The following is a 230,686-nucleotide window of genomic DNA, read 5'->3' as shown; positions in this document are numbered from 1 at the left end:
TGGACCATCAGCGTTCCATCGGCAACGACCTGTCGACACCGATGCCGCAGTACCGGTTCCCCGGGCTGCAGCCGGGCGACCGGTGGTGCGTGACCGCGCCCAACTGGCTGCGCGCCTACGAGGACGGGTGCGCGGCGCCGGTGGTGATGGCGTGCACACACGAGCGCACCCTGGATGTGGTGTCCTTGGAGGCGCTCGCCGAACATGCCGTCGACGTGCCCGACGACGCCAGCGATCTCTGACGGCCGAGCACGGTCCCGCAGGGCTGCGCCCACCGCCGGTGTAGCCCACCCGAACGTCACGGTGTTGGGTAGGCTCGGCGCTCAAATGATCGACTCTGACGACGTGCTACCCATCCTGCCGCGCGAGCTGACCACGATCTCCGACGAGGTCCGCCACGTCCCGGCGCCGGCGATCCCGCAGATCGCCGCACCGTACGCGGCCCGCCTGGCCGACCCCGATTCCGACGCCGAGCTGGTCTCGGAGTGGATGAACCTGCCGCATCTGGCCGAGGCGTGGGAGTACGACTGGCCGCCGGAGCGCTGGCGGTTGTACCTCAAGGCTCAGCTGGCCGGCACGTTCTCTCGCCCGTTCATCACCAGCCGTAAGGGCGAGCAGATCGGGTACATCGAATTGTACAGAGCGGCAAAAGATTCCATCGCCACGCGGTACGACGCCGATCCCTACGACCTGGGCATGCACGCCGCGATCGCCGACACGAAGTTGGTGAACCGGGGTATCGCCCCGCTCATCATGCCGAAGCTACTGGCCGACCTGTTCGCCGCCGAGCCGCAGTGCCGCCGCGTGATGTTCGACCCCGACCACCGAAACGTCGGTGCCCGCCGGCTGGTCGAATATGTCGGATGCACGTTCCTGGGCGAACATCAGATGTCGAATCGCCGGATGGCACTCTATGTGTTTCCCCGGACCCCGGACGACATCCCGGAGCACCAATAGCCGCTCGGGGTCAGTGGGCCATCATCGCGGCGTAGCCGTCGTGGTCGGGCTTCATCGCCGCGGCGACCAACTCCCACAGCACCTCGTCGGTGCCGCCGCCCACCCGGGCCAGCTTCATATCGCGCCACCACTGACCCATAGGGGTCTCGTCGATGAGATAGCCTGTGCCGCCGAAGATGTGCATGCACTCCGAGACCACCTCTTCACCGAGGCGGGCTGCGGTGACTTTCATGGCGGCCGCGGTGCGCAGGTCCAGCTTCTTGCCGGCCGCGATGCCGGTCAGGGCGTGCCGCAGCATGTCCACCCGGGCCTGCAGGTCGGCGATACGCATCCGCAGAGCCTGGTGTTCGTACAGCGTGTGACCGAATTGGCGGCGATCCATCATGCGCGCCAAGGTGATTCCCAGCAGGCGTTGGCAGTTGCTGGCGACCTGGCCGGCCACCGACATCCGTTCGTGGGCCAGGCCCCAGGAGATCGCGGCCAGGCCGGTGCCCGCGCGGGCCACCAGCGCCTCGGCGGGCACCCAGGTGTCGATGTGCACGGCGGCGGTGTCCAGCGGCCCGGCGCCCACCTTGCGGTAGGGCGCCTGAACCCGCACCCCGGGATCGTCGAGCGGCACGGCGATGACGACGACGTTGCCCTTCCTGCTGGACGGGTCGTCGCCGACATCGCGCGCCACGGCCATCACATAGTCGGCGATGGGTGACAACGAGACGAACTTCTTGACCCCTCTGACCTCGAAACCGCCACGCGCCGAACGTACTTCGGTGCCGACGATCTGCAGGTCGGAGCCACCGGACTCCTCAGAAGCGCCGATGCACAGCACCGCGTCACCGCGGATGGCCCGCTCTGCGATATCGCGCAGATAGTCGTTGCGGGCGAATCGGCGCAGGATGGCGATCGCCGAATCGTGCAGACTCACCCCGACGGCGATACCGGCCGAACCCAGCTTCCCCAGTTCGATCGCCAGCGCGATCACGTCCCCGACGTCGGGTTGCTGCGCGTCACCCCATTTGGCGGCGAACACGCCCTCCCGGCCCAGGTACTCGATGAGTGCGCGCGGAAAGTGCTCCGTCGCTTCGGCTTCGGCAGTCCAGGCCCTGACCTGATCGTTGAACACCCGCTCGAGCAGGGCGGAGAAGTCCTCGTCGGACGGCGCGGCGAGCGTCACGGTGCGGCCTCCAGATTGCGCTTGACCTCGAGCCTGCGCAGCTTGCCCGAGGAGGTGCGCGGCAAGGACCCGGGCCGCATGAACACGACTTCGGCAGGCACCACACCGCATTCGGAGGCGACGCGCTGCACCAGCGCACTGCGCGCGGCGGGTTCGTCGGCGCCCTTGAACTCCGCGGCGATCACCAGGCCGGGCCGCGTCGAGGAGCCGTCGGTGCCGATCGCGACCACCGCTCCCGGGCGGATTCCGTCGACCTGGGCGGCCACCTGCTCGATCTCGGTGGGGAAGATGTTACGTCCGGCCACGGTGATGATCTCCTTGGCGCGCCCGCAGATGACCAGGCTGCCGTCCAGCAGGTACCCGATATCGCCTGTGGGAAACCAGTTTCCGTGCTCGACCGGCGTTTCGCCGAGGTAGCCGGTCATCATGGACGTGCCCCGGATCTCGATCTCGCCGACCTCGCGATCGGCGATGCTGTCGACGAACTGCTCGCGCGGGGCGACCCGGATTTCCATCCCGGGGATCGCCTCACCGAGCACCGCGTGCTTTCGGGCGAAGCCGCCGTCATCGCTGACGACGTGGATCTCGTCGAGCCGCAGACCGCTGCCGGGCGTGGGAACGCTGACCGCACAGTTGGATTCGGCCAGGCCGTAGGAGGGGGCGAGGGCGCCCGGGTCGAGTCCGAAGCGGGCCATCTCGGTGGCGAACCGTTGGCTGCCGTCGCAATCGACGGGTTCGCCACCGTTGAGGGCGAAGCGCAGGTGCGAGAAGTCCGCGTCACTGACCAGGCGGGCGTATTTCCCGACGATGTTGTAGGCCATGTTCGGCGCCGCGGTCAGGGTGGCGCGGCTCTCGGTCAGCCAGGTCAGCCAGCCGAACGGCTGGGCGGAGAACGCCGAGGTGGGTGCGTGCCACAGGTTCGCGCCGCCGAGCGCGGTGGTGAGCAGGAAGGACAGCCCCATATCGTGATACAGCGGTAGCCAGGAGTGCCCGGTGTCGTCTGCTCCGACGCCGACGCGGTCCACCAGTGCCCGAAGGTTGGCCAGCACCGCCTCGGGTGAAAGTTGGGCGGTGCGAGGCGTGCCCGTGGATCCGGCGGTGCCCTGCAGGACCGCGACGGTGCTGCCCACGGTGCCGTGGTGGGTGGCGGAGCGCTGAGCGTGCGCGACCGTCGTCACATCGGCCACGGTGACGTCGCCGCCGACGGATTCGAGATCGCGAAGGTGGGTGCCGTGGCTGAACACCGAGCGCACGCCGACGCCTTCGAAGCGCGACAGGGTGGCTCGCGCCCAGCGTTGCGGTTCGGCGCCGCGGACCGGTCCGGGCAGGATCGACACGGCGGCCCCGGCCAGCAGGGCGCCGGTGATCGCGGCGATGAATTCGACGTTCGGATCGCCCACCAGGCCGACGGCCTGGGTGCCCTCGGCGCAGATGCGGTCGGCGACGTTCTCGGCGCGGGCGTGTACCTCTGCCCACGGATGGCGGTGCCAGGCGCCGGCGGCGGTGTCGAAGACGTGCAGGTCGTTGTTCGACCCGGTCATCGCGGCCGAGAGGGCCTGGGCGAGGACACTCACGAGTTGGCCTGCCCGGCGGGCAGTTTGGCGGTGATGGTGTCCTCCAGCTGGCCGATGGTCTCGCAGCTGAGCAGGTCTTCTTCGGTCAGGGCCGCGTCGAGGCGGTCCTCGATGGCCACCATGCCGACGGCGAACGCCACCGAATCCATGCCGAGATCGTCGATCAGCCTGGAGTCGCGGGTGACCTTGCTGACGTCGATGCTGAGATCGTCTCTCAGGACCGCGAGCAGTTCAGGGTTGACAGCAGCGGACTGTGACTGTTCCATGTCGGGGGACGCTACACCGGGCAGTTAGCTAAGGCTAGGCTTACACCGGCTGGGGCGTTGTTGGGTGTCTCACCAGGTGGGCCCCGCGAGCTCGGTGCTGCCCTGGCGTTTCCCGCCGTCGATGCTCACGAACGCCGGAACCAGCTCGCTGGTGACCAGGCCGTGCCGGGCGGTCAACTCGTCGACGACCGCGAATCCTGCCGCGATGCGGGCCGGCGTATCCACCACGATGGTGGTGACCGGTACCTGACGGCCCAACTGAATCAGCTTGTCTCCGTGCGGCTCATGGTCGCCGTGAAAACCCCAGATACCGCGCACCACGGTCACCCCGCTGACCGTGTGGTGTTCGCGCAGCCGCGCCACCAGTGCGCGGTGGATCGGCGTGGCGCCGGTCGATGTCGACACGGTGCTCTCCGAGGTGTGGATCATCAGCTTCTGCCGCAGCGGACGCCCGGCTGCATCGGTCTCGGGCACCGCGGGCGGAGGCGCGATCAGCCGCCCATCACGTTTGCAGAGCTGGGCGCGTTCCAGCGTCATGGTGGCGCTGGGCACCAGCCGCTTCAGCTCCGGTGTCGCCGCCGCGACCTGCTCGCCGGTGCCCGCGGCGATGATCATCAACGGCACGTCGGTGTTGGCACTGAAGAAGCGCGCCCGCCTGCGCTGCCCGGCCACGGTGCCGTCGACCCCGAGGAAGACGGCAGCGCCGGCGAATCCGTGCGCATACAGCACGTCGCAGACCGCGCGGTAGGCCGGCCGGCCCTCGACGCGGGTCTGCCGCCCGATGTAGAGGGTGAGTTTGGCCTGGTCGGGCAGGGGCGCGTCGAGGAGTCGAGCCCGCTCCAGCGTCACGACGCCGCGGCTGATCATCGCCACGGCTTGTTCGGATATCGCGGTGATCCGTTCGGCGCGGTCCACCGCGGCGACGGCGACCGGCAGGTCTTCCGACTGGGTCAGCGTCGCGTCGCTGCGCAGAACGTGGCGCGGACCGAACCCGGCGCTGCCGCGCAGCACCACACTGGTGGCGATCCGCTGCGAGCCGAACAGGTCCAGCAACTCGTCGGCGACGAAGCCGCGCCTTCCGCGCAACCGCTCCCCGAAGTACGCCGTCAGCTTGAGATACTCCGTGCTCACACGAGCCTCCCGACGGTCAGTCCCAGCCAGGCCGCGCCCAACCCGAGCGCCACGCTGATCACGATATTGGCCACCGCCGGCCACACCTGACGTTCCTCGCCGAGCCGCTGTGTCTCCAGCATCCACGTCGAGAACGTGGTGTACGCGCCGACGAAGGCGGTGCCGGCCAACAGCGCGGCGTTCGGGCTCAGCGCCATACCGCCGAAGAAGCCCAACAGCCACGCCCCGCTGACGTTCACGACCAGCGTGCCGACCGGGAACGGCCGGGACAACCGCTTGGCCGCGTGTTTGGTCACCGCCTTGTCCACCAGGAACCGGGACACCGCACCGAACCCGCCGATCACGGCGACACCCATCCACACCGCGAAGGTCATCGGACCCGCGCCCGTCGCACCAGCGCCGTGGTGATGTGCATGGCCAGCAACCCGAGCACGATGCTCGCGACCGTGTAGGCGACGGCCAGGCCGTAGAAGCGGTGCTCCAGCATGGTCACCGTCTCGACCTGCATGGTGGAGAACGTCGTGAGGCCACCGCACAACCCGGTGCCCAGCAGCGGACGCCGGTAAGCCGAGGTCGGGAGCCGCTCGAGCAGTCGGGTGGTGAAGTACGCGAGCAGCACCGTGCCGACGATGTTGACGAGAAACGTCGGCCACGGCCACTGTCCGGGCATCACCGGCAGCGCATGCGCCAGCCCCGCGCGGGCCAGGGTGCCCAGTGCGCCGCCGGCGAACACGGCCGCCAGTTCACGTCGGTCGAAACCAGCCATGCCGCTCAGTATGTAGCCCGACGCGGGGACCGTTATGTTGGGCACACCATGACGGTTGTGCGGATCTGTGTACTGGGCCCGGTCCGTGCCTGGGTCCATGGCGAGCCGGCGGGCAGGAGCGAAGCGACCGGGGAATTCAAGCCCGTCGATCTGGGTGGCCCCAAGCAGCGGGCGGTGCTGGCCCGGCTGGTGCTCGCGCACGGTCAGGTGGTGTCGGTGGACCGGCTCATCGAGGATCTCTGGGAGGGCGAACCGCCGCCCAAAGCGCTGGCGGCGCTGCAGGCCTACATATCCCACCTGCGCCGGGTGCTCGAACCCGGCAGGCAACGCCGGGCCGCCGCCCAGGTGATCGTCAGCGCCGCACCCGGATACTGCCTGCGGCTGCCCGACGACGCCGTCGATGCGTGGTCGGCGGAGGCGAAAACGATTGCCGCCGAGTCACAGTCGGATCTTCTGGAAGAGGTGCTCACCGAGTGGACCGGTGATCCCTACGTCGAGGTCGCCGACACGCTCTGGGCGGCACCGGAAGTCGCGCGGCTGACCGAGCTGCGGCTCTCGGCGGTGGAGTCCTACGCCGCCGCCCAGTCCGCCCTCGGTCAGCACGCGGTGGTGCTACGGGTGCTCGAACCCCATGCCCGCGATCATCCGGGCCGCGAGACCGCCGCCTGCCTGCTGGCCGCCGCCCAGTACCGGGCCGGGCGTCAGGTCGCGGCCCTGGAGGTGCTGCGTCGCACCCGCGAATACCTGACCGACGAGCTCGGGCTCGAACCCGGCAGGCCACTGCGTGATCTGGAGCGCGACATCCTGCGCCAGGCCGAGCACCTCGACCCCATCGCGGTCGCGCCCGCCACGGCCGCCCCGGTGGCTTCGGCGCCGACGAGGTCGCGGACCCGCGGCCGGGCCGATGAACTCGCCGCCCTGGAGACGGCCGCCACCGCCGCACGGCGCGACGGACTGAAGGTGGTGTGGATCGGCGGCGAAGCCGGAGCGGGCAAGACCACCCTGGCCGACACGGCCACCGCCGCGCTGCACCGGGCCGGGTGGACGGTGGTGTTCGGGCGCTGCCCAGAGGTCGACGGCGCGCCACCGGGCTGGGCCTGGACCGAGGTTCTCGACCCGTTCCGGTCGAGTATGGAACCCGGGCAGGCGGGCGCCCTGGCGCCACTGCTGCACGACGGCCCGGCTACCGACAGTGGCGCGTTCTGGCTGGCGCACAGCCTGGCCGAGGTGCTCGGCGACGCCGCGACCGCTCAGCCCCTCGCGATCGTCCTCGACGATCTGCACCGCACCGACGGTCTGACCCTGGAACTCCTGCGCCTGGTCGCCGACCGGCTCGGTGGCCGGCCGGTGCTCGCGATCGGCACCTACCGCCCGTCGGAATCGGGTGCCGAACTCGATATGGCCCGCGCCGCGCTGACCAATCAGACGGCCGCGCATCTGATGCTCACCGGGCTGGACGACGCGGCCATGGTCGAGCTGGCCACCGACTGCGGGCTGCCCGCGGTGACCGGAGCGACCCTGAAGTTGTTGCGGGACAGAACCGGTGGCAATCCGCTGTTCGTACGTGAGATGGTCCGGCTGATGGTTGCCGAAGGAGCCGACGCAGCGCACGGCCGCGTGCCGGCCGGGGTGCGCGACGTGGTACGCCGCCGACTGGCCCGGCTGCCCGGACAGACCGCGACCGCCCTGCGGCAGGCCGCGGTGCTCGGCCGCGAAGTGGACCTGGATCTGTTGGAGGAACTGGCCCGCAGCGACGACGATCTGCTCGACGCGCTCGAACCCGCAGTACTGGCCGGCTTGCTCGACGAACCCGCGCCCGGCCGGATCCGATTTGCGCACAGCCTGATCCGCGACACTCTCTATGACGACACGTCACTGCTGCGCCGGACCCGGCTGCACGCCACGGCATTGAACATGTTGCGCGCACGCGGCACCGACGCCGCGTCGCTGGCCTACCATGCGGTGGCCGCCGCGACTCCCGAAACCGCCGCCGAGGCAGCAGAATTCGCGACGGCAGCCGCCCAGGAGGCCGATGCGGTCGGCGCACCGGGCGAGGCGGCCCGGCAGTGGCGGGCCGCGGTGCGCATGCTGGAACTGGCGGCTGCGGATCCGCAGCGTGCGGTACCGGCCCGCTGCGGGCTGATCTCGGCGCTGGCCCGCGCGGGTGACGCCATCTCGGCGCGCGAGGAACTCAACCGCACCGTCACCCTCGCCGCCGGCGACGACGATCTGCTGGTGCGTGCGCTGACCGCGTTGGACAGCCCGCTGGTCTGGCGGCTGCGAACCGGCGATCACATCGACCCCGTCATCGTCGAACCGCTGCGCCGGATCCTGGCCCGGGACCACCCGCCGCAGGTGCGGGTCCGGCTGCTCATCACCTTGTTCAAGGAGGTCGAGGGCGCCGAGCACGAGGTGGCGATGGCGGCCAGCCTGGAGGCGCTGGAGCTGGCCCAGGTGCTGCACGCGGCCGACCCCGACGCGCATGCCCGGCTGTTGTGCGCGGCGCTGAACGTGGGTGCCTTTGCCGCCCTTGGTCCGGATCTGGCCGATCAACGTCAGCCGATGGCGGCCGAACTGCTGAAGGCCGCACAGGATTGCGGTGCCGTGGACTATCAAGCGGTGGGGCACTGGCTGCTGTTCCTCGCCGCGTCGGGCCGCTCGGATCTGGCGGCCGCGCTTGACCACGTCGATCAGGCCGTGGCCCGGGCCGGCACCGGTCAGCTGGCCTTTCTGCTCGGCGTGCTGGACGCCTATTCCGCCCAGTTGACGGTGCTCGCCGGTCGCCCGGACGAAGGGGAGGCCCGGTACCTGGCCGCCGGTGTCAGCCTGGCTGAGCATGGGGTGGCCAACGGGGTGCTGGTCGGTCTGGTCGGACGGGTCAGCGCGGCGCTGAGCCGCGGGGACCTCGCACCGATGGCCGATGAGCTGCTGGTGCTGCACCGCACGATCTCGGCCACGATGGCCGACGGCGCGGTGCTGGCGCTGGTGTCGGCGGGCAGAATCGAGGAGGCACAAGAGGTCTGGGCCCAGCGGGTGCCCACCGAGCGGTCTTATTACTGGGTGGCGATGACGACGCTGCGGGTGCACGCCGCCGTGGCCGTCGGCGATCTGGCGGTGGCGAAGGCGGAGGCCGCCGAGTTGTTGCCCTACAGCGGGCTGATGGCCGGGCTGGACAACGGCACCCTGCTGACCGGGCCGGTGGACGAGGCGCTGGCCGTGTTGGCCGAGGCCACCGGCGATACCGCCGCCGCGGCCCGCTACCGGCGGGCCGCGGCGGAACTGCGCACGCGCCTGGCCGCCGAGGCCGCGCGGCTGCTCCGCTAACCGAACACCCGGCGTTCAAAGCGCTTGTGGCGCCGTGACATCAGCTTGATGAACCCGAGGAGCAGCGGATTCGCCTCTGCCGCCAGCTGCGCGTACTCCGCCTCGGTTGCCGCGCCGACGATGCGCGGGCCGTCGAAGGACATCCGTCCGGCGCGCTGGGCTGCCTTCTCCACGATGGCCCAGTCGGTGACCGACACATGCCGGCGGATCACGCTGAAGAGTTCGCGCTCCTCGTCGGCGATGTGTTCGCACACCAGTTGGTGCAGGCCGGCCAGCGCGGTGGCCAGCGGTGCCGCCGTCGTCGAGTCGGGTGCCTTCCCGAAGGCGGTGGCCAGTGAGGTGATGCGGTCCAGTCTGGGGTCCAGGGCGGCGTGGTCGTCGGTGAGCTCGGACAGATCGACGAAACTGCCCGCCGAGGCCGTGACGATCGGCCACAGCACCTCGTTCTCGACGGTGTGGTGATGGTGGATGGATTCGCACAACAGGTGGAGGTAGCGGGTGACGTCCTTCGGATGAGCGCAGGTGTGGGCGCCGCCGCCCACCGCGGCCAGCAGTTCGGCGAGCCGACCGACGTCATTGATCATGGCGCGGTGGGCCATGGTGATGCCGGACAGGTCGGGTTCGGTGCTCTGTTGCGCGGATTTTGGTGAGCTGTTCATGCCGCATACGTTGTCGCGCGGCACTTGTGGCGCACTTGCGGCGGGCTTGCAAGATGTGCGGAACAATCGAGGACATGGCCCCCAATCCACGCGCCGGCAAGCCGGCCGATCCGTCCGACCTCATCGACATCGCACACGTGGTGACGGCGTATTACACCGTCTTGCCGGATCCCGACGACATCGCCCAGCAGGTCGTGTTCGGGACGTCCGGCCATCGTGGTACCAGCCTGGACGGCGCGTTCAACGAGGCCCACATCCTGGCCACCACGCAGGCCATCGTCGAGTACCGCACGGCGCAGGGCACCACCGGGCCGTTGTTCATCGGCCGCGACACCCACGCCTTGAGCGAGCCGGCGTGGGCGTCGGCGCTGGAGGTGCTGGCCGCCAACGACGTGGTCGCGATGATCGACGCCGCCGACCGCTACACCCCGACGCCGGCCGTCAGCCACGCCATCCTGACCTTCAACCGCGGCCGGGACACCGACCTGGCCGACGGTATCGTCGTCACCCCGTCGCACAACCCGCCCCGCGACGGCGGCTTCAAGTACAACCCGCCCAACGGCGGGCCTGCGGATACCGATGCCACCGGGTGGATTGCCAAGCGCGCGAACGAGATTCTGCGCGAGGGCATCAAATCGGTGAAGCGGGTGCCGCTGTCGCGGGCGTTGCAGATCGCGCAGCGCCACGACTACCTGAACGCCTATATCGAGGACCTGCCCAATGTGGTGGACCTGCACGCCATCCGCGCCCAGGGCATCCGCATCGGCGCCGATCCACTCGGCGGGGCCAGTGTGGACTACTGGGGTGCCATCGCCGAACGGCACCAACTGGACCTGACGGTGGTGAACCCGCTGGTCGACGCCACCTGGCGGTTCATGACGCTGGACACCGACGGCAAGATCCGGATGGACTGCAGCTCGCCCAATGCGATGGCCTCGCTCATCGCCAACCGCGACCTCTATCAGATCGCCACCGGCAACGACGCCGACTCCGACCGGCACGGCATCGTCACCCCCGACGGCGGCCTGCTCAACCCGAATCACTTCCTGGCCGTGGCCATCGACTACCTGTACACGCACCGGCCGTCGTGGCCGGGTTCGACGGCAGTCGGTAAGACGGCCGTCAGCTCGTCGATCATCGACCGGGTGGTGGCGGGATTGGGCCGCAAGCTGGTCGAGGTGCCGGTCGGGTTCAAATGGTTCGTCGACGGGTTGATCAGCGGCTCAATCGGATTCGGTGGGGAGGAGAGCGCCGGGGCGTCGTTCCTGCGCACCGACGGCTCGACCTGGACCACCGACAAGGATGGCATCATCCTGGCCTTGCTGGCCTCGGAGATCCTGGCGGTCACCGGTTCCACCCCGTCGCAGCGCTACGCGGAGCTGGCCGAGAAGTACGGTGCGCCGACCTATGCCCGCATCGATGCGCCCGCCGACCGGGAGCAGAAGGCGCGGTTGTCGAAGTTGTCGGCCGACCAGGTCAGCACCACGGAGTTGGCCGGTGAGCCGATCACCGCGAAGTTGACCACGGCGCCGGGCAACGGGGCACCGCTGGGCGGGCTGAAGGTGACCACCGAGAACGCCTGGTTCGCGGCCCGGCCGTCGGGCACCGAGGACGTCTACAAGATCTACGCCGAGTCGTTCAAGGGGGCCGAGCATCTGGCGCAGGTGCAGCAGGCGGCCAAGGACGTGGTGAACGCCGTCATCGCCTGACCTCAGTCCGGAGTGGTTGTCTTCTGAAGGTTGTCATCATGTGATGACACACTCCAGCAGAGAGGCACCCGGATGTGGGTGCCTACAGTCAACGGGTGAGTTCTGTTACGGAGGACGACTGTAAGCAGCGGCTACCCGGAGAAGTGTGGGTGCTGATCACCGCCAACGCGGTCATCGCCCTCGGGTATGGCGTGGTTTCTCCCGTCCTTCCGCAATACGCCCGCAACTTCGGCGTCAGCATCAGCGCCGCGACCTTCGTCATCACCGCGTTCGCGCTGATGCGGCTGTGCGCGGCGCCGGCGAGCGGTCTTTTCGTGCAGAAGCTGGGGGAGCGGCGCGTCTACCTGAGCGGCCTACTGATCGTCGCGGTGTCCACCGGGGTGTGCGCCTTCGCGCAGACGTACTGGCAGCTGCTGCTGTTCCGCTCGCTGGGCGGGTTCGGATCGGCGATGTTCACGGTGTCCTCGCTCGGTCTGATGATCCGGATCTCACCGCCGGATGCGCGCGGCCGGGTGGCGGGCATGTTCTCCAGCGCTTTCCTGGTCGGGTCGGTCGGCGGACCGGTGCTCGGCGCGTTGACCGCAGGACTCGGGCTGTCCGCGCCGTTCGCGATCTACGGGGTGGCGTTGGTGGTGGCGGCCGGGGTGGTCTGGGTCAGCCTGCGGCACTCGCCGCTGGGGGCGCCGGCCGACCACAGCGGGCCGACGGTGACGGTGCGCGATGTGCTCGGCAACCGCGCCTACCTGGCGGCCCTGTTCTCCAACTTCGCGACCGGGTGGTCGGTGTTCGGTCTGCGGATCGCGTTGGTGCCGCTGTTCGTGACCGAGGTGCTGCATCGCGGGCCGCGGATGGCCGGGCTGGCCTTGGCGGTGTTCGCCATCGGGAACGTCTCGGCGGTGATTCCCAGCGGTTACCTCTCCGATCGGGTGGGCCGTCGTGTGCCGTTGATCACCGGGCTGGCGATTTCCGGGGTGGCGACCCTGCTGGTCGGGCTGGCGTCCTCACTGACGCTGTTCATGGCGGCCGCGTTCGTCGCCGGGGCCGCGGCCGGCGTGTTCACCTCGCCGCAGCAGGCCGCGGTGGCCGACATCATCGGCAGCAAGGCGCGGGCCGGCACGGCGGTGGCGACCTACCAGATGATGTCCGACGTGGGGGCCATCGCCGGATCCCTGGTGGTCGGGCAGATCGCCCAGTACCTGTCGTTCGGGTCGGCGTTCGTGATCAGTGGGGTGATCCTGCTGATCGCCGCGTTGGGGTGGGCTTTCGCGCCGGAGACCCGTCAAATGACGCCGCAAGCACACACTCCGGCCCGTCCGCTCGGCCCGGAGGCGGGTGGAGAGCTTCCGTGACCAGCGGTTTTGAACCAGGGGTACGGGTGGTGTACTTTCGGTGAGCACAAGTTACGGGGCTATGGCGCAGTTGGTAGCGCACCACACTGGCAGTGTGGGGGTCAGGGGTTCGAATCCCCTTAGCTCCACTCGTAGGAAATCCGCCCCGACCTCGGTCGGGGCGGATTTCGTTTCCTGTGGGGTTCTGTAGCTCCATTCAGATCGACTTCAAGGCTGTTTGATCCGCTCGGATCGCGATCCCCGCCACAGTCTGGATTGCCGCGTCCTGGTCATTCACGGTCGCGGTGACAGATGCGACGAGTCCGCAACGTGTCGGGTGCCTGGCGACCACTGATCCACCCCGGCCCCGCCGGACGGCCGAACAGAACTTAGCCCTGATACGTCCATGGGCTCACAGGCCGATCTGCGCACTCATTGCAGTGTTTGCCAGTTGACGAAGGCATCTTACGATTGACATGCCAGTCGACTTTATGGCAGGGTGCGCGTTGAAGCGGTAGCTGAGGAGTTCATCAGCGTTTGCGAGGGGGTCTCGCCGCGGAACACGTTCGGGGGCGTGCTGTTAATGAGATTGAGTCTCGCTGTTTGTGCGCGGCGACCAACGGTCGCGGTCTTAGCCGGCTTGTTGGCAGCCAGTGTGTCTACCGCTGCTGCGGCGTTTGCTGATCCGCAGGTAATGCCGGATCGGTGGACGCAGTTTGTCACTGACGATGGCTGGGTGGTGGATGTGAACACCACCAATGAGGTGATCGATCACATCGACAACCTGGCGGGTGCGTCGAATTCGTGGCAGGCGCGGGTGTCGGTACGCGCGGAGGCCCGCATCAGCGGTACCGGTGGTGCGGTGATTCAGGATGCGCAGTTGGAGGCCGGGTATTTCGTCGGCTGCCGCACCGATTCGTCGGCGGGTGTCGAGGTGGGCGGCGATATCGGCATCGATCCGTATCAACAGGTCAATGGCCAGGTCTACGGCGGGGGCTACGGCGGCGGCGGTTCCGGTGGTGGTCAGGGCGGCGGGTTCGGCGGGGCGTCGGTTGGTGCGACCTTGGGCGTGCAGGAGCATCTGGGTGGTTACATCCGGGTGGTCCTCAAACCCGGTGGCCTGGCGCAGGTTCCGCTGGACCGGATCAGTCTGCGCAACATGCATGCGGTGTCGAATCTGCGGGATCAGAACATCGAAGCCGACGGGTGCGGTGGTCAGGTCAAGATCCAGTCCTATACGACGATCCGGATCCGTACCGACAACGGCAATGACACCCAGACCCTCTACGGCGAACCGAAAGACCTCTGAGCTCATGGTGATTCGCAACACGATGGGTGCCATCGCACTGGCTGTGTTGGCAGCCTTGATCCCGATGCCGGCTGCGCAGGCGGACCCGCTCTCGACCGACCCGACCCGGCCCGCGGTGCCGTTGCCGATCCAGCGGCCGATGCCCGCCGACCCGGGACGGGTGAATCCGATTGGTGGGGCCAGGATCTCCTCGACGGCTCCGCAAGGCGAGACCGCCGGGCTGGAACCACCGTTGGCCGCCCAAGCCGAACGCGGTGAGGCGACGGTGCCGATGTGGGCCAAAGACGGCATCTTCGCCCCGACCGCGCACCCCAACCGCCAGATATCCATCCACCTGCCCGGAGAGGTGACGCTGGGTCCGGCGGCGTGGCTGCCCGGCGGGGACGGGGTGTACGGCTCACCCGATGTCGACTACACCGTGGTGCCCTATGCCGGTGGCGGAGTGGATATCACGGTGACCCGCAAGACGGTGTTCTCCGCCTCGACCATCCCGTTCGGGATCAAACTCCCGGCGGCGACGCATCTGCGCCAAGGCCCCAACGTGGTGTTGGTCGAGACCGATGCTGTTCCTGGTAACCCATCGCGGGTGATCGGCACCTTCTCGATCCCTACGGCCACCGACGCTCACCAGGCACCTTTGTCGGTGACACCGACGTTGGGGCCGGGCTTTCCACCGGGACAGTCGAATCTGACCATCGATCTGGGGCCCGCGAACATTTTTGCTTTCCCGGTCACCATTGCCCTGTCCTACCGCGCTTCCGATGTGCCGACCACGGGTGCGCCCAACCCCAACTGGACCGGAATGCCGGCCGGGGTCAACGTGTCAGTCGCACCGATTGACGGGCACTGCACCGGCGGCCCTGATGCCTACACCAGCGCTGACGGCCGGGCCGCGAACTTCGCGGCGGCGTGTGTGACACAGCAGCAATGCCTGACCACCGCCCCGGCCTACACGTCGGTGGACTCCTGCAACAACCGCTTGTTGGCGCACATGTCGATCCAGTGCACCACCGTGTTCGGTCAAACCGGAGACGACTACGACGCCTGCACCCGTGCCGCCGCCGACTACGTCACCTGGACCAAAACCAACATGACCGGCGGAGCACCATGAGTCGACTGGTCACCGCTGGGCGCGCGAGCAGGCATCCAGAGTCGTTCAACGAGTGGGATGGCCGGCGATGGCGGCCATGAGGCGACGGTTGACGTCGATCCCGCCGCGCTATCGACGGCTGTTCGTAGTCCCGGCGCTCCTTGCTGTGTTTCTCGCTGCGGTCATCACCACCACCAACGACCATGGGGGGTCAACGATATCGGCACTGCCCGGGGCGACCGCTGATCCAACCGGCCCCACTGGAGGGCCAGGCGGTGACGGAGGCAACGGCGGCCAATTCCAGCCACCCGGGATGCCCAGTCCGCCAGGGGCATACAACGGCGGCTCTTATCCCGCGCCGGGTCAGTCTGACTACGGCGTGGACATCAACTCGCCGTCCGTGCACGCGCCCGACTACAGCGAGGCTGCGCAGTACCCGCAACAGTCCTACCCACAGCGCCAGCAGCCGGTACACGGCACCCAGCCGCCGGATTACGACCGACCGCTCCAGTCGGCGCCATCCCAGGCGCAGGTGCAGCAGAGCCAGCGGGATGTTCCGCAGCCATCGGCAACGGCAGAACCTCAACAGTCGTCACAACCCGAGCAAGACCGGCAGTCGGACTGCACCCTGAACACGTCAGCGGTGACCAACGGGCAAGTGGTGTACGCGGCGAGCCCCGAGGCGGCGGCGGCCGCGGGGCAGGCTGCTCAGGAATGGGTGAATGCGGGCTCGGTTCCCATCACTGAGGCCAGCGCGACCGGAGCCTCACCGACGGTGGTGATCGAGTTCTCCCGCGATCCCACGGTGGGCATCGCCGAATACACCTCCGGCAGCGATACGACCCCTGCGCGAATACGGGTCAATCCGGACAACTTGTCTGTGCAGGAGTTGGCGTCGGTGTTGGCCCATGAACTCGGCCACGCCCTCGGTCTGGCGCATTCGGACGATCCTGCGGCGTTGATGAACCCTGGTGGTCAGCCCCAGGGTGGTCCGCAAGCTGCCGATATCGCGGCGCTGCAACAAGCCTGCACAAGCGGACCAAAAACCCCCAATGTTTCCGAACAACAGACCTGGGGAGCATGCGGGCGCACCTCACCGGAAGACAAGACCGTGCGCACCTTCGCCCGCGCACCCATCAACACCCCCGGCCACGCCATGGTCGAAGGCACCTCCACCCTGTATTGCGGAGATCTTAAAAACGGGTACCGCCACATAGCCGACGGCCACGAAGGCGATTGGGATCGAATCGACGGTAGATACAATTGGCGTGACAACGCTGATCACAGCATCGAAGTTGCGCTGCAACACCCGATGACCGTCTGCTACGCAGAGTCCAACGGGACATTCGTCATCGGCTACCTGCTCTTTGAGAAGAACATCCTCAAAAACGGAGAACTGACCGGGAAAACACTGTGGGCGAACGTCATAATTGACGGTGGCGGCGGGAAGATCATCACCGCCTACCCTTCGTCTGCTCCGAGAGGGTGCGCATAGACATGTCCGCCACCCAACGCAACACGCTACGCAACAGCATCCTCGCCTTGATCATGATTGGAGCGGTCCTTATGGCCACGAGTTGCGGTGACAACAACTCCGGCGGTGGCGACCAGCCGGCCGTGAGCGCACCCGACCTGCCGACTTGCGCGCAGATTGGCGATGCGCTTCACGGCCTAGTCGCCAACCTGGAACCGGTCAACCTAAACCGAACCCAAGAGGACATCGAAAACGGTGCCATGTGTCGGTGGGAAGACAAGCCAACAGGAAAGAGCATTCTCATCGGAGCGAAATATGGCCCGATCGATGTGCAGGAGATATACGACCAGAAGGGAGTCTGGGATCCGTCCACTTCCATGATGCCGGTGTACTCGCTGGCCAAGCCAGACGGCCAGGAACGTTCGGATGCGGTCTTCGTCATCTATGACGGCAGCGCTGAGCGGTACGAGCCAGGTTGCGAGGTGAACTTGACCTATTTCACTCCAACGTTCAAGGTGCAATTCATCGGCGATGAGTACGTGATCGATCAGGCCAAGGATGCAACGCTGCGGGTGGCGGATTTGATGCGATGAGTCCCACGCTGTGCAATAGGGAATAGTGGCTCAGTGTGGGTCGTGGCCGGCTCTGGTGTGGGTGAGGCGGTAGCAGTGATGCCGGTTTGACTCGTGGCGAGGTTGTCAAGGTCGCGTTCCTGCTGTCGCAGAACGCTTCCTCCATCACCGGATCGACGCTCGACGTGGCCGGCGGGTGGATGCGATGATGCGCACGGAACGGAACGGGGACCCGATATGACCGACTATGGACGAGAGCTCCGTTTCGGGGTGTTCGTGACCCCCAGTCCAGACCTCCTCGACAACAGTTATGCGATCGCCGATCTCGCCGACGAACACCTGGACTTCATTGGGGTACAGGACCATCCGTATCAGAAGCACTTCCTTGACGCCTGGGCGTTCATGGCGACGCTGCTGGCGCGCACCGAACGGGTGCGGGTGGTACCCGACGTGGCCAACCTGCCGCTGCACAATCCCGCCGTCATCGCCAAGGCGGCGGCGAGCCTGGATGTCATCTCCGGCGGCCGGATGGAACTGGCTCTGGGAGCCGGGGCGTTCTGGGACGCCGTCGTTGCCATGGGTGGTCCGCGGCGCTCGCCGGGGGAGGCCGCCCAGGCGTTGCGCGACGCCGTCGAGGTGACGCGGCTGATGTGGTCGGGGCAGCGGTCTGTCAGTTACGGCGGGGAGTTCTACCGGCTCAAGGGTCTACACCCGGGGCCGCAGCCGGCCCACGACATGCAGATCTGGCTGGGCGTCGGCGGACCAAAGCTGCTGCGCTACCTCGGCAGCCATGCAGACGGGTGGCTTCCGTCGAACTCCTACTTCCCGCCAACGGCACTTCCGGCAATGAACGCCCAGATCGACCGCGGTGCCGCCGAGGTGGGCCGCAATCCAAGTTCGATCGTGCGGGCCTACAACGTGTTCGGCGAGATCGGCACAGATGCATCCGGAGATCCGTTCCGGGGACCGCTGTCGCAGTGGACCGACAACCTGACGACGCTCGCCGTCGAGAGCGGAATGGACACCTTCATCTTCGGTGCGCCCGACGACGACTTCACTCAGACGCGACGCTTCGCCGAGGAGGTCGTGCCCGCGGTGCGGCAAGCGGTCGCCGAGCATCGCCGGTGAGGCGACTTGGGGTTCCGCGCAACGATCGCGCGATTCGCCCGGCGGCCCAAAGTCCGTAGAGGGCTGCGTGTTTGGACACCAGGCCGGAGACGGGCGCGAGGACTACGTGGCGCAGCCCGGAATCGCCGAATGCCCGCAACTTGGCCGCCACCTGTGGGGGAGTTCCCCAGAGCAGGGGGCCCTCGGCCATGAGGGTGGCTGGTACGGCGGCGATGGCCTCGTCGATGGTCCGACGGTCGTAGCGGTCGGGCACGAACTCGACGAGGGCGTTGAAGTGCTCGCCGAACGGGTGCGCGGCGCCGGCTTGGCGCCACACCTCGGCGGGCGCCATGAGGCCCAGCGAGCGGATCGCCTTCGTCTCGAGCATGGCCCGGGCTTCGTGCTCGGTGTGAGCGATCACCGCGAAGCGATGTAGTGCGGGCGTGATCGCGGCGGGGTCGCGCCCGGCGTCGCGTGCCGCGGCTCGTACGGTCGCGAGTTTGGTCGCGTACTCATGTGGCGACACCACGGCAGTCGGGTACCACCCGTCCCCGTAGCGTCCGGTCAACCCGAGCATGCGCGCACCGTGCCCGGCGACCCAGATCTGTGGTGTCCTGCCCCGCGCGGGTTTGAGCTCCATGCGTGCATGGTCGAGGCGGAAATGCTTGCCGGAAAAAGTGATTGGTTCATTGGAGCTCAGGCACAGTCGAATGATCTGGAGTGCCTCCTCCAAGCGGGTGACCGGATCGGAGGCGTCCAGACCATAGGGGTCGATGTTCATCCGCTCCCCGGCACCGATGCCGAGGATCGGAGCTCTCTGGGTGAGGTGCGACAGCGTCATCATGGCCTGCGCGATCAGTACCGGATGACGCCGGATCGGCTCGGTCACCCCGACGCCCAGACGCAGTCGCCCCATCCGCGATGCGAGGTAGCCGAGCAGCACCTGGTAGTCGAAGAACTCGTGCGGTGTGCGACGTTGCCTGGCCAGCCAGGTCAGGTCCTCATCCCAGATCGCGCTCGGGAAGATGTTCTGGAAGTGGTCGATGAGCATCACCGAGTCCAGCCGCATCGCGCGCGCCCCGAGCAAGAACGCACGGGTGACGCCGAGCGGGGGTTGAGTGCCCAGCTGAAGTCCGACCGCGATCCCCGGGCCGGTCACGATGGCCTATCCGCGTTGTCCCGCAGTTGCGCGTGGCGATGTGCGATGACCACCTTGTAGACCTCGAACCAGGCGACGCCGATCATCCCGGCCACGATCGCCGCGCCCCACTGGGCGAGCGAGACGGGACCGAAGTTGAAGGCATGGCGCAATCCTGGAACGGAGAGAACAGCGGCGAGTAGCAGCGCGGCCCCGCCTAGAATCCACTTCACCATCGGATTGCGCCGCTGTTGGAAGGTCCGCCACACCGGTAGTCGCCACGAGCGATTCACCAGGATGAGCGCCAGATTGCCGATGACCAGCGTGGCGAAGGTGACCGAGCGGGCCACGTCGTCGGGTTGGCCGCCGAGGACGGCCCACAGATACACCGCGACGGTGGCGACCAATACCGACAAGCCCTGTAGCGCAGCGACGGCCAGCACCTGCCTGTCGAACATCGGCTCATGCAGTCCGCGTGGCGGTGATTCCATGATGTTCGGATCGATCTGCTCGGCCTCGAAGACCACCGAGCAGGCCGGATCGATGATGAGCTCGAGGAACGCAATCTGGACGGGCAGCAGGACGAGGGGCCAGTCCGCGATGAACACCGGTATGAGAGACATGCCCACGATCGGTACGTGCACCGCGATGGCGTAGGACATGGCCTTGCGCAAGTTGCCGAAGATGCCACGGCCCTGACGTACGCCGCCCACGATCGAGCTGAAATCATCGTCGGTGATCACCAATGCGGCAGATTCCCGGGCGACGTCGGTGCCGCGGGCACCCATCGCGATGCCGATGTCGGCGGCGCGTAGCGCGGGAGCGTCGTTGACCCCGTCCCCGGTCATTCCGACCACCTCGCCGTTGGCCTGCAGTGCCCGGACGAGCTGAAGCTTCTGCTCGGGCACCATCCGGGCGAACACATTCGTCGACTGAATCCGCTGGGCCAGTTCACCTTCGGACATCCCCTGCAGTTCAGCGCCGGTGATGGCCCCGGCGCTGACATCGAGCCCGATCTCGCGGGCGATGGCCAGCGCGGTGCCGGGATAGTCACCGGTGATCATGATGGTCCGGATCGCTGCGCGTCGGCATTCGGCGACGGCGTCGGCTACGCCGGGGCGAACCGGGTCTTGCAGGCCGACCAATCCCAGGTACTCGAATTCGAAATCGTGCTGCTGAGCGGGCAGCGCATCGTCGGCGTCGAATCGTGCGCAGGCCACGGCAAGTACACGCTGGCCGCCGGCGGTGGTGTGCTCTACGTGCGTGGTGAGCGCCGCAAGTCGGTCGCCGTCGAGGTGACACAGATCGGCGATCGCTTCGGGCGCACCCTTGGCGGCGATGACGAAGTGGTCCTGAGTCGGTGAGCGCCACACGTGTGAGAGCGCCAACAGTCGTTCGGATAGTGGGTATTCCCGGACCAGTTCCCAATCGGTGTGCAGGTACGGGGTCCCCGACAGGTACCGCTCACCGAGCTGCTTGAACGCCTTGTCCATGGGATCGAAGGGATCGATCGGGGAGGCGAGCACGGAGAACTCCACGATGGGGTGAAACACCTCAGGAAGTGGGTGCTCATCACAGGTGAACGTCTGTCCGTCGACGATCAGTTGCTGCACCGTCATCTGGTTCAACGTCAAGGTGCCGGTCTTGTCCACGCACAAGACGGTCGCCGATCCCAGTGTCTCGACCACCGGGGGCCGGCGCGTGAGGACATGCTTGCGCGACATCCGCCACGCGCCGAGTGCCATGAATACGGTCAGCACGACCGGAAACTCCTCGGGCAGCAGCGACATCGCGGTCGCGATGCCGGCCAGCAGCCCGGCCAGCCAGTTGCCGCGAGTCAACCCATAGACGGTGACCACGACAATCGCGGCAGCCGCGCCGAAGCCGGCCAATACCCTTACCAACCGGTCTATTTCGCGTTGTAGCGGGGTGCGCTGCGGCTCGATGGTCCGCAGCGCAGCGCCGATCTTTCCCAACTCGGTGTTCACGCCGGTTGCGTTGACGACGGCCAGGGCGTGCCCTTTGACCACCAGGGTCCCGGAGAACACCCAGGGTGTCGCGTCGCCACCAGCCCGCCCCATGGTCGTCGAGAGCGCTGAAGGCTCGATCGCCACCTTCCGGACCGGCACGGACTCTCCGGTCAGCGCTGATTCATCGACCGAGAAGTTGGCGCATTCGACCAACGCCGCGTCGGCGGGCACCCGATCGCCCTCGGCCAGCAGCAGCAGGTCGCCCCGCACCACCTCCCGGCCTGTGACGCGTCGTTGCTCGCCGTCTCGGACCACCAGCGCCCGTGGCGACGACAATTCCCTCAGCGCGGCCAAGGCCCGTTGTGTCTTGTGCTCCTGGTAGATCGTGATCGTGATCACCACGATCACGAAGGCCATCAACATCGCGCCGTCGAGCGGGTCGGACAGCAGGAAATTGACCGTGCCCGCGGCCAGTAGAAGCAGGAGCATCGGCTGACGGATTACGCTCCAGGCTTCCCGGAATATGTTGCGCTGCTTGGCGGTCGGTAACTCATTCGGTCCGTCGGCCGCCAGCCGGATCGCGGCCTGCTCCGACGTCAACCCGCTGACCACGTCGGCAACGGTGGCCGACGAATCGCACTCGGCGCTCGTCATTGCCCCGGGAGAAGCACGGTGCGAAGCCCTGGGGGCAGTTGTTCCGAGGCTCTCTCCACGTGCGCCACCGGCAGGTGGTGCAATGCTCCGGCCGTGGTCACGGCGGCCGCCTTCGTCGCAATCGACATGAACTGACTCCTTCGCACCGGCACTGCCGCAAGTCAAGCCAGCCCTCGACCTGTCGAGCTAGTGCCAAAAGTCCTGAACCGGCTCCCTGATGGCCGGAATCCCCAGCGGCTAGGGACTTCTGTCCCTAGCCGCCGGGGCGTGGGGAAGTCCAGGCTGAATTGGCAAATGCAGGTCGCCGGCGGTGAAAAGCGACGCGACAAGGGCGGGCAGATCCGGATCGCGGAAGCGCTCACGCCGCATCGATCCCGACGGCGGTCCATCGCCTGAAACAGGGAAAGGGAACATCATGAACCGCGAAGTGTGCAAATTCTTCTCCGGATCGTTCGCGGCGCTGGCATACGCGCACGCCGCATATGCCGTGGCCACGTCACGGGGCATCGTCGACGAGCCAGTCTTCCTCGGCAGGAGGTGGGGTGTCGGATACATGTGGACCGAGGCCGCTGTCTACTCAGCCGTCAGTCTGGCACTCGGGTACGTTGGCTGGACCTCCAACGCGCGAGCGCAGCTGCAGGAACCGCCGACCGCGGCGACCGAAGGACAGAGCAAGCAATCTGAGGGTGCTGGTGGCCCGTCGCTCGTGACCCACTGATCCGTGTCGAAAGCCCCAGAGCCGGCCCGGCTACTGCTCGACCAGCTACGCGACGAACGCAGTCGCCGCGTCGTCTTGATATCGCACTGCCTTTTGAACGAGAACACCCGTTACGCCGGTGGAGCTACCCGGCCCGGGGGGGGGGGGGGGGGGGGGGGTGGCCGAGCTCATCGATGAGCTGATCACTTCGGGCTATGGCATTCATCAACTGCCGTGCCCGGAGCGGCTGGCGTGGGGCGGCGTGCTCAAACGCCGCAGCCTGCGGCTCTACCACTCCAAAGGCCGACCGCTGTATGCACTGCGCGGTGGATTGCTCACCGTGTTCCTCTGGTGGACCAAGGCCGTTTACCGGCGTCTGGCGTGGCGGGTCGCACACGATGTGGCCGATTATGAACGGGCGGGCATCACGGTAGCCGGCATCGTCGGGATCGGCGCCTCGCCGTCGTGCGGGGTGTGCACCACCCTCGACATGCGCGCTTCGCTGGAGGTGGTCGCCACCTGCCCGGCGACGGCGCTGACGCGAGATGTGATGAACGAGCGTGCCGTTCTGGGGTGTCGCCGCAGCGGCGAGGGCCTGTTCATCGCGGCGCTCGGTAGGGAGCTGAAGCGTCGAGGATTGACGCTGCCGGCACTCGAACATGATCTCGCCGCAGAACTGCGAGGGGAGCGCCAGACGGTGTTGGTCACCCCGCCACCGCGGGTCCTGGGCGTGCTCTCGCAGACCCCACGTACTGCTCAGTTGAGGGAAGACGGATAGCGCACGTGTGCGGGCTGACGTATGCCGGTGTGTCGTGGGACGCCCATCGTTGCATCCGTGAGGGGCGAGCGGGCATCGAACGACGTCAGCGACAGCGCCTGCAAAAGATCGTCGCCTACGCTCGGGCGCACTCCACATATTACGGCCGCATCTACCGCAATGTGCCTGAATTACTCTCCGGCATCGGTGAATTGCCCGTGGTCACCAAGGCCGAGCTGATGAGCCACTTCGATGACTGGGTGACCGACCCGGCGGTGACCAAGGCACGAATCGAGGTGTTCCTTGCCGATTCGGGCAACGTCGGGCGCGACTTTCTGGATCGATATGTGGTGTGTACGACGTCCGGAGCAACCGGCATTCCGGCGATCCTGCTGCACGATCACACCGCGCTGGTTGTCTACAACGTGTTGGGGTACGTCCGATCTCTGTCGGTGTTTTGGCATTCGCGGGGACTGGCGTGGGCGCTGGTGCGCGGGCGTGGCCGACTTGCCGCGGTTTTCGTCACCGGAGGGCACTTTCTCGGCAACACGATGATGGCTCGACGCATCCGGAAGATTCCGTCGCGAAGGAGAATGCAGCGCATCTTCTCAGCCCTGGAACCGCTTGCCGAACTGGTTTCAGACCTGAATGCCTTTGCACCTGTCGTACTCGGCGGCTACCCCAGCGCGCTGGAAACGCTGGCCCACGAGCAGCGAGCCGGGCGGCTACATATCCACCCTGTGCTGATCAACGCCGCCGGCGAGACGCTGGCGCCCGCCAAACGTCAGCTGATCGGCACGGCGTTCGACTGTCGGGTGGGCAATTACTACGGATCTTCCGAAGCTGTCGGCCTGACCTACGAATGCACCGCGCAACGGCTGCACATCAACAGCGACTGGTACATCGTCGAACCCGTCGACGCGGGCAACCGTCCCGTTCCGGCTGGGCATCTCTCCGACGGTGTGCTGATCACCAATCTGGCCAACAGGATTCAACCGATCATCCGCTACCACATGGGCGACCGAGTGACGATGGATGCAGTCCCGTGCATCTGCGGGAGCCCTTTTCCGTCGATTGACGTGGTCGGTCGCACCGACGACATCCTGACGTTTCCCACACCGCAGGGCCACGAGGTCCAGATCCTTCCACTGGCCATCGCGACAGTGGCCGAAGAAACTCCCGGCGTGGCTGGCTGCCAGCTCATTCAACGCACACCGTTGAGTCTGACGGTGCGTCTGCGCGTGAAGGACGGCGACGATCAAGAAGTGGTATGGGCAGAGTTACGAAACCGATTGGCGGCCTTCTTGTCTGCTCACGGGGCGACCACGATCACGATTGAGAAGGCGGACGAGTTGCCCGCGCCGCATCCGCTCAGCGGAAAGTTCCGCCAGGTCTACTCCGAGCTCACACCTCGGCGTCAGTGAGCCGACGACGCACAAGCAACACCTGGCGGATTCCTTGTGTGGACACCCCGTGTCAGGCCGACGGCGCGGTTGCGGCACCGATCGTGGACAGAATGGTCTCGCGGGCGTCGGGGTCGCTGATCACACTGCGCGCCACCGCGGTCAGGTGAACCCGGTGGGCCTGTGCGTAGCCGCGCAGCAGGCCGAACGCGTTCTCGACCGAGACGTGCAGCCGCTCGGACAGGAAACCCTTGGCCTGCTCCACCACGACGCGACTGGTCAACGCAGTCTGCAAGCGTGGCACCACGGTCGCCGGCGTGGGTGCGTGATCCTGCAGGATCGCCACGCACGCGACGTGGGCCAGCGTCTGGGCCACCAGCAGGTCGGCCTCGTTGAGGTCGCCGGTGTCGGCACCGAACAACCCGAGTGCGCCCAACACCGTGCCGGCCGCGCGCATCGGTACGGCATGGACGGACGCGAATCCGGCCTCGGTGGCTGCCGGCACGAACCGTGGCCACCTGTGCGCCTGGAGAGGAAGATCCGGGACCGAAACGGGTCGTCCGCCGGCAAAGCAGTCCAGGCAGGGACCTTCCTCGGCCTGCAGTTGAAACAGCTCCAGATCGCTGGACTGCTCTGAGGTGGCGGCCATCAGGTGCAACTGCCGGTGCGGGTCGGCGAGCAGCAGACCGGCCGCATCCACGTCGAGAAGCGCCGCGCAACGGTGGGTGAGGTCGGTCAAGTTCTCGACTAGGTCGAAATCATCGAGCAGGCTGTCCACCAACGACACCACTGCTTCGAGAACGCGGGTCTCCCGCGGTGCCTCGGTCATGACAGGTCCCTTCCCGCGCCGGTCATCAGTCGGCCTCCAGTCGCAGTCGCCGGGCCAGAATGTCGCGGGCCACCTCGGTGGCGCTGCGATTGGTCGCGTACGCATGTGCCCGCAGCCGAACGAGCGCAGTGTGGGCCGGGATATTGAGTTGCGCCATGATCATGCCGGTGGCCTGGCTCACCTCCGCCCGGGTCAGCACGTTGAACTCCGACCACGCGTCGCTCCCGGGGATGACGGCCGCGTCGTGCAGCTTCCGATCGAGCAGATCAAGCATCGGGATCCGCGCCAGTTCGGCGGCCGCCACCACTCCGGCCACCTGCTGGGGCGCCAACCCGATCGGGTCTGCCTGGAAGAAGTCCAAGGCACCGACGAACTCGCCCGCCACCACGATCGGCATGGCGTAGACCCCATGTATGCGATTGGCGAGCATTGCCGGACCGTATGCAGGCCAACGAATTTCGGAAGGATCAGCCAGATCGACGGACACCACCGGCGCGCGGCGGGCGACGGCGTCCAGGCAAGGTCCTTCACCGTAGGTGAACTGCGCTTCGTCGTACCGGCGGGCCGCGGCACCGCTGGCGCCGAGCGTCCCGTGATTGGTGCCGTCGAACACCAGGGATATCGCCGCGGCGTCGATGCCCAGTAGTGCCACACACGACTCGCACAGCCGATCCGCGGCAGCCGAGCCGCGATGGTCACCCATTGCAGCCAGCAGCGATTCCTCGATGGTGGCCACCGTCAGGCCACCGCGCCCGAGCCGTGGAGAACCGCGATGCACTTCGCCATCATCGTCCCTCGATTCACGTGCCCTCTTTGCAGGCTACTCGTCACCGGCGGTAGGCCGGTGGTGGGAATTCGGCGGCGATCAGTGCCTGCGCGACGTCGACCACCTTGCTGTTCGATATCTGGGACAGGCTCTTCAGCAGTTCGAAAGCGCGGACGGCATCGACGCGATACCGCTCCATGATCATGCCCTTTGCCTGACCGATGAGGTCGCGGCTGGCCAGTGCGCTGCGAAATTGCTCCTGACGCCGTACGACTGCCCATGCGAACGAAACGTGGGTGGCGAAGATCAGTCCGAGTTCGATTGATTCGTCGTCGAACGCGTGCGGCTGTTCGGCGTAAAAGTTCAAGGCACCCATCGTGGGACCGTCGGCGAACAACTCGAAGGCCATCACCGAGCGGATGGGACTTTGGCTCAACGCATCGTGGCGGTAGCGGGGCCAGCGATGATCCGTCTCGAGGTCGTGGATGTGCATCGTGGCGTGCTCCCAGGCGGCCGAGACACAGGGGCCTTCCTGGTAGCGCTGCTGGATCTCGTCCAACAGCGCGGGATAACGATGCGAAGCCGCCACCGTGGTGATGCCGGCCGCACGGTCGGCCACCGTGATGCCCGCATACTGGGCGCCGGCCACGTGTTGGCATGCGCTGTCGATCAGATCGCGAAGTCCGGCGGCCTCCGGTGCGGTACCACGATGGACCTCAGCCACCAGCGCCGCGAGCTGTGCGGCGATGGACTGCGGGTACGTGGGCACACCGTCACTCTAACGGTCTGGTCGCAATGGAACCGATGGTCAGCGAGAAGAACAGTGCCAGAACATATTCAGCCGTTCAGCGTACAGGTGACGGCGTGGTCGTGATGGCAATCCGCGAACTGAAGTCGATCATCCCTCCGCCGCGAGATCCGGCGAAGCGGAACCAGTTGCCGATTCACCTGTCTACGATGAGCGGCATCTCATCACAGGGGGCACGCATGACCGAACTCCGTTCCGCCGAGCGAGCCCGCAATCGCTGACCTCGTTTCGAGTGACGGCGGCACCGGGTGGGTGGAGCCCGGGGTCGCTGCAACGTTCACGTTGTCCGATCTGATTGCCGGGATTGAAGAGCGCCGACAGGTCGAGATTGCGATCGGGGTGCTGATGGCCTTGTGCAATTGCTCGCAGGACGACGCGCTCACGGACTTCGGTGATGCGGTGCGCGAATCACGGGTGAAGGCGATCGACCTCGCCACCGCGCTGATAGAGGCCGCCGACGGCACCCTGCCTCCAGGGTGTGGCGCCGAGGTGCATCGCCGCTGGGGTCATTTGCTGTAGGGGAGAGAACGCGCCGTCACAACCGGATTCGTTTCCCTGTGGTCCCGAGCGGTGTGATCGCCGCATTCGTGTCGCGGTGTCCGGTCCGCCAACTGACATCGACGAAACCATAGGTGCTGCAAAAGGTTTGGTCTGGCCTTCGGCTCGGCGGGGCGGTCATGGACCTTGCGTCTGCTGCGCTGTTGCCGCTCGGCGTATACTGGACGATATCGGCGGTATCCCGCACACCTGGCCAACTAGAGCCGTGTCATCGCTGATCCGAAGTATCTGGCTGATCGCCAAGAATGGACCGTCGTCATGACGTCACACCAGTCACGCAAGAATGATTCGAACGGAACGGTTCCGGCGGAGACGCCGCGACTGCGCCTGAAGCCCAAGGCGCCCCCGCAGGGCCGGTCGGACGGGGCGTGGTGGCCGCACGACGGCGACCTTGCTGCCGAGTTGCCTGATCTGTTGGCAGTGCTGTCGGTTCGTCTCGGTCGTATCGAGCGAGTGTTGTACAACGTCAATGAGTGGACGGCGCCGCCACGCAAGCTCGTCACAGGTGGCCGAACCGTTCGTCTCGACGGATATGTGCGGCAACCTGCCGGCACGATCGAGATTCTCGGGCTGGACGGGGAACGCGTGATCGTGGAGGTCATTCCGCCGGGTGAGGAGGCTGGTTCCGCGCACAGCAAGATGATGGCTGCGGCGCAACCAGCCGATGTGGATGCGTCTGAGGCCATACAGCGCCCGTCGGCCACACAGCGTCCATCGCTGATGGCGATGGGAACTTGACCGGCGCCCACCGATGCTGCCGGCGACGTATTCGTTCTCGCGCGAGATCATCTGTGTACCAGTTGATTCGATGAGCCGGCGGGACTGCACTCGGTCCCGGTCGGCGATGTGTCACATGCAGTGTCGCCAGGGAGTAGCGTAGAGAGTGTTGAGCGGTGTCATATTTGACCTAACAGGCTTGACGGAACAGGACGCCATGAACGCCCCGACAACCATCCGTACGCCCTACCAAAGGCGCGTCGAACTCGTCAAAGAGACTCTGCTGACCTCGGCGACCCTCGATGACGACAGCGCCGGCAAGCTCGCCGTGCAGGTGCTGCATGCGCTCGACACCATCCCCGAGAAGATCCGCTAGAGCGATCGCACTGGGCCAGGAGTGGTGCCCTGACCGCCTCTGGCGCTCCGAAAATGTGTTTGCGCAGGTCAGATGTTGTTTTTGAAGATCGGCCCCGACCACAGGTCGGGGCCGATCCTTCTTTCATCGGTCCGTAGCGGGCGTGCCACTGCTCGCCTCGCTAAGGTGAGCCGGAATCAAGCATGTAGGCGTGGCACTGTCGGCACGCCGCCGTAGCAGTTCTCGTGAACATATGGATCGGCGGAAACCATCAGCATTCTCATCCGTGAGGTCGGAGCCCATCTCGACGTGGACATCGCCGCCCCGGCTGCCCTGGAGTTTCAAATTGCCGTCGCTCCGCATCCCGGAGCGCAGGTATCGGAGTCGTTGACCTTCGTCTTGAACGGACAGTCGGTCTGTCCGGAGGAGATCACCGGTGTACACGGCAACAGGATCCACAAACTGGAAGCAGCCGCGGGCTGGCTGACCGTCGACTACGCCGCGACGATCGTCGGCCGGAGCGAACCCGCACCGGTCACCGATTACGACCTGTCCCAGTATCTGCGGCCGAGCCGATACGCCGAATCGGACAAATTCTTCGGTTTCGCCGGGTTCGAGTTCGGTCAATTCAGCGACAAGGCAACGCTGTTGGCCAAGATCTCATCCTGGGTCGGGGCCCGTTTGAGCTATGTGCCCGGATCCAGCGACCCCATCGACGGCGCCGAGGACACCTTGCTGGCGGGCGCGGGAGTGTGCCGCGACTACGCCCATCTGGTCGTCGCGCTGCTGCGGGCGGTGAACGTCCCGGCCCGCCTGGTCGCGGCGTACGCGCCGGGTTGCGTCCCCATGGATTTTCACGCCGTCGCCGAGGCTTTCGTGGACGGGCAGTGGCGCGTCGTGGATGCCACCTGCCTGGCGCCGCGCCAGACGCTGGTCCGGATCGCCACCGGACGCGACGCCGCGGACACAGCCTTCCTCGACAATCACGGCGGTTCGATCACCCTCACCAACATGGTGGTGACCGCGACGACCAATCAGGACCTGCCGTTCGACCCCCTCGATGAGTTGGTGTCGATCGGTTGATGGCCGGACGGTCGGGTCTGCCTTCGATCGCCATGCCCCGGCCCGCGCTGCGCGCCGTCGTTGACGATGTCTAGATCAGGCGGCTGGATGAGACGGCTGGATTAGAACCCGCCGCTCCTGGGTATCCCATCCTTTGTCGGAGTCGTCAATAACTTTAGGAGCGTCAGGTGATCGTCTTAGGCATCATCCTCATCGCGATCGGCTATCTTTTGCCGGTCCCGGCCGTTATCGCCACCATTGGCTGGATCGTTCTGGTCGTAGGCCTGGTGCTATTGGTTCTGGGCCAGATCGGGCGCCCGATCGGGGGCCGAAAAGTCTGGTATTGATCGCGCGGTAGTGCCGCGCGACCGTCGTATACCGAAGTGCCCTCAGCGTTCTGGCCGGGGGCACTTCGGCACGCGGATGACCCGAAGCCCGTGTGCGGCCACTCAACCCGTGTTCACTCCGCCGGCCCGTGACTCGGCAGCGGCCTTCTTGTCCGCGTACATGAGCTCGTCGGCGAGGGTGAGTAGTTCATCCAGGGTGGGTGAGGACTCCGGATGGGTCAGGGCCAGGCCCACACTCGCAGACAACCGATAGGGGCGTGCCTGCGTCGTGTTGAACGTCCCGAACGCCTCGGCCAGACGATCCTTGAGTCCGGCCGTGTCTCGGCCGGGTTCGGTGACCAGCACACAGAACTCGTCACCACCTATCCGGGCAAGGATGTCCGACTCGCGAAGCATGGTCCGCAGCACCTCACCCACGTCGGCGATGAGTGAGTCGCCGGCGTCATGTCCCAGCTCGTCGTTCACCCGTTTGAGCCCGTCGACATCGATATAGGCGAGCAGACAGTGGTGGTTGTTCCGGCGGGCCGCGCGCAGCGCGGACTCGCCGAGAAGGTAGAAGCCGCGGCGATTGGTGAGCCCAGTCAGGTCGTCGGTGAGGGACATCTGGTGGATCTCCTCGTTCGCCCGCTCGAGATCGGCGGTGCGATCACGCACCCGCTGCTCCAACTCCGCGTAGATACGCACGTTCTCCATGGCGATCGAAGTGGAGTCCGCGAGGGCCTGCAACAGGGACACTTCGCGTGAGGTCGCGGCACGTTCCTGAGCCCAGTAGGCGCCGATCGCCCCGACCGGGTCGAGTGTGCGGATCGGTACCATCACCAGGCTGTGGACGAAGGTCGGGCGGTACGCGGCGTGCGGGATACGGGCATCGGCATAGATGTCCGGGATGACGACGGCGGCGCGGTTGAGCATGACCCACCCGCTGATACAGGTCGTCATGGGAAAGCGGCCGCCCTTCCACAGCGGGGCAAGGGCGTCCTCGTCGGCGTAGTAACACATCCCGTCGTCGCGCAGCACGAAGGTGGTGCCGTCGCAGCCGATGAGCTCGCGCGCCGAGGTGCGCACGATCCGCTGGATGTCGGACAGGCTGCGCGCGAGTGACAATTCCTGCACCGCATGCACCAGGCGTTCCATGCCGCGTAGATAGTCGACTTCGGTGAACCGATCGTCGTACCCGTCGCTCGGCCTGGGCGATACCAGCGGGGCGTTCAGACCCACCTCCTGCGGGCTTCGATTCTGCTTGCGGTGGGGGACAGCGCCAACTGCGAAGTCACCTTACCGGCGGTTCGCTGAGATGGCGCGCGGCCGCGGAAGGCTGCGCCATCGTGTGGTGTCACATTGTGTGAACGGTTGCCGAAGCCCGGTCGGCGTGCGCGGCTGCCTGAGTCGGCGTTGCTTAGGTTAGCCTGCACTGCATGGGAACCGCGCAGGGTATCGTCACCGAAGTCAGCGATATCGGCCCACATATCCGCCGGGTGGTGTTCGAGGTGCCGGATCTGGACTCGCTCGGATTGCCCGACGCCGGCGACGCCGCACTCGGCATCTACTTTCCCGAGCCGGGGCAGCCCGGTCCGCCAGAGATGGACGGTGAACCCGAGGGCCGCAATTACAGCGTGCGTCGCCGTGACGGACGGGAGGTCACCTGCGACTTCGTCCTGCATGAACGCGGGCTGGCCACCCGATGGGTACGGCGGGCGACCCCGGGCCAGCGGGTCGCGGTGGACCACGCGCGCAGCTGGTACCGACCCGAGCCGGCCACCTCATGGCAGCTGCTGGTGGCTGACCTGTCCGGCCTTCCGGCACTGGCCCGCATACTGGACGAACTTCCGGCCGATACCGAGGCCGCAGCGATCGTGGAGGTCGTCGACCGCGCCGATCTGAACTATCTGCCGCAGCGGTCCGATATTCCCGTCGTGGTCACCATCGGCACCGGGAACGGACTCGCCCCCAGCAGGCTGCCCGAGCTGGTCCGCGCCCACCCACATCCCGGCGGCCGGGGATACTGCTGGTTCGCAGGGGAAGCGCAGGCCACCCGCATGGTCCGCAAGTACCTGCGCAGCGAATATGGTTGGGTGGCAGACCAATACGACATCGTCGGCTATTGGCGCTTCGACTCCGAGACCTGGGATCGCAAGTACGAGGCGGTCAGTGTCGAGGTCGAAGCCATCTACGAGCGTGCGTTGGCCGAGGGTAAGAGTGCGAAGGCCGCGGCCGAGGAATACGACCTGGCGCTCGAGCGCGTGGGTCTGTAGGCAGCTGTAGCTCATGGCGATAGCGACCGCGGAACCCGAACTCGGTGCCCCGCAGCGCAGGCGTCTGGCCGGACTGGCGTTCTGTGCTGCGGTGCTGCTGCTGGTGTGCGTTCTGAGCCTGGCCGTCGGCACACAAACCGTCGATCTGTCCACGGTCTGGCACGCCGTGACCGACTACACCGACACCGGCAACCAGTGGATCGTGTATGAACTGCGCATCCCGCGCACCGTGTTGGGCATCGTCGTCGGCATCGCGCTCGGCCTGTCCGGGGCGCTGATCCAGGGCATCACCCGCAACCCGTTGGCCGACAGTCAGATCTTGGGCCTGGAAGGGGTTGCCGGGCTGTTCGTGGTGTCGGCGATCGCGTTCTTGGGCTTTCACTCGCTGTCGAGTTACCTCTGGTTCGCCTTTCTCGGCACCTTCGTGGCGATGCTCGCGGTCTACGGGGTGGCCGCGTCCGGCCGGCTGACGGCAACGCCGGTGCGGATGCTGTTGGCCGGCGTCGCGATAGGCGCGGTGGCCGACGGGATCTCGTTCGCCATCCGGCTGCGTCACCCGCGGGCCTTCGACTCGATGCGATTCTGGGACGCCGGCGCGCTCGACGGCAGGCCATTGGAGGTCGCCGCCACGGTCGTCCCGTTCGTCATCGTCGGTGCGGTGCTGTGTCTGTACGTCAGCCATGGGCTCAACGCCGTCGCGCTCGGCGATGATCTCGCGGTGGCCATGGGCGGCAACGTGGTCCGCACCAGAGTGCTCGGGCTGCTGGCGGTGACCTTGCTGACCGGCGCTGCGACGGCGGCGGCCGGGCCGATCGGATTCGTGGGGCTGATGGTGCCGCACGCCGTGCGATGGTTCACCGGGCCGGACTGGCGCTGGATCTGTGCCTACTGTGTGCTCGCCGCGCCGGCGCTACTGCTCGCAGCCGATGTGGTCGGTCGGATCGTGGTGCCACCGGGGGAACTGCCCGCCGGCATCGTCACCGCGTTCATCGGTGCCCCGGTGTTGATCTGGCTGGTCCGTCGTACCAAGGCGAGCGGCCTGTGAATCGGCTCGAGCCTGTCGATTTCGGGCGTCCTCAGCTGGTGCTACGCCGTGAACCGACACTGGCACTGCGGGCATCGTGGCGCAGCATTGTCGTGCTCTCGGCACTCGGGTTCGGGGCCTTGGTCCTGGCGGTGCTGGCGCTCGGCGTGGGGGAGTACCCGGTGTCACCCGCCGAGGTGATCGGCGTGCTGACCGGTCGGGAACAGGGTTTCGTCAATGTCCTGGTGCTGCAATGGCGACTGCCCAGAATTGTGCTCGCCCTGGTGATCGGTGCGGCCCTGGGCATGTCGGGCGCCATCTTCCAAGCGCTGACCCGAAACCCGCTGGGCAGTCCCGATGTCATCGGGTTCAACTTCGGCGCCTACGCCGGTGCGTTGGTGGTCATCGGCGCCTTCGGCGGCGGGTACTACCTCACCGCCCTCGGTGGGGTGATCGGTGGCCTGCTCACCGCGGTGGTGGTCTACCTCCTGGCCTACCGCAACGGGATGGCCGGCTTCCGGCTGATCATCGTCGGTATCGGCGTGGGCGCCATGCTCAGCTCACTGAATCAGTGGATCATCCTGAAAATCAAATTGCACCAGGCGATCACGGCGGCCGTCTGGCAGCAGGGCACCCTGAACGGGCTGCGCTGGGAACAGGCTGTGCCCGTGCTGGTGTGTGTCGCGATCGTGGTGGTCATCCTGGTGCCGATCGGCCCGCAGTTGTCGATCCTGCAGTTGGGTGACGACGCGGCCGGAGGTCTCGGACTTCAGCCCGAGCGAGCCCGCATCGCCTATTTCGGTGTGGGCGTGCTGCTCATCGCGGTGGCCACTGCGGCGGCCGGGCCCATCTCGTTCGTGGCGCTGGCCGCACCCCAACTGGCCCGTCGGGTGGTGGGCACACCGGGTGTCGGGCTGATCTCGTCGGCGGTCATGGGCGCGTTCCTGCTGCTGTCCAGCGATCTGATCGCTCTGAGAATCTTTGCCCCGGCCGAACTTCCGGTGGGCGCGGTCACCGTGGTGGCCGGCGGGGCGTATCTGATCTGGCTGCTTGTCATGCAGGCCCGGCGGCAGTAGAGGGGAAGTGCAATGACGGATCTGGGCGCACGCGGCTTGTCGCTGGGGTACGGCGATCGTCGCATCGTCGACGGATTGACGGTGGATATCGCCGAGGGCGCCATCACCGCGATCGTCGGGCCGAACGCCTGCGGCAAGTCCACCCTGTTGCGGGGGCTGGCGCGGTTGCTGCGTCCGGTGGCCGGTCAGGTCGTTCTCGACGGTGCCGATATCGCCGGGCTGCGGACCAAGGATGTTGCCCGCAAGCTGGGGCTACTGCCGCAGACCTCCATCGCCCCCGAGGGCATCACGGTCGCAGACCTGGTGGCACGCGGCAGGTTTCCGCATCAGCGGGTGTTACGGCAGTACTCGCGTTCCGACCAGCAGGCGGTGGCTGACGCCATGGCGGCCACCGGTGTCACCGCGATCTCCGGCCGGCCCGTCGATGAGCTCTCCGGCGGGCAGCGGCAGCGGGTGTGGGTGTCGATGGTGTTGGCGCAGGACACGCAGGTGATCCTGCTCGACGAGCCGACCACGTATCTGGACATCGCCCACCAGATCGAACTGCTGGACCTCTTCGTGGAACTGAACGCCGCCGAGGGCCGCACCATCGTGGCGGTGCTGCACGATCTGAACCATGCCTGCCGGTTCGCCGACCGGATCATCGCCATGAAGTCGGGTTCTATTGTGGCCCAAGGTGATCCGGACGCGGTGATCACCGCGGAACTGGTCGAGGAGGTCTACGGCCTGAGATGTCAGATCATCGACGACCCGGAGACCGGGACGCCGTTGGTGATACCCCGGGCATCCGCTCGCGACAAGGAGCGGGCGGACACCCGGGGTACGCGTTAAGAATTCGACAGGTCGGTGACCGGCTTGCCCGTCAGCGCGTTGCTCAGCTGCGGGGTCAGCACGTTCAGCGCGTACAGCAGCGCTTCGGGTCCGCTGTAGGTCAGCGCGCCACTCAGCGTGGAGTCCGAACCGGCATACAGCGTGCGGCCGTCCTGTACGACCTTCAGCCGGGAGAACGCCGGAGATCCTGCGACCTGTTCCTTGGAGAGGCCGTTGACGAACAGCACGTCACCCTCCAGCAGGGACAGTTTCTCGTCCGACACGTCACCGGAGTCCTGCTGGGCCTTGAAGCCCATCGCGTCGAACAACTGACGACGCGGATCGCCGGCCGGGAGCAGGTACTGCGAGTTCAATTCGGTGGTGTAGTCGGCGACCAGAGTCTTGTCGGCGAACTCGGGGTGCGCGGTCTTGGTCTCGTCGATCTTCGCCTTGACCTTGTCGACGAGGGTCTGCGCTTGTGTCTCCTTGCCCAGGGCCTTGCCGATCGTCAGAAGCTGCACGTCCCAGGGGGTTTCCTCGTCGGCGTACTTGTCGGATTGGACCACGGTCGGCGCAATTTGCGACAACTGGTCGTAGGTCTTCTTGTCGATGGTCTCGTAGATGGCGAAGATGACGTCCGGCTTTGCCTTGGCAATGGCCTCGTAGTTGATCTCGTCGCCCGGGATGACGGGCACACCCTTACCGTCGGTGGCCTCCTTCACCCACGGGAAGTCGTTGTAGTTGTCGAAAAAGCTGCGGGTACCCACCGGCACGACGCCGAGGGCGAGCACATCGTCCTGGTCGTTCCAGCCCACCGTGACCACCCGCTGCGGGTTGGCGGGAACCTTGGTTTCGCCGAATTTATGTGCGATGGAGACGGATTCCGCAGCCGCCGTGGTGCTGGAAGCGGCGTTCTCGTTCTTGGCGGTCGTCCCGCCGCAGCCGACCAAGAGGCCGGTGCCGAGCGCCGCAGCGGCCAACATGATGGTGGTACGCCGGAAGACCATTCCGAGGTTTGTAAGCGACATAAGGTTAGGTTAACCTACGCTCCGTGGCTGACTGCCAATCGGGTGCGAATTAACTTAACAACTGTTGGAGGGACATATGTTCCGAACCATGCTGGGGGGCAAGGTGCACCGCGCCACCGTCACCCAGGCCGATCTGCACTACGTAGGATCGATCACCATCGACCAAGACCTGATGCGAGCCGCCGATATCCTCGAGGGCGAGCAGGTCGACGTCGTGGACATCACCAACGGTGCGCGCCTGACCACGTACGCGATCACGGGAGTGGCCGGCTCCGGGGTGATCGGGATCAACGGGGCGGCAGCGCATTTGATCAATCCGGGCGACCTGGTCATCATCATGTCCTTCCGGACCCTCGACGACCGGGAGATCGCCGATCACGCACCCCGGGTGGTGCACGTCGATGAGCGCAATCGCATCGTGGCCCTGGGCTCCGACCCTTCCGAGCCGGTGCCCGGTGCGATCAACCAGATGGCGGGAGCCTGATGTCCTTCAGTTCCGGAAATGGCGATTCTGGCAACGCGATAGGCCGCGTGCTCGACGTTGTCGGCGTGGGCTTTGGCCCGTCGAACCTCGGTCTGGCAATTGCGATCGAGGAACACAACCACGACCGGGGCCCCAATCCGGCCATCGCCGCCGAGTTCATCGAGGCAAAGCCGGAATTCGGCTGGCACACAGGAATGCTCATTCCCGGCACGACGATGCAGATCTCGTTCCTGAAGGACTTGGCCAGCCAGCGCAACGTGCGCAGCAGGTACACCTTCCTGAGCTATCTGACCGACCGTGGCCGACTCAGTGACTTCATCAATCACCAGACGTTCTTCCCGACCAGGCTCGAGTTCCACGACTACCTGGAGTGGGCGGCGGCGCGGGTCGCAGCCACGGTGCACTACGGCACCCGCGCGCTGGCGGTGCGTGATGAGGGAGACTGGCTCGCCATCGATGTCGTACGCGATGGTCAGTCATCCACGCTGCGGGCCCGCGCCGTGGTGCTCGCAGGCGGGCTGCGGGCGCAGTTGCCGATCGGGGTCACCGAGACTGCGCGGCAGTTCCACAATCACGAGCTACTCACCAAGCTCCCGAAGGTACCCTCGACGACCAATCACCGGTTCGTCGTGGTGGGGGCCGGCCAGAGCGCGGCCGAGGTCACCGATTATCTGCACGTCACCTACCCCGATGCGGAGGTGCACGGGGTATTCGCCAAGTACGGCTACAGCCCGGCGGACGACAGTCCTTACGCCAACCGCGTTTTCGATCCCGCCGCAGTCGACGATTTCTACATGGCCGCGCCGACGGTCCGGCAGCGGCTGATGGACTACCACCGGGCCACCAACTACTCGTGCGTGGATCTGCCGCTCATCGAGGAGCTCTACACCCGCGAGTACGCCGAGCGGGTCGCGGGTAAGCGCCGGCTCTTCTTCCGCGGTGCGTCGAGCGTGCAGGGCACCGTGGAGCACGACACCGGTGTCCGGGTGACGATCGAGCATCACCCCACTCGCACGGTAGAGGTGTTGGACTGCGATGCAGTGGTCTACGCGACGGGCTTCATCCCGATGCCGTTGCCGGAGATACTCGGCGACCTGTACCAGGCGGGCGAATTCGGGGTGGATCTGCCCGAATTGACCCGCGACTATCGGTTGCGGACGTCCCGGGACATCTCCGGCGCCATCTACCTGCAGGGCGGCACCGAGCACACGCACGGACTGAGTTCATCGCTGCTGTCGAATGTCGCGGTCCGCAGCGGTGAGATCGTCGAGTCCATCGCGCGCCGCGTGGAGGCCGGTCGGCGTACCCACGATTTGGTCGGAGGTCGCTGATCGTTCGGAGGGCACTGACCCGATCGCGAAAGCGCTGGCACGGTAGCGGGGTTGGAGAAATCCAACCCCGCTACCGGAGGTTCACGGATGATCGGTCAGGTACCCGCCGCCGCGCCCGAAGTACTCCAGGGCGGGCAGTTCGGTACCGTCGTCCAGGCGAACCCGGTGGATCACCAGGCCGGGCTCCTGTCCGCGGTGGGCCTGGGCTCCGGTGACGATCACCATGCCGTCGCCTTCGGCGATGAAGACGCGACCCGGTGTGCCTCCGTATCGGTAACGCGATACCGCGGCTTTGAGGATCCGGATTCGTTCACCGCGGTAGTAGGTGACCGCATTCGGGTAGGGGTCGGACAAGGCGCGCACGAAGCGGTCCAATTCCACTGCGGACCAACGCCAGTCGATGAGACTGTCGCGTGCCGAGCGCTTGTGGAAGAACGTGCGCTCATCGAGGTTCTGGGGTGTCCAGGTGGCCGCGCCGCGTTCGATGAGGTCGAGGGACTCGATCAGCACCTCGGGAATGAGGTCGATGGTGGCGCGCACCAACTCGGTTCCGGTGTCCGCAGGACCGATCGGGATGGCGCGTTGCAGCACGATATCGCCGGTGTCCAGGTCGTCGTCCATCCGGTGAGCTGTCAGTCCAACCTCGTTGGCACCACTGATCATTGCCCAGATCACCGGCGAGAATCCGGTGAACCGGGGCAGCATCGAATCGTGCAGGTTGAGCGTGCCGTGCGGTGGTAGGTCGAACAACTCGCGCGGCAGCCAGGTCCGCCAGTTGTTGGCCACCATGATGTCGGGCTGCGCGCTGCGGACCCGCTCGATCAGGGCATCATCGGGTCGTTGGGCCAAACACACCGGAATACCGTGGTCGCGGGCCAGATCTTCGACGGAATCCGCCCAAATCGATTCGTAGGGCTGATCACTCGGCGGGTGGGTGACGACCAGCACGACTTCGTGAGGTGATTTGATGAGTGCCTCCAGGGTCTTGTGTCCCCAGGTCTGGTACCCGAACATTGCTACCCGCATGTCTCACCTTCTGTATCCGGCTGTCTTTGGCAAGCCTAACCTTTGATAGGGTGTCCAGGTTCAGGCGGGCGTGCCACAGGCACGCCGACAGCCACGCACTGCTGAGGAGACTTTGTGTCGGGCAACCCCTTTGACGACGAGACCGCGACGTTCTATGTGCTGGTCAACGACGAGGAACAACATTCGTTGTGGCCCACGTTCAAGCAGGTGCCGGGTGGATGGACCATCGCCTTCGGCGCCGATGGCCAGACCGGCCGCCAGGCCTGTCTGGATTACGTCGAGCAGAACTGGACGGACATGCGGCCGAAAAGCCTTCGGCTGCGGATGGCTGCGGCGGACGGCCCGGCGCTGGGTGACGGCTCATCGTAAGCACCGGCGGCGCAGTGCAAGAGGCGCAACGCACCCGCACCGGCCTGGCCATCCTGTGGCGCACCGTCACCCGTAACGCCCGCCTGCTGACCAGCGGGTCCCTGCTCATCTGCGGTCATCAGCTGTGTGAGGCCATGGTTCCGGTGCTCATCGGCGTGCTCATCGACCGCGCCGTGAAGCCCGGCGACGCCACGCAACTGCTGCTGTGGATCGGGGTACTCGCGGCGCTGTTCGTCGCACTGACCATCTGCTATCGGCTCGGCGCGCGGCACCTGATGCGGGCAATCGCCACCGAGGGACACCAACTGCGGGTCGACCTGGCCGCCCGGATCCTGCACCCGCAGCGACTGCGCACCACCCAGCGCACCGGTGAACTCCTGTCGATCGCCAGCACCGACGCCGACAACACCTCGTACCTGCTGGACTACATTCCCCGCATCGCCGGTGCGATCACCGCGATCGTGGTGTGCGCAACGGTATTGCTCACCATTGACATTCCGCTCGGCCTGGCCGTCCTGCTGGGTACGCCGGTCATCCTGTTCGTTCTGCACTTCGGCGGACCGGTGATCACCCGTCGGGTGGCCGACCAGCAGGAGCTCGCCGGTGAGGCCACCGCGATGTCGGCGGACCTGATCGCGGGGCTGCGGCCGTTGCGTGGGATCGGTGCCGAGCAGGCGGCCGCGCAGCGCTACCGCACGGTCAGTCGCGACGCGCTCGCGGCCAGTATCCGCGCGGCCCGCACCCAAGGTGTCTACCTCGGCTTCTCCACCGCGCTGAGTGCTCTGCTGGCGGTCGGGATCGCCGTGCTCGCAGGCTGGTTCGCGCTGCGTGGGGATATCACCGTCGGGCAACTGATCACCGTGATCGGGCTCGCGCAATTCCTGCTGGAGCCGTTCGGCACCATGGCCGAGGTACCCAGCTGGATCGCGGAGGCGCGAGCCTCGGCCGAACGTGTCGGCTGGATCGAGGATGCGCCGCTCACACTGTCGCCCGGCGGTGGCACGCTGGGCGCCGGCCCGCATGGAATCGTCCTGGACGGGGTGCGGTACGGCACCCTGGAGGAAATCACGCTGTCCGTCGAGCCGGGCCAATTGGTCGGGGTGGTGACCACCCGGGCCAGTGACGCCGACGCGATTGTCGGAGTGCTGTCCGGTCAATTGGCGCGCGAGGACTACTCCGGAGAGATCCGCCTCGGCGGCAGAGCGCTGGAAGAGCTCGATCTCGCCGAAGCCCGGCGGGTCCTGTTGGTCGAACCGCACAAAGCCGACCTGTTCACCGGATCACTGCGCACCAACCTGGTTGTCGATGGCGCGGGTGCGCCGAGGCTGGAGAAGGCGCTGCAGGCGTCCAGCGCGGTCGATGTGATCGATGTGCACCACGACGGGCTCGATCACCGCGTCACCGAGCGCGGTTCCAGCCTGTCCGGCGGTCAGCGCCAGCGGCTCACCTTGGCACGCGCGCTGCTGCAGGCGGCGCCCGTGCTGGTGTTGCACGAACCCACCACGGCAGTCGACGCGGTGACGGAAAGTGCGGTGGCCCAGGGCATCGCCGAGTTGCGGCATGGCCCGGAGACGGGCGATTTCACCACCGTCATCGTGACGAGCAGTCCGGCCCTGCTGGCGGTGGCCGATCGTGTGGTGCTGGTCGACGGTGGGCGAGTGGTCGTCGAGGGGACCCACGAGACGCTGCTGGACCGCCCCGACTACACCTCGGCGGTGCTGCGATGAGTCGTTCTGGCGAGGAGCTCCAGGAGCAGCTGACCGAATCCGAGAACAAGCAGATCCTCTCCGTCGCGACCGGCCGCGAGACCTGGATCTGGCTGCGCCGTGAATTGCGTTCCCGCACCGCCGCATTGAGTGCCACCCTCCTGGTCGGCATTCTGGCGGCCGCGGCCACCGTACTCCCGGTCTACGTACTCGGGGTACTCGTCGACCGGATCATCGACGGATCGCCGTCGTCGGTCATCACCGTCGCACTGGTACTCGGAGCTGCCGCACTGGTGGGCGGTGCCGCCACCGGATGGTCGAACTATCTGATCGGCCGGCTCGGTGCGGTCATGCTCGCCGATCTGCGGGAAACCGGAGTGAACCGCGCGCTGGCCCTGCCGAGCACGACTGTGGAACGAGTCGGGCGGGGCGACCTGCTGTCCCGGGTGAGCACGGATGTGGCGACCATCGCCAAAGCCGTGACGGACGTGTTCCCGACGATGTTCTCCGCGCTCATGCTGGCAGCGCTGACCTTGGTGTCGATGCTGGGCCTGGACTGGCGTCTCGCTCTGGCCGGTGCGGTCTCCATCCCGTTCTACCTGCTGGCGCTGCGCTGGTATCTGCCGCGCTCCGCGCCACGATACGCCCAGGAGCGCAGGGTGATCGCGGAGCGATCGCAGGTGTTGATGGAGAGCATGCTGGGCGCTCCCACTGTGCACGCCTACCACGCCCACACCGTCCATCAGGACGGTATCGAGGATGCCTCGGCCCGGGTCCGGGATATCTCGATCGGCGTATTCACGTTCTTCACCCGGTTCGTGGGACGGATCAATCGCGCCGAGTTCATCGGTCTTTCGGTGATCCTGGTGGCCGGCTACTGGCTGGTGCAGCACGGTTCGGTCACCGTCGGACAGACCACCGCGGCGGCCCTGCTGTTCCACCGGCTCTTCGGACCGATCAGCATGCTGTTGTTCACCGTCGACGAGGCCCAGGACGCGGGGGCCAGTCTGGCCCGGCTGGTCGGCCTGGTGAGCATCCCGCAACCGCCGGCTGTCGAGCATCCGAGCCGTGCACCGCGAGATACCGCGCTGGATCTGACAGATCTCGAATTCAGCTATGACGGTCAGCATCCGGTCCTGCACGGCGTGACCGTGCGAGTGGAGCCCGGGCAGCGGGTGGCGCTGGTCGGATCGACCGGTGCCGGCAAGTCGACCGTCGCCGGCATCGCCGCGGGAGTGCTCACCCCGCAACACGGCAGCGTGCGCATCGGCGGCACCCCGCTGGCCGACCTCACCCCCGAGCAGCGGCGCAAACATGTCGCGATCATCAGCCAGGACGTGCATGTGTTCGCGGGCACGCTGGCCGACGACCTTCGGCTGGCCAAGCCCGACGCCACCGACGCCGAAGTGCTTGCGGCACTGGATACGGTCGGCGCCGGGGACTGGGTCGCCGCGCTCGAAGACGGTGTGCAGACGGTGGTGGGCGAGGGTGGGTATGAGCTGACCTCGGCCCAGGCACAACAACTGGCGCTGGCACGGCTGCTGCTTCTCGATCCGGCGGTCGCCATCCTGGACGAGGCCACCGCCGAGGCGGGCAGCCTGGGCGCTCGCGACCTGGAACGCGCCGCGGCAGCCGTCACCGAGGGGCGCACCACACTCGTCGTCGCCCACCGTCTCACGCAGGCGGCCACCGCCGATCGGATCGTGGTGATGGCGCACGGCGACATCATCGAAGAGGGGACCCACGCCGAGCTGATCTCGGCGCAGGGTCGGTACGCCCAGCTGTGGCGTGCCTGGGCGGCGCATCACACGTATGCGGAGAGGACGGACGCGTGACCACGATCCCGGGTATCGACGACGGACTGACCCCCGATGACCGCCTGGACCTGTTGCGGCAGTGGAACAACGACACCTGGCCGGCGGCCACCACCACCGTGCCCGAGCTGTTCGCCCAACAGGCGCGTCTGACCCCGGATGCACTGGCCGTAGTGGCCGGTGACACCAGGCTGACGTATCGCGGCCTCGCGCTGCGCGCCTACCAGCTGGCCCATCGCCTTCGCGCCGTCGGCGTGACGCACGAGCAGGTGGTCGCGATCGCGGTCCCGCGCTCGCCCGAGATGGTGGTCGCAGTGGTCGCGACCCTCGCCGCCGGCGGTGCGTTCGTGCCCGTCGATCCCCAGTGGCCCGCCGAGCGCCGCAGTCAGGTGCTGGCAGACACGAAGGCCGCGGCGGTACTCGTCGCGCCCGGCGACGGGCGCGACGACGACCCCCATCCGATCGAACTCGACCTGGACAACTGGGCTTTCGAAGACCAGCCCGCCATCGCTCCGGTCCTGGACATCGATGACAGCCAACTGGCGTACGTCATCTTCACCTCGGGGTCGACCGGCAAGCCCAAGGGCGCGATGATCCGGCACGAAGCCATCTGCGAACGCCTCAACTGGCAGGCGCAGGAGATCTTGGGCTTCGGGCCCGGCGACGCGTCCCTGTTCAAAGCGCCACTGTCCTTTGATATCTCGATCAACGAAGTGCTGCTGCCGCTGGTGTCCGGAGGCTACGTGGTGGTGGCCGACCCGGGCGGGGAACGGGATCCGCAGTACCTGCTCGATCTGATCGCCACCGAGAAGGTGACGTTTGTCTACCTGGTGTCCTCGATGCTCGATGTGCTGCTCGAGCTCGCCGACGGGACCACCCTGCTGTCCGGCCTCAAGCATGTCTGGTGCGGCGGTGAGGTGCTGACCCCGGCGCTGTTCGACCGCTTCCGGTCCCAGCTGTCCACGACGCTCTACCACGGTTACGGTCCCGCCGAGGCGACCATCGGTGTCTCCCATGTCATCTACCGCGACAGCGCCGAACGTATCGAGACCTCGATCGGACGGCCCAATCCGCACACCCAGCTCTACGTCCTCGACGACGACCTGCACCCGGTCCCGGTCGGGGAGGGTGGCGAACTCTACGCGGCGGGCTTCCTGCTGGGCCGCGGCTATGTCAACGCTCCCGGACTCACCGGTGCCCGGTTCATCGCGAACCCGTTCGCGCAGGACGGATCCCGCATGTACCGCACCGGCGACCTCGCGAGGTGGACCGCCGATGGCGTGCTCGAGTTCTTGGGCCGCGTCGACAACCAGGTCAAGATCCGCGGGATGCGAGTCGAGCTCGAGGAAATCGAGGTCATCCTTGCCGCCCACCCGCAGGTGCGCCACGCCGCGGTGATTCTGCGTAAAACTCCCGCCGGCGGCGCACAGCTCACCGGCTACGCCCTGTCCACCACGGGTGCCGATCCCGACGAGTTGCGGGCCTGGTGCGCACAGAAGCTGCCTGAGCACATGGTGCCGAACTCGGTCGTGGTCCTCGACGAATTCCCGGTGACCGCCAACGGGAAGATCGACCGGCGGGCGCTGCCCGAACCGGCTCTCGCCGCACCCGGCGCCGACGCACCGGTGACCGACCCACGCGTGCAGGCGATCTGCGATATCTACGCCGAACTTCTCGGCGTGCCGTCCGTCGGAGCCGATACCGACTTCTTCGCCCTCGGCGGCGACAGCATCGCCGCCATGGGACTGGTCAGCCGAGCCCGCCGGATGGGATTGCGCGTACGGCCGCGCGATGTCCTCACCCTGCGTACCCCGGCCGAACTCGTCGCCGCGGTCACCGATATCGCGGGACCCGCCGCGACACCGCTGGATGGCACCGGTGAGATCGAGCCAACCCCGATCCTGGCCTGGCTGGACGAAATCGGCAACGGCACAGACGGTTTCTTCCAGTCCGTCACCCTGCACACCCCGGTGGGGCTCACCCTGCCCACGTTGACCGCGATGCTCGACGCCCTGCTGGACTGCCACGACCTGTTGCGGGCACGGCTCGGCGCCGGCGCGGGACTGACGGTGCCACCGGCTGGGGCGGTGACCGCGGCGGAGTTGCTCACCCGTGTCGACGGATCCGCCGATAACGTGACCGAACGTGACCGTGCCGTCGCGCGGTTGGCTCCCGCGGCGGGCCGCATGTTGCAAGCGGTGTGGCTGGACGCCGGCGCGGGCCGTCCCGGCCGGCTGCTCCTGGTGGTCCATCACACGGTGATCGACGGGGTGTCCCTGCGGGTACTCGCCGAGGATCTGGAGTCGGCATGGTCGGACGTCACCGCCGGCCGCCCGATCACCATGGCCACACCCGACACCACCTTCCGGACGTGGGCGACCGAGCTGCGGGCCGCGTGCGCGCGGGGCGAGTTCGCCGCCGACGAGCAGTACTGGCTGCGAGTCGTGGCGGTCGACGATCCGCAGCTGGGCAGCCGTCCGCTGGACCCGGCCGTCGATACCGTAGCCACCGAGGCCAGGCTCACGGTGCGGCTGGACGAGGACGTCACCGCGCGGCTGCTCGGTCCGGTGCCCGCCGCGATCCGGGGCGGGGTCAACGATGCACTCGTCGCTGCACTGGCCGCCGCGGTGGCGCACTGGCGGGGCGGCACCGGTGGTGTGCTCCTCGAACTCGAGGGACACGGCCGGGAGACCGACCACCTCGGCACCGCAGGTGATCATCTCGACCTGTCCCGCACCGTGGGCTGGTTCACCACCTTGTTCCCCGTCCACGTTCACCCCGGTCCCGCAGGCTGGGCCGACCTGATGACGGGCGGACCGGCGCTCGGCGCCGCGGTCAAGACCGTCAAGGACCAACTGCGTGCCGTACCGCGCAACGGACTGAGTTACGGTGCGCTGCGCCACCTTTCCGGGCGCTCGGACCTTGCCGTCGCCCCGCAGATCCTGTTCAACTACCTCGGCCGGTTCACCGGTGCCGGGGAGCTGCCTTGGGCCCCGGCCGATACCGGCCACGACGCGGCGATCGGCGAGGACCGCGACCCGCGCATGCCGCTGCCGCGTGCCCTCGAGATCAATGCGATCGCGGTGGCGGCCGGCGACGGTGTGTGTCTGGAAGCCACCTTCAGCTGGCCTGCCGGTGTGCTCGACCGCGACCATGTCTCGCGGCTCGCGCGGTTGTGGACCGACGCGTTGACCGCCATCGCACACAGCTCCCACGTCGCCGGTCCCACACCGTCGGACTTTCCGCTGGTGACGCTCACCCAGGCCGACGTCGATGCGCTACCGGCGCCCGTGGTCGACGTGCTACCGCTGTCACCGCTGCAGGCCGGCATCTACTTCCACTCGACCTATGCCGACGCCGATCCCTATGTGGTGCAACAGATCATCTCCTATACCGGGCCGGTGGACCCGGTCCGGATGCGCCACGCCGCCGACGCCGTGATCGCGCGGCACCCGAACCTCGGCGCGGCCTTCCGCCCGCTGGCCGACGGCAGCCTGGTGGCCGTTCTCGGTGCCGCGCCCGCCGTGCGATGGAACTACCACGACCTGAGTGTGCCGGCGGGTGCGGACACCCGAACCCGCATCGACGAGATCGCCGAACAACAGCGCACCGAACCCTTCGACCTCGCCGCACCACCGCTCATGCGGTACACCCTGGTCCGCCTGGCGGCCGATCGGCACGTACTCATCCAGACGGTGCACCACATCATCGCCGACGGCTGGTCGGTACCGATCGTGCTGCGGGAACTGGCTGCCCTGCACGACAATCCCGATACCCACGCCCTGCCGGCGCCGGCCCGCTACCGCGACCACCTGGACTGGCTGCACCGCAGCGCGTCAGTCCCGTCGCAAGCCGCGTGGCGCGCCGCGCTCGACGGTATCGACGAACCGACCCGCCTTGCCGACGCACTGCCGCCGCATGACCGCGGCGACACCGGATTCGGCAAGGTGAGCGCCGACATTCCGGCCGAGATCGCCGACGGGATCGCGGACTGGGCCACCGGACACGGCGTCACCGTCAGCGCGGTACTCGGCGCGGCCTGGGGTATCACCGTCGGCCGGCTGACCGGCCGCACCGATGTGGTCCACGGCAGCACCGTCTCCGGTCGCGGCAGTGACGTTCCCGGCATCGACGATATGGTCGGCCTGCTGATCAACACGGTGCCCGCGCGTACCGGCTGGACACCGTCGGACACCCTCGCGGACGTGGTGCAGCGCCACGCTCAGGCACAGGCCGCCCTGTTCGAGCACCACCACGTGGCCCTGGCCGACATCCAGCACGCCGTCGGGGTGTCAGAACTCTTCGACACCCTGGTGGTCATCGAGAACTATCCCGCCGCCGACAACCACACCGCCGCGATCCACGTGACCGGCATGGAAGTCATTGAGGCGCCGCACTATCCGCTGACCCTGATGCTGAAGCCGGGGAGGGATCTGCACGTCGCGCTGACCCATGACCGTGCGGTGCTCGACACGGCGACCGCCGAGCAGGTGCTCGCCCTCTTCCGTCGGACGCTGGCGGCTGTCATCACCGAGGGCGACACGACCCGGTGCAACGACATCGACGTGCTCGACCCGGCCGATCGCGATGAGGTGCTGCGCGCAGGCGCCGGTGCGCCCGCGCGTACCGGGACGGTTCCGGAACTCTTCGACAACCAGGTCCGCCGTACCCCCACCGCCGTCGCCGTCAGCGACACCGGCACGCGGCTGACCTACCGCGATCTCGACGACCGATCGGCCGCCCTGGCCGGGGCCCTGGTGGCTGCGGGCGTGCGACGCGGTGACCTCGTCGCCGTGGCCACCAGCCGGACCACGTCGATGGCCACCGCCCTGCTCGCCGTGTTACGAAGCGGCGCAGCCTATCTGCCCATCGACCCCGGGTATCCGTCGGCGCGGATCACCTACGTGCTCGACGACGCGCAACCCAAGGTCGTGCTCACCGACGGCACGACACTGCCCGACCACGGACTCCCGGTGGTCAGCACCGACGCCGCGGGCCGGCCATGGCGCGACACCGTCCTCGATCCGGATGACGCCGCATCGGTGGTCTACACCTCCGGCAGTACCGGGCGCCCGAAAGGTGTCGTCGGCACCCACGGTGCACTGACCAACCGGCTGTCGTGGGCCAGGACGGCGTGGTCCCGCGACCGCGACGATGTGCGCATCGCCAAGAGTTCCATGAGCTTCATCGACGGCACCACCGAGTTGCTCGGCGCACTGGTCGCCGGAGCCACCACGGTCGTCGCCGATGACGCCACCGCCAAGGACGGTGCCGCGCTGGCCGGACTGGTCGACGACGTCGCTGCCACCCAACTGCTGGTGGTACCCAGTCTGGGCTCGGCGATGGCCGAGGTCGCGAGCAACAAGTTCGGGACGGTGGCACGCTGGATCTGCAGCGGTGAACCACTGGACGCGGCCACTGTCGCTGCACTGCAACAGGTGTCGCCAGAAGCCGAGATCGTCAACTCCTACGGTTCCTCCGAGGTCACCGGCGACGTGCTCGCCGGAGCGGTGACCGGAGCCGTCACGCTCGGCCGGCCGGTCCCGGGCTGCCGGATCTACCTGCTCGGACCGGACCTGTCGCCGGTGCCGCCCGGCGCCGTCGGCGAAATCTATGTGGGCGGAGCGCAGGTGGCCCGCGGGTACCTCGGTCAGCATGCCAACACCGCCGCCCGGTTTGTCGCCGACCCGTTCAGCGCCGGCGGTGAGCGCCTCTACCGCACCGGCGATCTGGCGCGCTGGACGCCGGAGCGCACGGTCGAGTATCTCGGCCGCGCCGACAATCAGGTCAAGGTCAACGGGTTCCGCGTCGAACTCGGCGAGATCGAGACCGCACTGGCCGGGCTGCCCGATATCGCCGAGGCGGTGGTCACCGCCCGCCGGCAACGTCTGGACGGGTATGTGGTCGCCCGCGCAGGATGCCAACCCGACCCGGAAACCGTCCGGGCCGCACTCGCCGGCGTCCTGCCGGCCCACATGATTCCGGCCACCGTCACGGTGCTCGACGCGATCCCGTTGCTGCCCAATGGGAAACGGGACCGCTCGGCGTTGCCTGAGCCCGCGCGCACCGTTTCCCGCACGGCGCCGCGCACCGCCCAAGAGGAACTGATCTGCGCGACCTTCGCCGAAGTACTGGGCACCGAGGACGCCGGAATAGACGAGGATTTCTTCGCACTGGGCGGAGACAGTCTGCTGGCGCTACGCGTGGTCAACAGGCTGGCCGGGGCCGGACTGACGCTGGCCACCAGCGAGCTGTTCCGGCTGCGCACCGCACGCGCGCTGGCCACCGCGCTGGGCGCGGAAGCCCCTGCCATCGCTGCGGTGACACCGCAAGCATGGCACGGACTTTCCGAGGACGAGTTGGCCCTGCTGACCGCGTCGAGCCCCGTCGAGGTGGCCGAGGTGTGGCCACTCTCGCCGCTGCAGGAAGGCGTGTACTACCAGTGCACCTACACCGACGACGTCAACACCTACCTGGCACAGAATGTCTTCGACTTCGACCATCGGCTCGACGTCGACGCCCTGCGGGTCGCGTTCGGGGCCCTGCTGACCCGTCACGACAACCTGCGTGCCGGATTCACCAGCGATGACCTGCCTCGGCCCGTGCAATACGTGGGACGGTTCGTACCCGCCGCGGTCGCCGAGGTGGACCTGTCGAACCTGACCGCCGATGCCGCCGAAGCTCAGCTCGCCGTGGTGATGCGCACCGACAGCGAAACCCCCTTCGATCTGCGGATGCCACCGCTGGTGCGTCTCACCGTCATCCGGCTGCCCGACCGCGGTGACCGGCTGCTGTTGACCTGTCATTTCCTGCTGTGGGACGGCTGGTCGCGTGAGCTGGTCCTGCGCGAGCTGTTCGCGCTGTACAACTCCGGCGGTCTGCGCGGCGCGCTGCCCGCGGGTACCGCCACCTACGCCGACTACCTGCGGTGGGTGAGCGCGCAGGATCGCGCCGTCTCGGCACGGGCGTGGTCGGAGGCGCTGGCCGGTCTCGACCAGCCGACCCTGGTCGCCCCGCCGGAGGGCACCGGTGCCGAACCGGTGATGCCGCAGCGGGTCTACGGCGAACTGTCCGCGGAGCTCACCGCACTGCTCGACCAGCACGCCCGTCGCACACAGACCACGGCGAACACCGTGCTCACCACCGCACTGGGCATCGTGCTGGGCTATGAGACCGGAAGCACCGACGTCGTCTTCGGCACGACGGTGGCCGGGCGCCCACCGGTGCTGCCCGGTATCGAACACGTGATCGGACAGTTCCTCAACACCGTCCCGGTCCGGGTGGACATGGCGCCGACGTCGACGGTGACCGAACTGCTGCGTGCCGTGGAGGATTTCCGGCTCGACCTGATGGCCCACGACTACCTCGGCCTCGGCGATATCACCCGCGCCACGGGCCAGCAGCAGCTCTTCGACAGCCTCTATGTGCTGCAGAATTTCCTGGACGACGACACCTTCACCGAGTTCGAACGTGAGCAGGGCATCGTCGGCGTCGACTTCGTCGACACCACGCACTACCCGTTGACCTGGGTGCTCACCCCGGGGGAACGGTTGCGTATCAAGCTGGAGTACCGGCCCGATGTGATCGATGCCGACACCGCGGCGGCGATGGTCGCCCGGCTCTGCCGCGCGGTGGAATTGCTCTTGACTCAGCCGGACTCCCAGGTCGGGTCGCTCGACCTGACGCTGGCCACCGAACACGAAACCCTGGTGAGGCAGTGGGACAGTGTCGAACACGAGATCGGCGGGGAGACCATCGCCGATCTGCTGGCCGACCGCGCCGCGTCGTGCCCTCAGGACATCGCGCTGGTCTTCGGCGCCCAGCGCCTGACCTATGCCGAACTCGACGAGCGGATCAACCGGCTGGCACGGCTGTTGATCGCGCACGGCGCCCGCCCTGAACGGGTGGTGGCACTGGCATTGCCCCGCTCGGTGGACATGGTGGTGGCGCTGTTCGCGGTCCTGCGTACCGGGGCGGCCTATCTGCCGCTGGAGCGCGACTATCCGCTGGCCCGACTCACCGGGATGCTCGACGACGCGCGCCCGGTGCTGCTGGTGTGCCCGGAATCGAGCACTGAACTCGCCGCGCACCAGACCCGCCTCGGCGGCGCCGTCGTGAGCCCGAACAGCGCAGCGGTGGTCCACGCACTGTCACAGACATCTGCAACTGCCCTGTCCGACAGTGAACTCGGTGCCTTCGTGGGAGCGCGGCGGCTGGAGTATCCGGCCTACGTCATCTTCACCTCGGGCTCTACTGGACGCCCCAAGGGCGTGGTGACGCCTTACCGCGGCCTGACCAACATGCAGCTGAACCACCGGTCCGAGATCTTCGCACCGGCGATCGCCAAGGCCGGTGGCCGGCGGCTACGCGTCGCGCACACGGTGTCGTTCTCCTTCGACATGTCGTGGGAGGAACTGCTGTGGCTCGTCGAGGGGCACGAGGTGCACATCTGCGATGAGGAGTTGCGCCGCGATGCCACCGCGCTGGTGGCGTACTGCCACCAGCATCGGATCGACGTCATCAACGTCACCCCGAGCTATGCGCACCACCTCTTCGAAGAAGGCCTGCTGGAGGGGGACGGCCACGCGCCGACCCTGGTGCTGTTGGGTGGCGAAGCGGTGTCCGAGGAGGTGTGGAACCGCCTGCGGGACCGGCCGGACAGCACCGGTTACAACTTGTACGGCCCCACCGAGTACACGATCAACACCCTGGGCGGCGGCACCGACGACAGCGTCACCCCGACCGTGGGCCGGCCCATCTGGAACACCCGTGCCTATGTCCTGGACGCGTGGCTGCGCCCGGTACGCGACGGTGTGATCGGCGAGTTGTACATCGCCGGTGCGGGTTTGGCGCGGGGCTACCTGAACCGGGCCGGTCTGACCGCCGACCGCTTCGTCGCCGACCCGAACCTCCCGGGCGGCCGGATGTACCGCACGGGCGACCTGGTGGCCCGGCGCGCCGACGGCAGCGGGATCCTGGACTTCTTCGGCCGCAGCGACGATCAGGTGAAGATCCGCGGATACCGGGTGGAACTCGGCGAGGTGGCCGCGGCGCTGCAGACCCTGCCCGGGATCCGGCATGCCGTGGTGATCGCCCGACCAGCGGGCTCCACCAAACAGCTAGTCGGTTATGTGGTGCCCGAAACCGATTCGGAGCCAGGCGAACTGGCCGCCGAGCTGCGCGCGGCACTGGCCCGGACGCTGCCCGACTACATGGTGCCCGCGCTGTATGGCGTGCTGGACACCGTCCCGCTCACCGTCAACGGCAAGCTCGACACCAAGGCACTACCCGAACCCGTCACCCCGGCAGCCGGTGCTGCGCGTGCCCCGCGTGACGGGCGCGAAGTCCTGTTGGCCGGCATCTTCGCCGACGTCCTCGGGCTCCCCGAGGTCGGTATCGACGACGACTTCTTCACCCTCGGCGGGGACAGCATCTCGTCCATCGCGGTGTCCGGGAAGGCCCGCAAGGCCGGCCTGGCGCTCACCCCGCGGGACATCTTCCGGCGCCGCACGGTATCCGCATTGGCCGCATCCGTCACCGAGACCACCCCCGCCGCCGTCGTCGCCGACAGCGGCGTGGGGCTGATCTCGGCGACGCCGATGCTCGCCGAAACCGCACAGTCCGGCACACCGCTGGACAATTTCCACCAATCGATGGTGTTGGCCACCCCGGCCGGAATCACCGGCGAGCAAATCGAACTCGTGCTCGGTACGGTGCTCGGGGCGCACGACATGCTGGGCGCCCGGCTGGACCGAACCGGCGACGGCTGGACCCTCACCGTGCCCGAGCGAGTGCTGCCGGCCGTGGTGACCCGCCGGACCGGTGCACTCACGGCAGCCGATATCGATGCCGTCGTGACCGCCGCGGCCGCCGAACTCGACTCCGCCGCCGCCACGATGGTGCGGGCGATCTGGTACCCGGGCACCGGGAATGGCCAGGGCCAACTGCTGCTCGTCATCCACCACCTGGTGATCGACGGAGTGTCCTGGCGCATCCTCACCGAGGACCTGACCCGTGCCTGGTCGGACGTGACGGCCGGGCGTACCCCGGTCGCAGAGGACGTTCCGACCTCCTTCCGTACCTGGTCTGAAAACCTCTGTGCCGCAACGTTCACCGACGAGGTCGAGTACTGGAACCGGGTGCTGGCCACCCCGGATCCCGATCTGGGCCACCGCCCCCTCGACCCGGCCGTGGATATCGCGGAAACGGTGACCAGCCATACCGTCTCGCTGCCCGCGCAGATCAGCGCGGCACTGCTGACCAGTGTGCCCGCCGCCATGTACGGCGGTGTCAACGATGTACTGCTGACCGGTCTGGGTCTGGCCGTGGCCCAGTGGCGCGCCGACCGCGGCCACGGCGACACCACGGCCACCGTGCTGAGCCTGGAGGGGCACGGCCGCGAGTCCGATCTCGTGCCGGGCCAGCTGGACCTGTCCCGCACCGTCGGCTGGTTCACCTCCATCTACCCGGTGGCGGTCGACCCCGGCGCGGTGTCCTGGGCGGACGTGCTGGCCGCCGGTGCACCGCTGGCGGCGGCGGCCAGGGCCGTCAAAGAACAGCTGCGCGCGGTACCCCATCGCGGCTTGGGCTACGGCGTGCTGCGCTATCTCGACCCGTCGGCACCGATCAGCGGTGCCGCACCCCAGATCCTGTTCAACTACCTCGGCCGCTTCGCCGGGGGAGCGGGCCGGGACTGGGAGCCCGTCGACGAGATCGGTGCGTTGCGCGAGGGCGTCGATGACACCAATCCGGCGATGCCCCTGGAGATCAACGCCATGGCCGAGGATCGGGCCGACGGCACGGTGCTGACCATGACCCTGTCCTGGCCCGCCGGGTTGATCGACCCCGCAGACGTCCACGAACTGGCCGATATGTGGTCGCAAGCGTTGGACGCCCTGACCCGTTGTGCGGCTCTGCGCGGGCACACCCCGTCTGACTTCGGCCTGATCAGCGTCAGCCAGGACGACCTGGACGACTGGGCGCAGCTCGGCGAGATCGAGGACGTCCTCCCGCTGCTGCCGCTGCAGGAGGGCATGTACTTCCACAGCGCCTTCGTCGATGCGGCCTCGGGCGACACGGACACCTACCGCGTGCAGCAGATCGCCGAGATCAGCGGACCCGTCGATGTGGAGACGCTGCGCGCCGGCGTGATCGCGACCGTGCGGCGCCACCAGGCACTGCGCGCCACATTCCGCGAGATGCGGGACGGCCGGATCGCGCAGGTCATCTGGACGGATGCCGCGGTCGAGTTCACCGCCACCCGCGGTGAGGTGACTCGTATCGCCGAACAGCAGCTGGCGCGGCCCTTCGTGCTGTCGGACGCGCCGCTGGTGCGCTACACCCTGGTATCGCTCAGCGATACCGAGCACCGGCTGATTCAGACGATGCACCACATCGTCGCCGACGGCTGGTCCTACCCGGTGATCTTCGGCGATATCGTCGCCCACTACAACGCGGGCCTCGGCGCGGCCACCGGATTGCCCCCGGTGATCGCCACGCTGCGCGACCACGTCGAGGCGGTCACCGCCGGGGGACAGCACCACGCGGCCGCCCGCGCGGCCTGGTCGTCGGCGCTCGCCGGGGCCGAGTCCACCATCGTGTTCACCGCCGACCGGGCCACCATCGGCGCACACCGCAGTGTCGTGCGCCGATTGTCACCGGAACTGACCGCCGCGCTCACCGCCACCGCCCGGGAGCGAGGTGTCACCGCGAGCACCGTGCTGCACGGTGCGTGGGGCCTGCTACTCGGCCGGCTGCTGGACCGCAACCAGGTGGTCTTCGGATCCACGGTGTCCGGTCGCGGGGGAGAACTGGCCGGAACCGATTCCCTTGTCGGACTGCTCATCAACACCTTGCCGGTGCCGATGAGCTGGCAGCACGACACCCCGATCGGCACCGTCATGGCACAGCTGCAGGAGCAGCAGAGCGCCCTGCTCGACGCCCAACAGCTGGGGCTGGCCGAACTTGCCAGGCTGGCCGGAGTACGCGAATTCTTCGACACCATGGTGGTGGTCGAGAACTTCCCGACCACCGCCACCGGCACGCCCGACGATCCGCGGGCGCTGACCTTCCACCGGTTCACCGGCACCGACGCCCCGCACTATCCGCTGTCCTTCGTGGCCTATCTCGACGAGCGACTGGGCATCGAGATCAAATACGACGCCGACGTGGTGACCGAGGCGCAGGCAGCGCGGTACGCCGAACGCGTCGAACACCTCCTGGCCGCCTTCACCGAGGACCCCGACGCCCCGGTCTCCACCGTGGACCTGCGCACCGAGGCCGAACGCGCCAGGGTCGCCGCCGACGTGGCCCGTTCCGGTCCGGACCGCACCCTCGTCGACACTTTCGCCGAGGTGGTGCGCCGAGCGCCGGACGCCATCGCCGTCAGTTGCGGTTCCGAGCGGCTCACCTACGCCGACCTCGACGCGCGATCCTCGGCCGTCGCCGCGGCCCTGGGCGAGGCCGGCGTCGCCCCGGAATCCCGTGTCGCCATCGCACTTCCACGCTCGGTCGACCTGATCGTCGGTCTGCTCGCGGTACTCAAAGCGGGCGGCGCCTACGTCCCGTTGGACATCGACTCACCGGCCGCGCGACTTCAGCACATCGTCACCGACTCCGCTCCGGTGTGCGTGCTCACGGATGTGCCCGACCGGGTGCCCACCGGATCGGCCCGGACGGTGCTGCTCGCCGACGCCGCCCGCCACACCGGACCGGCCCCGCGCACCCGGGTCGACGCCGACCATCCCGCCTACCTCATCTACACCTCCGGTTCCACCGGTGTGCCCAAAGGCGTGGCCGTCGCGCACCGTCAGGTGGCCGCGCTGTTCGATGGGGCCGCTACGCTGTTCGACTTCGGCCCGTCGGACGTGTGGACCATGTTCCACTCCGCGGCCTTCGATTTCTCGGTATGGGAACTGTGGGGCGCGTTGCTGCACGGCGGGCGGCTGGTGATCGTCGAGCAGGCCGTGGCCCGGGACCCGGACCGCTTCGTGGACCTGCTGACCGACGAGGGCGTGACGGTCCTCAATCAGACGCCATCGGCGTTCTACCCCCTGATCGAGGCCGACCGGCGTCGCCGGCCGGCGTTGTCGCTGCGCTATGTGATCTTCGGTGGGGAAGCCCTGGACACCTCCCGACTGTCGGGTTGGTATGACCGGCATCCCAGCGATGCACCGCGGCTGGTCAACATGTACGGCATCACCGAGACCTGCGTGCACGTCTCGTTCCGGCCGCTGTCCGCGACCGATGCGGGTGCGCCCCAGAGTGTGATCGGCGGGCCCATTCCCGGCCTGCAGATCCATCTGCTGGATGGTGCCCTGCAGCCGGTACCCACCGGTGTGATCGGCGAAATGTACATCGCCGGTGGGCAATTGGCCCGCGGCTACGCCGGCCGGCCCGGGCTGACCGCGACGCGTTTCGTGGCCAACCCGTTCGGTGGCGAGCGGCTGTACCGCAGCGGCGACACCGCGATGTGGACCGAAGCCGGTGAACTGGTCTACATCGGACGCTCTGACCAGCAGGTCAAGGTGCGTGGCTACCGCATCGAACTGGGGGAGGTGGAATCCGCGTTGGCGGCCCTGCCCGGGATCACCAACGCGGCGGCCGCCGTGCACACCGATGCGGCCGGCCGGGCCCGGCTGCTCGGATACCTGGTGGGCCCCGCCGAGATCGACATCGCCGCCGCGCGTGACGAACTCGCCACCCGGCTGCCCGGATACATGGTGCCCTCGGCGCTGATCGCTCTCGATGCCCTGCCGCTGACGGTCAACGGGAAACTGGACCGCGCCGCGCTGCCGGCGCCATCCGAACCGGCACAGCAGGACGCGCCGGTCCCGGCCGCCGACGGCACCGCCGCGGTGCTCGCGGCACTGTGCACCGAGATCCTGGGCACCGCCGTCGGTGTCGACGATGATTTCTTCCGCATGGGCGGTGACAGCATCGTCGCCATCCAGTTGGTGAACCGCGCACGCCGGCAGGGGGTGCGGATCACGCCCCAGCAGGTGTTCACCGCGCGCACGCCGGCCGGCCTCGCCGAGGCAGCCGGAGCGCGGGCGCCGCAGCCCGCGGGATCCGACGATGCGGGGCCCGACCTCGGCGAGGTCATGCTGACCCCGATCGTGCAACGGCTTGCCGAGCTCGGCGGCACCGTATCGCGGTTCAATCAGAGTGAACTGGTGCGTACACCCGCCGGCGCCACCCACCGGCAACTCGAAACGGTGGTCAACGCCCTGGTGTCCCGCCACGACGCGCTGCGGCTGCGTCTGCACCGCCCGGCGCCGATGCTGTGGTCGCTGGAAACCATGGCGGGCCAACCCGTTCCGGTTCGGCATGTGGACGCCACGGCATACGGGGACGAGGAGCTGCGTGGACTGCTCGGCGCGGAGTCCGACGCCGCGGCCGACCGATTGGACCCTGACACCGGCGTCGTGGTGCAGGCCGTCTGGTTCGATCTCGGCGCCGATCGCCAGGGCCGGCTGCTGCTGGTGGCCCACCACCTTGCCGTCGACGCGGTGTCGTGGCGCATCCTCATCGACGATCTCGGCGAATGCTGGAATCAGATTCAGCACGGCAGTCCGATCGTTCTCGATCCGGTGCCGACCTCGCTGCGTACCTACGCCCGGGCGGTCAACGAGAACGCCCAGCAGGCAGCCCGATTGGCCGAGTTCGAACACTGGACCGCCACCCTGGCACCCGGCGGCGAACTCGACCCGCAGGCCGGCACGGTGGCGCTCAGCGTCGGGTCGACCCGCGATCACGAGATCCGGCTGACCGCCGCCGAGTCGCTGCCGCTGGTGACGACCGTGCCCGCCGCGGCGAACGCGGATGTCAACGAAACCCTGATCGCGGCCCTGCACATCGCGGTGCAACGCTGGCGTGGGACGGCTGCGCCCCTGGTGCTCGACCTGGAGCGACACGGCCGCGACGGATGGAGCGAAGAACTCGACCTGTCCCGCACGGTCGGATGGTTCACCGCGATCGCGCCGGTCAGGCTGGAACCTGTCGACGGCGCGACGCTCCTCGACGTCCTCAAGGACGTCAAGGAACGACTCCGCGCCGTCCCCGGCCACGGGCTGGGCTTCGGCCAGCTGCGCTACTGCAACCCGCGCACCTCGGCGGTGCTGAGCCGGCTGGCCACACCGCAGGTGTTGTTCAACTACCTCGGTCGGTGGGCGTCGGAGTCCGACGGTGACTGGGCTTCGGCGCCTGAGGTCGATGCCCTGCGCGTCTCGCCAAACCCCGATCTGGGCACGCCGTACCTGCTGGAGATCAACGTCACCTGCGATGAGACGCGGGACGGACCGCGGCTGCGCGCCACGCTGACCTATCCGGACGGTGAGTTCGACGAAGGTGTGGTCACCGACTTGGCCGACCACTGGGTCGCGGTACTGCGCGAGTTCGCCGAAAGTACGACCGGCACCGCGGGAGCGCTGACACCCTCGGATCTGCCCCTGGTCGACCTGACCCAGCAGCAGATCGACCGGATCACCGAAAGCACGGCGGTGCAGACGATCTGGCCGCTGTCGCCGTTGCAGGAGGGCGTCTATTTCCAGGCGCGCTACTCCGATGCCGCGGTGTACATCGTGCAGAACGTGTTCGATTTCGCCGATCCGGTGGACACCGCCGCCCTGGGCATCGCGTTCGCCGCCGTGATGCGCCGCAACCCGGTGCTGCGATCGGGATTCCGGGCTGATGACCTGGCGCAACCGGTGGCCGTCATCGCCGAAAGCCCGCTCTGTGAACCGGAAGTCATCGATCTGTCGGCCTTGACCGCTGCGCAGGCGCAGGACCGGATCGAGGAGATCACCGCCGCGGACCGGCTGCGTACCTTCGACATCGCCGAGCCGCCGCTGGCCCGGTTCACCGTCGTCCGCACGGCGGGCATCGACCGGCTGATCTTCAGCTACCACTTCCTGCTGCTGGACGGCTGGTCGCGCGAGCAGCTGCTGCGCGAACTGTTCGCCGAGTACGCGGCCGCCAAACACGGTGCGCCGTCGCCGCATCTGCCCGAGCCGGTGGCACAGTTCACCGACTACCTCAGATGGCTGTCCGGACAGGATCGCGACGAGTCCGGCAGGCAGTGGGCACGCGCCCTGGCCGGTCTGCCGGCGCCCACCCTGCTGGTTCCCGACGCGGTCGGTACCGCGCCCACACTGGCGCTGCGGCTGGACTTCTTCCTCACCGAGGAGCAGACCGCCCGGCTCACCCAGACCGCGCGGGACTGCGGTGTCACGCTCAACGCGCTCATCAGTACCGCGCTCGCGTTGGTCCTGGCCTACGAGACCGGTGCCGAGGACGTAGTCTTCGGTTCCACCGTGGCCGGGCGGCCCACCGATATCGACGGGATCGATACGGTGATCGGGCTTTTCCTCAACACCGTGCCGACCCGGGTGCGGCTGCGGCCGCAGACGACGATCGCCGACGCCATGCGTGCGGTGCAGACCGACCGCCTGCAGTTGATGGATCACGAGTACCTCGGGCTGGGAGACATCCAGCGCGCGGCCGGGATTCAAGGCGCCCTGTTCGACAGCCTCTACGTGCTGCAGAACTTCCTGGACGACGACACCTTCACCGATATGGAGGCCGAGTACGGCATCGTCGGTCACGACTCCGTCGACGCCTCGCACTATCCGTTGACCTGGGTGGCCTCACCCGGGCGCCGGTTGTGGATGAAGCTGGAGTACCGGCCCGACGTGGTGGACCGCGCGCACGCGCAGCGTCTGCTGGACCGGCTGCGGCAGGTCCTGATTCACCTGGAACCCGAGGACACCCTGGCCGCAGCGGATCTGGTTCTCCCGCAGGAGTCCGGTGCCCTTAGCGCCCGCGGCGACGCGACTCGGCACCGCCTGCCCGCGACGACGGTGGTGGACCTGCTGGCCGAGCGCAGCGACGCCGCGAGCGATCTCACCGCCTTGGTCTGCGGTGCCGAGAGCATCGACTACCGACAGCTCGACGCCCGGCTGAACCGGATGGCCGGATTGCTCCGGGCCCGCGGGATCGGACCGGATACCACGGTCGCGCTGGCCATCCCGCGATCCATCACCGCCGTGGTGGCGCTGTTCGCGGTGTTGCGGTCCGGTGCGGCCTACCTGCCGCTGGAGCTGGACTATCCGGACGACCGGCTGGCCGTCATGCTCGCCGACGGTGCGCCGGCCTGTGTCGTGACCACCCGCGAGGTGGCCGGCCGGATCGGCGCGGTCGCCCCGGCGACCTGCCCGGTGCTCATCCTCGACGACGCCGACACCGCCGCCGAACTCGCTGCGACACCACCGGTGTGGGACGGTCACCGGCCGGGCCTGGACGATCCCGCCTACGTCATCTACACCTCCGGTTCCACCGGTAAACCGAAGGGTGTGCTCACCCCGCACCGCGGGCTGACCAATATGCACCTGAACCACCGCGAGGCCATCTTCGCGCCCGCCATCGCCAGGGCCGGCGGGCGGCGCCTGCGCATCGCCCACACCGTGTCGTTCTCCTTCGACATGTCGTGGGAGGAGCTGCTGTGGCTGATCGAGGGCCACGAGGTGCACATCTGCGATGAGGAGTTACGCCGCGACGCCTCGGCATTGGTGGCCTACTGCCACCAGCATCGGATCGACGTCATCAACGTCACCCCGACCTATGCGCAGCTGCTCTTCGAACAGGGCCTGCTCGAAGGGGCCGGCGGGCACGCACCCGTGCTGGTACTGCTCGGCGGTGAGGCTGTCTCGGCCACCGTGTGGAACCGGTTGCGCGACAGCGACACCAGCTACGGCTACAACCTGTACGGCCCCACCGAATACACCATCAACACCCTCGGCGGCGGTACCGACGACAGTGCGACCCCCACGGTCGGCACGCCGATCTGGAACACCCGCGGCTACATCCTGGACGCCTGGCTGCGGCCGGTGCCGGACGGGACGCCGGGTGAGTTGTACATCGCCGGGGCCGGGCTGGCCCGCGGGTACCTGCGGCAGCCGGCCCTGAGCGCGAGCAGATTCGTCGCCAACCCGTTCCTGGTCGCCGGGGACGAGGACGCCCGGATGTACCGGACCGGTGACCTGGTGGTCCGCCGTGCCGACGGCAACCTGGACTTCCTGGGCCGCACCGACGATCAGGTCAAGATCCGCGGCTACCGGGTGGAACTCGGGGATATCGAGGCCGCGCTCACCGCGCACCCGGAGGTCACGCAGGCCGCCGTCATCGCGCGGCCCGACCCGAACACCTCCGGCTCACACCGGTTGATCGGCTATCTCGTCTCGGCCGCCGGTCATGATCCGGACCTGATCCGACGGGTGCGCAGCCACCTCAAGGCCGGGCTGCCCGGTTTTATGGTGCCTTCGGCGATGGCAGTGCTCGACGCCCTGCCGATGACCGACAACGGCAAGCTCGACACCCGCGCCCTGCCCGAGGTCGAGCATCAGCGGGCCGCGAGCCGACCGCCGCAGACGGCGACGGAGGAGACGTTGTGCGCGCTGTATGCCGAGGTGCTGGGCCTCGACCGGGTGGGCGCCGATGACGACTTCTTCGACCTGGGCGGACATTCTCTGGTCAGCATCCGGCTGATCAACCGGGTGCGCGCGGCCCTCGGCGTCGAGATGTCCCTCCGGGATGTCTTCGACGCACCCACCGTCGCCGAACTCGCGGTACTTCTGGACGGCCGGCCCCGAGTGATCCCACGTCCCGACCTGACCGCGATGCCACGGCCCGAACGGATTCCGGCGTCACCGGCTCAGCAGCGGCTGCTCATGCTGGACAGGCTCGGTGGGACCACCGAAAAAGGTTCTGTCGCCTACAACTACCCGCTGACCTTCCGCGTGGAGGGGGAGTTGCGGCTCGACGCCCTCGACGACGCGCTGGCCGATGTGCTGGCCCGCCACGAGTCGCTGCGCACCGCGTTCACCGAACACGACGGGCGTTACTTCCAGCACATCCTGGCGGCCGGCACGCGGGCACCCCTCGAGGTGATCGATTGTGCGGCAACCACCATTGACGATCGAATCGCCGCTGCGGTGGCACGCCCATTCGACCTGAGCGCCGAAATCCCGCTGCGGGTCACCGTGCTGCGAACCGGACCGCAGGACCACACCGTGGTGGTGCTGCTGCACCACATCGCCACCGACGAATGGTCCGACGGCCCGTTCATCGCGGACCTCAACCGCGCCTACGCCGCCAGGCGCAGCGGCGCCCCCACCCCGCTGCCCGACCTGCCGGTGCAGTACGCCGATTACACGTTGTGGCAGCGGGAACTGCTGGAGCTGGTCTGCCCCCGGCAGCGCGAGTTCTGGCGCGCCACGCTCAGCGGCGCACCCGATGAGCTGACCCTGCCGACCGATCGACCCCGGCCGGTACACCCCAGCGGGGCCGGCGGTGTCACGTACTACGACATTCCGGTGGAAACCGCTGCGGCGCTGCGCAATCTGGCGGCACGGCATCAGGTCAGCCCGCTGATGGTGCTCCACGCCGGTGTCGCCGCGCTGCTGCACCGCCTCGGTGCCGGCGAGGATATCGTCGTCGGCACACCGGTGGCCGGCCGTGACGAAGCCGCACTGAATGAGGTGATCGGTTTCTTCGTGAACACGTTGGTGCTGCGGGCCGATATCTCGGGCAATCCGACCTTCGAGGAGCTGCTGGCCCGGGTCCGCACCGCCGATCTGGCCGCCTTCGCGCATCAGGAGCTGCCCTTCGACCAGCTCGTCGAACTGCTCAATCCGCCTCGGGTTGCGGGCCGGAACCCGTTGTTCAACGTGTTCGTCGGATACCATCTGCGCGACAGTGGCAGCACCGATATGTTCGGGCTGCCGACCCGCTGGAGCGAACCGGACGTGGCGGCCGCCATGTTCGATCTCGGGTTCACCCTGATCGACGACCGGGCCGACGGCGGCGCCACGATCATGGCCGAATACAGCGCGGACCTGTTCGACGCCTCGTCGGTCCGCACCCTGGCGGGCCGACTGGTCGCCGCCCTCGGACATTTCGCGCAGGACACCGGTCTTGCGGTGGGCGCGGTCGATCTGCTCGACGACGACGAACGCGCAACGGTGGCGGCCCGGAACGCCACCGACCGCGCGCTCGCCCAGATCGGGCTGGGCGGATTGGTGTCCCGGCAGGCCGCAGTGACCCCCGATGCCGTCGCCGTTCGGTTCGAGGGTGAGGACCTGAGCTACGCGGAGCTGGATGCCTGGTCGGACCGCTTGGCCGCCACCCTGGATGTGGGGGCGGACAGTATCGTCGGGGTGTCACTGCCACGGTCGGTGGAACTGATCGTCGCCTTGGTGGCGGTGGCCAAGTCGGGTGCGTCCTATCTGGCGCTGGATCCGGACTACCCGCCGGATCGGTTGCAGTACATGGTCGCGGATGCGAAGCCTGCCGTCGTGCTCGCCAACCCCGCGGTGATCCGTCTCGTGCGCACCGAACCGGCGCGCCCGCCGCTACCCGAGATCGACCCGGCGACATGGGCGTACGTGCTCTACACGTCCGGGTCCACGGGTCGGCCCAAGGGCGTGGCCGTCACGCATGCCGGCATCGTGAACCGGATCGCCTGGCTGCAGGACGCCTATGCGCTCACGGATCAGGATCGGATGCTGGTGAAGACACCGATCAGCTTCGACACCTCGGTGTGGGAGGTGTTCTGGCCGCTCAGCGTGGGCGCCACGCTGGTGATCGCCAGGCCCGGCGGCCATCGGGACCCCGCTTACCTTGCGGAAACCATTGTCGCCCAACGTGTCACGGCGGTCGACTTCGTACCGTCGATGCTCGAGCTGTTCCTGGACGAGCCGCGCTCGGCGCAGTGCCGGTCACTGACCCGGGTGACGGTCGGTGGCGAGGCGCTCACCGATGACCTGGCCGCCCGGTTCGGCGCCGCCCTGGGGGTGCCGCTGCACAATCTCTACGGTCCGACGGAGGCGGCCGTCGACGTCCTGGGCTGGACCGCGGACGGTGGCCCGGTGGCCCTTGGCGTTCCCGGCTGGAATGTGCGCGCCTACGTACTCGACGGCTACCTCAACCCGGTCCCGGACGGCGCGCCGGGAGAGCTGTACCTGGCCGGTGTGCAGTTGGCGGACGGGTATCTGCACCGCCCCGGCCTGACCGCACAACGCTTCGTCGCCGACCCGTTCGGCACCGGCGCTCGGCTGTACCGCACCGGTGACGTGGTGCGCTGGCGCGGCGACGGCCAGCTCGAGTATCTGGGCCGCAGCGACGATCAGATCAAGCTGCGCGGGGTACGCATCGAACCCGCCGAGATCGAGACGGTGCTGGCCGCTCATCCCGGGGTGGCCTCGGCGCGGGTGGTGGTTCGCCACGACCGGCTGGTGGCGTACTACCTGCGGGCCGCCATGTCGACCCCGGACGCGCTGCGCGAACACGCCGCGGCGGCCCTGCCGATCCACATGGTGCCCTCGGCATTCGTGGAACTGACCGAGTTCCCGTTGACCCCCAGCGGCAAGCTGGACCGCAATGCGCTGCCGGATCCGCAGATCACCGCGGGCACCGGACGGCCGCCGCAGACACCGGAACAACACCGGCTCTGCGCACTGTTCGCCGATGTCCTCGGCATTGAGGTCGCCGACATCGACGATGACTTCTTCGCGCTCGGCGGGCATTCGCTGCTCCTGGTGCGTCTGGCGGCGGCGATCCGGCGCGAGTTCGGCGTCGACGTTGCGGTGGCGGACCTGATGGTGAGCCCGACCGTGGCCGATATCGCGCCTCTGCTGCGCGGCGACGCGGACCGTGGCTCGGCCGGCCTGGCGGCGGTGCTACCCCTGCGCGCGAACGGATCAGAGCCACCGCTGTTCTGTGTGCATCCGGCCAGCGGTCTGAGCTGGCAGTTCGTCGGACTGAAACGATATGTGCCGGAAAGCATTCCCCTCTACGGACTGCAGTCTCCACTGTTCTCCACCGGCCGGCTGCCCGGCACCATCGCCGAACTCGCGAGTGATTACGCAGATTCGGTGGAGCGGGTGGCGCCGAACGGGCCGGTCCGGTTGCTCGGCTGGTCGTTCGGCGGTTCGATGGCGCTCCTGATCGCCGGCGAGCTGCACCGCCGGGGCCGCGAGGTCGGCTTCGTCGGCATGCTCGATGCGCGTACCGACGTCACCCCGGACACCGCCTTCGATGCCGACGCCGTGTTGGGCAGCCTGCTGCGTGAGATGGGCTTCGCCGTCCCACCCGGTATGCGGCTGACCGTGGCCGATGCGGTGACGCTGGTGCGCGGGAGCGGTGATGCCGTCGCGATGCTCGACGACACCCGGATCGCGCAGGTGATCGAGAACTACGTCGCCGCAGAGCGTTTCACTGCCGGAGCCGACTACGGCCGGTTCGACGGCGACGTGTTCTTCGTGGACGCCGCCATCCTGGAGATGGACTTGCACGGCGTCGCGTCACACGGCTGGCGAGCGCACGTCGGTGGCCAGTTGGAGGTGGTGTCGCTGAACTGCCGGCATTCCGAGCTGATGGACGCCGACACCCTGGAACATCTCGGTCCACTCATCGCGGCGCGACTGCACGGCGATCGGGACGTGTGACAATCTCCCGGTGGGGAAAGTAGTCGTCATCACGGGCGCCGGTAGCGGTATCGGCCGGGCCACGGCGCGGGTGCTGCTGGACGCCGGTCATCAGGTCGTGCTGGCCGGCCGCAGACCCGAACAGCTGACCGAGGCGGCCGCCGGCCGGCCGAATGCCAGGGTGGTGCCGACCGATGTCACCGATTCGGACTCGGTGCGGGCGCTGTTCGCGGACACCGTCGCCACCTTCGGACGGGTCGATGTGCTGTTCAACAACGCCGGAGTGTTCGGGCCCGCAGCGTCGATCACCGAGATCGACGTCGAGCAGTGGCACACGGTGTGGCGGACCAATGTGGACGGGTCGGTGTTCTGCGCGCGCGAGGCCGCCCGCATCATGGCCGCGCAGCTGCCGCGGGGCGGGCGGATCATCAACAACGGTTCGCTGTCCGCGCACCGTCCACGCCCGCACAGCCTGGCCTACACCGTCACCAAACACGCCATCAGCGGTTTGACGGCATCGATGTTGCTGGATCTGCGTGCCCTCGATATCTGTGTGACGCAACTCGACATCGGCAACGCGGCCACCGATATGACGGCCGGATTCAGCGAGACACTGCAGGCCGACGGAAGGCTGGCCGCCGAGCCGACCTTCGACGTGCACCACGTGGCGGGGGCCGTGGCGCATATCGTCGACCTGCCGCTCGAGGTTTCGGTACCGGAGCTGACGGTGATGGCGCGTGCCATGCCGTACTTCGGGCGAGGGTGAACCATGCCGGCGCGCTACGTCGTCAACTGCTCGATACTACTCACCGAACACCCGCTGCTCCAGCGCCCGCAGGTCGCCCGGGACGCGGGCTTCGAGGCGATCGAATTCTGGTGGCCGTTCACCGAATCCGTGCCGCCCGATGCCGAGGTCGACGCCTTTGTCGGGGCTGTCGCCGACGCCGGCGTGCGGCTGGTCGCGTTGAACTTCGCCGGTGGTGACATGGCGGCGGGGGAGCGGGGCCTGTTATCCGATCCCGGCCGCCGCCAGGAGTTCCGGGACAACGTCGACGTGGCCGTCGGCATTGCGGAAAGGTTGGGCACCAAGGCATTCAACGCGCTCTACGGCAACCGCGTCGACGGCATCCCGCCCGGGATTCACGAGGAGAACGCGACGGCCAACCTCGCCCATGCGGCCCGGCGGGCAGGCACGATCGGTGCGGACATCCTCGTGGAACCGCTCAGCGGTGTGCCCGGTTACCCGTTGCGGACGGCCGCCGACGTGATCGCGGTCCTCGACCGCGTCGGCATGCCGACGGTGCGATTGCTCGCGGATCTGTACCACCTGACCGTCAACGGTGATGATCTCGCCCGCGTCATCGAGGCGTATACCGAGCGGATCGGGCACGTTCAGATCGCGGACGCCCCCGGCCGCGGCGCTCCCGGAACCGGTGGCATCGATTTTCACGGTCATCTGACGCACCTCGCCGCCCGCGGTTACCGCGGACACGTCAGCCTCGAATACCGCGCGGACGGCCCCGACCCCTTCGGGTGGCTGCCGCCCGCCCGACGTGGCGGCAGCCCGTGGGGGTAGCGCAAAAGAAATCAGAGCCGGGGCCCGAAGGCCACCGGCTCTGTTCTGCGAAATCGGATCAGCGCAGCGAGTCCTCGAACTCGTACCGCTGAGCCACGGCGATCAGTTCTTCACGAACCGTCGAATCGGGCATTGCGTTGATCCGCGCGTAGAGGCGTCGCCGGCTGTTGGCCCGCTTCACATCGGCGCGAAACTGCGCGAAAGACATTTTCTTCACTCCTCGAAAGTTCCCCGGGTCGCGGGGACTCAGTTGTTGTCGGTGCCCACGGGTCGGGGATCACCCGATATGTGGAACACCTCGATGCTCCTTGTTAATTCTGTGTAACGCAACTTTCGCGGTGTGAGATTCGCTACAGCCCAGGTGATTTGGGTCCGAAAACGTGGCGCCCGCCACAATCCTCAGTCCAGGATGCGGCGCGCCACGTTGGTGGTCATCAGGTCGAGCAGTTCGTCGGCGCGCCCGGCCATGATGGTGCGGATCGCGTACAGCGAGAAGCCCTTTGCCTGCTCGACGGTGATGGCCGGCGGGATCGACAGTTCCTGACGGGCCGTCACCACATCCACCAGGGCTGGACCGTCGTAAGCCAGCGCCGCGCCCAGGGCGGATTCCAGGTCGGCGGGGTGCTCCACCCGGCGAGCGAACAGTCCCAGCGACTCGGCCACCGCGGCGAAGTCGGGATTCTTCAGGTCGGTGCCGAACGTGACGATGCCCGCGGCTTTCATCTCCAGCTCCACGAAGTTCAGCGACGAGTTGTTGAACACGATGAGTTTGACCGGGAGCCGGTTCTGAACGAGCGTGATCAGCTCGCCGAACAACATGGTCAGCCCGCCGTCACCGGCGAACGCAACCACCTGGCGGTCCCGGTTGACGGTCTGCGCGCCGATCGCCAACGGCAGTGCGCACGCCATGGTGCCGTGGTTGAAGGACCCGAGCAGTCGGCGCTTGCCGTTCATGGTCAGGTACCGCGCCGCCCACACCACCGGCGATCCGACGTCGACGGTGAACACCGCGTTGTCGGCAGCCAGCCGGTCGGCCACCGCCGCCACGTACTCGGGGCGGATCGGGGTACGGTCCCGGTCGTTGACCGCCAACTCGTCGAGTCGGTGCCGGGTCTTGCGGTAGTGGTTGCGCGCGCGGTCCAGGTGCGTGCGGTCGTGCCGCGCGGTGAGCAGCGGCGCCAAGGCGGTCAAGGTGTCGGTGACCGTGCCGACCAAGCCGAGATCGACGGGGGTGCGCCGACCCAGGTTCCGGCCCCGGATATCCACCTGGATGACGGTCGCGTTCTCCGGGTAGAACTGCCGATACGGGAAGTCGGTGCCGAGCATGAGCAGCACATCGGCTTCCTTGATGGCCTTGTAGCCGGAGGCGAACCCGAGCAGGCCGGTCATCCCGACGTCGTACGGGTTGTCGTACTCGACGAACTCCTTGCCGCGCAGGGCGTGCACCACCGGTGCCTGCAAGGTCTCGGCCAGCGCCACCAGCTGATCGTGAGCGCCCTGCACACCGGCCCCCGCGAGGATGGTGATGTTGTTGGCGCCGTTCAGGATCGCCGCCGCGCGGCGCAGCTCGTCGTCGGAGGGGCGGATCACGGGGTGTGTGGGCATCACCGGGGTGACGCGCACATCGCCGATCTTGGACAGGAAGATCTCACCGGGGACGACCACGACGGCCACCCCGTTCTCCTCGACCGCCGCCCGCATCGCCATCTCCAGGACACGCGGTGCGGACTCGGCGGTGGTGACCAGCTCGCAGTACACGCTGCACTCTCGGAACAGCTCCTGCGGGCGGGTCTCCTGGAAATACTGTGACCCGATCTCGGACTGCGGGATGTGCGCGGCGATGGCCAGTACCGGAACGCGGCTGCGCTGGGCATCGAACAGACCGTTGATCAAATGCAGGTTGCCCGGACCACAACTGCCCGCACACACCGCGAGTCGTCCGGTGAGCGCGGCGTCGGCAGCGGCGGCAAATCCGGCCGCTTCCTCGTGCCGCACATGCTCCCAGGCGAAGCCCTCCGAGCGCCGGATCGCATCGGTCAATCCGTTGAGGCTGTCTCCAGGCAATCCATAGACCCGTTGCACGCCGCTGGCGCGCAGGGTGGTGATGACGTGATCGGCGACGGTGGTCATGGCGTCAACCCTAGGTGCCGTGCCCAGGTGACGGGCGGCCCACTCCGGAGCGGGCCCACCACCCACGCCGAGCAGCGCAAACGCGCGATATCCAGCCGTTCGGCGGACGAATGTTGGGATCGGTAGCGATCGGCGCGCACTGTACTTGCCCTCACAGCGACGCCACCGCGGCGGCGCACCATGAGAGGAACTCCGAAGACATGAACATCGTGCCCGCCCGTATCCAGGAACAGATCAACCGCGTCGACCGCTCCCGGGCCATGGTGCTCGGAATCGTCGCCGGGCTGACCGTGCTGTGGTCGGTCTACCGGCTCGTCTGGCTGGTCTACTCCGCCACCGTGTTGGCCGGTGTCGGATGGTCGCCCATCGCACTGGTCTTCCCGTTCGTCCTGTGGACCGCCATCGGCGTCGCCGCGGCGATCGCCGCCCTGGCGTTCCTGAATCGCTACAAGCAACCCGAATGACGCCGGTCAGCGACGCGAGTATCTGGAGACGTGGTCGGTCATGGTCTTGAGCTGGTAGACCGACACCTCGTGGGCCGTCTCGTCCTCGGCGAACACCGAGGAGACCATCACAGTGTCATCGCGGTCGTAGAAGCCGATCTCGGCCAGGCCGCCGAAGAACTCGTCCCAGTTGATGTCGCCGTCACCGATCTTGAGGTGCTGGTGTACCCGCACCGGGTTGCCCGGCGGATTGGTGATGTAGCGCAGACCGTGGCTGCGGTGGTGGTCCATGGTGTCCGCCACGTGCACCAGGCGCAGCTTGTCCCCGGCGGCCCGCATGATCTCGGTCATGTTGCCGCCCATGTGGTAGGTGTGGCACGCGACGTAGACCATGCCGATGTTGGGGGAGTTGACCCCGCGGATGATGCGCACCGCTTCCAGCCCGTCCTCGACGAAATCGTCGGGGTGCGGGTCGATGCGCACATCGAGGCCTTCGCGTTCGATGATCGGCAGCAGTTCTTCCAGGGAGCGGAAGAATGCCCACTCGGATTCCTCGGCTTGCTCGGGGCGCCCGGAGAATTCGGTGTTGATGACGTTGACGCTGAGGTCGACGGTGATCTGGATGACGCGTTTCCAGTTGCGCACGGCGGCCTCACGGGCGTCGGGGTCGGGACTGGACCAGCGCAGTACCGGAAGCACCGAGGCGATCCCGACACCGGCGTCGGCGCAGGCCCTGCGGAACTTGGTGACCAGTGCGTCATCGGCACGCGGGTGGTTGAAGAACGGGATGAAATCCCGATGCGGGGTCAACTGCAGGTACTCATACCCCAACTCCGCGGCCACCCGCGGCAACGCCAGCAGCTCGTAATCATGATGGAACGGCGTGGGATCCAGCGTGATCTTCACCGTCATGCTCCCTTGATGGACTCGCGGGCGACCATGCGGACGTCGACGGGCTCACCGCTGTTCAGCGACAGCACGCCCGCTTCGCAGACCGCGGCCGCGGCGTAACCGTCCCACGCCACCGGCCCGTCGGTGTAGTCGCCGCTGGTCGCTCCGGCGTGCACGGCATCGACCCAGCGCTGGAATTCGGTGTCATAGGCCTGCCCGAACCGCTCCCGGAAGCCCGGGGTGATCTGCCCGCCCCACATACCGGTGGCCGTCTTGCGGACCAGGCCGACGTCGAGACCGATGAACGCCGAACCCTTTTCGCCGACCAGTTCGGTGCGCACCTCGTAGGCCACCCCGGTCGTGACGAACAGTTCGACGTCGATGTGCTTTCCCGATGCGGTGCGCATGACGGCGATCTGCGGATCCTGGATACCTTCGGGTGCTCCGGGATTCGTGGCCGGGCGGATGATCTGGATCGAGGCGATCTCCTCGTCGAACAGGAAGCGGGTGACGTCCACCTCGTGCACCAGTGAATCGCGGACCACCATCGCCGAATCGAAAGTCGGTGGAACCGCGGGATTGCGGTGCACGCAGTGCAGCACCAGCGGGCGGCCGAACTCGCCGGCGTCCAGCATGGACTTCAGTTGCGCGTACTCATGATCGAAACGGCGCATGAAGCCGACCTGGATCAGTCGCTTGCCCAGTTCGGCTTCGCGCTTGACCACCGCGAGTGAGGTCTCCGCATCGGTGGTCAGCGGCTTTTCGCACAGCACCGGCTTGCCGTGCTCCAGGCACGCCAACAGTTGCTTCTCGTGGCTGGGCCCTGGGCTGGCGATCACCACCGCGTCGACCTCGGGGTCGGCGATGGCGTCCAGGGGATCGCCGACGGCACGGCAGTCGGGGATGCCTGCGGCGATGGCCCCGGCCTTCTCGGCGAGGTAGTCGTTGACCACGACCACCCTGGCCCCGGAGATACGGGAGGTGATCCGCGCGACGTGGTCGGCGCCCATGATCCCCACGCCGAGGACGGCAATCTTGATATCGGACATGAGTTTTCGGCTCCTAGCGGAAACGGACGGAGGGAATGCCACACGAGCTCAGGTAGTTCTGAGTGCGCTTGGCGATGGGCAGGGGAGCGTCGGCCTCGCAGGGGTACATGTCCTGCTCGACGATCGCGAAGACATCGATACCGAGCCTGTCGATCTCGGCGAGCAGCGGTGGCATCTCCGGAATGCCCAGCGGCGGTTCGGTCATGGCGCCGAGCTTGACGGCCTCGCCGAACGGCAGGTCCTCGGCCTCCACCTTGGCGCGCACCTCGGGGTCGACCTGCTTGAGGTGCAGGTAGCCGATGCGCTCCGGGGCTCGCCGGATGATGGCGATGTTGTCACCGCCGCAGTAGCTGATGTGCCCGGTGTCCAGGCACAGGTTGACGAACTCGCCGTCGGTGCCGTCGAGGAAGCGGTAGACGTTCTCCTCGGTGTCCACATGGCTGTCGGCATGCGGGTGGTATTGCGCACGCACGCCGTACTTCTCGAACATGGCCTTGCCCAGTTCGTTCATCCCGCGTGTCTTCTTGTGCCACTGCTCGGGGGTGAGGTTGCGGTCCTCGAGCACTGTTCCGGTGGCCGGGTCGCGCCACATCTCGGGAATGACGACGACGTGCTTACCGCCCACGGCGGCGGTCAATTTCGCGACATCCTCGACCTGGCTCCAGACCGAGTCCCAATTCTCGGCCGCAAGAGGTCCATCCCGATGTAGGTGCTCGAAGACCGTGCCGGCGGACAGTTTCAGGTTGCGCTGGGCCAGTTCGTCGGACAGCTGCTTCGGGTCGGTGGGCAGGTAACCGAACGGGCCCAGCTCGATCCACCGGTAACCGGATTCGGCGACCTCGTCCAGGAACCGGGTGTACGGGGTCTGATTCGGGTCGTCGGGGAACCACACGCCCCAGGAGTCGGGTGCGGAGCCGACAAGAATCGTGCTCATCGGGGAATGTCCTTTCGCTGATCAGTCGCGGAGGGTGTACCGGCCCTCGAGGCGCTCGTCTGTTGTCGGCATCGGGTGCGCCACTCCGCCGATCTAACGCGCGTTAGTAACGCGCGTTAGAGCTACTATGGGTGCCTCGACGGGGATGTGTCAACCATCACGTCATCCAGGAGGTGAGATGCCCCAGGCGCCACGTGATGCCACGTCGCCGCGCCGCCCGACGATGGCCGAGGTCGCCGCACGCGCCGGTGTCTCCCGGACGCTGGTGTCGTTCATCCTCGACGGCAAACCGGGCGCCAGCGAGGAGACCCGGCGACGCGTGCTCGACATCGCCGAGGAGATCGGTTACCGGCCCGATTCGGCGGCCCGCGGCCTCGCCCTCGGGCGTAGTCGCACGCTCGGTGTCTTGACCGATGTCCGTCAGCTGTTCCAGGCCGAGTTGGTGACCGGTATCTACCCGGCCGCCGAAGAGTTGGGCTATGAGGTGCTGCTGACGACGAACCTGTCCGACCGCCCCGAATCGGTACCGGTGAATGCGCTGCTGAGTCACCGGTGCGGCAGCGTGGTGCTGCTGGCGCCCACGTCCGGAGTCGACTATCTGACCACCCTGGCGTCCGAGGTGCCCGTCGTCGTGGTGGGCCCCCGGCTTCCCGCCGAAGCGTTGCGCGACGGGCTGAATCTGGCCTCAGTGCGCACCGATGACGCCCAGGGTACGAGGGAAGCGGTCGACTATCTGGTCGCCTTGGGGCACAAGGACATTGTGCATGTCGACGGCGGCGAGGACTCGGGCTCGCCTGAGCGTCGCCGTGGTTACCGTGCCGCCATGCAGGCGCACGGCCTCGGTGACCGAATCGACGTCATCGCCGGCGCGCACACCGAGGAGGGTGGCGGCGCAGCCGCGCGGGAACTGCTCGCCCGCCCGGACCTGCCGACCGCCGTGCTGGCCAGTAACGACCGTAGTGCACTGGGCCTGCTCGACGTCCTGACCCGCGCCGGCGTCGACATCCCCGGGGATCTCTCGCTGGTGGGATTCGATGACAGCCGGCTCTCGGACTATCCGCGGATCGACCTGACCACGGTGCATCAGGATGCCCCCGGCTTGGCCCGGCACGCGGTGCGGCTGGCGGTCGAGCTGCTGGAGCAGCGGTGCAGTGGGCCCAAAGAGATTGTGCTGGAAGCCGAACTCGTCGTCCGCGGTACCAGCGGCGTGCCGCCCTCACGAGCCCGGCGGTAGTGTCCCTGTCATGGTGAACTTCGCGCTGCGGTCCTGTGGCCTGCGCGGGCACGCGACGTTCGCGCCCGATGAGCCCGAATTGCGGGAACGGCTTCGGGTGGACACCCCGGTCGGTGAGGCCTGGCGATGCCTGCGCTGCGAGACGTTCGTGGTCGGCCCGCCGCGGGGGCATGGTCCCGCCGATACCGCGCCCGAGGTGCCGCGTGGCCGCCTGCTCCGGGACCGGACATTGATGCGGATTCTGGCCGCCGAACGGGTGATCCGCGCGCTGCTGCTGCTCCTGGCCGCCGGCGGGGTGCTCAAGGTTCGCGGTGAACGGGAGCACCTGAAGCAGGCCTTCGAAGACGAGCTTCCGTTGTTGCGCCCCTTGGCCGATCAGATCGGCTGGAATCTGGACGATTCCAAGATCATCCGTCATATCGGTGACGCCTTCTCCCTGTCGTCGACCACGTTGTTGTGGATCGCGATCGGGTTGGTCGCCTACGCCGGCACCCAACTGGTCGAGGCGACCGGTCTGTGGTTGATGAAGCGCTGGGGTGAGTATTTCGCGGTCGTGGCGACCAGTGCTTTCCTGCCACTGGAGATCTACGAACTGACCGAGAAGGTGACCGTGCTGCGGGTGGCGGCGGTGGTCATCAACGTGATCGCAGTGGTGTGGCTGCTGTGGAGCAAGCGGCTGTTCGGCCTCAACGGCGGGGCCGCGGCGTACTGGGCCGAGCACCACACCGAGAGTCTGATGAGCGTGGAGCGGGCCGGCCTGGAAGGCGCGACGCGGTAGCGCGGTGCGGCGGCAGGCTCAGCCCAACCGCGCCCGCGCATACTGCCGCACAGCCTCTTTCGCGATCTTGCCGTTGCTGGTCAGCGGCAGGGACTCGACGAACAGGACATGTCGGGGGCGTTTGAATCCGGCGCGGCTGCCGCGCACCAGCTCGACGAGATCCGCGGCGCTCACCGCGCTGCCGGACCGGGCCACGACCACCGCACAGATCGCCTCGCCCCAATAGGCATCGGGTACGCCGACCACCGCAACCTGCTCCACGTCCGGATGCCGCGACAGCACGTCCTCGACCTCCCGGGAGGACACGTTCTCCCCACCGGTGATGATCACATCCTTGAGGCGATCGGAAACCACCAGGCGACCATTCTCATCGAGCTGGCCGATATCCCCGGTGTGCAACCAGCCGTCGACCGTGGCCGGCAGATCCGGCCAGTAACCCGCGGCGACCTGTTCGCCGCGCACCAGGATCTCGCCGATCGGCCCGGGGCCGGCGATGCGTATCTGCACCCCGGAGTGCGGATGGCCGGCGGTCGCCAGAATCGCCGGGTCACCGGACCGGTGTTCTTCGGGTCCGAGAAAGGTGATGTTGCCGCCGGTTTCGGTCATCCCGTAACCCTGATGAAATCCCACCCCGAGGCGGGTGACGGCCCGGTACAACAGGTCGGCCGGGATCGCGGCCGAACCATAGGCGATATCGCGCAGGGTGGGCAGCTCGGTCCCGGTGTCCTCGAGATGGGCCAGCAGGGCGTGCAACATCGTCGGGGCGAGCGAGCAGGATGTCACGCCGTGGGTGTTGACCGCATCGGTGAAGGCGTCCGGCCGAAACGCCGGTACCGGAAGCACTGTCGAGCCGGCCGCATGGTGCACCAGCATGTTGTAGCCGGCGATGTGACACATGGGGAAGGGCAACAGGTAGACCCCGCCGGCGCGGACCGACCGACCGGCAATGGTCCCGCGTACGGCGGCCAGCAGTGAACGGTGGGTATGTATGACACCCTTGGGTTTTCCGGTTGAGCCGCTGGTGAACAGCAGCCAGGCGGGATCATCCGGCGCGACCACCGCGGTGGCCGGCGGATCCGGAAGATCGTGGCACCGCATGCTGTCGAACGGCACCAACTGGTATCCGCTGCCGGCCAGGGGTGCCAGGTAGCCGGGATCGCCGAGCACAAGGGCCGGCCGGACCGATGCCAGCTGGTCGAGTTGTTCGGTGCTGCTGAGCCGTTGGTTGATCAGCACCAGCACGCGACCGCTGCGCGGGACCGCGTAGTACACCCTGGCATAGTCGGCACCGTTGTCGGCGATGACGGCTATCCGGTCACCGGAGCTGCTGTGGGCCGCCACCCACGCCGCGGTGCGGCAGATCTGGGTGTCGAACTGCGCGAAGCTGATTGAGGTCCCGTCGGGGCCGATGAGGGCGGGCCGGTCGGGTGTCTCGGCGGCGACCGCGGTGATCAGTTCGTGCAGGAGCGCGGTCACAGGTCATCGATGCTGATGATGCCGTCCTGAACGGCGCGGGCCACCAACGCGGCCTTGGTCGGCGCGGGCCTGCCTGCCGCGGCGTACTTGACCCGGACCCGCTGGAGGTGGGTGCGGACGGTGGCCGGGGCAATGTTGAGTCGACCGGCGACCAGATCCTTACTCTCGGTCTGAAACCAGGCCATCAGCACCTCCTTCTCGCGCGGGGCCAGGGCCCGGCGGTCCGTATGCCTGCGGGAGACGTCGTCGAATGTGGTGTCCATGCTGCGCTGCATTCTGACCGAGCCGGAGCCTGGGTGCAGGGGCAATCGGGCTCAGGTCAGTCGCTGTCGGGCAGCAGCAGCGACAGCATGGTGTCGAGGCGGTCCGCCATGGCGTGATAGCTCATGACGCGGGTCTGCACCTGCAGCAGCGCGCCCCAGAAGAGCGTCTCGCAGGTGTCCATGACCTCCGGCCACGCGCCCATCCCCAGGGCCGCGGCCATGCGCCGGCGTACTTCGGCGGCGACACGGGTGCGAATCGCTGCCACCGCATCGTCGTCATCGCGCAACAATGCGCGGGCACAGGCCGAGGCCAGCAGAGGTTCCTCGGCCAGCACCAAGGTGAGCGCGCGCAGCTGCGTGCCGACCCGGGCACGGACGTCGGCGTCGGTATCGACGATCAGCGGCAGCTCGTACACCCGGGCCAGATACAGCTCGGCGAACATCGCGTCGACCGACGGGAAATGTGCGGACACCGCCGACGGCGCGACGCGGGCGCGGGCGGCCAGCTCGCTGAGTGACAGCTCGGCGCGCGCATCGAGGATCGCGGCGGCGGCGCCGAACACCTGCTGGTGTGTCTGCTTGAGCCGAACGATCGGATCGTGAACGCGATCCTGCAGGAAGGTGACATCAGCCACCGCTGGGCTGGACATGTGTCCAGAATATAGGCGCACCGTCTGATTGGCAATCGCTCGCCAAAAATACGTCTTTACATGCTTATTTGGGTACTGTCTCCGCTTTCTCGGCTCCGCTGCGCTGTGTCATGGGTTACGTCCAGCTAGGATTGCCGGACAAGTGTCCAGTAATGTTCGGGTGACGCTGAAGGGGATGTCATGAGCTACGTGATCACGCAGAACTGCTGCAAGGACGCCAGTTGCATACCGGTCTGCCCGGTCGACTGCATCCGTCCCGTCGAGGGCGATGACACGGACATGCTCTACATCGACCCGGACTCGTGTATCGACTGCGGGGCATGCTTCGACGAGTGCCCGGTCGATGCCATCCACTACGAAGACGACCTCCCGCCCGGGCAGGAGCGCTTCCGGGATATCAACGCCGCGTACTTCGAGCGGCATCCGCTGCAACCCGATACCGCGCCGCTGCGGCCGTCCCGGCCCGCCGTCCCGACCGGCGCTCTGCGGGTCGCGATCGTGGGTGCCGGACCGGCCGCCTGCTACGCCGCGGCCGAGTTGATCGCCATCGACGGTGTCGAGGTCAACCTCTTCGAACGACTGCCGACACCGTTCGGTCTGATCCGGGCGGGGGTGGCTCCCGATCACCAGCACACCAAGTCGGTGGTGAACATCTTCGAACGGGTCTTCACCAATCGGCGCTTCGGTTGTCATCTCGGCGTCGAGATCGGCCGTGACCTCACCCATGAGGATCTGCTGGCGCATCACCATGCCGTCATCTATGCGGTCGGCGCCGCGACCAGTCGGGCGCTCGGCATCCCCGGTGAGAACCTTCCCGGCAGCCATCCGGCCGCCGATTTCGTGGGTTGGTACAACGGTCATCCCGATCACGCCGGCCGGGCCTTCGATCTCGACACCGAACGGGCCGTGATCGTCGGCAACGGCAATGTCGCGTTGGACGTCGCACGCATGCTGCTGATGGACCGGGGCGCGTTGGCCGCCACGGACATCGCCGAGCACGCCCTGGAAGCCTTGCGTGCCAGCGCGATCCGGGAAGTGGTGATTCTGGGGCGGCGTGGAATCGCCGACGCCGCCTTCTCGGTGGGGGAGTTCCTCGCGCTCGGGCACCTCGACGGGGTCGATATCGTCATCGACGGCGACCTCTCCGATCCAGCCGACGGTGAGCGAAGCGACGGAGCGAGATTCGGCGCGGCGCTGAAGGTCGACATCGCCCGCGAATACGCGGGTCGGGCGCAGACACCTGGGAACAAGCGAATCGTGTTCCGCTTCAACACGACTCCGCAGGAGATCATCGGTAGCGGCGTGGCGCAGGAGTTGCGGGTCGCCCGTGACGGAACCACCGAGACACTGGCGACCGGATTGATCCTGCGGTCCATCGGCTATCGCGGGCTCGCGGTCGACGGGCTCCCGTTCGACGAGGCCGCCGGCGTGGTGCCCAACGAGGACGGCCGGGTGTCCGGTGTGCGGGGAAGTTATGTCACCGGCTGGATCAAACGCGGTCCGCGGGGCGTCATCGGGACCAACCGGACCTGCGCCGTGCAAACCGTCGACGCGCTCTGGCAGGACCACCTCGACGGTGCGTTGCAGCGCGATGTGGCCGAACCCGCAGCGTTGCGAAAGCTGCTGGAGGAACGCGGGATCCGGCCTCTGGACTGGTCGGGATGGCGGGCGATCGACGGAGCCGAACGTGACCGCGGCGCCGCGGCATCACGTCCCCGGGTGAAGTTCATCGCCATCGAGGACCTGCATGCCGCGGCGCTGGCCGACAGCTGATCAGCGCCTCGTGAGCTCGGCGTAACGCGCCAGATGGTGGTCGGTGGAGCCGAACTCGTACTGCACTGCGGTGAGCCGCTTGAAGTAGTGGCCGATGGCGAGTTCTTCGGTCATGCCCATCCCGCCGTGCAACTGCACCGCGTTCTGGCCGATGAACCGGGCGGCGCGACCGATGGTGGCCTTGGCCGCCGATACCGCCCGGGCCCGCTGGTCGGCGTCGGCCGTCAGATTGAGCACGGCCAGGTACACCGCCGCCACCGACTGCTCGAGCTCCATGTGCATGTCGACCATGCGGTGCTGCAGGGCCTGGAAACTGCCGATCGCGGTCCCGAACTGCTGACGCTGCTTGCTGTATTCGACGGTGTCGGCCAGCACCTTGCGCATATTGCCCACCGCTTCGGCGCATACCGCGGCCGCGCCCTCGTCACGGGCCTGGGCCAATGACGGCCAGGCGGCCCCGTCCTCGCCCAGCAGAGTCGCCGGAACCCCGTCGAACTCGATATCGGCCGCCCAGCGGTCATCGACAGTGCGGTACCCGTGCACGGTGAGACCGGCCGGCGGGTCGGCCACGTCGACCAGGAACAGTGACAGTCCCGCCGTCGTCGTCGCGGTGACCAGCAGGTGTGTCGCCAGCCGTGCACCCATCACCATGATCTTTGCGCCGTCGAGCACCCAGCCGTCGCCGTTGGGGCGGGCCGTGGTGGCTGCGTCCTGCCAACGTTCCCCGGACTGTGCCTCGGTGGCGGCCAGCGAGATGACAGCCTCACCCGCGACGAGTTGCTCCAGCAGCTCGTTCGCCCTGGACAGATTCCCCGTCGCTTCGCTCGCCCCGGATATATTTCCCGTCGCTTCGCTCGCCCTGGCCCGCAGCAACAGCCCGCCCGCCACCACCACGGTGTCCACATACGGTTCGACGACCAGTGCCTGCCCCAGCGCCTCGGCGATCACCATGACCTCGACCGGGCCGCCGCCGATTCCGCCGACCTCCTCGGGCAGCGCGGCGCCGAGGATGCCGAGTTCGTCGGCGAACGCGCGCCAGATCTCGGGTTGCCAACCGGCTCCGATCTTGGCCGCGGCACGGCTGGACTCCAGCTGGTAACGGGTCGACAGGAATTTGGTGAGGCCGTCGCGCAGGAGTTCCTGTTCATCGGTCAGTGTGAAGTCCATTTACAGTCCCAACTCTGCCTTGGCGAGGATATTGCGCTGAATCTCGTTGCTGCCGGCATAGATTGAGCCGGCCCGGTCGTTGAAGTAGCGCAGCGGTGCGACCGCCTGCCACGGCTCGCCGGTGAGGTAGCCGTCCTCGGGCACGAGGAAGTCGGCGATGGGTCCCCCCGGGCAGGTTCCGTGCGGCTGGTAGGCCCGGCCGCGCGGCCCGGCCGCCTCCATGGCGAGTTCGGTGAGCACCTGGCTCAGTTCGGTGGAGATGATCTTGAGCATCGAGGACGCCGCACCGGGATGTCCGCCACCGGCCAGCGCCGCCAGAACCCGGTACTCCAGGATCTCCAGCACCTCGGTGCGGATCCGGGCATCGGCGAGCTTGCGGGAGAAGGACGGGTCGTCGATCAGCGAGCCCCCGGCCGGCCCGGGCTGGGTGGCCGCTGCCTCGGCCACCTGTTCGGCCATCACCTGCAGCGCCGGTGCGGTGGCACCGCCGCCGCGCTCGAACTCCAGCAGATACTTCGCGACGGTCCAGCCGTCGTCGATCTGTCCGATGACGTTTGCTTTCGGAACCCGGACCTCATCGAAGAAGACCTGACTCTGCACCTCCTCGCCGGAGGTCATCACCAGTGGACGGATCTCGATCCCCGGGGTGGTCATGTCGATCAGCACGAACGTGATGCCCTGCTGCTTCTTGCCGGTGCGTGAGGTGCGCACCAGGGCGAACATCCAGTTGGCCTCGGTGGCGTGCGTGGTCCAGATCTTGCTGCCGGTGCAGACCAGGTCGTCGCCGTCGTGCACGGCGGCCATCGTCAGTGCGGCGAGATCGGAGCCGGCCTCGGGTTCGGAATAGCCCTGGCAGAAGAACACCTCGCCGGTGAGGATGCGCGGCAGGAAGAAGTTCTTCTGTTCGTCGGTGCCGAACTTGACGATGGCGTGGGCCACCATGCGGATTCCCATCGGGGACAACGACGGCGCACCGGCGAGCTGGGATTCCCGGCTGAAGATGTAGTGCTGGGTCAGCGTCCAGTCGCACCCGCCGTGGTCAACGGGCCAGGCGGGAGCGGCCCAGCCACGTTCGTGCAGGATCCGCTGCCACTCCATGCTGGCCTCGTGATCGCTGTACACGCTGGTCATCAGGCGGCCGGCCCGCCGTAGTTCGGGTGTGAGCCGGGCCGCGAGGAACTCGCGCACCTCGTCCCGGAAGGTGGCATCCGCCTCCGACCAACTCAGGTCCATATCTCCGTAACCTTCCCTCGGCTATCTAACTACGTAATATAACTAGAGCCTTCGCCTCGGCGGTACCGAAGGTTTTGATCGGGTCGACAGGGTTGCGGACACGTGGTCGGCGCACGATTCTGCACAGCTGTTCCGACGGGTTGGGTGCTATCTTCTTCTGGTTGCCGCGGTCCATGCTGGCAAACCCCCTCGATCCCTCGCGTGGACCGCGGCTCCTCTTTGCGAAAGTGTGCTGGCGCGGGGCTGTGTGCGTTTCGGTTGATTCCTTCCACAAGTGTCAATACTGTGGGGAGCCCCGACTTCCGGGTCTGCCTGAACGCATCGCCTCTGTTGCTCACAGCCACACTGCGTACGCGGCGGTTCAAGATTGAGCAACGGTGAGGTCACTAACGAGCCATGTGGGACGACGAGGTCGAAATCATTTCGGTAGGTGCAGGCCCGGGGGGCCTGGCCTACGCGGCGGCCGCCGCCGACGCCGGGCTGGACGTCCTGATCGCGGCGCCGCCGCGGCGCACGGACGTCCACGCCGGTGACGCTGCGCGCGGCTGGCTGCCCGCCGTCAGCGATCCTCTCACCGACGAGTACCTGACAGAACTGGTCGCCGGGGCGACTGCGCCGGCCGCTGCCGGCGCTCCCGACCTGCCGGTGCGCACGCTGTACAGCCCGCCCGTGCAGCGCACGCGAAAAGCCGTCGTGGAGACCTTCGTCGGTCCTCGCCTGTCCGTCTGGGCCGGCGCCTGCCTGGCGTCCTCGTTCGGCGCGGTGCTGACGACGGTGGACCACTGGCCGGCCACCATGCGCACAGCCGAGGGTCTCTCGGTGGGAGTTGCCCCGATCGGCGCGGCGGACGGCCGCGCACTGGACGATTGGCTGGCCGAGGCGGTGCACGAGCGGGAGATCTCCACCCTCGAAGACGCCACGTTGCAGCGCCTGGTGTTCGAGGACGGCCGGGTGATCGGCGTGGTCTTCGACACGCCCGACGGCGAGTACGCGGTGCAGGCCCGCCATGGCGTGGCGTTGACGCCGACCGAGCCGATGCCCACCGCGCCGGTCCCCGCCGGCGGCGATATCGCGCTGGTCGGGCTGGCAGGAAGCCGATTCGTGCGGCTTGAGTTGGTGCACACCGGGGATGCCCCGGACTGAGGCCGCGGCCGGCGTCGAGAGATCGGCTAGGGCCGCAGGCCCGTCGAGAAATCGACCGAGACCCGGCGCTGGCGCAGCAGCGCCTCCATGGCGTCGCTGGAGATCGGGCGCGAGAGCAGGAATCCCTGCGCGCGGTGGCAACCGTGGCGCAGCAGCGTCACCGCGGCCGAATCCGTCTCCACCCCCTCGGCGATCAGTTCGAGCCCGAACGCCTCCGCGAGCGCGATGATGGCGCGCACGATGGCGAGGTCACCCGGGCTGGCGCCGAGGTCCTGGACGAAGCTCTTGTCGATCTTCAGCGCGTCCACCGGCAGCGACTTCAGCAGCGACAGCACGCTGTAACCGGTCCCGAAATCGTCGATGGCCACCTGCACCCCGACATCGCGCAGTCCGGCCAGGGTGATCCGTGCGGTATCGATGTCCTGGACGACGACGCTCTCGGTGATCTCCAGGCACACCGAGCTGCGCTCGAGTCCGAACTCGTGCAGGATGCCGGCGACCGATTCGACGAACCCGTCGGCCACCAGCTGCACCGGTGAGACGTTGATCCGCAATACGGTGTCCTGGCCGACGCCGTTGGCCTGCCATCGGGCGAAGTCGGCGCACGCGGTACGCATCACCCAGCGGCCGAGTTCGCCGGCGAGGTTGATGGATTCGGCCACTCCGATGAAGGAGTCGGGGGAGAGCAAACCACGCGTCGGATGCTGCCATCGCACCAGCGCCTCGGCGCCGAGAATTTTCCCGGTCCGCATATCGATTTCAGGTAGGTAGCGCAGGAACAGTGCGCCCGTCTCCACCACGTTCTGCAGGTGCAGTTCGATATCGTTGCGGAACTCGTTCTCCAGTTCCATCGCGTCGGAGAACACCGCCACCTGATTGCCGCCGGAGTTTTTCGCGGTCAGGACCGCCTGATCGGCGCGTCGGAGCAGATCCGAGGTGGTGTCACGGCCCGGGATGCCGAGCGCGACGCCGATGCTCACGGTGCGCGTGAGCATTTCACCGTCGATCGGTACGCGTTCGCCCAATACGGTTTGCAGCCGGTAGGCCAGCTCTTCCGCCTCGACCGTGGACATCGCCACCGCCGGGATCACCACGAACTCGTCGCCGCCGAGCCGCGCGATCATGGCGGGTCCGACTGCCGCGGCCAGCCGCTCGGCGAGCACCCGGATGAAGCGGTCGCCGGCGATGTGGCCGAGGTAGTCGTTGATCGCCTTGAGCCGGTCGAGATCCAGGAACAGCGCCGTCACCGGACCCGGTCGTCGGGCTCGTAGCCGCTGGTCCAGGTGCGCGGTCAGGGCCCGCCGGTTGTGCAACCCGGTCAGGTCGTCGTGTTCGGCGAGGAACCGCAGCCGGTCCTCGGCGGCGACCCTGGCCTGCACCTGCGCGAACAGCGAGGCGATAGCCATCAGGGCATTGAGTTCCTCGTCACTCCACTGCCGCACACCGATCTTGACGAAGCCGAGGACGCCCGTGGTCACCTCGCCGGACAGCAACGGCACGCACGCCATCGACGTGGTGGGGATATGCCGCCCCGACTCGATGGTCCGCTGGTAGTCGAGCGTGCTGTTGGGATCGAATACCTTGGGCGCTTTGAGGGTTTCGGCGAGCTTGAACACCGGGTCGGCATCGGCGAAGTAGACGAGCGCGAGGGGATCAGGCCCCTCGCTCTCCGGCCTCGGCGGCCACTCGGCGATCAAGCGGGTCGCATGAATCGTGTGGTCGTTGTGTCGCAGGAAGCTGAAGTCGACGTCGAAGTACTTGACCAGTTCGGCCAGGACCTGCCTGCTGACCGAAGCGGCGGTAGCGGCGTCGACGGCGATCAGTCGGGTGGCGACCGCTGTGACGAGTAGCTCCAGACTGGGGGGCGACACCTCTACCTCTTGTCCGGGCGTCGCCGTCACGGCGACACGGTCTGGCGGGGTGGACTCTGACGGCGGCTCCGCACCGAGGGAGGCGGGGCTTCGGTGAATCGCAACACCAATGCCTGTGCCTCCTGCGGTTCGGCGCCGATCAGCTTGCGGAAAGTGTATTGCAGGGAACGCAGTTCACCGGTGAAGGTGGGGGTCAAGGATGCCAGTTCGTTGTCATCGTGGGCGTAGAGGAAGGCGGGGGAAACGGGTTGCACCGCCAGTCCGTGCAGTTGGGCGGTGATCCAGACCGCCTCGACGGCCTCGCCCGCCCGGGCGTAGTCGGCCAGCGTGCCTCCGGCAAACGACACCACCGCCAGGGCCGAACCGGCGACGACGCGGTCGCGGGTGTCAGTGCCGAGCACACCACCGGCGTCCCAGCGGGCCAGCTGTGCCATCACGTCCGCGCGGCGCAGCACGTCCAGGACCGCCAAATCCGACGCCGGTAACTCCAGGCCGCGCACGTCGATCCCATACTCCGGAGCGGGATCCCCCGGCCACCAGAGCTCGGAGAACATCTCCGAGTGCAATGTCGGGGTGAGATAGCGGAGGCGGTCCGCGGCGGCCAGAACCGATGCGCCCGCTTCGATTTCGCTTCTGGCGGTGAGCAGGTGCAGGCGGACGCCGAAGTGGGAAGCCTTGGCCCGCAACAGTTCTGCAACGTGCGGCGAGATCTCGGTGCCGGAGCCCCGATGTCTGTTGGTGGCGCGGTCGAGCATCGGTGCGTACAGCGCCGCCAGCTCGGGGTCGGCTGCGCCGGACAGAGACACGACCGCTTCCAGCGGTGAGCGATCGCCGCCGCCGGTAACGGTCACCTCGGTGCCGTGGCCGCGCGACGCGGCGGCCACCCTGGCGTTGAACACCGCGGCGCCGAGGGCGACCGCGCTGCCGCGGAATTCGACGTCCATCATGGTGGTGCGGGCCGGATCGATGCGCACCGTCAGCGAGTCCCGCCCCGTCTCGATCTGCCAGGGTTGTGCGTTGCCGCCGGACGGGGCGCGTGTGGCGGCCGCTGCCATGACTGCCGGCACGGAGGCGAACTCGCCCTGGTCGAGGTCGGGGATCACCTCGTCGGCGTGATCCTGCTGGGCGCTATACGGATCGGTGGAATGCGCCATTTCCGCCCCGATATCGATGCGCACCCGGCCCGACGGCAGAGTTTCACCCAGGCCGATCCGTCGCACCGCTTCGGTGATGAGTGACGCGCCGAGCGTCACCTCACCGGCCAGTTGCGGCCAGGTCGACAGGGTCTCGCCCACCTCGCACAGCGACGCCGCCATCCGCGCGGACAATTGGCCGGCATCGAGGATGCCGAGCACATGGGGCACCTTGTCCGCGCTGGTGAGACCCGCCAGCCCCGCGGTCTGAACGTCTCCGAGCAGCCCGTGCAGAATCGGTCGGGCCGGATCCAGATCGAATCGCTCGACGTCGACGAGACCGCGATCGCTGGTGGCCATCAGCACCGGGATGTGGCGGGCCCGCGCGGCCTCGCGCAGCAGCACCTTGGTGTCCAGGGAGTCACAGACCTCGACGACGATGTCGAGGCCGTCGAGGAAGGCGTCGATCGTCTCGGGGGTGAGCCCCGAGGTTTCGGCGCGCACGGGCAGGTACGGATCCAATTCGGCGATCCGGCGCGCGGCGACGATCGCCTTGTTGTGGCCTTCGTCGAACACCGTGGCGGGCACCCGATTGAGATTGCTGAGCTCCAGATCGTCGAAATCGGTGAGTCGCAATTCGCCGCAGATGCCCTGAGCGGCAAGAGTGTGTGCGATCACATGACCGACGCTGAGTCCGACGACGCCGATGCGCAGCTCCCCGAGCCGGTTCTGCTCGTCGAGGGTGATGAGATTGCGATTGCGGTCCAGCCGGAGCCGGCGGAACGCCCGCGGACCGAGCATCGCCAACACCGATCGCCGCCACGGGAAGTAGATCCAGTGCGGGGACTCGGCGAGGATGTGCTCGGTCGGTTCGGGCGTGAGCTTGAGCAGAGCGGCGCGTTGTCCGGCCAGATTGTCGATGAACTCGATATCCGGCCGGGCGCGCAGTTGCCAGAGCAGCTCGGCGTGGCCGGCCTCGTCATCGGACAGAATGATCGCGTTGCCCGTTTCCGTCACGCGTCGCTCCCGGCTGCGGTGTCGTCGGCATCCAGCCCGGCCATGAGCGGCAACAGAATTCGCGACTCGGCCAAGATCGTCGAAATCTGCTGCGGTTCGGCTGAGCGGGCGAATTCGGCGCGATCCCACCACATCATCTTCGTCTGGTACCTGGCATCGGGATAGGGGGTGGCGGGTATGCGAGACACGACGATACCGCCGGAGGACCGCCAGCGGTCCAGTACATGCGCCGCGGCCGTCGCCATGGCGAATTTGGCTCCCAGGATCGCGGTGGCGTGCAGCGGCATCCGTGCGAGCGCGGCGGTCAGATTTCGTCCTCGGTCGTGCTTGGCGGTCCAGGCCGTCTTGATCTCCACGACGCCGAACGGTAGGCGGTCGCCGATCATTTTGCGGACGGCCGTCAGCCCGGGCTGGCCGTCCCACTCCACGACGGCGTGCGACTCTTCGACCGCACCGTAGGGGCCCTGGGCGCGCACCCCACCCACGACCGTCCCGGTGGAGTCGAGTGCGGTGAGGAAGAGCGACGTCATGGCGGGGTCACGCAGGACATCTTCGTCGATCGCGCGTTCGGCGCCGTGCTCCCGGTAGCTGTACAGCGCGCCGTCGATGAAGTCGTCCCACAGTTCGGGCTCGGCTCCGGGCGTGCTCATCACGAGGGTGCAGTCGGTACCGACGTCCCACCATTGCGCGGTTTCGATTGCGCCCGGTGCGGTAGTCACCGCGGCCAAGGAAGTGGTCATCGTGAACCCCGATCGAGTAGCCGGCATCGCAGCTGCGATGTGTGCATTTTCATGCCATTTCAAATAGGTCGATTAAGTATCGCCATATCCTGGGGTTATTCCAGGGGAATCTTTTGACCGTAAATGCCAACCATTTGCTGTAACGAAAACCCTGACTGAACAGCAATGACCCGGCCATGGTCATTTATTATGTTTTGCGTCAATTAATGGGGACGAACCATAGGATACGGCAAAAATTTCGCATTGTGTCAATAATTGCCTGCGTGATCGCGGCCGACTGGCCGTCTCGGGGCCCAGATTGCCGTATTCGGCCGAAGGCGACGAGTTCGCGCTTCGGACCCGGTCGTCGGGCCGTCCTCCCAAGAGGCTATGTATGAAGCGTTACTCGAGAGGAGAAATGGTGAAAGTCTTCAAGGATCTTGCCGAGTTGGTGGCCGGTGTGGGCACTGAACTCGGGCCCACCGAATGGCTGGAGATTACCCAAGACCGGGTGAATCTGTTCGCCGACGCCACCGAGGACCACCAGTGGATTCACGTCGATCCGGAGCGGGCTGCTGCCGGGCCGTTCGGCGGGGCCATCGCTCATGGCCTGCTGACGCTGTCGCTGTTGCCGCACTTCTCCCATCAGCTCTATGGCGTCGAGGGTGTCAAGCTGGCGGTCAACTACGGCTACAACAAGGTGCGCTTCATCAGTCCCGTGAAGGTGGGTGCGAAGATCCGCGCCCGTGGCGTGCTCACCGATGTCGCCGTACCCGCCCAGGGCACCGCGCAGGCGACGGTCACCGTCACCATCGAGATCGAGGGGTCGGACAAGCCTGCCGCGGTGGTCGAGTCGATCGTCCGCTACATCAGCTGAGCGAGGCGCGCTGACGAGCAGCGGCTTTGACGAGGGCGCCACCGATGATGAGCCGCTGGATCTCGCTGGTGCCCTCGTACAGGCGCAACAACCGCACCTCGCGGTAGATGCGCTCCACTGCCACCTCGCGCATATATCCACTGCCACCGTGGATCTGGACAGCCGAGTCGGCGACCTGTCCGGCCATCTCGGTGCAGTACAACTTGGCGGCCGACGGTGCGATCCGCCGGTCCTCGCCGGATACCCACAGCCGAGCGGCGTCGCGGACCAGGGCGCGGCCGGCCATCACGCCGGTCTGCTGGTCGGCGATCATCGCCTGTACCAGTTGGAAATTGCCGATCGGCGTGCCGCCCTGAGTGGCGGTGGCGGCGTACGACACCGATTCGTCGAGTGCGCGCTGAGCGGTGCCGACCGCCAGTGCGGCGATATGGACGCGGCCGCGGGCCAGTGACGTCATGGCGGCGCGGTAGCCGATGTCCTCGCTGCCGCCGACGAGGCTGGCCGCACCGACACGGACATCGTCGAAGCTGACGTCGGCAGTCCAGGCGCCCTCCTGGCCCATCTTGGCGTCCTTGGCCCCGATCACCACGCCCGGGGTGTCGGCGGGGACCAGGAATACCGCGATTCCGGCACCGTCGGCGTCGGCCGGACGGGTGCGGGCGAACACCACGAACAGGTCAGCCGTCGGAGCATTGGTGATGAATCGCTTCTGGCCGTTGATCACCCACTGCGAACCATTCTTGACCGCCTTGGTGCGCAGGCCCGCCGGGTTGGACCCGGCTCCGGGCTCGGTCAAGGCGAAGGAGGCCACCACCGCACCGGAAGCGATGTCCTCCAGCCAGCGGGTCTTCTGCTCGTCGGTGCCGAAGCCGACGAGCACCTGTCCGGCGATGCCGTTGTTGGTGCCGAACATCGACCGCAGCGCCAGGCTGGTGTAGCCGAACTCCATGGCCAACTCGACATCCTGGGCCAGGTTCAGCCCCAGGCCGCCCCATTCCTGGGGGATGGCGTAGCCGAACAGACCGAGGTCCCTGGCCTGTTGGCGGATATCGTCGGGCACCTTGTCGGCGGCCATGATCTCCAGCTCGCGGGGTACCACCTGAGTGCGGATGAACTGCCGGGTGGCGGTATGGATATCCGCGAAATCCTTGTCGCTGACCTCGCTGGTGACGGCTGATGACATGGGTCGATCTCCTTGACTGCTACCCGGGGGAACTCAGACTTGATGCAAGAAATATCATATTTTATGTTGTGTCCAACAGCTGCAGAGGAAGGAGCAGGCGCGATGGCCCTGCTAGACGGACGCACCGCGGTGATCACCGGTGGTGCCCAGGGGATCGGATACGCAATCGCGGAACGATTCATCGCCGAGGGGGCCCGCGTGGTCCTCGGTGACCTCGATCTCGAAGCGACCGAGGCGGCGGTGGCCCGGCTCGGCGGCACCGCTGTCGCACATGCGGTGCGTGCCGACGTCACCTCGGCCGCCGAGGTGCAGGCGCTCGTCGCATCCGCCGTCGACACCTTCGGCGGCCTGGACATCATGGTGAACAACGCCGGAATCACGCGGGACGCCACCATGCGCAAGATGACCGAGGAACAGTTCGATCAGGTCATCGACGTCCATCTGAAGGGTTGTTGGAACGGCACCCGGCTGGCCGCGAACATCATGCGTGAGGCCAAGAGCGGCGCCATCGTCAACATCTCGTCGATCTCGGGCAAAGTCGGCCTGATCGGTCAGACCAACTACTCGGCGGCCAAGGCCGGCATCGTCGGCCTCACCAAGGCCGCGGCCAAGGAGGTCGCGCATCTGGGCGTCCGGATCAACGCGATCCAGCCCGGACTGATCCGCTCGGCGATGACCGAGGCCATGCCGCAACGCATCTGGGATCAGAAACTGGCAGAGATTCCGATGGCGCGCGCGGCGGAGCCGAGCGAGGTGGCATCGGTCGCGGCCTTCCTGGCCTCGGACATGTCCTCCTACATGACCGGCTGTGTGCTCGAAGTGACCGGCGGGCGGCACATCTAGATGGCGCACTCTGTCAATGACACGGTGGTCATCTGTGAACCGGTGCGCACCCCGATCGGCCGCTACGGCGGGATGTTCTCGTCGCTGACGGCCGTGGACCTCGGCGTGGCGGCATTACAGGGCCTGCTGCAGCGCACCGGGGTGCCCGCCGACGCCGTAGAGGACGTCATTCTCGGCCACTGCTATCCGTCCAGCGAAGCACCGGCCATCGGCCGGGTGGTCGCATTGGACGCCGGTCTGCCGATCACGGTGCCCGGCATGCAACTCGACCGTCGGTGCGGATCGGGCCTGCAGGCCGTCATCCAGGCGTGTCTGCAGGTCGGTAGCGGCGCACACGAACTCGTCATCGCCGGCGGCGCCGAGTCGATGAGCAACGTGGTGTTCCACTCCACCGATATGCGGTGGGGCGGATCGCGCGGCGGCATCACCGTGCACGACGGCCTGGCCCGGGGGCGGGTCACCGCCGGCGGCAAGAACTACCCGGTGCCCGGAGGGATGCTCGAAACCGCCGAGAACCTGCGCCGCGAGTACGGCATCTCGCGTCTGGAACAGGACGAGCTGGCGGTGCGCTCGCACCAGAAGGCGGTGGCCGCCCAGGCCAGCGGGGTACTCGCCGAGGAGATCATTCCGGTCACCGTGAGCTCCAGGTCCGGCGAGCAGGTCATCGACACCGATGAGCATCCGCGTGCCGACACCTCGGTGGAGACGCTGAGCAAGCTGCGTCCCGTTCTCGGCAAGACCGACCCGGATGCCACGGTCACCGCGGGTAATTCCAGCGGGCAGAACGACGCCGCGTCGATGTGCATCGTGACGACCACCGAGCGGGCCGCCGAACTCGGCCTCAAACCCCTTGTCCGGCTGGTCTCCTGGGGCCTGGCCGGGGTCGCGCCCAAGGTGATGGGTATCGGGCCGGTACCGGCCACCGAGGTGGCGCTGCGCAACGCGGGGCTGAGTCTCTCGCAGATCGACATCATCGAGCTCAACGAGGCCTTCGCCGCACAGGCACTGGCGGTGCTGCGGGAATGGAAGTTCACCGAGACAGACCTGGAGCGCACCAACGTGCGCGGATCCGGAATCTCGCTCGGACACCCGGTGAGCGCCACCGGCGGGCGCATGCTCGCCACGCTGGCGCGCGAACTGGACGCCCGCGGTGCCCGCTACGGACTGGAAACCATGTGCATCGGAGGCGGGCAGGGGCTGGCCGCCGTATTCGAACGGATCGCATCATGACCAAACTCGCACAGACGCTCGGATTGACCGAGGTGCAGGCCGAAATCGTCTCCACGGTAAGGCAGTTCGTGGACAAGGAGGTCATCCCGAACGCCCAGGAGCTGGAGCACTCCGACACCTACCCGCAGGCCATCGTCGATGGTATGCGCGAGATGGGATTGTTCGGACTGATGATTCCGGAGGAGTACGGCGGGCTGGGGGAGTCACTGCTGACCTACGCGCTGTGCGTGGAGGAACTGGCCCGCGGCTGGATGAGTGTCTCCGGGGTGATCAACACCCACTTCATCGTGGCCTACATGCTGCGCCAGCACGGTACCGACGAGCAGAAGCAGCGCTATCTGCCGCGGATGGCCACCGGCGAGGTGCGCGGTGCCTTCTCCATGTCCGAGCCCGAACTCGGGTCCGATGTCGCGGCGATCCGCACCAAGGGCGTGCGCAATCCGGGTGGTGGTTACACCCTCAGTGGCCAGAAGATGTGGCTGACCAACGGGGGCAGCTCGACACTGGTGGCCGCGCTGGTGAAAACCGATGAGGGAGCGGCCAAACCGCACCGCAACCTGACGGCCTTCCTGATCGAGAAGCCCGCCGGGTTCGGCGAGGTGAAGCCGGGCCTGACCATCCCCGGCAAGATCGACAAGATGGGTTACAAGGGCATCGACACCACCGAGCTCATCTTCGACGGTTATGTCGCCTCCGACGAGGACGTGCTCGGTGCGGCGCCCGGGCAGGGTTTCTTCCAGATGATGGACGGTATCGAGGTGGGTCGGGTGAACGTGTCGGCGCGGGCCTGCGGTGTGGGTATCCGGGCCTTCGAGCTGGCGGCGCGTTACGCCCAGCAGCGAGCCACCTTCGGCAAGCCGATCGCCGAGCATCAGGCGATTGCCTTCCAGCTGGCCGAGATGGCCACCAAGGTCGAGGCCGCGCACCTGATGATGGTCAACGCCGCGCGACTCAAGGACTCCGGTGAACGCAACGATGTGGCGGCCGGGATGGCGAAATACCTTGCCAGCGAATTCTGTTCGGAGGTGACTCAGCAGAGCTTCCGGATCCACGGCGGTTACGGCTACTCCAAGGAGTACGAGATCGAACGGCTCATGCGGGATGCTCCTTTCCTGCTGATCGGCGAGGGCACCAGCGAGATCCAGAAGACCATCATCAGCAAGAATCTGCTCGATGAGTACCGCATCTGATTCCGGCGGGCGTGCGAAGCGACGGGGAGAGCCGGACTTCGCGGTCCGCCCGCAACTCTCCGACGATGTGGCCCGGGTGGTGCGGCGCCGTATCTTCCACGGCACCTATCCGGCCGGGATCTACCTGCGCCTGGATCAATTGGCCGACGACCTCGGGATCAGCGTCACGCCGGTGCGCGAGGCGCTGCTGAACCTGCGCGCCGAGGGGCTGCTGGTGCAGCACCCGCGGCGCGGGTTCATGGTGCTGGAGGTCACCGCCCGCGATATCGCCGATGTGGCCAACGTGCAGGCCTACGTCGGTGGTGAGCTCGGTGCGCGGGCGGCCGCGAACATCACCGATGAACAGCTGGCCGAGCTCACCGGCATCCAGGACGAGCTGGAAAAGGCCTACGAACACAACGATCTGGACCGTACGGTGCGGCTCAACCATGAGTTCCACCGGCTGATCAACGTCGTCGCCGATTCGCCGAAGCTCACCCAGGTGATGTCCGGGGTCACCCGCTATGCACCGGAGTCGGTGTTCCCGACCCTGGAGGGCTGGCCGGCCCAGTCGATCAAGGACCACCGCAACGTGATCGCCGCGCTGCGACTCCGGGACGGTGAACGGGTCCGGGCGGCGATGGCCGAGCACTTCACCATCGGCGTGCAGCCGCTGACCGAGCATCTGACGGAGCGGGGCGTCATCGCACCCGATTGACGTGTGTCAGAAATCATTGACGTGTGTCAGTTGGCTGGTAGGGTCCCCGCCATGCAGCGAGCGCAGCCACGCACCGCGGTGATCGGTGCGGGCATCAGCGGGTTGACGGCCGGCAAGATGCTCAAGGACTACGGCGTCCCGTACACCACGTTCGAGATCTCCGATCGCATCGGCGGCAACTGGGCGTTCGGCAATCCGAACGGTCTGTCCAGCGCCTACCGCTCCCTGCACATCGACACGTCCAAACATCGGTTGTCCTTCAAAGACTTTCCGATGCCGCGGGACTATCCGGCCTTCCCGCATCATTCGCAGATCAAGGCCTACCTGGATTCCTATGCCGATGCATTCGGGTTGTTGGAGCACATCGAATTCAACAATGCGGTGGTGTCGGCCCGCCGGCGCCTGGGTGGCGGCTGGCTGGTCGAGGACCAGGCCGGGAACAGCCGGGAATTCGATCTGCTGGTGGTGGGCAACGGTCATCACTGGGACGCGCGGTGGGCGGAATTCCCCGGCACGTTCGACGGCGAGACGATTCACTCGCACCACTACATCGACCCGCAGACGCCGCTGGCGCTGACCGGCAAGCGGATCCTGGTCGTCGGTATCGGCAACAGCGCCGCCGACATCACCGTCGAACTCTCGTCGAAGACACTGCAGAACAAGGTCACCCTGTCGACTCGTTCGAGTGCCTGGATCGTGCCGAAGTTCCTTGCCGGCGTACCGGGTGACAAGATCTTCAAGACCTCACCGCACCTGCCGCTGTCCTGGCAGCGCAAGATGGCGCAGCTGCTGGTCCCGCTGGTGGGTGCCGACCCCACGAAGTACGGGCTGCCCGCACCCAATCACAAGCTGTTCGAGGCGCATCCCACCCAATCGGTGGAACTGCCCCTACGGCTGAGCTCCGGAGACGTGACCCCCAAGCCGAATGTGTCGCGACTGGACGGCGCCACCGTGCATTTCGAGGACGGAACCTTCGACGAGTTCGACGTCATCGTCTATGCGACCGGTTACAACATCACCTTTCCGTTCTTCGACCCGGAGATGATCAGCGCCCCCGGCAACCAGATCCGGCTCTACAAACGCATGTTCAAGCCGGGATTCGACGATGTGGTCTTCATGGGATTCGCCCAGGCGGTGCCGACCCTGTTCCCCTTCGTCGAATGCCAGGCTCGGCTCCTGGCCGCCTACGCGGTGGGGCGCTACACCCTCCCGCCGACGGACGAGATGGAACGGGTCATCGATGCCGATCAGCGGCTGCACGCGGGGCACTGCACCGATCGCCCCCGGCACACCCAACAGGTGGACTACTTCGTCTATGAACATGATCTGCGTACGCGGGAGCTGCCCGCGGGGATGAAACGAGCTGCGACAGTATGAGATCACCGACCGACCGCAGGCCCGTCGTGCGCAGCGATATGCGCCGTGAGGCCATCCTCGACGCGCTGGACGAATGGTTGCGGGCATCGAGCCTGGAGGCCGTCAACATCGCCGAGATCGCCAAACAGGCCGGGGTGTCCCGGTCGGCGTTCTACTTCTACTTCGAGAACAAGGCGGCAGCCGTCGCGGCGTTGATGGAGCGGATCATCGACGAAGTCGACATGGTCAACACCGAATTCGTCGCGGGTGAGGCGAACCCCAGGGACCGGGTGCGCACCATGCTGGACGGGTTGTTCGATACCTGCGACCGGTACCGTCACGTGTTCGCCGCCATGCTGGAGGCCCGGGGTTCCAGCGCGGCGGTGCGCGAGATATGGGATTCGGCGCGGGAATCGTTCGGCCCGTCGGTCGCCGAGCTGATCGCCGCACAGCGCCATTCCCCGTCGCTTCGCTCGCCCCTGGAGGCCGAGCCGGACCCGCGGGTGCTCGCGTTGGTGCTGCTGGAGTTCAACGACCGGATCATCGAACGGTTCATCCTGGGTGGTCCGTTGTCGCGCGAGGAGCTGACGGATGCGGCTGCCGCGGTGTGGCTGTCCACGGTGTACGGAGTGGGCCGGTGACCGTCCAGGAGATGTCCTTCCGCGAGCTGACCTTTGACTCTGAGGGAACGTCCTGTAGCGCTTGGCATTTCCCGGCAGAAGGTTCCGCGCCGCGGCCGGCCGTGGTGATGGCCCACGGTTTCGGGGGCACCAAGGATTCGGGTCTGCAGCCGTTCGCGCAACGGTTCGCCGCGGCCGGTATCGACGCGCTGGCCTTCGACTACCGGGGGTTCGGTGCCTCCGGGGGCGATCCACGACAGACGATCTCACTGGAGCGGCAGGTGCGCGACTACCACCGCGCCGTGGACGCGGCCGTCGCGCTGCCGAACGTGGACCGCATCGTGCTGTGGGGAGTGTCGATGTCGGGCTGCCATGTGCTGCGGGTGGCAGCCGAGCGCGAGGATATCGCCGCGGTGATCGCGCTGACGCCGATGACCGACGGCCTGGCCGCCGGGCGAACCGCGATCGCCGGGCCGAAGGACCTGCTGCCCGTGGTGCGCTGGACCGCGGCCGGACTACGCAACAAGGTCGCGGTGACCCGAGGCGCGGCAGCGACGTTCATGCCGATCGTCGGGAGGCCCGGCCAGGCCGGGGCCCTGACCCTGGCCGGAGCCTACGAGAGCTACCTGGCGATGGCCGGGCCGACGTGGCGCAACGAGATCGACGCCTCGGTCGGACTGGAACTGAGCCGGATGAGCACCAAGGCCGCGGCCCGTAGGCTGGGAGTCCCGGTGCTGGTGCAGATCGGCGACTTCGACCGGTTCGCCCCGGCATCGGCGGCGGCCAAGACCGCGGAGCAGGCCCGCGCCCAGGTGCATCACTATCCGTGCGACCATTTCGACGTGTGGCCGGGCAATGACTGGTTCGACCACGCGGTGGGTGACCAACTGGCGTTTCTGGCCCGCACCGTGTGAATCAGCCGAGGCGGACCGTGCCGTCCGCCTCGACACGCCAGCCCGGATTGTGGGCGATCTCCCAGATCGCTCCGTTGGGGTCACGGACGTGCGCGTGGAAGACGCCCCCGAACTGTCCGGGTTGCGGGGGTTTCAGTACGGTGCCGCCGGCGCTTGCCATCACCTCGACCACATGTGCTACATCCGCACGGCTGGCCACGTTGTGCGCCAACGTGATTCCTGAGACGTGAGCGGCCGCGTCATCGGGTGCGAGGCCGAGGTCGGCGTTGAACTTCTCGGCGAGGAAGAATCCGAGCACCTGGCCGGGCGCGGTCTGATAGAAGACGATCTCGCCCGCCACGTCCAGCAGCGGAAGCCAGCCGAGTGCGCCGTAGAAGCGACGGGTGGCGTCCAGGTCGGCGGCGGCAATGGTGACGAAACTGAGCTGCTGATCCATGACACGACGGTAGCGCGCAGGCGGGGAGGTCGTACTGTAATACTTACAGTCTGTACTTCGATGGAGGTGACGACGCGATGCCAGGTGTGCTGGACGGCATCCGGGTGCTCGACTACGGACGCTTCATCGCGGCGCCCTGGTGCAGCGCGATCCTGGCCGATATGGGCGCCGAGGTGTTACGGGTGGAAAAGCGCGAAGGCGGCGAGGATCGCTGGGTACAAGCCGTCACCGAGAGCGGGGAGGGCGGCACGTTCTTGCAATGCAACCGCAACAAGCGCTCTCTCACGCTGGATTCCACCACGGTCGAGGGAACGGAGATCACCCGCCGTCTGGTGGCGCGGGCCGATATCGTCATCGCCAATATGCCCGCCGCGGGGATGCGTGCCAATAGTCTGGACTACGAGACTTTGCGCGCGGTCAAACCCGATATCATCTTGGCCAGTGCCACCGCCTACGGGGAGGGCGGGCCTTACAGCGACAGGATCGGATTCGACGGGGCCGGGCAGGTGATGTCCGGCGCGGTGTACCGACAGGGCCTGCCCGACATGCCGATTCGCACGGTGGTGCCGTACGCCGACTTCGGCACCGCGCTCACGCTGGCGATCGGGGTGATGATGGCGCTGTATCACCGCGACCGCACCGGGGTGGGCCAACATGTGGAGGGAGCACTGCTGCCGACGGCGTTGATGCTGTCGAACGCGTTCCTGATCGAACGTGAACTGTTGCGGGTGGACAAGCCGCGGATGGGGAACAAGGGCGCCTCGGTCGCCCCCTGTGACCTGTACAAGACCGCCGATGAGCAATGGGTGCTGCTGCAGGTCGCCGGCCAACCGATGTTCAAACGGTGGTGCCGGTTGGTCGACCGCCTGGATCTCTTCTCCGATCCCCGCTTCGGCGACGACGATGCCCGCTGGCGGCACGGCGACATACTCAACGACATCATGGCCGCCTGGTGTGCCGACAAGACCAGGGCCGAGGTCCTCGAGTTGCTGGAGAAGGCGAAAATGCCTGCTGCGCCGCTGTATTCCACCCAGGATGTGCTCGACGATCCGCATGTCCGGGCGATGGGGTATCTGCGAAGGGTGCCGTTCCCCGGGGCGTCCCGTGAGGTGCCGATCGTCGAGACCCCGTTCCGGATGTCGGCCACCCCGGGCACCATCCGGCGCCGCGCGCCACTGCTCGGTGAGCACACCGACGAGGTGCTCGGTGAGATCGGCTACGGCACAGCAGAAATCGATCGCCTACGGGAGGGCGGCATCGTCTAGGTCCGGATCCTGGCGGACCAGGTCGACCAGCGAGTCAGGCGAAATGTGCGCGGACGGCGCCGAGATCGGCCTTGCCGGAGGGGGTGCGCGGGATCACGTCGACGATGGCGATATCGGTGGGGATCTCGTAGCGGGCCAGCCTGACGGTCAGGAACTCGGAGAGCTCGTCCGCGGTGGCCTGCCCGTGCAATTCGACCATCGCCACGGGTGTTTCGCCCAGACGTTCGTCGGGACGCCCGATCACCGCGGCGCCGCGCACCGCGGGATGGGCTTCCAAGGCGGTGCGGACATCGTCGGGCATCACCTTGAATCCGCCGCGGATGATGGCTTGGTCGGCTCGGCCGAGGATCCAGACGAAACCGTCGGCGTCGATACGTGCCAGGTCGGTGGTGCGCATCCACTCGGCGGTGTCCAGCTGGGCGGGGATGACTTCGAGCAGACCTTGCTGGTCAGGGCCCAACGGTCGGCCGTCGTCATCGACGACCCGCAGCCGGGCCCCCGGGTTGGCCCGGCCCACACTGCCGCGTTTGGCAGCCCAATATCGTTCGTGGTCGGCCAGGGTCCAGCCGGCCACCCCGCCACCAAATTCGGTGGCCGCGTAAGAGGTCAGGACCGGGACACCGAATTTCGCGGTGAACGCGTCGGCGTCGTCGGCCGACAGGGGCGCGGTCCCGGACGTGACCGCACGGACACCGGCCAGATCGTCGCGGGTGAGATCGGAATGCAGCACCATCCGCAGTGCCGCCGGCACCAGGGACACCGCGCGTGGCTGGTGTTCGCGGACCGCATCGGCCCACTGGGTGAGGTCGAACTTCGGCAGCAGCACGAACGGTCTGGCCTCAGCGAGGCACAGCAGTATCCGGAACACCCCGCCGACGTGGACAAGCGGAGAGTTGACGATCGCCACGCCGCTACGCAATCGCGTCGGTGCCGGAGAGCTCTCGGGGTCGCGGCCCATGACGCTGCGGGCCAGCATGGAGTAGGTGAGGTCGACGCGTTTCGGCGGGCCGGTGGTGCCGCTGGTCAGCATCCACACCGCCACCGTGGGCCGGCCGGTGTCGGGCGCCGGCTCACCTCGGACGGCCGGTTCGGTGTCCAGGCCGTCGATGGTGACCAGCATGGTGCCTGCTGACGGCGGGGCGAGCGAAGCGACGGGGGAAGGTGGCGTGACCAGATTGGCGAGATCGTCGGCGCGCCCGACGATGACGGGTAGGCCGAGTGCGACGATATCGGTGCGGGTGCGCTCATCACCGCGGGACGGGTTGATGACCACGACGGTGCCGCCTGCCTCAAGCACGCCGAGCAGTGCCGCCACGTGCGCCGGGGTGTTGCGCAGCATCACCCCGACGCGACGCGCACCGGTCAGCGCGCCGATGCGCCGTGCCGCGCGGCCGACCTGGCCCCAGCTGGCCCACCGGCCGTCGTACTGGATGGCCCTGGCCGCCGGGTCGAGGTCCAGCACCTGGCCGATGCGCAGCGAAAGGGGATGGGACATCAACGGATCCGCGGTGTAGCTGTGGAGATCGGCCGGTCGGCCAACTCGGCCTTGGCGATCGGGTTGCCCAGTCGCGTGTAGATCAGACCCTGATCCATGGCGGCGCGATAGGGCTTGTCCAGCGATTCCCAGATGGCTTTGACGGTGCCCTGGGTCGCGGTCGGTGGTTTGGCGGCGATGGTGGCCGCGATCTCGTGGGCGCGGGCCCACAGTTCGGCGCGGGACACCACCTCGGTGACCAGACCGATCCGCAGCGCGGTATCGGCGCCGACCCGTTCGTCGTTGCCCATCAAGGCCATCCGCAAGGTGTCGCCCAGCCCGACGCGGCGCATCAGGCCGATCGGTTCCAGCGCCGACACCAGTCCGGCACTCACGTGTGAGTCGAAGAAGGTGGCGTCCTGCGAGCAGATCACCACATCGGATTCGTTGACGAAGTACAGGGCGCCGGCGGTGCAGATGCCCTGAACGGCGCACACCACCGGTTTCCACATCTTCTGCCACTTCGGGCTCAGCAGCTCACCCGGATCCTCATGATTCCACACGATCTCGGGTTGTCCGTACGAGGATTTGATGTCGAGCCCGGCGCTGAACGCGCGGTCGCCGGCGGCGCGCAGCACGACGGCGTTGATGCTCTCATCGTCTTTGATGGCGTGCCACGCGTCGCGCATCTCGTGACACATCGCGCGGTTGAACGAGTTCATGGCGTCGGGTCGATTCAAGGTGACGGTGGCCACCCGCGAGCCGTGGTCCAGATCGAGCAGGACGGTGTCCATCGTCGGTTACCGCGCCTGCCAGTTGGGCTTGCGTTTCTCCACGAACGCCCGCGGTCCCTCCAAGGCGTCCTCGGTGCGAGTGACACGTTCCCGGAATGTCTCGGCGAGGATCTCACCTTCGTGCAACGGTAGATCGAGGGTCTTGTGGATGGCCAGCCGGGTGCCGCGGACCGCCAGTGGCGCATTGAGATTCAGCGTGTCGGCGATCTCGTGCGCGCGTTCCACCAGGTGAGCGTGTTCGACGATCTCGGTGATGAGCCCGAGGTCGTACGCACGCTGCGCCGACATCCGTTCGTGCTTGCCCATCAGTGCCATCCGTAACGCCACCGACCGGGGGAGTGCGCGGGCCAGCCGTACCATCTCGCGCGCGGCGACCAGCCCGATACTGACGTGTGGATCGAAGAAGGTCGCCTGGTCCGAGGCGATCACGATATCACCGGTGGTGACCCAATCCAGTCCTGCGCCGCAACAGATTCCGTTGACCGCGACGACGACGGGTTTGGTCATCGTGCGAAAGGGCGGGGTGCCTTCCTGCGGCGCCTCCCACTGTTCGTAGGTGGACAGGTAGGGCCGCTCATTGACCACCTTGCCGTCGCCGGGGATCTCCTTGACGTCGGCACCGGTGCAGAACGCCCGCCCGGCGGCGGTGACGATCGTGACCCAGATGTCGTCGTCGTTCTCGGCCTCGTGGTAGGCGGAGCGTAATTCGGTGATCATGTGCGGGGACAGCGCATTGAGGGCATCCGGCCGGTTGAGGGTGATGGTGGCCTTGTGGCCGTCCACCTCATAGATGATCGTCTCGTAGGACACGTGTCGTTCCCTTTCAGAAGCCCTGGTAGTCGGGGTCGCGGCGCTCCCGGTAAGCAGCCAGGCCCTCCTTGAAATCCGCGGTACGGCAGGACAGCTCAAGATTGGACAGTTCCTGGTTCATCGACTGGGCCAAGGTGGCGGACTGTCCGTAGGCCAGGGCCTGCTTGGCCAGCCCGATCGCGACGGTGGGGCCGGCGGCGAGTCGGGTCACGAGCTCATCGGCGGCGTCGGTCAGCTCATCGGCGGGGACGGCGGTGTGGATCAGCCCCCAGTCGGCCGCGTCGGCGCCGGTGACCTTCTCGCCGAGCAGCAGCATGCGCTTGGCCCGGGCGACGCCGGCGAGCCGCGGCAGCAGCCAGGTCGCCCCGGAGTCGGGGCTGAACCCGCGCTGGAGGAAGGGCTCCCAGAAGGTGGCCGCGGTGTCGGCGACGGTGAAGTCGGCGGCCAGTGCCAGATTGCACCCGAGTCCGACGGCCCAGCCGCGCACCGTGCACACCACCGGCAGCTGGATCGTGGCGATCAGCTCGACCAGGCGGTGTGCGGTGTGTGGGATCCGGCGCACCAGATCGCCCGTGCGCGGCCGCTTGTTCTCGGCGTTGGTGGCGACCCAGTCGGCGCCGGCGCAGAAGTCGTCACCGGATCCGGTCAGCGCGACCGCGCGCAACGAGTCGTCGTGCGCGGCCGTACCCAGAAGTCTGACCAGATCGTCGATCATGTTGTGGCTCAGAGAATTACGCCGATCCGGTCGATCGAGTGCGATCCGCAGGACCGCGTTGTCGACAGAGGTGGTGATCACCTGTGATCCGGCCTTTCAACGTGCATACAGTTGACCATACGGTATGTCATGCAGTTACTATTCGGTACAAGTTAGCAAGGAAAACCCCCAGGGGGAACAGGAGAGTGCGGGTGCCGCGCATACGTCAGCCGAAGGTCGCGGCGGTCAACGCTCGCCGCCGGAACCGACAAAACGATTGAAGCGAGGCTGATTTCGCATGACTGACGACCGGGTGCTGTTCGAGGTGGACGCGGACCACCGCATCGCCACCATCACCTTCAACAATCCCGCCCAGCGCAACTCCTATGACGCCGCGATGCGCGACGAGATCGCTCGTTACCTCGACATCGTCGCCGAGGATGACGACATCACGGTGGTGTTGTTGCGCGGCGCGGAGGGCGTGTTCAGCACGGGGGCGGATATGAACAACGCCTACGGCTGGTACGGACAGAAGGAGGGTGCCGACGAAGCCGCCAAGAAGTCCCGTCCGAGCCAGCGGCGCCGACTTACCGTGGACCGCAAGTCATTCGACTTCTATCACAACTTCCTGGGCTTCCCGAAGGTCACCGTCGGGGAGATCGGCGGCTACGCCCTCGGTGGCGGTTTCGAGATGGCGCTGATGACCGATATCTCGGTAATCGCCCGCGATGCCAAGATCGGCATGCCTGCCACCCGTTTCCTCGGGCCGGCGCTGGGCAGCCTGCACATGTTCTTCCACCGGCTCGGTCCGGTGCTCGCGCGGCGGATGCTGCTCACCGGCGACATCATCGAGGCCGGTTCGATCGAACACCTTGGCATCTTCACCGACACCTGTGATGCCGCCCAGGTTCCGGCCCGGGCCCGGTACTGGGCGCAGAAGGCGGCCAAGATGCCCGCCGACGGCGTGGTGATCGCCAAGGAGGCGTTCCGCTTGGTCGAGCAGAGCCAGGCCTACCAGGGGGAAGAGGTCGCCAGTTACATCTTCCACGCGTACGGCACCAATCTGCAGTTCTCGCCGGGGGAGTTCAACTTCGTCAGGACCCGGGCCCAGCACGGCACCAAAGAGGCGTTCCGGCTGCGTGACGAGCATTTCCACGTTCCGGAGCCGCAGTAGCCAACCTCGCAGCGGGGCACCTAAGCTAGGTGCTACGTTTACACAATCACTGGATATCGTAAAGGCGGAGAGATATGCCCCAACCCGTTGTCGTCGGTGCTGCCCGCACCGCCATCGGCCGGTCATTCAAAGGGACGCTGGTCAACACCACCCCGGAAGACCTGATCACCACGGTGCTGCCCGAGGTGGTGCGTCGCGCCGGTATCGCGCCGGAGGCGATCGACGACCTGATCTTCGCCGAATCCAACTACGGTGGCGGCGATATCGCCCGTTACGCTGCCGACGCGCTGGGCTGGGAGTCGGTTCCCGGTCAGGCCGTCAACCGGCACTGCGCGGGCAGCCTCACCGCGATCGGCAACGCCGCCGCGCAGATCGGTTCCGGGATGGAACGGGTGCTGCTGGCCGGTGGTGTGCAGTCGCTGTCCTCCTCGCCGCTGATGAAGTGGCGGGTGCCCGGGCCGGAGCTGACCTTCATCGAGCCGTGGATGACCCCGACCCACGTCGAGACGCCGGACTCGCCGATGCGCGATATGTCGATCACGGTCGGCTGGAACACCGCGCAGGCTGCCGGTATCACCCGTGAGGAGATGGACGCCTGGGCCGCGCGGTCGCATCAGCGCGCGATCGCGGCGATCGACGCGGGCAAGTTCCTCGACGAGATCGTGCCGCTGAAGGTGACCCAGGCGGACGGTTCGGTCATCGAGTTCAGCGTCGATGAGCATCCGCGTCGCGGTACCACCGCGGAGAAGCTCGCCGAGCTCAAGGTCCTGCATCCGGAGATCGAAGGATTCTCCATCACCGCGGGCAACAGCAGTGGCACCAATGACGCTGCCGCCGCTGTCGCGCTGGTCGCCGACGACTACGCCGCAGCGGAACATCTCAACGTGCTGGCCAAGGTCCGGGCCTGGGGTTCGGTCGGCGTTGCCGCCAAGGACACCGGCCTCGGCGGGGTCAAGGTGATCGGGCACGTGCTCAAGCGCGCCGGCCTCAAGCCCTCCGATGTCACGCTGTGGGAGATCAACGAAGCGTTCGCCTCGGTGCCCATCGCCGCGGTCCGTGAGTACGGTATCGACGAGGAGTTGGTCAACTTCTCGGGCAGCGGCTGCAGCCTCGGCCACCCGATCTCGGCTTCCGGCGCGCGGATGGTCACCACCTTGATCTACGAACTGCAGCGCCGGGGCGGCGGCATCGGCGTGGCCGCGATGTGCGCCGGTGGCGGTCAGGGCGGCGGGCTCGTCATCGAGGTCTAGGCACCGGACGTCGAACGTGAACTCGTGCGGGAGTTCACGTTCGACGTTTCGCCTTCGGCGGGCTGAGCTTGGCCGCGGCGTGGTCCAGGATGCAGGTGAGCCCGTACTCGAAGTTGCCTTCGTCGGCGGCACCGAACGTGTGTCCCGCACCGGTGACCTGGGCCAGCAGCGGCGCCACCTCGGGATCGATGACCAACGTCTGGTCGTAGGCTCCCGGTCCGTCCTCCTCGTCGGCCTGATTCTTCTCGGCCAGCCGCTGCAGTACCACTGATCCGCGGACGTGCAGGGTCACCGCGGAGTAGGTGTCGAAGGCTTCTTCGGGGCTCAGGCCGGCCTCGACCAGGCCGGAGATCGCCTTCTCCATCTCCAGCACGCCGAGCTTGGCCGCGCGTGGGCTCAGCGCGGCCCGAATCAGGATGAGGTCGCACAGAATCGGGTTGCCCACGAACGTCTTCCGCATGGTGCGGGCATGGTTGCGCAGCGTCTCGCGCCAATCCTTGGCCTCCACGTACGGGGTCGCGAAGACATACTCGCTCAGTGCCCGGTCGGTCATGGCGTTGAGCAGGTCGTCCTTCTTGCGGAAGTACCAGTAGATGCTCGTGACGCCGACGCCGAGGTGCTTGCCCAGCAGCGGCATGCTCAGGTTGTCGATGCCGACCTGCTCGGCGAGTTCGAAGGCGCCCTTGATGATGTCGTCCGGATTGATGGACCCGCGCTCCCGTCGTTGCCGCTTCTCGGCCACCGGTTGCTTTGCCACCGCAGACACCTCCATCTGTTTTCCCGCCACCACATGCGGTGGGAGACCGTCAAGCTTACCGGTAGGCATACCGTGACGCGGGGTTCGCACACTTCCGGCCCGGTTATCGAAATGGCTATAGTAAGTTTTTCCGGGTGTCGGCTGAACCGGCATTCACGGTGACCGAATCAAGGCGATAAGCGAGGGATGAGCGTGGCGGACGAGATCCTCACCGAGCGGCAGGGGCGCACCCTGGTGATCACCATCAACCGGCCCGAGGCGCGCAACGCGTTCAACCTGGCGGTGGCCCAGGGCTTGGCGGCGGCGATGGACGAGCTCGACGACAGCCCGGAGCTGTCGGTGGCGATCCTCACCGGGGCGGGCGGAAACTTCAGTGCAGGTATGGATCTCAAGGCGTTCGCATCCGGCGAGCTGCCCTACGTCGAGGGTCGCGGAATCGGTTTCACCGAGCGCCCGCCGCGCAAGCCGGTGATCGCCGCGGTGGAGGGCTACGCGCTTGCCGGCGGCACCGAGATGGTGCTGGCCACCGATCTGATCGTGGCCTCGCGCACCGCCAAGTTCGGTATCCCCGAAGTCAAGCGCGGTCTGGTGGCCGGCGGCGGCGGACTGCTTCGTCTACCACACCGCATCCCCTATCAGAAGGCGCTCGAATTGGCGCTCACCGGCGAGAATTTCACCGCCGAGGAGGCGGCCGCGTGGGGCTTCGTCAACAAGCTCACCGAGCCCGGCGAGGCCCTGGCCGGGGCGCTGGAGTTGGCGGAGAAGATCACCGCCAACGGCCCGCTGGCGGTGGCGGCCACCAAAGAGATCATCGTCAAGTCGGGCGAGTGGAGCCGGGCCGAGATGTGGCAGAAGCAGAACGAGATCATGGCCCCGGTGTTCGGGTCCAAGGACGCCATCGAGGGCGCCACCGCGTTCGCGCAGAAGCGCGCCCCGAACTGGACCGGTAGCTAGCGCCGCCGGCGGGCGGGGGCGAAGCGACCAGGGGATCGATTCACCGTGGATCTCGGGTTTGACGGGGCCAGCGCTGTCGTCGTCGGCGGCGGTCGCGGTATGGGCCTGGCCACCGCCAGGTGCCTGGCGCAGGACGGCGCGAAGGTCGCGATCGTCGGGCGATCCCGGGACGTCCTCGATACCGCCGCGCACGAGCTGACTCGATTGGGCAGTCCCGATGCGGTGGGTGTCGTCGCCGATATCGGCGACGACACCGATGTACATCGGGCGTTCGACGAGATCGGCCGACGCTGGGACGGCACGCTCAATGCCCTGATCAATACCGTGGGCCCTGCTGCGGCAGGCGATTTCGAGGCACTCACCGACGGCGAGTGGCAGGCCGCGTTCGATGCCGGTGTGATGGGCATGGTGCGTTGCGTGCGGGCCGCCCTGCCATTGCTGCGCCGTGCCGAGTGGGCCCGCATCGTCAACTTCTCCGCGCACTCCACGCAGAGGCAGAGCACCCGGCTGCCGGCCTATACCGCCGCCAAGGCCGCGGTCAACAGCGTGTCGAAAAACCTGTCGTTGCTGCTGGCCAAGGACGAGATCATGGTCAATGTGCTGTCCCCGGGCAGTATCTCGTCGGAGGCGCTGCTCGGCTGGGCCGATTCGGTGGGGATCGACGGCACCGACCCCTACCGGCTGATGTCGGCCATCGACGAGCACTTCGGCCACCCGGCGCACCTGCCGCGCGCGGGCCTGCCCGACGAAATCGGTCCGGTGGCAGCGTTTCTGGCGTCCAAGCGCAACTCGTATATGACCGGGGCGAACATCAACGTCGACGGTGGCAGCGATTTCGTCTGACCGGGCACGCCCACAGCGGTGACCACCCGGATTCGCGCTCGCTCCAAGCTGAACTTCCGGCCGTCGCGAAGCCCTCGCGTGGCGGGAGTTTTCCGCTGGTAGCGGGGCATACAGTGGCTTGCGGAATGCATTACCGATAGGTATACAGTATCTATGGCCAGTGACACGTCGCCCAGTGATGCGGTCCTGTATGAGGTCACCGATACCGGCGTCGCGGTCATCACCCTGAACCGGCCCGAGCGGTTGAACTCCTGGGGAGCCGATATCTCCGCCGGGGTGTACGCCAGGTTCGACCGCGCCGAGGCCGATCCTGCGGTCCGGGTCATCGTGCTGACCGGCACCGGCCGGGGGTTCTGTGCCGGCGCGTACATGGGTGCGATGCGGGATCTGGGTGCATCGATCAGCGGCGACACCGACGTCAGCAAGATCGTCGGGGAACGTCATCCACACTTCCTGACCACCTTGGGCAAACCCGTCATCGCGGCGATCAACGGTGCCTGCGTCGGGATCGGACTGACCCACGCACTGATGTGCGATGTCAGGTTCGCCGCGGCCGGCGCGAAGTTCGCGACGGCCTTTCCGCGCCGTGGGCTGATCGGCGAGTACGGCATCACCTGGATCCTGCCGCGACTGGCCGGCTGGGGAGCGGCGGCGGATCTGCTGCTGTCCGGGCGCACCTTCTACTCGGAGGAGGCTCACCAGCTCGGTTTGGTGAAAGAGGTTGTGGCGCCCGAGGATCTGCTGAAACGCGCGCTGGAGTATGCCGAGGACCTGGCCCGCAACTGCTCGCCGGCGTCCATGGCCGTGATCAAGGGACAGCTCTACGGCGACGCCACCGATGAGGTGGTGAACGTCAGCTCTCGCGCCGAAGCCCTGATGCACGAATCGATGGTCCGGCCGGATCTTGTCGAAGGCATCACCGCATTCTTCGAAAAACGCCCCCCGAATTTCCCGCCGCTTGCTTGATTGGAAGGAATGACCATGACCGATACACCCGAGCGCTTGCCCTACTTGGCCGTCGATGTCGACAACCACTACTACGAGCCGATCGACGCGTTCACCCGGCACCTGCCCAAGGAATTCCGCAGCCGCGGTGTCCAGATGGTGCAGGACGGCAAACGCACGCTCGCCGTGTTCGGTGGCACGGTCAACCACTTCATCCCGAACCCGACCTTCGACCCGATCATCGAACCGGGCTGCCTGGATCTGCTGTTCCGCGGCGAGATCCCCGAGGGTGTCGATCCGGCCTCGCTGATGAAGGTCGACCGGCTGTCCGACCATCCCGAATATCAGAACCGGGACGCCCGGCTGTCGGTGCTGGACCGGCAGCGGTTGGAGACGGTGTTCATGCTGCCGACCTTCGCCTGCGGTGTCGAGGAAGGTCTCAAGCACGATATCGAGGCCACCATGGCCTCGGTGCACGCGTTCAACCTGTGGCTGGACGAGGACTGGGGATTCGAGCGACCCGACGGCCGCTTCGTGTCTGCACCGATCATCTCGCTGGCTGACCCCGTCAAGGCGGTCGAGGAGGTCGAGTTCGTGATCGGCCGCGGCGCCAAGATCGTTTGTGTGCGACCGGCTCCGGTGCCGGGGGTGGCCAAGCCGCGTTCGTTGGGTGACCCGTCCCATGATCCGGTCTGGGCGCGGCTGGCCGAGGCGGGCGTCGCCGTGGTCTTCCATCTGTCCGACTCCGGGTACATGGCGGTCCCGGCGTTGTGGGGCGGTAGCGGCGTGTTCAAGGGATTCGGTAAGCGCGATCCGCTGGACATGGTGATCATGGACGACCGCGCGATCCACGACACGATGGCGTCGATGATCGTGCACCAGGTCTTCACCCGGCACCCCGAACTCAAGGTCGCCAGCATCGAGAACGGTTCGTATTTCGTCTACCGGCTGATCAAGCGTCTGAAGAAGGCGGCCAACAACGCGCCGTATCACTTCAAAGAGGATCCGGTCGAGCAACTGCGCAACAATGTCTGGATCGCGCCGTATTACGAGGATGACGTCAAACTGCTCGCGGCCACCATCGGCGTGGACAAGATCCTGTTCGGTTCGGACTGGCCGCACGGCGAGGGGCTCGCCGACCCGACCACCTTCACCGCCGATATCCCGCAGTTTCCCGAGTTCAGCCTGGAGGACACCCGAAAGGTGATGCGCGACAACGCACTCGAACTCCTTGGTGATATGCACCGAATCGCGCCCGGTGTGGCACATCTGACGGTGCCGGCCTAGTCCCCGCCGTGCCCGAGTGGACCATCGGCGCCGTCATCGACGCCATCGCCGACGCGGTTCCGGACCGTGAGATGACGGTGTGCGGATCGCGGCGCACCACCTTTGCCGACGGTGCGGACCGAACCCGCAGGCTGGCGAACTTCTTGGCCGCCAACGGACTCGGTGCGCACACCGAACGCGGCGAGCTGAACCGGTGGGAGTGCGGCCAGGACAGGGTTGCCCTGTTGATGCACAACGACCTGTACCCGGAGGTGGTCATCGGCGCCCTGAAGGCGCGCACGGTGCCGGTCAACGTCAACTACTACTACTCGCCCGGTGAGGTCGCCGACCTGCTGACGTACCTGGCGCCGCGGGCGGTCATCTATCACCGCTCGCTGGGTGCGAGGTTCGCTTCTGTGTTGCGCGATGCGGCACTGAGCGGCGATCTGTTGATCTCGGTCGACGATGGGGAAGGCCCCGAGCTGGCGGGTTCGATCTCACTGGATGACGCACTGACCCAGGGTGATACCGATTGCGTGGGTCCGGTGTCACCGGACGACCTGCTGATGATCTGTACCGGCGGCACCACGGGCCGTCCCAAAGGGGTGCTGTGGCGTCAAGGGGATATCTACGTGTCGTCGATGAACGGGGCCGATCACGACGCGGTCGTGGAGATCCACACCAAGGTCACCCATACCGGGCCGCCCTGGTTCGCGGTGTCCCCGCTGATGCACGCCGCCGGTATGTGGACCGCGTTCTCCGGTCTGCTGTCCGGGCAGACCGTGGTCCTGCACGACACCAAGACCAAGTTCGATCCGCGCGTCGTACTGGAGACCGCCGAGCGGGAGAGGGTCGGACTGATGACGATGGTCGGCGACGCCTACGCCGCACCATTGGTGGAGGAATTGACACGGCGGTCCTATGACCTGTCATCGATGTTCGCGATCGGCACCGGCGGTGCCGCGACCAATCCCACACACCAACGGGCGCTGTTGGAACACATTCCGCAGATCACCATCATCAACGGTTTCGGTTCCTCGGAGACCGGAAACATGGGGTTCGGGCACACCCGGCGTGAGACCCCCACCGCCGATACCTTCCAGCTGCGGGCCGGCGGTTTGGTGCTCGCCGAGGATTACTCCCGGTTCCTGACGCCTGGAGAGCCCGAGATCGGCTGGGTGGCTCGTAACGGGCGAATACCGTTGGGCTACTTCGACGATGCGGACGCCACCGCCCGCACGTTCCCCGAGGTTGCCGGGCAGCGGGTGGTGGTCTCGGGTGATCGTGCGGCCCTGGAGTCCGACGGGTCGCTGCGGTTGTACGGCCGGGATTCGCTGGTCGTGAACACCGGTGGTGAGAAGGTTTTCGTCGAGCAGGTCGAAGAGGTGCTGCGTGCGCACCCCGGCGTTGCCGATGCTCTGGTGGTGGGTCGGCCCAGCGAACGCTGGGGTCAAGAGATCGTCGGGATCGTCTCGATACGGCCGCGGACCGAGGTGGGTACCGAGGAGCTTCGCGAGCACTGCACGACACGGTTGGCGCGCTTCAAGATCCCGAAGGACGTGTTGTTCGTCGAGCAGATACGCAGGCTCGGCAACGGCAAGGCCGACTATCGGTGGGCCAAAGAACTCGCGGTCGGAGGAGTCAAGACGTGACAAGTGTTGCCCGTCCGGTCATCGACTGTCTGGCCAACGTGCATTTCGGTGAGACGGGGAACCAGCCTGCCTTCATGACGAAGGTGCGCGACGACTATTTCAAGGGCCCGAAATCGATGTACGACCCCATCGATCTGGCCGAACTGCTCGACGAGATGGACACTCACGGTGTGCGGCACGCCATCCTGATGGACTCGCTGGCCAAGCCGTCGGTGACGGCGCGCAAGTTCGTCGATGCCCATCCCGACCGCTTCGCGCTGGCGATGGGCGGGGTGAACCTGCTACGGCCCATCCCATCGCTGCGCGAGCTCGCGGCCATCGTCAACGATCTACCCGTCGCGTATGCCGTTGTCGGACCGAGTTTCTGGGGCGACGGACAGTACCCGCCGAGCGACGCGGTGTACTACCCGCTCTACACCAAGTGCGCCGAACTGGAACTGCCCTTATGCGTCAACACCGGTATCCCGGGACCGCCGATCCCCGGCGAGGTGCAGAACCCGATTCACCTGGACCGGGTCTGCGTACGGTTCCCCGAACTCAAGCTGTGCATGATTCACGGCGCCGACCCGTGGTGGGATATCGCGATCCGGATGTTGATCAAGTATCAGAACCTTCGGTTGATGACATCGGCGTGGTCGCCGAAACGCCTGCCGGAGAGCCTGTTGCACTACATGCGCACGCGTGGCAAGGGCAAGGTCATCTTCGCCTCCGACTTTCCGGTGCTGCGGATGGAGCGGGTGGTGCCGGAGGCGCTCGCCCTCGATCTTCCCGCCGACGTGCTGGACAACTACCTGTTCAACAATGCCGCGGAGTTCTTCTTCGGCGAACGGCCAGAGAAGGAGAAGTGATGGATCGCTTCGAACTGCGCAGACTGGATTACAGCCTGACCGCGGACCATGTCGATCTGCAGACCGCCTACCGGCAGTTCTTCAAGTCGCACTGCGATATCGAGACGGTGCGCGCCGCCGAGCCCAGTGGCTTCGACAAGAGTCTGTGGGAACGGTTGTGCGCCATGGGTGCCACCACGATGGCGCTGCCCGAGTCCGTCGGGGGCGATGGTGCCACCCTTGTCGATCTCACCCTGGTGGCCGAGGAGATCGGACGGGCGCTGGCGCCGGTGCCGTGGATCGATCATGTGGTCGCGTCCCGGCTCCTGGCGCGGTTGGGAGCGCTGGACTCGCAGGAGATCGTGCAGGGAACGCAACTTGTCGCGTTCGACCCGCAGCAGGTCCCGCCGTCGGGCGCCCGGCTGATCCCGGCTGGATCCCTCGCTGACCGGGTGATCATCCGTGACCGCGAAGAGGATGGAGCGATCGTGCTCCTCGAGTTCTCGAGTCTGCCGGCGAAGGTGGACAACATCGGCAAGTTGCCGATGGCGTGGGTGGACCCGGCCGCCGCGGACAACCGGGTGGTACTTGCCAGCGGTGACACCGCCGTCGTCGAATATCAACGCGCACTGGATGAATGGAGTCTGCTGACCGCGTCGGCATTGGTCGGCCTGGTCGAGGAGACCATGACCATCGCCGTGGAGTTCGCCAAGTCCCGCTACACCCTGGGTGTGCCGATCGGGACGCTGCAGGGGATCTCGCACCCGCTGGCCAATATCGCGATCACCGTGCAGAGCGGTCGCGGTCTGGCCCGGCGGGCCGCGTGGTTCCTGGACAACGAGCCGGCCGAACGGCCCGAACTGGCACCGTCCGCATTTGTGTTCATGGCCGAGGAGGCCGCCAAGGCGGCCACCATGGCCGTGCACGTGCAAGGTGGGCTCGGGGTGTCGGCGGAGGCCGCGGCCACCGCCTACCTGGTCCGCGCCCGCGGCTGGGCACTGGCCGGTGGTGACCCCGGCGCCACGGCGATACACATCGCCCAGATCGTCACGGCCCGCGAGAGCCGGTCGGCCCAGAAGAAAGAGGGTTAGGCATGGATTTCTCCCGAGTCGAACTATCCGCCGAGGACGAGGCCTTTCGCACCGAGGTGCGCGAGTTCCTGGCTGCCGTGGTGACCGAGGACGTCATCCGTCGCGACCGGGAGACCGGTGACAACTTCGACGAGGGTGTGCATCTGGCCCTCGCCGCCGCCGGGTATCTGGAAAAGGAATGGAAAGCCGAGGCCGACGGCGGGCTCACCCGGGTCCGTCGCCGCATCTGGGAGTTGGAGAAACGCCGTGCCGAGGTGCCATGGGTGACGTGGGGAACCACCTCGATGGTGGCCCGGTCGGTGGCGAAATTCGCCCAGCCCGAGATCCGTGACGAAGTGCTGCGTGGGGTGTTCGACGGCACGGTGCGGCTGTGCCTGGGCTACACCGAACCGGAGGGCGGCTCCGACGTCGCCACGTGCAAGACCCGTGCGGTGCGCGACGGCGATGGATCGACGTGGATTATCAACGGCTCCAAGATGTTCACCACCGGCGCGCACAACTGCAAGTACGTCTTCCTGATTACCAACACCGACCCCGACGCGCCGAAACACAAGAGCCTCACCATGTTTCTGGTGCCCCTGGATCTGCCGGGCATCGAGATCCAGGGTATCCGCACCGTCGACGGCGACCGGACCAACATCGTGTACTACTCGGATGTCCGCGTCGAGGACAAGTACCGCATGGGCGAGGTCAATGGCGGCTGGACGGTCGTGCGGGAACCCCTGGACGCCGAGCACGGCGCGGTCGCGGCCGCCGATGACGGGCTGACCGATGTGTCGATCATGATGCACCAGGCGGGATTCATGGTGGAGGCCGCCGACACCATCGCCGCCCTGGTCGGGGCGCGGGCCACCGAAGACACCTCGGTCGGCTATCGGCTGGGCCGCAGCATCGCCCGGATCGAGGCGTCGCTGTCCGCGTCCAGCATCTTCGGACGGGTCGCGTTGGCGCAGACCATGCGGGATGTGGCACCTGATCTGATGGATATCGCCGGACCGGCCGCCGCACTGCCCATCGGAGCCGAGGGCGGGCTGGACGACCGCAGCGAGTACGTGTACCGCTTCGCACCGTTGGTGGGGATCTATGGCGGGACGCTCGAGGTCTTCCGCAATATGATCGCTCAACACGTGCTGGGGCTGGGTAAGCCGGCCTACGCGCCGCCGCGCCAGAAGGTTTCCTGACGACCTCTCAGTCGGTCGAGTTGTCCCGCCCCGACCGTGCGGCCCGGCGTTGCATCTCGGCGCGCTCGCGGCACCGTCGGCGGAATTCTTCTTCGGCACCCGGATCGGTGATCGGCTCGTCGGGTGCACTCCGATCGGGCGATGGGCGCCCCGCGATACACCACGCGAGCGCGCCTGCCACCGGAACGAGGGCGACCAGCAACGTCCACTGGGTGCGGGGGAGTCCGCGGATGCGCGCTTCGTCAGCGCGGGCGATGTCGACGATGGCGATCACCATGAGCGCGGTGACCAGCAATCCCAGGTAGGGCACGGGCAGCGGTCCTCTCGTAGGCCGGCGGTCAGTAACGTGATCGACCGGATGGCGCAACGATGGGCCGACTCATATGCTGCGAATCTAGCAAACGCCGCGCAGAAGCGCGCCGCAGGACGGCCTGACCTGCGCAGACGTCACCCCCGGTCAGTTGCCGGTGGTGGTGGTTCGAAGGGTGGGTACCACCACCATTGGGCGCGTTCGCCGGTCGGTCCGGGGTAGGGCGGGACTGACGGTGGTGCTGTGGTGGGTGGGCGGGCGGCGCGCGACGTCGGAATCCCAGCCGGCCTCAACCAGGCTCATCAACGCATCCACCCGCGTCGGGAACGCTTAACCGGCGTCGCCCTTGGCTTCGGCGATCAGGGCGTCGTGGTGGGACTGCAGGGCGGCATCGAATTTCGCGGCTTCCAGCCGGGGTAGCCGGATCCGGTAGGTGGTGTACCGCTCCCCGGTGGAGGTTGTGGTGACCTCGGGTCCTGATTCGGGCGGTGTCTCGGGATCGGGTCGCGGTTCCATCGTGATTGCGGTGCGCAACTGGCTGACGGTGGCCACCGCGGCGAGTTCGGCGTAGTGCGCATCGGAGCCCTCGGCGGCGCGTTCGGCGATCACCCCGACCTGATCCAACGACAGCCGCCCTTCGCGCAGGGCTTCGGTGCAGCGCGGGAACTCCTGCAGCCGCCGTGCGATCGCGACGACGGTCTCGGCGTTACGGGGGGCGACCCCGGTCTTCCACGCCACCAACGCGGACATGGAACGTGCGCCGGTCAAACCGGCGAGATCCTCGCGCTCCAGTTCGGCGACGATCTGTACCAGGCGCCCGTCGATGGCATTGCGTTGTCCGCACAACTCGGCGATCTCGTCGAACAACACCTCCAGCCGCTGTCCGGCGGCCAAAGATGTTGCGGTACTGGACATGACACCATCATCGCAGAGGGGACCGACAAGGTGGAGCTAGGGAAGTACCCTGACCGGCACGTGGCTCCAGCCCGCGACGTTCTGCATGTTGACGCGTTTGCAGCCGGTCCAGTCCACCTCGTAATGCGGCATGAAGTCCAGCATCCGCTCGAGTGCCACCACGCTCTCCATCCGGGCCAGCGCCGCCCCCAAACAGCTGTGGATTCCGTAGCCGAACCCGAGATTCTGCGCCTGGGTGCGGTCACGCGTGATGTCGAATCGGTCGGGATCCGTCCAGGCCTGGGGATCTCGATTGGCCGAGCCGCCCAGGAGGAAGACCGGCTTGCCTGCGGGAATGGTCACGCCGTGCAGTGTGACGTCCCGAAGCGCCCGGCGGACGTTGTACTGTGCGGGCGCTTCGAGGCGCAACAGCTCTTCCACGGCGAGCGGGATCTTGCTGCGGTCGTCGAGCAGCTTCTGCCATTGATCCGGGTTCTGCACGAACACGACGGCCGCGTTCCCGAGCAATTTGGTGACGGTTTCGGCGCCGGCGCCGCCCAAAAGCATGGCGAATTCGGTGATTTCGATGTCGGTCAGCGGTTCCATCGCACCGCCGTCGCGCTCGATCTCGGCGGCGATCAGGGTGCTCAGCAGATCGTCACCGAGCTCACCGCGGCGCCTCTTGACCAGCCGGTAGTAGTAGACCGCCATGTCCACCCCGGCCTTCAGACCGGACTCGCTCATGTCGACCTGGCCGGGGTCCCGGTGCAGGAGATCGTCGATCCATTCCCGGACCTTTTGGCGGTCCGGCTCGGGCACGCCCTGCATGATGGTCATCACGTCGACCGGGAACCGCGCCGAGAAGTCCTGGACGAAGTCGAACCCGCGCGGGTCGATCGCCGCCAAGTGCCGCTCGACCGACGAGGTCACCAACTCGCGGCGCGCCTTGATGGCGCGCGGGGTGAAGACCTTGTTGAGCAGGCTGCGCATCCGGCGATGTGCCGGCGGGTCCATGGCGATGATCGACCCGTGTTCAGTCACCACACCTTTACGTACCTGCGCCAGATCGACACCGTACACGGAGGAGAAGGTTTCGTAATCCTTGAACGCCGCAGCGACGTCCTCGTGCCGGGACAGCGCGTAGAAGTCGTACCGGTCGCTGTAGTAGACCGGGGTCTCCTGCCGCATCCGGCGATAGATGTCATACGGATTCGCGAAGAAGTCCTCGGAGAACGGGTCGAATTCGACCTTGGGTGAGGTCGCCGTGGTCATGGTTCAGATCTCGGCCAGGGCGGGCGGCTGCGCCGCGGCGGGGTCGGGATTCGCCAACGGCAGGCCCATGAACCGGCGCGCGTTGTCACCCATGAAGTCGTAGGTGCGACGTACGTCCATGCCTTCGGCGTATTTCCAGAAGCCCTTAGGCTCGGCAAGCCCCTCCGGGTGTGGGTAGTCCGAACCGAACATGACCTTGTCCCAGCCCACGGTGTTCACCACATCGGACACACAGCCCTCCCAGAACGGGCTGACCCAGATATTGCGCCGGAACACGTCGTGCGGGTGTTCGGGGAAGTTCTGCGGCATCTTCTTCTGCAGGTCCTCGAAATCGTTGAACAGCGGGAAGATCCAGCCACTGCCGTTCTCCACGCTGGCGACGCGCAGCTTGGGGAACCGGGTCAGGGTGCCGTGGCAGATGAGAGCGGTGATCATATCGGCGATCTCGCGGTGGCCCAGCACCATCCAGCGGAAGGCGCTCTGCGTCATGAAGTTCTGCGTGTACGGCGGTTCCCACTTGCCGACGTAGTCGTCCAAAGGTGGATAGCTGGCGTGCAGCACGATGGGTAACCCGGCCGCTTCGACATCACGCCAGAACGGGTCGAATTCGGGTAGAGCGGGGGAGCGCCAGCCGTGCAGGCCGTTGACCGGACCGGGTTTGATGAGCGCCACTTTGGCGCCGCGCTCGAGCAGCCAGGCGAGCTCGCACTGGGCGGCATCGACCTCGGACAGGTTGATGATCGGTGTGGTGAACACCCGGTTCTCGTAGTTGAACCCCCAGTGCTCATGAATCCACTCGTTGAGCGCGTGGATGATCGCCAGGGTCAGGGCCGGGTCATCGGCGCTGGAGTGCTCTACCAGGCTGCCGAGGGTGGGGTAGTTCAGTGCTTCGGTTACCCCCTGGCGGTCCAGCTCCTTGAGTCGTGCGACCGGATTCCGGGTCGCCTCGGGTGCATCGATGGCCTGGCCCTGCATCTCGCGCAGGGTCTGGCCTTCGGTGTTCTCACCCGCGAAGAACTTCTCGTGAGCTCCGGGGGCGGCCACCCGTTCGAAGGTGGGGTTGGGGATGAAGTCGGTCACGCAGTTGTTGATCACGATGCGGGTCTGCTTACCGAACTGTCCGTACTGCACGGCGCGGCTGTACTTCTCCGGTAGGAATTTCGTCAACGCGTCGCCGGTCTCGTACATGTGTTGGTCCGCGTCGAAGATCGGTGCGTCCCGGAACTGTTGGGTCATCGGGGTTTGCCTTTCTCAGGATGCCGAGATCGACGAAATGGCCGGATCTACTCGCACTTTGCGGCCCATGTGTTCATTTCGGCGGGGGGTCAGAGCGTCAGGACGGTGGCGCCCGCGGTGCCGGGGGCGCCGTAGAGCTGGGCGAAGCCGACTCGCGGTGTGCCGGGGACCTGACGATCACCGGCCTCGCCACGGAGCTGGCGCACCAGTTCGTGGATCTGCCGCAGACCGGACGCGCCGATCGGTTCGCCGTTGGCGATCAATCCGCCGTCGGTGTTGATGGGCAGTGCGCCCCCGATCTCGGTGGCGCCGTCGGCGAGGAGCTTCTCCTGGTCGCCGTCGCCGCAGAATCCGCATTCGGCCATGTGGATGATCTCGGCGCCGGCATCGGTGTCCTGTAGCTGCACGACATCGACGTCCTCGGGTGCGACACCGGACTTTTCGAATGCGGCTCGGGCGGCGTACACGGTGGGTGCCACGTCCTCTTCCACCGGCGCGCACGTGGTGTTCACTTCATAGGCCCCGTAGCGGCGGGTGCGGACCTCCACGGCCTTGAGGTACACCGGCTTGGAGGTGTAGCGGTGCGCGATGTCGGCGCGACACATGACCACTGCGGCGGCGCCTTCATCGGGCGCACAGAACATGTACTGCGTCAGCGGATAGTTGAGCATGGCCGAGTTGAGGATGTCGTCCTCGGCGATCGGCTTGCGCCGGAAAGCATTCGGATTGAGTGCGCCGTTGCGCAGGTTCTTGTTGGCCACCCTGGCCAGCGTGCGCGCCGAGATGTGATGGTCGTGCAGGTAGCGGTTGGCCTTCATGCCGAAGAACTGGGTGGTCAGGTATTGGCCGTTCTCTGCGTACCAGCTCGGCATCCCGACCAGCGCCGGATCCTCGGTGAATGCGCCGCGCGGGTGTTTGTCCAGTCCGATAGCGATGCCGATGTCGTAGTCGCCGAGCCGGATACCGTCGGCGCACATCTTGATCGCCGACGCGGAGGTGGCGCACGCGTTGAACACATTGGTGAACGGGATTCCGGACAGCCCCACCATGCCGACGATGGCGTCGGGGTTGGCGACCGTCCAGCTGCCGCCCGTTGCCGCTTGGATGTGGCGCCATTCGACTCCCGCGTCGGCGACGGCCGCGAAAATCGCGTCCACTCCCATTTCCATGGCGGACTTGCCCTCGAACCGGCCGAACGGGTGCAGACCGACCCCGATGATCGCTACGTCGTTCACGCCGGCGCTCATCAGTCCTCCTGCACAGGGGCGAACGCGAACGTGATGATGTCGTTGCCCTCGGCATCGGTGGCCAACGGCACCATGGTCAGTTCGACGTGCTGGCCGAACCGCAGTGCGGCGGGGTCGTTCTCGGTCAACCGGCCCTCAACCCGGACCACATCTCCCAGCTGGACCAGCCCCACACCGAACGGCACGAAATCCTTGCCGGTCGGACCCTTGTACGGCGGGCCTGGCGGGAAACCCTGGGTGGTCCAGGCCACCAGGGTGCCGCGGCGGGGCAGCGGTTCAGCGGTCATCGTGTCACTGCTGCATTTCGGGCAGCGGTGCTGCACCGGGAACGTGGTGGCGGCGCAGGCGCCGCAGCGGCTGCCGATCAACGCTGGATCGGCAGCCGGCCATGTCGAGCTCTCCGGTGCCAGTGCTGTCTGCATGGGCGCGCCTCCTGCCGATTCGCTGAACTGTAGAAGCCAACTGTAATTCTTACAGTATCGTATATCGGGTCTGGTCGGTAAGGCCACGAAGCCGGGGTGAGGGAGGTTGTGGTGAGCGAGCTCGTCGCAGAGCAGAGCACGAGCGTGGAGATCGGGCGGCGTGCAGCGAGCCGTGCGGAGAAGCGCATGTTGATCGATGGTCGGTTGGTGGCGGCCGCCTCCGGCGCCGAGTTCGACAATGTCAGCCCGGCGACCGGGCTGGTGCTCGGCGCGACCGCGGCGGCCGATGCCGAGGATATGGACGCCGCGATCGGCGCCGCCAGGCGCGCCTTCGACGAGAGCGAGTGGTCGACCAATCGTGCACTGCGCCGGCGTGTGCTGCTGCAACTGCAGGATGCCATCGAGGTCGAAAAGGAGTATCTGCGTGAGGAACTGATCGCCGAGGTCGGATGCCCGGCCATGACGACGCAGAACGCACAACTGGACTGGCCGCTCGCCGATGCGCTGCGCTACCCCGCCCGGCTGATCGATGAATTCGAATGGGAGCGCGCACTCGTGGGGGGCGGCCTGTTCGGTGAGCGCAACGCCCGGACGGTGGTCAAGGAACCGGTCGGTGTGGTCGCGGCGATCACGTCGTCGAACTTCCCCATCGAGGTCATCCTCAACAAGCTCGGCCCGGCCCTGGCGGCCGGTAACACGGTGGTGCTCAAACCGGACCCGAACACGCCCTGGAACGCCACCCGGCTGGGTCGTCTGATCGCCGAACATACCGACATCCCGCCAGGTGTGGTCAATGTGGTGCCGACACCGTCCAACGAGGTGGCCGGCCGGCTCGGCACCGACCCGCGCGTGGACATGGTGTCGTTCACCGGGTCGACCGCCGTGGGCAAGCACCTCATGCGGGTCGGTGCAGACACCATGAAGCGCACATTCCTCGAATTAGGCGGCAAGTCCGCGATGATCGTGCTCGACGACGCCAACCCGGCGCACATCATCCCCGGCGCCATCGGCGCCTGCGTGCACGCCGGTCAGGCGTGTGCGGCCAACACCCGGATGCTGGTGCACCGCAGCCTGTTCGACGAGGCCGTCGCCGAGGTGGCGATGGCCTTCGGCGCGGTGCCGGTGGGCGATCCGGTACTGCCCACCACGCTGGTGGGCCCATTGATCAGCGCGGCCCAGAAACAGCGGGTGCTCGACGCCATCGCGGGCGCGCGCCGTGACGGAGCGGAGATCGTGGTGGGCGGCGCTGTGCCCGACGGGTTGCCGGCTCATCTGGCCGGTGGACACTTCGTGGCGCCCACGGTCATCGTCGGGGCGCATCCGTCGTCGTCGATCGCGCAGGACGAGGTGTTCGGTCCGGTCCTGGTACTCATCCCGTTCGACGATGACGACGAGGCGGTACGGCTGGCCAACGACAGCGCTTTCGGCCTGGCGGGAGCGGTGGTCTCCGCGTCGTCGGAGCGTGGCATGGCTGTGGCACGCCGGATCCGGAGCGGCGCCGTCGGTGTCAACGGCGGCATGTACTACGGAGCCGACGCTCCGTTCGGCGGCTACAAGAACAGCGGTGTCGGCCGGCAGTGCGGTATCGAGGGCTTTGTGCAGTACACCGAGACCAAGACGATCGGATGGCGACTGCCCCGGCAATCCGCAGAGCAGAAAGAAGCCACGAATAGGTAAGCCGGACAACAAGGTTGTCGTCGTCGGCCGCGGCGCTGGCTAGATGACCGGTTCGAAGGTGACGGGGATGGCGGTGGGTGAGCGGAACGGTTGCCCGAAGATATGCGGATCGGTGCTGGTGTCGAGTTCGATATCGGTGACACGGTTGAGCAGGCATTCCATCGCCACCCGGGTCTCCATCCGGGCCAGGTGCAGGCCCAGGCACGTGTGCTCGCCGGCGGCGAAGGTGATGTGCGGCAGGCGCGTGCGGAAGATGTCGAATTCTTCGGGTCGCTCCCAACGGGTTTCGTCGCGGTTGGCCGAGCCGATACACACGTCGATCACCGCGCCCGCGGGCAGCTTCACCCCATCGAGCTCGGTCTCGACATTGGCCGAACGTTGCACGGTGGTCAGCGGTGTCTCGAACCGCAGCGCTTCCTCGATGGCCTGGCCGAGCAGTCCCCGGTCGGCTTGGACGGCCGCGAACTGCTCGGGATGGGTCAGCAGCAGATACAACAGATTGCCCGACGAGCGGTAGGTGGTCTCCAGTCCGGCGGGTAGCAGCAGTCGCAGGAAGGAGTAGATGGCTTCGTCGGTGAGCTTCTCGCCGGACACCTCGGCGGTCACCAGGTCTCCGATGATGTCGTCGGTGGGCGAGCAACGGCGCAGTTCGATCTGGTTGAGGAAGTAGTCCTTGAGCGCCGCGGACGCCTCGAAGGCGCGCTGGTATTTGACTGTGTAGCTGATCAATTCGACGGCACGCGCGCGGAACCAGGCCAGATCCTCTTCGGGCAGACCGAGCAGATTCGAGATGACGCGGGTGGGGAACTCGAAGGTGAAATCACGGACCAGATCCGCGCGCCCGGTCTCGATGAACTCGTCGATCAGCGCCTCGCAGATGGGCCGCACGATCTCGGGTTCCCAGCGGGCCAGCGACTTCGTCTTGAATGCCGTGGTGACGAGGTTTCGATGGTCCCGGTGCGGCTTGCCCTCCATGGCCAGGATGGACGGTCCGATGAACAGACCGATGGTGGCGTCGTAGATCTTCGAATTGAAGGACTTGCCGTCCCGGAAGACGGTGCTGACCGCATCGAACGACACTGCGGCGAATTGATGCTCGGCGCGCAGCGACTCGGGGGTCTTGCGCCAGTCCATGACACTGCCCTCGAACACGCCGTTGCGGGCGCGGTGATACGCGAACAGGGGATACGGATCCCGCAAGAGGTTGAAGGATTCGCTCAGGACGTCCGGGGTACCGGTCGGATCCTCGATCTGGCTTTCCACGCCTGCTCCCCGCTGTGGTGCGATCGAATGCAATCGTTATTACGGTAAAGATTACAGTAGATGATGCCGGTAGGTCGAAACGCCTCGCTTTCCAGTGGGGATGTCGCGGGACGGCGTCAGCGCATTGGGAGGGCGCGGGCTGCTACCGTGGCAGCCACCGGAAGGGAGTGGGCGGATATGGGCACGACCGACGAACGGGTGAGCGGCCGGGTGGACATGCGTGCCCTGCTGGACCGTCAGCGGCGCTCTTTCATCGCCGACGGACCGCCGGACGTCGCGGTCCGGCGGCACCGCATCGACCGGTTGCTGGCCTTGGTGCTCGACAACACCGACGAGTTCGCCGACGCGATGGCGGCCGACTTCGGCACCCGGTCCCGGTCGGCATCACTGTTCACCGAAGTCGTCGGGATCATCCCGGTGATCGAACACACCAGAGCCCATGTGGCGCAATGGATGCGGGCGACCAAGCTGATGCGTGCCGCCCGGGTGGCGGGCCTGCGAGCCGAGGTGGAGCCGGCGCCGCTGGGTGTCGTCGGCATCATCGGTCCATGGAACTTCCCGCTGAATCTGGTGGTGCTGCCGGCCGCGGCCGCGTTCGCCGCAGGAAACCGGGTGATGATCAAGATGTCCGAGATCACCTCGCACACAGCAGAGGTGATGTGCGCGAAGGCGCCTGACTATTTCGCCGAAACCGAACTGGCCGTGCTGGTCGGTGGTGCCGAGACGGCCGCGGAGTTCTCGACGCTGCCGTTGGATCACCTCTTCTTCACCGGCTCGCCCGGGGTCGGCGCCCTGGTGCAGCGTGCTGCATCGGAGAACCTGGTCCCGGTGACCCTCGAACTCGGGGGCAAGAACCCGGTGGTGGTGGCACCCGACGCCGATATTCGCCGCTCGGCCACCCGGATCGCTCAGGCACGCATGGTCAACGGCGGACAGGTATGCGTCTGTCCCGATTACGTCTTCGTGCCAGATCACAAGATCGTCGAGTTCGTCGACGTCGCCCGCCAGACGTTGCGCACCATGTTCCCGTCGATCATCGCCAACGGCGATTACTGCTCGAGCGTCAACGACGCCAACTTCGACCGGGTCGTCGGGCTGATCGATGATGCGCGCACCCGTGGGGCCACGGTGGAAGCCGTTGCGCCGCCGGGCGAGCCGCTGCCGGACCGGACGAGCCGCAAGATCGCACCGACCATCGTGCGCGATGTCGACGACACGATGAAGATCGCCCAGGAGGAGATCTTCGGACCCGTCCTGGTGGTGCACGGGTACTCCACGCTGACACAGGCGATCGACTACATCAACGCCCGCCCCGCGCCCCTGGTGGCCTACTGGTATGGACCCGACGGCACGGCGTTCCGGACCTTCGTGAGCCACACCCGCAGTGGTGGTGTGGCCCGCAACGACGTTGCCGCGCAGATGATTCCGTCGGCGGCACCATTCGGTGGCGTCGGGCGCAGCGGTATGGGCGCCTATCACGGCAGGGCCGGCTTCGATGCGTTCAGTCACCAGCGCACGGTGGTGGGTACCGACCTGCCGTTCAGCATGACCGGTAGCGCGGCGCCGCCGTTCCGGCGCGGACTGCGGTTGTACGCCGACGCCACCCTCGCCATCGCGCGCCGGCGCACCCATCGCAGGCTCAGGAATCGCTGAGGGATTTCCCGTCGCTTCGCTCGCCCAGGCTCGCCTGTTCGCGGGCCCACCGGTAGTCGGCCTTGCCCGCCGGGCTGCGCTCAAGGACCGGCCGGAACACCACGGCTTTGGGCAGTTTGTAACGCGCGATGGACTTCTCGGCGTGCCGGATGAGCTCCTCGGCGTCGACATGGGCGCCGTCTGCCAGCGCAACCACCGCGACGACCTCGGAGCCCCACCGCTCACTGGGCCGGCCGGCGACCACGACATCGGCCACCGCGGGGTGCGAGGCGATCGCGGATTCGACCTCTTCGGCGAAGATCTTCTCGCCGCCGGAGTTGATGGTCACCGAATCCCGGCCGAGCAGTTCGATGGCGCCGTTGTCCAGATGGCGCGCACGGTCACCCGGCACCGCGAAGCGCACGCCGCCGATGACGGGGAAGGTCGCCGCCGTCTTGGCCGCGTCCCCCTTGTAACCCAACGGGACGTAGCCACGCTGAGCCAGCCAGCCCAGACCGTCGTGCGCCGGCGCCAGCACGGAACTGAGATCCTCGGCCACCACACAGGTATCGGGTCCCGCGTTGAAGGTGCCGGTCGAGACGGCGCCGGGAGCCGACATGTGGCTCATCTGCGCACCGGTCTCCGAGGAGCCGACGCCGTCGATCACGATGAGTCCCGGTTTGGCGTCGATCAATCGCTGTTTGACGTACGGAGTGAGCTGCGCGCCACCGTTGGCGACGACAGCCAGGCTGGAGACATCTGCGGTGCCGGTTTCGATCGCGGTCAGGAGCGGCCGGGCCATGGCATCGCCGACGACGGTGGCCACCAGCACCTGTTCGCGCTCGATGGTGCGTACCACGTCATCGGTGTCGAAACGATCGACGACACTGGGGAAGACCAGCGTCTGACCGGTGGTGATCGCCGTCATGGCGGCCCACTGGGCGGCGCCGTGGATGAGCGGCGGCAGAATCAGCAGCTTGGTGCCGGGGTTCTCGGCCGCCCGTTGTGCGATCTCGTCGACCGAGCCGGTCCGCTCGCCGGTCACCATGTTGCGGCCGCCGAAGGCGGTCATGAAGATATCGTGCTGGCGCCACAAGACGCCCTTGGGCATGCCGGTGGTGCCACCGGTGTAGAGGACGTAGAGATCGTCGGGGGAGGGCTGCACCGGGGGTGCCGGGACATTCTCGGCGACAATCGACTCGTAGTCGACCGCGCCGTCGAGCAGCTCATTGCCGGAGCTGTCCGCGATCTGGATGAGCACCTTGAGGTTCGGCAGCTCAGCCCGGATCTCGGCGACCCGGGGTGCGAACGCCGCGTGATACAGCAATGCCGAAGCCTCGGAATCGGCCAGCAGATACTGCAATTCGTTCTTGACGTAGCGGTAGTTGACGTTGAACGGCGCCACCCGGGCGCGGAAGGAGCCCAGCAGTCCTTCGACGAACTCCGGCCCGTTGTACGCGTAGATGCCGAGCAGATCCTGGCCGACCTGATGACCTGCCAGCGCATCACGGTCGGTGTGGCAGCCCAGACCGCGTGAATGCAGGTAGGCCGCCAGCCGATTCGACCGATCCACGATATGGCGATAGCTGTACCGGCGCTCGCCCTGGCTGACCAGGGTGCGGTCCGGTATGGCGGTTGCGACCGATTCGGCCACGGCAGTAACGGTGAATTGCGTTGCTGCGTCAGGCATGTGTGCTCCAAGTCGCGATCAGATCATCGGTGGTGGTGACGGTGGCAAGTAGGGACAGACTGTTGTCGATGACGGCCGCACCGTACTCGGCCGGGAATCCCGCGACCGCGTCGCGCGGGAGCACGACCCGGTAGCCGGCGTTCACGGCGTCCATCACGAGGTTGGGGATGGCGATGTTCAGCGAGACGCCGACGGCGACGATGGTGGTCACACCCAGATTGCGCAGGATCGCGTCCAGATCGGTGCCACCCATCGGGCCGACGCCGTGCCAGCGTGACAGCACCAGATCCGCGGGCTCCGGACCGAATTCGGGCAGCAGGGTGGCACCGGCGCTCCCGGGGGTGATGTCGACGGAGCGCTTACCCGCGGCGAACAGCCGGGCATTGTGATTGGAGCCCAACCCATCCGGCCGGCGCTGCACCAGGCAGTGCACGATGTGGTGGCCGGCGGCACGGGCCGCGGGCAGCAACCGGGCGATGTTGGGCAGTGCCACCCGCTGCGCCTCCTCGGCGAGCAGGGCCAGCCCGGCGTCGGGCCCGACCACCGCACCCTGGAGTTCCTGGGTGATGACGGCCGTGGTCACGCGTCCACGCCGACCTCGTAGAACTGGGTGGCCCACTTACGCATGGCCATATAGGGTTTCGCGTCGATCTTGGACAGCGACGGCCGTTCGACGTATTTCTGGTAGCGCCAGATCTCCAGGTCGTCCCAGACGGTGACGAGGTACTGCTTCTCCACCCGCTTACGGACCTCCTCGGGTGGGATATCGGAGGTGTCGCCGGGTTCTTTGGGCCACCAGATCGAATAGAACATGTTCGACACCTGGTCGTCGACGGGTGTGCACGCGAAGATCAGCCGGTGGTTGGAGGCGCCTTCGAAGACGCTGATGGCGAAGCCGAGGCCGGAGAAGTGGCTGTGGATGTAGAGCGCCATCCGGTCGGCGTCGGCACTGCGCGCGTCGGGCCACCCGGTGAGGAATCGCCACTCGTTGTCGACCACTTTCCAGTCCAGGCACACCGGGGTGACCGTGGCGCGGTGCACATAGCGGAAATGTGCGCTGTCGGGCCCGTTTTCGGCGACGATCTGTGGATGCACCGGCTCGTTCTCGGCGAACCGGGAGAATTCGGGAAACGGGCGGTAGTACCCGTCTGGGTCGGTGGGGAACTGAGGGAACTTGTCGAAGATGTCGGGCAGCTCCCACTGCGGCGGCGTCCCGTGCGGTTGATGCCACATGAACACCACACCGTGTTGTTCCCGCACCGGGTACACGCGCAGGCGGACTCCACGGTTGGGCCGGTCTGGTTGATAGGGGATGAACCTGTTGGCGCCGTCGGGTCCCCAGCGCCACCCGTGGAAGGGGCACTCCACGCAGTCGCCGACGATCTTGCCCCCGTGGCCCAGGTGGGCGCCGAGATGCTTGCAGTGCGCCTCCATCAGGTGCAGTTCACCCGACTCGTCCCGCCAGGCGACGAGGTCTTCACCGAAGTATCGGAGGGCCCGGGTTTCGCCGGTGAGGAACTCCGCCGACCAGCCGATGACGAACCAGCCGGTGACCTTCCAGGTGAACGGAACCTTCACGATCAACCTCCGCGATCCGGCCGAGATACTGAACAGCTTACAGTAGTATCGTCCGCAATTGCCGTGAAATGCAAAGGAGCACGATGCCAGGGTTGTTGACCGACAAGGTCGCGTTCATCACCGGAGCGGCGCGTGGCCAAGGGCGTGCGCACGCGGTCCGGATGGCGAAGGAGGGCGCAGACATCATCGCGGTCGACATCGCCGGACCGCTGCCACCGAAGGTGCCCTATCTGTCGGCCACACCCGATGAGTTCGCGGAGACGGTCGACCTGGTGAAGGCCGAAGGCCGGCGGATCTTTCACCGCGTGGTCGACGTCCGCGACCACGACGGCCTGAAAGCCGCGGTCGCTGACGGTGTGGCCGAATTGGGGCGCCTCGACGTCATCGTCGCCAATGCGGGTATCACCATCCCCGAGGCATGGCACGACATCACCCCGGAGTCGTTCCGCGACACCATCGACGTCAACGTCATCGGCACCTGGAACACCGTGATGGCCGGCGCCCAGCACATCATCGACGGCGGCCGGGGCGGCTCGGTCATCCTGGTGAGTTCGCTTGCGGGCGTGAAGATGCAGGCGTTCATGGTGCACTACACCGCCAGCAAGCACGCCGTCACCGGAATGGCACGCGCGTTCGCCGCCGAACTCGGTAAGCACCACATCAGGGTGAACAGCCTGCACCCGGGTCCGGTGGCGACCGCGATGGGTACCGGTGACATGGTCGTCGCCCTGAACAAGGCCTTCGAGACCAACCCGGCCCTGGTGCAGATGGGCACGCCGTTCACCCCGAATTGGATCGTCGAGCCCGAGGACATCGCCGCGTCCGCGGTCTGGCTGGCCTCCGACGAGGCCCGGCACATCAGCGCGGTGGCCCTGTCGATCGACAACGGAATGGCACAGTTCTGAACATGACCGATGACGTCGAGGCGATCCGCCAGCTCAAGGCCCGCTACTGCAGGTTCCTGGATACCAAGGACATCGAGGCATGGAAGACGGTGTTCGCACCGGACGTGGTGGTCAAACTGGACATGGCGATCTCCACCGGGGGAGCCGACGGACAGACCGCGCCGGATCTGCACGGCCTGGACGAATTCCTGCCCGTCGTGCTCGGCGGGGTGGAGGGCGCTCAGACCAAACACCACTGTCACACCCCGGAGATCACGCTGACCTCGGACACCACCGCCAGCGCGATCTGGGCGATGGAGGATCTGCTGCTGTTCCCGAACGGGGGTGAACTGTTCGGGGCCGGCCACTATCACGAGACGTACGAGAAGCGTGCGGGCACATGGGTGATCACCAGCCTGCATCTGACGCGCACCATTCTGCGGTTCACCGCGGGCGGTGCTGACGGTTAGACGCGCGCCGGGAGGGCGCCATGCCGATGCCGTCGGTGGCGACCGGTTCCTGAAGTCGGTCAGGGTGCCGGTGCGTAGCTTGAGATCAGCCGTGCCCGAACGCGGTTGATCTCGGCGTCGAGATCGTGATCCTCGGGGACCACGATCCACTGGAAGGCGATCCCGAACACCGACGCGGTGATGTCCTCCCGGGCGCTGTCGATATCGATATCGGGCCGGATCGATCCGTCGTCGATGCCGGTGCGCAGGCCGGCCTCGATCTTGCCGGCCGCTTCGCGCAGCTGGGTGCGGACGGCCTCGCGCAGCGGGGAGACGGTCTTGACCGCCTCGAACGCCGACACGAACATGGCCCGCATGAGTGCGGGGTCCACCGCGTGGATCTCCTGGATGCGCTCGAAATGCGCGAGCACCTGCGCCAGACCGTCGGCGTCGGGCTCCGGATCGGGGTTCAGCCGGGCCACGTAGGTCTGCTGGAACGCCGCCAGGATGGCGTCCTTACTGCCGTAACGGGCGTGCACCATGGCCCGGCTGTACCCGGCGCGCCGCCCGATCTCCGCCGCCGTCGTTGCCTCCCAGCCTTTTTCGACGATCAATTCGGCGGCCGCGATGAGCAGCCGCTGGGAGGACATCTCGACGCGTTGTGGTTGGGTCAGGCCCTGGGCGGGGGACGGCACCCTTGCATATTAGTGGGCCGACAACTAACTTAGTTGTTCAGCGTCAAATTTCCCGAAAGGTCAACGATGACTTCGGTGCTGCCGTCCGGTATCGGTGAGGTGACGGCGGCCTGGCTGTCGGAGGCGCTGCCCGGCACCGTCACGGCCGCGCGGGCCGAGCGAATCGCCGAGGACACCGGATTCTCGGCACTGCTCTACCGGTTGCAGTTGACCGGGACCGATGTGCCCGAAACCGTGATCGTCAAACTCCCCGCGGAATCCGAGGCGCGCGGCGGTATGGCGCTGCTGGGCGGATACCGGCGAGAGTTCGACTTCTACCGCCACATCGCAGCCGCGGCGCCGTTGTCCGTCCCGGCCTGCCACGCCGCGCTGATCTCGGGCGACGATTTCGTGCTGGTGCTGGAGGATCTGCGGGACTGGGAGAACGCCGACCATCTCGCCGGCCTGTCGTTGCCGCGGGCCCGGACCGCCCTGAACGCACTGGCAAGCCTGCACGCGTGGTCCGAGACGGATGCCGAAGAGGCTTCCCTGCAACGCTTTCCGGTGATCGACGATGTGCTGACCAGGGATCTGTTCCTACCCGCCTTCGCCCCCGGCTGGCAACTGTATCTGGACAGGACCGACCAACCGGTACCCGACCAGGTCGCCCGGTTCGCCGAGCGGTTCGGTGAACTGGCGCCGCAGGCGCTGACCGCGCTGACCGAACGGGCGATGTTGCTGCACGGCGACATCCGCGCCGACAACATGTTCTTCCGCGACGACGCTCTCAAGATCGTCGATTTTCAGTTGGCGGTGCGCGGAGCCGGGGCAGCCGATATCGCCTACCTGGTCAGCCAGGGCCTGCCGACCGAGGTTCGCCGCGGCAAGGACCGTGACCTGGTGCGCGAATACGTGACACAACTGAAATCCCATGGAGTCGACGACTATTCGTTCGAGCAGGTATGGCGGCACTATCGATTCGGCGTCGCCCTCCTGATGTACATGCCGGTGGTCGCCCTGCTCACCTGGGATATCGTGCCCGACCGGTCGAGGCGGCTGTGTGTGACGCTGATCGACCGCGCCGTCGCGGCGATCGAGGACACCGGTGCGCTGGAGGAGTTCCGGTGAGATCTGCACGGGAAGTGGTGGAGCAGTACAACCTGGTGGTGTGGAATGAACGTGACTTCGCGCTGGCCGAAGAACTGCTGGGCGAGCAGGTGATCCGGCACGACGTCGGGGAGTCCACCACCCTCACCCACGCCGAAGCGATCCAGCGGGTGGTGGACCACTGGGCGATGTTCGACACCATCCGGTTCGACCTGAACCTGGTGGTGGCCGGCGATGACGGTGAGCACGTCGCGATCGTCTACCAGTCTCCGATGACGCTCAAGGACGGCGCCGCGACCACCATCAGCAGCATCGAGATCTTCCGGGTGCGCGACGGCCGTATCACCGAGGTGTGGAATTGTGGCTACAAGCAAGGAGTTTGGGCGTGACGTCCGGCGGGCAGGAGCGAAGCGACATGGGGATCGGCGCAGCAGTACTCGACGAACTGGGCTACTACCTGCTGGCCGGCGCCGGGGGTGAGGGTCCGGCGACGCTGATGGACGAGGCGCGCCGGGGCGAGGAGCTCGGATTCGGTACCGCGTTCATCTCCGAGCGCTGGAACGTCAAGGAGGCCTCGTCGCTCACCGGTGCCGCGTGCGCGGTGACGAACCGGATGCAGATCGCCACCGCCGCCACCAATCACCACACCCGCCACCCGTTGATCACCGGATCCTGGGCCACCACCATGCACAAGCTGTCCAGGGGTCGGTTCACCCTGGGCATCGGGCGGGGGATCGCAGCCATGTACCACGCCTTCGGCGTGCCCGCGGTGACGACCGCGCAGATGGAGGATTTCGCGCAGGTGATGCGCCGGCTGTGGCACGGCGAGGTGATCTTCAACCACGACGGACCGATCGGCAAGTACCAGGTGCTGTTCCTGGATCCCGATTTCCGGGAGGACATCCGATTGGCGATCGTGGCGTTCGGGCCCCAGACGCTGGCCCTGGGTGGCCGCGCCTTCGACGATGTCATCCTGCACACCTACTTCACACCGGAGACATTGCAGCGCGCGGTCAAGACGGTCAAGGACGCCGCCGAGCAAGCCGGCCGAGATCCCGCGAGCGTGCGGGTGTGGTCATGTTTCGCCACCGTCGGTGACCACCTACCCGAGGAACTGCGGCTGAAGAAGACCGTTGCCCGCCTGGCCACGTACCTCCAGGGCTACGGCGATCTCCTGGTCAGCACCAACAACTGGGATCCTGCTGTGCTGCAACGCTTCCGCGAGGACCCCGTGGTCACCTCGATCCCCGGCGGAATCGACCACAAGGCCACCGCCGAACAGATCGAGCACATCGCCACCCTGATCCCCGACGAATGGCTGGAGCCCTCGGCGACCGGATCGGCGCGCCGGTGTGTGGACCGGATCCGAAACGAGTTCGGGTACGGCGCCGACGCGGTCATCCTGCACGGGGCGACCCCGGACGAGCTGGAACCGATCGTGGCGGCCTACCGGCAGTCCTGAGTCTTCGGGCGCCCCCACACCCGCACCACGTCCTCAGGGCAGGATGACGGTGCGCTGCACCGGTTCGGCGGCCGCCTGGCGGGACCGCAGTCCCCGCCGCAACGCGTCGAGCAGTTGGTCGCGGGTCTCACGTGGGTCGATGAGTTCATCGAAACCGAGATGCCCGGCGGACCGGAACGAGGCCGTGAGTTCGGCCTCACGCAGCGTGGCGGCCAGATCCTCCTCGGCGTGCGAGGCCTTAGACAGCGCCGCCGCGCTCATGGCGCCCATGGTGGCGCCGGGGAAGGCGAAGGTGGCCTCTTGCCCGTCGAATCCGAGCAGGGACATCACCATTGAGCCGAAGCCGTACGCCTTGCGCAGCGTGACATGCAGTTTGAGCGTGGTGGCGGCGGTCTGCGCGGCGAACATCCGGGCGCCGGCCCGCAGCACACCGGAGCGCTCCGAGCGGCTGCCCGGCAGCATGCCCGGGTTGTCGGCGAAGAACACGATCGGCAGATGGAAGGAGTCGGCCACCATGATGAAATGTGCTGCCTTGTCGGCGGCATCGGCATCGATGGATCCGGCCAGCACGTTGGGCTGGTTGGCGACCACGGCGACCGGATGCCCGCCCAGGTGCGCCAGTGCACAGATGATGGCCTTGCCGAAATACGGCTGGACCTCGAACCAATCGGCGTTGTCGAATACGACGTCGAGCACCGAGCGCATGTTGTAGACGCGCCGATTGTCGCGGGAGATGATGTCCAACAGCTCAGGGGTCGGCCTGGGCGCGGTCTGCTCGTCCTCTGCGACCTGTTCCGGATAGGACCACGCGCTCGACGGGAAGTACGACAGGTAGCGCCGGATGTCGTCGAGGACGGCCTCGTCGTCTTCGCCGAGGTTGTGGACCACTCCGCTGTAGAGGGCGACGTTCGGACCGCCGAGGTCTTCCTTGGTGATGTCCTCGCCGGTGGACTCCTTCACCACCGGGGGACCTGCGGTGAAGATGGCACCTTGGCTGCTCATGATGCGGAAGTCGCTCACCGGTGCCACCAGCGCGCCGTGTCCCGCCGACGGACCGAGCAGAGCGGCCACCGTCGGCACCCGGCCTGAGCACTGTGCCTGGGCCAGCAGATCGGTGGGGGTACGTCCGTAACGCTCGCCGCTGGCACGGTGGCCGGCGCCCTCCAACAACATGACCAACGGAATCTTGTCGCGCAGAGCGAGTTCGGCCACCCGGTACCGCTTGGCGTTACCCGATGGCCCGATGCTGCCGGCCAGCGTGGTGAAGTCCTCGGCGCCCACCATCACCGGTGAGCCGTTGATCAGCCCGGAGCCGGTCACGATGCCGTCGGCGGCGATATCCTCGCCGGCGAGCATGCCGAGCTCGCGGAACGAACCCTTGTCCAGCAGGCGGTCCAGCCGGGCGCGCACATCCAGCTTGCCCTTGGCATGGTGCTTGGCGACCCGCTCGTAGCCGCCCATGCCGAGTGTGTGCCGTCGTCGCCGATCGAGATCGTCGAGAGTTTCCTGCCAGTCCGAAGCGTTCGCCATCACCGGTCCCTGTCTGCTGCCGTTGACCATACTGAATTGCTTACTGTAGCGTCCCCGGCATGGGTAACCGCGCCCGGCTCGCCATTGATCGGGGCATCCCCAGCGACCTGCATGAGGTGCCCGCTGTGGCGCGCACGCTGGAGGAACAGGGCTACGACGGGTGCTGGACCGGTGAAATCAACCATGATCCCTTCCTGCCGCTCGTTCTTGCCGCCGAGCACACCACCAGGATGCAGCTCGGCACGAGCATCGCGGTGGCTTTCGCACGCAATCCGATGATCGTCGCGGGTCTGGGTTGGGACCTGCAGTCCTATTCGCAAGGCCGATTCATCCTCGGTCTCGGCACCCAAGTACAGGCGCATATCGAAAAACGGTTCAGCATGCCGTGGGGGCAGCCGGTGCGCCGGATGGGCGAGTTCGTTGCTGCGGTGCAGGCGATCTGGGCCTCCTGGCGCGACCACAGCAGGCTCGCCTTCGAGGGTGAGTTCTATACGCACCGGCTGATGACCCCGATGTTCACCCCGCGGCCGCATCCGCATGGCCTGCCGAAGATCCTCCTGGCCGCCGTCGGCGATGCGATGACACAGTTGTGCGGCGAGGTGGCCGACGGGCTCATTGCGCACGCCTTCACCACCAGGCGTTACCTCGACGAGGTGACCAGCCCCGCGATGCAGGCCGGGTTGGCGCGGTCCGGTCGGGACCGATGCGCACTGGAGGTGTCCTGCCCGGTCTTCGTCGTGACCGGCGAGACCGAGGAGCAGTTCGCCGCCGCGGCCGCCGCGCACCGCAAGCAGATCGCCTTCTACGGATCCACCCCCGCCTACCGCAAGGTGTTGGACCTGCACGGCTGGGGCGACCTGCACACCGAACTGCACCGCCTGTCGCGGCTGGGGGAATGGGACACCATGGCCGGGCTGATCGATGACGAGGTGCTGAGGGCGTTCACTGTGGTCGCACCGCTGCCGGAGGTGGCCGCTGCCTTGCACCAACGTTGCGCCGGGATCATCGACCGGGTACTGCCCGGCTTCCCCGCCGGCCTGTCGGAGGCGGCGATATCCGATGTGCTGCAAAAACTTCGGATCCTGGCGAGGAGTTAGAACGTGGACAATATCAGCGGCCGCACGGTGGCCATCACCGGCGCGGCGCGGGGGATCGGCTACGCGACCGCGCAGGCGCTGCTCGCGCGTGGGGCGTGCGTGGTCATCGGCGATCGCGACGTCGCCGCCCTGGAGTCGGCGGTGACATCACTGGGCGGGCGGGTCAGCGGTCACCCGCTGGATGTCACTGACCGCGCGTCGTTCTCGGGCTTTCTGGCCCGCGTGCGCGCCGACGGCGGCGGCCGGGTCGACGTACTGATCAACAACGCCGGGGTGATGCCGATCGGCGGATTCCTGGAGCAGGGACAACGGGCGTTGCGCTCGGCGATCGAGGTCAACTTCTACGGCGTCGTCACCGGCTGTCAGCTGGTCCTGCCGGAGATGATCGAGCGCCGTCGCGGTCACATCGTCAACGTGGCGTCGCTGGCCGGCCTGATGCCGGTGCCCGGCCAGACTGTCTATGCTGCAACGAAATCCGCCGTGATCAGCCTGTCCAGTGCCATGTCCGACGAGTTCGCCGCCCGCGGTGTGCAGGTCAGCGTGGTGATGCCCCCGTTCACCCGCACCGAACTGATCTCCGGCACGGCGCAGACCAGGACGAACCGGCCCGTCGAACCCGAGGCCATCGCCGCGGCGATCGTCAAGACGCTCGACAGGCCCAAGACGCATGTCACCGTGCCCGGCGGAATCCGGTTCGTACTCGGGCCGCTCGGTCTGCTTGGACCGCGGGGCCGGCGTTGGGTGGGCCGCCGCTTCGGCACCGACACGGTGTTCCTGGAGTTCGACACCGCCGCGCGTCAAGGCTACGAAAACCGGGCGCAGGCGGCGCTCGGGGTGGTGCACGGCGCGGATCGGGAAGCCCGGGATGTTCCACGGTAGTGCTCACAGCAATGTCAGCAATCAATCTTTCAGCAGCGAGGAGCCGCCGGTGAGCACGCCGACCATGGACGAGGCCGCAAAGGTTCTTGCAGACCCGAAGGCCTACACCGACGAAGCCGGGCTGCACGCCGTGCTGACCCAGCTACGGGCCAACGCCCCGATAGCGTGGGTCGAGGTACCCGACTACGCCCCGTTCTGGGCGATCACCAAGCACGCCGACATCATGGAGATCGAACGCGCCAATGAGGTCTTCACCAACTCGCCACGGCCGCTGCTGATCACCAGGGAGGGTGACGAGCAGCAGGCCGCGATCGGGATCAAGACGCTGATTCACATGGACGACCCGCAGCATCGCGATTTCCGGGCGATCGGGGCGAACTGGTTCCGGCCCAAGGCCATGCGCGCGTTGAAGGACCGCGCCGACGAACTGGCGGCACAGTTCGTCGACAGGATGGCGGCGAAGGGACCCGAATGCGATTTCGTCCAGCAGGTGGCGGTCAACTACCCGCTCTACATGATCATGACGCTGCTGGGTGTGCCCGAGGCCGACTTCACCTCACTGCTGCGCTGGACCCAGGAACTCTTCGGCAACGATGACGAGGAATTCCAGCGCGGGACCAGTATGGAGGAACGGGGCCTGGCCCTGCTGGAGATGTTCCAGTACTTCACCGAGCTGACCGCCGCACGACGAGCCAATCCGACCGAGGACCTCGCCTCCGCGATCGCCAACGCCACCATCGACGGCGAACCGCTCAACGATATCGAAACCGTCTCGTACTACGCCATTCTCGCTGCGGCCGGCCATGACACATCGAGCGCGAGCATCTCCGGTGGTATGCATGCGCTGCTCGAGCACCCGGAGGAACTGGCGCGGTTGAAGCAGAATCCGAGTCTGATGCCGCTGGCGGTCGAGGAGATGATCCGCTGGACCACGCCGGTCAAGGAGTTCATGCGGACGGCCCAGCGTGACTATGAGATCCGCGGTGTGCGGATCGCCGCCGGTGATTCGGTGTTGTTGTCGTATGTGTCCGGTAACCGCGACGACGAGGTGTTCACCGATCCGTTCCGGTTCGATATCAGCCGGGATCCCAACAGGCACATCGCCTTCGGTTACGGCGTGCACTTCTGTCTGGGCGCGGCACTGGCGCGTCTGGAGGTGAACAGCTTCTTCTCCGCACTGGTACCGCGACTGGAATCGATCGAATTGGCCGGCACCCCGGAACACGTCGCCACCACCTTCGTCGGCGGTCTCAAGCACCTGCCGATCCGGTACCGGCTGCGCTAGCAGCAGCGGGCGCCCGGGTTGGTGTCGGCGGCCGCGTGGCGCATCCGCCAGTACTCCCGCTCGCTGAGCATCGGCTCGTCTGGATGGGTGCGCCGACGGTGCTCGACGTAACGCTGATAGTGGTTGTCGCCCATCAATGATGAGCAGTACCAACTGATCTTGTGGATGAGGGAGGTAAGGCGTCCCACTGTTTCTGCACCTCCTTTTCGGCGGCGGTCGGGATCAGGCCAGAGGGGGCGAACAGCCGGGACGGCACCGGATCGTCTGCCGAGAGCGGCCGGCCGGCCCCGCGCAGGGTCCGCAGCGCCACCACGAGGCCGGCGAGGAACACGATGAGCACCAGCACCGCGAAGATGATCGACAGGGTGCCCTGGATGAACGTGTTGCGGATGACGGCGTCGAGCTGATCGACATTCTTGGCGGCGCCGAAGGTCGTCTTGCCGACGTCCTTCGCGGCGACGTACTGCGCGTGCTGGGTCCAGTAGCCCACCTTCGGATCGCCGGAGAAGATCTTCTGGAACGAGGCGGTCATCGTCACCGCCAGGTCCCACAGCAGCGGAACACCGGGGATCCAGGCCCACTTCACCAACCCGCGTTTGATGATCACCACCGTCACCACGGTCAGTGCGATCGCGGCGAGCAGCTGGTTGGCTATGCCGAACAACGGGAACAACGTGTTGATGCCACCGAGCGGATCGGTGACACCCATCAGCAGGATGCTGCCCCACGCCGTCACGACGATGATGCTGCAGAGCCACGCGCCGATGCGCCAGCTGGGGTCGCGCAGGTTCTTCAGCGGCCCACCCAGGTTGGCCAGCCCGTCGGACAACATGAACCGGGCCACCCGGGTGCCCGCGTCGACGGTGGTCAGGATGAACAGGGCCTCGAACATGATCGCGAAGTGGTACCAGAACGCCTTGAGGCTTGCGCCGCCGAACACCTGGTGCAATACCTCGGACATCCCGAAGGCCAGGGTGGGGGCGCCGCCGGTGCGGGAGACGATCGACTTCTCGCCGACACTGGTGGCCGCGTCGGTGATCTCACCCGCGGTGATCGGCTGCCCGGACAGGCCCAGGCCGTTGACGTAGTCGGCCGCGGTCTGTGCCGTGGTACCGGTCTGGGCCGACGGTGCGTTGATGGCGAAGTACAGGTGCTGGTTGAGGATCGCCGCGGTGATGAGCGCCATGATGGCCACGAACGACTCGGTGAGCATGCCGCCGTAGCCGATCAGCCGCATCTGAGATTCCTTCTCCAGCAGCTTCGGCGTGGTGCCCGAGGAGATCAGCGAGTGGAAGCCGGACAGGGCTCCACACGCGATGGTGATGAACAGGAACGGGAACAGTGCGCCGGCGAACACCGGGCCGGAGCCGCTTCCGGCGAAGTGCGAGACCGCCGGGGCCGCCATCACCGGTCGCGCGAGCAGGATGCCGATGGCCAGCAGCACGATGGTGCCGACCTTCATGAACGTGGACAGATAGTCCCGCGGGGCCAGCAGCAACCACACCGGCAGCACGGAGGCGGCCAGGCCGTAGACGATGATGCACCACGACAGCGTCACCTTCGACAGCGTGAACCAGTCTGTTCCCCAGTCGGTTTCGGCGACCCAGCCGCCCGAGACGACCGCGAGCAGCAGCAGCACCACCCCGATCAGCGATACCTCCGACACCCGGCCGGGCCGCAGGAACCGCAGGTACAGCCCCATGAAGAGGGCGATCGGGATGGTCATGGCGATGGAGAACACGCCCCACGGGCTCTCGGCGAGGGCGTTGACCACCACCAGCGCCAGCACGGCGAGCAGGATCACCATGATCACCAGCACGCCGACGATGGCGGCGACGCCGCCGATGCTGCCGAGCTCGTCACGCGCCATCTGCCCCAGGGAGCGGCCGCGGCGGCGCACCGAGATGGACAGCACGAGGTAGTCCTGGACGCAGCCCGCGACCAACGCGCCGACGATGATCCAGATGGTGCCGGGCAGATAGCCCATCTGCATGGCCAGCACCGGCCCGACCAGGGGGCCCGCGCCGGCGATCGCGGCGAAGTGATGCCCGAACAGCACCCGCCGATCGGTGGGCATGTAGTCGGTGCCGTTCTCGAAGATCTCGGCCGGGGTGGCATGGTCATCGCGCGGGCGCACGATCTTGTTCTCGATCAGCCGCGCATAGAACCGGAAGCCGATGACGTAGGTGCAGATGGCGGCGATGACGAACCACACCGCGTTGACCGTCTCGCCGCGCACGAAGGCGATGAGCGCCCAGGCCACCGCGCCGAGCAGGGCCACGACGCCGAAGATGATGCGGTGCCGCACGGTGATCGGGGAGCGGTCGATGATCGCGACCGGCGGTAGGTCCTGCTCCGTCCGGATATAGGTGATATCGCCCTTGTGCTCTTCGAGCCCACGCGCAGAAGGTGTAGAAGGTCCGGCCATACCCCGATCCTTGCATCGCGCAAATCCGGACTGTGACCGAACTGTGGAATTCCCGCGTCCGATCGTGAGTCCCGCAACTAGTCGACGCAGGGAATCTGCCCGTTGTCGATGGGTTTGCCCGGGTTGGGTACGTCGGGCGTGTCTGAGCCCGACGTGGACACGGCCTCGGTGGATCCGGCCGCGGTGACGGTACCGGGTGGCACGTAGTCCGCGCCGAGGACGATCCGGATATGCCCGGCGCCGACAGCGTCATCAGGGGTGGGCGTGGAGTCGATACCGAGCAGCGTTCCGACGACGTGCACGTCGGTCCCGGTGCCTGCGCCGCCGTCCACCGCCGTGGCGGTCGGATCCGCGGCCGTCGCGTTGCGGACGTCGCCGATATTGAAGCCCTTGGCGCGCAGGGCATCCGAGACGGTGGCCGCCAGTCCTGCGGTGCCGCCGGCGTTGATCACGTCGACCGTGCTGGTGGGCAGTGCGGTGAAGTCGGGCAGATCACCCGAGAAGGCGGCGCTGACCTCGGCCTTGATCGCCGCGGGGTCGATGATGTTGACGGCCTGGCCGTCGACATTGTCATAGCGCAGGACCGGCAGGGTCTGGAACTCGACATGGCCGCCCGCAAGCTCGGCCACCCGGCGGAACTGGTCCGCGCCCCAGCCGTTCGACAGCACGATGTCCTTGTGCGCGACCCCGATGAGGCTCTGGAGCTTGCCGACATCCGCCAGCGCTCCGCTGTCCTGCAACTGGCGCATCACCGATACCAGGAACGCCTGCTGGCGGTGGGTGCGGTCGAGGTCGCCGTTGTCCAGGCCGTGGCGTTGCCGGACGAACTCGACGGCCTGTTCGGCATCCAGAGTCTGGTTGCCCGCCGGGAACTGGGCGCCCGAATAGTCGTCGGACACCGCCGAATTCAGGCACACCTGGACGCCACCGAGACTGTCGGCCAGGTCGTAGAAACCTGCCAGATTGATCTCGGCGAAATAGTCGATCGGGACCCCGGTCAGGCGTTGTACCACTTTCAGCGTCGCCGCCCGGCCGGCCTCGCGACCCTTGGACTCCAGTGTGGACTGATCGCCGACCCCCTCGTTGACGAGGGTGTCTTCGGCGGCGGCCTTGGTCAGGCCGTACGCCTCTTTTATCTTGATGTTGTCGTTACCGGGCACGATGCCGGTGACGTCGACATAGTCGTCGCGGGGAATGGAGAACGCCGTGACGTGATCGTCGGGGGAGATGTGGACCAGGATCAGCGTGTTGGTGTTATAGCCGCCGGAATCCGAGTCGCCGGCGTGCAGCTTGTCCAATAGTTCCTGGGGCAGGTCGTTGCCGTTTTGATCCTTGCGCGAATCCAGGCCGATCAGCAGGACATTCATGGCGCCGTCGGTGGAGTGTGCGGTGACACCCAGGGCGCCCAGCGCATCGGACACGGTGATGCCGCCGACCGCGCGATACACCTGCCACCAACCGGCACCGGTCAGCACCAGGACGAGCGCTGAGACGACGCCGATCGCTTTACGAATCATGCGTGGTCATCTCCGCGGCGGGGTCGTCATCACCGAGATGATCGCACCCGTAGCTGTGAGCGTCCTCGCAGCGTGCTGGGGGGTATGGGGTCAGTCGGCCCGTTGGAACAACGCCCGCACGGTGTCGATGGTGTCGGCAGCACCGGCCGTCTTGTCGTCGCGATAACGCAACACCCGGGCGAACCGCAGCGCCATCCCGCCCGGATACCGCGTCGAACCCTGCACGCCGTCGAAGGCGATCTCGACGACCTGTTCCGGGCGTACCTCGACCAGATAGTCGTCGGTGCCGTGGACGGCCAGCTCGGAGAACCGCCGGGTCTGCCAGTCCAGCGTGGCGTCGGTCATGCCCTTGAAGGTCTTGCCCAACATCACGAATCCGCCCGTCGCCGGATCTCGGGCCCCGAGGTGGATGTTCGACAGCTTGCCGGTGCGCCGCCCCGAACCCCATTCCACGGCGAGCACCACCAGATCCAGGGTGTGCACCGGTTTGACCTTCAGCCACCCGGATCCGCGGCGACCGGCCTCATACGGTGCGGTCGGCGATTTCGCCATCACCCCTTCGTGCCCCGCGCTCAGCGTGGCATCCAGGAACCGTGCCGCTGCGCCTGGATCGGCGGTGATCAGCCGGTCCACCCGCTGCGCGGCGGGTACCACCGCATCGAGGACGGCCAGACGTTCGGTGGTCGGCAGATCGAGCAGATCGGTGCCGTCGTGATGCAACAGGTCGAAGAAGAACACCGATAACGGCTGTTCGCCTCGACCCGTCCTGCCGAACCGCGAGGCGGTCACCTGGAACCGGTGCGGGCGTCCGTCCGGCCGTAATGCGATGGCTTCCGCGTCGGCAATGAGATCGGTGACCGGCAGGGCGCGTGCGGCCTCGACGACCTCCGGCAGGCGCGCGGTGACATCGTCGAGGCTGCGGGTGTACACCGTCACGTCGTTGCCGCGGCGGTGGATCTGAACCCGGGCGCCGTCCAGCTTCGCTTCGAAAACGGTGTCGCCACCCAGCTTTTCGAGAGCGTCACCGACACCGGTGGCGGTCTGTGCGAGCATCGGCCCGACCGGTCGTCCGACGGTGAGGGTGAACCGGGCCAGACCGGCGGCGCCCTCGGACAGTGCGGCCACCGCGACTGCGGACAGATCGCCGGCCAGCATCGCGGCCCGGCGGACGTCGGCTGCGGGTACCGCGGCGGCCCGGGCGATGGCGTCCGCCATCACCCCGGCGAGTGCACCCTGACGCAGTTCGCCGGACAGCAGCCGCCGCAGGAAGGTCTGTTCGGCGGCGGTGGCCGCGGTGAACAGCTCGGCGAGCAGCTGGGTGCGCAGCGCCTGCGAACCTTTGCCGGTAGTGGTCTTGATCCTGCTGAGGGTGTCATCGACGCCGGACACCGTCAGCTCCGGAACGGCGGCGGGTTCAGGCAGCATCTTCAAGGCGGCCCACCCGACACCGATCTGGCGCTGCGGAAGCTCGCCCGCCAGCCAGGACACCACGATGCCAACGACGTCGGGATCGGAGTGGGCCAGCAGCGTGGCCACCCGCGCCGCTTTGGCCAGCCGCGAGGACGACGCCCCCACCTCGGCCGAGGCATCCGCCACTGCGCTGAGCAACATGCCTCCACGGTGCCACGAGGCACCGACAATTCGGGACTTTCGGCCCTGTGTGCGACGCCGCCGGGCGCGCAGAGTGTCACCAGGAGAGAGAGGCGGCGAAAATGTCGAACACACACGAGCTGGATGTGCTCAACCGACGGCAATGCCTGGACCGGTTGCAGAGCACCCGCGTCGGTCGGCTCATCTTCACCGAGGGGGCGCTGCCCGCGGTGCAACCGGTGAATTTCCGGCTGTGGCATCACGATGTGGTGATCCGGGTCGCCGGCGGAGGCAAACTCGCCGCTGCAGCCGACCATCAGGTGGTGGCCTTCGAAGCCGATGACCTGGACCAGGACCTCCGTTCCGGATGGAGTGTGACCATCGTCGGCCATGCGGAGCCCATCACCGATATCGATGAAATAGTCGAGGTGGCAGGTACTTTCGTCACGCCGTGGGTGACCGGCCGGCGCGACCACTTCATTCGGATCAAGACCGAACAGATGACCGGGCGTGAGTTCCGCGACCCGGCCAGCCCGCACTACCACGCGGCCGCCGTGTCGGAGCCCGCTCAGTAACCGCCGAGCGCCGCGCGACCGGTCCGGGTGGACTGTTTCGTGCCGGTCAACTTCGTCCCGGTCAACCCAGTGGGACGGCAGTCATCTCGGTGAGCACGTTGAAGTCGAACGCGTCGGCTTCGGCCAGATACGTTCTGGGCGCCGTGTGTCCGGCGTCGAGGCGTTGCACGCCGCGAGCGCATTCGTACACCAGCGAATTCGACAGCGTGGTCATCACGTTCACGTCGAGCGTGCCCGCGGTACGCGCGAGCGCCGCCAGCAGGTGCAATCCCTCGTAGCACGATTCACCCATCGTCCCCACCAACGGGGCGTCAGCGCCGAACCGGCGGGCGTACCGTCCGACGAAGTCGAGACTGTCGGAGGTGCACAGCGACGAGAAATAGCCGGCGCCGACGTACAGGTCGCGGCAACTGTGATCGCCCGCGGCCAGGAGCATGTTCTCGTCCATCAGGGGTGTCAGGCGTACCGCCTTGGCGTCCAGTTCGCGTGCGGCGTACTGCCGGTGGAATTCGACGGCGTCCTGCCCGACCAGCAGAACGACCACCGCCGTGGCGGTCGAGCGCTCGAGCCGGTCGAGCTGAGCGTCGAAGTTCGATGTGCCCAGCGGAACGTACATCTCGTCGACGAGGGTCCCGGATCCTGTCGTGGCGAGATGCCCTCGGATGGTGTTCGCGGTGCCGCGTGGCCACACGTAGTCGTTGCCGACCAACGCCCAGCGGGAGATGCGCCTCTCCCCGGCGAGCAGTGTCATCGCGGGCAACAGCTGCGTTTCCGGAGTCTCGCCGGTGACGAAGACGCCCGGGCGCCGCTCGCCACCCTCGTACAACGAGTTGTAGATATAGGGGATCGCGCCACCGATGGCCGATGCCAGTGATTCCCGCACGGTGGACGTGTGTACGCCCGCGACCGCTTGTATTGTGCCTGCCATGGCGAGTTCAAGCACCTGCGCTCGAACTTTGTGCACCTGCGCACCGCCGTCGACGTGCACGAGTTTCACCTCGCGGCCGAGTATGCCGCCCTCGCGATTGATCTCCTCGGCGGCCAGTTCCGCACACAGTTGCGCCGACGGACCGATGATCCCGAGCGGTCCCTGCAGCGGATTGACCACGCCGACGACGACGGCGTCCGATCCCGTCCGTGCGTTGCTGTTCATGCGGCCCATCTCCACCACCAGGTCGGGGTTGTCGTTTGATTACCCTGAACCACCCGCTACGGTAATTCACGGCGGGAGGTAACGACAGTTGGGAACCGTGAGCCAGGCTGCGCTGGCGTTGAGTGCGATTCAGAACTCGCTGCTGGAGCGGGTTCGTGAGGTGCTCGCCGCAGGGGGATGCACCCTGGAGGAGTGGCGGATTCTGGATTGTCTCAAGGACTCCGGGGCCCTCGCCATGTCGGAGATCAGCGAGACGACATCGATTCCGCCGTCGGCGCTGACGAAGATCGTCGACCGCATGGTGGCCAACAACCTGGTGTATCGCCGGACGGACAACGTCGACCGGCGCAAGATCAATCTTCGGCTGACCTCGCGGGGCGCCAGTTCGTACCGGCATCTGGCCGAAACCGTGGATCGCTGCGACCTGCTGTACGACCAAGATCAGCTGCAGAAGTTGACGGCGTTGTGCGACTTGGTGCGTGACGTGGCGGTTTCCGCCCCGAGCAAAGGCGGGATCCCGGCGTAGGGATCCCGCCGCCGGGCTCGGTCACCAGGCATAGATCTCGTCGTAGATCGCCGCGATGTCATCGGCGTCGGGAACGAGCGGATTGTTGGCCGGGGACCCCGAGGCCAGGGCTTGCTCGGCCATGGTCGGGATGAGCCGATCCCAGTCGGCGCGAGAGATGCCATAGTGCTGGGGCGTCGGCACGGTGAGGTCGCGGCACAGTTCGGATATTCCCTCGACGAACTTCGCGGCGGCGACCGCGCTCGGATCGTGCTCGGTGGCCAGACCCATGGCACGGGCGCAGTCGGCGTACCGATCGGCGGCACCGTCGATCGAGTACCGCGTCACCGCGGGAAACAGCATGGCATTTGAAAGGCCATGTGCCACATGAAAATGCGCGCCGATCGGCCTGCTCATGCCGTGGATCAGGGCGACGCTGGAGTTCGAGAACGCCATTCCGGCCTGCGTGGCCGCGATCATCATGGCCGCACGTGCTTGCTCGTCGTGCCCGTCGGCGACCACCCGCCGGATGTTCTGGCCGATCGCGCGGATGGCAAGGAGGCACAAGCCGTCGGAGAACGCGTTGGCCTTGCGGCTGACGTATGCCTCGACGGCGTGGGTGAGTGCGTCGATACCGGTGTCGGCGGTCAGTCGTGCGGGCATCGACATGGTGAGGCGGTAGTCGATGATCGCGGCGACCGGCAGGAACGACGTCCCGATGCAGAGCATCTTCTCGTCGGTGGCACTGTCGGTGATGACGGTGAACTGAGTGGCCTCCGATCCACTTCCGGCCGTGGTCGGGATCGCCACGATCGGTAGCGCGGGACCGGTGTAGACGTTGGGCGCCTTGAACTCTCGCATCGGCTTGTCGTTGACGCCCAGCACGGCCAGTGCCTTGGCGGTGTCCATCGGGCTGCCTCCACCGAAACCGACGACGCTGTCGGCGCGATGTGCAGCCAGCGCCGCCTTGGCGGGGGCCAACGAATCCGTGGTCGGATCGGGCACGGTGTCGGAGTACACGGCGACGCTCGCCCCGGCGGCTTCCAAGGCTGTGACGAGTCTGTCGACCAGGCCGGTGCTGACCAGGAACGCGTCGGTCACTATCAGGGGACGCCGGGCGCCGAGGTCGCTGAGCACCGCACCGGTCTCGTCGACGGACCCGCCGCCGATCCTCATGGTTCGCGGCACGGAAATGGCATGTGTCATAGGTGTCCTCGATCTCGATTGCTGACTCGGTTCGTAGCAGTTCGGGCCCGTGGCCCGCGCCGACCGACAAGGGAATCGGTATCAGCTTCATGGGCGAAAATGCACCAGTCAACAGTCAGATCTGCACGTTGACCGTGCAGATCTGCACGGCAAGATGGGGGCATGGAATCTGCCGACAACCTCCGGTATCTGCTCGAGGTCACGCGCTCGGGCTCACCGCAAGATGCCGCACGACGCCTCGGGGTCGACCGCACGACCGTGACCCGCCGCATCGCAAGCTTGGAGCGGGCGTCTGGAGAACGGCTGTTCGATCGCTCCAGCGGCGCGTGGCAGTTGACCGACGCCGGCCGGCGGATGCTGCCGCATGCGGAGGCGATCGACGCGGCGGTCGTGTCGGCTTTTCAGGATTCCGATCGGCATCAGGGCCTGCGCGGACAGTTGCGGATTGTCGCGTCCGACGGGTTCGGGGCTTATCTGCTGACCCCCGGTCTGTTACCCCTGACCGACGAACATCCGGATCTGGAGGTCGCCGTGGTCACGGCCACCGCTCACGGTGTGCTCACGATGCGCGATTTCGATCTGGCCATCACCTTGGAGGAACCATCGCCCCACGCGGGAGTGGTGCGTCCGCTCGCCGACTACGAGCTGGGCCTGTATGCGGCCTCGGCGTACGTCGGCGAACACGCCGAAGTGCGCAGTCTCGGTGACCTCGCTTCGCACGTCGTCATCTGGTACGTCGAGGCCTTGCTCGACGTTGCCCCGCTGCGGTTCCTGGGTGGTCTGCTACCCGGTATCCGTGCCCGTGTGCAGACCACCAACATCACCGGGCATCACCACGCGGTGCGCGCCGGTTTGGGTATCGCGCCGCTGCCCACCTATATCGGTGACGCCGACGACACGCTGACCCGTTTGCTGCCAACGGAATTCGCTGTCACCCGGCACTACTGGGAGGTCGTTCCGCGCGAGATATCGCGGCAGGCGCGCGTGCGTGCGTTGCGCGCCCTGTTGGACGACTTGGTCCTGGTGCATCCCCAGCTGAGGCCGCCCAGGCGCCGGTCACGCCTCGATGGGTCGTCAAGAAAATAGTTTCTAGAAAACTAAAACTGCACTTCAGCGAATTAGATGTAACACAGACGAAACATACTAGGGAGTAGTTTACCTACACGTAACACAAATGTCTTCAGTGTTGATCGTGAACTGGCTAGCGTGTGCCTTCGATCACGAGCGGACCGGGACGCAGATTCCCGGCCGGAAAGGTTCACACGTGAAAGACATTCAGGTCGCCGCCGTTCAGTTCGAGCCGACATTGTTCGACAAGCCGGGCAACATCGACCGCGTCGCAGAGCTTGTCACCCGCGCGGCCGCCGGCGGCGCCGAACTGATCACCGCTCCCGAGATGTGCACCACGGGTTACTGCTTCTTCGACCAGCGTGAGGCCGAGCGGATGGCAGAGCCGGTGCCCGGTCCCACCACGGACCGGTTCGCGCAGATCGCCCGTGAACACCACTGCTACATCGTGTTCGGGATGCCGGAGCGTGATGAGGAGACCGGCTTGCTCTACAACACCGCGGCGTTCGTCGGTCCCGATGGGTTCATCGGAAAGCACCGAAAGACGCACGCGTACATCGCGGAACCGAAGTGGGCGGCCCCCGGAAACCTCGGACATCAGGTATTCGACACCGAGATCGGGCGCATCGCCGTGCTCATCTGCATGGACATCCACTTCGTCGAGACCGCACGACTGGCCGCGGTGGGCGGAGCCGAGGTGATCTGTCATCTCAGCAACTGGTTGGCCGAACGCACCCCAGCGCCGTATTGGATCTCGCGAGCCTACGAAAATGGTTGCTACGTCATAGAAAGCAATCGGTGGGGCTTGGAGCGGGGCGTGCAGTTCAGTGGTGGGAGCTGCGTCATCGCGCCTGACGCCACCATTCTCGACCAGATCGATTCCGGCGACGGCCTCGCCACGGCGACCATCACCGTCGATGCTGCACAACAGGATTGGGCGGATCGTCCCGCACTACGCGCGCGGCGGCCCGAACTCTACCGTCAGTTGCAGATCAACAGTTACCTGTGGAATCCGAAGGACTTCTTCGGTCTCTACGGCCACCGCGGACTGCCGGAGGGCAAATCGGCGACGGTGGCGGTGGCACAATTCCGTCCGGCGCCCGATCTTGACGCCAATCTCGCCACGATCAGCCGGATGTTCAGGTCGTCTGTCACCGAACGCGGTGCCGAACTCGTCGTCTTTCCGGAGTTGTCGCTGACCACCCGGGCGGTGACGCTGCAGGATCGAGCTGTCGGACAACTCATGCAGGCGGCCGCCGCGGAATCGGCGTGGCTGGTCGTGGGTCTCGCAGAGTCCGATCCCGTCGAGGGGCGGCAGTACAACTCACTGGTCCTGATCGGTCCCGACGGCATCGAGGCAGTGCACCGCAAGATCCACCTCCGAGACGGTGAACGTGCGCTGTTCGAAGCGGGGTCAGCCTGGACCTATGCAGACATCCCGCTCGGCCGCGTCGGACTACTGCACGGCGACGACCTCCTGTTACCGGAATCCGCCCGGATCCTTGCCCTCAACGCCTGCGATGTCATCGCGGGAAGTGCCGACAATCGCGAGCGAATCATGATGGGCCACAGCGGAAGCACAGTCGCACAGAGCTATCCGATTCCCACCGGGCCGTCGTTGACGCACTGGCACCACATGCGGGTGCGAGCGGGTGAGAACAACGTCTACCTCGCCTTCGCGAACACCGTGGGCGCCGACGGAGGCGGTGGGTGCTCGGGCGTGTTCGGTCCGGACACCTTCGCGTTCCCACGTAACGAACAGGTGTTGGCCGGTCAGGAGGGCGTGGCCGCCGTGCGCATCGACACGAGCGACGCGGCCTCGGTCTACCCGTCGAACGTGGTGCGCCGCAAAGATCTCGTCACCATGCGCTTGCCGCACTGGTACGGCGCGCTGTCGGGCCCTGACGCGCTGGTGCGCGACGCCGGCGCCGAGCTCGACGACTGGCGGGTTCACGAACCGAGCCCGGCAGCGATCGCCTAACCCCGATGCCGCACGGGTGTGGACGCCACCGGCGGCGTCCACACGGTCCCGTCGTGTCAGTTCATGCCGACGGTCGCTACGTCACACCCCCCAAAGGGGTGTCCATCCGAAGAAGGTGAATCCTTGTCCCTCAAAAGCTATTTCCAGGGTCCTGCGACAAGTCTCGACGAGCAGGTCGAGAGTTATGCGACCACCCGCGTGCCCGACGATCAACGGTGGCGACGCCCCGCCGTGCTCCTCGTCCTGAGCGGCAACATCACGGCGATGTTCTGGTTCGCCCTGGGCGGCCAGATCGGCTTCCTGGTGGGCTGGCCGATGTTCCTGATTCCGGTGGCCTACATGGTGATCGGCGCGACGATCATCGGCGCGCTGGTGATGCGCATCGCCAGCCAGGAGGGCCTGTCGCTCACCTTGTTGTCGCGGGGCCTCGGCTTCGGCGCCAAGGGTTCGGCGATCGCCTCCATCGTGTACGCCGTCAACTATGTCTTCTACTTCGTCTTCGAGGGCAGCATCGTCTCGCACGGCCTGAGTCACCTGCTGGGTATCCCGATCGACTCGGGACAGGCGACGGTGGTCTTCGCCGTGATCGCCGCCGCGGCACTGTATTTCTCCTGGCGCGGAATGCACTCCATGAACCTGCTGCAACGCTTCGGGCTGCCGATCTTCGTCATCCTGTTCGTGATCGGCATGGTGATGCTGGCGAATGGCTACGTGCTGGTGGGCCCGGGGGAGTGGGCGGCGCAGGGCGGGCTGACCGCGACGTCGATGTGGCAGGCGATGAGCCTGGCCAATGGCCAGGTGGTTTTCCAGGCGTTGATCGCGACCGACTATGGCCGGTTCGTCAAGCGTTCGGTCGGCTATGCCGGCACTGCGGGCCTCATGTTCGTCGAGCTGGCCATGATCGTGGTCGTCATGTTGTTCGGTGTGCTGCTCGGCTTCACCATGCTCGGGCACTTCGACGGTACGGATACGCAGCGTCAGCTCTCGGCAACCGATCCCGGCCTGATCTTCGCGGTCGTGATGGGAGTCTTGGGAGTTGTCTTCGCCGTCATCACCCAGGTACGCATCAATGTCATGAACCTCTACTCCGGCTCACTGGCGCTGTCCAACGCATGGGATGCGCTGGCGTCCAAGCGGGTTGGTCGGCAATGGTGGATGGTGGCGTTGTGCGTCGCCGGCATCGCCTGCTACCCGGTGAACATCCTGCAGTACACCGGGGAGTTCCTTGCGGTCACCGGGATCATGACCAACACCTGGATCTTCATCCTGCTCAGTGACTACTACGTGTGCCGCAAGCTGCTCAAGTTGGCTCCCGCCCAGGACATCGAATATCGGGACGGATCGGTCAAGGACTGGAACGTCTGCGGCATGGTGGCACTCGGATCCAGCCTGCTGGTCGGAGCGCTCGGTGTGGCGGGGTTGTACCCGATGTACCTGGCATCGTTTGCCGCCATGCTGCTCGGTCCGGTGATCTACATTCCGCTGACGATCGCTACCCGGGGTCGCCAGTACGGGGTACGGCTCGAGCAGTCCGGCGAGGTGCGCCAGGACACGGACGCGCGAGTCGTCGACGGCGTCTAGCCTTTCACCGCGAAGTCGACGCTGTGCCAGCCGGTCGCCCCGTCTGGCACCACGTCGGCGAGGTCGGCGGTCTGCACCGCACCGGTGTTGTCGGTGGCGCGCACCGTGATGGTGTGTAGGCCGGGTTGCTCGGCCTGCCAGTCGAAACTCCACAGCCGCCAGGTGTCGTTCGAGTACGCGGCCCCCAGGGCGGCCGGCTGCCAAGGCCCCTCATCGATGCGTACCTCGACGGCCCGCACCCCGCGATTCTGTGCCCAGGCCACCCCGCCGAACCGGGTGGGTCCCCTCGGTACGTCGGCTCCGCTGCGGGGCACGTCGATGCGGGACTCAGTCTTGATCGGGCCTTTGGGAGACCAGCCCAGCTTGGTCCAATAGGCCTGTGCGCGGTCATATCTGGTGAGTTCGAGGTCGACCACCCACTTGGTGGCGGAGACGTACCCGTACAGTCCTGGCACCACCAGGCGTACCGGGTAGCCGTGTTCGACGGGCAGGGGCTGGCCGTTCATGGTGATCGCCAGCAGTGCGTCGCGGTCGTCGGTGAGGGCCTGCACCGGGGTGCCCGCGGTGAAGCCGTCGCTGGAGGTGGACAGCACCATATCGGCGTCGGGATGGATACCGGCGGCGGCCAGCAGATCGCGCACCCGGTAGCCGGTCCACACGGCGTTGCCGATCAGGTCGCCACCCACCGGGTTGGACACACAGGTCAGCGTGACCATCTTCTCGATGAGCTCGAAGGACGCCAGATCATCGAAGCGGTAGGTCTTTTCGTGATCGACCATGCCGTGGATGCGCAACTGCCAGTCGCCTCTGGCCAGCTGCGGGACCGACAGTGCGGTGTCGATCCGGTAGAAGGCGGCGTTATCCGTCACGAAGCTGGGTAGGTCCACACCGGGTGGCTGCACACCCGGTGGGACCGGTGGTGCGGGTTTGGCCAGCGGCGGCGGGGTGAAGGATTTCCGGTCGCCCGCCACCGAATTCAGCCGTCCGCCGTACACGGACCCGAGTGCGGTGGCCAGGGTCCCCAGACCGAGCAATCCCAGTGCGGCCAGGGATAACCGGCGGCCCGGATCGGTATCGGTGGTGCTCGCCGCGGCGCTGGCGGCCCCGTCGAGCAGCCGTCCCGAGATGAGGAACCGCAGGGCCGCGATTCCGGCCACCGCGCCGAGAATGGTGGGGAGGAGGTCCAGCGGGCCGGCGCCGGTGCGGGTCAGCACTGCCGCGCAGCCGGCTACGCCCGCGGCGGCGAACATCACGCTGCCGATGGGCACCCGGCGGCGCTCCAGCAGCCCGGCCAGCGCGGCCAGTATCGCGATGACGACGAGCACCGCTGACATGAGGAACGGCTTGTCGAAGGTGGCGAAGGTCTGGATCGCCCATTCCTTCACCGGGCCCGGAGTGCGGTCGATGACGGTCGATCCGACGGCGGTGCGGGCGTCGGCGGACGCGCCCAGCGGGATCGCCGCCAGCGCACTGACACCGAGGGTGATCGCCGCGGCGGAGATTCCGCAGAGCATTCGGGTACCGGGGGCGATGGCTGTCACAGAACCACGCTAGCCCAGCGAGGTCCCCGAAAGGCTTACCGTAAAGTGTCGCCGGAAGGTCGGCGTTACAGTTTGACCATATTTTGGAAACATGACCGCGAAAGGGAGCTAGATGGAGATCTCGGGTAAGAAGGCCATCGTCGTCGGTGGGGCCTCCGGTTTCGGTCGCGCCACCGCGGAGGCCTTGGCCAAGCGGGGGGCCGCCGTCGCCATCCTGGACCGGCCGCAATCGAAGGGCAAGGAAGTGGCGCAGCAGATCGGCGGCGCCTTCCACGAGGTGGACGTCACCGACTTCGACGGCACCGAGACGGTGTTGGAAGCTGCGGTCGAGGCCCTCGGCGGCCTGCACATCGCGGTCACCACCGCAGGCGGCGGTATCGGGGAGCGCACCGTCAAGAAGGACGGGCCGCACAGCCTGGAGTCGTTCCGCAAAACCATCGACCTCAACCTCATCGGCACGTTCAACATCAGCCGACTGTCGGCATGGCACATGAGTAAGAACGAGCTTGTCGACTCGGAAGACGGCGGAGAGGCCGAGGAGCGCGGCGTCATCATCAACACGGCGTCCATCGCGGCGTTCGAAGGCCAGATCGGCCAGGTCGCCTACACGGCGGCCAAGGCAGCGATCGCCGGAATCTCGCTGACCATGGCACGCGACCTCGGCAGCCTCGGCATTCGCGCGCTGGCCATCGCGCCCAGCCTGTTCGCGACCGGCCTGACTGAGGGCATACCGGACGAGTTCGCCACCGTGCTGACCAAGGATGCCGCCTTCCCGAAGCGCCTGGGCAAGCCCGAGGAGTACGCCAAGCTCGCGGTGGCGATCGTCGAAAACCCGATGCTCAACGGCCAGTGCCTACGGCTGGATGCCGGCCAGCGGTTCGCGCCGAAGTAGACCCGAGGATATCGGTGTGATCGGTTGCGGTAAGCGCAGCCGACCACACCGAAATCGCTGATAAAACCCGCCCACCAGTTGCGGAGCCTTTTCCAAGCCAATTCCAAGCCGGCGCACTACTGTTTGCCCATGCTCAAGCGAATCACCGCGGCGTGCGCCGCCGTCGTGATGGTGGCCGCGTGCGGTAGCCCCAAGGTCGAGATCCCCAAATCCTCGGCCCTGGCCAAACCGGACACCAGCGGCATCAAGCTGCAGGGTGAGGCATCGGGCCCGCTGAACCAGCTGGCGATCGAGGCCATCGCCGACCTGCAGGAGTTCTGGGGCAAGCAGTTCCCCGACCTCTACGGCAAGGAGTACGAGCCGGTGGCCGGTGGTTTCTTCGCGGTGGACCCGTCAACCGGTGAAACCCCGCCGTGCGCCGCGAGTCCCGACGATGTCGCGGGCAACGCCTTCTACTGCGGCTCCAAGGACGTCGTCGCCTGGGATTCCAGCGGCCTGTTCCCCGATCTGCAAGCCAAGTACGGCGATTTCGTCATCCCGATCGTGATGGCGCACGAGTGGGGACATGCCATCCAGGAGCGGTCCAATTTCACCGCCCGCACCGTCACCCGGGAATTGCAGGCCGACTGTTTCGCGGGGGCCTGGGCTCGACATGCCAAGGACGACAAGGTGTTCGAGGTGACCAGCGGCGAACTGGACACCGCACTGGCGGGCATCCTGGATCTGCGCGACCCGGTGGGCACCGACAAGCTGGATCCGTCGGCGCACGGCAGTGGCTTCGACCGCGTCGGCGCGTTCCAGGACGGTTTCGACAACGGCGTCACGAAGTGCAAGGACTACCGCGACGACGATCCCATGGTGCTCGCGTTGCCGTTCAACGATCCCGAAGATGCGGCCAACGGCGGTGACGCCCCGTACGACTCGATCGTCAACGGCGTGCCGTACGACCTGGAGGACTACTGGACCCACGTGTATCCCGAGATCGCCCGCGGAAAGGCGTGGCCACCGGTGCACGGACTGGAACCGTTCGACCCTTCGAGTCCACCCAACTGCGGTGACCAGTCCGCCGAGGGGTTCTCACTGTTCTACTGCGTGCCCGACGATTACATCGGTTGGGACAACGCGCAGACGATGCCGCGGGTGTACAAGCAGGGCGGCGACTATGCGGTGGCCACACTGCTGGCGACGCAGTACGGGCTGGCCGCGTTGACGCGCCTGGGCGACGAGTCCGACGAGAAGACCTCGACCGCGCGGGGTGACTGCTTCGCCGGGGCCTATACCGCCAGCGTCATCCTGCACAACCGGGCGGAGACCAACTCGTGGTCGATCTCGCCGGGTGATCTCGATGAGGGGATCAAGGCGCTGCTGGTGTTCCGCGGTGCCGACGACGCCGACCGCCAGGGCGCGGGATTCGACCGGGTGCGTGCCTTCCGTGAGGGCGTCATCAACGGTGCCGAGGCGTGCCTGGATTACCAGCACTGACGACACCCAGCAATAGGTGGCTTCAGCGGTAGGTGTCGTAGCCGAGTTTGACGGCCAGGCCCAGCCCGGCGAGGGCGATGAGCAGGCGCAGCGGAGTGGCCGGGGCGTGGCGTACCACGACGGGCCCCAGTCGTGAGCCGATCAGGCAACCCAGTCCCAGCGGCACCACGGCGGCCCAGCTCACCGGGGCGAACACGATGAAGCCCAACGCGGCCACGGCGTTGGCGACGCCGAGCACCACGTTCTTGGTGGCGTTGGCGTCGGCCAGGGTGGCGCTGCCGGTGCGCAGGAACAGCGCCAGCAGCAGCACTCCTGCGGCGGCTCCGAAGAACCCGCCGTAGACGCAGATCGCCAACACCAGGAGGGCCTGCAGCACCAGGTGTCCGGTGTGGCGGGGCCGGTCGGCGTTGTTGCGCACGGGTAGCGCGATGACCACCGATGACGCCGCCAGCAGCACCGGCACCACCTTCTCGAACCCCTCGGCGGGGATGGACAGCAGCAATGCCGCGCCGGCCGCTCCGCCGAGCACCGCCGTCGGGACCATCCTGCGCAACTTGGCGCCCTGGCCGCGCAGCTCGGGCAGCGAACCCCACACCGAACCGATGCCGTTGAACACCAGTGCCACGGTGTTGGTGACATTGGCGGTCACCGGCGGCAGCCCGACGAGCAGCAGCGCTGGATAGGTGGACACCGACGCCAGTCCGGCGATGCTGCCGGTCAGTCCGCCGCCGATTCCGGCGGCGAACAACAGCAGCATCTCCGACCACGTCACCGGCCCATCCTGGCCCAGCACTCCCGTGCCGGCGGAATCCCGCCCCCGCCGATACGGGGGCGGGATTCCGGTGCGGTCTTGCTACTTCTTCTTGGGCGAAACCAGTGCGTCAGCTGGGTCGGGAGCGCCTTCACGATCACGCACCACCCGGTAGGCGATGTACCCGACACTCAAGGTCAGTGCGACGAAGATCACCGCGAAGTACTGCAGGAACCACGAGTCGCCGGCCGGGTTGTAGACCTCCTGACGGGGCCAGCCGATGTTGACCACCAGCAGCCCGCCCATCACCACCGCGACCAGGTTCACCGGGATGCCCCAGCGGCCCAGATCCATCACCGGTTTGCCATGGGACAGGCTGGTGCCCCGCAGCCGGTGGATCAACGCCGGCACGGTCACCATCAGGTAGGCCAGATAGACGATCACCACCGAGACCGACGCGATGGCCGCGAACACACTCGCCTGCCCCAGGTTGACCAGCAGAACGCCGATGGCCAGCAGGCTGACCGCCACCCCGGTGATCACGGGGGTGCCGGTGCGCTTGTTCACCTTGGCCAGGAACGCGCCGAACGGCAGCCGGTTGTCGCGGGCCATGGAGAACATCACCCGGGAGGCGGAGGCCTGGATGGCCAGCGTGGCGGAGAACATGGCGACGGCGACCAGTCCCAGCAGGGTCTTGCCCAGCCAGGTGTCGAGCTGGCTCTCGATGACCCAGGCCATACCGCCGGTGGCGAGGTCGTCACCGAGTGCGGGAGCCGACATGAGGGCCGCGACGATCATCAGCCCACCGCCGACGAACGACACCAGCAGGGCGTTCACGATCGCTTTCGGGGCGGTGCGTCGCGGGTCCTTGGTCTCCTCGGAAAGCTCTGCGGCGCTGTCGAATCCGTACATCACGTAGGCGGCCATCAACATCGAGGCCAGAAAGGCCGGCAGGTAACCGATACCGGAGCCGTGGCCGCCGGTGTCGGCGACGGCCTGGACGGGACTGCGCTCGGCGGTGAAGAACATGGCGCCGATGATCAGGATGACGCCGATGATCTCCAGGGTGACGCCGGTGACGGTGATGCGCGCCATGAACCGCACCCCGGCCGCGCTGATGATGGTGCACAGCACGATCGTGACCGCGCCCAGGATGATGCCGTTGGTGGCCCCGTCCACCGACAGGGGATCCATATCGGTGCCGACGATCTGGAATCCGCTCCAGATCGGCGGGAGCACCGTCTGCATGGCGATGGCCAGCGCGGCGATCGACACGATGTAGCCGATCAGCATGAACCAGCCTGCGAACCAGCCCACGGCGTTACCGGCGAGCCGCCGCGACCACTGGTAGATGGCGCCGGCAACCGGGAACTTGCCGGACAGTTCGGCGAAGACGAGGCACACGCAGAACTGACAGATGAACACGATGGGCCAGGTGAAGAAGAACGCCGGCCCGCCGAGTGCGAAACCGAGCGGGAAGAACGCGAACACGGTGGTGAGGATCGACACGAAGGAGAAGCCCGAGGCGAAAGCGGCGTAACCGCCGATGCCGCGGTGCAACTCCTGCGTATAGCCGAGCTCCTCCAGGGTGGCGGCGTCCTCCTGTGAGGAGATCGCCGGATCGAAGGTGGCGGACATACGGTGCTCCTGGGGTGAGGGAAAGCTGGATGGAATAACTATCGTGCGATAGAAATTAGCTTGTGTTTTTGATCCGCGCATTTCGAAGCTGTCACATCTGTGTGACCTGCACCGGGGGAGCAAGCGAGTGACAATCGAGTCCGTGCCTCCAGAAAGTCCCGACACCCCCGCCGGTCACGGTATCGCCGCAGCCCTCGGAGTCATCGATGCAGCAGGTGACGAGGCCGCGTTGCGTGCGGGTGTCAGTCAGGCCCGGCAGGCCGTGACCGCGGAGCTGGCGGCGCACACGCCGGCTCCGGCCCTGGCCGCGGGCTGGTCGGAGGTGTTGCGCGGCGGCGTCGCGGCAGCGGTCCGGTTGACAGCGATCGACGGTGCCCCGGACTGGAGCTGGTTCGTCTCCGGCAGCGTTGCGCGCGGTGAGGCCGCGCCCGGTTCCGATGTCGAGACCATGGTCGCCCTGTCCGACGCCGTCTCCGACGAGCGCAAGGTCGCTCTGATGGCGCGGGCCGCCGAGGTGCACGCGCTGCTGGAACGCTGCGGCATCCAGGGCGACGGCAACGGGGTACTGGCCAGCCGGCCGCGGTTCTGCCGCCGGATGGCCAGCTGGACCGACGGCATCGAACGCTGGGCGGCCGACCCGCGCGAGGACCGCGGGGTGGTGATGACCGGACTGATGGCCGACGCGGTCGGGGTGGGACTGGCCGACGCGGCCGTGGTGGGACGGCACCCTGGAATCGCCGAGGATGTACTGCGCGCCCACGCGGTCGAGGCGGCGCGGCGCCACTACCCGGCCCGCCAAGCGATGCTCGACGACGCCACCACCCTGCGCGCCGGTTTCCCGTCCCGGCTGCGCATCTTCTCCCGGCACGCCGACACCGTCGACATGAAGGCGGCGATGGTGGATCCGGTGGTGAAGATCGCCCGCTGGGCCGGCCTGTCTGCGGGATCGGTGGCAGTGTCCACCCTCGGTCGCCTGGACGCCGCGGGTGCGGCCAATATCCTTGATGTCGAGGATGTTTCGACCCTGCATGAGTGCTTCCTGTGGCTGACCCGGTTCCGCTGGCGGTTGCGGGCCGGTCCCTGGCTGCAGGGCAGGCCGGTGTCGGACGTGGTCACCCTGGCCGACATCGCCCCGCACGAACGGGCGGTTCTGCGGGGCGTGCACCGCGAGGTGGCAGGGATCAGCCGCAAGCTCACCTTCCTGGCGTCGACGTCGGCGTTCCGGTAGTGGAAGGCGGCGCGGTGCGCCAGACCGTCGCCGCGCAGCGGCTGGAGGGCTGGCGGCCCACCGATGAGCAGCTGGCCGACCTGGGTCGGCTGGCGCGTGCCGAGCTGAGTTTCGGGGAGTATCTGGCCGGCTACCGGGCCCGGTATCCACCGCCCGCGCCGGCACCGCGGCGCTGGGTGCTGCGACGTCGTATCCCGTACCTGATTCCGGGAACGACGTTGTTGCGCAACAATTTCGGTGTCACCGAGCCGTCGGCGTTGATCGAGCTGGAATTCACCGCGACCGCGGGCCGTATCCTCGGGTGGCAGCAGCGGCTCGCCGCCGGGCAGGTCGGCACCGGCGATCTCGATGCGCGGGTGATCCACCAGCAGGTGTTCGGTGACGTGTACGCATGGGCAGGGGAGTACCGGATCACCGAACTGCGCCGCGGTGACGTGGCCTTCGGATGGCAGGCCGATATCGGCGCCCGGATGGACGAGATCACCGAGCACGCGCGCGCGTTGGTGACCGACCGGCCGCCCGACGCGCCGGCGCTGGCCTATGAGCTGTCCCGGCTCTATGCCGACTACAACCAGGTGCACCCCTTCCGCGAGGGCAACGGCCGCACCGGGACCCTGCTGCTGCACACCGTGGCGGCCCAGTGCGGGTATCCGCTGGACCTCTCCGGAATCACCCGCGCCGACTGGTACAGCGCATCGGCGGACAGCATGCCGTTCCGCCGGGACGGGCGAGCCAACCACCGGCCGTTCATCCCGCTGCTGGTGCGCGCGGTCGGCGACCCGTAAAAGGGTTGCGCGGACCCCGAACCTGCGGCTAACCTCGCCCACGTGCATCGCATTGTCGTAGTAGCTCTCCGCAGCGGGGTCTGATCCAGACCGACCCCCCGCTGTGGGTCGCACGCTACTACCCGTCGGTCGCTCCCGAAGAGCCGAAAGACCGAGACCATGCACACCACCACCCTCACCGGCCCCCGCTTCGCCGACTTCTTCGACACCCCGCTGCCGCGCGGCCTGCGCGAGCTGGCCGGCGACATGTCCTGGGATGACGTCGCCGCCACCTTCTCGGGTGCCGGACCGCTGGGTCTGGACGACCGAACCGCCGCGGCCCTGGCATCCGCGCCCGCCCCGCTCGCCGCTCTGACCGCCCGGCTCTACGAGCAGGGCTGCGCCGTCGAGATGCTCAACTTCCACCAGCTGCGCGCCGGCGGGCAGACCGCCACCTTCATCCGTGGCACCGACGGCGCCCGCACCGAATGGGCGATCGGCTGGTCGGAGTCGCCGACCGAATCCGCGTTGCGCGCGTTCGTCGCCTGCGCGAACCGACTCTCATAACGCCGAAAGGCCGGTTATGGCACGCATTTTCGTGAAACGTGTGCCATAACCGGCCAGTCGAGACCGCTCAGCGAATGGGGCGGAGCACGATCGGCATACCGTCGATCGGCACGGGCATGCCGCCATAGTCGTAGTGCGGCTTGTACCCGGGGTGGGTCAGCTCGAGGCGGTAGCGGCGCAGCAGGCGGTGCATGACGGTCTTGATCTCCAGCTGGCCGAAGACCATGCCGATGCACTTGTGCGCACCCCCGCCGAACGGCGCGAACGCGTACCGGTGCCCCTTGTGCTCATTGCGCGGCTCGGTGAAGCGGTCGGGATCGAACTTCTCCGGGTTGGTCCACAGCTCTTCGAGCCGGTGGTTCATCGACGGCCAGGTCATCACGTTGGTCCCGGCCGGTAGGTAGTACCCCAGCAGATCGGTGTCACGCACGGTCTGGCGGAAGTTGAACGGCAGCGGGGTCTGCATCCGCAGGGCCTCGTTGATCACCAGATCGTAGGTTTCCAGCTTCTCCAGCGCCTCGATGTCCAGCGGGCCGTCCCCGATCCGCTCGGACTCCTCCCGGCAGCGCTCCTGCCACTCCTGGTTGGCGGCCAGGTGATACGCCATCGTGGTCAGTGTGGACGTCGAGGTGTCGTGGGCTGCCATCATCAGGAAGATCATGTGGCTGACGATGTCCTCGTCGGTGAACCGCTGACCGTCCTCGTCCTCGGCGTGGCACAGCACGCTGAACATGTCGGTGTCGCCCGACGCGCGCTTCTCGGCGAGGCGGCTGTTGAAGTAGTTCTCCAGCGTCTCGCGGGCCTTGATCCCGCGCCACCAGCTCAACGGCGGAACCGGCTTGCGCACGATCGCGTTCCCGGCGCGCGTGGTGGTGGTGAAGGCGTGGTTGACGGTGGTGACCAGTTCCCGGTCGGCACCGGGTTCGTGGCCCATGAACACCACCGAGGCGATGTCCAGCGTCAACTCCTTGACCGCGGGAAAGAACAGGAACCGCTTGTCGTTGGCCACCCAGTCATTGGCCAGCACGTGGCTTGCCACCGAGTCGATGTGCTCGACGTAGCCGGTGAGCCGGCTGCGGGTGAACGCCTCCTGCATGATCCGGCGGTGGAACATGTGGTCGTCGAAGTCGCGCAGCATCAGGCCGCCCTCGAAGAACGGCCCGATCACCGGATCCCAGGCGCGCTGTGAGAAATCCTTGTTGCGGTTGGAGAACACGGCCTGGGTGGCATCCGGCCCCAGTGCCAGCACCGCGGGCAACACCGGCGAGAACATGTAGTGCACCGGGCCGTATTTGCGGTACAGGTGCAGCAGGAAGTCCGGACCGCCGCGGAACATCTCGATCATGTGCCCGAACACCGGCAGGCCGGCGTCGCCCATGACCGTCTTCAATCCGCTTTCCGGCGGCGCGGGAGCCAGCGGGAACTCATCCCACTCGTGCGCCAGCAACCGCTTCTCGATGGTGCCCATCCCGGGGATGGTCACCGGGGTCGGGGTCATGCGGCGCCTGGCCTGATCGAGAAGATAGGCCGGAGTGCTGATGGCGGGTTTGGTGTTGGTCGACACTGCGGAGCTCCTGAGAAGATCGTCGGGCTAACAGACGTGTGGTCGATGTCACTCGTGGAAGTCATCCTGTATGCCAGACTTGACGCATGTCAAGTTTTGCAATGGCGCGCCGCGATGCAAAGGTCTAATTCATGACTGCACAGCCGGAATCGGTGCCGGATCCGCCGGTCCGTCGCAGCCGGGGGGACCGGCAACGCGATGCCATCGTCGCCGCCGTTCGCGAACTGCTTGAGGAGAAGCCCTTCGCCGATCTGTCGGTGAGCATGATCAGCGAGCGCGCCGGCGTCGCCCGGTCGGGTTTCTACTTCTACTTCGACACCAAATATGCGGTATTGGCCCAGATCCTGGACGAGGCGACGCGCGAACTCGAGGAGCTCACCCAGCATTTCGCGCCCCGCGGACCCGAGGAGACCCCGGCGGCCTTCGCCAAGCGGATGGTCGGCAGCGCCGCGCTGACATTCGCGCACAACGATCCGGTGATGTCGGCCTGCTACGCCGCCCGTGCCACCGACGCCGAGATCCGCCGCATCCAGGACGAGCAGATGCTGACGGTGATCGAACAGATCATCGCGGTGGTCGAGGGCGAGATCGCCGCCGGTAACGCGCATCCGATCTCCGAGGACATCCCGACGCTGATCCGGACCCTCGGCGCCACGACGGTGATGGCGTTCTCGGGTGACCTGCCGTCCCTGGGGCCCGGCAATGACCGGGACCGCATCGTCAGCGTGCTGGAGAAGTTGTGGCTGCATGCCCTGTGGGGCGGTAACACCGTCTGACCGGTACCGCCGGTAGCATCTGGACCATGCCGGATACGTTCGCGGGCAAACGCTGCCTCCTGACAGGGGCGGCGAGCGGTATCGGTCGCGCCACCGCGCTCCGGCTGGCCGCCGACGGCGCCGAATTGTTCCTCACCGACCGGGATGCCGACGGGCTGGCGGTCACCGCCGCCGACGCCGAGGCGCTGGGCGGCAAGGTGCTGCTGCACCGGGTGTTGGACATCTCCGACTTCGACGCGGTCAGCGCCTTCGCCGCCGATATCCACGCCGCGTACGGCTCGATGGACCTGGTGTGCAATATCGCGGGCATCTCCGCGTGGGGCACCGTGTCCACACTGACCCATCAGCACTGGAAGTCGATGATCGACGTCAACCTGATGGGGCCGATCCACGTCATCGAGACATTCCTGCCGCCGATGGTGGCCGCGCGCCGTGGCGGGCATCTGGTCAACGTGTCCTCGGCGGCCGGCATCGTCGCGCTGCCGTGGCACGCCGCCTACAGCGCCAGCAAGTACGGGTTGCGGGGGCTGAGCGAGGTATTGCGCTTCGACCTGGCCCGGCACCGCATCGGGGTGTCGGTGGTGGTGCCGGGTGCGGTGAAAACTCCTCTGGTGCAGACGGTTCAGATCGCCGGGGTGGACCGTGACCATCCTCGGGTGGCGAAATGGGTGGACCGCTTCTCCGGGCATGCGGTGTCCCCGGAGCACGCCGCCGCCAAGATCCTGCAGGGGGTGGCGCGCAACCGGTTCCTGATCTACACCTCGACCGATATCCGGGCGCTGTACTTGTTCAAGCGGCTCGCGTGGTGGCCCTACAGCGTGGCCATGAGACGGGCGAACCTGTTGTTCACGCGGGCCCTGCGGCCGGGCCGGTTAACCGACCACGACTGATGCCCGGGGCGTGGGCCGTGATGACGAACAGATGGGTCAGCGTTTACCCCAGTCCCAGGCCGGCGCGGTGAGCAGGGTCTGGCCTTGGACCCGGGTCTCGCCCCACTCCTTGTACAGCGCCACTTCCGAATCCGCGGTCAGCCGCTGCACCAATGCGGCGGCATGGGTGATGACGACGACCTGCGTGCGGGTGGCGGCGGAGCGGATCATCTCCGCCAGCGGTGCGACGAGATCAGGATGCAGGGAGGTCTCGGGCTCGTTGAGCACCATCAGCGAAGGCGGCCGTGGCGATGTCAACGCCGCACCCCAGAGCAGGAATCGCAGTGTGCCGTCGGATAATTCGGCCGCCCGCAGCGGGCGCAACATGCCTTGCTGGTGCAGGTGAAGCTCGAACAGTCCGTCGTGGACGGCGACGGAGATGGTGGCCCCGTCGAAGGCGTCGGCCACCGCCCGGGCCAGATCGTCCTGGCCGACCTCCAGGATGGTCTGCACGGCGGCGGCCAGATCGGTGCCGTCGTCGGAGAGTACCGGGGTGCGGGTCCCGATCTGGGGCCGTCGCGCAGGCGCGGCGGCGTCCACCCGGAAGCCGTCGTAGAAGCGCCAGCTGCGCAGCCTTTCTCGGACGGCCGCCAGCTCGGGATGTGTTCCCGGATGCGCGAATTCGGACAACACGCTGTGGTAGCCGGGTAGTCCGCGGGTCAACGGGTCGAAGCCGCGGCCGGACTCCGCGCTCACTTCGGCGTACTCACCGGCACGCCGGATCAGGACGGCACTGCGCCGGGCGACGGGCCCGGCGAACACCGCCTCGCGTTTGATCTCCGGATCGCGGGCGAAGGCGGAGCTCGGCCCGGCGTACTGCGGCAGGCCGAGGTCGATCAGATAGCCGAAATCATCCGAAGCGAACCCGAGTTCCAGTGCTACCGGGCGGGTACGGGTGGTGCCGGTGCTCTCGCCGGTGCGACGGGCGCCCGAGGTCTGTTCGGGTCCGGCCCAGAGCACCGACTCCAGTCCGCCCTCGCGGGCCAGTGAACCGATCACCGCGCCGCGGCCGCAGTCGGCCAGCAGGCGCAGCGCCCGGTACACCGAGGATTTTCCGGTGCCGTTGGCGCCGGTGATGACCGTCAACTGACCCAGGGGCAGCGCGATATCGCGCAGCGACCGGTAGCCGCGGACCGCGATGGTGCTCAGCACGGCATCTCCAATTCCAGCCGTACCCCGAGCAGGCGGATGGGGCGGTCCAGGTCGAACTCGCCGAGCAGTTCCAGCGCCGTCGCGGCGATGGGGCCGGGGTCGGTGCCGGCGACGGCCAGCTTGCGAATCTTGGTGCGGGTGAAGAAGGTGTTGGTTCGCACCGTGACCGCGACCCGGGTGACGGTGCGTCCGGCCTCGACGACTTCGGTGAGGGTGCGCTGCGCCAGTTCGGTGACGGCGGTGTCCATCTCGGCGCGGTCGACGAGATCGTGCGGGAAGGTCACCACATGACTGCGTGAGCGGGGCACCCACGGTTGGGTGCTGACGGTGTCGTCGCCACCACCTTTGGCCAGCAGCAGGATCCAGAGTCCGGTGCTGGGCCCGAAGGCGGCGACGAGGGTGGTCGCGTCCGTGGACGCCAGGTCGGCGACGGTGGTGATACCCAGGGTGGCAAGCTTTTTCGACGTCTTGGGCCCGACACCCCAGAGGGCGTCGACCGGGCGGTCGCCCATCACGGTCATCCAGTTGGCGTCGGTGAGCTGGTACACGCCGGCCGGCTTGCCGAAACCGGTGGCCACCTTGGCACGTTGCTTGTTGTCGCTGATGCCGACCGAACAGGACAGGCCGGTCTCGGCGGCGATCACCGTACGGATCCGCTCGGCCAGGTCGAACGGATCGTCCACGGCGGCTGCGAGGTACGCCTCGTCCCAGCCCCACACCTCGAGGGGATGGCCGAGATCGCGCAGCAGGCCCATCACCTGTTCGGAGGCCTCGTCATAGGCGGCCGGATCCGACGGCAGGAAGGTGGCGTCGGGGCATTTCCGGGCCGCGGTGCGCAGGGGCATGCCGGCGTGCACGCCGACCTCGCGGGCCTCATATGAGGCGCAGGTGACCACTTTGCGGGGTTCGGTCGGATCGCCCGAGCCGCCGACGATCACCGGCAGGCCGGCGAGTTCGGGGTGGCGTCGCAATTCGACCGAGGCCAGGAACTGGTCCAGGTCGACGTGCAGAATCCAGGGTTTCACGTGCCACAGAGTTTGCGGGCCACGCACTCCCACGCATCGCCGAGGCGGTCCAGGTCCTGGCCACGGTCATGGATCTGGTGTTCGACGTAGTCGGCGTCCAGCAGCGCCAGGAGCGCATCCGCTTGGGCATCGAGATCGCCTGTGGTTCCCGCGGATTCGAGCAGCATGCGAACGTGCGTATGGTGCAGCGTGGCGGGGGAGTTGAAGCGCATCTGCGGGTCGCGGTTGGCATCCGAGAGCAGCGCGTGGTGCGTGCGCACGAACCGCAGCCGTTCCCGGCCGTAGGCGAGCAGGCGTGTCAATGGTGGGGCCCCGGGGCCCAGCGGGGGTGGGCCGAACATGAAGGATTGTTGTTCGGCTTTCTCGTCCTCGTCGAGCAGGACGATCATCAGGCCGGCCCGACTGCCGAAGCGCCGGAACAGGGTGCCCTTGCCGACCCCGGCCGCGGCGGCGACATCGTCCATCGACATCCCGTCGGCACCGCGTTCTGCGATGAGCCGCCGTGCCGCGTCCAGTAGGAGGGCGCGATTGCGCGCGGCATCACCCCGTTCTTGCGGGGCGGCGCCGGTCAACGGCAACGCGATGAGAGGGTCAGGGGCGCCCATACCTGCACTTTAACTCAGCCGGAATTATTCGGACCACAGTCCGGTTAAGGTATGTGACGATACGAACGACCGTACAGACTGGGGAGTGAAAATGTCGGATACCAAGGTTCTGGTTCTGCTGGGCAGCCTGCGTGCCGCGTCGGTGAACCGCCAACTCGCCGAGCTGGCCGTGGAGTCCGCGCCGGACGGGGTGGACGTGCGCCTTTACGAGGGGCTCGGGGAGCTGCCGCACTACAACGAGGACATCGACAACGAGGATGCGCCGGCTTCGGTGGTGGCGCTGCGTGAGGCTGCGGCCGGTGTCGATGCCGCCCTGGTGGTCACGCCCGAGTACAACGGCAGCATCCCGGGCGTACTCAAGAACGCCATCGACTGGCTGTCCCGCCCGTTCGGCAGTGGCGCGCTCAAGGACAAGCCGCTGGCCGTGATCGGCACCGCATTTGGGCAGTACGGCGGCGTGTGGGCGCACGACGAGACCCGTAAATCGTTCGGGATCGCGGGCCCGCGGGTGATCGAGGAGAAACTGTCGATCCCGGCGAAGGTGTTCGACGGTAAGCACCCCCGCGAGAACGCCGACGTGGTGGCCAATGTGCGCGATGTGGTGGGCAAGCTGGCCGCTGAGGTCGGCTGACCCAGTTCGCCATCCCGCCACCGGCCCCTCGTCGAGGCAATAGACTGCCGTCTCGAGGGGCCGTCGCATTCGGCTCGGCTCCCAAGCGTGGGATGTTGACGTGCGACATTCACAGGACCGGCCGACCACAATCCTGGCGTACACCTCTCCGGCGCTGGGCAATCTGTACCCGATTGTCGCGCTGCTGACGGAGCTGCGCCGGCGCGGCCACCGGATCGTGCTCCGCACCCTGACCGCCGGCGTGCCGATCGGCACAGCCGCGGGTTTGGACACCGCGGCCGTCGATCCCGGAATCGAAGCGGTCGCGATGACCGACTGGACGGCGCGCACCGGGCTGGGAGCTCTTCGGCGCGGATTCGAGGTCTTCGCCGAACGCGCGGCGCTCGAGGTGGAGGATGTGCGCCGGGCCATCGAGGCCGTGTCGCCGGATGCCGTCATCCTCGACACGAATTGTTGGGGTGCCCCGGTGGCCACCGAAGCCGCGGCGCTGCCCTGGGCGACGTTCTGGCCCTACCCGCCCTATCTGTCGTCGCGGACCAGTCCGCCCTTCGGGCCCGGGCTGGCGCCGAGATCGGGAGTGCTGGGCCGCTGGCGTGACGCCGCGGTGGGCGCGATGACCCGCCGGCTGCTTGAGCGCGAGATGCTGGAGCCGGTGAATCGACTGCACCGGTTGCTCGGCACCACACCGCTCACCTCCGGCGACGACTTCGTGCTGCGTGCGCCGCTGGTGCTGGTGGGCACCGCAGAGCCGTTCGAGTACCCGCATCCCGACTGGGACGAGCGCGTCGTCCTGATCGGTCCGTGCGAGCATCGATCCGCCGGCCCACCCACCGAGGTCTTTCCCGGACCGACAGTCTTGGTGACCACATCCTCGGAACGCCAGGGTGACGACGCCTTGCCGGTCACGGCCCTCGCGGCGTTGGCCGACGAACCGGTACGCGTCGTGGCGACCTTTCCCTGCGGAGTGCCCGCCGGTGTCGACGTTCCTGCCAACGCCACCGTCCGCCGTTTCGTCGACCACGGGGCCGTGCTCGACCACGCGGTGTGTGCCATCACCCACGGCGGTATGGGCGTCACCCAGAAGGCCCTCGCCCGCGGGGTTCCGGTGTGTGTGGTGCCCTACGGCCGCGACCAGTTCGAGGTGGCGCGCCGGGTCCAGGTGGCCGGGTGCGGCAGCCGGCTGTCGGCCCACCGGCTCAACCCGTCCCGATTGCGAGCGGCCGTCGCGGAGGCGATGGCGATGCGCGCGGGCGCCGAGCGGGTGGCCGCCGGGTTCGCCGCGGCCGGTGGCGTCAGGCGTGGAGCGGACCTCGTGGAGCGGCGGCTACTCGACGTCACCGCGGCGGAGGGATGAGGGGTGGGCGCGGCCTGTGCGCAGTGCGGGACCGCGCCGCGTGCGGGCGCGAGATTCTGTGACGCCTGCGGCACCCCGATCACCCCGGTGTTTCATCACCCCGAGTTCAAACAGGTCACCGTGTTGTTCGCCGATGTGGTCCGGTCGATGGACCTGGCGGCGGCACTGGGCACCGAACGCCTGCGCGAGGTGATGAGCGAACTGTTCCGTCGATCCCGTTGTGTCGTCCAGCATTTCGGGGGTTCGGTCGACTTCACCGGAGACGGCATCATGGCCACCTTCGGTGCACCGATCGCCCTCGAGGACCACGCCGTCCGGGCCTGTCTGGCCGCGCTGGACCTACAGACGGAGGCCGCCGCGCTGGCCGCCGAACTGCACGGGCGTGACGGGGTCCGGCTGAAACTGCGGGTGGGACTGAACTCCGGGCAGGTGATCACCGGCGATATCGGTGCCGGTCCGGGTAATTACACCGTCATCGGCGCTCACGTGGGGATGGCGCAACGGATGGAGGCAGCGGCCCCGCCTGGCGGCGTGCTGCTCAGCGGCTCGACGGCGCACCTCGTCGAGGGCATCGTCGAACTGGGCGCACCAGAGCAGTTGCGTGTCAAGAACTCCGAGGTGCCGGTACCGGCGCGACGGCTGCTGTCCGCCGGGGCGAGCGTCGCGGCCGGCGTGCGGTCGCAGTCCACGCTGGTGGGGCGCGAGGCGGAGGTGCGCGCGTTGAGCAGGCATCTGGATGCGGCGCTGACCGGTGCGGGCACCGTCGTGGGTGTGGTCGGCGCACCGGGCATCGGTAAGAGCCGGCTGGTGGCCGAGGTGCTCAGGCGCGGCGCGGCCCGCGGTGTCGGTGTGGTCTCCACGGTCTGCGAATCACATGCCCACGACGTTCCGTTCCATGCGGCGGCGCGACTGTTCCGCAGCCTCACCGGGGTGGAGAACCTGCAGGGCCACGCCGCGCGCGACCACGTCCGCAGACAGCTTCCCGCGGCGGATCCGGCCGACCTGGTGCTGCTGGACGACCTGCTGGGTATCGCCGAACCCGGGATCGACGTGCCCGTCATCGATCCTGATGCGCGCAGGCGTCGCGTATCGGCATTGCTGACCTGTGCGTCAGCCGTCCGGAGCGCCCCGGATGTGTACGTCGTCGAGGATGCGCACTGGATGGACGAGGCCAGTGAGTCGACCATCGCCGACTTCCTGTCGGCACTCACCGGGTCGATGGTGTTGATCACCTATCGGCCCGAGTATCACGGCAAGCTGGTCCAGATCACCTCGCTTGACGCGATCACGCTTGGTCCGCTGGATGATTCGCAGGCCTCAGTGCTGATCGGCGAACTCGTGGGTACCGATCCGTCGGTGCGATCGCTGGCCGCCGAGATCGCCGAGCACGCGGCGGGTAATCCTTTCTTCGCCGAGGAGATCGTGCGCGATCTCGCCGAACGGGGTGTCCTGCAGGGCAATCCGGGATCGTTCGTGGCCGGTGCCGATGCCACCGTGACGGGTGTGCCCCCGACGTTGCAGGCCACCATCGCCGCGCGCATCGACAGGCTCGGCGATGCGCCCAAGGACGCACTGAACGCGGCGGCGGTCATCGGGACGCGGTTCTCCGGTGATCTGCTGGCCGGGCTGGTCGAACGGTTGTGTGTCGAGGAATTGCTCGAAGCCGACATGATCGAGAAGGTGGATGGCGACGGCGGTGTCGAATACGGCTTCCGTCATCCGTTGATCCGGACGGTCGCCTATGAGTCGCAGTTGCGTTCGGAGCGTGTCCGACTGCACCGTCAGCTGGCCGCGACGATCGAGCGGGACGGGCCCGGCACCCCGGATGCGAATGCTGCGTTGATCGCGACGCACCACGAGGGCGCCGGCGACCTGGCCGCCGCATTCGGCTGGCAGATGCGGGCGGGAAACCGGTTGGCGCTGCGCGATATCGATGCCGCCCGGGCCAGTTGGCGACGTGCCGCGCGGTTGGCGGGGCGGCTTCCGGTCGACACCCCGGATCGGCTGCCCATGCTGATCGACGTCGGGACGGCGTTGTGTGGCACTGCCTGGCGCATCGGACTTGCGGAGGCGGAGCAGAACTTCGACGAGCTCCGCAGACTGTGTGCCGAGCATGATGACCGGCGATCGTTGGCCATCGGGATGTCGGGCTACATGATGGCCCTGACCATGCACAATCATCCTCGGGTGGCCTCCGAGCTCGCCTCCGAACTGCGGCGGTTGCTCGAGAGCATCGACGACACCGCTCTGGCGGTGGCGGCGTCGTTCGGCATTCTGGCGGCCAAGTGGGAGACCGGGGAAGTGCGCGACGTCCTCGCGGTGGCGCAGCGCGTCATCGACCACGACACCGAGACGGCCGAGGGCATGAAGTTCGTGAGCTCGCCGCGAGCGCTGGCGATGGCGTTGCGCGGCGTCGCCGGGATGTCGCTGGGCCTGCCGGGGTGGAAGGACGATCTCGACCGTGCCATCGCCACGGCACGTGAGCTCGATCCGCTGATGTATGTGGTCACCAATCTGCACAAGTACGCGCAGATCGGTCTGGGCGCGCTGCAGTCCGGTCCTGATGCGTTGCGCGACACTGCGTCGGCACTGGCTGTGGCCGAACGATCCGGTGACGATTTCACGGTGGTGCACGCACATCTGGCGCGGGGGATCGTGCTGGTGGCCCGGGACGGTGCTGAGCGCCATGCGGGGTATGAGCACCTGCGTCGAGCTCGCGAGGCTGCGCTGCTGGGCTGTGGCAACTCGTCGATCGTCCTGATCGCCGATATCCACCTCGCGCATCAGCGGTACGCGCTCGGTGAGGTGGACGGCGCGGTCGCGCTCGCGTCGGCCACGGTGGACGAACTGTTCGCCCTCGGCTCGGTGGTGTGGCGTGGTCCGGCCACCAGCGTGCTGATCGAGGCGTTGCTCGGCCGTGGCGGTCCCGGCGATCTCGAGGCTGCACGGGCGGGCATCGCGCGGCTGGACGGGGATCCGGTGGACTCCGGGTTCGTCCTGCACGAGGTGACGCTGCGCCGACTGCGGGCTCTGCTCGCGAGGGCCGAGGGTGACGAGGACGGGTACCGGCGGTGGACGGCGGGCTATCTGGCGCTCGCCCGAGCGTGTGATTTCGACGGCCATATCGCCGTGGCGTCGGCGATGGTGTGAGACTCGGCACCCTTTTGCTGCCCGGTCGAGGTGTGCCGGACTTGTCGGTGCCTGGTGATAGACCGGAGCGGTGACCCGACACACCCCGGATGTGATGTGCGACACGCCGGGCGTGTCGCGGTCTGCAGGGCTTACGACCAGGGAATTTCATGAATGTTGTTCAGAACATCTGGTATCTGTTCGGTTTGTCGGACACTAGGTGTAGTGTTTGGCGAACCGACAGACCCCAAGCAGTACGGGTCGGCCGGGGCCCCGGAACCGACGATCGACCGGATGGAATCCGCTGGAATCGGGGCCTTGCGAACCGGAATGGCCGGGTCCGCAGGAACGCTTTAACAACTAAGTTGCCCGTCCCATTCGCAGAGGAGCCACGCAGATGAAGGTCACCGTGTACACCAAGCCGGCGTGCGTGCAGTGCAACGCCACCTACAAGGCCCTCGACAAGGCCGGTGTCGCCTACGACGTGATCGATATCAGCGTTGACCCCGAAGCCCGTGACTACGTGATGGCTCTGGGCTACCTGCAGGCCCCGGTCGTCGTGGCCGGCAACGAGCACTGGTCGGGTTTCCGTCCGGACCGCATCAAGGCGCTGAGCGCGGCGGCTGTCAGCGCCTAGTCACCGCTGATACACCGGGAGGGGGTTGACGGATGACCAGCTTGGTCTATTTCTCCAGCGTCTCCGAGAACACCCACCGCTTCGTCGAGAAGCTGGGCATCCCGGCGACCCGGATCCCGCTCAAAGGGCGGATCCAGGTCGATGAGCCCTACGTGCTGGTACTGCCCACCTACGGAGGGGGCCGTGCGACACCCGATGTCAGCAATGGTGGCTACGTCCCCAAACAGGTCATCGCTTTTCTGAACAACGAGCACAACAGGTCGTTGATCCGCGGCGTCATCGCTGCGGGCAACACCAACTTCGGTGAGGAATTCGCCTACGCGGGCAAAGTGGTCTCCGCCAAGTGCGGTGTGCCCTACCTCTACCGCTTCGAACTCATGGGAACTCCGGACGACGTTGATGCCGTCCGTGCGGGATTGCAAGATTTCTGGAAGGAACAGACGTGCCACCAACCGTCACAGCTGCAGAGCCTGTAACCACCGGCGCGCATGCGCTCCCGGGGGAGACGGACTACCACGCGCTCAACGCGATGCTCAACCTGTACGACAAAAACGGCAACATCCAGTTCGACAAGGATGTGCTGGCCGCGCGGGAGTACTTCCTGCAGCACGTCAACCAGAACACGGTGTTCTTCCACTCGCAGGACGAGAAACTCGACTACCTGATCGAGAAGGAGTACTACGAGCGCGAGGTGCTCGACCAGTACTCCCGTAACTTCGTGAAGTCGCTGCTGGACCGCGCCTTCGCCAAGAAGTTCCGCTTCCCGACCTTCCTGGGGGCGTTCAAGTACTACACGTCCTACACGCTGAAGACCTTCGACGGGAAGCGCTACCTGGAGCGCTTCGAGGACCGGGTGGTCATGGTGGCGCTGACGCTGGCCGCCGGGGACACCGAGCTGGCCGAGAAGCTGGTCGACGAGATCATCGACGGCCGGTTCCAGCCGGCCACCCCGACCTTCCTCAACTCGGGTAAGAAGCAGCGCGGCGAACCGGTGTCCTGCTTCCTGCTGCGCATCGAGGACAACATGGAGTCCATCGGGCGCTCCATCAACTCGGCGCTGCAGCTGTCCAAGCGCGGCGGCGGAGTCGCGTTGCTGCTCACCAACATTCGGGAGCACGGCGCGCCGATCAAGAACATCGAGAACCAGAGCTCGGGCGTCATCCCGATCATGAAGCTGCTGGAGGACTCGTTCTCCTACGCCAACCAGCTCGGCGCCCGCCAGGGTGCCGGTGCGGTGTACCTGCACGCGCATCATCCCGACATCTACCGGTTCCTCGACACCAAGCGCGAGAACGCCGACGAGAAGATCCGGATCAAGACGCTCTCGCTGGGGGTCGTGATCCCGGACATCACCTTCGAGCTGGCCAAGAAGAACGAGGACATGTACCTCTTCTCGCCGTATGACGTCGAGAAGGTCTACGGTGTGGCCTTCGCCGATATCTCGGTCACCGAGAAGTACTACGAGATGGTCGATGACGCCCGGATCCGCAAGACCAAGATCAAGGCGCGTGAGTTCTTCCAGACACTGGCCGAGCTGCAGTTCGAATCCGGCTACCCGTACATCATGTACGAGGACACGGTGAACCGGGCCAACCCCATCGCCGGCAAGATCACCCACAGCAACCTGTGCTCGGAGATCCTGCAGGTGTCCACGCCCTCGGAGTTCAACGAGGATCTGTCCTACGCCAAGGTGGGCAAGGACATCTCGTGCAACCTGGGTTCGCTGAACATCGCCAAGGCGATGGATTCGCCGGACTTCGCCCAGACCATCGAGGTGTCCATCCGGTCGCTCACCGCGGTGAGCGACCAGACCCACATCTGGTCGGTGCCGTCCATCGAGCAGGGCAACAACAGCTCGCACGCCATCGGCCTGGGGCAGATGAACCTGCACGGCTATCTGGCGCGGGAACGGATCCACTACGGCTCCGAAGAGGGTGTGGACTTCACCAACATCTACTTCTACACGGTGCTCTACCACGCGCTGCGCGCCTCGAATCTCATTGCGATCGAACGGGGTACGCGCTTCGGTGGGTTCGAGCAGTCGAAGTACGCCTCAGGTGAGTTCTTCGACAAGTACATCGACCAGGTGTGGGAGCCGGCCACCGACAAGGTGCGACAGCTGTTCGCCGATGCGGAGATCCACATCCCGACCCAGGACGACTGGAAGCTGCTCAAGGAGTCGGTGCAGAAGCACGGCATCTACAACCAGAACCTGCAGGCCGTTCCGCCGACCGGTTCGATCAGCTACATCAACCACTCGACCAGCTCGATCCACCCGGTGGCGAGCAAGATCGAGATCCGCAAAGAAGGCAAGATCGGTCGGGTGTACTACCCGGCGCCGTACCTCACCAACGACAACCTGGACTACTACCAGGACGCGTACGAGATCGGCTACGAGAAGATCATCGACACCTACGCCGCGGCCACCCAGCATGTCGACCAGGGGCTGAGTCTGACGCTGTTCTTCAAGGACACCGCGGACACCCGCGAGGTGAACAAGGCACAGATCTACGCCTGGCGTAAGGGCATCAAGACGCTGTACTACATCCGGCTGCGCCAGATGGCTTTGGAGGGAACCGAAGTCGAGGGTTGCGTCAGCTGCATGCTGTGACGCGGATTCGTTGAGGTCGCAGGCCAGGAGAGACTTTTCTCCTGGCCTGCGCCTATTGTCGGCGACAACGCCACAGCGGGGCATCCACCGCAATCACCCGCATTGCGGGCGATCATCTGCTCACTACTTCAGCGTCGGGAGTGGTTTGTGCTCCCTGGCGTAATCCAGCACGCCCTGCACGCATCCGCGTCTGAGTTCGCGGTTGCGCCGCAACCGGGGATTGTCGCCGAGCTTGATCTTTCCGAGCAATGCCAGGTCGCAGGCGCCGTCCACTGACGACCCCACCAAGGGGGTGTGGTAGCCGATGTCATAGCCCTCCTGATACCAATCAGGCGAGGTGTAGTTCTGGGCCAGGAAGTACCAACCGATCCCGCCTGCCACCAGGATCACGGCGGCGATCAAAGCCATCCAGTGGGTGCGTCGCTTGTGTGCCGCTTGAGCCGCTTGGACCTCAGCGAACCACGGCATCAGTGCACCGGTCGATACCGGAGCGCTCTGCGCGGAAACGGCCGGTTGACGGTGCTCAGTCCATTGCCGGCCGTCCCACCATCGCAGGCCGCCCGAGAGCGGATCGGAGAACCAGCCCGGGGGTGTGCTCTGAGTTTCGGGCATCGTCTATCGCTGATTCGTGCCGACGTAGGTGTGCCACCAGAGGGCGTACTCCCGTGCCTGTTGCGCGTCTCGGTTCAGCCGTTTGCGTGCGTTCGAATTGTATAAGAGCGCAACCCAATTCAGGATCAGGATCGAGAAGAAGCTCCACCAGCCGAATATCAGGTTCTGGGTCTGGGCCGACCGCAGCGCGGAATCGCATTGGGCGTAGCTGCCCTGAACGGTGCGGCGTTGGTTGAACCAGAAGATCAACGCGCCGACGTGACTCATCGTGGTGACCTGAAAGGTCGGTACCTCGGGAGGCGGCGGGTAGGACGCGTACGGATTCGCCCGCTGGTTCGTCGGCGCAAAAGGTTCTGACATGGATTCCCCCTGTATTCGTGTTCTCCCCACTGCGCAGCATAAGGGAGAGTTGAGGGTGTGTCGGACACTGATTCTCGACACTTCGGGTGCACTCGCACAGGTGGCTGCGTCTGGTGGCACCGATCAGAAAATATGTTGCCCACCAGATATCCGACGCTCATCATGGGTGAGCGCCGCTGCGGCTCAACGATGTTGGACGGAGAAAGCCAGGCGTATCCACGAAGGGAGGCAGGACGATCATGAAATTGGCTGAGGCGTTGTCGCTACGTAGCGCGACGCTGCGGCATCTGGAGGCGTTGCGCACCCGCATCGCCGACAATGCCCGCTTCCAGGAGGGTGAGGAGCCCGCCGAGGATGCGGTGGCGCTGCTGATCGAAGCCGAAGCGGCCGTGAACGACTGGCAGAACCTGATCCAGGCGATCAACCGCACCAACGCGGCCACCGAAATGGGATCCGAGGGCACCTTGACCGATGCGTTGGGCCGTCGTGACGCGCTGCGGTGGCGGCGGCACCTGCTGTCCACGGCCGCCGACGCCGCGGCCGGCAGCGGTAAGCAGCAGGGTTACGCCCGGCAGCTGCGGTCGGAGCTGAAGATGCTGGCGGCATTGCCCGTGGCTGAGCTGAGGGCCCGGGCTGATGCCACCGCACGGGATCTGCGCGAGCTCGATGTGCGGATTCAGCAGAAGAACTGGGAAGTCGATCTTCTCGAACAGTGAGGTGGAGCAGGTAGTCGACACGGAGGCGTGCACGCCCCGAACCGGCGGGTCAGCCGGTTTTCTGGCGCGCGCAGGGCAGCGCTGAGGGTTCGAATCCCTCGTCACAACGCAGCTCCGCATCGTGCACCGCTGACAGGGCAAGGCGCACAACACATCACCATGTGCAGATCCGTGACGACGAGGGTGGGCACGGGGACACACCTCTCAGCAGCGCTCGGCGGGTCGGATCGTGATCGATCCGGCCCAGCCGGGCGCCTCAAACCGGGCAACTGCCGCCATGCGCGGTGAATGTCTTCGGAGGTATGGGGTGAATCGCGCTGTCTATGTGCGTGGATATCCGAGCGCTGCGCGGACCTGCAGGATGTGATCAAGATTGGGCTGTTGCGGTGTGCCGGCAACGGTGATGTAGCGGCCGCCGTCCCTTGCGACGAACCCAATCTGCTCGTCGATGACATCTGTATTCAGCGGGATGTCATCTCGTACATAGGTGAGCCAGCCAACCAGAACCTCCGGCGGCCTGTGGCCCTGCGCGCGTTGCACTTTGCGGTCCGCCGCAGCGAGGTGGTCAGGCTCCCACGCGACGACGAGGGCACTCAGATAGCGGATCAACGTCGACTCATCCGTGTCGCCAACTTGGAGGAGTAGGTGATTGAACGGCTCGGGTGTGCCGACGAAGCCGGCCCGAACGGTGTATTCGAAGAATCGTCGATCCGCTGTACGATCCGCGCATTCCCGCGCGAACTGGATGTGATACCCCGGTGCCGTCATCGGGCCGGCGTTCACACGTTCGGTGGTCGACGTGATCGCGGACTCTACAGCGGCGATATCGTCGAGATCGATCGGCACAAGCTCGTTTGACTCCGATGCAGCATTGCGCGACTCCCACACGCCCCACGGACCGTAACAATCCTCGGGGGGCATCAACTCGATCGACAGTTGGACTCGCTCTGCGCAGTGCTGCAGATTGTCATGACGGTTGCCCCACGCGCCGATCAGTCTCACAGTCACAGGTTCCTCCTCATGCCGCTGGAACCACAACTACACGAATGTCGTTGCCATACCTGCGCAAATCCGCAGCGATCCGTCGCCTGCCCTATCCAACCGCGGTGGTGTGGTGGTATTCGGCAGCGCGCCGGGAACGTCCGCTCAACCCCATGTCACGACCAACGTCAGCGCGACGCCGAACACCACTGCGGGGGCGGCCATCGCGGCGAGGAACGCCAACCCGAACCGCCGACCGCCTGACGCGAACGCCAGGATGACCTTCACCAGAAGGTTGGATCCCAGTGCGGCGGCCACGCCGATCAACGCGGCGTCGACCGTGACATCGCCTTTGGCGGCCAGGCTTGCGGCCGCGACCGCGCCGGCATGCGCGTCGGCCAAACCCGCGGCGAAGGTCGCGAGCACGAGCCCGTTGGGACCGAGCATGTCGGCCGCCCACCGGCTGACGAGCAATGCCAGCGTCAGCACGGTGGCCAGCGCCAGTGCCGGCCGCAGGGCGAACGGCCGCATGGTTGGCTCGTCGGGGTGGTCCTGATGCTCGGCTGTGGTGTGGTCGGGCCGAGTGCCACCGCGGTACACGAACGCGGCAACGCCGACGAGGACGAGAGCGCCCGCCAGCACTGGGGGCCACAGGCGGCGCAACACCTCGATGTCGACCACGCCGATCACCAGGAGCAGCTGCACGAAGGTGGCCAGGCTGGCCACGAGCGCGCTGGCCAGCGAGGCGCGCAGGCCCGTCTCGGTCTTGCTGAGTCGGCCCATCGACGCAGTCGTTGCGCTTGCCGAGACGAACCCACCGGCCAGGCCCGTGACAAGCAGGCCGCGTTGTGGGCCGAGCGCCCGCACGCCGATGTACCCGAGCCAGCCGATGCCGGTCAGCAACACCACCAGCAGCCATATCTTCGACGGGTTGAGCACGCCGTAGGGCCCGATCGGCTGGTCAGGCAGCAGTGGCAGGATCACGAAGGCTACGACGAAGAACTTGATCGCGTCCTCGAGTTCCACCTCGCTGACGATCTCTCGGGCAAAGCGGTGAATGCGAGCCTTCGACACCAGTAACACCGCGACCACCACGGCGAGCGCCACCGCCTCGGCTGGGCGAGTGTAGGCGATTGCGCCCAGCAGGTAGGCGACGAGACCGGCGATCACGGTGGTGGTTCCCGGGTCGTCGGCCCTGGTGCGACGATAGGCGACGGCCAGCAACACCGCGACGCCGATCGCGCCGGCCGCCACCACCCTGGCGTCGATACCGGCGGCGATCGCCCCGGCCAGAGACAACAACGCGAACGAGCGTGAGCCGGCGGGCAGATCGCGGGTGTGGCTGCGTTCCCGCTCCAGGCCGAGCAACAGCCCGACGGCCAGCGCCACCAGGAACGGCTCGAAGTGCTGCCAGTTCACACCGTCTCCTCGTTGCCCCGACGGTCTCGGTCCTCCGGTCCGTCACCGAGATCACGCGCGAGGTAAAAACCCTAGATGGCAACCTATCTCGGCGAGCAGATCGGTTGGTTCAATACGGCCGAGGCGGGGTGACCTCTCCGCTTCGACGACGGCGGCGACGCCGCCGGCGAATCAGTTGTCGCGGGCCTGTTCGGCACGCAACGCCTTCAGACGACGCTCCTCGCGCAGCACGTTCTGGTAGCTCTCCTGTTCGGCGACCAGCCAGTCCGGCTTTTCCTCGAGCAGCGCATCGATCTGCTCGGTGGTGAGCGCATCCTCGACGCCGCCGCGCGCGAGGCCGGCGATCGAGACGCTGAGCTTGGCTGCGACGAGGTTCTTCGGGTGCGGTCCGTTCTTGCGGAGGTCTTTGAGCCACTGCGGCGGATCCGCCTGCAGGGCGGCGAGTTCGGTGCGGGTGATCGGGTTCTCCTGGAACTCCGCAGGCGTGGCGGGCAGGTACACGTCCAGCTTCTTCGCCGCGGTGGCGGGTTTCATGGACTGCGCGTTCGGCCTGCTCATGGCACAGAGCTTATCGGTAGCTGCTTATCGGTAGCCTGAGGCGGTGACCCCGCTGTCCCTCACCCTCGGGTATGTGCCCGGCGGGACGCCCGCGAAGTGGGCCAAGATTTGGGCGGAGCGCCATCCCGAGGTGGCGCTGCACCTGCGCGCCGTTGCCGCCGCAGACGCGGCCGCCGAAGTGCGGGGCGGCGCCATCGACCTGGCGGTGCTCCGGACGACGGCCGATACCTCTGGCCTGGCCGTCATCCCGCTCTACGAGGAGATGACGGTGGTAGTGGTGCCGGCCGATCACCTTCTTACCGCGGCCGACGAGATCGCCGCCGCGGACCTCGACGGAGAGCCGACGCTGCTCCCACTGGACGACGTCGTCGCCTGGGCGGGCGCCCCCGGCATACCGATCGAGCATCGACCCGAAACCACTGAGGATGCAATAGAACTCGTCGCTGCGGGGCTCGGCGCACTCATCGTTCCCCAATCGCTGGCCCGGCTGTATCACCGCAAGGACCTGACGTACCGCCCGATCACCGACGCGCCCACCTGCCCTGTGGGGCTTGCCTTCCCGGAAGGCCCGCCGTCGGCACTGGTCGAGGAGTTCACCGGGATCGTTCGTGGCCGCAAACCCGGTTCCTCGCGGGGGCAGGCCGAGCCGGCGCCGAAACGCACCGCACGGGAGAAGACGCTGGCCAAACAGGCCGCCCGGGCGGCCGCGGGCAAGGTGGCTCGCAAGCCGGGGCCGACCAAACGCGGGCGGCGCTGAGCCCGCGAGTGTGGGGGTTGTGTACGTCCGCGGCCGGTTTCGCGTGCGTAGCACCCACAGTCGGCGCGACGCCCGACCGTAACTGCCGCGTGACGCGGTTTTACCTGGTCAACACACATGCTCGGAAATACTTGCAGCCATGACCGTGCTGAACCACGTTCCGGCCACCACGTCAGCGGCCGACCTCGCCGACCACCTGCGCCGCGACGGCTATGTCATCGTCGACGATCTGGTTCCGGACTCGTTGATGGACAGCATCAGTGTCGAACTGGCGCCCTACCTCGACGCGACACCGATGGGCTACAACGCGATGATCGGTCGCAACACGCGGCGTACCGGTGCCCTGATCGCGCGCTCGCCGGCGTGCCGCACGCTGATCCAGGATCCGACCGTTCTCGGTGTGTGCAAGGACTTCCTGGGACATGCGAGCGCCTTTCAGTTGATGCTGACCCAGGTGATCTCGATCGAACCGGGGGAGTCGGACCAGGCGTTGCATCGCGATCAGAATGCCTTCGATTTCTACCCGTTCCCCGATGACTACCACGTGCAGTGCAACACGCTGTGGGCGATGACGGACTACACCGCGGAGATGGGTGCGACCCGGGTGGTGCCGGGAAGCCAGGTCGGCGACAAGAAGCCGACCGACTACGCCGACGACGAGTGCGTACAAGCCGAGATGTCTCGCGGGTCGGTGCTGCTGTATTCCGGCAAGATCGTGCACAGCGGTGCAGCCAACCGCAGCGACCGGGTGCGCCGTGCCATCAACATCAACTACTGCGTCGGCTGGGTGCGCCAGGAGGAGAACCAATTCCTTTCGGTACCACCCGAAGTCGCGCGCACCCTCGACGACGATCTGCTGAGACTGATCGGCTATCAGGAGGGTGCGTGGGCGATGGGCTACTTCCGGGACTTCGAGGATCCGCTGCGTGCGATCCGCGGTGACGAGGTGGCTTACGGCTTCGACGCGGCCAAGCTCAACGGCGATGCCGGCGCGGCATTCGCGGACCAGATCACGCACAGTCAGTGAGGGCGCGGCGTGAAGCGTGTTCAGATTTGACGGATTGCGTTGCCGCCGAAACGTTTCGCATCGAACATCGCCTCGTCGGCGCGCGCGATGGCGTCATCCAGCACGCCGGCCGGATCCGCGTCCGGAGCCGTAAGGTGCTCGTGGGCCACGTTGGCGACACCGAGGCTCGCCGTGACACAGGGGTATTCGCCAGAAGCGGCGATGGCGTGTCTGATCCGCTCGGGTAATTCGTCGGCCAGGTACGGGTCGGCAAGATGAACGACGACGAATTCCTCACCGCCGATCCGGGCTACCAGTGCCGAGTTGTTGTCGACCGTTGCCACGATGCGCCGGGCGCATCGGATCAGCACCTCGTCGCCGGTGGCGTGGCCATACGTGTCGTTGATGTCCTTGAACCGATCCAGGTCGACGACGATCACGGTGAGGGCCGCCGCGGCGCTGCGATTCATGACCAGCAGTCCCGCGGAGTGCAGGTGGAGGCCGCGACGGTTGAGAAGCCCGGTCAGCGGGTCCGTGACCGATTCGTTGGCATCTCTGCGCAACATCCAGATACCGAGCTGGATACCCAGCGGCGCCAGGATTGTGGGTAGCGCGGCGCCGAGGATGGTGGCGGCCAGGCTCGCTTTGGTCAGGTGGTCGTCGACGGAGAGCTGGGTGATGAAGGAGGTCGTCGCGGCGAGGATCAGCGCGGTGTGCAGGGTGAGTGCCTTCGCTCCGTCGAAGAACAACAAGTACGCGGAGACGAGCGCGAAGCAATTGAGAGCGAACAGCCCGGTGGACCAGGTGGGGCCGACGAGGGCGACCATGGTGATGCCGACGTCCGCGGAGAGGACGAATGCCCGTGACATGCGTTGCGAAGGCCATGCGCGGGTGCACCATACGACGGCCCACCCGGTCGCCAGCGCCACGAACAGTCCGACGGCGACGTGCGCCGCGGACGAAGTCCGTCCGGCCCCGGGTAGCAGCACGGCCAGCGCTATGAGCGCCATCAGACCTGCACCGGTCCCGATCAGCACGCGTATCGCGCTGGCCAGCGAGCGGCGCGCGAAGTACTGCACCTGACCGGGGTAGTCCACGGGTTCGCGCCACCATGTGGCGACGCCTCGTGCGAACACCCGACAGCTGCGAAGAACCCCTACCACGACCCCGCTCTCGTTTCGGCGACTTGGCTGCCCGCAACCTTCGCTAAGAGTGACCAGTCAGCAACCAACAGGTGACCGAACTCTGGTCGATGGTATGCGCCTTGTGCGGGGCTTACTCGGGCGGGGGCTTCCGGTTGGGCAAAATTGCGCGAGCGTCAGTAGGGTGTCGCACGCTCAGCGGTCGGCGGCCCGCATCGTCCCGACTCTGCCTCACCCCGGGCGAATATTCGCTGGCGATTGCCAGCTTCGGTCGCCACTCTCGTAGGTATGAAGGTTCGACTCCATCCGTCCGAGCGCGAGTTCGGCGCGGTCGTCGATGTGGTGTATCGCCCCGACCCGGTGGCCTACACGGTCGAGTTGACCACCCTCCGGGTGCCCGCCGCCGATGGTTCGCGGATTCTGCTGTCGGTCGCCGACGGCGACGCCGCGATCGGCGCGGCGGTACAGGTGAGCAACGCCGCGCTGCTCACCAGTGGTCTGGCCCCGGCGCACGCCACCGATGTCGCCGCGGCGCTGGCTGACGATCATCCGCGCCTGCCCGCCGTCCGTGGAACGCGGTGCAGCTCCACGGCGTTCGTGGCGGCGTGGAGTGCGCTCACGGGCGCGGCGGTCGAGCTGACCGATGTGGAGCCGCTGTACCGGCTGGTCGACCTCGCGGCACCGTCCCGGGTAGCGGGGGAGAGCCGGCTCGCGGTCGGCCGCGAGGTGGAATTGCTTGTCGACTGGCTCGACGCGTTCTTCGTCGAGGCGTTCGGCTTGGCATCCGATCGAACTGCACGACGGGCCTACCTGGACGAGATCGCCGTCGCCGACGGGGACATCGTCGTGTGGACCGCCGGATCGGCTCCCGTCAGCATGGCGCGCGTGCACGCCCCGCTGGCGGGCGTGTCCCGCATCGGCCCCGTCTACACACCGCCGGAGCACCGCGGGCACGGCTACGCCGCGGCGGTGACCGCCGCGGCCGCCCGGCATGCACACCGGCGGGGTGCCGACGAGGTCGTGCTGTTCGCCGATGCGGCCAACCCGCTCGCCAATCGCGTCTATCAGCGGATCGGGTTCACGGCCGTCGACGAGCACCTGCAGTACGCGTTCACACCTTGTGGTGGTCGGGACCCTGCGCCTTCTTGTACAGCGACCTGAGCAACCGGTCCCGGAACGCCGCATTGTCGATCAGCTTGATGCCGGCGTCGGCGACCTTCGGGTATCCGATGAGCTTGTGCATGTAACGGCCCCGGCGGTACTCGCGGCCCCACGCGGCTTCCATCCGCTGCGCGTAGTTGGTGAAGTCGTCGGGGCCGCCGTTCTGCAGCGCCGCGATGGCGCATTCGCCCGCGGCCAAGCCGGATTCGAGGGCCTTGGAGATGCCCGCCCCGGATGCCGGCTTGCCGGCCCCCAGGGAGTCGCCGGTGAACAGCACACCCGGGCGCCACGGCGGCCAGGCGGTGAAGCCCATCGGCAATCGCCATGCCCGCACGCTCTTGTTCTTCTTGAGCTCCTCGATCGGCGGCAGCTCCCAGCCCTGGGGCAGTGAACGCAGGAACTCGCCGAGGAACTGGGTGGCGTTGATGGATTGCCAGTTCTTGTAGCTGTTGACGTAACCCAGCCCGATGTTGAACACGCCGTTGCCCATCGGGAACACCCAGCCGTAGCCGGGCAGCTGGTCACCCTGGAACTGCAGCTTCAGGTAGATGTCCATGCTGTCGCCGTCGGGACGGTTGGCGGGCATCTCCGAGCGGATCGCGATGGCCGAGTACCCGTTGTACTGCGAATCCAGCTTGAGCGCCCGCTTGATGGGGGAGTACGCGCCGTCGGCCGCGATGACGGCGTCGCCGAGCACCTTCTCGCCGCTCTTGAGCACGACGCCGACGACCCGGCCGTTGGCGTCGAACTCCGGCCCGGCGACCTCGGCGCCCTGGCGCACCTCGGCGCCGGCCGACTCGGCATGCTTGAGCAGTTTGAGATCGAGGTCGGTGCGGCTGGCGGTATGACCGTGGTCGGGCATTCCGGGGCGGCGCGGAAACGACAGCTCCCACGCGCTCGGGCTGTACACCGTGACCTTGTTGATGCGGTGGTATTTCGCCACCTCGTCGGCCAAGCCCATCTTCTGCAAATAGCTGACCGCGCGTGCGGTCAATCCGTCACCACAGGGTTTGTCCCGGGGGAAATCCGCCTTGTCCAAGACGATCACCCGAGCGCCCGTCTGCGCGGCCTGCCATGCGGCCGCTGAACCGGACGGGCCCCCACCTGCGATGACCAGGTCGTATCTGGCCGTCATCTTCCGCCTCGTTGAAAGGGAGTGTGTCCAATCGATGTTACCGAAGCTATTCGTAGCTGATCTGCCGGCGGATCGCACTCGGTGCGCGCGGAACAGGTCAGAGACGGTCAGCCCGGTACAGTAGGTGGGTGCGCAGACCATCTCTTCCCGCCATTCCGCTGCCCGGTGGGCAACCCGGAGTGAAGGTCGATGCGCGCAGTGAGCGGTGGCGGGAGCATCGCAAGAAGGTGCGCGCCGAGATCATCGACGCCGCATTCCGGGCGATCGACCGGCTCGGCCCCAACGTCAGCGTCCGGGAGATCGCCGAGGAAGCCGGCACCGGCAAGCCGAAGATCTACCGGCACTTCACCGACAAATCCGATATGTTCGCCCAGATCGGCGAGCGCATGCGGGACATGCTGTGGGCTGCGGTCATCCCGTCGATCGACATCGAGAACGATACCGCCCGCCAGATCATCGGCCGGGCCGTCGAGCACTACGTCGAGCTCGTCGACCAGCACCCCAATGTTGTCCGCTTCCTGCTGCAAGGCCGGTTCGCCGACCAGTCGTCGGCGGCCATGAGCACGGTCAACCGCGGCCGCGACATCACCTTGGCCATCGCCGAGATGGTCAGCGGCGAGCTCGAGGACATGCATCTGGACCCCGAGGTGTTCGAGCTGGCCGCCTTCGCGCTGTTCGGGACCGCGGCCGCGGCCACCGACTGGTGGCTGGGCGCTACCGACGAGGGCGTCCGCCGCATGCCGATGGACAAGTTCGTCGCGAATATGACGACGATCATGATGGGCGCGGTCAACGGCACCGGGGAACTCGTCGGTGTCGTGATCGATCCCGACCAGCCGATCAGCAGCGCCGTGAAGCTCCAGCAGATCGATCTGCGCGCCTGACCTGGGGTTGTTGCACCCCGGCGCGCGCAGTCTGAATACTGGTTTGCGGTACCGCCGTTCCCGGGAAAGGCCGTGAGCTATGTCCGCCGTCGTCACGCGCGCGCTGATCATCGGGTCCGGATTCTCCGGGCTCGGAATGGGCATCGCCCTGCAGAAACAAGGCTTCAAAGGGGACGACTTCCTGATCCTGGAGAAGGCCGACGAGATCGGCGGCACCTGGCGGGACAACACCTACCCCGGGTGTGCGTGCGATATCCCGTCGCACATGTACTCCTTCTCGTTCGAGCCGAAACCCGACTGGACCCACATGTGGTCGTTTCAGCCGGAGATCTTCGACTACCTCAAGGGCGTCGCCGCCAAGCACGGGCTGCGCCGCCACATCCGGTTCAACACCCACGTGGATCGCGCGCACTGGGACGAGGGCGATGCGCGCTGGCATGTCTTCGACAAGTCGGGCCAGGAGTTCATCGCGCAGTTCCTGATCTCGGGGGCGGGCGGGCTGCACATCCCGTCGATTCCCGAGGTCGAGGGTGCCGACACCTTCACCGGCGCGATGTTCCACTCCGCCCAGTGGGATCACAGCGTGGACCTCGCCGGCAAGCGGGTGGCGGTGATCGGTACCGGTGCCAGCGCCATCCAGATCGTGCCGGCGATCATCGACCAGGTGGCCGGGCTGGATCTGTACCAGCGCACCCCGGCCTGGGTGATGCCCCGGCCCAATAACGCTTTCCCGCAATGGATCCGGAAGCTGTTCACCTATGTTCCGGGCACCAGGGCGCTGATGCGCGCGGGTATCTACTGGATTCACGAGGGTGTCGGTTTCGCGATGACGAAGCAGCCGCGGCTGCTCAAGATCGGTGAACTTCTGGGCCGCTGGAACATCAACCGCAGCATCAAAGATCCTGTCCTGCGCCGCAAGCTGACACCGAGCTACACCGCCGGGTGTAAGCGAATCCTCAACTCCGACACCTATTACCGCGCGATCGCCGACCCGAAGGCCGACGTCCACACCGAGGGCATCGCCCGGATGACACCGACCGGCATCGTCACCCGCGACGGAGTCGAGCATCCCGTCGATGTCGTGGTGTGGGCCACCGGCTTCCATGTCACCGACTCCTACACCTATGTCGACATCAAGGGCGCCGGTGGCGAGGATCTGGTGGACCGCTGGAACAGGGAGGGGATCGCCGCGCACCGCGGTATCGCCGTGGCCGGCATGCCCAACCTGTTCTTCCTACTGGGGCCCAACACCGCGCTGGGACACAACTCGGTGGTGTTCATGATCGAATCGCAGATCCGCTATGTCGCCCAAGCGATCACCGCCGCTGACGCGGCCGGAGCCAAGGCGTTGGCGCCCACCCGGCGCGCCCAGGACGATTTCAACAGCCAGTTGCAGCACGATCTGGCCGGCACGGTGTTCAACACCGGCGGTTGCCAGAGTTGGTATCTGGACGCCCATGGTGTCAACCGCACCCTGTGGAGCGGGATGACCTGGCAGTACTGGCTGGCGACCCGGCATTTCGAGCCCGCGGAGTACGAGTTCAGTCAGTAGTTCCCGCGACACGACACCACAAGTTGTTGTGTTGCGCCGCGTCGCCGCCCCCCAGTTGTAGTGTTGGGGCAGTACTCGTCACGTTTCGAATTGGGGTCCAAGGTGTCCGATGGAATGAAGCTGATCGACCGGGTCTCGGCCATCAACTGGAACCGGCTTCAGGACGACAAAGACGCGGAGGTGTGGGACCGCCTGACCGGCAACTTCTGGTTGCCCGAGAAGGTGCCGGTGTCCAACGACATCCCGTCCTGGGGCACCCTGACCGCCGCCGAGAAACAACTCACCATGCGGGTGTTCACCGGCCTGACCCTGCTGGACACCATCCAGGGCACCGTCGGCGCCGTCAGCCTCATCCCCGACGCGCTGACCCCGCACGAGGAAGCCGTCTACACCAACATCGCGTTCATGGAGTCGGTGCACGCCAAGAGCTACAGCAACATCTTCTCCACGCTGTGCTCGACGAGCGAGATCGACGAGGCGTTCCGCTGGTCGGAGGAGAACCCGAACCTGCAGCGCAAGGCGCAGATCGTGATGGACTTCTACAAGGGCGACGACCCGCTCAAGCGCAAGGTGGCCTCCACACTGTTGGAGAGCTTCCTGTTCTACTCCGGCTTCTACCTGCCGATGTACTGGTCGTCCCGGGCCAAGCTGACCAACACCGCCGACATGATCCGGCTGATCATCCGCGACGAGGCCGTGCACGGCTACTACATCGGCTACAAGTACCAGAAGGGCCTGGCCCTGGTCGATGAGGCCAAGCGCCAGGAACTCAAGGACTACACCTACGAGCTGCTCTTCGAGCTGTACGACAACGAGGTCGAGTACACCCAGGATCTCTACGACGCCGTCGGACTGAGTGAGGACGTCAAGAAGTTCCTGCGCTACAACGCCAACAAGGCGTTGATGAACCTCGGCTACGAGGCGCTGTTCCCCAAGGACGAGACCGACGTCAACCCGGCGATCCTGTCGGCGCTGAGCCCCAACGCCGACGAGAACCACGACTTCTTCTCCGGCTCGGGCTCGTCGTACGTCATCGGCAAGGCCGTCAACACCGAGGACGAGGACTGGGACTTCTAGTCACGCAGGTGTCAGAAGCGATCAGGTCGCGGCAGCACGCTCACGTGACCGGGATGGCGACTTCGTTGCGGCGACGGCACGGCAGGGTCCACGGCGGGTCGTAGAACCAGGCGGTCGCCTCGCCGGCCGGTTCGAAGCCGGTCTCGCGCAGGATGTTCCGCAATTTCTCGGTCTGTTCGGCGACCCTTCGCGTCCCGTAGCCGCCGCTGAACCTGAGCACCGCGTACTTCTCCGGCGCAACCACCACCAGCTCGACACGGTCGTCGTCGGGTTCCGGCAGCGTCTCCAGAGTCCACTTCGACGGCATGAAGAAGCGGATGACCCACTCGCCCGCGTCACGGTGCTGGGCGACCGGGGCTGTCATGGCGATGCTGGTGCCGTTGGCCCGTCCGGTCTGCACCGCCACCGGAGCGGTCATCGAGATGCTCTGACTGCCGTGGTTGGCGCCGAAGATGTATTTGGCCAGCCGCCGGAACCCGGTGGACCGGGCTTGGTCCTCGGCAAGCGCTGGCACCCTGGTCTGGGCCGCGATCCGTTCACCGTACTGGCGCACCTGCGCGCCCCGGGCCAGCTCGACGGCGTCGAACCGTGGTTCTTCGAGGCCGAACCTGATCCCGGCCACCGAGCCGATGGTCTCCACCAGCTGCTTGGCGATGGTCTGTACATCCGCCATGGCAACTCCCTTCCCAGAAAGCGGCTGCCGGCGTCGCTGACCCGACAGATTCCCTAGGTATTCGGAGTCGACCAAGGGCCGGATTGCGTGTCGATGGTTGCTGTCGTCGTCACCCCGGGCCCGAACCGGCCCGCAATGTGTTTGTCGTCACTGTCAAACGGGCACTTCTCAGGGAGTTCACGGGTTCTATTGAAGGTCCTCCTCCATTGGGGGCGGAACCTCAATGGTGACGGTTGAACGACCGGCACGAGGAGGACAGACATGGCAATGAACAGAGTCGACACCAATGTCGTCGAACTCGCGCCCCGCCGCGCCCGCCAGAACATGCGCGCGCTGCTCCAGGCGAAGCGCAGGCACCCGTCCTCGATCGGCAACGTGGCGATGGCACGTCCGACGCCCGTGCCCGCGCCGGTGACCGAGCACATCTGCCAGGTGCTGCCGTTCAAGCGCTGAGCGGGATCCTCGCGGTGACCGTGGTACCCGTGCCGACCGGGCTGACCACGCCGAACTCACCGGACAGCGCCTCCACTCGGTCGCGCAGACCCACCAGACCCGACCCAGCGCCCGCCACCGCACCACCGGCCCCGTCGTCGCTCACCGACAGCCGCAGGGTGGCGTCATCGGCGACGACACACACCGTGACCGCGTCGGTTTTCGCGTATTTGGCCGCGTTCGTGAGGGATTCGGCCACCACGTAGTACGCGGCCACCTCGACCGACTCGGGTAGGCGCCCCGTCACCCGCAAATCCAGTTCGACCGGGACGGGGGACCGGCGCGCCAACGTCTTGATCGCCGGGGCGAGCCCGCCCTTGGACAGGATGGCCGGATGCAAGCCCCGGGACAATTCCTGCAAGTCCGCATACAGCCCGGCCAGCCCTTCGATCGACGCGGTCAACTGCGCACGCATGGCACCGTCGGCGCCGGCTTCGATGGCGCGCAGCTGCAGGCTCAGCGCGACGATCCGTTGCTGTGCGCCGTCGTGCAGGTCCCGCTCGAATCCGCGCCGGGCCTGGTCGGCGGCCGCCACGATGCGGGCCCGCGACGCGGTGAGCTCGGCGCGGGTCTCGGCATTGGCGATCGAAGTGGACACCAGGTCGGCGAAATCGCGAATATGCGCTTCGGTGTGCTCGGGGATCGCGTGTGCTGCCGGCCAGGCGACGATGAGCGCACCCCGGATCTCGCCGTCCACGATCACCGGAGCACCGGAGCCCGAACGCATTCCGTGCTTGCTGACTGCGGTGGCTACCTCGCCGGTCGCCGTGCTGTAGTCGTCGATACGGGCTGCCGCACCGGCACTGCGGATCCGGGCACTGACATTGTCGCCTTGGGTCGAGAACCGTTGTCCGACAGCGAAAATCCCCGGATCGCTGGCGGCGAGCACCACCGCGTGTTCGTCGGATTCGTAACGCAGCAGCGTGACGTGTTCGGCCCCGAGACTGTGCGCCAGCTCGGAGACGGCGACGTCGTACACATCCGACGAGGCCGCGCCGCGGGCCACCAGGGTTGCCACCCGACGCAGCGCGGCCTGCTGATCGGCCAGCGCCGAGGCCTCGCGGCGGCGTTGTTCGGCCTCCGCGGTACGCAGGCGCGCCTGTCCGACGAGCACATTGGTCACCAGGGCAAGGGTGAGGAACACGCCGACCGCCGGGGCCAGGGTGTCGCGCCCGTCCAGATGGAAGTAGACGTAGACCAGTGCGCTGGCCACCGACGTCGCCAGCGCCAGCCCGAACCCCCACCCGGCCGACACCACCAGCACCCCGAGCAGGAACACCGCGCCGAACGCATCGTCGGGTGCCACCTTCTTGAGCGCCAGCACCAGCAGCGTCTCGGCCGCGATGAACGCGGCCGCGACGACGATGCCCCAGCCCACGGGGCGCGCGGTCGGCCGCACGATCATCGCCAGGAGCCGAGTTGACCACGAACGCCAGTTCACCCCGCAGATGTTATTGCGGATGTTCACAGAAACCTTTCCGGCTAGCGGGAATGCCCGCGGACCCCGATCCTGCCAAGCTCGAGTCATGTCCGGTTCCCACATCGTGCGCGCGTTGATCGTCGATGACAGCGCGGCCTTCCGCGATGCGGCGACCACGATGCTGGCCCACGGCGGAATCACCGTGGTCGGCACCGCCACCGACGGTGCCGGCGCACTCGACGCCAGCCGCGCACTGCGGCCCGATGTCGCACTGGTGGATGTGGACCTCGGCGCCGACAGCGGCTTCGACGTGGCCGAGCAACTCACCGACGTCCCGGTGATCCTCATCTCCACCCACGACGAGCAGGACTTCGCCGATATGATCGCGACCAGTTCGGCCCGCGGGTTCCTGCCGAAGTTCGCGTTGTCGCCCGACGCGATCCGCGGCCTGCTGGTGCGCTGAGCTCAGAGCGAGTCGAGGTAGACGATCACCGCGCGCACCCGCCGGTGATCGTCCCCGGTTTCCGGCAGGTCCAGTTTGGTCAGGATGCTGCGCACATGCTTTTCCACCGTGCCCTCGGTCACCCACAGCCGCCGGCCGATACCCGCATTGGACAGGCCCTCGGCCATCAGGGACAGCACCTCGCGTTCGCGGGCGCTCAGGGCGGCCAGCGGATCATTGCGTCGCCGGGCTGACACCAGCTCGGTGACCAGAGCCGGGTCGATGACTGAGGCCCCCGCGGTCACCCGGTTCAAGGTGTCGACGAAATCCTCGACATCGGTGACGCGGGTCTTGAGCAGATAGCCGATGGCGCGGCCACCGGCGAGCAGCTCGGTGGCGTGTTCGACGTCGATGTGCGCCGAGAGCACCACGATCCCGGTGTCGGGGAACTCGGCGCGGATGGTGCGCGCGGCGTCGAGCCCCTCGGTGCTGTGCGCGGGTGGCATCCGGATATCGGTGAGCACCAGGTCGGGCCCGTGTTCACGCACCGCGGCGAGCAGCGTTTCCGCGTCGCCGGCCTGCCCGGCCACCTCGAAACCCGACCGCTGCAAGAGACTGGCGAGCCCCTCACGCAGCAACACGTCATCGTCTGCGATGACAACTCGTATAGCCACCCGCACGCCCTTTCAGGTGCTGCCGTTGCAGCCGCGACATTCTCGCATCTCGCCGCGCGCGCGTCAGGATGCGTGCCCGATATGGGGGCTGGCCCTACCCGGCCGGTACGGCGAGCGCTCCCGCGGTGTTGGCAGCCAGCACCGCAGACGCCGTGGCGGTGGAGGAGGAAAGTGAACTCGTCGAAATCAGTCACCGAGGAGATCGCCATGACCACATCACTGACCCGCAGCGCGCACACCTTGTCTCTGCTCGACGGCGAGATCGTCGAAGAGAACGAGCTGGGCTCGATGCGCCGCGTCACCGCCGACAACCTGCCCATCCTGAATCGACTGTCCATCAAGCGGGTGGTGTTGAACCCGGGCGCCATGCGCACACCGCACTGGCACGCCAACGCCAATGAGCTGACCTACTGCGTGTCCGGTACGGCTCTGGTCTCGGTGCTCGACAACTACAGCGAGTTCTCCAGCTTCGTCATCACCGCGGGGCAGATGTTCCACATCGACTCCGGCTCGCTGCACCACATCGAGAACATCGGCGACGAGGCGGCCGAATTCATCATCGCCTTCCGCAACGAACGCCCCGAGGACTTCGGGCTCGGTGCCACGTTCGGCGCCTTCACCGATGCCGTCCTGGGCAACACCTATGACCTGCCGTCGTCCGATATGGCCAAGATCCGCCGTGACACCCGACGTACAGATCACAAACTCGCCGCCCGGATCGGCGATCCGGAGATTCCCTCCGGCGCGTACTTCAAGGATCCCCACAAGTTCGATATCGAGGGCCAGCCCGCCGGGTTGACCTACGCCTACGGCAACGCGCGGTTCGCCCGGGACCAGTACTGGCCCGCGCTGAAGGACATCTCGATGTACTCGCTGCGGGTGGCCGAAGACGGGATGCGGGAACCGCACTGGCACCCCGCGACCGCCGAGATGGGCTATGTGCAGCACGGTGACGCGCGCATGACGATCATGAATCCCGATGGGACGCTGGACACCTGGAACATGACGACGGGGGACATGTACTTCATCCCGCGCGCGTACCCGCACCACATCGAGAACATCGGTACCGATGACTGGCACTTCCTGATCTTCTTCGACCAGCCGTTCCCCGCCGATATCGGCTACCGCGCCTCGGCGAGTGCGTATTCCCGGGAAGTGCTGGCCGCGACGTTCAACACCCATATCGACGACCTGCCGAATTTCCCGTTCACGCCGGCCGATCCGCTGATCGTCCGCAAGAGCAACCCCGTGGATTAGATCGGTTCGGGGTATCGGATGAACCCGCGGTGAATGACGGGAGAACTATGTCATCGGTGGTAGCGCATATCGGCCGGACCCGAGAAACTTGTCGCGTGACCACCTCGACTTCGCTCGTCGCCCGAATTCTGGACTGGCTGCGCGCCGGTTACCCCGAGGGCGTGCCCGGTGCCGACCGGGTGCCGCTGCTGGCGCTGCTGCGTAACACTCCGCTGACCGAGGATCAGGTCAAGGAGGTGGTGGCCCACATCACCGCCGCCGATTCGTCCGCGCTGGCCGACGGCGAGATCGACAGGGACGAGATCGAGGCGTTCATCGCCGAGGTCACCCATCACGACGCGGGCCCGGAGAACGTACGCCGGGTGGCGGCCAAGCTCGCCGCGGCCGGCTGGCCGTTGTCGGGAGTCGAGGGACTCGAGGAGACCGAAAACTAAGAGCCGATGGCGCGGGCCGTGACCCGGCCCCCGCGGTGCGGGGTCAGCACGACGTGCTTGACGCGTTGGCGTTCGCCCGGCTCGGTGGTGGTCTCCCACTCGACGCGCCGTAGCACCTCACGGAGCACGACACGCATCTCCGTCAGGGCGAACGTGGCACCCAGGCAGCGCCGGTTACCGCCGCCGAACGGCAGCCAGGCGGTGGGACCAGGCGTCGTGCCGACCATCCGCTCCGGGTCGAAACGGCCGGGGTCCGGATAACGCGCCGCGTCCGCGTGCGCCAGCCCGATCCCGGGCGCCACCATGACACCCGCAGGCAGGCGGTAGCCGGCGATATCGACCGGCTCGGTGAGCACCCGGCCGACGTCGAAGACGACCGGCCGGATGCGCAGCGTTTCCTTGGCCACCGCATCCAGATAGTCGTCGTCGCCGGTCTGGGCGGCTCGGGTGGCGCTGGCCAGGATCTCGGGGTGGCGGGTGAGCCGCTCCAAGGCCCACGAGAGCGCCGTGGCGGTCGTATCGTGGCCGGCCAGGAGCAAGGTCATCAGCTGGTCGCGCAGTTCACGGTCGGTCATCGCACGACCGTCCTCGTCGGCCGCGCGGATCAGCATCGCGAGCGCGTCGGTACGGTCGGCCAGCGCCGGATCGGCGCGCCGTTCGGCGATCTCGGCGTAGAGCAGCCGGTCCGCCGCAGCGATCCGGTCCCGCACACCGCGCCACGGCCTGCGCTGTTGTAGACGGCTGTCGGCGATCGACAGGCTGTCGAAGGCGGTGAGGTTCAGCAGGCGCGGCAGCACCGTGCGCAGCTCGGCGAGTCGGGCCGGGTCGCTGGCGCCGATCACCGTGCGCAGGATGACCTCGAGGGTGATCGCCGACATCCGCGGCGCCACCGCGAAACTCCGTCCCACCGGCCATTCGTCGATGGCTCGCGCGGCGATCTCGGCCATCGCGGCGCCCTGGCGGTCGACGGCCGCGCGGGTGAACGGGGCCATCATCAAACGGCGCCGGTCGGCGTGCACCTCGTCGTCGATGACGAGTACGGAGCTGTCGCCGAGGAGCCCGCTGAGCATCGAATTCGCTTCGCCCGCATGGAAAACGTGCGGGCTGCCGGCGAACACCGCCTTGATATCGGCGGAGTCGGCCAGGTAGACGATCGTGCCCAGTGAGGACACCCGCAGCGTGAACGCGGGACCGTAGCGCCGGTGGCACGCCGCCACGAACCGTGGCCAGTACCGCGCCAGCAGGGCCGCCTGTACCGCCCGGGGAAGAGGAGGCCCGGGCGGCAGGGCGGCGGTGATGCCGGTCACACGGCCATGGTAACGCCGTGCACGGCGGCCCCTTTCGTCGGCGGAGTCGCCCCGGAGCGGGTGGCTCCGGGGCGAGCGCGGGCGGCTAGATGGTGGACGCGTCGATGACGAAGCGGTAGCGCACGTCGGAGGACAGCACCCGCTCGTAGGCCTCGTTGACATACGACGCGTCGACGACCTCGATCTCCGGGGTGACGTCATGCTCGGCGCAGAAGTCGAGCATCTCCTGGGTCTCGGGGATGCCGCCGATCATCGATCCCGAGATGCTGCGACGTCCACCGGCCAGCGGGAACGCCGGAACCTCCAGGGGATGCTCCGGGATGCCGAGCTCGACGAGGGTGCCGTCCACCTTGAGCAGGCCCAGGTAGTCGCCCATGCGCAGGTTGGCCGACACGGTGTTGAGGATGAGGTCGAACTTGCCGGCCAGCTTGGTGAAGGTGTCCGGGTCCGAGGTGGCGTAGTACTCGTCGGCGCCCAGGCGCAGACCGTCTTCCATCTTCTTGAGCGACTGGCTCAGCACGGTGACGTGCGCGCCCATGGCGTGGGCCAACTTGACGCCCATGTGGCCCAGGCCGCCCAGACCGATCACGGCCACCTGCTTGCCCGGGCCCGCATTCCAGTGCTTCAGCGGGGAGAACAGGGTGATGCCGGCGCACAGCAGGGGAGCAGCCTTGTCCAGCGGGATGGAATCCGGGATGCGCAGGACGTAGTTCTCGTCGACGACGATGGCGGTGCTGTAGCCGCCATAGGTGGGGCTGCCGTCACGCTCGGTGGAGTTGTAGGTGCCGTGCATGCCGTACTCGCCGGTGCAGTACTGCTGCAGACCGGCCTTGCAGTTGTCGCATTCGCGGCAGGAGTCGATGAAGCAGCCGACGCCGACGTGATCGCCGACCTTGTATGTGGTGACCTCGGAGCCGACCTCGGTGACGATGCCGGCGATCTCGTGTCCCGGTACCACCGGATAGTTGGGGGTGCCCCATTCGGCTTTGACGGTGTGGATATCGCTGTGACAGATACCCGCGAACTTGATGTCGAAGGCCACATCGTGCGGGCCGACGGCGCGGCGCTCGATGGTGGTCTTGGTCAGATGGCCGGACGCCTCGTTGGCGGCGTAGGCGGAAACGGTGGTGGTCATGGTGTGGTGATCCTCTTCTTCTTCGACATGCCTCTTTGAGTGCGCATCACATGCCTTCGCTCAACGCTAGCGAAGGTGACCGAGCATGGCTCGGTGACGGGCGCGACTTTGCACCGCCGGTCGGTACAACAGCGGCCTCGCGGGGTCTAGTCCCGGTTCACGGTGTGAATCGGGTTATAGACCCGGCGCCCGGAATCCGGCGTTGACACTGACCCGGTCATACCGTGCCACACCGGCCTGGGTGTACGGGTCGGCGGCGGCGAGGGCGTCGGCCTCCTCGGCGGACATATCGCCGGTGATGAGCACCGCACCTCGGGTCTGCGTGCGTCCGGCGAGCCGGATGCGGCCCGCGGTCACCTCCTCGGTCAGCCAGGCCAGGTGAGCCGGCCTGGTCGCATCGACGACGTCGTCGGGCTGCAGGTAGGTCAGGTTCAGCACGTGAAAAAGTCCGGACACGTCGTGAGGGTAACCGGCGTCATCGCCCAGTCACATCCGTTGCACGGCGTTAACGCGCCGCCGGGGATCGGTTACGCCGTCGCAACCATGGAGTCCGTCCCGCCCATCAAACTGTCGATTGACAGAAATGATGCCGACTGGGGGGAGTCCGGTGAGCAGCGACGCCGGCACTGTTCTGATTGCCAACCGGGGTGAGGTCGCCGTCCGGTTGATCCGCGCCGCCCGCGCGCTGGATCTGCGGACCGTCGCGGTGTTCTCCGACGCCGACCGCGCGGCACCGCACGTGCGGATGGCGGATACCGCGGTCCGGCTGGGCCCGCCGGCTCCGTCGGAAAGCTACCTGCGGGTGGACGCGATCCTCGATGCCGCGCACACCACCGGCGCCGGGATGATCCACCCCGGCTACGGATTCCTTTCCGAGGACGCCGAATTCGCCGCCGCGGTGCAACATTGCGGTTTGGTGTTCGTCGGCCCGACACCCGAACAGCTGCGGGTGTTCGGGGCCAAGCACACCGCTCGGGCGGCCGCGGTGGCCGCGGGTGTCCCGGTATTCGCCGGGTCGGGACTGCTCGACGATGTCACCGCGGCGCTTGCCGCCGCTTCCGATATCGGCTACCCGGTGATGCTCAAGGCCACCGGTGGTGGCGGCGGTATCGGCATGCAGGTGTGCCGAGACGCGGCCGAATTGCGCGCCGCCTACGACCAGGTGTCGCGCCTGGCCGGGCGCAGCTTCGCCGCGGCCGGTGTGTTCGTCGAGCGGTACGTCGCCGACGCCCGTCACGTCGAGGTGCAGATCTTCGGCGACGGGACCGGGCGGGTGGTGTCCCTGGGGGACCGGGACTGCTCCCTGCAGCGGCGTAACCAGAAGGTGATCGAGGAGGCACCGGCCCCGGACCTGCCCGATGAGCTACGGGCCCAACTGCATTCGTCGTCGCGGGTGCTCGCCGCGGCGGTGTCCTACCGATCCGCCGGCACCGTGGAGTTCATCTACGACCCCCGAAGCCAGGAAGCGTCCTTCCTGGAAGTCAATGCCCGCCTCCAGGTCGAACACCCCGTCACCGAGGCGATCACCGGAATCGACCTGGCCGCGTGGATGTTCCGGCTGGCCCGCGGTGAACGCGATCTGTTGGACGGTCAGCCGTCCGCGATCCCGACGTCCGGCCACGCCGTCGAAGCCCGTATCTACGCCGAGGATCCGTCCCGGGAGTACCGCCCGAGCACCGGGACCCTCACCGCGGTGGCCTTTCCCGCCCGGGCCGGGATCAGGGTGGACACCTGGGTGGAACAGGGCACCGAGGTGTCGGCATCCTACGATCCCTTGCTGGCGAAGGTGATCGGCACCGCGCCCGATCGCGCGGCGGCCCTCGACATCCTCGACGCCGCCCTCGCCGACACCGTGCTGCACGGTATCGAGGTCAACATCGGCAGCGTGCGTGCCGCGCTCGGGCACGACGACGTGCGGGCGGTCCGGCACACCACGGCAACACTGGCGGCCGTGGCGGATCCACGCCCGCGGATCACGGTCGAACGGCCGGGGCTGCTCACCACCGTGCAGGACCTGCCCGGGCGGGTGGGGCGGTGGGATGTCGGTGTCCCGCCCAGTGGTCCGATGGACGACTTGTCCTTCCGGCTGGGTAACCGAGCCCTGGGAAACGCCGACGGGGCACCCGGATTGGAGTGCACCGCAACCGGTCCCGCGCTGCGCTTCACCCGGCCGACGACGGTGTGCGTCACCGGGGCGCACTGTCTGGTGACCATCGACGGGGTGCCGGCGCCGATGTGGGAACCCGTCGAGGTCCCGGCCGACGGGCTGCTCGACATCGGCGCGGCCGAGGTCGCGGGGCTGCGCACCTACGTGCTGTTCGCCGGTGGGCTGGACATCCCGCGCTACCTCGGCAGTGCGTCGACATTCACCCTGGGGCGCTTCGGCGGCCACGGCGGACGGCAGCTCGTCACCGGTGACGTGGTGCGCGTCGTCCCGCCGGCCGGCGCCGTGCCGTCCGCGCCGGTGCCGGCCGAACTGCGTCCCGCGATGCCCTCGGACTGGGAACTCGCGGTCACCGAAGGTCCGCACGCGGCACCGGAGTTCTTCACCCGCACCGATATCGACACCCTCTACACGGCCCGCTACCGGGTGCATTTCAATTCCGCCCGGACCGGCGTGCGCCTGGAAGGGCCCACCCCGCAGTGGGCGCGCGGCGACGGCGGCGAGGCCGGACTGCACCCGTCCAACATCCATGACACCGCCTACTCGGTCGGCGCACTGGATTTCACCGGTGACACCCCGATCCTGCTCGGCCCCGACGGTCCCAGCCTGGGCGGCTTTGTCTGCCCGGTGACGGTGATCTCGGCGCAGCGCTGGAAACTCGGGCAGCTACGCCCAGGGGATACCGTGCGATTCGTACCGGTCCGGGCCCAGGACGCGCCGTCGCGCACCGATATCGGCATCAACCGCGGCGCCACCGGCCCGGTGGCCCGCACCGGTGGCGACCGGGACGACGGCATCCTCGCCCGCCGCGCCCCGGGCGACGCACCGGCAGTGGTGTACCGGCGCAGCGGCGACGACAACGTGCTCGTCGAGTACGGCGAGATGGTGCTCGATCTGGGCCTGCGGGCTCGTGTGCATGCCCTGCACGGGCGACTGGCAGACGCGGTGCGCGACGGATCGGTCACCGGAATCGTCGACCTGACCCCGGGAATCCGTTCCCTGCAGGTGCATGTCGATCCGGACATCCTGCCCGTCACCCGGCTGCTCGGGCTGCTGCGCGAGCTCGAGGACGACCTGCCCGCCCTGTCGGATCTGGTGGTGCCCAGCCGTTCGGTGCGGCTCCCGCTGAGCTGGGACGACCCCGCGACCCGCGAGGCGATCGAACGCTATACCTCCGGGGTGCGCGATGACGCGCCGTGGTGCCCGTCGAATATCGAGTTCATCCGCCGGGTCAACGGTCTGGCGTCCCAGGCCGAGGTGATGGACATCGTGTTCGCCGCCGAGTACCTCACCCTCGGCCTCGGTGACGTGTATCTCGGTGCGCCGGTGGCCACTCCGCTGGACCCGCGGCACCGATTGGTGACCACCAAATACAATCCGGCCCGCACCTGGACCGCGGAGAACTCCGTGGGCATCGGCGGGGCCTACCTGTGCATCTACGGGATGGAGGGGCCGGGCGGCTACCAGTTCGTCGGCCGGACCACGCAGGTCTGGCGCCGCTATCCGCGCTCTGCCGATGAAAATCCCTGGCTTCTCAGGTTTTTCGACCGCATCTCGTGGTACCCCGTCAGCCCGGAGGAACTGCTGGACCTGCGGGCCGATATCGCCGCGGGCCGCGGCACCGTCGACATCACACCGGGCACCTTCTCACTGGCCGAGCATGAACGCTTCCTCGCCGAACACGCCGAGGACATCCAGCGGTTCCGGTCGGTGCAGACTGCGGCGTTCGCCGCCGAACGGGCCGCGTGGGCCGCGGCAGGGGAATTCGACCGGGCCGAGCGCGCCCAGTCGCGGGCCACGACGACCGCGGATGACCTGGTGCTCGACGATGCGGCGCACCGCGTGGACGCCCCGTTCTCCTCGAGTGTGTGGAAGGTCGATGTGGCGGTGGGGGAACGCGTCGTCGCGGGCCAGGCACTGGTGGCATTGGAGGCGATGAAGATGGAGACGGTGCTGACCGCACCGTCCGACGGGGTCGTCACGCATGTGTTGGTGGAGGCGGGGCATCAGGTGGAACCCGGGACACCGCTGGTGGTGGTCGGTCAGCTCTGAGCGTGCAGTTCGATCAGCTGCCGGCTGCGGTCCCGTAGCTCGGGTGTCGTCGCATCGCCGAGCACCCGCAGGCATGCGTCGGCCACGTGTACCGGCAGTTCGGAGCGCTCCGGGCCGTGCGGCACCGACCACATGTTGACCAGTGACTCGACCAGCCGGAACGGCAGATCGGCGGCGGCGGGGTGGACCCCGGTGCGGTCCAACACGGCCCGGCTCAGTGCCAGGTAGTGCAGCCGGAGGCGTTCCCGGTCCGACCAGAACGGCTCCAGACGAGCGTCGCGCAATTCGGGAAGCAGGTACAGCGCGCCCAGATTCCAACTCCCACTGAGCAGTTGATCGCCGTCGAACGCGGCGAGCGCGTGCAGGTGCTCGGCCGCGGTCAAGGCGGGCGTGGCGCCCAGCAGGGTCGGGATGAACGACAGTGTCGGTGTGACGGTCTGGCTCAGCAGAGCGCACAGGATGTCGTCCTTGGTCTTGAAATAGTGATACAGCGAGGCCTGCCGGATGCCGACCGACTCGGCGATACTGCGCGTGGATGTGCCCGCGTAACCCGTTGTGGTGAACAATTCGCTTGCCGCATCCAGGATTTCGTCGCGGGCCGTCATACCGGGGCGCCGCTGCGTCTGCAGTCGGGGCCGGCCTGCGCGGGTGAGCGGCATGGTCCCATCGTGACCCATGACCTACCCGATCGGTACGCACGAGCGTATCTGTCACACGACAGAAACGCGCGATACGCCTCGGTTACCTACGGCCCCGAATTGGTTACGCCAGCGACACCCACCGAGCCTGCTTGCCGTGAAAACTGTCAACTGACAGGCCAGCCATGGCACCGCGAACAACCCGGGAGAGCGCTCATGGGCATCGTCGGTTCCGCGGTCGATGTGGAGCAGGTGCACTCCGCGGCGCCGCCGAACGTTGATCCCGTCGCCGCCGTCGGCGACCTGCATGTCACCTTCCGCCGCAACGGCACCGACGTGCACGCGCTGCGCGGGGTCAGTCTGGCCGTGGCCCCCGGCGAGATCCTCGGACTGGTCGGCGAATCCGGCTCGGGGAAGAGCGTGCTGGGTTTCGGCCTGCTCGGGCTGCTGCCCCGGCAGGCCCGCGTCGACGGCACCATCTCGGTGGTCGGTTCGGACATGGTGCACGGCGACGCCAAGATGTTGCGCAAGGTGCGCCGGCTCGACCTCGGCGCAGTGTTCCAGGACCCGATGACCTCGCTGAACCCCACCATGCGGATCGGCAAGCAGGTCGCGGAGGCCGCGGGCAGCGAAGAGGAAGCGCTGCGCCTGTTGACGGCGGTGGGCATCCCGGAGCCGGCCCGGCGGATACGTTCCTATCCGCATGAGCTCTCCGGCGGCCTGCGCCAGCGGGTGATGATCGCCATCGCCATCGCGGGTGACCCCGAACTCATCATCGCCGACGAGCCCACCACCGCGCTCGATGTCACCGTGCAGGCTCAGGTGTTGACCCTGCTGCAGGGACTGCGCGACGAGATCGGCTGCAGCATCGTCTTCATCACCCACGACCTCGGCGTGGCCGCGCAGATCTCGGACCGCATCGCGGTGCTCTACGCGGGCCGCATCGCCGAGATCGGGCCGACCGCCGAGGTTCTGCAGGCGCCCGCCCATCCCTACACCCGCGGCCTGCTGCGCTCCCGGCTGACGCTGCAGACCGTGCGGGACCGGCGGCTGGCCGCGCTTCCGGGGTCGGTGCCGAGCCCCCTGGTGCCGCTGCCGGGATGCGCGTTCGCGCCCCGCTGCGAACTCACCACCGACGACTGCACGAAAACACCCCCGGATCCGATCTCGGTGGCTCCCGGGCGGGTCAGCGCGTGCCTGCTGCCGCCCGAGCGGCAGGCGGTGACCGAGGCCACCTCGGACGGCGGACCCTTTGCCGAACAAGCGGTTTCGCCGCCGGACGCCGAGCCGCCCTGCGCGATCGAACTCGCCGATGTCCTCAAGACCTTCGCGGTCGCCCGCCGTGGCAAGCTGCAGGCACTGCGCGGGGTCACCCTGCGGGTGGGGCACGGCGAATCGGTGGCACTGGTGGGGGAGAGCGGGTCGGGCAAGTCCACCCTGCTGCGCGTGATCGCCGGTCTGGAGAAGGCCACCTCCGGCACCGTGAAACTCGCCGGCGAGCAGCGACCGCAGATGGTCTTCCAGGATGCGGGCGCGTCGCTGACGCCGTGGCTGTCGGTCGGTGAACTCATCGCCGAGCGCCTGCGTGGCACGAAGATGTCCCGGTCGCAACGGCGCGAGGCCGTCATCGAGGTGCTCGAACGGGTCGGGCTGCCCGCCGAGGTGGCCACATCGCGAGCCGGTCAGCTCTCCGGCGGTCAGCGGCAACGGGTTTCACTGGCCCGGGCCACCGTCGTACCCCCTCCGGTGCTGCTGTGCGATGAGCCCACCAGCGCCCTGGACGTCTCGCTGGCCGCCTCGGTGCTCAACTTGATCGGCGACCTTCGCCGCAAGCTGGACATGTCCGTGGTGTTCGTGACGCACGACCTGTCGGTGGCCCGGGTGGTCGCCGACCGCATCGCGGTGATGTACCTCGGCCGAATCGTCGAAATCGGCCCTGCCGAGCAGGTCATCGGCGATCCAGCCCATCCCTACACTCGGGCGCTGGTCGACTCCATTCCCGACCTGGGCCGCGAATCACGCGTGCTGGCAGGCGAACCCGCCAGCCCGCTGTCACCACCGACCGGATGCGCGTTCCACCCGCGGTGTCCCATCTCCGTCGACGCCTGCAACGGTGACGAGCTCGACGTCCGCCTGGAAGGCTTCCCCGGCGATCCGCACCAGGTCGCCTGTATCGAACGGAAAGCGGTCTGATGGCCATCGCGATCTCTGCTCCCGGCCTGGTCCGCGGTGGCACGCGCTGGCGGCCGTCCCTGCCGCAGTCCCGGTCGGCGATCGTCAACTGGACCGGATTCGCCCTGGTGATCGTGGTGACCCTGGTGGTCATCGCGGTACCCCTGATCGCACCGCACGACCCGCTGACCCCGGTCGGTCTGCCCCTGCAGGCGCCGGGCAAGAACGGGTTTCTGCTCGGCACCGACAGCGTCGGCCGCGACATCTTCTCCCGGGTGCTCTACGGTGCCCGCTCGAGCTGGTTCGCCGCACTGGCGGTGGTGGCGCTGGGGCTGTTCCTCGGCGGGCTGGTCGGCCTCGTCGCCGGTGCCACCGGTGGCTGGGTGGACGCCACCCTGATGCGCATCACCGACGGCTTTCTGTCGTTGCCCGCACCCGTGCTGGCGATCGCGGTGGTGGCCGCACTCGGACCGGGTTTCCTGCACACGCTGATCGCGGTGTCCATCGTGTGGTGGCCGTTCTATGCCAGGCTGGTCCGCGGGGAGGTCGCTCGGCTGGCCGCCCGGCCACATGTGGAAGCGGCGAAACTGGCCGGTGTCAGCAGATTTCGGCTCGCCGGCCGGCACCTGCTGCCGGGTGCGGTACCGAACGCACTGGTGGCCGCCAGCCTCGATATCGGCACCCTGATTCTCACCCTGGCCGCGCTGTCCTTCCTCGGACTGGGCCAGGCGGCGCCGGCACCCGAACTGGGTGCCGACTCGGCCCGCAACCTCAGCTACTTCCTGCAGCAGTGGTGGATCCCGGTGATGCCCGGTCTCGGTGTCCTGGTGCTGGCGCTGGTCGCCAACATCGCCGGTGACTGTCTGCGCAACCTGATGAAGACGAGTTGACCATGAAGACCTTCATAGCCTCCCGGGTCGGTGCCATGGCGGCCATCCTGGTCGCCCTCACCGCGGTGCTGTTCGTGTTGCAGAACATCTCCCCGCTGGATCCGGTCAAGGCGCAGCTCGGGGCACAGGCCTCGGCCCAGGCCGTGGCGGCCCGCCGCGAAGCCCTGGGGCTGAACGACCCTGTCCTGGTGCAGTTCTGGCACTATCTGTCCGGCGCGGTGACCGGCGATCTGGGCACCTCCTACCGCACCCGGCACGCGGTGATGTCCGATCTCGGCTCGTTCTTCCCCGCCACTTTGGAACTGGCACTGAGCGGCTTGGTGATCGCGATCCTGCTCGCGGTGCTGCTGGCGTTCAGCACCACCCTGAAATGGCGGGGCGCAGGGGTGCTGCGGGCGGTGCTGTTCACCGGGTCGTCGGCCCCGATGTTCCTGCTCGGCATCGTCGGGCTGATCGTCTTCTACCAGACCCTCGGCTGGGTGCCCGCCAACGGCCGTATCGCGGTACCGAATCCACCCGACGGGCCCACCGGACTGCTCACGGTGGACGGTCTGCTGCACGCCCGGTTCGACGTCGTGGCCGACGCCGTGCACCACCTGATCCTGCCGGCGCTGGTCATCGCGATCGGCCCGGCCGTCGCGATCGGGCGGGTGCTGCGCAGCAGCCTGATGACCGATATCGACAGCGACTACGCCCGCACGGCCCGGGCCAAGGGCCTTTCCGAGGGCCGGATCATGGCCAGGCACGTGTTGCGCAACTCGGTGGGCGCAGCGCTGTCCATGACGGGATTGCAAGTCGGCCTGATGTTCTCCGGTGTGCTCGTGGTGGAGCAGGTGTTCGGTTGGCCCGGTATCGGTCAGTACATCGCCCAGAGCATCCCCGTCGCGGACTTCCCGGCGATCGCCGGAGTCACCCTGATGCTCGGTGCCCTCTACGTCTTCATCAACACGGCCGTGGACCTGCTCCAGGCCGCCGCAGATCCCCGTATCGCAGTCACAGGAGGTTAGGTGCCGAAACAACCACTCATCGTGGGAAATCCCGTGCTTGTCGTGGTCGACATGCAGGAGTCCGGCGATATGCCCGTCGAAGAGGTCGGTATCCCGCACATGGCCGGATACGCCGACCGGATCGGCCGGGCGCGGCAACTGATCGCCGGGGCGCGGGCGGCCGGCATCCCGATTGTGTTCTTCCAGGAAGTGCACCGTGCCAACGGGATCGACTTCGGCCGCGAACTCGACGGTGTCGAGGGTCCGCACTGTATCGACGGCCGGCCCGGCACGCCGCTGCATCCCGAGCTGCTGCCCGATCTCGACGGGCCCAACCGTGAGTTCCACATCGTGAAACGGCGCTACTCGGGTTTCATCGGCACCGAATTCGAGATCGTGCTGTCCGGTCTGAAGGCGGACACGTTGATCCTGATCGGCGGGCTCACCGACGTGTGCGTGCACTACACCTTCGCCGATGCGCACCAACGCGACTTCTACGTGCGCGTCGTCGAGGACTGTGTCGGCGGCTCCTCGGAGTATCGCCACGACGCGGCGCTGGATGCCATGGAGTACCTGCAGACCGGTGCGGTACGCACCACCGAGGAAATCCTCGACGCGTTTGCCGGATGTCGCCGCCAGAGCGGCTCCGGCGCCTCCCTGACCACCCCGGTACTCGAAGGAGCCGCACGATGAAGAAACTGCGCACCATGGTCGCCATCGGCGCGGCGACCGCCCTGATGCTGACCGCCTGCGGCGGATCGAATTCCGGCGGTAGCAGCACACCCAATGCCGCCCCCACCGACAAGGTGCTGCACCTGTCGTTCCTGCAGGACCCGGGCCAGCCACCGGACCCCGACATCTACTACGCGGGGCAGGGTCTGCTGCTGACCACCAACACCTATGAAGGGTTGCTGCAGTACAAGAGCGGTACCGACAAGGCCGAATTGCAACCGCTGCTGGCCACCGAATGGACGGCCTCGCCGGATAACAAGGTGTTCACGTTCAAACTGCGCGAAGGGGTGAAGTTCCACGACGGCACGCCGTTCACCTCGGCTGCAGTCAAGGCATCGTTCGACCGACGGGCGGCGGTCAATCAAGGACCGGCCTACATGGTCTCCGATATCGATTCGGTGACCACGCAAGGTGATTACGGTGTCACCGTCACGCTCAAGGCACCCAACTCGGCGTTCTTGGATTACCTCGCCTGCCCATACGGGCCGCGGATGCTGAGCCCCGAGGGCCTGAAGAAGAACGCGGGCACCGACAACGCCCAGGGCTATCTGACCAATCACGACCTGGGCACCGGCCCGTACACGCTGACCGCCGCCGAGGTGGGCTCGAAGTACGAGCTGACCGCGTTCGGTGACTACTGGGGCACCAAGCCCTATTTCGAGAAGGTCGAGCTCCCGGTCATCACCGACGTGTCGGCCCAGCAACTGCAGTTCAACAACGGGCAGTTGGCGGCGATCCTGCACGACCTACCGTCCTCGGCGGTGCAGTCCTACCTGGACAACAAGTCGTTCGCGAACTACTCGCTGCCGACGATGATGTCGAACTTCGTCTACATCAATCCCAAGAAGGGCATGATGGCCGACGTCAAGAATCGCAACGCGGTGATGCAGGCCATCGACGTCGACGAACTGGTGAAGCAGACCTACTTCGGGCGCGGTAAGAAGGCCGAGCAGATCTACCCGGCGAACATGATGGCCCCCGAGTTCGGCAAGCAGTCGGTGCCCCATGATCCGTCGGTGCTGACCGGTATCGCCGGTAGTCTGCCCGCCGACCAGAAGTCGGTCACGATCGGGTACGACTCGTCCAACCCGGACAACCAGCTGATCAGCAACCTGATCCAGACCCAGTTGGCCGCAGCCGGTTTGAACGCCAAGGTGCAGGCCTACCCCACCTCGGAGATCTACGGCTGGGTCGGCGGTGACGGGCAGGCGGCACCGGAGATCATGACCTACCTCGGCTGGCCGGACGCCCCGTCGCCGTACACCTGGGGTCATATTTCCTGGGATGCCGACGGCGGACTGAACTTCTTCGGATGCTCGTCGCCGGGAATCAAGGATGCGCTGGCCAAGGGGCTGCCGACCGGCTCGGACGCCGACTTCTCCACAGCCGGTGAGGAAGCGGTCAAGACCGGTTGCTGGCTGAACGTCGCGAACGTCAACGACTTCATGGTGGCGCAGCCGTGGCTCAAGGGTGTCGAGCAGGCGCACGTGGTGACCGATCCGAACACCCTGCGGCTGGCCGCACTGTCGGTGGGCTGATGGCCACGCTGGTCCGCAAGAGCGGGGTGCGCCGGATCATCCTGCTGACGCTGGGTTGGGAGGAACTGCCGAAGTCGGTGTCGGTGTACGGCGCCCCGCCCGAGGAACGGATGCGCGAACCGGTGCCCGGTGTGCTGTTGCAGACCGACGGTGGGTGGGTGTTGCTGGACACCGGTTTCAACACCGCGCTGGTGCGGGACCCGGCGCTGTACCGGCGGTTCTTCCCTACGGTGGAGTACCGCCCGGTGCTGCCCGGGCCCGGCGAGCCGATCGAGCAGCGCCTCGCCGAGGTCGGGGTGGATTTCGATGCCATCCACACCGTCGCAGTCAGCCACCTGCACCATGACCATGCGGGCGGGCTGAAGTTGTTCGCCGGCAAGGTGCCGGTGCACGCCCAGCGTCGGGAACTCGAGTACGGCCTGTCGAATCATCCGGAACCGGAACGCCATGCGATCGTGCGGGTGGACTTCGACGACCCCAACATCGAGTGGCGCCTGGCCGACGGCGAGGCCGAGATCGCCCCCGGTATCACCGCCGTGCCGACCTACGGGCATACCCCGGGGCATCAGAGCTTCGTGGTGGAGCTCGACGAGTCGGTGGGTGGTGACGGTTTCGTGTTTGCGTTCGACGCCGCCGATCTCACCGAGAACATCGAGCACGAACTGGCCATCGGTGGATTCATCGATGTCGATCCGCAGGACACCGTCGAGCCGATCCGCAGGCTCAAGAGGCTGGCCGCCGACAAGGGCTACCAGCTGATCCCCGGCCACGATCCGCACGTGTGGCCCGAGCTCACCCAGCATTTCCACGACAGGTTCGGGCCGGTCGGAAGGTGAGGGAGTGCGTCCTGCGCGCGGACCGGGTGCTCATCGACGGGCACCTGGTCCCGGCGTCGGTCGGGATCGCCGGCGGGCAGATCGCCCGCATCGATGCCCTCGACGCAGATCATTCGGCGGCACAGGACATCCGGCTGCCGCACGATGCGGTGCTGCTGCCGGGATTCGTCGACACCCACGTGCACATCAACGATCCCGGCACCGACTGGGAGGGCTTCGCCAGTGCCACCGCGGCCGCCGCCGCGGGCGGTATCACCACACTTGTCGATATGCCGCTGGACTCCGACCCGGTGACCACCAGCGTGTCCGCCTTGAACCTCAAAAAGGCGGCCGCGGAGGGCAACTGCCTTGTCGACATCGGGTTCTGGGGTGGTGTCGTCCCGGACAACCTGGACCGACTCGCCTCGCTGGTGCAGGCCGGCGTGCGGGGTTTCAAGTGTTTTCTCGCCGACTCGGGCAACCCGGACTTCGGCCACCTGAGTCCCGCGCAGTTCCGTGCCGCCATGGCCCGCATCGCCGACCTGGGCTCGCTGCTGCTGGTGCACGCCGAGAGTCATGCGGTGATCGACGCCGGCCCCCGCCCGGTCGGTCGTTCCTACCGATCGTTCCTGGCGTCACGACCCGATGCCGCCGAGGAGGACGCGGTCGGCCTCGTCGTCGAGACCGCGCGCGAGACCGGAGCCCGGGCGCATATCGTGCACGTCTCCAGCGCCCACGTGGTGCCTATGGTGGCCGAAGCCAAAGCCGAAGGCTTGGCCCTCACCGCCGAAACCTGTCCGCATTACCTGACTTTCGATGCCGAGACGGTGCCCGACGGCGGCACCGAGTTCGCCGTGTGCCCGCCGATCCGCGACGGTGCCAATCGCGAACTGCTGTGGTCGGCGCTGGCGGACGGACCCTTGGACCTGGTGGTGTCGGATCATTCGCCGTGCGCCCCGCGCGATAAGGCGGCCGGAGATTTCGGACGCGCCTTCGGCGGTATCAGCTCGTTGCAGCTCGGTCCGCGGGCGGTGTGGACCGAGGCCGCCCGACGCGGTTTCGGGATCGCCGAGGTGAGCCGGTGGATGTCGCAGCGGCCCGCCGCACTGGCCGGATACGCCGACCGGGGCCGGATCGAGGTGGGCCTGCGGGCCGACCTGTGTGCCTTCGACCCCGACGCGTACGAGACGGTGCACGCCGGCGCACTGCGGCACCGGCACCCGGTGAGCCCGTATGAGGGTGTCAGTCTGCGGGGTGCGGTGTTACAGACGTGGGTGGCCGGTGTACCGGCCCTGACTCGGATAGGAGAGCCGGTGTGAGAATCCTGGTGCTCAATCCCTCTCTATCTGTCGGCGGTCGGGGTGATGGATGTCGTGACGCGGTCGATCCGCGCAGCCACTGGCCGCTCTCGGGATCGTTGAACCTGTGACCGACGTGGATCTCGCCTCCCGCGTCGTCGGTGGCAGTGTGGTGGCCGCCAGCGACGAATCCTTCGGGTTCAAGGAGCGGCTCGTCGACCCGTCCGAACCCGCCTTCGTGCCGGGCACCTATGACCTGCGTGGTGAAGTGGTCGACGGGTGGGAGACCCGCCGGCACGCCGGGCCCGGCGGTGACTGGGTGATCATCCGGCTGGGCGCGCCCGGTCGCCTGCACACCGTGGACGTCGATACCCGATTCTTCTCCGGAAACCATCCGACCGCCTGCGCGGTGGACGCGTGTGCCCTGGACCGCACCGATGATCCGGCCGGACCTGCGGTGGTCTGGACGCCGGTGGTGGAAACGACGGCGCTCAAAGCGGATTCGCACAACCTGCTGGCCGTGACGGATCGGCGCCGGTGGACGCACCTGCGGCTGCGACTGCGGTCCGACGGCGGTGTCGCCCGGTTACGCGCCTACGGCGAGGTGGTGCCGGACCCGGCGTTGTGGGCCGATGTCACCGTCGAGGTGTCCGGCCTGGAGCAGGGTGGGTGCGTCGAATGGTGCAGCGACAGTTTCTATTCCAGCGCCGCCTCGCTGGTCGCCCCGAACCGGCCGCACAATATGGGCGACGGCTGGGAGACCCGCAGGCGCCGCGATATCGGGCCCGAAACCCATGATGCGGTGATCATCTCCTTCGCGGTACCGGCCGACCTCCGGCAGATCGAGGTCGACACGTCGTACTTCGTGTTCAACGCGAGTCCAGAGGTGTCGGTGTTGGGTAGCCGGTGTACACCCGATCGTGAACACGGCTGGGGGCTGGTCGCATTCGACGTGCCGGTGCTGTCGCGCACCCGGTTGATCCCCGACGCCCGGCAGGTGTTCTGCGTCGACGTGCCCGCCGTGACGGCGCTGCGGGTGCAGGCCTACCCGGACGGCGGAATCGCCCGGGTACGGGCGTTCGGTGTGCCCACCGCCGACGGACTGCGCACTCTGCGGGATCGATGGGAGGAAAGTTCGTGACGGTCCTGATGACCGACTGCGTCGGGCTGTGGCGGCGCACCCTGCTGATCGAGCCGGACGGCACCCGCAACACCGAACCCGGTGTGCTGTGGCTACAGGGCCCGACGGCCTATGTCGACTCGCGTGGCTTCGCGGGCACCCTGCACCAGAACGGCGACATCTTCGAATGGCACCGCGCCATCGACGTGCAACCCCCGGGGCCGTTCCCGGATGCGGGCGTGATGACGTGGGACGGCGACACCCTCATCGAAACCGGTGTGCACGAGGACTACGTCGAGCACTGGGTCCGTGATCCGGGCGCGGCCACCCCGGCCGGAGCGCTGCACCTGTCCGGGCCCGACGGGGCGCAGGCGCTGCTGGTTCGTGCCGGTGCACTGTTCGGCTGGGCCGACCGCACCCAGGTGGTCATCGGTGCCGACCACCGGGCCCTCGGAATCGTCATATCCGGCAAGGACATCCAGGCCAACGGCGTGCGCTGGACAGTGGAGAAATCGGAAGGGAACGTGGATTCATGAGTGGCGTCACGTCATTCACATCGGTGCCCGTCATCGATATCAGTGGGTTGTACTCACCGGAGCGCACCGAGCAGGAGCGGGTGGCCGCCGAGATCGGCCGGGCGGCAGCGGAGGTCGGCTTCTTCTACATCAGCGGCACCGGTATCGACGAGTCGCTGTTCGAGCAGATGCTGGCTGCGGTCAAGGAGTTCTTCGCGCTGCCGGTGGAAGAGAAGATGCGCAACTACATCGGGCTGTCCCGGTGTCACCGCGGCTATGTGCCCGTCGGTGAGGAAGGACTGGAGGGCACCACCCCGGATCTGAAGGAGGCGTTCGACACCGCGCTGGACCTGCCCGCCGACGATCCGGATTACCTGGCCGGCAATCCGATGCTGGGCCCCAACGCCTGGCCGGCACTGCCTGGTTTCGCCGAGGCGGTCACCGCCTACTACCAGGCGCTGCTGGGAGTGGGGCAGCGGCTGCTGTGGGCGTTCGCGGTCGCGCTCGGTGAGGATCCCGAGGTGTTCTCCCGGCACGCCACCAAGACCCCGAGCCAGTTACGCCTCATCCATTACCCGCACAATCCGGATGCGAAGGACAGCATCGGGATCGGTGCCCATACCGACTACGAGTGCTTCACCCTGCTCAAACCGACCGCCCCCGGACTGGAGGTGCTCAACGGGGCGGGCGAATGGATCGACGTCCCACCGGTGGCGGGGGCCTTCGTCGTCAACATCGGTGACCTGCTGGAGCTGTGGACCAACGGCGCGTTCGTGGCCACCAGCCACCGCGTCCGCAAGGTCGCCGAAGAGCGCTACTCGTTCCCGTTGTTCTTCAACGTCGACTACCACACCGAGGTCAAACCGCTGCCGCAGTTCGCTTCCGCGGATGCCAAGTCCCGCCCGACATTGCGGGCCGGGGAGCACCTGTTCGCGCAGACCGCGCAGACCTTCGCCTATCTGCGGCGCCGGATCGAGACCGGGGAGCTGGTGCTGCCCGAGGGCTCGCTGGGCCTGGGTCAGTTCGGCCAGCAGGCGTTGCAGGGCGTCGAATGACCCGGCGCGCGGTCTAGTTGATCGGTGCGTTCAGCCAGCGCAGGTCATCGAGGATGCCGCGCGCGGCCACCACACCGCGCCCGGTCTGCCACACCTCGTTGTTGACGATGAACACCCGGTTGTCCCGGTTGGCCGAGAGCTTGCGCCACGCCGGGCTGTCCAGCACGCTCGCCGCGTGCTCCTTGGCGGCGGGGGAGTCGAAGGACAGGTAGACGATATCGCCGTCGGCGGCGGACAGATCGGCATCGGGTGCCAGCTCGATGTACGGCTTGTCGGTGAAGCGTTGGGCGGCAGGGCGATCCACGCCGACCGCGTGCAGCACGCTGGCCGGGAAGTTGTCGGCCCCGTAGACCCGCACGGTGTTCTCGGTGAACTGCACCACCGATGCCTGGAAATGCGTGGCGTCGTTCTGTTGCCCGGTCTTGCGGGCGTCCTGGGTGAACTCGTCGAGCACCCGGGCCGCCGCTTCGGGTCGCCCGACCGCCGCGGCGACGGTGCGCAGGGTGTCCTGCCAGCCCGCCCCCGACGCCCCGGTGAAGACGGTGGGCGCGATCCGGTTCAGCGCGCCGAAGTCGGTCGGTGTCAGCGCCGACGAGCCGAGAATCAGGTCCGGGGTGGCCCGCCCGACGGCAGCCAGATCGGGTGACGCCGGATCACCCACGCCGGGCGAACCGTGGATCACCGCGCCCAAGTAGGAGGGTTGCGGCTGCGGCGTCCCGACGATCCGGCCCTGCAGGCCCAGCGCGCACAACGCGTCGAGCTGATCGCCGGACAGCGCCACGATGCGTTGTGGGTCGCCCTGTACCTCCGTCGTGGTGGGCACACCGGCGGCCGGGGCGTTACCGACCTGTCGCGGAGCGGGATCGGCCGGCGCCGGCTCGGCGGCGCACGAGTCATCGGGGCGGCGCTGGTTGCCCAACACCCCGGCGCCGGCGATGCGTGTGGTGCTGGTGACCGGCGCACCCGGGGCGGGGCCCGGCCCGGCCTGCTCCTGACTGCCACAGCCGGTCAACAAGGTCAGTGCCACAGCCGAAACGATGGAGGTGACCCCGACGACCCGGCCGGTGAGCCGGGCGATGCGCGCGGAGGGAAACAGCACGTCGCCGACGGTAACATCCAGCCGTCGAAGCGAAACTACGACAGTTTGTAGGACCCATGCCGCCGTGGGCGGTGATGGGGGATAAGATCACGAACAGACCAGTGCCGGGATGACCCGTCGACTTTTTATGGAGGATCTGTTGGTAGCCGAAGCGCCCCCAATCGGAGAACTCGAGGCACGGCGTCCGTTCCCGCAGCGGATGGGCCCCAAGGGCAACCTGATCTACAAGCTGATCACGACGACCGATCACAAGCTGATCGGCATCATGTACTGCGTCGTCTGCTTCATCTTCTTCTTCGTCGGCGGCCTGATGGCGCTGCTGATGCGCACCGAGCTGGCGTTGCCGGGCCTGCAGTTCCTGTCCAATGAGCAGTTCAACCAGCTGTTCACCATGCACGGCACGGTGATGCTGCTGTTCTATGCGACCCCGATCGTGTTCGGCTTCGCCAACCTGGTGCTGCCGCTGCAGATCGGCGCCCCCGACGTCGCGTTCCCGCGGCTGAACGCCTTCTCCTTCTGGCTGTTCCTGTTCGGCGCGCTGATCGCCATCGCCGGCTTCATCACCCCCGGTGGCGCCGCCGACTTCGGCTGGACCGCCTACTCGCCGCTCACCGACGCCATCCACTCCCCGGGCGCCGGTGGCGACCTGTGGATCATGGGCCTGGCCGTCGGTGGTCTGGGCACCATCCTCGGTGGCGTCAACATGATCACCACCGTCGTCTGCATGCGTGCCCCGGGTATGACGATGTTCCGGATGCCGATCTTCACCTGGAACATCCTGGTGACCTCGATCCTGGTGCTGCTGGCCTTCCCGCTGCTGACCGCCGCGTTGTTCGGCCTCGCCGCCGACCGTCACCTGGGCGCACACGTGTACGACCCGGCCAACGGCGGTGTGCTGCTGTGGCAGCACCTGTTCTGGTTCTTCGGGCACCCCGAGGTGTACATCATCGCGCTGCCGTTCTTCGGCATCGTCTCCGAGATCTTCCCGGTGTTCTCCCGCAAGCCGATCTTCGGCTACACCACGCTGATCTACGCCACGCTGGGTATCGCGGCCCTGTCGGTGGCGGTGTGGGCGCACCACATGTACGCGACCGGCGCGGTCCTTCTCCCGTTCTTCTCGTTCATGACGTTCCTGATCGCGGTGCCCACCGGTATCAAGTTCTTCAACTGGATCGGCACCATGTGGAAGGGACAGTTGACCTTCGAGACACCGATGCTGTTCTCGGTCGGCTTCCTGATCACCTTCCTGCTCGGTGGACTCTCCGGTGTGCTGCTGGCCAGCCCGCCGCTGGACTTCCACGTCACCGACAGCTACTTCGTCATCGCGCACTTCCACTACGTGCTCTTCGGCACCATCGTGTTCGCCACCTACGCGGGCATCTACTTCTGGTTCCCGAAGATGACCGGCCGGTTGCTGGACGAACGTCTGGGCAAGCTGCACTTCTGGCTGACCTTCATCGGCTTCCACACCACCTTCCTGGTGCAGCACTGGCTCGGTGACGAGGGCATGCCGCGCCGCTACGCCGACTATCTGCCCACCGACGGGTTCACCACGCTGAACGTCATCTCGACCATCGGCGCGTTCATCCTCGGTGTGTCGACGCTGCCGTTCGTCTGGAACGTGTTCAAGAGCTGGCGCTTCGGCGAGCCCGTCGTGGTCGACGATCCGTGGGGCTACGGCAACTCGCTGGAGTGGGCCACGTCCTGCCCGCCGCCGCGGCACAACTTCACCGAACTGCCCCGGATCCGTTCGGAGCGACCGGCATTCGAGCTGCACTACCCGCACATGGTCGAGCGGATGCGCGCCGAGGCGCACATCGGCCGGGCACACGGTCCTGCCGACGGCGACGTCACCCGGCTCGACGACGAGAACGTCCGCACCTGAATCGGTGAGTAATTCGAAGGTGTCGGTCCTGATCACCGTCACCGGACTCGACCAGCCCGGCGTCACATCGGCGCTCTTCGAGGTGCTCTCTCGGCACCACGTCGAGTTGCTCAACGTCGAGCAGGTGGTGGTCCGGAGCCGGCTCACGCTGGCAGTGTTCGTCTCCGCACCCGCCGAGGTGGCCGACGGCACGGTGTTCGCCGACGACATCCGAGCCGCCATCCACCGGGTGGGGCTGGATGTCACCATCGAGCGCAGTGCCGATCTGCCGGTGATGCGCGAACCGTCCACCCACACCATCGTGGTGCTGGGCCGGCCGATCACCGCCGAGGCATTCGGTGTGGTGGCCCGCAAGGCCGCCGGACTCGGCGTGAACATCGACACCATCCGGGGCGTGTCCGACTACCCGGTGACCGGTCTGGAACTGCGGGTGTCGGTGCCGGCCGGCGCGGCGTACGGCCAGTTGCAGGCGGCGATGGCGCAGGTCGCCGTCGAGCTGGGCATCGATATCGCGCTGGAGGACTACAGCCTGTCCCGGCGGGCCAAACGGCTCATCGTGTTCGATGTCGACTCGACCCTGATCCAGGGCGAGGTGATCGAGATGTTGGCCGCGCGTGCCGGCGCAGAGGCCAAGGTCGCGGCGATCACCGAGGCTGCCATGCGTGGCGAACTGGATTTCGAGGAGTCGTTGCGTGAACGCGTCTCCACCCTGGCCGGGCTGCCCGCCGAGGTCGTCGACGAGGTGGCCGACGAGCTCGAGCTGACCCCCGGGGCCCGCACCACCATCCGCACCCTGCGTCGGCTGGGTTTTCACTGCGGTGTGGTGTCCGGCGGATTCCGCCAGGTCATCGAACCGTTGGCGCACGAACTGATGCTCGACTACGTCGCCGCCAACGACCTGGAGATCGTCGACGGCAAGCTGACCGGACGCGTCGTCGGACAAATCATCGACCGGCCGGGCAAGGCCAAGGCACTGCGCGACTTCGCTCAGCAAGCCGGCGTCCCGATGGAGCAGACGGTCGCGGTCGGTGACGGCGCGAATGACATCGACATGCTCGCGGCCGCCGGACTGGGAGTGGCGTTCAATGCCAAACCCGCCCTGCGTGAGGTCGCCGACGCCTCGCTGAGCCACCCCTACCTGGATACGGTGCTGTTCATCCTCGGGGTGACCCGCGGGGAGATCGAAGCCGCCGACGCGGTCGACGGCACCGTCCGCCGGGTCGATATCCCGGACTAGCAGCGCTATTGCGGCGCGGCAGGGGTCGGGCCTTTACAGTGGAGGCATGTTGTTGGTGAAACGGACGATACTTCTCGGTGCGTGCGCGGCCGCGATCTCCGGTGGGGCGGTCGTGCTGGCCGCGCCGGCGTCGGCGGACTGCCCGTGGGGTACGCGGCCGAGCCACTTCGAGGGTGTGTGCGTCGCCGGAGCCGGCAAGGGCAGCAGCACCAGCGGTAACGCCGTGGTTCCGCCGCCGGATGCCTCGCCACCGCTGGTGCAGACCCTGCCGGGCGGTCAGCTGTCGTCCGTCGCCGGTATCCCGTGCACCCCGGAGAACATGGGCCGGTGCATCGCCCTGCAGCAGAGCCAGGGCTAGCTACACCACCACCGCATGCGATTCGGGCTCGACCGCACCGGTGATCGAACCCCAGGCCCGTGCCATCAGGTCGACCGCCTCCTCCAGCGCAGCCTCGGGCAGCGCATAGGGGACCCGCACGAACCGCTCCAACGTGCCGTCCACCCCGAACCGCGGCCCGGCAGGCAGATCCAGACCCAACCGTGACGCCGAAGCCGACAACGCCGTGCTCATCGGTGCGGGCAGCTTGACCCACAGCGAGATCCCGTTCGGCCCGGGCCCGGGCTGCCAGTCGGGTAACCGGCGCGCCAGCAGATCCAGCAGGTAGGCCCTGCGGGTGCGCAGCAGTCCTCGTCGTTCCGCGAGCACCTCATCGCGCTGTTCGAGAAGCCTTGCCGCCGTGAGCTGTTCGAGTATCGGGGTGCCGAGGTCCACCGACGGCCGGATGGCCGCGATGGTGGCCAGGGTGTGGCGTTCGGCCCGGATCCAGCCGACCCGCAACCCGCCCCAGAATGATTTGGACATTGACCCGACGGTGAGCACCAGATCACGGCGGGTCACCGTGGCGGCCAGCGGTGCCGGGGGAGCCTCGTCCATCCACATGTCCATGATCGACTCGTCGATTACGGTACGCGTGCGGGTGTCGGAGATGATGTGCCCCAGCCGGATTCGCTCATCCGCCGGCATGGTGAAGCCGGTCGGGTTGTGGTTGTCCGGGATCAGGTAGGCCAGACTGGGGGCGAGTTGCCGGATGGCCGCGTGCATCGCGTCCAGCTCCCAGCCGTCGTCGGCGAGGGAGACGGGTACGGCGCGCGCCCGGGCGGTCGAAATGGCCGACAGCGCACCGTGATACGTCGGTTGTTCGACGAGCACGCGGTCGCCGGGCTCGGTGAACGCGGCCAGGATCAGCCCGATGGCATGCTGGGCGCCGCTGGTGATCATGATCTGGCCGGGGTCGGTCGGTAGTCCGCGTTCGCAGTACCGCTGGGCGACGGCGGTGCGCAGGGCGCAGACCCCGGTGGGGTCGAGGCCGGTCTCGCCGAGATACGGGGTGATATCGCGGGTGGCCGCGGCGAACGCTTCCAGGACCGCCCCGCTGGGAGCCGACATCGCCGCGGCGGCCAGGCTGACGTTGGCGCCCGCGGCAGGTTCGGCGGGGCGCGCCTCGCGCGCCTCGGGTCGCGGTGGTAACGCGGCAATGCTGCGCGCACCGCGGCGGGCCAGTAGGTAGCCGTCCTCGCGGAGCTGGGTGAATGCCGCGGTGACCGTGGTGCGCGATACCCGCAGGGCGTCGGCGAGGGCGCGTTCGCTGGGCAGCCGCGATCCGACGGGCACCCGGCCGTCGACGATCAGCAGCCGGATGGCGTCGGCCAATCCCGAGTACGCGGGTCCGCTGGTACTGGACGTCCGCCAGTTACCCAACTCGCGGGCCAAAAGGTCCTCATCGAGTGATCTGGCCGCCATTTCTATCGACATTGATGCCAGTATTGCCGAACTGGCTATTGAAGGGCAAGCCAATCTGGCCCGAAACTGGGTGCATGAGGAAGAACTGGCTATCCCGACTGGCCTCGAAGTATCCCCGCTCCGGGCCCGACAACCGCGTCACACGCAATGACACCGACGCCCGCCGGGTGCACAGCGAGCTGGACGCCATCCGCGCCCGTTTCCCGGACCACTCATGAGGGGCCTGACTCGCGGGTCGCTGCTGCTGATCGGACTCATCGGCTACGGCCTGTCGATGGCGATGATGGTCCGCGCCGGTCTCGGCCTCGACCCATGGGACGTCTTCCACCAAGGGTTGACCCGGCACACCCCGATGACGATCGGCATCGCCTCGGCGGTGGTCGGTGTCGTCGTGCTGCTGGCCTGGATCCCGCTGCGCAACAAGCCGGGTGTCGGGACCATCGCCAATGTCATCGTCATCGCCGTGACAGTCGACGCCGGCCTGGCCGTGCTGACCGCACCGGGCTCGCTGCCCGCCCGCATCGCGTTGATGCTCGGCGCCGTCGTGCTCAACGCCGTGGCCACCGTCCTCTACATCGGCGCCGGATTGGGTCCCGGCCCGCGGGACGGCCTGATGACCGGGCTGGTGGCTCGCACCGGATTGTCGGTGCGGCTGGTGCGCACCTCGATCGAGGCGGGCGTGCTGACGGTGGGCTGGTTGCTCGGCGGCACCGTGGGCGTGGGCACGGTGGTGTACGCGCTGGGAATCGGTCCGTTGGTGCAGCTGATCCTGCGGATCATGCCGCGCCGGCTGCTGTTCCACGACTTCGGCGCCGCGGGGCGCTCCCGAGCCGGGCGGGGCCCCGACACTACGATGAGCGAGTGCCCGACAGTGAACGTGAAGCCGATCCAGACCTGCTGATCGATTTCGCCAGGGTCACGCTTCGCCGCGGCGGAAAGACCCTGGTCGGGCCGCTGGACTGGGCCGTCGAACTCGACGAGCGCTGGGTGGTGATCGGGCCCAACGGCGCAGGCAAGACCTCACTGTTGCGGATCGCCGCAGCCGTCGAACATCCCTCGTCGGGAACCGCGTTCGTGCTGGGTGAGCGGCTCGGCCGCACCGACATGGCCGAACTGCGCAGCCGCGTCGGGCTGTCCAGCTCCGCCCTGAGCCAGCGGGTCCCCGACGACGAAGTGGTCCGCGATCTCGTCATCTCGGCCGGGTACGCCGTGTTGGGCCGCTGGCGCGAGACCTACGAGGACGTCGACTACGAACAGGCCGTCGACATGCTGGAGAGCGTCGGCGCCGAGCACCTGGCGATGCGCACCTACGGCACGCTGTCAGAGGGTGAGCGCAAGCGCGTGCTGATCGCGCGGTCGCTGATGACCGATCCGGAACTCCTGCTGCTCGACGAACCCGCCGCCGGTCTGGACCTCGGCGGCCGCGAGGAACTGGTGTCCCGGCTGGCCGACCTGGCCGCCGACCCGGACGCCCCGGCCATCGTGCTGGTCACCCATCACGTCGAGGAGATCCCGCCCGGCTTCAGCCACTGCCTGCTGCTGTCCGAGGGTGCCGTCGTCGCCTCCGGCCTGCTGACCGATGTGCTGACATCGGAGAACCTGTCCACCGCCTTCGGGCAGTCGATCGCGCTGGAAGTGGTCGAGGGACGCTATTTCGCGCGGCGCGTGCGCAGCCGCGCGGCACACAGGAGGCGTGCATGACCGAAGTACCCCTACCGGCCCGGCCGGCCGCCACGGTGATGCTGGTCCGGGACACTCCGGGCGGTATCAACGTGTTCCTGATGCGCAGGCATATGAACATGCAGTTCGTCGCCGGGACCACGGTGTTCCCGGGCGGCGGCGTCGACGACCGTGACCGCAGCGCCGATATCGCGTGGCACGGTCCGAATCCCGCGTGGTGGGCGCAGCGCCTCGGCGTGGACACCGACCTGGCGCTGGCGCTGGTCTGCTCGGCGGCCCGCGAGACGTTCGAGGAGTCAGGGGTGCTGTTCGCCGGGCCCGCTGCCGATCCGGACAGCATCGTGGCCGATGCCTCGGTTTACCGCGAGGCACGCAAGGAGCTCGACGCCAAGACGCTGTCCTTCGGTGAGTTCCTGCAGTCCGAGAAGCTGGTGCTGCGCACCGATCTGCTGCGGCCGTGGGCCAACTGGGTGACGCCCAAAGAGGAACGCACCCGGCGCTATGACACCTATTTCTTCGTCGGCGCCCTGCCGGAGGGCCAGCGCGCCGACGGTGACAACACCGAGACCGACCGTGCGTACTGGGCCACCCCGGAATCTGCGCTCGACGACTTCGCCGAGGGCCGCACGTTCCTGTTGCCCCCGACCTGGACGCAGCTGGACTCACTGGCCGGCCACGACGTCGCCGAGGTGCTCGCGGTGCAACGTCAGATCGTGCCGGTCTCCCCGCACCTGGTGGTCACCGACGGCAACTGGGAGATCGAGTTCTTCAACAGCGAGCGGTACAACGAGGCCCGCAACCGGCGGGCACCGGACGGGTACGCCAATTCCGACGTGTTGCCGTCGTGAGGGAGTTCGTCACCACCGCGGTGAACGACGGGATCGGCACCCTGGTGCTGTCCCGCCCTCCGGGCAACGCGCTGACCAGGCAGATGTACCGGGAGATCGGCGAGGCGGCCACGGAGCTCGGCGGCCACCCTGGCGTCGCCGCGGTGATCCTGTTCGGCGGCCACGAGGTGTTCTGCACCGGCGATGACGTCCCCGAACTGCGCAGACTGCATCCCAGTGACGCCGAGAGCGTCACCGCCGCCTGCCGCGCCGCGATCGCCGCGGTGGCCGGCATCCCGAAGCCGACGATCGCCGCCGTGACGGGGTACGCGCTGGGCGCGGGGCTGGCCCTGGCTCTGGCCGCCGATTGGCGGGTGTCGGGCGACAACGTGAAATTCGGTGCCACCGAGGTGCTGGCCGGATTGCTCCCCGCTGCCGGGACGGCCGGCCTGGTCCGCGCGATCGGGGTCAGCCACACCAAGGACCTGGTGTTCAGCGGCCGGTTCGTCGGCGCCGAGGAGGCGCTGGATCTCGGGCTGATCGACGAGATGGTGGCACCGGACGGCGTCTACGACGCGGCGCTGGTCCGGGCGCGCCGATTTCTGGAGGCACCCGCACATGTGCTCGCGGGCGCCAAGGCGATGGTCGATCGCGCTGATGACGGAGTGCGGCACTACGTCGAAGTCTTCGGAACGGTGGCCGGCAGTTAGGCTGCCCATATGACGAGCACGGACCACACGCCAGACGTTGCTGCTGACGCCGACCTCAAACCCGATGTCGCCGCCGGAGCGGCTCCGGCCCCCAATCCGCACGCCACGGCCGAACAGGTCGAGGCTGCGCTGAAGGACACCAAGCTGGCGCAGGTGCTGTACCACGACTGGGAAGCCGAGACCTACGACGACAAGTGGTCCATCTCGTATGACCAGCGCTGCATCGACTACGCGCGCGGCCGGTTCGACGCCATCGTCCCCGATGAGGTTCAGCGTGAGCTGCCCTACGACCGGGCCCTGGAGCTGGGCTGCGGCACGGGCTTCTTCCTGCTGAACCTGATCCAGGCCGGGGTGGCCCGGCGCGGATCGGTGACCGACCTGTCCCCGGGCATGGTCAAGGTCGCCACCCGCAACGGCCAGGGCCTGGGCCTGGACATCGACGGTAAGGTCGCCGACGCCGAGGGCATCCCGTACGAGGACAACACCTTCGACCTGGTGGTCGGCCACGCCGTGCTGCACCACATCCCCGATGTGGAGCTGTCGCTGCGCGAGGTGGTCCGGGTGCTCAAGCCGGGCGGCCGGTTCGTCTTCGCCGGGGAACCGACTAGCAAGGGCAATGTCTACGCGCGCAACCTGTCCACCCTGACGTGGCACCTGTCCACCAACATCACCAAGCTGCCGGGTCTGGAGGGCTGGCGTCGCCCGCAAGCCGAGCTCGACGAGTCGTCACGCGCCGCGGCGCTGGAGGCCGTGGTGGACCTGCACACGTTCGAGCCGTCGGATCTGGAACGGATGGCCACCAACGCCGGCGCCGTTCAGGTCGCCACCGCCAGCGAGGAATTCACCGCCGCGATGCTCGGCTGGCCGATCCGCACCTTCGAGGCGTCGGTGCCCCCGGGTCGATTGGGTTGGGGCTGGGCCAAATTCGCGTTCAACAGCTGGACGTCGCTGAGCTGGGTGGACGCCAACGTGTTGCGCCGGGTGGTGCCGAAGGGCTGGTTCTATAACGTCATGGTCACCGGGGTCAAGCCGTCGTAGCCTGGACCGTCGACGATGTCGCCTACCTGCGCAGCGACGCAGGCCGGGCGGCATTGGTCGAAGTTGGTGGCTACCGGCTGACTGACTCCTCGCGGGTCGCTGATATCGCCTCCGCGCGAACACGTTTCGGAGACCGAACAGCCGTGCTGGTGGAGACGGTGCTCTTGCGCCGGCGCGCCGCGGCCAAGTTCGGCGACCCGTCGGGATGGTTGTTCACCGATGACGCATTGCAGCAGTGCACCGCCGAACCGGTGGCCCGGCACCGCGCCCGGCGGCTGGCCGGGGCGCGCGTGCACGATGTCACCTGCTCTGTCGGCGCGGAGCTGGCCGCACTGCGGGACACCGCCGCGCTGGTCCTGGGCAGCGATCTCGACCCGGTGCGACTTGCCATGGCCCGCAACAATGTTGGGGGAGTGGACCTGTGCCGTGCCGATGCGCTGGTGCCGGTCACCCGCGACACCGTCGTGGTGGCCGACCCGGCCCGGCGCAGCGCGGGACGGCGACGGTTCGACCCGCGCGATTACACGCCGGCGCTGGACCTGCTGCTCGATGCGTACCGCGATCGCGACCTGGTGGTGAAATGCGCGCCGGGAATCGATTTCGGCCGGCTCGGTGAGCTCGGCTTCCACGGCGAGATCGAGGTGTCCTCATTGGGCGGCAGCGTGCGGGAAGCCTGCTTGTGGTCGTCGGGCCTGGCGACGGCCGGACGGCGGGCCACTCTGCTCGATCGTGGCGAGGAGGTCACCGACACCGATCCCGACGAATGCCGGGTGGCCGCCGTGGGCCGGTGGATCGTCGACCCCGACGGGGCCGTGGTGCGGGCCGGACTGGTGCGCCAGTACGGGACGCGGCACGGCCTCTGGCAGCTCGACCCCGATATCGCCTACCTGTCGGGGGACGAACTGCCGAACGGCGTGCGGGGTTTCGAGGTGCTCGCGCAGATCGGCTTCGACGTGAAGCTGCTGCGCCGCGAACTCGCCGCGCGCGACGCCGGCGCGGTGGAGATCCTGGTACGCGGTGTGGACGTGGACCCGGATGCTTTGCGGCGGCGTCTCAAACCGCGGGGTGCCGCGCAGCTCAGCGTGGTGATCAGCCGGCTCGGTGCCGGGGCGCACAGTCATGCGGTGGCGTTCATTTGTCGGCCGTCGCGTTAGCGCCACAGGTACCCTAGCGGCGGTGGCGCCGATGCCGCCCTGGCCCCGGAGGATTCACCCGATGCGCGTTCTCACGCTGGCTGTATCTCTTGTGCTGCTGGGGTCCGCCAGCACCGGGGTGGCTGCCGCCGCCCCACCGAAATGCTCGGACGTGGGTGGTACGGCCGGCGCCGGGGCGACCTGCGTCATCACGGCCAACGATCCGGCCTACACGCTCAACATCTCCTTCCCGACCGACTTCCCGAACCCGAACGCCGTCTTCGATTACGTGAAGCAGACCAGGGACGGGTTCATCAACGTGGCCAAGACACCCGACTCGCGCGGTATGCCCTACGAGTTGGACACCACCACAACCCAGTACAGCTCGGCGGTGCCCCCACGCGGGACACAGACGGTGGTGTTCACCACCTACCAGAACGTCGGCGGCGCGCACCCGCAGACGTTCTACAAGGCGTTCAACTGGGATCAGGCCTACCGCAAGCCGATCACGTTCGAGACTCTGTTCCGGCCGGACACCCAGCCCCTTCCGGTGATCTTCCCGATCGTCGCGGCCGAGCTGGCCAAGCAGTCCGGACTGCCCGACCCGGTGTCACCGACGGCGGGTCTGGACCCCACGAACTACCAGAACTTCGCGATCACCAATGACGCGATCATCTTCTTCTTCAGCCAGGGCGAGTTGCTGCCCGAAGCCGCCGGAGCCGTTCAGGTCTCGGTACCGCGCGGCCCGATCGACGCGATGATCGCCTGATTCAGGCAGGCGCGAATCCGTATACCTGACCGTCGCTGGTCGCCGTGATCACGCGGCGGTCGTGGCCCACCGATACCCCGACCGGCCAGCCGGTGGCCTCCGGCAGGGGATAACGGTTGAGGGTGTGTCCGTCGGCGGGGTCGAAGGCCAGCAGTGCCTGGCCGTTCGCCCCGTCCCGGGTGACGGTGTAGGCCACGTGCTCGCCGGCCTGGCTCGAGGTGGACAGTGGTTCGACATCCGAATGTGACCAGGCGATCTTGCCGTCGGGGGTGACGCCGACGAGTGCGGCGCCCGGCCCGCCGCCGGACACGATGACACCCTGCGGTGACACCGACGGCGGTGTCTGCGGCTGATAGTCCAGTGGCACCGACCATTTCGGCTTACCGTCGGCGGTGTTCACCGCCCATAGCCTGCGGTCGCGGCCGTTGACGTAGACGGTGCTGCCGTCGGCCGAGAGCACCGGGCCGGCGATCGGGCCGCCACCGACCGCGGTGCTCGTCCATTCCCGGGTCAGCATGGGCGTGCGATCCGGCCGGTAGCGCAGTCCCACCAGAATCGGGGCGGCCGCGTTCGGCTCCCACAGGGTGGTCACCACGATGTCGGTGGCTGCCGAGAACGCGGGCGCCGCCGCCACCGGGCAGCCGCTGCGGCCCTGCGGGCAGTCCTGCAGGCCCCGTTGCGCATCGGTGGGGTCGACACCCTCCACCAGGTCCAGGGGTGTGCCGATCACGGTGCCGCGGTGCGCGTCGAAGACCAGCACCTGCCCCAGGTGGGTGATCACCAGCAGTTGGCCGGGGTCGAGCAGTCGCGGGGTGGTCGGCATCCCGATGACCGGCTGACGCCAACGGATCCACTGCGTCGGAGGGAAGGACATGATGCCGCCGGGCTGGCCGATGTAGAGGTTGTCGAATCCGTCGATCAGCGGGCTGGAGAGGGCGGCACCTGGTCCGCCCTGCCACAGCCGCGTGCACCACCGCTGGCGGCCGTTGTTGTCGCTCTCCCACAGCATCAGCGAGCAGCCGTCGGAGGTCTGCGCGTTGGCGGCCAGGTAACCGCCCGCGCCGAGCGCCACCTGGGCGCCGAGTCGGCCCTTGACCGATCGGCTCCACTCCAAGGTGAGGGGGTTCGCACCGTCGACCGGGGTGTAGCTGCTGTTGGCGGCGTCGGCGTACTGGGCCGACCAGCCCTGCGCGGCATGAGCCTCCACCCAGGTGTCGGTGTTTCCGCAGGCAGTCGCGGTCAGTACCGTGATCCCCAGCATGGCGGCCAGCCGGCGCATCGTCGTCGTGGAAGCAGGCATCGAGGTCCGAGACTAGTCTGTGCCACCCTCGGATAGGCTGACCGGCCATGACGACGATGTGGGGCGCCCCCCTTCACAAGAGGTGGCGCGGTTCGCGGCTGCGTGATCCGCGTCAGGCGCGATTTCTGACCGCCGACTCGCTGCGCTGGGTGCTGAAGAACAAGGCCTACACCCCGTGGTACCTGGTGCGGTACTTCCGGCTGCTGAAGTTCAAGCTGGCCAACCCGCACATCATCACCCGCGGCATGGTGTTCCTGGGCAAGGGTGTGGAGATTCAAGCGACCCCGGAACTCGCCACGATGGAGATCGGCCGGTGGGTGCACATCGGGGACAAGAACACCATCCGGTGTCACGAGGGGTCGCTGCGCATCGGCGACAAGGTGGTGCTGGGCCGCGACAACGTCATCAACACCTATCTCGACATCGAGCTGGGCGACTCCGTGCTGATGGCCGACTGGTGCTACGTGTGCGATTTCGACCACAAGATGGACAGCCTGGAGTTGCCGATCAAAGACCAGGGCATCATCAAGAGCCCCTTGCGGATCGGACCGGACACCTGGGTCGCCGCGAAGGTCACCATCCTGCGTGGGACGTCGATCGGCCGGGGCTGCGTGCTCGGTGCGCACGCGGTGGTCAAGGGTGACATCCCGGACTTCTCCATCGCGGTCGGCGCGCCCGCCAAGGTGGTCAAGAACCGCAAGGTGGCCTGGGACGCGTCGGCCGCCGACCGTGCCGCGCTGGCAGAGGCGCTGGCCGATATCGAGCGCAAGAAAGCCGCCCGCTAGCTCGAAAAACTCGACCACACCGAAGGTGGCCGACATCGGTGTGGGCGAGATCACCGTTCGGTTTGGCGCGCTACCGACGACTCACCTGTGTGCACCGGGCGACCGCTTGGTGAGGTGGGGGGGCCATGTGGACGGGTCGACATTGCGCAACCGCGGGATGATGCCGCGAAGCGTTGTCGCGGCGATCGCGGTGGCGGGCGCACTCACCGGCTGCGGCTCGTCGTCTGCGCCGGCTCCCGAGTCGGCGCCCGGCTGTCTGCCGGTGACGGGGTCGCAGTGGGCGTCCGCGCCGGACACCGCGGGACATCCGGTGCACGTGGAGCTGCCGCAGCCGCCGGGGTGGAGTGCCAGCCCCGAACTCGCCGGACAACTCGTCGCTGCGCTGACCGAGGCGGGTGGCGCGCCGGCGCCGGTCAGCGTGCTGGCTCTGGTCGGGCCGGAGATCGGCGAGAGCGCCCCGACCCCGACGGTGGTGGCCTCGGTCTTCGACATCACCGCGACGCGCGGCGCGTCAGCACCGCAGGACTATCTCGCCACCGAGATCAAGGACTACGCCGATGCGATCGCTGCCGGCGGTGGCAGCCGCCTCGACGCGCAATCCGCGACCACGTTGTGCGGCTATCCCGCCCGCTCCTATGTGACCCACCGTCCGCCCGGCCCGCTGCAGCCACGTCCCGGCGTGACGTTCGACATTCGAGCGGTGGTGCCCGCCGAGGGGCGCAGCTACGAAGTCCAGGTGGGATTGTCACCGCACGACAGCACCGCGGCAGTCCTGCGCACCGATTTCGCCACGATCCTGGCGGGTATCCGGGTCATCACTCGGGGAGCGGACTGATTCACCAGACCGGGCGTGCCGGTCCAGCTGGATCTCAGCGGTCGGGCAGCGCGTGCTCGACGATCGGCCGGCGCGGAAGCGGTTCGCGTTCACCGCGTTTGGCGGCCAAATACACCTGAGCGGTCTCGGCCGCGACGGTGTGCCAGTCGAAGTCGTGGTTGAGTCGCTCCCGCGCGGCGACCGCGCGCCGCTGTGCGGCGGCGGGATCGTCGAGCACGGTGCGCACCGCCGTCGCCAGAGCGGCGACGTCGTGTGGCGGGAAGGACACCCCGGTCTCACCGTCGATGACGGCCTCGCCGAGTCCACCCACATTGGAGGTGACCAACGGCGTCCCGGTGGCGGCGGCCTCCAGCGCCACGATGCCGAATGGTTCGTAGTGGCTGGGCAATACGGCCGCGTCGACGGTGTGCAGCAACTGCACCAGCTCGGCGTGGTCCAGGCGTCCGACGAAGTCGACCGCTTTGAGCACCTTGTGCTTACGGGCCTGCTCGCCGAGCCAGTCCCGCTGGGTGCCGTCGCCGGCGACGACCAACCTGGTGCCGGGGTGCGTGCGCCGGATCCGGGGGAGTGCGGCGATCGCGTCCTGCACACCCTTCTCGTATTCCAGCCGTCCCAGGAACAGCAACCGGGCCGGGCCGTCGTGAGCGGTGCGCCGCGCGAACGGCCATGCGGCCGAATCGATCCCGTTGCGGATGACATGCGTTTCGGCCAATCCGGGACCGAACAGCTCGACGATCTCGTCGCCCATGGACGCCGAACAGGTGATCAGCGAATCGGATTCGCGCACCAGCCAGGACTCGGCCGCATGCACCTGCCGGCTGATCGCGCCCGACACCCAGCCGGAGTGACGGCCGGCTTCGGTCGCATGGATGGTGGAAACCAAAGGCACATCGAAGAATTCGGCCAAGGCGATGGCGGGGTGGGCAACCAGCCAATCATGGGCGTGCACGACATCGGGATACCAGGCGTGTTCGCCCCGAGTGCCGAAGGCCAGCCCGGCGCGGGTCATGGAGTGACCCATGGCCAGTACCCAGGCCATCATGTCGGTGCCGAAATCGAATTCGTGCGGGTCCTCCGCGGCGGCGACCACGCGCACGCCCTCGGACATCTCGTCGGTGGACGGATGTGTACTCGGATCGGTACCGGTGGGCCGCCGGCACAGCACGACGACCTCATGGCCGGCTTCGGCCAGGGCGGTGGCGAGGTGGTGCACGTGCCGGCCGAGTCCGCCGACCACCACCGGCGGGTACTCCCAGGACACCATCAGGATCTTCATGCGAGCGCACCGTCGGCCAGTGACGAACGTGCGCAAAGTGCACGGTGTGCACGGCGTGTCGGTGTCCAAACACGCACGCTCGCGGGCGATGTGCTCATCGCGGCAACCTCCTGGCATCGAGTGCGCCGAAGAGTCCGTCGGCGCGGTTCCAGTCATCGGCCAGGCGCTGGGCCTGATCACGGCGCCCCGACGCCAGCGCCCCGGCGATCTCGCGGGTGGCGTGTGCGTGCAGATGGGCCCGGTAGCGGGCGTATTCGGCCGCCGAGTCCTTGCTCACCATGAACGGCCAGTCGCTGGACACGGTGAGCAGGGTTTCGCGCAGGATCTGGTCGGCGACCCGGTCGCGGGTGTGTGGTGCGTCGGTCTGGTCCAACGCCTTGTCCACCGCGGCCAGCGCGGTGTCGACCACCTCGGCGTTGAGGCGCACCAGGTCGGCCACCTTCTCGCCGTTCCAGACTTGCCAGTTCTTGCCGGAACCCCAAGAGCTGGACGGCAATTCGACCGGCGCGCCGACGAATCCGTCCGCGATGGCGTCGGACAGCGTGCCGACCCGGACGCCGGCCTCGGGCAGTGCCCGCAGCAGTCGCTCCAGCCACAGCGGGCCCTCATGCCACCAGTGGCCGAATAGTTCGGTGTCGAAGGCCGCCACCACATGCGCCGGGCGCCCGGTGCGGTCGGCCTCGTCGATCAGCCTGCGCCGCACCACCTCCACGAAATCGGCCACATGCGCATCCACCGCGCGATCGGCGCGCTGCGGGTCGTAGGGGGCTTTCTCGGCGGAGGGCACGTTGCGGCCGGTGACCCGTGCCGGCTTGAGACCGGTCAGGTGGTCGTACGTGTGGAAGTCGCGGTAGGCGGCGTGCCCCGGGTAGCCGGATTTCGGTGACCACACCCGATAGCTGACCTGCAGATCGCGGCCGAAGGCGACGACATTGGACGTGCCGACCGGACGGCCCACCGCGGTGTCACCGTGCAGGGACGGGCCGTCGACCATGAAATGACTGACACCGGCTGCGGCATAACCGGTTTCCATCCCGGGCGCGTAGGCGCACTCGGGGGCCCAGATGCCGGTGGGGGTGTGCGCGAACCGGTACTGGGCATCGGCGAGGCCCTCGCGCAGAGCGAACTCGCGCAGCCGCGGATTCAGCAGGGGCTGGAACGGGTGGGCCAGCGGCCCGCCCAGCAGTTCGATGGTGCCGGCGTCGATGAGCTGACGCAGCAGTGGGCTGGCACCGTGGGCCCACAGTGAGGTGAATTCGTCGAGGGCGCGCCCGGCCGCTTCGAACTCATGGATGCCGAACTGCCGCATGGCTTCTGGGGCGGCGAAGGCGGTGCCCGAGGCGACGGTGGTGGCCTCCAGGGCGCGCAGCTGCCAGTTGGCCAGCCAGTGGTGCATCCCGGTCAGGCAGTACGGGTCGTCCAGCTGGGCGGTGACCACCGGGGTCATGCCGAGGCTGACCAGGTGTCCGCGCCCTTCGGCGGCCAGCGTGCGCAGCACCCGCATCAACGGCAGGTACGCCGCCGCCCACGACTGGTAGAGCCACTCCTCACCGACCGGCCAGCGGCCGTGATGGGCCAGCCACGGTAGGTGGGTGTGCAGGACCAGGGTGAACAGCCCCGGGGTCTGCTCCCCACTCATGGCCTGATCGCGATCGCCACCAGGTCCAGGCTGTCATCGATGGGGCGTGCGTCGGTCAGATCGAAATCGTCGCTGCGCACCGCGGCGACATCGGCCAGCAGCTCGTCGGACCACGGTGCGTCGGCGACCGCGCGGGCGATCTGCGCGTCGATGATCGATCCGCCGTGCCGGGCGTCGATGGCCGAGAGGCCCGCCCCGTGGAAGACCCCGAGCATGGCCTCCATCGCGAAGCCGCCCTCGGTGAGCAGTTCGGTCAGCTCGTCGGCATTGAGCTCGCGGGTGTGGAACGGGTTGAGCGGCGTATCGCGACCGGGGGAGAAGGTGATCCGGTTCGGGGTGGACATCAGCAGCACACCGCCGGGCCGAAGTACCCGGAAACACTCGGCCACGAACTGGCCCTGATCCCAGAGATGCTCGATGACCTGGAAGTTCACCACCACGTCCACGGAGGCGTCGGCCAGGGGCAGGTTGGCGAGATTCCCCAGGTGCATCTGCACGCGCGGGTAGCGGGCGCGGATGTGCGCCACCGCGGATTCGTCGTAGTCCACCCCGATGACCTGGCGGGCGACACCGGCGATGAGATCGGCGCCGTACCCCTCCCCGGGGCCGGCTTCCAGAACGTCGAGACCGGCGCAGCGCTCGGCAAGGCGCTGGTAGACGACCTCGTGCCGGCGAAACCAGTAATTCTCCTCGGCGAGGCCGGGGATGGTGCGTTCACCGGTCAGCGGCAGTGACGGCTGCGCGCCCGGGTTGTCGACCGAACCGAATGTGCTCATTGGAAGGCAGGCTAACCCGTGATGACGTGTTCGCGAACGGATGCCCGGCGACTGTGGGGTCTGAATGAGTGGATTGACCAGTTATGGTGTCCTTGCGCGCCGTCAAAGTTACCGAGCAGTAACCTGGTGGCCGTTACGCATTACGTGATATGCCCAGGCCGGCTGCCGGCCTCATCGAGGAGGACGAACCACAGTCATGACGAACATCGTGGTCCTGATCAAGCAGGTCCCTGACACCTGGTCGGAGCGCAAGCTCACCGACGGCGACTTCACTCTCGACCGGGAAGCGGCCGACGCCGTTCTCGACGAGATCAATGAGCGCGCCGTCGAGGAAGCGCTGTTGATCAAGGAGCGCGAGGGCGGCGACAGCACCGTGACCGTGCTCACCGCTGGTCCCGAGCGTGCCACCGAAGCCATCCGTAAGGCCCTGTCCATGGGTGCCGACAAGGCGGTTCACCTCAAGGACGACGGTCTGCACGGTTCCGATGTCGTCCAGACCGGCTGGGCGCTGGCCCGCGCGCTGGGCACCATCGAGGGCACCGAGCTGGTCATCGCCGGCAACGAGGCCACCGACGGCGTCGGCGGCGCGGTTCCCGCGGTCATCGCCGAGTACCTCGGCCTGCCGCAGCTGACCCACGTGCGCAAGCTGAACGTCGAGGGCGGCAAGGTCACCGCCGAGCGTGAGACCGATGAGGGCGTCTTCGGCCTCGAAGCCACGCTGCCGGCCGTGGTCAGCGTGAACGAGAAGATCAACGAACCGCGCTTCCCGTCCTTCAAGGGCATCATGGCCGCGAAGAAGAAGGAAGTCACCGTCCTGACGCTGGCCGAGATCGGTGTCGAGGCCGACGAGGTGGGCGTGGCCAACGCCGGCACCAAGGTGCTGTCGTCCACCCCGAAGCCGCCGAAGACCGCGGGCGAGAAGATCACCGACGAAGGCGAAGGCGGCACCAAGATCGCCGAGTACCTGGTCGCCCAGAAGTTGATCTAGCAGCTGACCCCTCAGACACACACTTAAGGACATATTCATGGCTGAAGTACTTGTGCTCGTCGAGCACGCCGATGGTGCGCTGAAGAAGGTCAGCACCGAACTCATCACCGCCGCCCGTGTGCTGGGCGAGCCGTCTGCCGTCGTGGTGGCCGGTCCCGGCACCGCCGCCGGCCTGACCGACGGTCTGAAGGCCGCCGGAGCCGCCAAGATCTACGTCGCCGAGTCGGCCGATGTGGACAACTTCCTGGTCACCCCGAAGGTCGACGTGCTGGCCGCGCTGGCCGAGTCGGCCGCGCCGGCCGGTGTGATCATCGCCGCCACCGCCGAGGGCAAAGAGGTCGCCGGCCGGCTGGCCGCGCGCCTGGGCTCGGGTCTGCTCGTGGACATCGTCGAGCTCAAAGAGGGCGGCGTCGGCGTACACAGCATCTTCGGTGGCGCGTACACCGTGGAGGCCCAGGCCACCGGTGAACTCCCGGTGATCACCATCCGTCCGGGTGCCGTCGAGGCCGCCCCGGCCGACGGTGCCGGCGAGGTCGTCAACGTCGAGGTCCCGGCCCAGGCCGAGAATG

The 230,686-nt window shown here is 67.2% G+C and carries 196 protein-coding genes, 1 tRNA gene and 4 pseudogenes (2 of these 201 cut by a window edge); 121 read left to right on the top strand and 80 right to left on the bottom strand.

Translation table 11 applies throughout. The features are described 5' to 3' along the window. Together QN239_RS23415 and QN239_RS23410 are read left to right on the top strand one after the other, a co-directional pair. Positions 1–242 carry the 3' portion of a DUF2237 family protein gene (locus tag QN239_RS23415; protein WP_090355242.1) on the top strand. It extends 145 nt beyond the left edge of the window, so only the last 242 of its 387 coding nucleotides appear in the window; its start codon lies beyond the left edge, outside the window; the stop codon is at positions 240–242. 85 nt (positions 243–327) lie between these two features. Then, positions 328–957: a GNAT family N-acetyltransferase gene (locus tag QN239_RS23410; protein ID WP_499014076.1), complete on the top strand. Its 630-nt coding sequence runs from the start codon at positions 328–330 to the stop codon at positions 955–957. Between the two features lie 10 nt (positions 958–967). Here the strand turns inward: QN239_RS23410 and mbtN are convergent, their stop codons facing one another. The 6 genes from mbtN to crcB (QN239_RS23380) are packed head-to-tail and all read right to left on the bottom strand — an operon-like array spanning position 968 to position 5,865. Beyond that, complete coding sequence (gene mbtN / locus QN239_RS23405; RefSeq protein WP_499014074.1) at positions 968–2,128, bottom strand: mycobactin biosynthesis acyl-ACP dehydrogenase MbtN; 1,161 nt, start codon at positions 2,126–2,128, stop codon at positions 968–970. Then, positions 2,125–3,702, bottom strand: coding sequence for a long-chain-fatty acid--ACP ligase MbtM (gene mbtM / locus QN239_RS23400; protein WP_499014072.1), 1,578 nt, complete (start codon positions 3,700–3,702; stop codon positions 2,125–2,127). Before mbtM ends, mbtN begins: the two co-directional genes overlap by 4 nt. Continuing rightward, entirely contained in the window at positions 3,699–3,992 is a 294-nt protein-coding gene (locus tag QN239_RS23395; RefSeq protein WP_267290616.1) for an acyl carrier protein, read from the bottom strand. Before QN239_RS23395 ends, mbtM begins: the two co-directional genes overlap by 4 nt. Positions 3,993–4,037: 45 nt before the next feature. Then, entirely contained in the window at positions 4,038–5,099 is a 1,062-nt protein-coding gene (locus QN239_RS23390) for a putative PII-like signaling protein (RefSeq protein ID WP_499014070.1), read from the bottom strand. Beyond that, the gene (crcB, locus tag QN239_RS23385) at positions 5,096–5,473 is read right to left on the bottom strand and encodes a fluoride efflux transporter CrcB (protein WP_499014069.1); all 378 of its coding nucleotides are present in this window, start codon (positions 5,471–5,473) and stop codon (positions 5,096–5,098) included. Before crcB (QN239_RS23385) ends, QN239_RS23390 begins: the two co-directional genes overlap by 4 nt. After that, entirely contained in the window at positions 5,470–5,865 is a 396-nt protein-coding gene (gene crcB / locus QN239_RS23380; RefSeq protein ID WP_499014067.1) for a fluoride efflux transporter CrcB, read from the bottom strand. The genes crcB (QN239_RS23385) and crcB (QN239_RS23380) overlap by 4 nt, the downstream gene beginning before the upstream one ends. 48 nt (positions 5,866–5,913) lie before the next feature. Here crcB (QN239_RS23380) and QN239_RS23375 point away from each other — a divergent pair, with 48 nt between their 5' ends. Beyond that, positions 5,914–9,189, top strand: a complete 3,276-nt coding sequence (locus QN239_RS23375; protein WP_499014065.1) for an ATP-binding protein — start codon at positions 5,914–5,916, stop codon at positions 9,187–9,189. Here QN239_RS23375 and QN239_RS23370 read toward each other — a convergent pair. Continuing rightward, positions 9,186–9,848, bottom strand: coding sequence for a hemerythrin domain-containing protein (locus QN239_RS23370; protein WP_499014063.1), 663 nt, complete (start codon positions 9,846–9,848; stop codon positions 9,186–9,188). The genes QN239_RS23375 and QN239_RS23370 overlap by 4 nt on opposite strands. Before the next feature lie 74 nt (positions 9,849–9,922). On the opposite strand from QN239_RS23370, the gene pgm reads away from it, so the two are divergent. From pgm to QN239_RS23330, 8 genes are all read left to right on the top strand, one after another. Continuing rightward, positions 9,923–11,557: a phosphoglucomutase (alpha-D-glucose-1,6-bisphosphate-dependent) gene (gene pgm, locus QN239_RS23365; RefSeq protein WP_499014061.1), complete on the top strand. Its 1,635-nt coding sequence runs from the start codon at positions 9,923–9,925 to the stop codon at positions 11,555–11,557. Positions 11,558–11,652: 95 nt separating this feature from the next. Then, positions 11,653–12,906: an MFS transporter gene (locus QN239_RS23360; RefSeq protein ID WP_499014058.1), complete on the top strand. Its 1,254-nt coding sequence runs from the start codon at positions 11,653–11,655 to the stop codon at positions 12,904–12,906. A gap of 55 nt (positions 12,907–12,961) precedes the next feature. After that, a tRNA-Ala gene (locus tag QN239_RS23355) sits at positions 12,962–13,034 on the top strand. A 434-nt stretch (positions 13,035–13,468) separates the two neighbouring features. Continuing rightward, positions 13,469–14,194, top strand: a complete 726-nt coding sequence (locus QN239_RS23350; RefSeq protein WP_499014056.1) for an MspA family porin — start codon at positions 13,469–13,471, stop codon at positions 14,192–14,194. A gap of 22 nt (positions 14,195–14,216) precedes the next feature. After that, a complete protein-coding gene (locus QN239_RS23345; protein ID WP_499014054.1) occupies positions 14,217–15,305 on the top strand; it encodes a hypothetical protein in 1,089 nt (362 codons plus the stop codon). 358 nt (positions 15,306–15,663) lie between these two features. Next, positions 15,664–16,779: a matrixin family metalloprotease gene (locus QN239_RS23340; RefSeq protein ID WP_499014051.1), complete on the top strand. Its 1,116-nt coding sequence runs from the start codon at positions 15,664–15,666 to the stop codon at positions 16,777–16,779. A 2-nt stretch (positions 16,780–16,781) separates the two neighbouring features. Continuing rightward, a complete protein-coding gene (locus QN239_RS23335) occupies positions 16,782–17,351 on the top strand; it encodes a hypothetical protein (RefSeq protein WP_499014048.1) in 570 nt (189 codons plus the stop codon). A 216-nt stretch (positions 17,352–17,567) separates the two neighbouring features. Next, positions 17,568–18,458 (top strand): LLM class flavin-dependent oxidoreductase, encoded by an 891-nt coding sequence (locus tag QN239_RS23330; protein WP_499014045.1) that lies wholly within the window; start codon positions 17,568–17,570, stop codon positions 18,456–18,458. On the opposite strand, the gene QN239_RS23325 is transcribed toward QN239_RS23330, so the two are convergent. Next, the gene (locus QN239_RS23325) at positions 18,385–19,596 is read right to left on the bottom strand and encodes an LLM class flavin-dependent oxidoreductase (RefSeq protein WP_499014042.1); all 1,212 of its coding nucleotides are present in this window, start codon (positions 19,594–19,596) and stop codon (positions 18,385–18,387) included. The two genes, QN239_RS23330 and QN239_RS23325, sit on opposite strands and share 74 nt — an antisense overlap. Beyond that, a complete protein-coding gene (locus QN239_RS23320; protein ID WP_499014040.1) occupies positions 19,593–22,199 on the bottom strand; it encodes a cation-translocating P-type ATPase in 2,607 nt (868 codons plus the stop codon). The genes QN239_RS23325 and QN239_RS23320 overlap by 4 nt, the downstream gene beginning before the upstream one ends. Before the next feature lie 415 nt (positions 22,200–22,614). Here QN239_RS23320 and QN239_RS23315 point away from each other — a divergent pair, with 415 nt between their 5' ends. The 3 genes from QN239_RS23315 (at position 22,615) to QN239_RS23305 (ending at position 25,077) form a co-directional block, all read left to right on the top strand. Continuing rightward, positions 22,615–22,917, top strand: coding sequence for a hypothetical protein (locus QN239_RS23315; protein WP_499014037.1), 303 nt, complete (start codon positions 22,615–22,617; stop codon positions 22,915–22,917). Positions 22,918–23,074: 157 nt separating this feature from the next. Then, on the top strand, positions 23,075–23,674 hold the full coding sequence (locus QN239_RS23310) for a hypothetical protein (protein ID WP_499014034.1): 600 nt from the start codon (positions 23,075–23,077) through the stop codon (positions 23,672–23,674). A gap of 5 nt (positions 23,675–23,679) precedes the next feature. Then, entirely contained in the window at positions 23,680–25,077 is a 1,398-nt protein-coding gene (locus QN239_RS23305) for a phenylacetate--CoA ligase family protein (RefSeq protein ID WP_499014031.1), read from the top strand. Between the two features lie 52 nt (positions 25,078–25,129). Here QN239_RS23305 and QN239_RS23300 read toward each other — a convergent pair whose 3' ends face one another. The 3 genes from QN239_RS23300 to QN239_RS23290 form a co-directional block, all read right to left on the bottom strand. Next, the gene (locus tag QN239_RS23300; protein WP_499014029.1) at positions 25,130–25,885 is read right to left on the bottom strand and encodes an ANTAR domain-containing protein; all 756 of its coding nucleotides are present in this window, start codon (positions 25,883–25,885) and stop codon (positions 25,130–25,132) included. A gap of 25 nt (positions 25,886–25,910) precedes the next feature. Continuing rightward, the gene (locus tag QN239_RS23295; RefSeq protein ID WP_499016944.1) at positions 25,911–26,588 is read right to left on the bottom strand and encodes a GAF and ANTAR domain-containing protein; all 678 of its coding nucleotides are present in this window, start codon (positions 26,586–26,588) and stop codon (positions 25,911–25,913) included. A 124-nt stretch (positions 26,589–26,712) separates the two neighbouring features. Further along, on the bottom strand, positions 26,713–27,420 hold the full coding sequence (locus tag QN239_RS23290; protein ID WP_499014026.1) for a GAF and ANTAR domain-containing protein: 708 nt from the start codon (positions 27,418–27,420) through the stop codon (positions 26,713–26,715). Positions 27,421–27,455: 35 nt separating this feature from the next. On the opposite strand from QN239_RS23290, the gene QN239_RS23285 reads away from it, so the two are divergent. From QN239_RS23285 to QN239_RS23260, 6 genes and pseudogenes are all read left to right on the top strand, one after another. After that, positions 27,456–27,680: a hypothetical protein gene (locus tag QN239_RS23285; RefSeq protein ID WP_499014023.1), complete on the top strand. Its 225-nt coding sequence runs from the start codon at positions 27,456–27,458 to the stop codon at positions 27,678–27,680. A gap of 61 nt (positions 27,681–27,741) precedes the next feature. Beyond that, positions 27,742–27,978, top strand: coding sequence for an ANTAR domain-containing protein (locus QN239_RS23280; protein ID WP_499014020.1), 237 nt, complete (start codon positions 27,742–27,744; stop codon positions 27,976–27,978). A gap of 297 nt (positions 27,979–28,275) precedes the next feature. Continuing rightward, positions 28,276–28,677: pseudogene (locus QN239_RS23275) on the top strand (DUF5994 family protein); the annotation flags it as partial. A gap of 274 nt (positions 28,678–28,951) precedes the next feature. Then, positions 28,952–29,110: a DUF6307 family protein gene (locus QN239_RS23270; protein WP_170847159.1), complete on the top strand. Its 159-nt coding sequence runs from the start codon at positions 28,952–28,954 to the stop codon at positions 29,108–29,110. A 255-nt stretch (positions 29,111–29,365) separates the two neighbouring features. After that, positions 29,366–30,172 carry a transglutaminase-like domain-containing protein gene (locus tag QN239_RS23265; protein WP_090355153.1) on the top strand — a complete coding sequence of 269 codons (807 nt, stop codon included), beginning with the start codon at positions 29,366–29,368 and terminating at the stop codon, positions 30,170–30,172. A gap of 167 nt (positions 30,173–30,339) precedes the next feature. After that, complete coding sequence (locus QN239_RS23260) at positions 30,340–30,498, top strand: DUF6131 family protein (protein WP_090355150.1); 159 nt, start codon at positions 30,340–30,342, stop codon at positions 30,496–30,498. Positions 30,499–30,600: 102 nt separating this feature from the next. On the opposite strand, the gene QN239_RS23255 is transcribed toward QN239_RS23260, so the two are convergent. Then, positions 30,601–31,710 (bottom strand): GGDEF domain-containing protein, encoded by a 1,110-nt coding sequence (locus tag QN239_RS23255; protein ID WP_499016942.1) that lies wholly within the window; start codon positions 31,708–31,710, stop codon positions 30,601–30,603. 203 nt (positions 31,711–31,913) lie between these two features. On the opposite strand from QN239_RS23255, the gene QN239_RS23250 reads away from it, so the two are divergent. From QN239_RS23250 to QN239_RS23235, 4 genes are read left to right on the top strand one after another with little or no spacing between them, the layout of a single operon-like run. Beyond that, entirely contained in the window at positions 31,914–32,750 is an 837-nt protein-coding gene (locus tag QN239_RS23250) for a siderophore-interacting protein (RefSeq protein ID WP_499014017.1), read from the top strand. A 13-nt stretch (positions 32,751–32,763) separates the two neighbouring features. Continuing rightward, positions 32,764–33,795: an iron chelate uptake ABC transporter family permease subunit gene (locus QN239_RS23245; protein WP_499014015.1), complete on the top strand. Its 1,032-nt coding sequence runs from the start codon at positions 32,764–32,766 to the stop codon at positions 33,793–33,795. Then, positions 33,792–34,850 carry a FecCD family ABC transporter permease gene (locus QN239_RS23240; protein WP_499014013.1) on the top strand — a complete coding sequence of 353 codons (1,059 nt, stop codon included), beginning with the start codon at positions 33,792–33,794 and terminating at the stop codon, positions 34,848–34,850. The genes QN239_RS23245 and QN239_RS23240 overlap by 4 nt, the downstream gene beginning before the upstream one ends. Positions 34,851–34,862: 12 nt before the next feature. Beyond that, positions 34,863–35,681, top strand: coding sequence for an ABC transporter ATP-binding protein (locus QN239_RS23235; RefSeq protein WP_499014010.1), 819 nt, complete (start codon positions 34,863–34,865; stop codon positions 35,679–35,681). On the opposite strand, the gene QN239_RS23230 is transcribed toward QN239_RS23235, so the two are convergent. Next, on the bottom strand, positions 35,678–36,688 hold the full coding sequence (locus QN239_RS23230; protein ID WP_499014008.1) for an iron-siderophore ABC transporter substrate-binding protein: 1,011 nt from the start codon (positions 36,686–36,688) through the stop codon (positions 35,678–35,680). The two genes, QN239_RS23235 and QN239_RS23230, sit on opposite strands and share 4 nt — an antisense overlap. A 76-nt stretch (positions 36,689–36,764) precedes the next feature. Here QN239_RS23230 and panD point away from each other — a divergent pair, with 76 nt between their 5' ends. Further along, positions 36,765–37,172, top strand: coding sequence for an aspartate 1-decarboxylase (panD, locus tag QN239_RS23225; RefSeq protein WP_499014005.1), 408 nt, complete (start codon positions 36,765–36,767; stop codon positions 37,170–37,172). Continuing rightward, a complete protein-coding gene (locus tag QN239_RS23220; RefSeq protein ID WP_499014003.1) occupies positions 37,172–38,503 on the top strand; it encodes a lysine N(6)-hydroxylase/L-ornithine N(5)-oxygenase family protein in 1,332 nt (443 codons plus the stop codon). Before panD ends, QN239_RS23220 begins: the two co-directional genes overlap by 1 nt. Positions 38,504–38,584: 81 nt before the next feature. On the opposite strand, the gene QN239_RS23215 is transcribed toward QN239_RS23220, so the two are convergent. Next, entirely contained in the window at positions 38,585–39,529 is a 945-nt protein-coding gene (locus QN239_RS23215) for a methionyl-tRNA formyltransferase (protein WP_499014001.1), read from the bottom strand. Between the two features lie 114 nt (positions 39,530–39,643). Between QN239_RS23215 and QN239_RS23210 the strand changes: the two genes are divergently transcribed. The 6 genes from QN239_RS23210 to QN239_RS23185 are packed head-to-tail and all read left to right on the top strand — an operon-like array spanning position 39,644 to position 67,475. Then, positions 39,644–39,898, top strand: a complete 255-nt coding sequence (locus tag QN239_RS23210) for an MbtH family protein (protein ID WP_499013998.1) — start codon at positions 39,644–39,646, stop codon at positions 39,896–39,898. A gap of 14 nt (positions 39,899–39,912) precedes the next feature. After that, positions 39,913–41,625 carry an ABC transporter ATP-binding protein gene (locus QN239_RS23205; protein WP_499013995.1) on the top strand — a complete coding sequence of 571 codons (1,713 nt, stop codon included), beginning with the start codon at positions 39,913–39,915 and terminating at the stop codon, positions 41,623–41,625. Beyond that, positions 41,622–43,439, top strand: coding sequence for an ABC transporter ATP-binding protein (locus QN239_RS23200; protein ID WP_499013993.1), 1,818 nt, complete (start codon positions 41,622–41,624; stop codon positions 43,437–43,439). Before QN239_RS23205 ends, QN239_RS23200 begins: the two co-directional genes overlap by 4 nt. After that, a complete protein-coding gene (locus tag QN239_RS23195) occupies positions 43,436–65,920 on the top strand; it encodes a non-ribosomal peptide synthase/polyketide synthase (protein ID WP_499013990.1) in 22,485 nt (7,494 codons plus the stop codon). Before QN239_RS23200 ends, QN239_RS23195 begins: the two co-directional genes overlap by 4 nt. 10 nt (positions 65,921–65,930) lie before the next feature. Continuing rightward, complete coding sequence (locus QN239_RS23190; protein ID WP_499013987.1) at positions 65,931–66,665, top strand: SDR family oxidoreductase; 735 nt, start codon at positions 65,931–65,933, stop codon at positions 66,663–66,665. A gap of 3 nt (positions 66,666–66,668) precedes the next feature. Further along, on the top strand, positions 66,669–67,475 hold the full coding sequence (locus QN239_RS23185) for a hydroxypyruvate isomerase family protein (protein WP_499013985.1): 807 nt from the start codon (positions 66,669–66,671) through the stop codon (positions 67,473–67,475). Between the two features lie 58 nt (positions 67,476–67,533). On the opposite strand, the gene QN239_RS23180 is transcribed toward QN239_RS23185, so the two are convergent. Both QN239_RS23180 and poxB read right to left on the bottom strand, forming a co-directional pair. Continuing rightward, a complete protein-coding gene (locus tag QN239_RS23180; RefSeq protein WP_090355121.1) occupies positions 67,534–67,683 on the bottom strand; it encodes a hypothetical protein in 150 nt (49 codons plus the stop codon). Between the two features lie 191 nt (positions 67,684–67,874). Next, on the bottom strand, positions 67,875–69,605 hold the full coding sequence (gene poxB, locus QN239_RS23175; protein ID WP_499013982.1) for a ubiquinone-dependent pyruvate dehydrogenase: 1,731 nt from the start codon (positions 69,603–69,605) through the stop codon (positions 67,875–67,877). Between the two features lie 200 nt (positions 69,606–69,805). On the opposite strand from poxB, the gene QN239_RS23170 reads away from it, so the two are divergent. Next, positions 69,806–70,069, top strand: a complete 264-nt coding sequence (locus QN239_RS23170) for a hypothetical protein (RefSeq protein WP_499013981.1) — start codon at positions 69,806–69,808, stop codon at positions 70,067–70,069. Between the two features lie 6 nt (positions 70,070–70,075). On the opposite strand, the gene QN239_RS23165 is transcribed toward QN239_RS23170, so the two are convergent. From QN239_RS23165 to QN239_RS23155, 3 genes are read right to left on the bottom strand one after another with little or no spacing between them, the layout of a single operon-like run. Next, a complete protein-coding gene (locus QN239_RS23165; protein WP_499016940.1) occupies positions 70,076–70,954 on the bottom strand; it encodes a sugar phosphate isomerase/epimerase family protein in 879 nt (292 codons plus the stop codon). 2 nt (positions 70,955–70,956) lie between these two features. Beyond that, entirely contained in the window at positions 70,957–71,988 is a 1,032-nt protein-coding gene (locus QN239_RS23160) for a Gfo/Idh/MocA family protein (protein ID WP_499013979.1), read from the bottom strand. Positions 71,989–72,001: 13 nt separating this feature from the next. Next, entirely contained in the window at positions 72,002–72,922 is a 921-nt protein-coding gene (locus tag QN239_RS23155) for a sugar phosphate isomerase/epimerase family protein (protein WP_499013976.1), read from the bottom strand. A 178-nt stretch (positions 72,923–73,100) separates the two neighbouring features. Here QN239_RS23155 and QN239_RS23150 point away from each other — a divergent pair, with 178 nt between their 5' ends. Beyond that, the gene (locus tag QN239_RS23150) at positions 73,101–74,156 is read left to right on the top strand and encodes a LacI family DNA-binding transcriptional regulator (protein WP_499013973.1); all 1,056 of its coding nucleotides are present in this window, start codon (positions 73,101–73,103) and stop codon (positions 74,154–74,156) included. Between the two features lie 10 nt (positions 74,157–74,166). Further along, positions 74,167–74,934: a DUF2127 domain-containing protein gene (locus QN239_RS23145; protein WP_499013971.1), complete on the top strand. Its 768-nt coding sequence runs from the start codon at positions 74,167–74,169 to the stop codon at positions 74,932–74,934. A gap of 18 nt (positions 74,935–74,952) precedes the next feature. Here the strand turns inward: QN239_RS23145 and QN239_RS23140 are convergent, their stop codons facing one another. From QN239_RS23140 to QN239_RS23130, 3 genes and pseudogenes are all read right to left on the bottom strand, one after another. After that, positions 74,953–76,410 (bottom strand): AMP-binding protein, encoded by a 1,458-nt coding sequence (locus QN239_RS23140; RefSeq protein ID WP_499013969.1) that lies wholly within the window; start codon positions 76,408–76,410, stop codon positions 74,953–74,955. Continuing rightward, positions 76,407–76,631, bottom strand: a pseudogene (locus tag QN239_RS23135) (LuxR C-terminal-related transcriptional regulator); the annotation flags it as partial. The pseudogene QN239_RS23135 and the gene QN239_RS23140, both read right to left, overlap by 4 nt. Before the next feature lie 98 nt (positions 76,632–76,729). Continuing rightward, on the bottom strand, positions 76,730–77,323 hold the full coding sequence (locus tag QN239_RS23130; protein ID WP_499013967.1) for a TetR/AcrR family transcriptional regulator: 594 nt from the start codon (positions 77,321–77,323) through the stop codon (positions 76,730–76,732). Between the two features lie 180 nt (positions 77,324–77,503). Between QN239_RS23130 and QN239_RS23125 the strand changes: the two genes are divergently transcribed. Further along, entirely contained in the window at positions 77,504–79,096 is a 1,593-nt protein-coding gene (locus QN239_RS23125) for an FAD-dependent oxidoreductase (protein ID WP_499013965.1), read from the top strand. Here the strand turns inward: QN239_RS23125 and QN239_RS23120 are convergent, their stop codons facing one another. Beyond that, positions 79,097–80,263, bottom strand: coding sequence for an acyl-CoA dehydrogenase family protein (locus tag QN239_RS23120; RefSeq protein WP_499013964.1), 1,167 nt, complete (start codon positions 80,261–80,263; stop codon positions 79,097–79,099). It lies immediately after the preceding gene. Further along, positions 80,264–81,496: an acyl-CoA dehydrogenase family protein gene (locus tag QN239_RS23115; protein WP_499013963.1), complete on the bottom strand. Its 1,233-nt coding sequence runs from the start codon at positions 81,494–81,496 to the stop codon at positions 80,264–80,266. Between the two features lie 396 nt (positions 81,497–81,892). Between QN239_RS23115 and QN239_RS23110 the strand changes: the two genes are divergently transcribed. Next, positions 81,893–82,639 carry an FAD-binding protein gene (locus QN239_RS23110; RefSeq protein WP_499013960.1) on the top strand — a complete coding sequence of 249 codons (747 nt, stop codon included), beginning with the start codon at positions 81,893–81,895 and terminating at the stop codon, positions 82,637–82,639. Between the two features lie 26 nt (positions 82,640–82,665). Here the strand turns inward: QN239_RS23110 and QN239_RS23105 are convergent, their stop codons facing one another. Genes QN239_RS23105 through QN239_RS23095 form a run of 3 tightly spaced genes read right to left on the bottom strand, consistent with a single transcriptional unit; the run spans position 82,666 to position 87,400 of the window. After that, positions 82,666–84,540 carry a putative bifunctional diguanylate cyclase/phosphodiesterase gene (locus QN239_RS23105; RefSeq protein ID WP_308204825.1) on the bottom strand — a complete coding sequence of 625 codons (1,875 nt, stop codon included), beginning with the start codon at positions 84,538–84,540 and terminating at the stop codon, positions 82,666–82,668. Beyond that, positions 84,537–86,660 carry an Rv1355c family protein gene (locus tag QN239_RS23100; RefSeq protein ID WP_499013958.1) on the bottom strand — a complete coding sequence of 708 codons (2,124 nt, stop codon included), beginning with the start codon at positions 86,658–86,660 and terminating at the stop codon, positions 84,537–84,539. Before QN239_RS23100 ends, QN239_RS23105 begins: the two co-directional genes overlap by 4 nt. Continuing rightward, entirely contained in the window at positions 86,657–87,400 is a 744-nt protein-coding gene (locus QN239_RS23095) for a hypothetical protein (protein ID WP_499013956.1), read from the bottom strand. Before QN239_RS23095 ends, QN239_RS23100 begins: the two co-directional genes overlap by 4 nt. A gap of 400 nt (positions 87,401–87,800) precedes the next feature. Here QN239_RS23095 and QN239_RS23090 point away from each other — a divergent pair, with 400 nt between their 5' ends. Next, a complete protein-coding gene (locus tag QN239_RS23090) occupies positions 87,801–88,256 on the top strand; it encodes a MaoC family dehydratase (RefSeq protein ID WP_167157995.1) in 456 nt (151 codons plus the stop codon). Here QN239_RS23090 and QN239_RS23085 read toward each other — a convergent pair. Further along, the gene (locus QN239_RS23085; RefSeq protein WP_499013952.1) at positions 88,249–89,439 is read right to left on the bottom strand and encodes an acyl-CoA dehydrogenase family protein; all 1,191 of its coding nucleotides are present in this window, start codon (positions 89,437–89,439) and stop codon (positions 88,249–88,251) included. The two genes, QN239_RS23090 and QN239_RS23085, sit on opposite strands and share 8 nt — an antisense overlap. A 102-nt stretch (positions 89,440–89,541) precedes the next feature. Between QN239_RS23085 and fabG the strand changes: the two genes are divergently transcribed. From fabG to QN239_RS23050, 7 genes are read left to right on the top strand one after another with little or no spacing between them, the layout of a single operon-like run. Next, positions 89,542–90,282, top strand: a complete 741-nt coding sequence (gene fabG, locus QN239_RS23080) for a 3-oxoacyl-ACP reductase FabG (RefSeq protein WP_499013951.1) — start codon at positions 89,542–89,544, stop codon at positions 90,280–90,282. Then, a complete protein-coding gene (locus QN239_RS23075; protein ID WP_499013948.1) occupies positions 90,283–91,512 on the top strand; it encodes an acetyl-CoA C-acetyltransferase in 1,230 nt (409 codons plus the stop codon). Further along, the gene (locus QN239_RS23070; protein WP_499013946.1) at positions 91,509–92,702 is read left to right on the top strand and encodes an acyl-CoA dehydrogenase family protein; all 1,194 of its coding nucleotides are present in this window, start codon (positions 91,509–91,511) and stop codon (positions 92,700–92,702) included. The genes QN239_RS23075 and QN239_RS23070 overlap by 4 nt, the downstream gene beginning before the upstream one ends. Beyond that, the gene (locus QN239_RS23065) at positions 92,686–93,399 is read left to right on the top strand and encodes a GntR family transcriptional regulator (protein WP_499013943.1); all 714 of its coding nucleotides are present in this window, start codon (positions 92,686–92,688) and stop codon (positions 93,397–93,399) included. The genes QN239_RS23070 and QN239_RS23065 overlap by 17 nt, the downstream gene beginning before the upstream one ends. Before the next feature lie 51 nt (positions 93,400–93,450). After that, entirely contained in the window at positions 93,451–94,776 is a 1,326-nt protein-coding gene (locus tag QN239_RS23060) for a flavin-containing monooxygenase (protein ID WP_499013940.1), read from the top strand. Next, positions 94,773–95,396 (top strand): TetR/AcrR family transcriptional regulator, encoded by a 624-nt coding sequence (locus QN239_RS23055; RefSeq protein WP_499013937.1) that lies wholly within the window; start codon positions 94,773–94,775, stop codon positions 95,394–95,396. Before QN239_RS23060 ends, QN239_RS23055 begins: the two co-directional genes overlap by 4 nt. An 11-nt stretch (positions 95,397–95,407) precedes the next feature. Next, positions 95,408–96,289 (top strand): alpha/beta hydrolase, encoded by an 882-nt coding sequence (locus tag QN239_RS23050; protein ID WP_499016939.1) that lies wholly within the window; start codon positions 95,408–95,410, stop codon positions 96,287–96,289. A 1-nt stretch (position 96,290) separates the two neighbouring features. Here QN239_RS23050 and QN239_RS23045 read toward each other — a convergent pair whose 3' ends face one another. Further along, on the bottom strand, positions 96,291–96,725 hold the full coding sequence (locus QN239_RS23045) for a VOC family protein (protein WP_499013935.1): 435 nt from the start codon (positions 96,723–96,725) through the stop codon (positions 96,291–96,293). 77 nt (positions 96,726–96,802) lie between these two features. Between QN239_RS23045 and QN239_RS23040 the strand changes: the two genes are divergently transcribed. Continuing rightward, positions 96,803–97,990: a CaiB/BaiF CoA transferase family protein gene (locus tag QN239_RS23040; protein ID WP_499013934.1), complete on the top strand. Its 1,188-nt coding sequence runs from the start codon at positions 96,803–96,805 to the stop codon at positions 97,988–97,990. Positions 97,991–98,024: 34 nt separating this feature from the next. Here QN239_RS23040 and QN239_RS23035 read toward each other — a convergent pair whose 3' ends face one another. From QN239_RS23035 to QN239_RS23020, 4 genes are read right to left on the bottom strand one after another with little or no spacing between them, the layout of a single operon-like run. Next, a complete protein-coding gene (locus tag QN239_RS23035) occupies positions 98,025–99,485 on the bottom strand; it encodes a class I adenylate-forming enzyme family protein (protein ID WP_499013931.1) in 1,461 nt (486 codons plus the stop codon). After that, entirely contained in the window at positions 99,485–100,258 is a 774-nt protein-coding gene (locus QN239_RS23030; protein ID WP_499013928.1) for an enoyl-CoA hydratase/isomerase family protein, read from the bottom strand. The genes QN239_RS23035 and QN239_RS23030 overlap by 1 nt, the downstream gene beginning before the upstream one ends. Positions 100,259–100,264: 6 nt before the next feature. After that, a complete protein-coding gene (locus QN239_RS23025; protein WP_499013925.1) occupies positions 100,265–101,068 on the bottom strand; it encodes an enoyl-CoA hydratase/isomerase family protein in 804 nt (267 codons plus the stop codon). 13 nt (positions 101,069–101,081) lie between these two features. Beyond that, positions 101,082–101,864, bottom strand: a complete 783-nt coding sequence (locus tag QN239_RS23020) for an enoyl-CoA hydratase/isomerase family protein (protein WP_499013923.1) — start codon at positions 101,862–101,864, stop codon at positions 101,082–101,084. Between the two features lie 196 nt (positions 101,865–102,060). Between QN239_RS23020 and QN239_RS23015 the strand changes: the two genes are divergently transcribed. Continuing rightward, positions 102,061–102,936 (top strand): enoyl-CoA hydratase/isomerase family protein, encoded by an 876-nt coding sequence (locus QN239_RS23015; RefSeq protein WP_499013920.1) that lies wholly within the window; start codon positions 102,061–102,063, stop codon positions 102,934–102,936. Positions 102,937–103,010: 74 nt separating this feature from the next. After that, on the top strand, positions 103,011–104,186 hold the full coding sequence (locus QN239_RS23010; RefSeq protein ID WP_090364833.1) for a thiolase family protein: 1,176 nt from the start codon (positions 103,011–103,013) through the stop codon (positions 104,184–104,186). 34 nt (positions 104,187–104,220) lie between these two features. Here QN239_RS23010 and QN239_RS23005 read toward each other — a convergent pair whose 3' ends face one another. Beyond that, positions 104,221–104,958, bottom strand: a complete 738-nt coding sequence (locus QN239_RS23005; protein ID WP_499013917.1) for a TetR/AcrR family transcriptional regulator — start codon at positions 104,956–104,958, stop codon at positions 104,221–104,223. Between the two features lie 171 nt (positions 104,959–105,129). Between QN239_RS23005 and QN239_RS23000 the strand changes: the two genes are divergently transcribed. From QN239_RS23000 to QN239_RS22965, 8 genes are all read left to right on the top strand, one after another. Beyond that, entirely contained in the window at positions 105,130–105,897 is a 768-nt protein-coding gene (locus QN239_RS23000) for a crotonase/enoyl-CoA hydratase family protein (RefSeq protein ID WP_412973598.1), read from the top strand. Between the two features lie 45 nt (positions 105,898–105,942). After that, positions 105,943–106,740 (top strand): SDR family NAD(P)-dependent oxidoreductase, encoded by a 798-nt coding sequence (locus QN239_RS22995; protein WP_499013914.1) that lies wholly within the window; start codon positions 105,943–105,945, stop codon positions 106,738–106,740. Between the two features lie 153 nt (positions 106,741–106,893). Then, entirely contained in the window at positions 106,894–107,706 is an 813-nt protein-coding gene (locus QN239_RS22990) for an enoyl-CoA hydratase (protein ID WP_499013912.1), read from the top strand. A gap of 15 nt (positions 107,707–107,721) precedes the next feature. Beyond that, a complete protein-coding gene (locus tag QN239_RS22985) occupies positions 107,722–108,972 on the top strand; it encodes an amidohydrolase family protein (RefSeq protein WP_499013911.1) in 1,251 nt (416 codons plus the stop codon). Between the two features lie 8 nt (positions 108,973–108,980). Then, entirely contained in the window at positions 108,981–110,603 is a 1,623-nt protein-coding gene (locus QN239_RS22980; protein ID WP_499013909.1) for an acyl-CoA synthetase, read from the top strand. After that, a complete protein-coding gene (locus tag QN239_RS22975) occupies positions 110,600–111,451 on the top strand; it encodes an amidohydrolase family protein (protein WP_499013907.1) in 852 nt (283 codons plus the stop codon). Before QN239_RS22980 ends, QN239_RS22975 begins: the two co-directional genes overlap by 4 nt. After that, complete coding sequence (locus QN239_RS22970; RefSeq protein WP_499013905.1) at positions 111,451–112,521, top strand: acyl-CoA dehydrogenase family protein; 1,071 nt, start codon at positions 111,451–111,453, stop codon at positions 112,519–112,521. Before QN239_RS22975 ends, QN239_RS22970 begins: the two co-directional genes overlap by 1 nt. Positions 112,522–112,523: 2 nt before the next feature. After that, positions 112,524–113,702, top strand: a complete 1,179-nt coding sequence (locus QN239_RS22965; protein WP_499013903.1) for an acyl-CoA dehydrogenase family protein — start codon at positions 112,524–112,526, stop codon at positions 113,700–113,702. Between the two features lie 7 nt (positions 113,703–113,709). Here the strand turns inward: QN239_RS22965 and QN239_RS22960 are convergent, their stop codons facing one another. The 6 genes and pseudogenes from QN239_RS22960 to QN239_RS22935 all read right to left on the bottom strand — a co-directional run bounded on the left by QN239_RS22960 (position 113,710) and on the right by QN239_RS22935 (position 119,083). Next, positions 113,710–114,012, bottom strand: coding sequence for a PLD nuclease N-terminal domain-containing protein (locus tag QN239_RS22960; protein ID WP_499013900.1), 303 nt, complete (start codon positions 114,010–114,012; stop codon positions 113,710–113,712). Between the two features lie 231 nt (positions 114,013–114,243). Next, positions 114,244–114,927 (bottom strand): annotated as a pseudogene (locus QN239_RS22955) (DUF222 domain-containing protein); the annotation flags it as partial. 36 nt (positions 114,928–114,963) lie between these two features. After that, complete coding sequence (locus QN239_RS22950; RefSeq protein WP_499013899.1) at positions 114,964–116,178, bottom strand: cytochrome P450; 1,215 nt, start codon at positions 116,176–116,178, stop codon at positions 114,964–114,966. A gap of 3 nt (positions 116,179–116,181) precedes the next feature. Further along, entirely contained in the window at positions 116,182–117,414 is a 1,233-nt protein-coding gene (locus QN239_RS22945; RefSeq protein WP_499013896.1) for an amidohydrolase family protein, read from the bottom strand. Between the two features lie 89 nt (positions 117,415–117,503). Further along, complete coding sequence (locus QN239_RS22940) at positions 117,504–118,649, bottom strand: thiolase family protein (protein WP_499016938.1); 1,146 nt, start codon at positions 118,647–118,649, stop codon at positions 117,504–117,506. Positions 118,650–118,660: 11 nt separating this feature from the next. After that, entirely contained in the window at positions 118,661–119,083 is a 423-nt protein-coding gene (locus tag QN239_RS22935) for a Zn-ribbon domain-containing OB-fold protein (RefSeq protein ID WP_499013893.1), read from the bottom strand. A 186-nt stretch (positions 119,084–119,269) separates the two neighbouring features. Here QN239_RS22935 and QN239_RS22930 point away from each other — a divergent pair, with 186 nt between their 5' ends. Beyond that, positions 119,270–120,760, top strand: a complete 1,491-nt coding sequence (locus QN239_RS22930) for an aldehyde dehydrogenase family protein (RefSeq protein ID WP_499016937.1) — start codon at positions 119,270–119,272, stop codon at positions 120,758–120,760. 39 nt (positions 120,761–120,799) lie between these two features. Here the strand turns inward: QN239_RS22930 and QN239_RS22925 are convergent, their stop codons facing one another. Next, positions 120,800–122,023, bottom strand: a complete 1,224-nt coding sequence (locus tag QN239_RS22925; protein WP_499013892.1) for a cytochrome P450 — start codon at positions 122,021–122,023, stop codon at positions 120,800–120,802. A 177-nt stretch (positions 122,024–122,200) separates the two neighbouring features. On the opposite strand from QN239_RS22925, the gene QN239_RS22920 reads away from it, so the two are divergent. Then, entirely contained in the window at positions 122,201–123,676 is a 1,476-nt protein-coding gene (locus QN239_RS22920) for an aldehyde dehydrogenase family protein (protein ID WP_499013890.1), read from the top strand. Here the strand turns inward: QN239_RS22920 and QN239_RS22915 are convergent. Genes QN239_RS22915 through QN239_RS22905 form a run of 3 tightly spaced genes read right to left on the bottom strand, consistent with a single transcriptional unit; the run spans position 123,663 to position 126,923 of the window. Continuing rightward, entirely contained in the window at positions 123,663–125,345 is a 1,683-nt protein-coding gene (locus QN239_RS22915) for a medium-chain acyl-CoA ligase Mig (protein WP_499013888.1), read from the bottom strand. The genes QN239_RS22920 and QN239_RS22915 overlap by 14 nt on opposite strands. Further along, positions 125,338–125,928: a cysteine hydrolase family protein gene (locus QN239_RS22910; RefSeq protein WP_499013887.1), complete on the bottom strand. Its 591-nt coding sequence runs from the start codon at positions 125,926–125,928 to the stop codon at positions 125,338–125,340. Before QN239_RS22910 ends, QN239_RS22915 begins: the two co-directional genes overlap by 8 nt. Beyond that, a complete protein-coding gene (locus QN239_RS22905) occupies positions 125,925–126,923 on the bottom strand; it encodes an aromatic ring-hydroxylating oxygenase subunit alpha (protein ID WP_499013885.1) in 999 nt (332 codons plus the stop codon). Before QN239_RS22905 ends, QN239_RS22910 begins: the two co-directional genes overlap by 4 nt. A gap of 83 nt (positions 126,924–127,006) precedes the next feature. Between QN239_RS22905 and QN239_RS22900 the strand changes: the two genes are divergently transcribed. Together QN239_RS22900 and QN239_RS22895 are read left to right on the top strand one after the other, a co-directional pair. Next, a complete protein-coding gene (locus QN239_RS22900; RefSeq protein WP_499013884.1) occupies positions 127,007–127,828 on the top strand; it encodes a mycofactocin-coupled SDR family oxidoreductase in 822 nt (273 codons plus the stop codon). Between the two features lie 2 nt (positions 127,829–127,830). Then, entirely contained in the window at positions 127,831–128,277 is a 447-nt protein-coding gene (locus tag QN239_RS22895) for a nuclear transport factor 2 family protein (protein ID WP_499013881.1), read from the top strand. 59 nt (positions 128,278–128,336) lie between these two features. Here QN239_RS22895 and QN239_RS22890 read toward each other — a convergent pair whose 3' ends face one another. Further along, the gene (locus QN239_RS22890; protein ID WP_499013879.1) at positions 128,337–128,951 is read right to left on the bottom strand and encodes a TetR/AcrR family transcriptional regulator; all 615 of its coding nucleotides are present in this window, start codon (positions 128,949–128,951) and stop codon (positions 128,337–128,339) included. A 66-nt stretch (positions 128,952–129,017) separates the two neighbouring features. Here QN239_RS22890 and QN239_RS22885 point away from each other — a divergent pair, with 66 nt between their 5' ends. The 3 genes from QN239_RS22885 to QN239_RS22875 are packed head-to-tail and all read left to right on the top strand — an operon-like array spanning position 129,018 to position 131,499. Next, positions 129,018–130,058: a phosphotransferase gene (locus QN239_RS22885; RefSeq protein WP_499013876.1), complete on the top strand. Its 1,041-nt coding sequence runs from the start codon at positions 129,018–129,020 to the stop codon at positions 130,056–130,058. After that, the gene (locus tag QN239_RS22880) at positions 130,055–130,426 is read left to right on the top strand and encodes a nuclear transport factor 2 family protein (RefSeq protein WP_499013874.1); all 372 of its coding nucleotides are present in this window, start codon (positions 130,055–130,057) and stop codon (positions 130,424–130,426) included. The genes QN239_RS22885 and QN239_RS22880 overlap by 4 nt, the downstream gene beginning before the upstream one ends. 26 nt (positions 130,427–130,452) lie before the next feature. Then, the gene (locus tag QN239_RS22875; RefSeq protein ID WP_499016936.1) at positions 130,453–131,499 is read left to right on the top strand and encodes a TIGR03857 family LLM class F420-dependent oxidoreductase; all 1,047 of its coding nucleotides are present in this window, start codon (positions 130,453–130,455) and stop codon (positions 131,497–131,499) included. A 33-nt stretch (positions 131,500–131,532) separates the two neighbouring features. On the opposite strand, the gene QN239_RS22870 is transcribed toward QN239_RS22875, so the two are convergent. Next, on the bottom strand, positions 131,533–133,029 hold the full coding sequence (locus QN239_RS22870; RefSeq protein ID WP_499013871.1) for an acyl-CoA carboxylase subunit beta: 1,497 nt from the start codon (positions 133,027–133,029) through the stop codon (positions 131,533–131,535). Positions 133,030–133,088: 59 nt separating this feature from the next. On the opposite strand from QN239_RS22870, the gene QN239_RS22865 reads away from it, so the two are divergent. The 3 genes from QN239_RS22865 to QN239_RS22855 are packed head-to-tail and all read left to right on the top strand — an operon-like array spanning position 133,089 to position 136,290. After that, the gene (locus QN239_RS22865) at positions 133,089–134,126 is read left to right on the top strand and encodes an LLM class F420-dependent oxidoreductase (RefSeq protein WP_499013869.1); all 1,038 of its coding nucleotides are present in this window, start codon (positions 133,089–133,091) and stop codon (positions 134,124–134,126) included. 3 nt (positions 134,127–134,129) lie between these two features. After that, a complete protein-coding gene (locus QN239_RS22860; protein ID WP_499013866.1) occupies positions 134,130–135,005 on the top strand; it encodes an SDR family oxidoreductase in 876 nt (291 codons plus the stop codon). A gap of 49 nt (positions 135,006–135,054) precedes the next feature. After that, positions 135,055–136,290, top strand: coding sequence for a cytochrome P450 (locus QN239_RS22855; RefSeq protein ID WP_499013863.1), 1,236 nt, complete (start codon positions 135,055–135,057; stop codon positions 136,288–136,290). Here QN239_RS22855 and QN239_RS22850 read toward each other — a convergent pair. The 4 genes from QN239_RS22850 to QN239_RS22835 form a co-directional block, all read right to left on the bottom strand. Next, a complete protein-coding gene (locus QN239_RS22850) occupies positions 136,287–136,424 on the bottom strand; it encodes a YbdD/YjiX family protein (protein WP_499013861.1) in 138 nt (45 codons plus the stop codon). The genes QN239_RS22855 and QN239_RS22850 overlap by 4 nt on opposite strands. Continuing rightward, on the bottom strand, positions 136,424–138,718 hold the full coding sequence (locus QN239_RS22845; protein WP_499013859.1) for a carbon starvation CstA family protein: 2,295 nt from the start codon (positions 138,716–138,718) through the stop codon (positions 136,424–136,426). The genes QN239_RS22850 and QN239_RS22845 overlap by 1 nt, the downstream gene beginning before the upstream one ends. A 77-nt stretch (positions 138,719–138,795) precedes the next feature. Next, complete coding sequence (locus QN239_RS22840) at positions 138,796–140,235, bottom strand: LCP family protein (RefSeq protein ID WP_499013857.1); 1,440 nt, start codon at positions 140,233–140,235, stop codon at positions 138,796–138,798. A gap of 90 nt (positions 140,236–140,325) precedes the next feature. After that, positions 140,326–141,846, bottom strand: a complete 1,521-nt coding sequence (locus QN239_RS22835; RefSeq protein ID WP_499013854.1) for an ATP-dependent DNA ligase — start codon at positions 141,844–141,846, stop codon at positions 140,326–140,328. Between the two features lie 101 nt (positions 141,847–141,947). Here QN239_RS22835 and QN239_RS22830 point away from each other — a divergent pair, with 101 nt between their 5' ends. Then, on the top strand, positions 141,948–142,400 hold the full coding sequence (locus tag QN239_RS22830; RefSeq protein ID WP_499013851.1) for a pyridoxamine 5'-phosphate oxidase family protein: 453 nt from the start codon (positions 141,948–141,950) through the stop codon (positions 142,398–142,400). Between the two features lie 61 nt (positions 142,401–142,461). On the opposite strand, the gene QN239_RS22825 is transcribed toward QN239_RS22830, so the two are convergent. Continuing rightward, positions 142,462–143,553: a substrate-binding domain-containing protein gene (locus QN239_RS22825; protein ID WP_499013849.1), complete on the bottom strand. Its 1,092-nt coding sequence runs from the start codon at positions 143,551–143,553 to the stop codon at positions 142,462–142,464. 97 nt (positions 143,554–143,650) lie between these two features. Here QN239_RS22825 and QN239_RS22820 point away from each other — a divergent pair, with 97 nt between their 5' ends. Next, entirely contained in the window at positions 143,651–144,079 is a 429-nt protein-coding gene (locus QN239_RS22820) for a MarR family winged helix-turn-helix transcriptional regulator (RefSeq protein WP_499013846.1), read from the top strand. Between the two features lie 21 nt (positions 144,080–144,100). Here QN239_RS22820 and QN239_RS22815 read toward each other — a convergent pair whose 3' ends face one another. After that, positions 144,101–145,264: an iron-containing alcohol dehydrogenase gene (locus tag QN239_RS22815; RefSeq protein ID WP_499013844.1), complete on the bottom strand. Its 1,164-nt coding sequence runs from the start codon at positions 145,262–145,264 to the stop codon at positions 144,101–144,103. Between the two features lie 162 nt (positions 145,265–145,426). Between QN239_RS22815 and QN239_RS22810 the strand changes: the two genes are divergently transcribed. From QN239_RS22810 to QN239_RS22800, 3 genes are all read left to right on the top strand, one after another. Beyond that, a complete protein-coding gene (locus QN239_RS22810) occupies positions 145,427–146,350 on the top strand; it encodes a LysR family transcriptional regulator (RefSeq protein ID WP_499013841.1) in 924 nt (307 codons plus the stop codon). 178 nt (positions 146,351–146,528) lie between these two features. After that, entirely contained in the window at positions 146,529–148,313 is a 1,785-nt protein-coding gene (locus tag QN239_RS22805; RefSeq protein ID WP_499013838.1) for a nitrilase-related carbon-nitrogen hydrolase, read from the top strand. 123 nt (positions 148,314–148,436) lie between these two features. After that, positions 148,437–149,894, top strand: coding sequence for a purine-cytosine permease family protein (locus tag QN239_RS22800; RefSeq protein ID WP_499013836.1), 1,458 nt, complete (start codon positions 148,437–148,439; stop codon positions 149,892–149,894). On the opposite strand, the gene QN239_RS22795 is transcribed toward QN239_RS22800, so the two are convergent. Beyond that, positions 149,891–151,408, bottom strand: coding sequence for a molybdopterin-dependent oxidoreductase (locus tag QN239_RS22795; RefSeq protein WP_499016935.1), 1,518 nt, complete (start codon positions 151,406–151,408; stop codon positions 149,891–149,893). The genes QN239_RS22800 and QN239_RS22795 overlap by 4 nt on opposite strands. 139 nt (positions 151,409–151,547) lie before the next feature. Here QN239_RS22795 and QN239_RS22790 point away from each other — a divergent pair, with 139 nt between their 5' ends. Both QN239_RS22790 and QN239_RS22785 read left to right on the top strand, forming a co-directional pair. After that, positions 151,548–152,327 carry an SDR family NAD(P)-dependent oxidoreductase gene (locus QN239_RS22790; RefSeq protein ID WP_499013834.1) on the top strand — a complete coding sequence of 260 codons (780 nt, stop codon included), beginning with the start codon at positions 151,548–151,550 and terminating at the stop codon, positions 152,325–152,327. 129 nt (positions 152,328–152,456) lie between these two features. Beyond that, positions 152,457–153,809, top strand: a complete 1,353-nt coding sequence (locus tag QN239_RS22785; RefSeq protein WP_499013832.1) for a neutral zinc metallopeptidase — start codon at positions 152,457–152,459, stop codon at positions 153,807–153,809. A gap of 22 nt (positions 153,810–153,831) precedes the next feature. Here the strand turns inward: QN239_RS22785 and QN239_RS22780 are convergent, their stop codons facing one another. Both QN239_RS22780 and QN239_RS22775 read right to left on the bottom strand, forming a co-directional pair. Then, positions 153,832–154,566: a sulfite exporter TauE/SafE family protein gene (locus tag QN239_RS22780; RefSeq protein WP_499016934.1), complete on the bottom strand. Its 735-nt coding sequence runs from the start codon at positions 154,564–154,566 to the stop codon at positions 153,832–153,834. A 96-nt stretch (positions 154,567–154,662) separates the two neighbouring features. Next, the gene (locus QN239_RS22775; RefSeq protein ID WP_499013830.1) at positions 154,663–156,198 is read right to left on the bottom strand and encodes an amino acid permease; all 1,536 of its coding nucleotides are present in this window, start codon (positions 156,196–156,198) and stop codon (positions 154,663–154,665) included. 127 nt (positions 156,199–156,325) lie between these two features. Here QN239_RS22775 and QN239_RS22770 point away from each other — a divergent pair, with 127 nt between their 5' ends. From QN239_RS22770 to QN239_RS22760, 3 genes are all read left to right on the top strand, one after another. Continuing rightward, positions 156,326–157,426, top strand: a complete 1,101-nt coding sequence (locus QN239_RS22770) for a putative nucleotidyltransferase substrate binding domain-containing protein (protein WP_499013828.1) — start codon at positions 156,326–156,328, stop codon at positions 157,424–157,426. Between the two features lie 14 nt (positions 157,427–157,440). Beyond that, positions 157,441–158,211, top strand: coding sequence for a Fic family protein (locus QN239_RS22765; protein WP_499013825.1), 771 nt, complete (start codon positions 157,441–157,443; stop codon positions 158,209–158,211). A gap of 159 nt (positions 158,212–158,370) precedes the next feature. Next, positions 158,371–158,757 (top strand): homocitrate synthase, encoded by a 387-nt coding sequence (locus QN239_RS22760; RefSeq protein ID WP_499013823.1) that lies wholly within the window; start codon positions 158,371–158,373, stop codon positions 158,755–158,757. A gap of 67 nt (positions 158,758–158,824) precedes the next feature. On the opposite strand, the gene QN239_RS22755 is transcribed toward QN239_RS22760, so the two are convergent. Next, positions 158,825–160,255, bottom strand: coding sequence for a cytochrome P450 (locus QN239_RS22755; RefSeq protein ID WP_499016933.1), 1,431 nt, complete (start codon positions 160,253–160,255; stop codon positions 158,825–158,827). Positions 160,256–160,452: 197 nt separating this feature from the next. On the opposite strand from QN239_RS22755, the gene QN239_RS22750 reads away from it, so the two are divergent. Together QN239_RS22750 and QN239_RS22745 are read left to right on the top strand one after the other, a co-directional pair. After that, the gene (locus tag QN239_RS22750) at positions 160,453–161,097 is read left to right on the top strand and encodes a TetR/AcrR family transcriptional regulator (RefSeq protein ID WP_499013821.1); all 645 of its coding nucleotides are present in this window, start codon (positions 160,453–160,455) and stop codon (positions 161,095–161,097) included. A 26-nt stretch (positions 161,098–161,123) separates the two neighbouring features. Beyond that, complete coding sequence (locus QN239_RS22745) at positions 161,124–161,987, top strand: SDR family oxidoreductase (RefSeq protein WP_499013819.1); 864 nt, start codon at positions 161,124–161,126, stop codon at positions 161,985–161,987. Positions 161,988–162,023: 36 nt separating this feature from the next. On the opposite strand, the gene QN239_RS22740 is transcribed toward QN239_RS22745, so the two are convergent. The 3 genes from QN239_RS22740 to QN239_RS22730 are packed head-to-tail and all read right to left on the bottom strand — an operon-like array spanning position 162,024 to position 164,808. Further along, positions 162,024–163,178 (bottom strand): AAA family ATPase, encoded by a 1,155-nt coding sequence (locus QN239_RS22740; protein ID WP_499013816.1) that lies wholly within the window; start codon positions 163,176–163,178, stop codon positions 162,024–162,026. Continuing rightward, a complete protein-coding gene (locus QN239_RS22735; protein WP_499013813.1) occupies positions 163,172–164,203 on the bottom strand; it encodes a DNA polymerase IV in 1,032 nt (343 codons plus the stop codon). The genes QN239_RS22740 and QN239_RS22735 overlap by 7 nt, the downstream gene beginning before the upstream one ends. Beyond that, complete coding sequence (locus QN239_RS22730; RefSeq protein ID WP_499013810.1) at positions 164,200–164,808, bottom strand: TetR/AcrR family transcriptional regulator; 609 nt, start codon at positions 164,806–164,808, stop codon at positions 164,200–164,202. The genes QN239_RS22735 and QN239_RS22730 overlap by 4 nt, the downstream gene beginning before the upstream one ends. Before the next feature lie 91 nt (positions 164,809–164,899). Here QN239_RS22730 and QN239_RS22725 point away from each other — a divergent pair, with 91 nt between their 5' ends. The 6 genes from QN239_RS22725 (at position 164,900) to nrdE (ending at position 173,170) form a co-directional block, all read left to right on the top strand. After that, positions 164,900–165,439: an NADPH-dependent FMN reductase gene (locus QN239_RS22725; protein ID WP_499013808.1), complete on the top strand. Its 540-nt coding sequence runs from the start codon at positions 164,900–164,902 to the stop codon at positions 165,437–165,439. 100 nt (positions 165,440–165,539) lie between these two features. Further along, positions 165,540–166,793, top strand: coding sequence for a glycosyltransferase (locus QN239_RS22720; protein ID WP_499013804.1), 1,254 nt, complete (start codon positions 165,540–165,542; stop codon positions 166,791–166,793). A 3-nt stretch (positions 166,794–166,796) separates the two neighbouring features. Next, positions 166,797–169,943: an ATP-binding protein gene (locus tag QN239_RS22715; RefSeq protein ID WP_499013802.1), complete on the top strand. Its 3,147-nt coding sequence runs from the start codon at positions 166,797–166,799 to the stop codon at positions 169,941–169,943. A 376-nt stretch (positions 169,944–170,319) separates the two neighbouring features. Further along, complete coding sequence (gene nrdH / locus QN239_RS22710) at positions 170,320–170,559, top strand: glutaredoxin-like protein NrdH (protein ID WP_090357115.1); 240 nt, start codon at positions 170,320–170,322, stop codon at positions 170,557–170,559. Between the two features lie 32 nt (positions 170,560–170,591). Continuing rightward, a complete protein-coding gene (gene nrdI / locus QN239_RS22705; RefSeq protein ID WP_090357114.1) occupies positions 170,592–171,035 on the top strand; it encodes a class Ib ribonucleoside-diphosphate reductase assembly flavoprotein NrdI in 444 nt (147 codons plus the stop codon). Continuing rightward, positions 171,002–173,170 (top strand): class 1b ribonucleoside-diphosphate reductase subunit alpha, encoded by a 2,169-nt coding sequence (gene nrdE / locus QN239_RS22700; protein WP_499013797.1) that lies wholly within the window; start codon positions 171,002–171,004, stop codon positions 173,168–173,170. The genes nrdI and nrdE overlap by 34 nt, the downstream gene beginning before the upstream one ends. Before the next feature lie 123 nt (positions 173,171–173,293). Here the strand turns inward: nrdE and QN239_RS22695 are convergent, their stop codons facing one another. Together QN239_RS22695 and QN239_RS22690 are read right to left on the bottom strand one after the other, a co-directional pair. Then, positions 173,294–173,782: a DUF2510 domain-containing protein gene (locus QN239_RS22695; RefSeq protein WP_499013796.1), complete on the bottom strand. Its 489-nt coding sequence runs from the start codon at positions 173,780–173,782 to the stop codon at positions 173,294–173,296. Between the two features lie 3 nt (positions 173,783–173,785). Beyond that, positions 173,786–174,142, bottom strand: coding sequence for a hypothetical protein (locus QN239_RS22690; protein ID WP_499013794.1), 357 nt, complete (start codon positions 174,140–174,142; stop codon positions 173,786–173,788). 239 nt (positions 174,143–174,381) lie between these two features. On the opposite strand from QN239_RS22690, the gene QN239_RS22685 reads away from it, so the two are divergent. Then, positions 174,382–174,858 (top strand): DIP1984 family protein, encoded by a 477-nt coding sequence (locus QN239_RS22685; protein ID WP_499013791.1) that lies wholly within the window; start codon positions 174,382–174,384, stop codon positions 174,856–174,858. A 321-nt stretch (positions 174,859–175,179) separates the two neighbouring features. Here QN239_RS22685 and QN239_RS22680 read toward each other — a convergent pair whose 3' ends face one another. From QN239_RS22680 to QN239_RS22670, 3 genes are all read right to left on the bottom strand, one after another. Continuing rightward, positions 175,180–175,866: a hypothetical protein gene (locus QN239_RS22680; protein ID WP_499013789.1), complete on the bottom strand. Its 687-nt coding sequence runs from the start codon at positions 175,864–175,866 to the stop codon at positions 175,180–175,182. A 138-nt stretch (positions 175,867–176,004) separates the two neighbouring features. Further along, positions 176,005–177,258, bottom strand: coding sequence for an MgtC/SapB family protein (locus tag QN239_RS22675; RefSeq protein ID WP_499013786.1), 1,254 nt, complete (start codon positions 177,256–177,258; stop codon positions 176,005–176,007). A 171-nt stretch (positions 177,259–177,429) separates the two neighbouring features. Continuing rightward, entirely contained in the window at positions 177,430–177,816 is a 387-nt protein-coding gene (locus QN239_RS22670) for a DUF5997 family protein (RefSeq protein ID WP_090357102.1), read from the bottom strand. Positions 177,817–177,859: 43 nt separating this feature from the next. On the opposite strand from QN239_RS22670, the gene QN239_RS22665 reads away from it, so the two are divergent. Both QN239_RS22665 and QN239_RS22660 read left to right on the top strand, forming a co-directional pair. Next, positions 177,860–178,573, top strand: a complete 714-nt coding sequence (locus tag QN239_RS22665; protein ID WP_499013783.1) for a LysR family substrate-binding domain-containing protein — start codon at positions 177,860–177,862, stop codon at positions 178,571–178,573. Between the two features lie 139 nt (positions 178,574–178,712). Next, positions 178,713–179,600, top strand: coding sequence for a phytanoyl-CoA dioxygenase family protein (locus QN239_RS22660; RefSeq protein ID WP_499013780.1), 888 nt, complete (start codon positions 178,713–178,715; stop codon positions 179,598–179,600). Between the two features lie 20 nt (positions 179,601–179,620). Here QN239_RS22660 and QN239_RS22655 read toward each other — a convergent pair whose 3' ends face one another. Beyond that, the gene (locus QN239_RS22655) at positions 179,621–180,676 is read right to left on the bottom strand and encodes a GGDEF domain-containing protein (protein WP_499013777.1); all 1,056 of its coding nucleotides are present in this window, start codon (positions 180,674–180,676) and stop codon (positions 179,621–179,623) included. Between the two features lie 333 nt (positions 180,677–181,009). On the opposite strand from QN239_RS22655, the gene QN239_RS22650 reads away from it, so the two are divergent. Then, the gene (locus QN239_RS22650) at positions 181,010–181,882 is read left to right on the top strand and encodes a GNAT family N-acetyltransferase (RefSeq protein WP_499013774.1); all 873 of its coding nucleotides are present in this window, start codon (positions 181,010–181,012) and stop codon (positions 181,880–181,882) included. On the opposite strand, the gene QN239_RS22645 is transcribed toward QN239_RS22650, so the two are convergent. Beyond that, a complete protein-coding gene (locus QN239_RS22645) occupies positions 181,833–183,017 on the bottom strand; it encodes a geranylgeranyl reductase family protein (RefSeq protein ID WP_499013772.1) in 1,185 nt (394 codons plus the stop codon). The genes QN239_RS22650 and QN239_RS22645 overlap by 50 nt on opposite strands. A gap of 128 nt (positions 183,018–183,145) precedes the next feature. On the opposite strand from QN239_RS22645, the gene QN239_RS22640 reads away from it, so the two are divergent. The 3 genes from QN239_RS22640 to nrdF all read left to right on the top strand — a co-directional run bounded on the left by QN239_RS22640 (position 183,146) and on the right by nrdF (position 186,530). Continuing rightward, on the top strand, positions 183,146–183,901 hold the full coding sequence (locus QN239_RS22640) for a TetR/AcrR family transcriptional regulator (protein WP_499013769.1): 756 nt from the start codon (positions 183,146–183,148) through the stop codon (positions 183,899–183,901). 79 nt (positions 183,902–183,980) lie between these two features. Then, complete coding sequence (locus QN239_RS22635; protein WP_499013766.1) at positions 183,981–185,453, top strand: flavin-containing monooxygenase; 1,473 nt, start codon at positions 183,981–183,983, stop codon at positions 185,451–185,453. Between the two features lie 114 nt (positions 185,454–185,567). Next, positions 185,568–186,530, top strand: a complete 963-nt coding sequence (nrdF, locus tag QN239_RS22630) for a class 1b ribonucleoside-diphosphate reductase subunit beta (RefSeq protein WP_276064974.1) — start codon at positions 185,568–185,570, stop codon at positions 186,528–186,530. A gap of 40 nt (positions 186,531–186,570) precedes the next feature. On the opposite strand, the gene QN239_RS22625 is transcribed toward nrdF, so the two are convergent. Then, positions 186,571–187,203: an SOUL family heme-binding protein gene (locus QN239_RS22625; protein WP_499013764.1), complete on the bottom strand. Its 633-nt coding sequence runs from the start codon at positions 187,201–187,203 to the stop codon at positions 186,571–186,573. Between the two features lie 261 nt (positions 187,204–187,464). Between QN239_RS22625 and QN239_RS22620 the strand changes: the two genes are divergently transcribed. Beyond that, a complete protein-coding gene (locus QN239_RS22620; RefSeq protein ID WP_499013762.1) occupies positions 187,465–187,656 on the top strand; it encodes a hypothetical protein in 192 nt (63 codons plus the stop codon). Here QN239_RS22620 and QN239_RS22615 read toward each other — a convergent pair. Beyond that, positions 187,646–189,136, bottom strand: a complete 1,491-nt coding sequence (locus QN239_RS22615; protein ID WP_499013759.1) for a sensor histidine kinase — start codon at positions 189,134–189,136, stop codon at positions 187,646–187,648. The genes QN239_RS22620 and QN239_RS22615 overlap by 11 nt on opposite strands. Positions 189,137–189,221: 85 nt before the next feature. On the opposite strand from QN239_RS22615, the gene QN239_RS22610 reads away from it, so the two are divergent. After that, on the top strand, positions 189,222–189,578 hold the full coding sequence (locus QN239_RS22610) for a response regulator (protein WP_499013757.1): 357 nt from the start codon (positions 189,222–189,224) through the stop codon (positions 189,576–189,578). A gap of 2 nt (positions 189,579–189,580) precedes the next feature. Here QN239_RS22610 and QN239_RS22605 read toward each other — a convergent pair whose 3' ends face one another. Further along, complete coding sequence (locus QN239_RS22605; protein ID WP_372517238.1) at positions 189,581–190,225, bottom strand: response regulator; 645 nt, start codon at positions 190,223–190,225, stop codon at positions 189,581–189,583. 213 nt (positions 190,226–190,438) lie between these two features. Here QN239_RS22605 and QN239_RS22600 point away from each other — a divergent pair, with 213 nt between their 5' ends. Beyond that, entirely contained in the window at positions 190,439–191,488 is a 1,050-nt protein-coding gene (locus QN239_RS22600) for a cupin domain-containing protein (RefSeq protein ID WP_499013754.1), read from the top strand. A gap of 125 nt (positions 191,489–191,613) precedes the next feature. Beyond that, positions 191,614–191,922 (top strand): DUF3349 domain-containing protein, encoded by a 309-nt coding sequence (locus tag QN239_RS22595; RefSeq protein WP_499016930.1) that lies wholly within the window; start codon positions 191,614–191,616, stop codon positions 191,920–191,922. Here QN239_RS22595 and QN239_RS22590 read toward each other — a convergent pair. The 3 genes from QN239_RS22590 to QN239_RS22580 all read right to left on the bottom strand — a co-directional run bounded on the left by QN239_RS22590 (position 191,919) and on the right by QN239_RS22580 (position 194,820). Continuing rightward, complete coding sequence (locus QN239_RS22590) at positions 191,919–193,229, bottom strand: cytochrome P450 (RefSeq protein ID WP_499013751.1); 1,311 nt, start codon at positions 193,227–193,229, stop codon at positions 191,919–191,921. The genes QN239_RS22595 and QN239_RS22590 overlap by 4 nt on opposite strands. Positions 193,230–193,314: 85 nt before the next feature. Next, complete coding sequence (locus tag QN239_RS22585) at positions 193,315–194,364, bottom strand: NAD(P)-dependent alcohol dehydrogenase (RefSeq protein WP_499013749.1); 1,050 nt, start codon at positions 194,362–194,364, stop codon at positions 193,315–193,317. A 174-nt stretch (positions 194,365–194,538) separates the two neighbouring features. Continuing rightward, positions 194,539–194,820 carry a YciI family protein gene (locus QN239_RS22580; protein ID WP_499013746.1) on the bottom strand — a complete coding sequence of 94 codons (282 nt, stop codon included), beginning with the start codon at positions 194,818–194,820 and terminating at the stop codon, positions 194,539–194,541. Positions 194,821–194,971: 151 nt separating this feature from the next. On the opposite strand from QN239_RS22580, the gene uca reads away from it, so the two are divergent. After that, a complete protein-coding gene (gene uca, locus QN239_RS22575) occupies positions 194,972–198,580 on the top strand; it encodes an urea carboxylase (protein ID WP_499013743.1) in 3,609 nt (1,202 codons plus the stop codon). Here uca and QN239_RS22570 read toward each other — a convergent pair. After that, positions 198,571–199,239: a TetR/AcrR family transcriptional regulator gene (locus QN239_RS22570; RefSeq protein ID WP_499013742.1), complete on the bottom strand. Its 669-nt coding sequence runs from the start codon at positions 199,237–199,239 to the stop codon at positions 198,571–198,573. The genes uca and QN239_RS22570 overlap by 10 nt on opposite strands. Before the next feature lie 195 nt (positions 199,240–199,434). Between QN239_RS22570 and QN239_RS22565 the strand changes: the two genes are divergently transcribed. The 10 genes from QN239_RS22565 (at position 199,435) to QN239_RS22520 (ending at position 210,339) form a co-directional block, all read left to right on the top strand. Continuing rightward, complete coding sequence (locus tag QN239_RS22565) at positions 199,435–201,411, top strand: ABC transporter ATP-binding protein (RefSeq protein WP_499013739.1); 1,977 nt, start codon at positions 199,435–199,437, stop codon at positions 201,409–201,411. Then, on the top strand, positions 201,411–202,280 hold the full coding sequence (locus tag QN239_RS22560) for an ABC transporter permease (protein WP_499013736.1): 870 nt from the start codon (positions 201,411–201,413) through the stop codon (positions 202,278–202,280). The genes QN239_RS22565 and QN239_RS22560 overlap by 1 nt, the downstream gene beginning before the upstream one ends. Before the next feature lie 2 nt (positions 202,281–202,282). After that, the gene (locus QN239_RS22555; RefSeq protein WP_090357068.1) at positions 202,283–203,287 is read left to right on the top strand and encodes an ABC transporter permease; all 1,005 of its coding nucleotides are present in this window, start codon (positions 202,283–202,285) and stop codon (positions 203,285–203,287) included. Beyond that, positions 203,288–203,959: a cysteine hydrolase family protein gene (locus QN239_RS22550; protein ID WP_499013733.1), complete on the top strand. Its 672-nt coding sequence runs from the start codon at positions 203,288–203,290 to the stop codon at positions 203,957–203,959. Further along, positions 203,956–205,536, top strand: coding sequence for an ABC transporter substrate-binding protein (locus tag QN239_RS22545; protein ID WP_499013730.1), 1,581 nt, complete (start codon positions 203,956–203,958; stop codon positions 205,534–205,536). The genes QN239_RS22550 and QN239_RS22545 overlap by 4 nt, the downstream gene beginning before the upstream one ends. Then, on the top strand, positions 205,536–206,372 hold the full coding sequence (locus QN239_RS22540; protein ID WP_499013728.1) for an N-acyl homoserine lactonase family protein: 837 nt from the start codon (positions 205,536–205,538) through the stop codon (positions 206,370–206,372). The genes QN239_RS22545 and QN239_RS22540 overlap by 1 nt, the downstream gene beginning before the upstream one ends. Next, complete coding sequence (allB, locus tag QN239_RS22535) at positions 206,369–207,670, top strand: allantoinase AllB (RefSeq protein WP_499013726.1); 1,302 nt, start codon at positions 206,369–206,371, stop codon at positions 207,668–207,670. The genes QN239_RS22540 and allB overlap by 4 nt, the downstream gene beginning before the upstream one ends. A 106-nt stretch (positions 207,671–207,776) precedes the next feature. Further along, on the top strand, positions 207,777–208,790 hold the full coding sequence (alc, locus tag QN239_RS22530; RefSeq protein ID WP_499013724.1) for an allantoicase: 1,014 nt from the start codon (positions 207,777–207,779) through the stop codon (positions 208,788–208,790). After that, entirely contained in the window at positions 208,787–209,305 is a 519-nt protein-coding gene (locus tag QN239_RS22525) for a hypothetical protein (protein WP_499013721.1), read from the top strand. The genes alc and QN239_RS22525 overlap by 4 nt, the downstream gene beginning before the upstream one ends. Further along, a complete protein-coding gene (locus tag QN239_RS22520) occupies positions 209,302–210,339 on the top strand; it encodes an isopenicillin N synthase family dioxygenase (RefSeq protein ID WP_090357052.1) in 1,038 nt (345 codons plus the stop codon). Before QN239_RS22525 ends, QN239_RS22520 begins: the two co-directional genes overlap by 4 nt. A 13-nt stretch (positions 210,340–210,352) precedes the next feature. On the opposite strand, the gene QN239_RS22515 is transcribed toward QN239_RS22520, so the two are convergent. Then, positions 210,353–211,438, bottom strand: a complete 1,086-nt coding sequence (locus QN239_RS22515; protein ID WP_499013718.1) for an iron-siderophore ABC transporter substrate-binding protein — start codon at positions 211,436–211,438, stop codon at positions 210,353–210,355. A 139-nt stretch (positions 211,439–211,577) separates the two neighbouring features. On the opposite strand from QN239_RS22515, the gene ctaD reads away from it, so the two are divergent. The 3 genes from ctaD to QN239_RS22500 are packed head-to-tail and all read left to right on the top strand — an operon-like array spanning position 211,578 to position 214,918. Continuing rightward, a complete protein-coding gene (ctaD, locus tag QN239_RS22510) occupies positions 211,578–213,323 on the top strand; it encodes an aa3-type cytochrome oxidase subunit I (RefSeq protein ID WP_090357309.1) in 1,746 nt (581 codons plus the stop codon). A gap of 4 nt (positions 213,324–213,327) precedes the next feature. Further along, positions 213,328–214,560 (top strand): phosphoserine phosphatase SerB, encoded by a 1,233-nt coding sequence (serB, locus tag QN239_RS22505; protein WP_090357050.1) that lies wholly within the window; start codon positions 213,328–213,330, stop codon positions 214,558–214,560. Between the two features lie 46 nt (positions 214,561–214,606). After that, entirely contained in the window at positions 214,607–214,918 is a 312-nt protein-coding gene (locus QN239_RS22500) for a hypothetical protein (protein ID WP_167158219.1), read from the top strand. Here QN239_RS22500 and yczR read toward each other — a convergent pair whose 3' ends face one another. Continuing rightward, positions 214,919–216,373, bottom strand: coding sequence for a MocR-like transcription factor YczR (gene yczR, locus QN239_RS22495; protein ID WP_499013714.1), 1,455 nt, complete (start codon positions 216,371–216,373; stop codon positions 214,919–214,921). It abuts the gene before it with no gap. 62 nt (positions 216,374–216,435) lie between these two features. Between yczR and QN239_RS22490 the strand changes: the two genes are divergently transcribed. From QN239_RS22490 to QN239_RS22455, 8 genes and pseudogenes are all read left to right on the top strand, one after another. Continuing rightward, positions 216,436–216,579: a hypothetical protein gene (locus QN239_RS22490; RefSeq protein WP_499013711.1), complete on the top strand. Its 144-nt coding sequence runs from the start codon at positions 216,436–216,438 to the stop codon at positions 216,577–216,579. Beyond that, positions 216,576–217,262, top strand: coding sequence for a membrane protein YczE (yczE, locus tag QN239_RS22485; RefSeq protein WP_499013708.1), 687 nt, complete (start codon positions 216,576–216,578; stop codon positions 217,260–217,262). Before QN239_RS22490 ends, yczE begins: the two co-directional genes overlap by 4 nt. After that, on the top strand, positions 217,223–218,062 hold the full coding sequence (locus QN239_RS22480) for an ABC transporter ATP-binding protein (protein WP_090357040.1): 840 nt from the start codon (positions 217,223–217,225) through the stop codon (positions 218,060–218,062). The genes yczE and QN239_RS22480 overlap by 40 nt, the downstream gene beginning before the upstream one ends. Continuing rightward, positions 218,059–218,889 (top strand): NUDIX hydrolase, encoded by an 831-nt coding sequence (locus QN239_RS22475; RefSeq protein ID WP_499013705.1) that lies wholly within the window; start codon positions 218,059–218,061, stop codon positions 218,887–218,889. The genes QN239_RS22480 and QN239_RS22475 overlap by 4 nt, the downstream gene beginning before the upstream one ends. Next, a complete protein-coding gene (locus QN239_RS22470) occupies positions 218,886–219,578 on the top strand; it encodes an enoyl-CoA hydratase (protein WP_499013701.1) in 693 nt (230 codons plus the stop codon). The genes QN239_RS22475 and QN239_RS22470 overlap by 4 nt, the downstream gene beginning before the upstream one ends. Positions 219,579–219,587: 9 nt before the next feature. Beyond that, positions 219,588–220,616 (top strand): class I SAM-dependent methyltransferase, encoded by a 1,029-nt coding sequence (locus QN239_RS22465; RefSeq protein WP_499013698.1) that lies wholly within the window; start codon positions 219,588–219,590, stop codon positions 220,614–220,616. 8 nt (positions 220,617–220,624) lie between these two features. Continuing rightward, positions 220,625–221,770 (top strand): annotated as a pseudogene (locus QN239_RS22460) (THUMP-like domain-containing protein); the annotation flags it as partial. Positions 221,771–221,831: 61 nt separating this feature from the next. Then, on the top strand, positions 221,832–222,518 hold the full coding sequence (locus QN239_RS22455; RefSeq protein ID WP_499013696.1) for an esterase: 687 nt from the start codon (positions 221,832–221,834) through the stop codon (positions 222,516–222,518). A 1-nt stretch (position 222,519) separates the two neighbouring features. On the opposite strand, the gene QN239_RS22450 is transcribed toward QN239_RS22455, so the two are convergent. Then, entirely contained in the window at positions 222,520–223,797 is a 1,278-nt protein-coding gene (locus tag QN239_RS22450; RefSeq protein WP_499016928.1) for a BamB-related PQQ repeat family beta-propellar protein, read from the bottom strand. A 68-nt stretch (positions 223,798–223,865) separates the two neighbouring features. Here QN239_RS22450 and QN239_RS22445 point away from each other — a divergent pair, with 68 nt between their 5' ends. Both QN239_RS22445 and QN239_RS22440 read left to right on the top strand, forming a co-directional pair. Then, on the top strand, positions 223,866–224,603 hold the full coding sequence (locus QN239_RS22445) for an acyltransferase (protein ID WP_090357030.1): 738 nt from the start codon (positions 223,866–223,868) through the stop codon (positions 224,601–224,603). A 127-nt stretch (positions 224,604–224,730) separates the two neighbouring features. Beyond that, positions 224,731–225,438: a hypothetical protein gene (locus tag QN239_RS22440; RefSeq protein ID WP_499013694.1), complete on the top strand. Its 708-nt coding sequence runs from the start codon at positions 224,731–224,733 to the stop codon at positions 225,436–225,438. 34 nt (positions 225,439–225,472) lie between these two features. Here the strand turns inward: QN239_RS22440 and QN239_RS22435 are convergent, their stop codons facing one another. The 3 genes from QN239_RS22435 to QN239_RS22425 form a co-directional block, all read right to left on the bottom strand. After that, positions 225,473–226,714: a glycosyltransferase family 4 protein gene (locus QN239_RS22435; RefSeq protein WP_499013692.1), complete on the bottom strand. Its 1,242-nt coding sequence runs from the start codon at positions 226,712–226,714 to the stop codon at positions 225,473–225,475. Positions 226,715–226,808: 94 nt separating this feature from the next. Next, complete coding sequence (locus QN239_RS22430) at positions 226,809–228,353, bottom strand: 1,4-alpha-glucan branching protein domain-containing protein (RefSeq protein ID WP_499013690.1); 1,545 nt, start codon at positions 228,351–228,353, stop codon at positions 226,809–226,811. Then, entirely contained in the window at positions 228,350–229,129 is a 780-nt protein-coding gene (locus QN239_RS22425; protein WP_499013689.1) for a class I SAM-dependent methyltransferase, read from the bottom strand. The genes QN239_RS22430 and QN239_RS22425 overlap by 4 nt, the downstream gene beginning before the upstream one ends. Before the next feature lie 196 nt (positions 229,130–229,325). Between QN239_RS22425 and QN239_RS22420 the strand changes: the two genes are divergently transcribed. Further along, positions 229,326–230,117 (top strand): electron transfer flavoprotein subunit beta/FixA family protein, encoded by a 792-nt coding sequence (locus QN239_RS22420; protein WP_090357020.1) that lies wholly within the window; start codon positions 229,326–229,328, stop codon positions 230,115–230,117. A 37-nt stretch (positions 230,118–230,154) separates the two neighbouring features. Beyond that, positions 230,155–230,686: the 5' portion of an electron transfer flavoprotein subunit alpha/FixB family protein gene (locus QN239_RS22415; protein WP_499013687.1), read on the top strand. It continues 425 nt past the right edge of the window; 532 of the gene's 957 nt are visible here — the first part of the coding sequence; its start codon is at positions 230,155–230,157; the stop codon falls past the right edge of the window.

This window comes from Mycolicibacterium sp. Y3 (genome assembly GCF_051188035.1).
Taxonomy (GTDB): domain Bacteria; phylum Actinomycetota; class Actinomycetes; order Mycobacteriales; family Mycobacteriaceae; genus Mycobacterium; species Mycobacterium fluoranthenivorans.
This window is presented reverse-complemented; position numbering and strand designations above follow the sequence as displayed.

Excerpts from the sequence above, each read along its gene's own strand:
- QN239_RS23320 (WP_499014040.1), bottom strand. The coding sequence starts at position 22,199 with ATGACGAGCGCCGAGTGCGATTCGTCGGCCACCGTTGCCGACGTGGTC.
- QN239_RS22465 (WP_499013698.1), top strand. The coding sequence starts at position 219,588 with ATGACGAGCACGGACCACACGCCAGACGTTGCTGCTGACGCCGACCTC.
- QN239_RS22985 (WP_499013911.1), top strand. The coding sequence starts at position 107,722 with ATGACCGATACACCCGAGCGCTTGCCCTACTTGGCCGTCGATGTCGAC.
- QN239_RS23170 (WP_499013981.1), top strand. The coding sequence starts at position 69,806 with ATGAACATCGTGCCCGCCCGTATCCAGGAACAGATCAACCGCGTCGAC.
- QN239_RS22755 (WP_499016933.1), bottom strand. The coding sequence starts at position 160,255 with ATGACCCCGACCCCGGTGACCATCCCCGGGATGGGCACCATCGAGAAG.
- QN239_RS22795 (WP_499016935.1), bottom strand. The coding sequence starts at position 151,408 with ATGCTCTGCGGAATCTCCGCCGCGGCGATCACCCTCGGTGTCAGTGCG.
- QN239_RS23410 (WP_499014076.1), top strand. The coding sequence starts at position 328 with ATGATCGACTCTGACGACGTGCTACCCATCCTGCCGCGCGAGCTGACC.
- QN239_RS22725 (WP_499013808.1), top strand. The coding sequence starts at position 164,900 with ATGTCGGATACCAAGGTTCTGGTTCTGCTGGGCAGCCTGCGTGCCGCG.
- QN239_RS22785 (WP_499013832.1), top strand. The coding sequence starts at position 152,457 with ATGCTCAAGCGAATCACCGCGGCGTGCGCCGCCGTCGTGATGGTGGCC.
- QN239_RS22865 (WP_499013869.1), top strand. The coding sequence starts at position 133,089 with ATGGGTAACCGCGCCCGGCTCGCCATTGATCGGGGCATCCCCAGCGAC.
- QN239_RS22875 (WP_499016936.1), top strand. The coding sequence starts at position 130,453 with ATGGGGATCGGCGCAGCAGTACTCGACGAACTGGGCTACTACCTGCTG.
- crcB (WP_499014067.1), bottom strand. The coding sequence starts at position 5,865 with ATGGCTGGTTTCGACCGACGTGAACTGGCGGCCGTGTTCGCCGGCGGC.
- QN239_RS23245 (WP_499014015.1), top strand. The coding sequence starts at position 32,764 with ATGGCGATAGCGACCGCGGAACCCGAACTCGGTGCCCCGCAGCGCAGG.
- QN239_RS22775 (WP_499013830.1), bottom strand. The coding sequence starts at position 156,198 with ATGTCCGCCACCTTCGATCCGGCGATCTCCTCACAGGAGGACGCCGCC.
- QN239_RS22750 (WP_499013821.1), top strand. The coding sequence starts at position 160,453 with ATGACTGCACAGCCGGAATCGGTGCCGGATCCGCCGGTCCGTCGCAGC.
- QN239_RS23070 (WP_499013946.1), top strand. The coding sequence starts at position 91,509 with ATGACCAAACTCGCACAGACGCTCGGATTGACCGAGGTGCAGGCCGAA.
- QN239_RS23120 (WP_499013964.1), bottom strand. The coding sequence starts at position 80,263 with ATGGACTTCACACTGACCGATGAACAGGAACTCCTGCGCGACGGCCTC.
- QN239_RS23250 (WP_499014017.1), top strand. The coding sequence starts at position 31,914 with ATGGGAACCGCGCAGGGTATCGTCACCGAAGTCAGCGATATCGGCCCA.
- QN239_RS23370 (WP_499014063.1), bottom strand. The coding sequence starts at position 9,848 with ATGAACAGCTCACCAAAATCCGCGCAACAGAGCACCGAACCCGACCTG.
- QN239_RS23000 (WP_412973598.1), top strand. The coding sequence starts at position 105,130 with ATGAGCGTGGCGGACGAGATCCTCACCGAGCGGCAGGGGCGCACCCTG.
- QN239_RS22660 (WP_499013780.1), top strand. The coding sequence starts at position 178,713 with ATGACCGTGCTGAACCACGTTCCGGCCACCACGTCAGCGGCCGACCTC.
- nrdH (WP_090357115.1), top strand. The coding sequence starts at position 170,320 with ATGAAGGTCACCGTGTACACCAAGCCGGCGTGCGTGCAGTGCAACGCC.
- QN239_RS22915 (WP_499013888.1), bottom strand. The coding sequence starts at position 125,345 with ATGCCTGACGCAGCAACGCAATTCACCGTTACTGCCGTGGCCGAATCG.
- QN239_RS23375 (WP_499014065.1), top strand. The coding sequence starts at position 5,914 with ATGACGGTTGTGCGGATCTGTGTACTGGGCCCGGTCCGTGCCTGGGTC.
- QN239_RS22840 (WP_499013857.1), bottom strand. The coding sequence starts at position 140,235 with ATGATTCGTAAAGCGATCGGCGTCGTCTCAGCGCTCGTCCTGGTGCTG.
- QN239_RS22430 (WP_499013690.1), bottom strand. The coding sequence starts at position 228,353 with ATGAGTGGGGAGCAGACCCCGGGGCTGTTCACCCTGGTCCTGCACACC.
- QN239_RS23295 (WP_499016944.1), bottom strand. The coding sequence starts at position 26,588 with ATGGGTGACCATCGCGGCTCGGCTGCCGCGGATCGGCTGTGCGAGTCG.
- QN239_RS22990 (WP_499013912.1), top strand. The coding sequence starts at position 106,894 with ATGGCCAGTGACACGTCGCCCAGTGATGCGGTCCTGTATGAGGTCACC.
- QN239_RS22850 (WP_499013861.1), bottom strand. The coding sequence starts at position 136,424 with ATGGGCGACAACCACTATCAGCGTTACGTCGAGCACCGTCGGCGCACC.
- QN239_RS22930 (WP_499016937.1), top strand. The coding sequence starts at position 119,270 with ATGTTGATCGATGGTCGGTTGGTGGCGGCCGCCTCCGGCGCCGAGTTC.
- QN239_RS23350 (WP_499014056.1), top strand. The coding sequence starts at position 13,469 with ATGAGATTGAGTCTCGCTGTTTGTGCGCGGCGACCAACGGTCGCGGTC.
- QN239_RS23230 (WP_499014008.1), bottom strand. The coding sequence starts at position 36,688 with ATGTCGCTTACAAACCTCGGAATGGTCTTCCGGCGTACCACCATCATG.
- QN239_RS23330 (WP_499014045.1), top strand. The coding sequence starts at position 17,568 with ATGACCGACTATGGACGAGAGCTCCGTTTCGGGGTGTTCGTGACCCCC.
- QN239_RS22965 (WP_499013903.1), top strand. The coding sequence starts at position 112,524 with ATGGATTTCTCCCGAGTCGAACTATCCGCCGAGGACGAGGCCTTTCGC.
- yczE (WP_499013708.1), top strand. The coding sequence starts at position 216,576 with ATGAGGGGCCTGACTCGCGGGTCGCTGCTGCTGATCGGACTCATCGGC.
- fabG (WP_499013951.1), top strand. The coding sequence starts at position 89,542 with ATGGCCCTGCTAGACGGACGCACCGCGGTGATCACCGGTGGTGCCCAG.
- QN239_RS23055 (WP_499013937.1), top strand. The coding sequence starts at position 94,773 with ATGAGATCACCGACCGACCGCAGGCCCGTCGTGCGCAGCGATATGCGC.
- QN239_RS23185 (WP_499013985.1), top strand. The coding sequence starts at position 66,669 with ATGCCGGCGCGCTACGTCGTCAACTGCTCGATACTACTCACCGAACAC.
- QN239_RS22885 (WP_499013876.1), top strand. The coding sequence starts at position 129,018 with ATGACTTCGGTGCTGCCGTCCGGTATCGGTGAGGTGACGGCGGCCTGG.
- nrdI (WP_090357114.1), top strand. The coding sequence starts at position 170,592 with ATGACCAGCTTGGTCTATTTCTCCAGCGTCTCCGAGAACACCCACCGC.
- QN239_RS22895 (WP_499013881.1), top strand. The coding sequence starts at position 127,831 with ATGACCGATGACGTCGAGGCGATCCGCCAGCTCAAGGCCCGCTACTGC.
- QN239_RS22650 (WP_499013774.1), top strand. The coding sequence starts at position 181,010 with ATGAAGGTTCGACTCCATCCGTCCGAGCGCGAGTTCGGCGCGGTCGTC.
- QN239_RS23060 (WP_499013940.1), top strand. The coding sequence starts at position 93,451 with ATGCAGCGAGCGCAGCCACGCACCGCGGTGATCGGTGCGGGCATCAGC.
- QN239_RS22585 (WP_499013749.1), bottom strand. The coding sequence starts at position 194,364 with ATGACCACCACCGTTTCCGCCTACGCCGCCAACGAGGCGTCCGGCCAT.
- QN239_RS23040 (WP_499013934.1), top strand. The coding sequence starts at position 96,803 with ATGCCAGGTGTGCTGGACGGCATCCGGGTGCTCGACTACGGACGCTTC.
- QN239_RS22685 (WP_499013791.1), top strand. The coding sequence starts at position 174,382 with ATGAAATTGGCTGAGGCGTTGTCGCTACGTAGCGCGACGCTGCGGCAT.
- QN239_RS22830 (WP_499013851.1), top strand. The coding sequence starts at position 141,948 with ATGTCGAACACACACGAGCTGGATGTGCTCAACCGACGGCAATGCCTG.
- QN239_RS22760 (WP_499013823.1), top strand. The coding sequence starts at position 158,371 with ATGCACACCACCACCCTCACCGGCCCCCGCTTCGCCGACTTCTTCGAC.
- QN239_RS23345 (WP_499014054.1), top strand. The coding sequence starts at position 14,217 with ATGGGTGCCATCGCACTGGCTGTGTTGGCAGCCTTGATCCCGATGCCG.
- QN239_RS22520 (WP_090357052.1), top strand. The coding sequence starts at position 209,302 with ATGAGTGGCGTCACGTCATTCACATCGGTGCCCGTCATCGATATCAGT.
- yczR (WP_499013714.1), bottom strand. The coding sequence starts at position 216,373 with ATGTCGATAGAAATGGCGGCCAGATCACTCGATGAGGACCTTTTGGCC.
- QN239_RS22445 (WP_090357030.1), top strand. The coding sequence starts at position 223,866 with ATGACGACGATGTGGGGCGCCCCCCTTCACAAGAGGTGGCGCGGTTCG.
- QN239_RS22970 (WP_499013905.1), top strand. The coding sequence starts at position 111,451 with ATGGATCGCTTCGAACTGCGCAGACTGGATTACAGCCTGACCGCGGAC.
- QN239_RS22870 (WP_499013871.1), bottom strand. The coding sequence starts at position 133,029 with ATGGCGAACGCTTCGGACTGGCAGGAAACTCTCGACGATCTCGATCGG.
- QN239_RS23015 (WP_499013920.1), top strand. The coding sequence starts at position 102,061 with ATGACTGACGACCGGGTGCTGTTCGAGGTGGACGCGGACCACCGCATC.
- QN239_RS23160 (WP_499013979.1), bottom strand. The coding sequence starts at position 71,988 with ATGTCCGATATCAAGATTGCCGTCCTCGGCGTGGGGATCATGGGCGCC.
- QN239_RS23065 (WP_499013943.1), top strand. The coding sequence starts at position 92,686 with ATGAGTACCGCATCTGATTCCGGCGGGCGTGCGAAGCGACGGGGAGAG.
- QN239_RS22845 (WP_499013859.1), bottom strand. The coding sequence starts at position 138,718 with ATGGCCGGACCTTCTACACCTTCTGCGCGTGGGCTCGAAGAGCACAAG.
- QN239_RS22790 (WP_499013834.1), top strand. The coding sequence starts at position 151,548 with ATGGAGATCTCGGGTAAGAAGGCCATCGTCGTCGGTGGGGCCTCCGGT.
- QN239_RS22420 (WP_090357020.1), top strand. The coding sequence starts at position 229,326 with ATGACGAACATCGTGGTCCTGATCAAGCAGGTCCCTGACACCTGGTCG.
- QN239_RS22945 (WP_499013896.1), bottom strand. The coding sequence starts at position 117,414 with ATGACCCAACAGTTCCGGGACGCACCGATCTTCGACGCGGACCAACAC.
- QN239_RS22635 (WP_499013766.1), top strand. The coding sequence starts at position 183,981 with ATGTCCGCCGTCGTCACGCGCGCGCTGATCATCGGGTCCGGATTCTCC.
- QN239_RS23285 (WP_499014023.1), top strand. The coding sequence starts at position 27,456 with ATGGTCAGCGAGAAGAACAGTGCCAGAACATATTCAGCCGTTCAGCGT.
- QN239_RS22900 (WP_499013884.1), top strand. The coding sequence starts at position 127,007 with ATGCCAGGGTTGTTGACCGACAAGGTCGCGTTCATCACCGGAGCGGCG.
- QN239_RS22600 (WP_499013754.1), top strand. The coding sequence starts at position 190,439 with ATGACCACATCACTGACCCGCAGCGCGCACACCTTGTCTCTGCTCGAC.
- QN239_RS22425 (WP_499013689.1), bottom strand. The coding sequence starts at position 229,129 with ATGAGCACATTCGGTTCGGTCGACAACCCGGGCGCGCAGCCGTCACTG.
- QN239_RS22540 (WP_499013728.1), top strand. The coding sequence starts at position 205,536 with ATGGCCACGCTGGTCCGCAAGAGCGGGGTGCGCCGGATCATCCTGCTG.
- QN239_RS23085 (WP_499013952.1), bottom strand. The coding sequence starts at position 89,439 with ATGTCATCAGCCGTCACCAGCGAGGTCAGCGACAAGGATTTCGCGGAT.
- QN239_RS23215 (WP_499014001.1), bottom strand. The coding sequence starts at position 39,529 with ATGCGGGTAGCAATGTTCGGGTACCAGACCTGGGGACACAAGACCCTG.
- QN239_RS22695 (WP_499013796.1), bottom strand. The coding sequence starts at position 173,782 with ATGCCCGAAACTCAGAGCACACCCCCGGGCTGGTTCTCCGATCCGCTC.
- QN239_RS23180 (WP_090355121.1), bottom strand. The coding sequence starts at position 67,683 with ATGTCTTTCGCGCAGTTTCGCGCCGATGTGAAGCGGGCCAACAGCCGG.
- QN239_RS22565 (WP_499013739.1), top strand. The coding sequence starts at position 199,435 with ATGGGCATCGTCGGTTCCGCGGTCGATGTGGAGCAGGTGCACTCCGCG.
- QN239_RS22500 (WP_167158219.1), top strand. The coding sequence starts at position 214,607 with ATGTTGTTGGTGAAACGGACGATACTTCTCGGTGCGTGCGCGGCCGCG.
- QN239_RS23150 (WP_499013973.1), top strand. The coding sequence starts at position 73,101 with ATGCCCCAGGCGCCACGTGATGCCACGTCGCCGCGCCGCCCGACGATG.
- QN239_RS23050 (WP_499016939.1), top strand. The coding sequence starts at position 95,408 with ATGTCCTTCCGCGAGCTGACCTTTGACTCTGAGGGAACGTCCTGTAGC.
- pgm (WP_499014061.1), top strand. The coding sequence starts at position 9,923 with ATGGCCCCCAATCCACGCGCCGGCAAGCCGGCCGATCCGTCCGACCTC.
- QN239_RS22545 (WP_499013730.1), top strand. The coding sequence starts at position 203,956 with ATGAAGAAACTGCGCACCATGGTCGCCATCGGCGCGGCGACCGCCCTG.
- QN239_RS23235 (WP_499014010.1), top strand. The coding sequence starts at position 34,863 with ATGACGGATCTGGGCGCACGCGGCTTGTCGCTGGGGTACGGCGATCGT.
- QN239_RS22450 (WP_499016928.1), bottom strand. The coding sequence starts at position 223,797 with ATGCGCCGGCTGGCCGCCATGCTGGGGATCACGGTACTGACCGCGACT.
- QN239_RS22555 (WP_090357068.1), top strand. The coding sequence starts at position 202,283 with ATGAAGACCTTCATAGCCTCCCGGGTCGGTGCCATGGCGGCCATCCTG.
- poxB (WP_499013982.1), bottom strand. The coding sequence starts at position 69,605 with ATGACCACCGTCGCCGATCACGTCATCACCACCCTGCGCGCCAGCGGC.
- QN239_RS22645 (WP_499013772.1), bottom strand. The coding sequence starts at position 183,017 with ATGACGGCCAGATACGACCTGGTCATCGCAGGTGGGGGCCCGTCCGGT.
- QN239_RS22690 (WP_499013794.1), bottom strand. The coding sequence starts at position 174,142 with ATGTCAGAACCTTTTGCGCCGACGAACCAGCGGGCGAATCCGTACGCG.
- QN239_RS23335 (WP_499014048.1), top strand. The coding sequence starts at position 16,782 with ATGTCCGCCACCCAACGCAACACGCTACGCAACAGCATCCTCGCCTTG.
- QN239_RS22475 (WP_499013705.1), top strand. The coding sequence starts at position 218,059 with ATGACCGAAGTACCCCTACCGGCCCGGCCGGCCGCCACGGTGATGCTG.
- QN239_RS22745 (WP_499013819.1), top strand. The coding sequence starts at position 161,124 with ATGCCGGATACGTTCGCGGGCAAACGCTGCCTCCTGACAGGGGCGGCG.
- QN239_RS23110 (WP_499013960.1), top strand. The coding sequence starts at position 81,893 with ATGTGGGACGACGAGGTCGAAATCATTTCGGTAGGTGCAGGCCCGGGG.
- QN239_RS22935 (WP_499013893.1), bottom strand. The coding sequence starts at position 119,083 with ATGCAGACAGCACTGGCACCGGAGAGCTCGACATGGCCGGCTGCCGAT.
- QN239_RS22810 (WP_499013841.1), top strand. The coding sequence starts at position 145,427 with ATGGAATCTGCCGACAACCTCCGGTATCTGCTCGAGGTCACGCGCTCG.
- QN239_RS22825 (WP_499013849.1), bottom strand. The coding sequence starts at position 143,553 with ATGAACAGCAACGCACGGACGGGATCGGACGCCGTCGTCGTCGGCGTG.
- QN239_RS23005 (WP_499013917.1), bottom strand. The coding sequence starts at position 104,958 with ATGGAGGTGTCTGCGGTGGCAAAGCAACCGGTGGCCGAGAAGCGGCAA.
- QN239_RS22950 (WP_499013899.1), bottom strand. The coding sequence starts at position 116,178 with ATGACCACGGCGACCTCACCCAAGGTCGAATTCGACCCGTTCTCCGAG.
- QN239_RS23200 (WP_499013993.1), top strand. The coding sequence starts at position 41,622 with ATGAGTCGTTCTGGCGAGGAGCTCCAGGAGCAGCTGACCGAATCCGAG.
- QN239_RS22835 (WP_499013854.1), bottom strand. The coding sequence starts at position 141,846 with ATGTTGCTCAGCGCAGTGGCGGATGCCTCGGCCGAGGTGGGGGCGTCG.
- QN239_RS22610 (WP_499013757.1), top strand. The coding sequence starts at position 189,222 with ATGTCCGGTTCCCACATCGTGCGCGCGTTGATCGTCGATGACAGCGCG.
- QN239_RS23315 (WP_499014037.1), top strand. The coding sequence starts at position 22,615 with ATGAACCGCGAAGTGTGCAAATTCTTCTCCGGATCGTTCGCGGCGCTG.
- QN239_RS22560 (WP_499013736.1), top strand. The coding sequence starts at position 201,411 with ATGGCCATCGCGATCTCTGCTCCCGGCCTGGTCCGCGGTGGCACGCGC.
- QN239_RS22815 (WP_499013844.1), bottom strand. The coding sequence starts at position 145,264 with ATGACACATGCCATTTCCGTGCCGCGAACCATGAGGATCGGCGGCGGG.
- QN239_RS23030 (WP_499013928.1), bottom strand. The coding sequence starts at position 100,258 with ATGGACACCGTCCTGCTCGATCTGGACCACGGCTCGCGGGTGGCCACC.
- QN239_RS23220 (WP_499014003.1), top strand. The coding sequence starts at position 37,172 with ATGTCCTTCAGTTCCGGAAATGGCGATTCTGGCAACGCGATAGGCCGC.
- QN239_RS23010 (WP_090364833.1), top strand. The coding sequence starts at position 103,011 with ATGCCCCAACCCGTTGTCGTCGGTGCTGCCCGCACCGCCATCGGCCGG.
- QN239_RS22490 (WP_499013711.1), top strand. The coding sequence starts at position 216,436 with ATGAGGAAGAACTGGCTATCCCGACTGGCCTCGAAGTATCCCCGCTCC.
- QN239_RS22620 (WP_499013762.1), top strand. The coding sequence starts at position 187,465 with ATGGCAATGAACAGAGTCGACACCAATGTCGTCGAACTCGCGCCCCGC.
- QN239_RS23270 (WP_170847159.1), top strand. The coding sequence starts at position 28,952 with ATGAACGCCCCGACAACCATCCGTACGCCCTACCAAAGGCGCGTCGAA.
- QN239_RS22670 (WP_090357102.1), bottom strand. The coding sequence starts at position 177,816 with ATGAGCAGGCCGAACGCGCAGTCCATGAAACCCGCCACCGCGGCGAAG.
- crcB (WP_499014069.1), bottom strand. The coding sequence starts at position 5,473 with ATGACCTTCGCGGTGTGGATGGGTGTCGCCGTGATCGGCGGGTTCGGT.
- QN239_RS23125 (WP_499013965.1), top strand. The coding sequence starts at position 77,504 with ATGAGCTACGTGATCACGCAGAACTGCTGCAAGGACGCCAGTTGCATA.
- QN239_RS22730 (WP_499013810.1), bottom strand. The coding sequence starts at position 164,808 with ATGGGCGCCCCTGACCCTCTCATCGCGTTGCCGTTGACCGGCGCCGCC.
- nrdF (WP_276064974.1), top strand. The coding sequence starts at position 185,568 with ATGAAGCTGATCGACCGGGTCTCGGCCATCAACTGGAACCGGCTTCAG.
- QN239_RS23035 (WP_499013931.1), bottom strand. The coding sequence starts at position 99,485 with ATGTCCCATCCCCTTTCGCTGCGCATCGGCCAGGTGCTGGACCTCGAC.
- QN239_RS23155 (WP_499013976.1), bottom strand. The coding sequence starts at position 72,922 with ATGAGCACGATTCTTGTCGGCTCCGCACCCGACTCCTGGGGCGTGTGG.
- QN239_RS23115 (WP_499013963.1), bottom strand. The coding sequence starts at position 81,496 with ATGGACCTGAGTTGGTCGGAGGCGGATGCCACCTTCCGGGACGAGGTG.
- QN239_RS22625 (WP_499013764.1), bottom strand. The coding sequence starts at position 187,203 with ATGGCGGATGTACAGACCATCGCCAAGCAGCTGGTGGAGACCATCGGC.
- QN239_RS23130 (WP_499013967.1), bottom strand. The coding sequence starts at position 77,323 with ATGTCCAGCCCAGCGGTGGCTGATGTCACCTTCCTGCAGGATCGCGTT.
- QN239_RS22570 (WP_499013742.1), bottom strand. The coding sequence starts at position 199,239 with ATGCCGCTCACCCGCGCAGGCCGGCCCCGACTGCAGACGCAGCGGCGC.
- QN239_RS22455 (WP_499013696.1), top strand. The coding sequence starts at position 221,832 with ATGCGCGTTCTCACGCTGGCTGTATCTCTTGTGCTGCTGGGGTCCGCC.
- QN239_RS23045 (WP_499013935.1), bottom strand. The coding sequence starts at position 96,725 with ATGGATCAGCAGCTCAGTTTCGTCACCATTGCCGCCGCCGACCTGGAC.
- QN239_RS23075 (WP_499013948.1), top strand. The coding sequence starts at position 90,283 with ATGGCGCACTCTGTCAATGACACGGTGGTCATCTGTGAACCGGTGCGC.
- QN239_RS23145 (WP_499013971.1), top strand. The coding sequence starts at position 74,167 with ATGGTGAACTTCGCGCTGCGGTCCTGTGGCCTGCGCGGGCACGCGACG.
- QN239_RS22920 (WP_499013890.1), top strand. The coding sequence starts at position 122,201 with ATGGGCACGACCGACGAACGGGTGAGCGGCCGGGTGGACATGCGTGCC.
- QN239_RS22435 (WP_499013692.1), bottom strand. The coding sequence starts at position 226,714 with ATGAAGATCCTGATGGTGTCCTGGGAGTACCCGCCGGTGGTGGTCGGC.
- QN239_RS22780 (WP_499016934.1), bottom strand. The coding sequence starts at position 154,566 with ATGCTGCTGTTGTTCGCCGCCGGAATCGGCGGCGGACTGACCGGCAGC.
- QN239_RS23300 (WP_499014029.1), bottom strand. The coding sequence starts at position 25,885 with ATGACCGAGGCACCGCGGGAGACCCGCGTTCTCGAAGCAGTGGTGTCG.
- QN239_RS23095 (WP_499013956.1), bottom strand. The coding sequence starts at position 87,400 with ATGACCACTTCCTTGGCCGCGGTGACTACCGCACCGGGCGCAATCGAA.
- panD (WP_499014005.1), top strand. The coding sequence starts at position 36,765 with ATGTTCCGAACCATGCTGGGGGGCAAGGTGCACCGCGCCACCGTCACC.